Raw genomic sequence first — 230686 nt, forward strand, 5'->3', positions numbered from 1 at the left:
CGCCGTTTGCGCGAACTTGCGTTCTTGAATTCAGGTGTACGTATTTTCCTCGCTGACCGCCGTCACGCGGATCATCGTGAAGAAGAATTGCATTATGATGGTGGTTTGATTGAGTTTGTAAAGTATATCGATCAGACAAAAACACCTTTGATTAGCGAGCCAATTTATATTAGCAGTGAAAAAGACGGTATGACCGTGGAAGTTGCTATGTGGTGGAATAATTCTTACCACGAAAAGGTTTTGTGCTTTACGAATAATATTCCTCAGCGTGATGGTGGTACCCATTTGGCTGGTTTCCGTGGTGCTTTAACCCGTCAGGTGAATGGCTATGCCGAAAGTTCTGGCATAGCTAAACGAGAAAAAGTTCAGCTTACCGGTGATGATTGCCGCGAAGGTTTAACTGCTGTTTTGTCGGTTAAGGTACCAGATCCTAAGTTTTCATCGCAAACTAAAGATAAGTTAGTTTCCTCAGAAGTTCGTCCTGTTGTTGAAAGCCTTGTTAATGAAGCTTTGGCAAGTTGGCTAGAAGAACATCCAACCGAAGCCAAAATATTAATCGGTAAGGTGGTTGAGGCTGCGGCAGCACGTGAAGCTGCTCGTAAAGCACGTGAGCTAACCCGCCGTAAAGGTGCGCTCGATATTTCGTCACTGCCTGGTAAACTTGCCGATTGCCAAGAACGTGATCCTGCCAAATCTGAAATCTTCATCGTTGAGGGTGACTCGGCTGGTGGTTCTGCTAAAAGTGGTCGTTCGCGGAAAAATCAGGCTATTTTGCCATTGCGTGGTAAGATTTTGAACGTTGAACGCGCACGGTTTGACCGTATGCTGTCATCAGATATGATTGGAACGCTCATCACTGCCCTTGGTACGTCTATTGGCAAGGACGAATTTAACGCGGATAAATTGCGCTATCACAAAATTATTATCATGACCGATGCGGACGTTGATGGTGCGCATATTCGTACTTTGTTGCTAACGTTTTTCTTCCGGCAGATGCCTGAACTTATTGAACGTGGTAATATTTATATTGCACAACCGCCGCTTTATAAGGTAACGCGCGGTAAATCATCGCAATATATCAAAAATGAGTCCGCCTTTGAAGAATTTTTGATTGATTCAGGACTTGATGAATGCTCATTGGAATTGCATTCCGGTGAAGTCCGCCGTGGTCAAGATTTGCGTCAATTGGCTGAAGAAGCCCGCCAACTGCGCCAATATTTAAATGGTTTACATACGCGCTATGACCGCTCTGTTGTTGAGCAAGCAGCCATTGCCGGGGTTCTTAATCCTGATGCGGTTGCCAATAATGAGCTTGCACAGATTGCTGCCGATAAGGTAGCAAGCCGTCTTGATCTTATTGCTGAAGATATGGAACGTGGTTGGAGCGGCCATGTCATGGATGATGGTGGCTTGCGCTTTGAGCGTACCTTGCGCGGTGTTAAGGATGTCGCCTTTGTCGATATGGCGCTTATTGGCTCGGCTGATGCACGTCAGATTAATCGTTTTTCAAGCCAATTAAATGAAGTTTATGGCGAGCCAGCAAAACTTTCGCGTAAAGATAAGGTTGAAACTGTCACTAGTGCTAATAATTTGCTTGAAAGTATTTTTGCAAGTGGTCGCAAAGGGCTTTCATTGCAGCGCTATAAAGGTCTTGGTGAAATGAATGCCGAGCAATTATGGGAAACAACTCTTGATCCTGATGCACGCACTTTATTGCAAGTTAAGGTGAGTGATGCAACAGAAGCAGATTCACTGTTTTCGCGCTTGATGGGCGATGAAGTGGAACCTCGTCGTGATTTTATTCAAGAAAATGCTCTTAATGTTGCTAATCTTGATGTTTAGAGGTTGATGATATTGACTTTTTTGGCGCTGGTTGGATCTTTCAACCAGCGTTTTTTTTGATGGAGTAAACTGGTTTAAATAGTCTGCTGAATTTGGCGGAAAAATTCTATGATGATAGTGACCATAAAGAAGGCGTTTTTATCTTTTACAGAGAAAAAACGAGATATTAGCAATTATTTTTATAAAAATGCTGATTGGTTAAGGCAGTTTTAATATAAAGCTGCACCTATAGGGACTTCATATTTTTAGTAAAATGGAGCATGGCTCGATTACAATGGTTGATTCTAGGTTTAAGAGTTTTTTGGCAGCAAAGCGCTTGGTAGGTAAAGCAGCTTTGGTTCTGGGTTTAAGTTTTTCTGCTCAAGCGGCAATGGCACAAAAAAGCGAGCATTTATTTGAAGCCCTTCGATTATCTCCTCAGCAGACAGAAATGCTAGGGTTAGAGCGAAAGGTTTTTGACTTTAAAAGTCCTAAACTGAATTTTGAAACTATTGTGCCAAAAGGTGCACAGTTGACACTAAATAACTATGAAGACCAAGTGGTTGAGGAAGGGCAAATTGGCCGGGTGCTCCCACTTGGCAAGGTTAGTTTTAGCCAAGATGGCGTTGCAATTGAAGATAATATTTTTTCTTATAAATTACGCTATGCCCCTGCAGCATTGCGGACGTGTCAATGGCAAATGCAACAAAATGGTTACTTCATTTTTCATTCTGTTGCCAAGGATAAGTTAGCAGAAGCAGAGCTTTTTGGCGTTCAATTTGATGGTGACAATAAAGTCGCTAGTAAGGCAGAATTTGGCTATTGTTATGCGCGCGGCGATGTTTTAATTGCACATTTCTTTTCAACGCCCCTTGATGGAGAGCCTCAGCAGCAAAAGTCAGCAGTAGATACTTTACGCAAGGCTGTTTCCTATTTTACGTCTAATCTTGTAATGGCTGATGGTAAGCCAAATGCTATCGATGACAATTTGATGCAAAATTTAGCTGTCGATCTTGACGGTGATACGCTTGTTTTGACTTATCCTAAGGGGCTTGATGTCGTTGTTGATAACTCCAAGCGCAAGATATTGCCGTATGAGTTCCATTTTTTACAAAAATTACAAAATGACGAAATTTTTAGTCATTTATTTTTATGGATTAACAAAGCAAGTGAGCCAGAAAGTGAAGAAAGTTTCCGCCGTCAAGCTGATATTTTTGCAGAAATTTATGTCTCATCGCAATTAAATACCAATAAAGTAAAGGCGAATAATTCAGAGCAAAATACTGATGGCGCATCGGGTGCTGCTGTAACGCCGCCATCATCACAGACCGATAACGCTGACAATAATATCAAATATGATTTTATCGGGCGCAATTCAATTCCAGGCTTTGCAGAAGCTGGGATTATGGCGCGTTCCTATCAATATAAGATTGTCGAAAAAAATAATCCTGATCATCCAACATTGTTTTTTGTCTCGGTTATTGGGTACAAAGATAAGACCTACGTGCTTTATTATCATAGCTTGCGCGGCGGCGTTTCAAAGGCAAGTGAATATTTCACTGGGCTTGCCGGTGATATTGCCTATGACACTATTCGTGAATCGATCTTTAATTATCTTGTTGGCTTAAAATAATAGAATACTATTAAGATGGCATGGTTGACCAAAATCATATTTCTGCAGATTTTGGTCGTCCAAACCGAGTTTCTTTTGTGTTTCGCTTTAAATATGTCATATTTTATTCTTATAATTGGCATTTAATCAATTGCGAGGCAAAATCATGAAATTACATCTTGTTGCGGCTCTTACATTTTTTTCTTTGGTGCCTAATGCTTTTGCTGAGAGCGTTTCAGTAACGGCGCCGGGTGTATCGATCACTGTTCCTGCGGCAGACGATGCTGATAGTACAGCAGACATTGAAGTGGCATCTTCTGGTGTTACCATTTCGGTAACCGGTAGCGATGACTTTTCTTCAGAAAAAGTGAAATATAAATGCGGCGATCAAGATGTGGTGGCGACTTATATCAATGCTAATGATATTTCGCTCGTACAACTTGATTTTAGTGACAAAACAATTGTTGCGGCCAATGTTCTTGCTGCTAGCGGTGCTAAATATGCTGGCGACCAATATATTTGGTGGGAAAATGAGGGCGAAGTTAGCCTTTATAATATCATCGATGATACTGAACAGAAAAAGCCAATTGCTTGCCTAGAAGATGCCAATGAAACGGGCGAATAAATTATTGTTAGTGATATAAATTTTATCACATATGAAAAACGGCTCTATTCCATTCGGTATAGGGCCGTTTTAATGTGCTTTTGCTGTTCGTTAAAGACTAAACTATCACAATATATAGTTATCACATATCCTTTAAATTCAATGAAGGTTTTTTTTCATTAAGGTAAAAGCCTATGGGGCGCGATTTTTAATCGTTTGAAGAATAATAAAGCAATCTAAATCTTTAATAAGTATAAGCATCTTTTAATTGATTTTGTGAGATTTATTATTCCAACGCCATTGCCACGGCTCAATAAAATGTCCCTGCCACATTCCTATTTTCTTTTGCTTGGCACTTTCTTGTACTTTATTATAATAGCCTTTTGAATAGCGCGGCCAATCAAGGGCAAAGCCTTTGCCGACCATGTATTTGCCAATATCTTGTTTGTCGGCCCTCGTACATTGTGCTACAAAGCGCTTATATTTATCCTTATATTGTATTTCGCACTGGATTGGTTGGGACTTGTTAAGCCAATCGGCCAAAGCCAAGGATGCTTTTTGTCCGCAAAGGTAATCTTGTCCGTTGGTATTGCTGCATAATTGATTGCTTTCTGGGGCATCAATGCCCCAAATGCGAATTCTTGTACCATGAATATCTATTGTATCGCCATCAATAACCGATGCGCGGCCTGAAATTATTTCACCTGCTATAAGTGGATTGGCAAAAACCATAAAAAATACAAAAATAAAAAAACGCATTTAGAAAACCTGTTGGACTTTGAGTAAGCCACTTAGTCTCATTTAATTTAATATGTGTATATATTAAAATTATATAACTAACTAATATTTAAGCTTCGGGTGGAATTACGAGTTAGTTTGGCTCATTTTGCGGTGCAAATGGCTAAAGGTTTTGGATATGTGGATTTTAACGCTTGTGTCAGGAATGTGAAATTGCTAAAAAATATAGGATTTTGGTAGGATTAAACTGAAAATATATCCGCTGGTAATGTGTTTATTTTGCTAAAGATGTAATGCAAAATTAGCAAAGATAAACACGTTTAGACGGAATATAGCACTCATTGGTTGAGCGTAAAGCAGCTATATTTGATGGTCTATTATGCTTGCCTTTGTGTGTTTAATAGTGAATTTCATAAGGTTGACTTGTTAATTATGCATCAATATTGAGCAAAGGATAAGGGGAAGTTTATTATGATAAAAAAAATTCTTGCGACAACGATTGCCGTTGTTGCCATGTCGGCTAATGCTTTTGCCGCAGATCCAATTAAGATTGGTGTTTATTTGCCGCTTACTGGGCAAAATGCATTTGGCGGCCAGCTAGAGCTTGAGGGCGTCCAGCTCGCCAATAAGATAAAGTCAGAAGTTTTAGGCCGTCCTGTAGAATTGATTATTGTCGATAATAAATCCGATAAGGTTGAAGCGGCTAATGCGGTTATGCGTTTAACAGCGAGTGACAAGGTTACCGGTATTATTGGCACCTATGGTTCTTCATTGGCGCTTGCGGGCGGTGAAGTTTCAGAACAGGCTAAAACACCTTCTATCGCAACATCAGCAACCAATCCATTGGTAACACAAGGTAAAAAATATTACTTCCGTGCCAGCTTTATAGATCCTTATCAAGGCGCAGGAGCTGCAACTTATGCAATCCAATCCTTACATGCGAAGAAAGCCGCAATTTTAAAAGATGTTTCTAATGATTATGCAATAGGTCTTGCTAATTATTTTAACTCATCTTTCAAGAAGCAGGGCGGTGATGTTGTCGCTAACTTAAACTATAATTCGGGGGATCAGGATTTTTCTGCAGCTTTAACCCAAATTATCGCACAAGAGCCTGATGTTCTTTTTATCCCTGCCTATTTTGCTGAAGGTGCAATCATCATGAAGCAAGCCCGTGAGCTTGGTGCGACATTCCGCATCATGGGCGGCGATGCAATGGATAATCCAGAAACAGTAACTATTGGTGGTGAAGCAGCTGAAGGTTTCTTACATACGACATTTCCTTATGATGAAAATATGCCAAATATGCCGGAAGCTGCCAAAGAGTTTACCACTGCATGGCGAGCAACTTTCCCCAATAAAGAACCTAATGTGAATGCTGTTCTTGGCTATACATCCTATATGATGTTCATAGAAGCGATAGAAAAGGCTGGCAGTGATGATCGCGAAATGATTACAGCAGAGCTTGAAAAACTTAAAGATTTCCAGACACCTTTTGGACCAATGACTATGGATAGTGGTCATAATCCTGAAATTCCAATCGGTGTAATTGAAATTAAAGATGGCAAGCGCACCTATCTTGGTGAAGTTAAGCCTGCGCTTTAATATTAGTTTGGGCATTGGTAAAAAGCTGATGCCCATTTACTCTTAAAATTTGCCTGTAATTAAAAATTTTTTATTTTTAAATTATGCAAACGATTTTGCTAGTTTAATGACAATGGGCCGGTTTGATGATAGCTCGTCATAAAAAATTTTTAATGATATGTAAAATTAGTAAATCATTGAAAATTCACTTAAATCGAGGTGCACTTAAAGTGGCTGTTTAAGAGAGTTGCGATGTACAATAAATCAGCAAGGCTGATTTGATCAAAGAAGGGAATGAGATGAGCACAGAAATGTTCATCCAGCATTTTTTTAATGCTTTGGCGCTTGGTTCGCTATATGGGCTTATTGCCATAGGTTATACCATGGTTTATGGTATTTTGCGCCTTATCAATTTCGCCCATGGCGATATTTTTATGTTGGGCGCTTATTTTGTCTTTTTTTCAACCATTAGTTTTATGCCGGCGTGGCTTGCTGTTTTGCTGATTTTACTGGCATTTATGGTTTATTATTCGGTCTTTGTCGGATTTAGGCAAAGACCGAAAATCTATTGGCTGTTATTTAGTTTTGTTCTCTTTATCGCTCTTATTTATTACGGTTTTATTGCACCTCAAGACTTTACACCAATTTGGATTTTAGCTGTTTGTTTTTCTGTCTTTGTCACCAGTGCGGCTGGTATTACCGTTGACCGTGTGGCCTATAAGCCATTGCGCGATGCGCCAAGAATTTCAGCTCTCATCAGTGCAATTGGTATGTCCTTTTTGATCGAAAATTTGGCAACAGTGCTTTTTAGTGGGGTGCCTAAAGCTGTTAAGCAACCTGAAATAATCGCCAAGCCAATTTTATGGCAATATGGCGAAGGCGCCAGCGGAATTATTCGTATTGTGCCAATGGCAATTATTGTACCCATTGTTACGGTTGTTTTAGTTATCGCTTTGCTGTTTATCATTAATAAAACCAAACCTGGGCTTGCTATGCGTGCCATCTCGCGCGATATCGAGACCACGCGTTTAATGGGTGTATCTGTTAATAAGATTATCGCTTTTACTTTTGGTCTTGGTTCCGCACTTGCTGCTATTGCCGGTATTATGTGGGCATTGCGTTATCCGCAAATCCATCCATATATGGGCATTGTTCCGGGGCTTAAAGCCTTTATTGCTGCAGTGATTGGTGGTATTGGCTCTATTCAAGGTGCAATGCTGGGTGGACTTTTACTTGGCTTTATCGAAATTATGATCATTGCATTTTTCCCTGAATTGTCTGGCTATCGCGACGCGTTTGCCTTTATTTTGCTTATCCTCATTTTGCTGGTTATGCCAACAGGTATTATGGGCAAGAAAAGTCAGGAGAAAATTTGATGTCACGATCAACTCAAGTTATCCTTTCTTTATTTGCTTGCCTATGTCTTATTAGTTTTCTCTTTTATGCTGAAAGACATTTTGATGGCTATCAATTGCGTATTCTTAACCTTATCGCCATTAATGCTATATTAGCGGTTTCGCTCAATTTGATTTATGGGTTTACTGGCATGTTTTCTTTAGGGCATGCTGGTTTTATGGCAATTGGTGCTTATGTTTGCGCCATTTTATTATTGTCACCTGAGCAAAAGGAAATAATGTGGATTTTGGAGCCAATGTTTGGCCCCTTGCAAAATGCCCATTTGCCCTTTTTCTTTGCGGTAATTGCAGGGGGCTTTTGTGCTGCCATTATCGGGCTTGTCATTGCATTACCCGTATTACGGCTTGGTGGTGATTATCTAGGTATTGCAACACTAGGTTTTGCTGAAATTATTCGCGTAGTGATTACTAATGCTACCCCAATAACTAATGGCTCTCTTGGTATTAAAGGCATACCTCAAGAAGCGACACTTTGGTGGAATTATGGCTGGCTTGCCTTCACCGTTATTTTTGTCGTTTTGTTGTTGCGCTCCAATACAGGCAATGTCTTGCGTTCTATTCGCGATGATGAAATTGCTGCGAAGACCATGGGCGTCAATACATTTTTCTATCGTTCAGCATCCTTTACGATTGGTGCTTTTTTTGCTGGGGTTGGCGGTGCGCTTATGGCGGCGCTTATTTCCACCATTGATCCTAAAATGTTTAACTTCTTGCTGACTTTCAACATTTTGATGATTGTTGTTGCAGGTGGTCTTGGCTCTATTACTGGCAGTATTGTCGGTTCAGTGATTATTACATACTTGCTTGAGAAATTGCGAATTGTTGAAAATCCGTTCTCCCCAGGCGTTGTCCACATTCCTGGTTTTCCTAATGCTAGCATTGATCTTAGCTTTATCAATATACCCGGTATACCCGGCCTGCGTATGGTGGTGTTTTCCGTTTTATTAATGGCTATTATTTTATTTTGGCGACGTGGATTATTAGGGCAAAATGAGTTTACATGGAATAATGCGCTTTCTTTAATAAAGCGGGTTTGGTTCTTTATAGTTGGTCGTAACACAAAAGCTAAAAAGCATGGAGAAGGCCAATGAGTGACACAATCCTAACTCTTGATAAAGTCACCATGCGCTTTGGTGGCCTAACTGCGGTAAATGGTGTTGAAGCAAATATAAAACGCGGTTCGATTTCTGGTATTATCGGCCCTAATGGCGCTGGCAAAACAACCCTATTTAATATGATTTCGGGCTTTTATACGCCGACAAGCGGTAAAATTCTTCTCGAAGGTCAAAAGGTTTCGGGGCTTCCAGCTGATAAGGTTTGCAAACGCCATATTGCCCGTACATTTCAAAATATTCGGTTGTTTTCTGGGTTGACTGTTTTGCAAAATGTTATGGTTGGTGCCCATTTACGCCAAAAATCGGCTTGGTTTTCGGCAGCATTTTTATGGCCAAAAGCACTGCGCGAAGAAAAAGCAGTAAAAAACCAATGTATGGAATTATTGGAAAGGGTTAATCTAGCGCATCTTGCTGATCAGCCTGCGACGTCCTTGCCCTATGGCGCCCAAAGAAGTTTAGAAATTGCTCGGGCCCTTGCCACCAATCCCAAGCTTTTATTGCTTGATGAACCTGCAGCAGGTATGAACCCGCAAGAAAGTGAAGAATTGCGCCATTTTATTGCTAAAATTCGCGATGATTTCAATCTCACCATCCTGCTTATTGAGCATGATATGCATGTGGTTATGAAGCTTTGTGAGCATATTTGGGTGCTTGAATATGGCACGTGTATTGCCGATGGCCTTCCACTGGATATTCGTAATAATCCAAAAGTAATTGAAGCCTATTTAGGTGGTGAAATTCATGTCAATTCTTGAAATTAAAGACCTTCATGTACGTTATGGTGCGATTAAGGCAGTGCATGGTATTTCCTTAAAAATCAAACATGGCAGTATCGTTACTTTAATCGGCGCTAATGGTGCAGGCAAAAGCTCAACTGTTCGCTCAATCGCTGGTTTAAATCGCAGTGTAAGTGGCGAAATATTATACAAGGGTGAACAAATTCTTGGGTTGCCGCCTGAATTGGTTATTCGAAAAGGTATTGCGTTAAGCCCTGAAGGCCGGCGAATTATGCCGCATTTAACCGTTTTAGAAAATTTGGAGCTAGGTGCATATATTCGCAATGATAAAGCGGGTATTAAGCAAGATATTGAATGGGTTTTTGACCTGTTCCCAAGGCTGCGTGAGCGTTCCAAACAGCTTGGCGGCACAATGTCGGGTGGTGAACAGCAAATGCTTGCAGTGGGGCGTGCTTTGATGAGCAATCCCGATCTTGTTATGCTGGATGAGCCTTCCTTGGGGCTCGCGCCAATTTTGGTTCAAGAAATTTTTTCAATCATTTTAAAGATTAATAAAATGGGTAAAACTGTTTTGTTAATTGAGCAAAATGCCAATGCAGCTTTATCTATTGCCCATCATGCTTATATTCTTGAAGTTGGTAATATTATCAAGGAAGGCGAAGGGAAAGCTTTATTGGAAGATCCAAGCATAAAACAAGCTTATCTTGGTGGCTAAATCATCAAGCTTTGCATTGCTCTTATTTATCTTAATTAAAAAGGGAGGCTTAAAGCCTCCCTTTTATATTACTTAAACTGACAATCTGCCTTTAAATAAGTCTTAAGCAACTTCGCGGTTTGGAAATTTTGTAACATTGCCCGAATAATTATCAGGCATTTCTTGTTCTATAGTTAAGCCGCCCGCACGTAGTAATTGGGTGAACCGGCCACCTTTTAGTGAAAGCTCACGGAATGAGCCTTGTTCAATAATGCGCCCCTGATCCATGAAAAGAACAAGATCAGCATTGCGTACTGTTGATAGGCGGTGAGCAATCACAAAAGTTGTGCGGTCACGGCTAACCTGATCAATGGCATCTTTAACTTTAGCTTCGGTTTCAACGTCTAAGGCACTTGTTGCTTCATCAAGTACCAAAATAGGTGCATTCTTTAAAACAGCGCGGGCAATTGCAAGGCGTTGACGTTCACCACCTGAAAGACGTGAGCCACGTTCACCAACTTTGGCCTGATAGCCATTGCCCTTTACCAAAATAAAATCATGGGCAGCAGCGCTTTTAGCGGCATCTTCAATTTCTTTAACGCTAGCACCTTGCTTACCAATGCCGATGTTTTCAAGGATTGAACGGTTAAATAGCCCAGCATCTTGGAAAACAGTGGCAAGACATTTACGCAATGAATCGCGTGAAATTTTACGCGTATCAGTACCATCGATAGAAATATTACCAACTGCTGGATCATATACCCGTTGTAAAAGGTTGATCAAAGTGGTTTTACCTGCCCCTGTTGGACCAACGATGGCAACGGTTTGTCCAGCTTTTGCTTCAAAGCAAACATCATAAACGCCCTGGCCAGAATTAGCAAATTCAAAGGTTACATGATCAAACTTAACGAAGCCTTTTACATTTTCCAATGCTGGTAGATTTTGTGGCTCTGCTTGGGCAATGGTTGAATCTTCCATTTCATAAAATTCATCAAGCTTAGCGCGTGAAGATACTGCAAGGTTGATAAAGGCAGTGATTTGATCAAGACGACCAATCATCAATTGTGCAAAGCCAACAAAGGCAACAACATTGCCAACAACCATTTGGCCGCGTGATACAAGTACGGCGCCAAGTAGAAGTACAACTACCATAGAAATAGTGGACGCCATACGATTTAAGCCACTTGCTAAAGCCCACCAATTTAGAACGGGATATTGGGCGCCAAGTAAACTCTCTGTATGCTGACGCAATGCTTTAGATTCTGCTTGAATGCGGTTATAGCCTTGAACAACCGATACGTTGGAAATTGAATCTGAAACATGTTCAAATAATGTATGGTGGTGATGTTCAATAGCTTCTTGTCCGTCCTTGGTCTTTTTCATAACCAAGCGAGCAATCATCACATATACAACGCCTAGTACAGCAAGCACCATAGTCAAACGCCAATCCATTGACAGCGCAGTTGGTACCAACATAACTAGAACAACAATAGTTGAAAGATGTTGGCGCATAAATTCAAGCCAAATGGCAGAAAGTGAATCTGTCGCGCGAATAAGTGTATGCAAAGCGCTAGAGGTACCGCGCCCCTGATGCCAAGATAGTGGCATAGCAATGATACGCTCATAGGATTTTGTTAAAGTATCAAGGCGCAAGCGATGGGCCAAGCGGTCGGCTCCGCGCGCAACGAGTACATAAGCAACAATATTAAAAATACCAAAGCCAACCCATAGGCTAAGATTAGTGAAAACATCACCCTTATCAGCAATGGCACCGATGATGCGGCCAAATAAAATAGGTTCGGCGATAACAATTATCGACAAAATAACATTGGCTAGACAAATCGATATAGCCGATTTTTTTTCTCCGCCAAGATAGGAAAGCGCACGCATATAAGTTTGAAATATTGACACGGTATTCGTGCTCCATAAAATATAGCTAGAAATTAAATTCTCTTTGCCTTATTTCATGCCCTAATGACTAATATGTGTCAGGGAAAGCCACTTTTGGAATCGCATTGTAACCAGTCGTGATAATTAGTTTTTTAAAAAATGTTAAAATTTATTTAAAAAAAACCTATCGATCAAACAGAAAGTTTTCTAATTTTCAAATTAGTGGGATGATGGAACTACACCATTTTGGTAACATATTGGTATTTAATGATTTTTATTGTTTTAATTGCGCGCTAATGTGCTTAACTAATCGATTTAAATGCAAATTTAGTCAGATAAAAAGCACGGTTTTGTTCTTGAAATTAGTAAGACTTGGATACAATTAAAAACAAAATGTGATTTAAAGGTTTTCACCAAACTATCATGATGACGATGCATTTTGATGGATTGGCATTACTTTGATGATGCTGATTCTAGAAAATTTAGCTAAAAGATGCGGAAAAGCAAATATATATTGCATTTGATAGTGGTAATATTGCATTAAGGTGCAAAGAAGATACGACTGCCATTGGGCAAGGAGATAAGCGCATGACCGGACAGAAAACGGTTGAGTTAAAAACTGTTGAAAATGATGAAGCGGGCATGCGGCTTGATCGTTGGTTTAAGGTTCATTATCCTGGCTTGGGTTTTGGTGCATTGCAAAAGCTTTTGCGTTCTGGGCAAATCCGCTTGGATGGCGGGCGGGTTAAATCTGATACCCGTCTTAATGCTGGGCAAACCATGCGTGTGCCACCATTAAGCGTTGATGAAAAAGCCTCTGGTCCGTTAACTGGTAAAACCATACGTGGGCAAAATGATGGTGATGTTTTAGCGCAAATGCTCATTTATGAAGACCCAAAGGTTTATGTATTTAATAAACCATCTGGACTTGCAGTGCAGGGCGGCTCAGGTGTTGCACGCCATGTTGATGGCATGCTTGAGGCTTGGCGCAATAAAAAAGGTGAAAAACCGCGCCTTGTTCACCGTATTGACCGTGATACCTCTGGGGTTTTGGTTGTTGCCCGTACACGTAGCGCCGCTCAAAGCTTAACGGCAGCTTTTCGTGAGCGTGAAACTAAAAAGACCTACTGGGCGATTGTGCGTGGTGTGCCACGCCGCCGCCAAGATAAAATTTCAACTTGGCTGGTGCGTGAAACAACTCCCGATGGCGACCGTATGCGGGTTTGCGAACATGGCGAGCCTGATTCCGATCACGCGGTTTCTTATTACCGAGTTATTGAAACGGTAGGCCGCGATATTTCATGGTTGGAGATGGAGCCGTTTACGGGACGTACTCACCAATTGCGCGTGCATGCGGCTTTTATGGATAATCCGATTTTAGGCGATTCAAAATATTTTTATGCGGATCAAAATTGGGTTTTCCCTGGTGGTATTCAAAACCGGTTGCATCTTCATGCGCGCCGCATTCGTATTCCAAATCCTGCTGGTGGCATGATTGACGTTAGCGCGCCATTGCCACCCCATATGGTACAGACATTCAATCTTCTTGGGCTTGATGAAGAAGATGGTAATGAATAATGCCAAATGATTTACGCCTTGTGCTTTTTGATTGTGATGGCACTTTAATTGACAGTTTCTCAACCATCAAAAATTGCATGGTGAATGCTTTTGAGGATTTTAATTTTCCTGTACCAAGTGATGCAGCAATAAAATCGATCATTGGTCTGTCGCTGCCAATTGCTATTACAAGATTGGCGCAAGGTGTTGGAATATCAAGTAATGTAACAGTTCCAGCCGATGAGATGACAGCTTGTTACAAACAGCATTTCAATCGCTTGCGCGATAAAAATCGGGTATGTGAGCTTTTATATTCAGGCATTAGCGAATTGTTAAAACAGCTGTCATCTATGGATAATATTATCCTTGGCATGGTGACCGGCAAATCAAGGCGCGGCGTTGATATGGTGATGGCTGAGCAAGGATTTAACTGCTTTGTTGCTAGCCGCTGTGCCGATGAATGTCCGTCAAAGCCGCATCCTGCGATGGTGCTTGAATGTTGCGATGAAACTGGTGTTACACCAGAATGCACCCTTGTTGTTGGCGATGCAATTTATGATATGCAAATGGCAAAGGCAGCAGGCGCCAAAGCTATAGGTGTTGATTGGGGCTATCACAAGGCTGAACAATTGTTAAAGGCTGGTGCAGATTCATTGTTGAAGCAACCATTGGACTTGCTGAAATTGCTATCATAAAAATAGCACTTTTGATATAAAGTGCTTATGAGCTAGATGACCAAAATATAGGAATAAAATTATGCGTAATGTTTTTACCGACATAGAGCCTTGGGATGATGAAAAAGACCCAATGGTGTCAGCTCAGGAAAAAATGAAACATAAATTGCCCAAACGTTTTTATGAAAAGGCTGAAAGCTTAACGAGCGAAAATGGTGTTGAAATACGTCTTGATGGTCGTTCGGTCAAAACGCCCGCCCGTAAAATTTTAGAGCTTCCAAATCAAGCATTGGCAGATTTAATCGCGCAAGAATTTAATGCGCAGGTTGACGTGATTGATCCAGCCAAAATGCCAATCACTCGTCTTGCTAATACGGTTATCGATGGCATAGCCGAAGATAGTGAGCCGGTCGTTGAAGATCTATTACGCTTTGGTCTTTCTGATTTACTTTTTTACCGTGCATCCGCACCTGTGGAATTGGTGGAGCGGCAACAAAAATTATGGGATCCTATACTTGATTGGGCTGAAACACGCTTAACCACCCGCTTTACCTTAGGTGAGGGGGTAATGTTTATTCCCCAGTCTGATAATTCAAGTTGGGCAATTCGCAGCTATTTACAAAACTATTTAGATAAGCCTTTCGAATTGGCCGCCCTTCATATGTTAACAACTTTGTCTGGTTCAGCATTGATTGCTTTTGCGATAAATGATGGTCATTTAACTGTCGAAAATGGTTGGAGGATTGCTCATCTCGATGAAGATTGGACGAATGAGCAATGGGGTGAGGATGAAGAAGCGATGATGCGGCGCTCTAACCGAGAAGCCGAATTTTATGCGGCATCTGCAGTGCTTGCGGCATTAAAATAAAATCTGATTTTAGTGACCTTTGTATTAGAGCGTTTTTTGAAAAAAGTGTGAAGCGGTTTTCGGCCAAAAACGCGGTGTAAACAATGGATTAGAGCGCCGATCTGATCTAATCAGATCGAAATGCGCTCTAATTTTAAAAGTCCAATAAGTTTTTGGGGAGAAATTTATGAAAGCTATTTTTTATGATGCTTTTATGCAAAGGCCACAAATAGTCAATTTACCTGATCCAACACCACATGATAATAGTGTGGTTATCGCCGTTAAGGCAACAGGTGTTTGTCGCCTTGATTGGCATGCAGGCTTGGCGTTAGGATGCTATGCTTGATATGATTTTGGCTGGAACGATCAAACCACAACAACTCACTGGTCAGTTTATCACCTTAGAACAAGGTATTGATGCCTTGATCTCTATGGATAAATCAACCAATATTGGTATGAGCATCATCAATAGCTTTTAATTGTTTTTAAGTTCATAAAAACAGCGATTTTATACCATCGGCCACGAGTTGGACAGCTAGGGCTGCGAGGAGTAGCCCGAACAAGCGGGTAACGATGGAGCGACCAGCAACACCAATTAAACGATCAATTGCTGGTGAAAGGCGCATGAAAAAATAGCAGCATAAAACTGCGATGAAAAGCACGCCAAGGGTGATCGCTTTACCACTCCAGCCGGGATTATTGCCAGCCATCAAAATGGTTGCTGAAATAACGCCAGGGCCAGCAATCATCGGCATAGCAAGGGGAAATGCAGCAATATTGGTAATGTGATCCTTGGTAATAATGATTGCGGCGGTTTTTTCCTTGCGTTCGGTGCGTTTTTCAAAAATCATTTCAAAGGCGATGAAAAATAGCAAAATACCACCAGCTATTCTAAAAGCACCAAGCGATATACCTAGGGTTGTGATAATCTGCGTACCAACAAGGGCAAAAAATGCCAATATCACAAAGGCAATTGTTGCAGCAATGATAGCCGTTTGCTTTTGTTCCTTACCATTCATGCCGACACTAAGCGACAAAAAGATTGGAATGAGACCGGGCGGATCGATCGTTACCAATAGTGTAATTAATGTATTTAGAATCTCAATCATTGCTGCTTCGCTTAAATGCTCTGTGGTTTTTCTTATGCACTAAAATGCATAATGCATCTAGTTGAAATTTTATTATAAACATTCCAAATATTTTTACACTTTGGCATTTTTAGAGCGTTTCGATAAAATTAAGATAAGACAAAATCCACCAATCAGCGAAGCAAAAAGCCCGGGCGGTAAATTATAAGGAAACGCTATTATGCGTGATAGCCAATCGGTTATTGCCATAATCACTGCACCTAATAAAGCTGAAGCAATCATAAAACTGCGTGTTCCATTAATACCATAATAACGAGCAATATGGGGGGCAATCAGGCCAACAAAGCTTAATGGCCCAATCATTAAAGAGCCTATCGCTGTTAAGCTTGTGGCGGTAAGGACAATTATCGCGCGTACCAAACCATTTGGAAGGCCTAAGCTACGCATTGCAACATCACCTAGCGGCAAAATGGTTATCCAGCGAGATAGAGCAAATATAATGATAAGAGCTACAACAAGTATAAAGGCGGCGAAGGCAATTCCCCAGCTAGTTGCTTGCGTCGTCGTACCACTTAACCAACCTAACAAAGCATAACCTTGCGGTGTGCCTGTCGCAATTAATGCGGTCAAGACAGAGCTTGCCATAGCGCCAAAACCAACGCCTGCTAAAAGTAATTTTTCAGAGCCGAATTGTCCACGCATTGCCAACAGCATAATAAATAGGATTGAAATAAATGCGCCAATGGCAGCGCCCCCCCATTGTTGGGCAAGGCTTGGGCTTGCAATAGTTAATAAAATAAGGGCAAGCCCGACGCCTGCGCCAAGACCGGTTCCTAGTATTTCAGGGCTGGCAAGTGGATTGGCCGTGAGGCGCTGCAATAATGCACCAGCTAGCGCAAGACAGGCGCCCGAAATCATTGTAAAAAGCAGCCGCTCCAAGCGTAAATCAATAAAATCATAAAAAAGCGTGCCGGTTGCCACAAATATGCCTTGTGGTCCGCGCCCCAAAGTCAAAGCAATGAGGCTGACCAGCATCAAAATTATTACGAGTATGGCGATAAAAATAATAGGATGATGAGCACGCCTAACAATGTCGCCAGTTTGGCTGTTTGGCCACTCAAACATTCTTAATTTTGGCAGCATCCATAATAAAAGTGGGCCGCCGAGTAACGCCGTGGCTGCGCCAACAGGAATATCGGTATGAGTAAGGGTTTGAATTAAATATGTTACGCTGTCGGTTGCCCATAAAAGAATTGCGCCAATGATTGGAGATGCAATCATCATTTGTTTGAGTGATCTTGCTCCCGAAAGCCGTGCTAAAGCAGGTCCTACCAAGCCGACAAAGCCTAATATGCCAACTTCTGCGATAATAAAGGCGGCTATCGACACGCTCATCATAATCACAAGCAATCGAATAGCTAAAAAGGAAACGCCAAGGCTTCGCATATTAGCATCATCAACATTAAATAATGTCAAAGGGCGTAATAGCAAACTAGCAAAAATAGCGCCGATTATAATCTTTACCGATAGCCAAAGAAACGGTGTCCAACTTAATTGCTCCAGTGAGCCGCCCCCCCAAACAAATAGGGAAAAAACATAATCACCATTGGCAAGAATAAGCGCAGTTGAAGCAGCTGTCGCGGTTAATGAAATAATCATACCACTTAAAATAACCGATGCAGGCTCAAGCCGTCTTTTATGGTTCAGCAGTAAGACCAATAAAATAGCACTAAATGCACCAATAAGTGCTAGCCATTCGCGGCTTAACCAAGCGGCAGGAATATATAAAATACCGATAGTCATAGCAAGCTGCGCACCTGATGCGATGCCAAGAGTAGTTGGCTCAGCAAGGGGATTGCGCAATATTTGTTGCAAAAGCAGCCCTGATAATGCAAGGCCAGCACCGCAAATTAAAGCCATAGCGCTGCGGGGCAAAATCATATTAAGCGCAATGATATGCTGTAATTTTTGCATATCCGTATTGTCGGTTGAGCTATTCCAGGCATTTAAAAAGTGCATCAAGGTAATGATTGCTGCAAAAATACATAATGCCGACCAAAATATTATGATTTTTCTATTTTTCACCATCAGCCTCGAACCAGTGTTTTGCTAAAAGCGCAATAAAATGTTGTGCTGTCGGCAGGGCGCCAAAATGATTAAGCGGTGGCAAAAAAACAAAATTACCTTGTTTGATTGCTGGCAATTCATTCCATAATTTATTGTCAGGCAGTGCTTGGAGGGTTTGTTGTTCCGTGGGTCCAATAATAATAATTCCAGCATCAGGTTTTTGAGCTAATTTTTCAAGGCCAATATGAGCATAGGCTGAATAGCTTGTATCGCTGCCCCAAGCATTATTCAAACCAATATCCTTGAAAGCTGCACCAAAAATACTGTCATTACCAAATGCACGAAAATTACGACCATTGCCAAGATTTATAATGAAATAATCACGCCGTAATAATTTTGCAAATTGAATGCGCTTTTGTTGAATAAATGTGTCATAGTTCTTTATAAATTGTCGTGCCTTTTCAAAGCAGCCAAGGCGTTGCCCCAGCTCTAAGGTTGCTTTGGTAAGGGTTGGGCGGGGCGAAAGACCTTGCCCAAAGACTATTGGCGCCCAAACTGGTGCAATTTTTTCCAATGTTGGACGCTGATATTCATAAAAATTAGATGCGATAATGAGTTTGGGGGCTAAAATACGCAGGAGTTCATAATTAGGACTGCCGCGCAAACCAATATCCGCTACACTGTCTGGTATAGGCGGTTGAATTTGCATTTTTTTATATTGGCGCAATTCGGTTGCAGCTAAAGGTATTGTACCAATGGCTAGGGCGGTTTCAAGCATAGCCCAGTCGATTATTGCAATATCTGAAAGGCAATATTGCAATTCAGCATTTTCTGCAATGCTATGGGTAATATTAAAATGGCTCGAAAAGAAAGCCGCGCAGGACAGCGATAAAAAGTGTCGGCGGCTTAATTCCATATTGTGTTTCCATATCATCGTGTTGAGGTAAAAGCGCTTTATTTTTTGTGATCAATAAAGCGCTTATATTATCTTACCATTTCGTATGCATACGTAAAAGGGTTTTGCGACCCTCGCCATAGCTACAAACAAAAATGCCTTGGCAACCTGATACATAGCCCTTGTTGAACAAGTTGGTGACGTTAATATCGACGCCCCAATTATCTTTTTCATAACCAAGTTTTAAGTCGGCAAGAGTAACTGCTGGTACTTTAAGGGTGTTTTCTTCATCGGCAAAAGTTGAGCCAACATAGCGCACACCGCCGCCTAGGGTTAAACCTTCAAGCTTGCCACTGCTAATGCGATATTCTGTAAATAAGGCTGCCTGTTGTTCTGGAATAAGGTAAGGACGGTTGCCAATCAGGCTCGGTGTTGTTTCATCGTCCTTGATTTTGATCTTGGAGGTGGTGAAATTGCCAATGAGTTTCCATGATTGCGTAATATTGGCTTGCACTTCTAATTCAAAGCCGCGTGAATTGACTTTGCCAAGCTGGGTGCGTGCAAAACTTGAACCAGTTAAGGAATTTTCCTTGGTTAAATCAAACAATGATGCAGTGATTAAGCCATCAAATATTTGTGGACGGTACTTCATGCCGATTTCATATTGGGTACCGGTTTCTGGCTTGGCGTAGCTATTGTCAAAAAGCGTATCAATGATTGGATTAAAAAATGTGGCAACGCTAGCATAGGGGGTTAGCCCGTTGTCAAATTCATAACCAAGACCAGCACGACCAGACCAGCGTCCCGTATTATACTCATATTCAGGTAAGCCTTTGGCTTTGGTCCAAACATGGTCATAACGGCCATTTAAAGTTAAAATCCAACCTTCGCCAAATTCCATGCGGTCTTGGGCATAAATACCAAACTGGTTGCGAGTTAATTTTTGATCAATATAAGGATCCCACATTGGGCCCTGTGCTGCGCCATAAACAGGATTATAGCCGTCAATAACAGTTGCGCTACCGGTTTGTTGCATTTGGTTGATTAAAAAATACCGATATTCAGCTCCAAATAATAAATTATGGGTAATTGCTCCGGTATTTACACTACCTTCAAGCATATTGTCGGCAACAAAAGTGTTTACTTCCGTGTCATGTTTAAAATTGATACGTGCAACATTGGGATTATTTAAACTAGGCTGTGATAAAAAACCCTCATAGCCATATGCGTAAAGGCTATGTTCTTTAACATGGGCATAGCCATAACGTACATTTTGTCGGACAGTCCAATCATTGTCAAAGCGGTGTTCAAATTCATAACCGATACTAGCCTGCTCACGGTCATAAGAATCGACAGAGGGCTCGGTATAGTTGATAGTTCGTGGAATTTTGCCAAATTGTGTTGGTACAACCGTGCCATAATAAGGTAAAAAGCCGCCACCATCATGGGTTAAATCTAAATGGGTGTAATTGCCTAAAATTGTAAGCCGCGTTGCTTCATCGGGTTTAAATTCAATGCTTGGGGAAATAACACCGCGAAATTCTTCCGCATGGTCGGTGTAATTATTGCCACCTTGAATTTTGCCATTAATACGATAGCTTAAAGTATCCGTAACCTTGTCACCCATGTCAAAACCAATATAGGCGTTACCATAGCTGTTTACGCCAATTTCAGTTTCTCGGATACGATCAAATGTTGGGCGTTTGCTAATGTAGTTGACAATGCCACCAGGATTTGCGCCGCCATAAAGGGCTGCTACAGGACCTTTTAATACCTCAATGCGCTCGATATTATAACTATCAATTAAAAAGCCACCAAAACCGTAGCTAAAGTTTTGCAAACCATCAAGATAGGTTCCAGTTTGGGTTGCATCAAAACCACGGATATATATCCAATTGGTATCATTATCGACACCAAAAGGTTGAGCAAAAACCCCCGCTGTATAGCGTAGCGCCTCGTCAAGTTTTTGTGCGCCAGTTGCATCCATTTGGTCGCGGCCAACAACCGAAACTGATTGAGGAATTTTACTTATATTCACAGCTGCTTTTGAGCCTGTAGCGGTTACTTGGGGGACAAAACCAGCAACTGGGCTTACAGCCGTATCATCATTATTTATAACTACGGTTTCTAGAGTGGTATTGGTATTTTGTTGGGCATTTGCATAAGTGTGGCTAAGCGATGTACTTGCTGCTAAAGCAAGTAAAAATGTAAACAGACGTGATGATGCCATTGATTGAAACCCTTTAGGCTATAAAATAACAATTGTTGATTTGAGCGTATAAAGCCGATTTAGGTGCTATAACTAGTATGGTTGCAACTGATTGCTAGACCGAACTAAATGGCAATATGAGAAATATGATTTTTTAATTCATATTTTAATAAAAAGCTTGTCTGATATTTTGAATTTTTGAATGATATTACTTAAAAAGCTAAACGCGAAAATTGCATTCAATTGAAAAAAGCATTAAAGATCGAGTGAAAATGCGAAGCTATAAATAAAAGGTTCGATTATTTCCCTTATCTCAATTTCTTCATCTTTCAGTTAAATATTTTGACCCATTCCTTTGGTGTTGTGCCATTTATTTTTTTAAACACGCGTGTAAAATGAGCTTGGTCAGAAAAGCCGATTGTTGTTGCTATATCAGATAAGGGACGTTGTTCGCGCTCTAATAATAGTTTAGCTTTTTTTATGCGGCGCTGCATTTGAAAACTTAATGGCGAAATACCTGTAGTCATTTTAAAGGCTGTACAAAAATAGGATTTAGAAAGACCGCAAATGTTGGCAAGTTCTTCAATTCTTATGATACGATCGTAATTATTTTCAATAAATTGGGTTACTTGTTTTAATTGGCGTTGGCTAAGAGTGCCAGAGCGCTTTAATGGGCTGTGGGTTATTTGAAAAAGTTCAGCAACGAGTGCATAGAGTAAACCTTCACTAAATAAATTATGCAATGGTGTTTGGTTGTTGCATTCTTGCGCTAATAGATTTGCAATTTGTGCAATGCGTGGGTTTTGAAAGAACAAATTAGGTTGATTGATGCGTTGAGTGTCGATGCAACCTTCAAAATGTTGTTGTAAAAGATCAATATCGAAATGAATATCAAGATGCTTTAGAAAACCTGATTTTGTAAGATGACTTGATACTGGACAATTAGCAGGAATGTAACATAGGTCCAAGGCATTTAATGGCTGGTTTGGTTTGTTGTCATGATTATTAAAAAAACTAATCTCTGCACTGTTTTCCAAAACAAAAAATAAACGCGGTGCTCGTGAAAGATAATGTCCTTGCATGTTAGGGCCGCATTCAACCGTCCATACATCAATAATTGCGCCTTCTAAAATGCGATATTTTAGTTTATCAATTAACTTAATGCCGCCAATTTGGCATTCCATTTGGGGATGAAAGCTCAAAAAGCTTGCTCCTTTAGTTTTAAGGTTTATTAACTTTTAATTTCGTAAAAGATATAAACTTAAGTACTATCTTGCATATGACCCTAATTGTTCATGCTCGAAATGATGTTTGTTGATGCGTTTAATTTAGGCGTAAGATAGCCATTGCAATCGCAAGATCTATATCCTAAACTCTTTTAACTTGTCTATAACAGTCATGTTTATTATGCAATGTTTAATCTTTCTTTATTCAGATAAGTTTGTTTTACTAAGCTTGCAAATGGGCGATTGCAAATAATCTTTTTTTAAGGATCCTTATGACAGACTTACTATTTAAATTGGAAAAGGCGCGTTTTACAATGCAGGATCGTGATCTTTTAGCGCCGCTGGATATGGAGATAGCGGCGGGTAAAGTCACTGCATTGATCGGTCATAATGGCTCTGGCAAGTCAACCTTGTTAAAAATTTTGGCGCGTCAGCAGACCGTGACCAGTGGAAATATTATTTTTTGTGGCCGCCCTCTTAATCAATGGAATGGTCGTGATTTTGCTCGCCACCTTGCTTATTTGCCACAACAGCCTGCGGTTGCGTCAGGCATGTTGGTGCATGAATTGGTCGCCTTGGGACGCTATCCTTGGCATGGTGCGCTGGGACGTTTCGGTGAAGATGACGCGAAGAAAGTAGAAAGGGCTATGGAAGCGACAGGTGTTTTACCTTTTAAAGATCGCTTGGTGGAAACCTTATCAGGCGGCGAGCGTCAGCGGGTGTGGATTGCAATGCTGATTGCACAGGATGCCCGTTGTTTGTTGCTTGATGAACCGACCTCTGCTTTAGATGTTGGGCATCAAATAGAAATATTGAGTTTGGTGCGAAGCTTATCGCTTGAGCATAATTTAAGCGTTTTTATGGTACTGCATGATATTAATATGGCTGCGCGCTTTTGCGATTATATTTTTGCTTTAAAGGGCGGAAAATTAATTAAACAAGCAAGTGCTCTTGATATTATGACGCCAGAAACCTTGCAAGAAATTTATAATATACCAATGGAAATATTAAAGGATGCCCATGCGCAGCAGAAGGTAGCCGTTCCGCTTTAGTTGTATATAGGCGCGAATATTGGGGGCTCAAGTGATTTTGTTTGTTGCTTGAGGCTTGCAGGGTCTTGTAATGTTGCCAATATGAGGCGGTTAAATTGTTTCATAGTGATGTTTTAAAATGGTAGTAAATTTATCATCCAATGAGCAAACTTATGCCCATTATTATAATTTTGCCGTATTTTAGTCTGTATTTATGTGTTTTCGATAAAATATAAGCTTTGTTTTATGCTTTATAATTGTTCATCCACTGATTTTTCAGTTGATTTATTTAAGTTGCTGAATTTATAGATTTATTTATTCAAAAAAACAGGCGCCTAAATTGGCTTTTTATATTGCTTTCGGCTATAACAAATAGAATTTTGAGTCGTAATTTAACAGAATGGTTAAACACGTGAACGATCAGATATTGCCACCCGATAGCGGTGACGTACAAGGTATTGAACCAGTAAACATCATCGAGGAGATGCAGCGCTCCTATCTCGATTACGCAATGAGCGTTATCGTATCGCGCGCTTTGCCCGATGTGCGTGATGGTTTTAAGCCTGTACATAGACGTATTCTTTACGCCATGAACGAAATGGGATTGGCTTATAATAAACCATACCGTAAATCTGCCGCTGTTATCGGTGAGGTTATGGGTAAATATCACCCTCATGGTGATGCTTCAATCTATGATGCTTTGGTGCGTATGGCGCAAGATTGGTCATTGCGCGATCCGTTGATTGATGGGCAGGGCAATTTTGGCTCAATCGATGGTGATCCACCAGCCGCTATGCGTTATACTGAGTGTCGCTTGGAAAAGCTTTCGGATACTTTGCTTGGTGATATTGATAAGGAAACTGTTGATTTTCAAGACAATTATGATGGTTCAAAGCAAGAGCCAGTTGTTCTTCCAGCACGCTTTCCTAATCTATTGGTTAATGGTTCTGGTGGTATTGCTGTTGGTATGGCTACCAATATTCCACCTCATAATCTGGGTGAAGTAATTGATGGCTGCGTTGCCTTAATCGATAATCCTGCCATTACTTTGGAAGAAGTGATGGAAATTATTCCAGGCCCAGATTTTCCAACTGGCGGCATTATTTTAGGCCGTGCTGGCATTCGCTCCGCTTATGAAACTGGCCGTGGCTCGGTTGTTATGCGGGCTAAGGTTGAGATTGAGCCTATCCGCAATGATCGTGAAGCGATTATTGTGACGGAGGTTCCCTATCAGGTCAATAAAGCGACCATGATTGAAAAAATGGCCGAGTTAGTGCGCGATAAGCGCATTGAAGGCATTTCAGATTTGCGCGATGAATCTGATCGCGATGGTTATCGTGTGGTTATTGAGTTAAAACGCGATGCTGTTGCCGATGTGGTGCTAAATCAGCTTTATCGATATACGCCTTTGCAGACCTCTTTTGGTTGCAATATGGTAGCACTTAATGGTGGTAAGCCTATTTTAATGGGCTTAATGGATATTTTACGTGCCTTTATCACTTTTAGAGAAGAAGTTGTAAGCAGGCGTACAAAATATTTGCTGCGCAAAGCGCGTGAACGCGCCCATGTTCTCGTTGGTCTTGCTATTGCTGTTGCTAATATCGATGAAATTATTGCGCTTATTCGTAAAGCTCCGGATCCGGCGACTGCGCGTGAACAGTTAATGGAACGCCGCTGGCCAGCAGAAGACGTGACATCATTGATTAAATTGATTGATGATCCGCGTCATATTGTGCATGATGATAATACCTATAATTTATCGGAAGAGCAGGCGCGTGCAATTCTTGAATTGCGCTTGCAGCGTTTGACTGCCCTTGGCCGCGATGAAATTGCCAATGAGCTCAACGAAATTGGCGTAGAAATCGCTGATTATCTTGATATTTTATCTTCACGTATTCGTATTATGACCATTGTCAAGGACGAGCTTTTGGCCGTTCGTGATGAGTTTGGTAATATGGATGATAAGCTTGCCAAACGCCGCACAACTTTTGGGCTTGGTGGCTCCGATGTTGATGATGAAGACCTTATCGCCCGTGAAGATATGGTGGTGACTGTAAGTCATACGGGCTATATTAAGCGTGTTCCATTATCAACCTATCGCGCACAGCGCCGTGGCGGTAAGGGGCGTTCTGGTATGGCGACCAAGGATGAAGATTTCGTAACACGGCTCTTTGTGGCAAATACCCATACGCCAATCTTGTTCTTCTCATCGCGCGGTATTGTTTATAAAGAAAAGGTTTGGCGTTTGCCGGCAGGTACCCCGCAATCGCGTGGTAAAGCCTTGATTAATATGTTGCCATTGCAGCCTAACGAACGTATTACCACCATTATGCCATTGCCTGAAGATGAAGCAAGCTGGGCAGAACTTGATGTGATGTTCGCAACAACCCGTGGCACGGTGCGCCGTAATAAGCTATCAGATTTTGTTCAGGTTAATCGTGGTGGTAAAATCGCCATGAAGTTGGACGAGGAACAAGATGAGATCCTTTCTGTTGCCACTTGTACCGAAAATGATGATGTCTTGCTTACCACTGCTAAAGGTCAATGTATCCGTTTTGCGGTGACTGATGTGCGTGTTTTTGCTGGCCGAAACTCGGTTGGTGTACGTGGTATTAACTTGGCTGAAGAAGATACGGTAATCTCGATGGCTATTTTAGGCCATGTTGAAGCAACACCAGCAGAACGTGCAGCCTATATCAAACGCGCTATTGCCGAGCGTCGTGCCTTAGGTAGTGATGCTGAAGATGTTGTTGAAAGTGATGAAGAAGTGACAGAAAACGTTGATCTTAATGATGAGCGTTATCATGAGTTGCAACGTGCTGAACAAATGGTGCTTACCGTTTCTGAATTTGGTTACGGCAAACGGGCATCTTCTTATGATTTCCGTACCTCCAATCGTGGTGGTAAGGGTATTAAGGCAACAGATACATCAAAAACCAACGAAATTGGTTCATTGGTTGCAACTTTCCCAGTTGAAAGTTCCGATCAGATTATGTTGGTGTCTGATGGTGGACAGCTTATTCGTGTGCCTATTGATGGTATCCGCATTGCTGGCCGTTCAACCAAGGGCGTTACAATTTTCAATGTTTCTGGCGGTGAAAAAGTTGTGTCGGTTGAGCGTATTTCTGATCCCGAAGACGAGGTTGGTGACGAGGGGGAAGATAATGCTTCACCTGATGCAGCCGCTATTGTAGTGGAAGCTAGCGAACCTAACGCAGAATAAGAATTTTGCTATTTTGACAGTTTTTAAGTTTGAATAGCAAAAAAGATAAAATAAAAGTCCTGCAAAAATGATAAAGGTTTTTGCAGGATTTTTTTTTATGGTATATGTTTAGTAATATTATTGAACATCATTGCGTTAGAGCGCATTTCAATCTGGTTGGATCAGATTGGCGCTCTAATCCATTGTTTACCTGCGTTTTTTATCCGAAAACCGCTTCACACTTTTCGGAAAAACGCTCTAAATGAAAGTTAAGCCATGAAGCCAATTGGCATTTATGCGGGGTCGTTTGATCCAATCACCAATGGTCATCTTGATGTATTGCGCGGCAGCTTGAAAATTGCCGATAGGGTGATTGTTGCTATTGGTATTCATCCAGGTAAACAGCCGCTTTTTTCCTTTGTTGAGCGTAAAGATCTTATTCATGCTGTTGCGAATGATGAATTTAAGTGCGACGCAAAACGTATCGAGGTTATTGCCTTTGATAATCTGGTTGTTGATAAAGCACGAGAATTAGACGCATCTTTGCTCATTCGTGGTTTGCGCGATGGCAGCGATCTTGATTATGAAATGCAGCTTGCCGGTATGAATGCGACTATGTCGCCCGATATACAAACGGTATTTTTACCAGCAAGTATTTCAGTTCGTGCTATTACTGCCACATTGGTGCGGCAGATTGCATCTATGGGTGGTAATGTTTCGCACTTTGTGCCGGAAATTGTCGCCCATGCTTTAAAAAACAAGTTTCAACCTTAATATGCTTTGCTTATTTCATATTATAAATTTGCATAGTATTTAAGTTTTAGCCAAGCTTCGGCTTTTCATTTGATTTTCAATAGAGAATTAAATGTAGTCAAACACAATTGGAGTACTAATCACTATGACTTTGTTTAAAAAAATTGCAGCAATTATGCTGTTTATTGCCGCGAGTTTAGCCTTTATTGCACCTTCGTCGGCTGCAGATAATGACAATATCCTTGTTCTTACATTAAAAGATGGCGATGTTGCTATTCAATTGCGCCCTGATCTTGCACCAAAGCATGTTGAGCAAATTAAAAAGCTAGTACGCGATGGCGCATATAATGATGTGGTTTTTCACCGCGTGATTGATGGTTTTATGGCACAAACTGGTGATGTGCAATTTGGCAATTTGAAAAAAGGCTTTGATGCCAATTCTGCTGGCATGGGTGGTTCTCAATATCCAAATATTAATGCAGAATTTTCAAAAGAACCATTTGTGCGTGGTACTGTTGGCATGGCGCGGAGCCAAAATCCAAATTCAGCCAATTCACAATTCTTCATTTGTTTTGATTCAGCATCAAGCCTAGATGGTCAATATACTGTTGTTGGCAAGGTTATCAAAGGTATGAATGTGGTCGATAAAATTAAAAAAGGCTCAAGCAGTGATAATGGTAAAGTTGAAAATCCTGACCATATTATCAAGGCAAGCCTTGTATCTTCAGTAAAATAACCCAAATAATTTAATACGCGCTCATGACTGGGCGCTTTCTCATTTTTAAGCGGATAGTTTATTTTTAATTTTATTAAAACTCTATCTGCTTATTGACATAATTGGCCCTTTGCATAAAAAGGGAAAAAACAACAGGAGTAATGTCGAATGGCTTATAAAGATCCGGAAAATACCCTCATCCTTGAAACAACCAAGGGAAATGTAGCAATTGAGCTATTTCCTGATCTTGCTCCTGGTCACGTAGAGCGTATTAAGGAACTCGCTCGCGAGGGCGCTTATGATAATGTTGTGTTCCACCGCGTGATTGATGGTTTTATGGCGCAAACTGGCGATGTTGAATATGGTAAAACCGATTCAGCCAAGTTTAATGCAGCACGTGCTGGCATGGGCGGCTCTTCCAAGCCAGACCTTAAGGCAGAATTTTCTAATGCTAAGCACGTTCGTGGTGCAGCTTCAATGGCGCGTAGCCAAAATCCAAATTCAGCAAATTCCCAATTCTTCATCTGTTTTGAAGATGCATCATTCCTTGATCGCCAATATACCGTTTGGGGTCAAGTGATTGAAGGCATGGAAAATGTCGATAAAATCAAGCGCGGTGAGCCTGTGCGTGATCCAGATGTTATTTTGAAGGCATATGTTGCCTCTGACGCTGAGTAAATATTTGATTAGTCGAATAAAGCGGGGCATAGCAATATGCTCCGCTTTTTTATGTCATAAACTTGTATAGTAAGTTTAAAATATGACTATCAATCACGAACACAAAACCTTATGCTAAGTTTTACCCTTTTTATCCATGTTCCAATAGTTAGTTATTTCCATGAATGTAGACCTTTTTGATTTTGAATTGCCGGAAAGCCATATTGCTTTGCGCCCTTTGGTGCCGCGCGAGGCTGCAAAATTATTGGTCATTGATGAAAGCCATATTCCAAGTGATTTCCATATTGGCGATTTACCCAAGCTTTTGCGGGCAGGGGACGTATTGGTTTTTAATGATACTAAGGTTATCCCAGCGCGGCTTGAAGGCACACGAACACGCGGTGAGGCTGTCGCCCATATTGGTGCAACCCTGCATATGCGCATGTCGCCTAATAGTTGGAAAGCTTTTGTGCGCCCAGCCAAACGGTTAAATGAGGGCGAGATTATTGTCTTTAGCAAGGCAGATCAAAGATTGGAAGCGCAGGTCAGTGAAAAGGGTGAAGCTGGAGAAATGCTGCTTACTTTTGATAAGTCTGGCGCAGAGCTTGATAGTGCAATAGCCTTTATTGGGCATATGCCTTTGCCACCTTATATTGCGGCAAGGCGCGGTGAAGATGCACAGGATACCAAGGATTATCAAACGGTTTTTGCCCGTGAAGAGGGCGCCGTTGCTGCACCAACAGCGGGCTTGCATTTTACCAATAGCCTACTTGATAGTTTGAAAGAAAAAGGTTTAGAGCAGCATTTTGTAACTTTGCATGTTGGCGCGGGTACATTTTTACCGGTTAAGGTGGATGATACGGTTGACCACAAAATGCATTCGGAAATTGGTCATATTAGCCAAGAGGTTGCAGATCATTTAAATGCTGTGCGCGCACGCGGTGGGCGCATAGTAGCCGTTGGCACAACCGCATTACGTTTGCTTGAAAGTGCTGCAAAAGATGATGGTATCTTAGCAGCATGGTCTGGTGCTACCGATATTTTTATAACGCCCGGTTATCGGTTTAAAATTGTTGATCAGTTGATTACCAATTTCCATTTACCGCGTTCAACGCTGTTTATGCTGGTTTCAGCTTTTGCTGGATTAGATACGATGAAAAATGCCTATAGGCATGCAATTGATAATGACTATCGTTTTTATTCCTATGGCGATAGTAGCTTATTAACGCGCAATGAAGATGCTTTAAAACTGCAGGATAAATAAAATGAGTGAAAATTTTACCTTTAAATTGATTGCAGAGGATAAAAAGGCACGGCGCGGCGAAATCACCATGCCACGCGGTAGCGTACGCACACCTGCCTTTATGCCTGTTGGCACGGGCGGTACAGTAAAAGCCATGTATATGGATCAGGTTAAAGACCTTGGCGCAGATATTATTCTTGGCAACACCTATCATTTAATGCTGCGCCCGGGGGCGGAGCGGGTTGCAAAGCTTGGGGGCTTGCATGAATTTGCCCGTTGGCAAGGTCCAATTCTCACCGATTCAGGCGGTTTTCAAGTGATGTCCTTGGCGGGTTTACGTAAATTAGATGAAAAAGGCGTCACCTTCCAATCCCATATTGATGGCCGGCGCTATGAAATGTCGCCTGAACGCTCGATTGAAATTCAAGGCTTACTTGATTCAGATATTCAAATGCAGCTTGATCAATGTGTGGCTTTGCCAGCGACCTTTAGTGAAATGGAAAAAGCCATGGAATTATCCTTGCGCTGGGCACAGCGTTGTAAGGATGCCTTTGGGATTCAGGCTGGCAAGGCGATGTTTGGTATTGTGCAGGGCGGTGATAATGTGCCTTTGCGTGAACGCTCAGCAGAAGCATTAAAAGCGCTGGATCTTAAAGGTTATGCCGTTGGCGGCCTTGCGGTAGGGGAACCGCAGCAAGTAATGATGGATATGCTGGATGTTACTTGTCCAATTTTACCGCGTGAAAAGCCACGTTATTTGATGGGTGTTGGCACGCCTGACGACATTATTAAAGCTGTTGCACGCGGTATTGATATGTTTGATTGCGTGATGCCCACGCGCGCCGGCCGCCATGGTTTAGCTTTCACGCGCTTTGGTAAGGTCAATTTACGCAATGCCCGCCATAATGAAGACCACCGCCCACTAGACCCACAATCTTCTTGCCCTGCCGCGCGCGATTATAGCCGTGCATATTTACACCATTTGATAAAATCCAATGAGGCTTTAGGTTCAATGTTGTTAACGTGGAATAATCTTAGCTATTATCAAGACTTAATGGCAGGCATAAGGGCAGCGATTGAAGCTGGCCGATATGAGGATTTTTGTGGTGAAACAAGCGAAGCTTGGGCCAAAGGTGATATGGCTCCGCTTTAAATGTAATGGATAAACAATCAAAGCATTATTGTTTCTTGAAAGCGAGAAACGGTAATGTCATACTAGTATCTTACTATAAGTGACGATTTTAAAATATCATTTGCAGTTTACTGCATATAATCGATTACCCTTAAAAAGGATAGCTATTATGAAACGCATATTGATGATTTTATCTCTTGGTCTTTTGCCTAATTTTGCTTTTGCACAAGATTTGCCAACCGCACCTTATTTGCCATTAAGCCTTGCAGGTAAGGCGGCCCATGCTGCCCTTGATGCATGTGCAGCTAAGGGGCATAATGTCAGTGTTGCCATCGTCTCAAGAGACGGTTCAACCAAAGTCTTGTTAAAAGCTGATCAGTCTGGTCCTCATACGGCAGGCAGCGCGCAAGGCAAGGCATTTACATCGGCTGCTATGGGACGCGATAGCGCTAGTCTTGCGGAGTTTATTGCCAAAAATCCAGAAAATGCAGGTCTTCGTGATATGGATGCGCGTTTTGTTATCCAAGGCGGTGGTTTGCCAATTAAAATTGGTGACGCATTGGTTGGTGGTATTGGTGTTGGTGGTGCGCCAAGCGGTGCTATTGATGCCGAATGCGCCCAAGCTGGTATTGATGCTATTGTCAAAAAATAACTAATGATTAGGATATCTAGCAGTGTTGCAATATTTGCTAGATATCCTACCAAGGTAAAAATTAAATAGATAATGCGTAATTAACTGATTGTTTTATAAGAAATTTTTGTAAAATATAACAAGGCTCATCTTCGTTATTTTTGCGTGATTATTATTTGTTTTTATCAAACAATTTGACCAAGCTATCACGAAATTCTTGGCAGTCACTTTCGTCTTTGCTAATTCCTACATCATACCAAGCAATAATTTTAGTGTATTCCTCTTGATAATCTTGTGGATTTTGCAGCATTTTGGGTGCTAAATCAGGGTAGAGATAGTTATATCCAAGTAAGCATATCGACTTTTTGTTGCCAGCAATTGCCGCAGCCAAGTAATTGGCTTGGGCATCCTGTTTTTTACGGTAAAATAATTTATCACCTAGTGTTTTTAAAAAATCTCCACTGATGCGAATACCATTTTTTAAAAGGGCTGCGTCATGTACTTCTTGCGCAGATTTATCATCACCCAAAAGCTGATATAAGCGTGTTAGGTAAATAGGGCGACGTAAATTATATTCAAAGCTTTTTGCGGTTGTTTGACAAACACTTAAGGCTTTATTGAGTTTTTCGATATCTTGTGTTTGTTTGCTTGTTTGCGTGATAATATTAGCCGAAATATCAAACATCGCTTCGTCGCATTCATTCCAGCGTAATCGTTCTTCGATTTGCATCGTTCCATAGAGGATCTTATCGTCATCTTCTGCTTGTTGAACAAGATATTTGGTTGACTGAATAACCATATCAAGCTCTTCAATATTGGATACCTCGCCATTGGTTTCTTGTTTTAATCGCCTAAAATATTCATTGCCGATTAGGTAATTAGGCTTAAAGGTGCCTTCTATCCCAGCAATATATGCTGTGCCTGCAATTTCAATCGCATCTAAATCGTTGTTTTGTGCTGCTCCCAAGATTTTTAGCAAGAGTGCTTTATCTTTTAAACAAGGCATAATATCTTCAAACTTGCCAAGTTCTTTTAACTGTAACACAGTTTTATAGGCTTGTTCGGTGTCCGTGGGACAGCCTTTGCTAGTATTTTCTGCCATAGCACGATGACTATTAAGGCTTAAAATTGCAAAAATAAACAATGCAATAATTTTTTTCATGACACCTCCAATATATTTAAGCAGTTTGCTATATTTTGATTATTTTAGCAGCGTTTACAAATTTAATTTATCGTAAAATACTATTTACCAACAATATAAGTCATTGTATTAACGATGTGATTATTATATTTACGCATGTAAAAGCTGTAAGCATTTAGCAGCCCTCTGCTTAAATTTTTACCCTTGAATTTACGCTCTTGAAAGCCCAGTTATTTAAATAACTGAGTTTAAACACCAATGGCGCGATGGCGCTTGAAAAGATAGGGCAAATGAAATTTTCCGTTCTTGATTTATCTAATGTTCCTGAAGGGAGCACGCCCAAGGATGCCTTGCGCAATTCAATAGACCTTGCACGCCATGTCGAAAATCTTGGATTTAAGCGTATTTGGTATGCTGAACACCATAATATGACAGGAATTGCCAGTGCTGCGACTGCGGTTTTAATTGGTCAAGTGGCGGCAGTCACCAATAAAATTATTTTAGGATCAGGTGGCATTATGTTACCAAACCATTCGCCCTTGGTTATTGCCGAGCAATTTGGAACGCTTTCAGCGCTTTATCCGGGGCGTATTGAATTGGGTTTAGGGCGCGCTCCTGGTACCGACCAGCTTACTGCACGTGCCTTGCGCCATCGCCATGATCTTGATGCCAATTCTTTTCCCCAAGATGTGGTTGAGCTGCTTGGTTATTTTAAAGAAGCATCGGACGGACAGCAAGTTCGCGCAGTTCCAGGGGCTGGAGAAAATGTACCAATATGGATTTTAGGCTCCAGCCTTTTTGGTGCGCAATTGGCCGCTATCTTAGGGCTTCCTTATGCTTTTGCTTCGCATTTTGCGCCAGCTGAGCTTGATAATGCGTTAAAAATCTATCGGGAGCGGTTTGAGCCCTCAGAGACGTTGAAAAAACCGCATGCCATGGTGGCGCTTAATGCCATTGTTGCCGATAGTGATGAAGAGGCGCAATATCTCTTTACTTCGTTGCAACAATCCTTTGTTAATTTGCGTACTGGGCGCGCTGGGCCATTACCGCGTCCGCAAGAAAATTTCGTTAAGTCTTTGCCAGAGCAATTCCAGATGATCCTTGAGCAAACGCTTTCTTGCTCGGTTATTGGTTCACCGCAAACTATACGCGAAGGCATTGCTAATTTATTGGCGCGCACCAAGGCTGATGAGCTTATTATAACAACAACGGTTCATGATCATGAAGCGCGCAAAAAATCGTTTTCGTTGTTAAGTGAGATTATGGAAACGTTGTAGATCGAATTATTTTCTATTCTTCTATTAGTTAGAAAATGTGTGATTGTTGGTATCACAAGAAAACAGTTCATTATTTAAATTAAAGCCTATCAGAGAAAATCTTCTGATAGGCTTAAATTTCTTATGCTGATGGATATAGGGCTTCTAAAATAAAGGTTGCATTAAAACGCGGGCTCATCATGCCGTAAGTCGAGCGCCATTGCCCACCTAATCGGCTTTCAACAAAGGCATTGGCTACCATGTCGATATCCAGGCGGCTTAAGGCGGCCGCAGCAGCAGTATAGGCAAATTGCTCCATCAGCAAAAAGGCCGATCCACTATCATTAACCGCCATTTTAGCCGCCACTTGCAAGACTTCGGCAGTTCTTGGGCCGGCAGATCCAATATTGCCAGCAAGACCAATAATAATATTTTCAAAATGATCGGGATATTTTTTTACTGCTTTCATAAAATCTTGAATATGATCATTAGGCGTTTTTTCAAAACTACGATTGCGGCCAAAAAAACGTAAGCCTCGATGGGTGCGTTCTCCCTTTTGAAGTGGGAAATCAGTACGCGTGGTAATAGCGCAATCAGTAATTTGACGGGCGAGCTGCTCACTCCAATAGGCAACAACAGGGCGTAAAAGTTCTGCCCAAACCGCCTGAACCTCGTTTTGAGCGGCAATGTCTATGGATTGGCCAAGCCGCAATGCCAAAATGGTTAAAGCGGCGCAATCCAATGCCGCATCGGCTAGCATGCGGCTATAAAATATATTTTCCTTGCCGTTTTCTTTTTGCATACGCAATAAATCAACTGCACCGCGCATGGCTGCGCGTGCGATACTCGCTCCCATAACGGCATTATCATTGCCAAGATTGTCAAATATTTCGTTGATAATTGTTGTGAACTGATTTTCCTTGGCAACAAGCCAACCGGCACTTTGCTCAAATATCATATTAGCAAAAGGCGCGGTAAGAACCGACGCATCTTTAATAGCTGGGCGTAAACTAATGCCGTTTAATTGGCCAGAACCAAGCAGACGTGGGACTAGGAACAGGCATGGCTCATCCTTAATCGCGGCACTTACCAAAAAGCCATCTGCAACCGGATTTATCACCCTTATTTTTTCACCGCTGATACGAAAAACGCTATCAGCGCCTTCGCCGTCTTCATACATGGCTTCAGCTTTTGAGGTGCAGGCTGATATGGTGCTTTTACCAGATGCTAATTCTTGGATGGCAAGGGAAATGCTTGCCCCCTCCTTACGCGGAAAGGCCATGCGGGCAGGGTCATGCATTGGACTTGCAAGCTGTGGTTGCCATTGTTCATAAAGCTCTTCGCAATGGCGAAGTGCGCCAAGGCCAGCGCTTGAGATGCATAATTCTTGTAAATGTCCCGTTTCCAAGCTGCCAAGCAAAAACAGCCTCATCATACGGGTTTGGGCGCGTTTTCCTTCTTCTTCAGGATTATCTTCGTATAGTGATCCTGCAATGCCGGCAGCGCGCGATCTGGTTAATAGGCTATGATAGGCTGGGTGGATATCGACATCTTCAAGCGGTTCCCCCCATTGATTATAAAGGTTAAGAATAGGCAAGTGACGATGGGCAAGGCGCGCGCGCTCATCAGCTTCTATGCTTGCGGTATAATCACCAAGATCAGAAAAAGATGGTAGCAGAGCAATATCAAGCTGTGACGCTGTTTGAAACAGGATCGGATCACTAAAAAAATAATTGTCACTGGTTTTAAATTTGCTGTTTTCTGATTGCAACCTAATATTCCTTGAAAATAAAAGAGCCAATTATTCCAACTGATTGATAATTGCACGATATATATTTTAAATGCACCATGCCATAGAAATTTTTATTATCAAGAGATAATATTAACCGATTAAGATTTAACTTTTGGCAGTAAAATGAAGATAAATCTTATCATAAATATAATTATAAACCATGGAATAGGGAAGAAAGAACAATAAAAGCCCAATATCGAGGACGAAAGCATACCATAGACTTTCGTTTAAATAAAATGCAACACAGGGCAATGTAAAAAAAATCAATCCTCCTTCAAAGCATAATGCATGCCAAAAGCGCACGATTTTTGTCCGTGAAAACTTATATTTTTTTTGCAATTGGTCGAAAATAAAATTGAAAATACCATTCCAAGCCGTTGCGATAAGTGAGATGATAATCGATAATACGCCCATGCTAATCAAACTTTTTCCTTGTATGAAAACTAGAAAAAGTGACGTGAGGATAATGGCGATTATTTCAAAAATAGTAACGTGTAATATTCGCGCAAAAAGTCCTCGCTTTATTAATCTCTCATCATGATGATGGCTTGATATCTCATTTGATGCGTATTGTTGCAATTCTTGCTCCCAAGATACAAAAAGAGCATAACTATAAGTGATTATAGGGGGTAGTCAATATTATCAATTTTTGGCTAATGCATAAATTTGCACAACGGATAGGGAAAAACACTTGTTTCTAAAAAAATATAAAAGCGTTAATGTGCATCAAAGAGATTTTTGGTGGAGGTAAAACATGCGAAATATTGGTCATTTTATTGGTGGTAAAAATGTAGCTGGAAAAAGCGGTCAACAAGGAGATGTATTTCAACCGTTTGATGGCTCAGTCATTGGCAAGGTTGCCCTTGCTAATAGTGCGGAAATAAATGAGGCGGTAGAAAATGCAAAGCAAGCTCAGCCAGCATGGGCAGCTGTAAATCCACAGCGACGTGCACGAGTGATGCGCAAGTTTTTATCTCTCATTGAAAATGAAATCGATAGGCTTGCGGAATTATTGGCAAAAGAGCATGGCAAAACCATTGCTGATGCTGTTGGTGATATTCAACGCGGCTTGGAAGTGGTTGAGGTAAGCCTTGGTGTTCCCCATATGCAAAAGGGTGAATATACCGATGGGGCAGGGCCTAGTATTGATACTTATTCCATGCGCCAAGCCTTAGGTGTTGTGGCTGGAATTACGCCATTTAATTTTCCAGCAATGATTCCGCTGTGGATGTGTGGACCAGCTATAGCTTGCGGCAACGCATTTATTTTAAAACCATCAGAGCGTGACCCTGGTGTTCCCATGCGCCTTGGCGAATTGTTCATAGAAGCAGGTGGGCCGGCCGGTATTTTAAATGTTGTAAATGGTGGTAAAGAAGCAGTCGATGCTTTGCTAGATGCAGCTGATGTTAAAGCGATAAGCTTTGTTGGCTCCACCGCTATTGCACAATATATTTATGGGCGCGCCGCCGCAAATGGTAAACGGGTCCAAGCTTTTGGTGGTGCCAAAAACCACATGCTCATCATGCCCGATGCTGATATGGATCAAGTAGCTGATGCTTTGATTGGTGCGGGCTTTGGTTCTGCTGGCGAGCGTTGTATGGCCATTTCTGTGGCTGTTCCCATTGGCGAAGAAACGGCTGAACGCTTGCTTGAAAAGCTTATCCCACGCATTAAAGCGCTTAAAGTTGGCTCATCACTTGACAAGCAGGCTGATTACGGCCCCGTGGTCACCAAAGAGGCCAAGGCGCGCATTTTGGATTATGTTGATATTGGCGTTAAGGAAGGTGCAAATCTTGTAATTGATGGTCGTGGTTTTAATCTGCAAGGCTATGAAAACGGCTATTATGTTGGTCCATGTCTATTTGATAATGTGACGCGCGATATGCGCATTTATAAGGAAGAAATTTTTGGCCCAGTTTTATCGATTGTTCGCGCGGCTAATTATGAAGAAGCACTTAGCTTGCCTAATGACCATCTTTATGGCAATGGCGTTGCAATATTTACCCGCGATGGCGATACGGCTCGTGATTTTGCCGCCCGCGTTGAAGTTGGCATGATTGGTATTAATGTCCCTATTCCAACGCCGGTTGCCTATTATACGTTTGGCGGCTGGAAAGCCTCAGTATTTGGTGATCTTAATCAGCATGGGCCTGATGCTTTCCGCTTTTATACGCGCACAAAAACTATTACATCGCGTTGGCCTTCTGGTATTCGTGAAGGGGCAGAATTTTCTATTCCCACTATGGAATAAGTTTGGTATAAATTATTTTAAAGGCGGGCTTATAAGTCCGCCTTTTTTATTGGTAATTTTATGCTAGATATTAAAACATGCGTTAAGAAATTGTATCGCAATTATGATGATGATGAATTTGGAGTTATTTTATGGGATTGCGGCTAACATCTGATTTTTATGTGGCGCAATTAATACGCAAAATTAATGGCGCTAATGGCTTTGCTTATCTTGTGCGGCGCGGCGCATTAGAAGCTGGTACAATTTTTATCATGCAGCGGCTTAAAAATAACCAAATTGATTTATTTGGGCCCGCACCACAAAGCTTTTATGAAGAAGCCGTAAATGACGGTGGTCGGCTATTTATAAAAATTTTAACTGATGTTGAAGAAGCAAGTGCGGTGGAAAAATTAGAAAAAGAACTCCGCTTTGATCCTGATATTTGGCTTGTTGAAGTTGAGAATATTGATGATTTGACAACTTATATTAATGTGGCCTAATGGATATCAGCGAAGTAAACAAGATTAAGTTTAATTTATATTTTTGAATATAGATTTATATTTATTTTATAAATATAATATAAAATGATTTTGTAGTAAATTAGATCGCGTCCATAAATTGTTATATTAAATTTTAAGGTTGCTAATGTACGCTTTTTATTTTCATGTTAGATGTATTTTTTTAGGTGTTCTAATTTTACCTATATGTCAATCTATTGCCAATCTATTCGTAATTCTTATAGCAATAATTACCAAAAAAGAATTTTCTCAAGTTTTTCTACCGGCTTTAAATGGAATAGACTGGTTTTCACGAGAAACATATTTTTATTTTTTATTTTCTGGTATCAATTTATCCGCAATCCAAACATTGTGTTTAGCTGCATATTCCATTTATTATATAAAACATCAATAATTAAAAATGATGGTCTTTATATGGACTTTAGCGGGAGTATTAATCGGAGTCTTAATCAATTGGGAAATTACCGATACTCCGTTTTTTAATATGATAAATGGTTTTTTTCTTTGGAGCGTGGCGGCTTCAGCCTTAGGTTATGCTCTTGCGGCGTATTTGGTCCATCTGTTAATGCAGTTATTAATGCCGCCCCAAAACACTCAAAATTCATTAGTTGAAACATTTAAGTAAATAGTGGATATAAAGTATAGTTAGTCAAACGGGAAATTAAACAATGGCGTTAACCAGCGAACAAAAAAAACTTATATGCATGGCGATGGTATTTACGCCTTTATTGGTGGCGATTGGTATAACAATAGCGCCGTTTTTGTTTGTGAATGAAATGTGGCAATCACTGAATGATAATATCAATGAGTTGCGCCAAATTTACGCCAATGATGATATGGCGGCGCCTGAACATCTTATTGCAACTCCCTATAATGATTTTCTTATGATAGGAATAACTCAAGCTATTAAACAAATGCCGGGTCTGCTCGTCATGTGTTATGTTGTAGTAGCTATTCCTATCGCAGTTTTTTCTGCGCTATATTCTTTTATATATAGGAAAAATAATTCAATCATTTTGATGGTTATTATTTGGGCTGCTGCTGCTGCATGTCTTTCTTTTGTGCTAAATCAGTTCTTTTTCACCGATACTCTATCGACGAAGGATCACTTTATCGGGCGTATTATTGCTATAACTTTGATTTTTGCTATGACCTTTGCAGCGCTTATTATTGGTATTCTTATGCGCAAATCATTGAGAAAAAGTGCTGAATAGAGATTGTCATTGGTTTTGAAAAGCATTTTATTTTACTTTAAAATTAAAAATGTTTAAATATTTTTTAAAGACTGTAACTCCGTTTCATGAATGCCGATAATGCCACAATCAATTGATAATATTAACGAAACTATTGATGCTTTTCATCGCGGCCGTTTTGCACTTGTGCAACCACGCAATGTAGGTCATCGCTCCGGCATGGATGCAATGATGCTTGCCGCCTTAGTGCCAACGGATTTTAGCGGCCAATTGGTTGATCTTGGTGCTGGTGCAGGTGCCGCCGGTCTTGCGGTTGCATCACGCTGCGATAATGTTAAAATAACTTTGGTGGAGCGCTCATCACTTATGGGGGAATATGCCCAAAAAACATTAAATTTGGCAGAAAATGCCAAATTTAAATTGCGAACATCACTGTTGAATGCCGATGTGACACTCCGTGGAAAAGCTCGGTTAGAAGCCGGGCTTATTGATAATAGCTTTGATTTTGCAATTATGAACCCACCATTTAATGAACAATCTGATCGCGCAACCCCTGATAAAGAAAAGGCAGAGGCGCATGTAATGACGGAAGGCATGTTTGATGCTTGGCTTCGCACTGCTGCTGCACTGTTACGCCCGGGCGGATTTATAGGATTAATCGCACGCCCAAACTCGCTTGAAAATATTTTGTCAGCTTTACAAGGGCGCTTTGGTGGAGTGGTTGTAATACCTATTTATCCACGCCCTCACCAAGCAGCAATTCGTATTTTAGTTTATGCGAAAAAAGGTAGCCGCGCTGCCTTGTCTTTTGCTAGTCCAATATTATTGCATAATGCTCATGATAACCAATTTTCGGCTAGAACCGATGCAATCTGCAATGGAATAGTGGGTGTTTGGGATAAATATGATGAATAGTCGCAGAATAATTGCGTTACTACTTGCGAGAGCCTATCCAAAAACTTATTAAATAAGTCAATATAATTTTGAAAATGGAGATTTAGCTTGGCTAACTGGATTAAAAAACTAATTCCTCGTAAATTTCGTTCTGAAGGCGTAACTATTCCAGTTGTGCGGTTACAAGGCGTCATTAGTTCATCGTCATCGGCGCTTAAAAGTAATTTGTCGCTTGCAAATTGCGCAGAGCAGCTTGAGCGTGCTTTCAATATGAAAGAAGCACCTGCCGTTGCTATTGTTATTAATTCGCCCGGTGGTTCGCCAGTGCAGTCGCGGCTTATTTATAAGCGTATTCGTGACCTTGCTAGTGAAAAAAACAAGCGTGTGCTCGTCTTTGTTGAAGATGTGGCGGCATCAGGCGGTTATATGATCGCTTGTGCAGGCGATGAAATTTTTGCCGATCCTTCATCGGTGGTTGGCTCGATAGGTGTTGTTTCTTCTTCATTTGGTTTTCCTGAATTAATGAAGAAAATTGGTGTTGAGCGCCGTGTTTATACCGCAGGTAAAAACAAGGCGACTTTGGATCCTTTCTCTCCAGAAAAAGAAAGTGATATTAACCATTTAAAAGAGTTGCAGCTGGAAATTCATGAGACTTTCATCAATTTGGTGAAAAATAGTCGTAAAACCAAATTGAGCGACAATGAAGATCTTTTTACTGGCATGTTTTGGACTGGTATAAAAGGTAAAGAATTGGGCTTAGTTGATGGGCTTAATGATATTCAAAGCGTGTTGAAAGACCGCTATGGCAGCAAAATGCAAATGCGTTTGATCAATGCATCAAAAGGCTTGCTTGGTCGCAAATCACCATCGGGAATTTATGCTGATATTGCAGGCCATGCCCTTGGCAATATTGTTGATGTTGCTGAAGAGCGTGCTTTATGGTCGCGCTACGGGCTCTAAGCTACTTCTTAAAAGCAAAAAGGCAGCGTCAAAGCTGCCTTTTACGATTTATTTACTACCAATTATTGAAGCTAGACCGTGCAAAATATTTTTGACGCTATTTGCAAAAACTCAACATGCCCAGTCTAGCAGCATTTGCTCAAGGTCAAGTTGCGCTATCCCAAAGCCAAAATTAAAACCACCAAAATTTTCGTTAAACTCGATATAATAAGGTGAAAAATCTGGATAGCTTTGTAACGGGAACATTGTACCGCCAAGATGTGCATCACATTCAGCAAATCGTGCAAGATTAAGTTCTTCCCCTTCATTGCTATAGGGCGGAATATAGCCGCTTAACGTATTTTGATGTTCCCATTCTCGCGCTGGCCGCCCAACATTAGGGTCATCCTCGCGGCGCCTAATCTTTATTGGGAAACCAAAATTGAGCGCTTCACGCGCTGGCAGTGTTGCCCATCCTGATTTGGGCTGCTCAGAATCCATACGTTTGTGTAAGTCGAAACCGCCAGGCACATATCCTTGGCGTTTATTGTCTTCAAATGCTACTGGAGGTAAACTTGGCGCTCCAAAATATTCACTGGGCGATTTCACTAACCAGTCGGGCAAGGGTATTTGCGGGTCGAGCAATGGCAATTTGCCCAAGGGGCCATTGAATTCTTCTTCCGTAAGCCAGAATAAAGAATAATGGCAATCTAAATATTCGAAATCAAAACGCTTTTGATCTGAATGAGAAGATTTTGTTGGAAGCGGTACCTCCAAGGCATCCAGCTCATCAAACATATCATCCACAAATAGGCTTATTGCAACAAAATCTGGGCCTTGTGTACGATATTGCTCTGGTAGCTTCAGCGTAAAAGCATGACGTAGTGGTGTTCCATAAATAGGGCTAATCGGCCAACGATCATCACTAATAGCCGGTGGCATTCCGTAACACCAGCCATTTTGAGGTCGTTGATCAAGAGGAACTGGTGCCAATAGCGTTAAATCAAAAGCATCAGTAAGCAAGGGGTCTGCATATTTATAAGGGCGCTCTTGATAGATAGCATTTGTTTCAGAAAGTGTTGTAATTCGGATTTGGTTATCCTTAATTCCAACTGTAATTTGTAAACCCTTGTCAGCTCCAGCCTCAATGATTGCTTGCTTAAAGCTCCAACCGTAATCATTACGGTCATCAGGAACTTCTATTGCGTTGCTATAAAGTGCGTCGAAAGATGACGCCGGAGATCCTAATCTTATGCCACCTATCGTGATGTCTATAGGGAAGGATTGTCGAAATGTGATTTCACCAATCTTATCATCTATCGTAATGCGAGCGCTAACATCATCATCACATACATGTCCTTCAGCGTGGCAATCAGGTTCTTCCCAGCTTTCGCCAAAAGCCTTACGTAATATATCTGCTCGATCATTAGGGCGTAATTTTGCCAATAGTTCATTTCGTACCATCATAAAACCGATCCTCTTTAACCCTTAGTTTCATGCTAAAATATAATAAGGTTTTTATTTCTATATTGGTTTGTGCGACTTTTTAAATGGGGACGATTGCTATTAATATCATTAAATATTATTTATTTTAAAAATAAACGGCGCTATGCCCTATTTTCGTTGCGATTTAATTCTATATTATAAGAAATAATAGTAAAACTCCGCTAGGAAATGTGCTCATTTTGCTTTTGTTGTGACATGACACTGCTAAATATGGCACTGCTAAATATGGAGCTATTAAATAGTGATATGTTTCCTATTATGGAAGTTAGCTAACTTGTTTGCTAATGTAATTTGATGCTGCAAAGAAAGGCTTTTATATATGTCGCGTTTTATCGTGTTGGCAGTGGTGGTAACTGGTCTTATTTTTTGTTTCAAGATTTTGAAACGTGAGTCCAATCGTGTGGCGGTTCGCGTAAAAAGAGCAGAGCAAGAGCGTAAAACCGGTGCTAAGGGCACTTTAGTACAAGACCCTAAAACAGGTGAATATCGCGTGGAAAACAATCAATTCTGATTTATGCGTTTAAGCAGAAAAGGTAGTTGCTTTCTGTAGCACTCAGCCTTATAGCCATAGGTGCTTTTGGTAAGCTAATTTTGTGCTTTTTGTTTGAGCTTGATGTATCGATTGGTTATGGCTTTATATTCTTTGAATGAAAATTTGGATTTAAAAGATGGTTCTGCGCCTATAATAATGCGCGAGGCTATAGAAGAGATTGCGCCAGCAAAACTCAATCTTTCACTCCATGTTATTGGTCAGCGCAGTGATAATTACCACTTATTGCAAAGCCTTGTCGTTTTTATGAATAATGGCGACATGATAAAGGTAGAAGCGGCAGAGAGCGATAGTTTTGCAATTTCTGGCCGTTTTGGTGGCGGTGAAGATTTTGGCGCAGATAATTTAGTGATAAAGGCGCGAAATTTTTTGCGTGATCTTGTTGGCCAAGAACGCTGTCCACCAGTTGCAATTCATTTGGAAAAAAACTTGCCAATTGCATCGGGTATTGGTGGTGGGTCATCTGATGCGGCAGCGACATTGGTCGCGTTAATCCGACATTGGAATTTAATACCTGATGCCGATGATCGAGAAGCTGAATTGCAATTATTAACCAATAAGGTGCAGAGCCTTGGCGCAGATGTGCCAATGTGTTTGCATGGGGTGCTTTATCGCTCGCCGCTGATCGCCACCGGTATAGGCGAAATATTAAAACCACTTGATGAATTTATTCCTTTGGATATTTTACTGATCAATTCAGGCGTGGCTGTTTCAACCCCGCAAATATTTGCCAAGTTGGAAAATAAAACTAATCCAGAATTTAGCTGGAATGATGGGGCAGGGGCGCATTATAAAGGACTGATTGAAAAATTGAAGACCATGCGTAATGATCTATATCAGCCTGCATTGCATCAATATCCAGCATTAAAAACCATATTGCATACATTACAAGACCTTGGTGCTGATTTTGCGGCAATGTCTGGTTCCGGCGCGACCTGTTTTGGCATATTCCCCAATGCCCAAGCGTTGCAGCAGGCCTATTTAGAAGCACAGAAAATTTATCCCAATTATTTTCTCATAGCTGGAAAAAGCTACGGCGTTTAATCCGGCATATTTGCTAAATATGCTCTTTTGCCATATTGCATTGCTATATAACTTTTCATCATTTTCATTTTCATTTTCATTTTCATTTGCTTTGCGCCACTACTGGTGCGATGAGTCCTGGAAAATCACTCAAATATATTTTGGTAGTCCATTTTAGACGATGGATTTCTACCATAGCGATTTGGATCAGGTGAACCTTTTTTGCAAAGTAGATAAATATAATAAATCCACGGAGCTTGACCGACATAGGGCATATGTAACACAATTAAAACAACCCAAAAGTGCCAGCCAGCCATGCCAATATCGTGAAAACGCCGTATGGATACACTCGCAAAAGGAATAAAGAAGATAACAAAAGGGAAAAGCAATAAGGACAGGCTTTGCCAATAAATTGGCTTTTGCGGATCCATTGGCTCGATAAAATTTGTTAATGTCAGAAAGAGAATTAAATATATTATATTGAAGACAAGTGCAAACCACCAATATTCCGAGCGTGATGCTCTGCCAGAGGTAGATGCATATTTGTGCATAAAACATGTATGAAGTGAAGTTTTTAAATTCATTTTTGCGTCTTTATTTTATTTTCTTTCTATTTAACAAATAACAATCTATTTTTCTATGTTAAAGTTCTGCGCTTAATGGTTTTATTTTCAAAAAAATGCTATAATGTTTTTAAAAATAGTGGAGATATTATGCTAGTTTATTTTTTAAACAATACATTCTGGCGCAATATTGGTAAAAGCTTTTTGCTATGCTTTAGTGTGCTCGTGACTAGCGAAATAAGTTCGGCTAATGATAGTAGTGCAGGATTGACTGCAGGTGGGCTTGTTCTTCAAAAGTTAGAAGATATAGCAATGGTATCAGAAGAGTTATATATTTCAGTTGATAAAATTGAAGTGAATTATATATTTGAAAATCGCAGCAATAAAGATATTACGACTATTGTTGCTTTTCCAATGCCGCCTTTTGATTTTAATGCAAATGGTGAGCCTTTTGGTGACCAATATAATCGGCCCTATATCGATGATGAGCGTCTTGATAATTATTTAGATTTTCATAGTTTTGTTGACGGTAAAGCTGTCGCAATGAAAAGCACCCGTAAAGTGGTGAGGGATAGTGGAGATTTCCCATCTGAAGCTACGCTTTATATCACGTTTTATTGGCAACAAACTTTCCCAGCCGTTAAAAAAATTAAGGTTCGCCATTTTTACACACCTAGTACCACTACCGGCATTCCACAATCAGTAGGTTGGATAAAAGAAAATTATTTAAATGACGATACTTATTGCCCAGATAAAAACTTCATAGCAGCATTAAACAAATTGGAAAAAGCTAATTATGATATAGGTTATGATGGGATTGACTATATTTTAACTACTGGAGGCAATTGGGCTGGCGGTGTTATTGAAGATTTTCGTCTGATTATTGATAAAGAAAAACCGAATGCATTGGTAACATTTTGTGGTGATGGTGTTCAAAAAATAAGCCCAACGCAATTTGAAATACGAAAAAAAAATTATGTTCCTAAAGAAGATCTTTCGATTTTTATTTTGAATGATTTTAGCAATTTTAATGAATAGATAATTTAAAAAGTTGACTGATATGTAGCGGCTGCGTGTCTATATAAACGTGTTAAAGTTTTTAAAATTTGTTTTTGCTATTGGAAATTTCATTTTATTAGAAAATTCAACACGCTTATTATATTTATCTTGCTATGCTTTATTGACAGGATTATGCTGGTAAAGTTAGGCTAGATCGCCAATGTGGCTATTGAATTATTGTCTGCCGCACAGATATAAAGCTTGTTGGTTTTGTTAGTCGCTAACATAATAGCAATATTAAAATTTAATTTACGGAGTTTACCATGCTCAAGGGAGCCATTACCGCACTTATTACGCCATTTTCTGAAACTGGAGAGGTTGATGAAAAAGCGTTGCGCGACCTTGTGGAGTGGCAAATCACAGAAGGGATAAATGGGCTTGTGCCAGTGGGTACAACAGGTGAATCGCCCACTTTAACCCATGAAGAGCATAAGCGCGTTGTTGAGCTAACGATCGAGCAAGCCAAGGGGCGCGTTCCGGTTATTGCTGGTGCCGGTTCAAACAGCACAGCAGAAGCGATTGAGCTGGTTCAGTTTGCAGAATCTGCGGGTGCAGACGCGGCACTCGTTGTGACACCTTATTATAATAAGCCAAATCAACGTGGTCTTTATGCACATTTTGCAGCTATTGCAAAAGCAACTATTTTGCCAATTGTCATTTATAATATTCCCGGTCGCTCGGTTATTGATATGACCCCAGAAACCATGGGTCGTCTTGCCAATGATTTTGATAATATTATTGGCGTTAAGGACGCAACCGGCAAGGTAGAGCGTGTTTCAGAGCAGCGCATGACTTGCGGTGATGGTTTTATCCAATTGTCGGGTGAAGATGCAACCGCCCTTGGTTTTAATGCGCAAGGTGGCGTTGGCTGTATTTCGGTTACATCCAATATTGCGCCACGCCTTTCATCGCTCTTTCAAGATGCCTGCCTTACCGGCAATTATGATAAGGCAAGAGAAATTCATGAAAAGCTTATGCCATTGCACAAGACCTTGTTTATTGAACCAAATCCAACGGGTGTTAAATATGCAGCTCAGCAATTAGGTCTTTGTAACGCGCATTTACGTTTGCCACTTGTTGCTATTGAAGCAGAGACTGCCCACAAGATTGATGCGGCAATTGCTCATGCAGGGCTTGTAAAACGCTAAAAATATAGTATTTAAGATCTATGACAAAAAAAGATAAGCCAGAGCGTAAGGTTATTGCGGAAAACCGTAAGGCTCGCTATAATTTTGAAATTTTGGATAAATTAGAAGCGGGCCTGGTGCTTAGTGGCACCGAGGTTAAATCTTTACGCGCTAATCATGCCAATATTGCTGAGAGCTATGCCAGTTTTGAAAATGGCGAATTTTGGCTTATCAATTCATATATTCCAGAATATACACAAGGCAATCGCTTCAATCATGAGCCACGCAGGTTGCGTAAAATATTGGTTAGCAAGCGGGAAATGTCCAAGCTTTTTCAAGCCGTGTCGCGTGACGGCATGACAGTTGTGCCCTTGCGGCTATATTTCAACTTACGTGGTCGCGTCAAAATAGAGTTAGCTCTTGCTCGTGGTAAAAAGAACCATGATAAGCGCGAGACTGAGAAAAAGCGTGATTGGAACCGTGAAAAATCGCGCTTATTGCGTGACCGTGGTTAGGCATTTTGCTCATAAATAATTAGATTGTTTTTTATAATTCAATGATTTTTTATATTGCTGCTAAGCTCGCTTAATTGACAATTTTGTAGTTAGAAATGTCAATTTTTATAGTTTCGCCACTAGCGTAGTGGTTAATAAATATTGGTTTTCAATAAACGTAATTTTTGAGTGGCGGTTAAAAAAAAGATTTTTTCGTTGTCAAAATTATCATTTGCGAGATCAAAAATTTCATTATGATTAAATGGTCGCCTGCTAAAAAAACGATATGTTGATTGTGAATTGAAACATCAAAAAGTGAGCCTTACCGTTTTATCGCTGTGATAGTTTTATCAAAAGCAAAATAGCGCAGGGTATTATTTTTTTATAATAGTCAGGTCATTTCATTATAAAAGATAACAACAATATATTCTTGATATTTAAAATCAGTCAATTGGCTGCCATTTTCATAGACTGAAAATATCGGAATTTTTTTTAATTCATCAATACAATATCTATAATTGGTTTTAACTTGCGTATTATTTAAAATAGTAGATTTTTATTTTTAATTTTAATCGTCACTTTTATTGTAAGACCAATGGCTTTAAAGTCTCCCCCAAAAAGTGATCTTTCATTTAAATGTAATCAGGCTTCAATCTATAGGAAGTCCTTAGCAAAATAAATTCTTGTATAAAGAGCGTTAATGATAATTCTATGTAAAATGGGATCATAGAAAGTTTTGCTGATCCTAATTTTGCTACACTATATTTTAATTTTTTAATTTGGTTTCATTACTGGTAAAGCTAAATTAGACGATTAATAGAAATAACGACGATTATTAATAGTTTTAAATTATTCAATTTTGCTGTTGTTTTTTAATCTCTTCTATTGCAAGGCTTTTGCGGGAAATGGATGAGCGCTATGATTGCCGGTTAAGAATAGCTAGGCTTTCTATTTTCTGTATTTTTATTCCAAGCTAAAAAGAGTTCAAAAATGGGAGATAGGAAATTAAATGGTGGGAGACATAAGTCCGCCGGCGCAATCGAGCGGCCGCAAGCAGGTTGATATTAGTGAAGTTCTCGACAATGGATCATTTACACCATTGCAGATTTTTATTGTGGTTATAATTGCTCTTGCAATTATTCTTGATGGTTTTGACAGTCAGCTGCTTGCCTATGCCATTCCAACAATGATGAAAGATTGGGGGCATAGTGAGCGGAGCGTTTTTACCCTCGCAGTAGTTGCAAGTTCCGTTGGTATGGTTTTGGGTAGCCTTTGTGCCGGTTATTTTGCCGATAAAATTGGCCGCCGCCGCCTTATTTTAATAACATTATCCATTTGTGGCATTTCTACGATGCTTGTTGGTGTTGCTGGCAATGTTCATCATGTGATGATATTTCGGTTTTTTGCCGGCATTGGTATTGGTGGGGCTTTGCCAGTTTGCACCACCTTGTCAGCGGAGTTTGCTCCACTGCGTTACCGCACCATGATTATTACGGCCTCTATCGTTTGTGTGCCTCTTGGCGGTATGCTGGCAGGTTTTTATTCAAGATTGGTTCTTGCCGAGTTTGGTTGGCAAAAGACCTTTTTTATTGGTGGTTTTTTACCACTTGTTTTACTTGCTTTTCTTTGTTTTACATTACCAGAATCGCCTAAATACATGGCACGTCATAAAGCCCGTTGGCCTGACCTTCAAAAGCTTTTATTGCGACTTAAACGACCAACGGCTAGCGATGTTGAGTTTGTTGAGAAAAATGATAGTGCATCGTCTTTGGCCAAGACCAGCTTTGGGGCTTTATTGACGCATGACTTTAAACGCAATTCAATTGCTATCTGGTTTGCTTTTTTCTTTTGTATGAGTGCAGTTTATTCAGTTTTTGGGTGGCTTCCAGCTATTCTTGCTTCGCATAATATTGAAAAAAGCGTTGCTGGCGATGGTCTTACAGCCTAAAATATCGGCGGTATTATTGGCTCATTGCTTTGCGCCTTTGCTATTTCGCGTTTTGGCTCATTGCGGGCGCTAGGCGTTTGTGCCATTGGTGGTGCAATATCAATATTTGTGTTGTTATTTTTTAATGTAAACGAGCATATTGGCTTAATGTTGGTGCTCCTCACCATTCACGGTTTTTTTGTTAATGCGGTTCAATCCCCGCTTTATGCATTGGCAGCGTTTTTATATCCAACGCAAATGCGCGCAACTGGCACCGCAACAGCGGCGGCATTTGGACGTTGTGGTGCTATTCTAGCCGGCGTTTGTGGTGGTTTAATTGCTGGGCTCACCAGTTATATTTGGTTATTGGGTTTTGCAATGATTGGCGTTTTCATTGCGCTTATTTGTCTTAAAAAACATATACCTGCAATGCGCTCAACAAAAAGTACATTAACCACTATTGGATAATTCATTTTGCTGCCTTGCACTCATGTAAGGCAGCAAACGCTTTTCGCTCTATCTAGCTTTTCAAGGATAATGGGGAAAGAGCCATATCGATGGTGTAGAGATTTAAGTATCTGAAGATTGATGTGCCAATATGCTAGCGCACTATTAGGATAGTGCCCTTAAGGCTATTGGCTAAGCTATTGTTTTGATATTAATCGAGCAATTCATTACCAAGATCTGCATCGATGATTAACTGACGAGCTTCTTTTACCCGATCAGATTCAACTAATACGCGTTTTTGAAGAAAACCAAGTGAACCCTCCACCACACTCATATGGCTATCTGCGACCATATAAAAAATGCCCGCTTCTTTTAACAAGGTTTCAATGATGGATATAATGACCGCGTCATTGGTGCGTAAAATCTCTATCATACCAAATCATTGCATGAAATCTAACTAACGCAAAGAAAAATAGCAAAAATTGGCTGTTTTTCTTAAAAAAATTTTCAATAAGTGTAAATTTAGCTATTTCGCGCTTGAGCATGACAAAAGCCTCGCTTATGGTGACGCAAAATATGCTTGGCTAAAAATGCCAATTGGCTTCAAATCGGGAAATATAACATGCAAGCTTCTATTCAGCCTCTTATCGACCTAACCCGCTCCGATATGGAAGCAGTTAACCAGCTTATTTTATCAAAAGCTGGTTCAGATGTTGAAATGATTCCCGAGGTTGCCAATCATCTTATTTCTTCCGGTGGAAAAAGATTGCGACCAATGATTACCTTAGCTAGCGCGCGCATGTTTGGCTATCAAGGCAATCATCATGTTGCTTTAGCAACTGCGGTGGAATTTATGCATACTGCAACATTGCTTCATGATGATGTGGTTGATGAAAGTGATTTGCGCCGTGGAAAATCTACCGCCCGTATGATTTGGGGCAATCAAGCAAGTGTGCTTGTGGGAGATTTTCTTTTGGGGCAAGCTTTTAAAATGATGGTTGATGTGGGTTCATTGCCAGCACTTGATGTGCTTGCCCAAGCCGCAGCCATTATTGCCGAGGGCGAAGTCATGCAGCTTGCCGCAGCTAAGCATATTGGCACCACGGAAAACGAATATCTTGCAGTTATTAATGCCAAAACAGCAGCGCTTTTTTCTGCGGCTGCTGAAGTTGGGCCAATTATTGCTGGTAGGGATGACAAAACACGTCAAGCGCTTGCATCTTACGGTACCAATCTTGGCCTTGCCTTTCAATTGATTGATGATGCGCTTGACTATGGTGGCAATTCAAAAGATCTTGGTAAAAATGTTGGCGATGATTTCCGTGAGGGAAAAATTACTTTACCGGTTATTCTAAGCTATGCGCGCGGCGATCAAGACGAAAAGCAGTTTTGGAAAACTGCCATGGAAGAGGGAGCAAATGATGATCAATCCCTTGAAAAAGCAATTCAGCTTATGAAAAAGCATAATAGTTTGCATGATACTATTGTAAGAGCGCGTGAGTTGGGTGAAAAAGCACGCCAAGATCTTGAAACAATACCAGAAAATAGCGAGCGGCAAGCCCTAATTGAAGTGATTGATTTTTGTATATCACGCGTTAATTGACGCTTGCCGTTAAAATGGCTTAATCCTTACTTAAGGATCACTCATATAGTTTTGATGGTAGCAAAACCAAATTGGGTGGCAATATTTGATTTTAAGGGATAGTTTTTATTTTATTCAAAAAATAGATATTTGTAACTGTAATTCGCAATGCTACTAAACTATTATTAACTTATGAACTGATTTGAAAAGTTGTTTAAAGAAAGTGACAAATTAAAACTATTTAAAATAAGTTTTAACTTGTAGGTTTAAATATATTAATTTGGGTATTTTCGCATCAAATTAAAAAAATTGATAAATGATGATTATCAATATTGGGAAACAGGGAAAAATCTATGCGGCGCTACATCCTTTCTCGCTCCTATAAGGCAATTATAGCTGGTACATTACTGGCTAGCCTTTCGCTTCCTGCCTTGGCAGCAACCGAGCTTCCCCCTGCAAAATCATTTTCTGGCGCCTATCTAGCTGGTCGTATTGCAATTAGTGATCGTCAATCTGATATTGCTATTAGCTATTTGCAACAGGCACTTGATTTTGATCGCAACAGTGAAATGGTGCAACGCGACTTATTTTTAACTTTGATGGCTAATGGTAAGTTTAATGAAGCGGTTCCTGTTGCTATTTTATTGCGTAATAATAAGGAATTAGAACGTTTTACAAAGCCAGTTATGGCCGCTGATGCTATGAATCGTAAGCATTTTAAGCAAGCTATCAGCGTTATGAAATATTCAAATCCTGATTCTCTTGATACCATCACTTGTGGCGTTTTTGCTGCATGGGCAAAATTTGGCCAAGGTCAACGCCGAGCTGCAATTAATGATATTGCTGCGCTTGAAGGTCAAGAATGGTTTCGCTTTTTTAAAAACTATCATTTAGCATTGATGTATAGTTTAAATGGTCAGAAGGCTGAAGCTGAAAAAGCCTTTACAGCAGCATTGAAAGATCAAGATAGTGGCGCTGCATTTCCAGATAGTTATGAGCGGGTGATTATCGCCTATGCGAGTTTTCAATGGCGCAACAAAAATGTCAAAGGCGCAATTGAAACTCTATCGAATGGCGAAAAGCTGCTATCAGGCCGCGATACGTTAGCAAATTTGCGCCTAGCTGCACAAAATGGCAAGCAGCCACCTGCTCTTGTACAATCTGCGAGCGATGGTGCAAGCGAAATTATTTATAATATCGGCACTGCTCTTAACCGTGCCAAAGCTGAAAATGTTGCAGCGCTTTATTTGCAAATTTCGCTCGCCATGCGGCCAAATAGTGATGCAACTATATTCCAGCTTGCTGATTTATCAGCTAATACGGATGATCATAAAACTGCAATTGAATATTATAGCAAAATTCAACAAGGGTCGCCCTATTATCGTGAAAGCCAATTGCGGATGGCAATGAATCTTGCTGATGATGGACAAGAGGATAAGGCAATTGAGCTTTTAAATGGTTTGGTCAAGCAGTTTGGTGCAGATGAGCGCGTCTATACTGGTCTTGCTAGCATTTATATGCAAAAGGAAGATTTTGCCAACACGGTGCAAATATTGGATCGATATTTAAATCAGTTGACTACAACGCGCCCCGAAAATTGGCCGCTATTTTATCAACGCGCTATCGCTTATGAACGCTTAAAACTTTGGGATAAGGCTGAACTTGATTTTAATAAGGCATTGGAATTGCAACCCAATCAGCCACAAGTGTTAAACTATCTTGGCTATTCACTTGTTGATCGTGATATGAAGCTTGAAGAAGCTTTGAAGATGATAAAAAAGGCAGCAGAGTTGCGCCCTCAAGACGGTGCAATTATTGATTCTCTTGGCTGGGCTTATTATAAGCTTGGTCGCTTTAATGATGCTGTTCGCGAGTTAGAACGGGCAGTAAAATTGCGCCCAGAGGATTCAGCAATTAATGATCATTTGGGGGATGCCTATTGGATGGCTGGCCGTAAGCTTGAGGCTACTTTCCAATGGCACCATGCCGCCGATAATAGTAAGATTGAGCCTGATGAGCTAAAAAAAGTTCAGCAAAAATTAAAGCATGGCTTAAAGGCTGATGGTAGCATTAATGAAAAGTTAGATGAAGAACATGCGTCCAGTGATAAGCCAAAAGATGCGCCAGCAGATGCTACAACTAGCGAAGATGCGCCATCTCAACAGCCTTCTAAACCTGATGCAGGTAAGTAGGTAGCTAAAGCGGCTTGTTACAATTAACTAGATTGTGACAACCAATAGTTTATATTTGTCAAAATAATAGGCCATCTATTTTTAAAATAGATGGCTTTTTTGTTTAGAGCGTTTTCCGAAAAGTGTGAAGCGGTTTTCGGACAAAAAACGCGGTGTAAACAAAGGATTAGAGCGCTTTTCGATCTGGTCCAGTCAGATCGAAAAGCGCTCTAGTAACCGTTCTTTTGCTAAATATCTAAAGCCCCATTTGCCTTTGATATTGTATTGCTTCTATAATTGCATTATGCCAAAAACATTAATGCGAATTTTATAGCAGTTTTTAAAAGGGGTTTTGTTGTGAGCCTGCCCAAAAGTCTTGAACCAAGTCATCAGGATCAAAATTATCTTGATCCAAGCCGTTCCTTTCAGGGACTTATCCTAACGCTCCAAAACTATTGGGCAAAATATGGTTGTGCGATTATGCAACCCTACGACATGGAAGTAGGCGCTGGCACATTCCATCCAGCAACGACTTTGCGCTCTTTGGGGCCGCGCCCATGGAAAGCTGCTTATGTGCAACCATCACGCCGTCCAACTGATGGGCGCTATGGCGAAAATCCCAACCGCTTACAGCATTATTATCAATTTCAGGTTTTGTTAAAGCCATCACCGCCAGATTTGCAAGAGCTATATCTTGGCTCCTTAAATGCTATTGGCCTTAACACCAATTTGCATGATGTGCGCTTTGCTGAAGATGATTGGGAAAGCCCAACGCTTGGCGCATGGGGGCTTGGTTGGGAATGCTGGTGCGATGGTATGGAAGTATCGCAATTTACTTACTTTCAGCAAGTGTGTGGCGTTGAGTGTTCGCCCGTTTCAGGCGAGCTCACCTATGGTTTGGAGCGTCTTGCTATGTATTTGCAAGGTGTTGAAAATGTTTATGACCTTAATTTTAATGGTCGAGAAGGCGATGAGAAAATCACCTATGGTGATGTATTTTTGCAATCGGAAAGAGAGTTTTCAAAGTTTAATTTTGAAATAGCCGATACTGAAATATTGCATCGCCATTTTATTGATGCCGAAAAGGAATGCGCGGCTATTCTTGACGCTGGTAAGCCTTTGGAAGAAGGCGGTTTACATCGTTGTGTTTTCCCAGCCTATGATCAATGTATAAAAGCCAGCCATATTTTTAATCTCTTACAGGCGCGCGGAGTTATTTCTGTAACCGAGCGACAAAGCTATATTTTGCGTGTACGTGATCTTGCTCGCCGGTGCGGCGAAGCATTTTTGCAAACCGAAGCTGGTGGCGCCAATTATAATCGTGGAGATCTATAATGCCCGACTTATTAATTGAATTATTTTCTGAAGAAATTCCTGCGCGCATGCAAAAAAAAGCAGCCGCAGATTTAAAAAAAATGGTAACTGACCGTTTGGTTGATGCAGGTCTTACCTATGAAGCCGCGCGTGAATATTATACGCCGCGCCGCCTCGCTTTGGATTTGCGCGGCCTTACCGCAAAATCACGAGATATTGCTGAAGAGCGTAAAGGCCCATCAGTTAAAGCACCTGAGACCGCCATTGCTGGCTTTTTACGCTCAAGTGGTCTTGATGATATTTCACGAGCAGAAATCGTCAATGATCCTAAAAAAGGCGATTTTTATGTTGCCAAAATAAACAAGCCTGGCCGTAAAGCTGAGGATATTATTGCTGAAATAATGCCTGATATTATTCGCAATTTCCCTTGGCCTAAATCTATGCGTTGGGGTAATGGCAATTTGCGATGGGTACGGCCATTACATTCAATTATTTGCTTATTTGGCCCTGAAATAGGCGAAACAGAAATAGTCAATTTTGAAGTTGATGGCATTAAAAGTAGCAACTTTACCTATGGCCACCGTTTCTTAAGTGACGGTGAACCCATAACGGTGCGCCGCTTTGAAGATTATGTTACCAAGCTTGAAAATGCTAAGGTTATTCTTGATGCCGAGCGCCGCCGCGAAATTGTTTTGGCAGATGCGCGTAATCTTTGCTTTGCCAAGGGGCTTGAGCTAGTTGAAGATGAGCAACTTGCTGATGAGGTTGCAGGTCTTGTTGAATGGCCAGTTGTTTTGATGAGTGAGTTTGAGCCTGAATTTTTGGCTATTCCGCCAGAGATTGTTCGCCTTACTATTCGTACCAATCAAAAATGCTTTGTAACCCGCCCTCGCGGCGAGGCTGAAGCGTTGTCCAACCATTTTATTCTTGTCTCTAATATTGAAGCGAGTGATAATGGCCAAGAAATCGTTAAGGGGAATGCACGTGTTGTGCGCGCTCGCCTTTCCGATGCACTTTATTTCTGGCACACCGATCAAGCTGATTTGCCGGATTTAAATAAGCTTAGTCTATCAGCTAACCGCTTAGGGCTAGACCTTCAAAAGCCACTTGATCAAAGAATGGCGCGTCTGGACCATTTACATGTGACTTTCCATGCAAAACTTGGTACGCAAGGCAGCCGTGTTACGCGCATTGCCGCGCTTGCACAGGAAATTGCACCATTATTATCGGCTGATCCGCAAACGGCGCGCCGTGCTGCTTTGCTGGCTAAGGCAGATTTGCAAACCGAAGCCGTGGGTGAATTCCCAGAATTACAAGGCGTTATGGGGCGTAAATATGCAAGCTTGCAAGGTGAGAGTGAGGAAGTTGCTCGCGCCATTGAAGAACATTACAAACCGATTGGTCCAACAGATAGCGTTCCCCACTCGCTTATTTCCATTGCAGTAGCTCTTGCTGATAAAATTGACACGCTTTGCGGCTTTTGGTTCATTGATGAAAAGCCTACCGGCTCAAAAGATCCTTATTCATTGCGTCGAGCAGCAATTGGTGTGATTCGTTTAGTGCTAGCTAAAGAAAAGCAAATCAATTTATTACCTTTGCTGCGCTTTGCTTTTAACTTGCATATGCGCTCACATATTGAAAATGCTCTGTTCGCCTATGAAGCCAATTTGCGCAGCGAAAAATCTGGTGAGGTTGATGGTAATCAAGACTTTGACAATGCGTTACGCATGGAAGAAGATCGCATTACCCAAGATTTAAATAGCAAAATCGAGCCAATCATCCTTGATTTACTTAGCTTCATGCATGAGCGTTTCAAAGTCCACATCAAGGATGAAGGCGCACGTTATGACGCAATTGATGCAGTGTTAACTCCCCTTGCTGATGACTTATTACAGGTTGCGCGCCGCATTGAGTCATTGATTGTGTTTATTAATACAGATGATGGTGGCAACTTGCTTGCAGGCACTAAGCGGGCAGTTAATATTCTTGAAGCTGAAAAGAAAAAGAATACGCAAATTGCCGATCAAGTGGACACAAGCCTGTTGATTGAGAGCCAAGAAAAGGCACTTTATCAAGCCGTGCAAAAAAGCGAGCAAGAAGTCGCCCGTTTCATGAGTGAGAATAACTATGCCATGTCTTTGGCAAGTCTTGCTCAATTACGTGCGCCGGTTGATGCATTCTTTGACGATGTTTTGGTCAATGATGAAAACACTGCCATTCGTGCAAATCGCCTAGCCTTGCTTGAGTGCATTCAAAAATTAACCGCGCAACTTGCTGATTTTAGCAAATTGGTTATTGCTTAAAAAATGCGTAACGCATGAACTAATAAAATATAAAATGGATTATTTGTAAATTATTAAATCCAGTTTGCAATAAAGTAGGCCGTTTTGTTGATATTCTAATAATATTGCAATGTAATTAGCCGATCTATTGCATCACATAGAATAAGCTATTAAAAATCCCTCAAGATTTACACTTGAGGGGTTTTTTATGAGGTTTATAAAAAAAATATTTACTATAATTTTGGTAATTTGTGCTGCCATTTGGGGCGCAGCCTATGGAAGAAAAATAGCCGATGGCGATTACTCTTTGCCAACGCGCGATGAAATACCATTTTTAAATCAAGTGCTGGATTATGTTAAACAGATAGTTTCAGCCGATCATTTGTCTTATGAATTGTCGCCAGTGAGTTTGCGTGAGGCCCACAAGAATTATCCAGCAACATTTTATAGAAAAGTATTTCAACCAGAAGATACTGGCACGCCTCCTGCAGATATTTTTAATCTGGTAAATTATCCTGCCAAAGATGGTAATCTTGCCGCTTTCCTCAGCCCTGATCCAAAGGATGGTAAAAAACATCCTGCTGTTATTTGGTTGCATGGTGGCTATGGTGGTATTGGTGATTTTTTCTGGGAAGATATTGAAGCAAGCAATGATCAAAGTGGTAAAGGCCTGCGCGATGCTGGCATTATTATGATGGTACCATCATTTCGCGGCGAAAATCATAATCCTGGAACATTTGAAATGTTTATGGGTGAATTAGACGATCTGCAATCAGCGCTGGATTATTTAAAAAGCCAACCCTATGTCGATAAAGATCGGATTTATCTTATTGGCCATAGTACTGGCGGAACGAATACTTTGCTTGGTAACGAATATATCGATGGTTTTCGAGCAGCGTTCTCATTGGGGGGAATTCCAGATTTAAAATTGCGCTTACAATATGGGCGCATCAGTGTTGGTTTACCATTTGTTAAAACTGACGAAGCCTTGGCTATTCGCTCGCCGCGTCTGTTTATCAATGACATAAAGTCACCAACTTTTTATTTTGAAGGCAGTGAAGGCTGGTGGGACGAATTTGAAGAAGTGGCGCGTTATGCACAAAATAAGCAAATTCCATTCTTCATTAATAAAGTTCCCAATGCTGATCATTTTAACTATTTGCAGCCAGCTGTGGCATTAATTGCACAAAAAATTAATGCCGATACAGGTGAAGCCAGCAATATTTCATTTTCTGAAGCTGAATTAAATGAAATTTCAAAAAATATTGTTCGAGAATAAATAGACCTATTATGAAAAAACGCGCCCAATGGATTTTTCCATTGGGCGCGTTTTTACAAAGTAATAAAAGCAAAAATTATTAATGCTTGTGATCGTGAGCTTGTTCAGCCTGATCTTTATTTGGGGTGTGGTGATCGTGGTTCATGGCTTTCGTGTCCATCGCTTCCACTTTAAAATCGACTTCCACTTCACCAGCTTTTTCAAAATAGAGTTTACCTTTAAATTTTTCGCCCTGTTTTAGGCCATTTTTTAAATCCATAAACATAATATGATAGCTGCCTGGCTTAAACTCAATATCGCCGCCAATTGGGATATCAATTCCATCGGTTAAATGGCGCATTTTCATAACGCCATCTACCATAGCCATTTCATGAATTTGCACATCATCAGATAGGTCGGCGGTTACTTTAACTAGCTTATCTGCAACATCACCCTTATTGATAATTTTAAAATAACCACCTGCAACCTTGGCCGTTGGTACTGTAGCGCGTGACCATGGATGGATTATTTCAAGATTACCAGCTTTGTATTCATGTGCTTGCGCCGATACAATTGTAAAAAGGCCTAAAATAATTGCAGCAATGCTACTAAATAGCGTGGTTTTGTTGGCGCTAGCGTTACATAAAAATGTCATTATATTCTCCATAAATAGATTATTTAGTTTAAGTGCTTATATTTATGAAGACGGGCGGTGCACGGGCTTGATTGCTGGCATAATGTATTTCTACGCTATTTGCTGTAATAGGCAGCCATGTAATGAGATGGCCATCAATGTTGTCATGGGCGCAACTGCCTTTGACATTTTGATAGCTTAGGCAAAATGCACATAAAAAGCAGCCTTGCAAACAATGATCATGTTGACTTTGTTGCTTATGGCTTTGTGGCGAACGAATATGCGTTGCTGTATTTTTGTCTATATCTTGGCTGCAAATGCTGGTTGCTAAAAATTCTAGGCGATCGAGTTGGCTTCTATGGCCAAGTGCTCCATAGGCCATAAAAATAGCTTGCAATAAAACCGACAGCACAAGCACCATAGATAGCAAAAAATGGTGCTGCTGTTTGATATTAAATAACGGCTTTGGTGTGCTATTACTAGGCAGCCTTTTATTCCTTGCCAGCTTCTGCCATTTTAAAAAATGGTAAGTTTATTCAATTAATATAAATTGGTAACGCAAATTGGTTTTTACCAACTCCATAGCTGTTTAAACGCAGTTGATAAGTTTAAGCAATGTGACAAAAAAACACGCCATAGAGTTTAGCTAGAATATGGTGTTCATTAAAGCGTATCTGCTATCAGTTAAGAACATGTTGATCAATAAGGCGCACTGATCCAAAACGAACGGTTAGTAACAAAACAGCTGCACCAGTCACATTCCCCTCAACATCACTTAACGATTCGCAATCACGCAAATCAATTGCTTCAATGATACCACGTGGTTCCCTTTGCAATACCTCGCGGGTTATTTCTTTAAGCTTTTGGGCACTACGCTCGCCATTTTTAAAGGCTATATCAGCCGATTGCCAAGATTGTGGGATGATAGCTGCGGCAATGCGGTCTTCTGGGGTTAATAATGTATTACGTGACGAGCTTGCCACCATATCGCTATCACGCAAGGTGGGCACACCAATGATTTTAACTGGAAAGGCTAGGTCTTGCACCATGCGTTTAATGATTGTAATTTGTTGAAAATCCTTTTCACCAAAATAGGCATAATCGGGTTGTATAATATTAAATAATTTGGCAACCACAGTGGTGACACCACGAAAGTGCAAAGGGCGCAAAGAGCCCATAAGCATATCAGATAATCCTTCCACCTCCACATGGCTGCAATTGCCACTTGGCCACATTTCCTCAACACTTGGCGCAAAGCAATAATCAACCCCTTCCGCCTCAAGTAAAGCTGCGTCTTTGACTAAATCACGAGGATAGGCGTCAAAATCTTCTTCCGGCCCAAATTGTTTTGGATTGACAAAGATTGACACAACAGTTTTATCGCATTGCGCGAGCGATTGCCGCGCAAGGGTTAAATGACCAATATGCAGTGCACCCATTGTTGGCACCAAGCCGATGGTTTTAGACCCATTGCGATTTTGTTGTAAGATTTCGCGTAATTGCGTGATTGTTGTAATAATTTGCATATTTGTACTTTGTGCTGTTTGTAAAATAAGAATTATGGCGCATTTGGTGATATATTCTTCAGTTCAATGCGTTCAAGCCTCGGTAAGGCTTTGTTTTTTTAAAAAACGTTGTAAATGGGTTTGGAATTTTTCGCGTACAATCGGCGGTGCTATGCCGCGTGGTTCCCAAACATGACGGGTTAAAAAATAGCCGGTTAAAGCAAAGCCGCTTTTGAAATCGGATAATTGCGAAGGACGTTTTTGCAAGGAGCATAAAAAATCTGGTAAAAGCAGCAGTTTATCATGCCATGGTAAGCCTGCCTCGCGGCAAACAGCGCGCGCAGATTTGGGGGATACATAAATGAGATCTTCTTTTTGTCCCGTCGCTGCACAGGATAAAAGATCAAGCCCGAAGCCCACATCTTCAAGTAAGCGTAACTCAAAACGCAATAATATTTCAGCAAGCATTAATGGATCATCTGCATAGGATAATAATAGTTGCAAGGCTTCATAAAGACCGGCATGGGGGTCGCGTTCGGGCAAAAGTCGTAAATGTGACGACGCAGTTTGTAAGCCATAAAGGGCAAGCGGCAAATCAATTAAACGAGCAGCAGAAAAATCCAAAGTTTCTACCCGAAAACTACCCATATGCTCATTAAGGCGCGCCCACCACTGCACGCGTAGTTTATTGCCTGGTTGTAGCATTGGTTGCATACGTTTGGAACGGCCACCCTTAACCACACCCATATGGCGACCATGATGCGGTGTCATGACTTCAACGATGGCGCTGGTTTCACCATGTTGACGCAAGCCCAAAATAATTGCTTCGTCATGCCATTCCATTAGTTATTTAACTTTCGTCATTGCGACTTTGATCTTGGTAATCTTGAAGCTTTTAAAAAATATCAAGCTAGATTTTATATAAAAAAGGCGTAATAACATCACGCCTCTTTTTCTATTATATAAAGATTTGAAAATGATTTTCCAACTAAAGAACCGTTATTATTTTGAAAAATCAAGACCCATTTCGCGGTAACGTTCAGGATCATCCCCCCAATTTTCACGCACTTTAACAAAAAGGAAAAGATGGACATTTTGTTCTAAAATTTGTCCAATTTCCTTGCGTGCCGACTGGCCGATGGATTTGATGGTTTCGCCCTTTGCGCCAAGCACAATTTTCTTTTGGCTTTCACGCTCAACAAATATCACCTGCTCGATTTTTACCGAGCCATCTTTGCGCTCTTCCCAGCGTTCAGTTTCAACGGTGGAAGAATAAGGAATCTCGTCATGCAAGCGTAAATAAAGTTTTTCGCGGGTAATTTCAGCCGCAAGTTGACGCATTGGCATATCGGAGATTTGATCTTCAGGATAATACCAAGGCCCTTCTGGCAAAGATTCTGCTAAATAATTCAAAACATCCTTACAGCCATAGCCTTTAAGCGCTGAAATCATGAAAGTACGTTCAAATTTAACCCGTTCATTAATTTGTGCGGTTAACTCCAACAATTTTGGAGGCGGTACGCAATCAACTTTGTTGAGAATAAGAATTTTAGGACGATGAAGGTTTACAAGACTATCAATCAAAGCTTCATTATTTTCATTAAGGCCCGCTTGCGCATCAATTAAAACAAAGGTCATATCTGCGTCTTTTGCGCCGCCCCAAGCGGTGGTGACCATTGCGCGATCTAAGCGTTTTTTTGGTTTAAAAATACCTGGCGTATCAATAAAAACAATTTGTGCATTGTTATGGATAACAATACCGCGCACCATGGCACGGGTTGTTTGCACCTTATGGGTAACAATTGAAACCTTTGTCCCCACAAGCTGGTTTAAAAGAGTTGATTTTCCTGCATTTGGCGCACCAACTAAGGCGATAAACCCCGAACGTGTCACGCCTTTATCCATATTATCCATTTTTTACTCTATTCTTCATCGTTTTCATTGGTCCACACGCCTTCACGGCATAATAAACTTTCGGCAGCTGCTCGTTCCGCTAATCGTTTCGATCCACCCTTGCCACTTGCTGGTGCAAAACCTGATATGCGTACCTCAACCTCAAAGACTGGATCATGATCCGGCCCTTTACGCTTTAATACACGGTAAAGGGGTTGCGCACCGTTTTGTTGGTGCGCCCATTCTTGCAATTCGGTTTTGGCATCGCGTCTTTGCGTTTCGCTTTGGCGCATACGTTCACCCCAGTAACGGTCAACGAAAATCCGAACGCTGTCAAGACCACCATCAAGATAAATACTAGCAATTAAAGCTTCTACCACATCCGCATACATATTGGTAAGGCGGCGGCCCTCAAGCACTTTCATCTCCGCTCCCATATGGATAATATCGGGTAGGTTAAGTTCAAAGGCAATTTCACAACAGGTTTCTGCGTTAACCAGCGAGTTTAGTCGTACTGACAACTCGCCCTCGACCGCCTTTGGAAAAGTTTGACAAAGCATTTCTGCAATAACGAGTCCTAAAACGCGATCACCCAAAAACTCCAAGCGTTCGTAATTGCCAATTTCACTACTTTGTACACTGGAATGGGTAAGCGCTCTGGTTAAGCGCTCAATATCGGTAAATTTGTGCCCCGTAGCTGCTTCAAGAGCAGCAATAATTTTTTTATTCATTTTTTGTTATCCGAAAACTGCGCCTATTTTTGGCCAGTAGGAACGTCCTTTATGGTTTGTACAAAGCTAAACATTCGGCTCCAACGCGCGTCAAATGGCCATTTCCACAATTGCCAAGCTGATGCACCATTGCCGATAGAGAAGAAAATAATATTTGCCCGTCCAATAAGATTTTCATATGGAACTTGACGAACTGAAAAACGACTGTCTTCGGAATTATCTCTATTGTCACCCATCATGAAATAATGACCCGGCGAAACCGTGTAAACATTGGTGTTGTCGCCAGGGTATAGCCCTAGATCAAAAGTGTTATATTCAACACCATTGTCCATTTTTTCACGATAGACAATCACGGGTTGATCAAGTTTGGGATCAAATAAGCGATTTGTTCTTGGCATGTCACCAATCATGTCCACATCAATCGTTTCACCAACTTTTGTACGTTCAACCGCTTTGTCGTTAATATACAATACCCCATCAGTTACTTGAATGCGGTCGCCTGGCAAACCAACAACGCGTTTTATATAATCAATCGAGGGGTCGCTTGGTAAACGAAATACGAGCACATCACCGCGTTTTGGCTCACTACCCCAGATGCGTCCCGAAAAAAGATCCGGTGAAAACGGCAACGAATATTTTGAGTAACCATAAGAAAATTTTGAGACAAAAAGATAGTCGCCGACAAGAAGTGTTGGACGCATTGAGCCTGAAGGAATTGTAAATGGCTGAAACAAAAATGTTCTAATAACAACAGCTATTATTAAAGCTTGTAGTACAATGCTTATAATTTCAAAAATACCACCAGTTGTTAATTCGTCTGGATTTTTTGGCACTTGTGTTTGAGTCATATCTCGCCTATCCGCTGTGTTTTATCATAAAAGCATTTTAACTAGAAAAGTGAATGCCGTTATCTCTTTGCCTTTTATTTAACTTTGCCACTTTAATGAAAGAAAACATGACGTGTTACTAAAGGCTTCAATAATTTGTGTCGTTTTTGGTTTAGCATGTAATGCAAACTAAATTAAGTTAAAAGAGGTATAAAGTGTTTTTTTGATCACGATACTTCCTTATCCCCTAAAGGAAGTGCCTCAATAATCACAAATGCTTGGGCCCAAGGAAAATCATCGGTAATCGTGAGGTGAATAATCGCTTCATGATCTTTGGGCATCAAGTTTTTCAAAAAAATTGTTGCATTGCCAGTTAAAGCAATTGTCGGTTTACCCGATGGCAAGTTGATAACGCCCATATCCTTCCACCAAACACCGCGTGAAATACCAGTTCCCAAGGCCTTTGCACACGCTTCTTTAGCTGCAAAACGCTTGGCATAAGACGCAACGCGTTGTTTGCGCCCTTCAGATTTTTTTTGTTCAACATCGGTAAAAACACGGTTGATAAAACGTGTGCCATGGCGTTCTAATACTTTTTCCACCCGTCTTATGTCGATAATATCGTTCCCTATACCGATAATCATGGCAAGTAATCCTCTGGAAATGCTTTTATTTCATCAAAACCCGTCATTTGTTTGACGCGGATTTTTTCCGCGCGACGCTCTGCTTGGCGTTTGCGAAAGCGAAATGTTAACCAGTAAACCGCAGTATAGCTTAATGTTGCACAAATGGCACCAATCAATGCTGACCCTACCAGAAGTTGGATAAAGACATCCCATAATTCTACAAAATTCCACGTTCTCAAATGATGTGAAAATTCTTCAAACGAGAGCGCAACATCATTACCACTTGCTTGCATTACCATGCGCCCCACTGCATAGGTTGAGGCAAAAAAAGCAGGAATAAACGGTGTTGCAAAGGCTGTACCAATGGCTGCTGCTGGAATATTGGCTTTCAAGATCCAAGCAAAAAACACCGCGATAAAAATATGCAAGCCAATAAAAGGTGTGCAGGACGAATAAATACCAATGGCAAACCCTAAAGCGATAGCATGCGGAGAGCCAGAAAAGCGTAAAATGCGTTTGCCAAAATAACGAAAAGAACGGTTAAAAGAGCGGCGCGGCCAAACGGATAGGCGCACACGCTCACGAAAATTGGCTGGGTAACGACGACGAAAAAGCATTTTTTTATTCTTCGCCAAATTTGTAGTTTGAAATTATAAACAATTTAAATCCAATATTTTCAAAATTAAAAAACAATGTAATACGACATTTTAAAATAGCCTTCTTGGCTAAAAATTTCCTTTTTAGTAAATCACCAATTGCGTCGCTAAGAGCTAAATATAGCTGTGAATATTGGTGGTGGGACAATTTTGCGAGTCGAACTTATTGTAAACAACGCTTGATTAGCACAAAGTTTGACCTTTTATAAGAGGGTTTATATTGGCTTAAATTTTCAGTTTTATGAACTGGTTCATCATAGCTTTAAGTATATAATTCATTTCTCAAAAATTACAATTGATAGAGGTTTTATGCATAGAGCCATATAGAGTGTTGTATGATAAGAATTTTGGCATTTAGACATTTTATAAAAAAACTGCTATTTAACTCATTGATATCGATTATACGCGTAGTGAATTTTTAGAAAGCCCTGTTATGAGCACTTGGATAGATGAAACCTTAAGCTTTACGCCCCTTACTATTGCAGTCCTCACTATTTCTGATACACGCAAACCATTAGATGACCGCTCTGGTGATATCTTAGTGGAAAATTTGCAAAAATCTGGTCATGTTTTGGCAGAGAGGGCAATTGTTCGCGATGAAATTGATGATATTAGAGCGCAGGTTACAAAATGGGCGATCGACGATTCCATTCAAATCATCATCACAACTGGCGGTACGGGTTTTACAGGCCGTGATATAACACCAGAAGCAATCGAGCCTTTATTTGATAAGCGAATGGATGGTTTTTCAACCCTTTTCCATATGGTTTCTTTTGGTACTATTGGCAGTGTTACCGTGCAGTCACGAGCTGTTGCTGGTTTAATTAATGCAACTTTTGTCTTTTGTTTGCCTGGCTCACCTGGTGCTTGTAAAGATGCTTGGAAAGGCATATTGCAAGGCCAGCTTGATAGCCGCCAAAAGCCAAGCAATTTTGTGGATTTGATGCCAAGGTTGAAAGAACATCTTTAAAACGTCACGAAATTAGGGGTTAAAATTGGCACTTATTCGTAATTTTATATTTAATTTAGAAACGTAAGAATCGTACTTCATAAAATGGCAAGCTACTTATATTGCCAGGTTGTTTTTAAACATAAATCAAAGGGCGACTGCCAAATATTTTTATCTCCCACATAGGGATTGGTTATTTCATCAATATTAGAAAATCGATTTATATCAGGTAATTTGCCATTTGCGCCAAAAGCTATATTGAAGCCAGCTTGTTTAAAGGATTTTTCAAAATCAATGGAATGAATCGGATAGTGTATAATCCGTTCTGTTCCTTTTTTTAAAGTATGAATTTCTAACATTTTTTTTGATACAATGGGAATGACATAACGAGGCCGATAACGGAACCAATCGTTTCCCACAGTATGTTGAAAGCCAATACCAAGCGTATATAAATTTTCCTGCCATTGAATGTCTTTATCAAAGGCGGTAAAGGTTAATTTTAAATCAGCGGTGGTTTTTTCTAAGACAGATTCAGAGCTATTTTTATTAACTAAGATAATAGGCTCGGTGATTGAAAACTCTATTTTCATACCTTCAATAATAACTGAACTGCTGCATTTATTATGGTCCAATTCAGCTGCATTTCCATTAAAACTATATAATAATGCTGATATTAATATAGCCTTTTTAAACATCGATATTTACCCCTTACACCCTATACCTTATGTGCATGATGATTTATATCTTAGCAATAGCATAATGATGGCTTTTTAATGCTATTTTATAGCTGCCATACAATGTGTTTCATTGTAGAATCTTATTCATTTGTATTGTTAAAAAATAGCGCTTTTTTATAACTCTTTAAAACTAATAGTAAAATTAAGTTGAAACGAGATATTTTTAATGACGCGATAATAAAAAACTGTCATATTCCTTGCGAATGGCAGATGCCGCTATTTGCGGCATTCATGCTGATGATCAATATTTTCCACCAGAAAAGGAGATTTTTATGAAAAAAGCATGGGCAAAGCCAACTATGTGCCAAGTTGCAGCCGGTATGGAAATTTCACGTTATTTACCTGCACAGGTAGCAACAAAGCGCTAATTGCTTTGTATTTTATAGTGATATGGATGTTGGCGCTTTCTCTTAAATATTGTGGACGCGCCAACATTTTTTTTAATAGTTTATATGTTATTTATGTTTAATTGGATTATTTAATGTTTTTTAAAATTATTGGCTCGGCTGCTGGCGGCGGTTTTCCGCAATGGAATTGTAATTATCCATTAAGCCGCAACGCTCGCACAAAAAATGCCAATTATTTGCCACGTACTCAATCAAGCCTTATCGCATCTAGTGATCAAAAGCGGTGGGTGCTGTTTAATGCTTCCCCAGATTTGCGCCAACAAATTAATCAAACACCAGAATTACATCCCCATGCTGATGGTGAATTACGCAATTCGCCTATTGCTGCGGTTGTTTTAACCAATGCCGATGTTGACCATATTGCTGGCTTGTTGACCTTGCGTGAACGCCAACCCTTTGTGCTTTATGCGACAAAACGGGTTATGACTGTTTTAAACGAAAACCCGATCTTTAATGTGCTGGATCGCGATATTGTACAGAGAAAAGTTTTACCCAATAGTGGTCTAGTTACCTTGCATGATTGTGAGGGAAAATCCCTTAACGTAGAAATTGAAATATTTTCGGTTCCTGGAAAAGTGGCTCTGTTTATGGAAGACCCAATGCAGCTCAATTTCGGCTCGCAAGAGGGCGATACGGTTGCTTTGAAAATCTATGAGAAGGACAGTGATAACAGTCTTTTATATATTCCAGGGGCGGCAAGTGTCACAAATCTTATGAAGATGAAGGCTGGTAAAGCTGATATTTTGCTGTTTGATGGTACGCTTTATCAAGATGATGAAATGGTGAAGGCAGGGCTCGGACCTAAAACAGGTGCAAGAATGGGGCATATTTCCATGAGTGGTGAATTGGGCTCTATTGCTGTGTGGCAGGATGTTGCAATAAAGCGCAAAATTTTTGTTCATATTAATAATAGTAATCCGGTGCTAGACGCATCATCGCCTGAGCGTGCTTTGGTAGAAAAGGCCGGTTGGGAAATTGCTTTTGACGGAATGGAGTTAGCCCTATGACTGATTATCATGATATTGCACAAAACGGCCTTAGCGAGAGTGAATTAGAAGCGGTGTTGCGCCAAATTGGCCATGAGCGTTATCACATTAATCACCCACATCACCATTATATGATGGCGGGAAATATGTCTAAACTTGAATTGCAAGCTTGGGCCTTAAACCGCTATTGCTATCAGGCCGCTATTCCGCGCAAAGATGCAGCTATTTTAATGCGCTCTAATGATCCTGAGTTTCGTGCTGAATGGCGCAGTCGCATTGAAGATCACGATGGCACAAATGGTAAAGATGGTGGCATATCACGCTGGTTAAAATTAGCAACGGGTCTTGGTCTTGACGAAGAGGTGGTTAAAAGCCAAAGGCAGGCTTTAGCTGCTACGAAATTTGCTGTTGGTGCATATATCGAGTTTTGCCGTGATAAAACCCTGCTTGAAGCGGTAGCATCTTCCTTAACCGAGCTTTTTTCGCCATTGATCATATCAGAGCGCGTACCTGGTATGCTCGCCAAATATTCTTTTATCAGTGAAGAAACCTTGGCCTATTTTAAGCCGCGTTTGACCCAAGCGCCAAAAGATTCTGATTTTGCTTTAGCTTATGTAAAAAAGCATGCCAATACGCCAGAAAAACAGCAACAAGTAATTGACGCATTGTTGTTTAAAACTGATATCCTATGGGCGATGTTAGATGCACTACAACATGCCTATGGTGAAAAAGGCCATATTCCGCCCGGCGCTTTTACAGGGGCATTAACAGGCAATTAGATGTTACATGTTCTGGCGGAAGTTAAAAAGTCAAGGCAAATTGTAAGTGCAATGAGTAAGCCGCATTTAATGGCGCATGTTCGCATGCGCTATGATCCTGTAAGGGAGGCGCTGGCCTTGTTGTCACCAGAAAAAATCCTTTGGCCTGATGAAATTGCCCTAGAAATTTTAAATCTTTGTAATGGTAAAAATACCGTGTCTGACATTGCAACGCAATTGGCAAGCCAATATGAAGCGCCTTTTGATGAAGTATTGGCCGATGTCATGGAGTTTTTACAAAGCTGGTCGGATCAGTTATTATTGAAATTATGAATCAGACAATTTTACCACCGATCAGTATGTTGGCGGAGTTGACCTATCGTTGTCCGCTACAATGTCCTTATTGTTCCAACCCTTTAGAATTGATGAAAGCTGATCGCGAATGCGATACAGATCGTTGGACCGCGTTGTTTAATGAAGCTGCCGATATGGGGCTGTTACAAGTGCATCTTTCTGGTGGTGAGCCAACCTTGCGTAAGGATTTACCGCAATTGGTGGCAGCACTTAAAGCTCGCGATATTTATAGCAATTTGATAACTGCTGGGGTAGGCGGCGCAGAAAAACAATTGCCAGCCTTAGTTGAAGCTGGGCTTGACCATGTTCAGCTTTCGGTACAAGGCACAGATAGTGCCACAACCGAGCTTATTGGCCATCTTAAAGGTGGTTTTGAGCAAAAAATGAAAACGGCACAAAAAGTGCGCGAATTGCAGTTGCCTTTAACTATTAATGCCCCAATACATCGCCATAATATTGATCAGTTAGATAATTATGTAAAACTTGCTTTAAGACTTGGTGCGGAACGGCTGGAAATAGCCAATGTGCAATATTCCGGTTGGGCGCTGCTTAATCGCGGTGCTTTAATGCCAAAACGCGAAGATTTTGAACGACAAATGGATATGGTCGCTCATTTGCGTGAAGCTTTGCGCGGAATTTTAAATATAGATTATGTCATTCCCGATTATTTTGCCGATTATCCTAAACCTTGTATGGGCGGTTGGGCAAGGGATGCTTTTGTGGCAACGCCTGATTGTACAATTTTGCCCTGCCATGCCGCAATGACGATTAAAACCTTGCAATTTGATCGATTTGGCGAAAAATCATTAAACGATATTTGGCTTCATTCATCCGCTTTTAATGCCTATCGCGGTGATGATTGGATGAGTGAGCCTTGCCGCTCTTGCGAACGCAAAGAGTTAGATTATGGCGGCTGTCGCTGCCAAGCCCTTGCCCTTGCTGGTAATGCTAATGAGGTTGATCCAGCCTGTATTCGCTCACCTTTACATCAACAAATGGTAGAGATGGGTCTAAAAGCATCGCAAAGCAATGACGAATTACAATATCGCCGCATTGGTGTTTTTTAGCCAAAATAGCTGCGCATGGTGATGGTTTAAATCTTATTCATCAAACCATTCTTTTGCCTTTGCATTGATTGGTATATTGGTAAGACTTATTGCGCGAAGGGCAAGATCATTAACAATATCATCAATGGTTTGTGGTTTGTGATAAAAAGCCGGTACTGGCGGCATGATAATTCCCCCCATCTCAGTCACTTGCACCATATTGCGCAAATGACCAAGATGAAGCGGCGTTTCGCGCGCCAATAAGATGAGCCGCCGCCGTTCTTTTAAATGAACATCTGCCGCCCGTATAATGAGATTGTCTGCAAGCCCATTGGCGATAGCCGCTAGGCTGTGCATTGAGCAGGGAGCAATGATCATTGCGGCAGTTTTAAATGAGCCGCTGGCAATGCTTGCCCCAATATTGTGGTAATCATGAAAAATTATATTGCTCATACAATTGGTTTGTAATTGCTTATATTTTTGCAAATTTTCTTTTGAAATTTCGGTTTCTATTGTTCTTTGTGCAGATGGAGAAACAACGACGTGCAAATTTATATGCTTTTCAGCAAAAAGATAATCAATAATTTTTAAACCAATAGCGGCACCTGATGCACCGGTGATGGCAACGACAATGCGGATGTTTTGAGGCTCATTCATCATAGACCAAGATCTTTCCAATAGGCATCAACTTTTGACTTTACCTCATCGGGCATTTTTAAAACTTTGCCCCATTCGCGGGTGGTTTCGCCTTTAACCTTATTGGTGGCATCTAAGGCCATTTTGCCGCCAAGTCCTTCCATTGGTGAAGCAAAATCTAAATAATCAATCGGCATATTATCAAGAATTGTAGTGTCGCGGCTAGGATCAAAACGAGTGGATAATGCCCAAATCACATCATCCCAATTACGAATATTAATATCAGGATCAACGGCAATCATTAGCTTGGTGTAATTAAATTGCGGCAACATGCCCCAAAGCCCAAGCATTACACGTTTGGCTTGGCCGGCATAACGCTTATCAATGGCAACAATAATTGCGCGATAGGAGCAGGCTTCTGGAGGTAGCCAAATATCGGTAATTTCAGGAAATTGCTTTTTAACCAATGGAACGAATAATTGGTTGAGTGCTTCACCTATGCGCGAGGGTTCATCGGGCGGTCTGCCTGTATAGGTGGAAAGGTAAATGGGCTTTTCGCGCATGGTAATGGCGGTAATTTCCATAACAGGAAAAGGTTCAACTGCGTTATAGTAACCAGTATGATCGCCATATGGCCCTTCATTTGCGGTATTTTTATGCGATACATAGCCTTCAATAATAATCTCAGCTTGCGCTGGTACCATTAAGGGTACAGTTTTCGCTTGCACAAGATCCGTTGGGCTTTTGCGTAAAAGTCCGGAAAATGCAACCTCACTCATGGTTTCAGGTAAGGGCATGACCGCAGATAAAATAAGCGCAGGGTCAGCGCCAATAATAACGGCAACCGGCATATCGCGTTGTTGCTTTTGCCATTTGTGATGGTGTTTAGCGCCGCCGCGATGCGCAAGCCAACGCATGATAAGATGGCTATTGTCGAGTTTTTGTAGGCGATAAACTCCAAGATTTACATCGCTGCAATTATCAGGATCAACAGTCATTACTAAAGGCCACGTTACCAAAGGGGCGGGTTCATCTGGCCAGCAGGTCTGAATTGGCAAAACTCCCAAATCAATATCATCACCAGTTAATATAATTTCTTGGCAGGGAGCACTTCGCTTGGTTTTGGTGCGCATAGAAAGGACAGAACGCGCCATTGGCAATTTTTTCCAAAGATCGGAAAGTGAAGAAATACCACTTGGCTCGCGCAAATCCGATAGGCTTTGACCAAGATCAGGGAGGGATTTTTCTTCAATACCAAGGCCTAGTGCCACGCGCTCTACCGAGCCAAATAGGTTGGTGAGGACTGGGATTTTTGAAATGACACCATGTTCATTTATTGGTTTTTCAAACAATAGAGCAGGGCCATGCTTTTCCAAAACACGTTTATGGATTTCGGTCATTTCATGTTGAATTGAAACTGGATGCTTGATGCGTTTTAACAAATTGCGCGACTCAAGAAGCTTTATAAAGGCGTTTAAGTCATGCATAGGCTTTTTCCTGATGGGGCAAAACCAGCAGCATAAACATAAACGGCACCAATATAGGCATTAGAAAAATAACTCGCTTAAGTGGCTGCTTTAGAAAAACTTTTAAATTTGAAACGGCATTCATCAAAAAAAATCCACTTCTTGCACTGGCGCTTCATTTATATTCATGGTATCTGCGACATAATGACGCAATTTTATGCGACACTATGTCGCAAAGCGCCACATGTCAAATGATTTGCGAAAAGAGGTTTGCTATGCAGCTTGCACCACCACTTAAAAATGCCATTTCACATCTGCCATTACTGCTTTTAAGCCTGCCAGCGCGTTTAGCCTTTTCGCAAATTTTGCTTGTCCACCCCAAATTATTTGACCGCCTTGGCGAACATGCCAGCAAAAATTTTGCTTTTATTTTAACCGATATGCCTTTGGTGTTTGTGGTCAACCCGCAACAAAAATCGATTAAACTTTTCAAAGACCGTAAAGATATTAAGGCCGATGCTGAAGTTGAGGGGCCGCTTGGCCTGTTGCTTGCTTTGGCTGAGGGTCGGCTCGATGCTGACGCGTTGTTTTTTTCACGCGATGTTATGATTACTGGCGATATGGAAGCAATGCTTGCTTTGCGTAATGCACTTGATGACAATGAAATAGATTTACCGCATGATTTGTCACTATTAAGTGGCCCATTAGCTCCAATCACCGAAAAAGTGGCTAAGCATTTACGCCGCCATTTATTAAAAGAGGAGCCAAAGCAATGGAATTAATATGTCCTGCAGGTACGCCATCTGCCTTTATTGAAGCGGTAGATGCAGGAGCCGATTGCGTTTATTGTGGCTTTCGCGATGAAACCAATGCCCGCAATTTTCCCGGTTTAAATTTTTCGCGTGAAGAATTATCTGATGCAATCGCTTATGCACGTAAAAAGAATGTTCAAACATTTGTTGCTTTAAACACTTTTATGCGTGCTGGCAGCGAAGATATTTGGTTTAGCGGCGTTGATGATGCAGTAGAAATTGGTGCTGATGCGCTGATATTAGCTGATATTGGCTTGCTTGATTATGCAACTCGTAAACATCCACAACAACGCCTCCATGTTTCGGTGCAGGCTTCTGCTTCAAATGTTGATGCTATTGCTTTTCTTGTTTCGTCATTTAACGCTAAGCGTGTTGTTTTGCCACGCACTTTGACAATTAGCGATATTGCTAAACTTGCTAAACAAATTGATTGCGAAATCGAAGTCTTTGCCTTTGGCGGTCTTTGCGTGATGGCGGAGGGGCGTTGTTCATTATCCTCTTACGCCACAGGAAAATCACCTAACATGAATGGTGTTTGTTCACCTGCAAGCCATGTGCGTTATGAGCGAGATGGTGATGCAATGCTATCCATTTTGGGTGACTACACAATAAACCGTTTTGAGCGTGGCGAAGCTGCTGGCTACCCAACGCTTTGCAAAGGGCGTTTTGCCATCGCCAATGAACCAGGCTATGCCTTCGAAGACCCAATTTCCTTAGATGTGATGGATCATCTTGACGCTTTGCGCGATGCTGGTGTTAGTGCGTTAAAAATTGAAGGACGTCAACGCGGTAAAGCCTATGTGGCGCAAGTCGTTGCTACATTAAAAGCCGCATTGCAAACCGATAGTGATAGTCGTGGTCAATATTTATCAAAATTACGCGCATTAAGTGAGGGGCAACAAACCACCTCTGGTGCTTATGAAAAACGGTGGAGATAAATGATGGAAAATAGACAAATATCATTATCCATGGGACCAGTTTATTATTTATGGGATGCTGATAAATGGTGCGATTTTTATTATCGTATCGCCGATGAAGCACCGATTACTTCGGTGAGTATTGGCGAAAGCATTTGTTCTAAACGCTTGCATTTTACTGATAAGCATATTGATAAAGTTGCTGATCGGCTTCAAAAAGCTGGAAAAAAAGTGATTTATAGCACCCTTGCTATGGTAACGCTTGAACGTGAACGCAAAGACGTTAAAAAAGTGCTTGCTCGTAATGATTGTGTTTTTGAAGTCAATGACCTTGGAACAGTTAATTTATTAAACGATCATCAGCACATTATTAGCCCATTGCTTAATGTTTATAATGCGCCCACGGCTCGCTTTTTAGCAAGCCGCGGAGCAAAACGTGTTTGTTTGCCGCCAGAATTGCCCTTTCAATCAATAAAAATGATTGTTGAAAAAACCAAAGATGTCACTGATATTGAAGTTTTTGCTTTTGGCCGGCTTCCTTTGGCTATCTCGGCGCGTTGCGCCCATGCCCGCTCGAAAGGTCATATTAAGGACAATTGTCAATTTGTCTGCGGTGAAGATCCCAATGGATTGCCAATTCGCACGCTTGATGGCAAAGATTTTTTAAGCCTTAATGGTATTCAAACCATGTCGCATAATTGCCAAGCCTTAACTTATGAAATGCAATCGCTTATTGATATTGGCGTTCATCATTTTCGCTTATCGCCACAAGATTGTGATATGGTTGCAATCGCGCATTTGTTTAATGATCTCATTGCTGGGCAATTATCGGCTGAGGAAGCAACACAAAAAATTACAGATCACTGTGGTGATATGCCTTTGGCTAATGGCTTTATTCATGGTTTGGAAGGTGCGCGCTTTGTTGAGCGCTCTATTGCCTTATAACAATATTTGTTAAGCTTTGAAGATAAAAACTAGTTATCAGCATAGCTATTGAAGCGGTGCTGATAGCGTTTTGATAAATCTTTTGGGATGAAGGTTTTATGAAAAAATCCTTTGCCTACCAGCCTTTTTTTTCCTTTGGCGCAGTTTGGGGAGCGTTGCATTTTCTGTTCTGGCTACCATTTATTGGCAGTGAAGTGGATTTAACTGGGACTTATACTCCTTTTTTTTGGCATGCTCATGAAATGCTTTTTGGTTTTGGCGCCGCTATTCTTGCTGGTTTTCTGCTTACAGTTGTTCCTAATTGGACGGGTGAATTGCCTTTTTCGCCAAGGCTTATAAGATTGCTATTTACACTTTGGTTGCTAGGGCGCAGTGCTATGATTTTGGCAAGTGTTTTACCTGCATTTTGGGGCAGTCTATTAGATAGTATATTTTTACCAAGCGTTGCTATGTGCTTAACAATTCCAGTTATTAAAGCAAAAAAGTGGCGAGATTTCAAAGTCCTTATCGGGCTATTTATAATTATGATTGCCAATATTTTCTTTCATTATCAAATAATAAAAAATGGTGATGTTCTCGTTTTTTGCAAGCTTGCTGTGGCAGCTTTTACGGTGTTGATTATTATTGTTGGTGGTCGCATGATCCCTGCTTATATGCGTCTTGCATTGCAAGGTTGCGGCAGGGGCGAGGGGCCGCCCAAACATGGTTTAATTGATAGTACTACCATTTTTTTTAGTGTAATAGCTCTTGGGTTTTGGGCCAGTGATTATTATTCTTTAGCGCAATTTTATTTTGGTTTGGCTGCTGCTATACTCAATATTATACGCCTCGTGCGGTGGAAAATTTTAAGACCACCTTACCCAATTTTAGTCTTCTTATTAGTGCTTGGTTACGCATTTATAATCATTGCATTTTTGTCTATGGCATTAACAGGATTTGCACTTTTACCATCACTCTTTCCAATTCACATTATCACTATAGGGGCTATGACAATATCGATGCTCGCGGTGATGATACGCCTTTGCTTGCGATATCAGTTTAAAAAGGCAACGGTCAATAGACTGGTTTTTGCGCCATTTATTTTGCTCACCTTTGCGCTTCTTTTGCGCGCATCGGCTGATATTTATAGCGAGCAAGCAATGACACTTTATTATGCTTCAGCTATTTTGTTTTCAACCGCTTTAGTGGCCTATCTTTTTTCAAAAAAGATGCTTTCATATAAAGAGTGACGGTTTTAAGACGTAGTCAGAATAAATTTTGTATGTTTTAAAAAAAGGCCGCTGATGCGGCCTTTCATTGTTATATATTTGCTATAAACTTAGTCTTTTAGTTTATAAGCAATGACCAAATCGCCGCGTTTGGCATTTTGGCGAGCGCCACCAGCAGTAATAACAATATATTGCTTACCAGTTTTAGGCGAAACATAAGTCATTGGCCCACCTTGGCTACCAACAGGCAAACGATCTTTCCATACTTCTTTACCGGTGCGGCTATCAAAGGCGCGCAAATAGAAATCTTGAGTGCCGGCAAAGAAAACAAGGCCAGATTGGGTTGATAATGATGGCCCAAGGGTCGGCATGCCGATTGGTACGGGAACACCAAGCGCCATATTCATTGGACCTGTGTCTTGCACTGTGCCAACTGGAACTTGCCAAACGATTTTGCGGGTTTTCAAGTCAACTGCAGACATTGTTCCAAAAGGTGGCTTTTGGCATGGAACGCCTAAGGGTGACAAGAAGCGCATGCGCATTGCACCAAAAGGTGTGCCGTCCATTGGCACAATACCCATTTCAATGCCTGATGCATTGGCTGGAATGTCTTTACGTTCAACAAGGTAATTGGCAAGGCCTAGGCGCATATCATTGATAAACACATAGCCAAGGGTCGGATCATAAGAAACGGAACCCCAATTCATGCCGCCCAAAGAGCCTGGCATTTGCAAGGATAAATCAAGGCCAGGTGGTGTGAATACACCTTCATGACGCAAAGATTTAAATTTGATGCGGCAAAGTACCTTATCAAATGGGGTTGCACCCCACATATCTGCTTCGGTTAGTGTATCATTACCAAAAGATGGCATGCCGACAGAATAGGGCTGTGTTGGCGAATAGCGTTCACCCTTAACCACGCCTTGTGGTACAGGCTTTTCTTCAACCTTTGAAATTGGCTCGCCAGTCTCACGGTTAAGTAAGAAAATCATGCCTTGCTTGGTTACTTGAAATAGGGCAGGGACAATATTGCCCTTATCATCAGGTGCATCAAGCAATACGGGCTGGGCTGGCGTATCAAAATCCCAAATGTCGTGATGCACAAATTGATAATGCCAACGCACTTTACCGGTTTTTACGTCAAGTGCTACAACTGAAGATGAGTATTTATCATCAAGCTCATTACGATAACCTGCCCAAAAGTCAGGAGTTGAATTGCCGGTTGGCAAATAAACAAGACCAAGCTTTGGATCATAGGACATTGCTGCCCAGACATTTGGCGTACCGCGTGTATAGGTTTGACCTTCTGGTGGCACAGTGGTGATTTCAGGATTACCTGGATCCCAAGCCCAAACAAGCTTGCCATCATGTACAGAATAAGCGCGAACAACCCCTGGTGGTTCGTCAGTTGAGAAGTTATCAGCAACGCGGCCACCAACAATAACAAGATCGCCAGCAAGAAGTGGGGTTGATGTTTGCTGATAATAGCCAGGCTTTACCTCGCCCATGCCAATCTTTAAATCAACAATACCTTTGTCGCCAAATGGTTCGCAGGCTTTACCTGTGTCGGCATTAATGCCGATAAGGCGTGCGTCACCGGTTGGCAAAAATAGGCGGCGTAAACATTTATCGCCATTTTCATCTGCTGCCACGATATTGGCATCGGTTTCTTCAAAATAGGCAAGACCACGGCACCGTTGCCATGTCGGCGCGGAACCTTTGGGGTCAAATGTCCATTTTTCTTTACCTGTATCAATATCAAAAGCTAATACTTTACCATAAGGTGTGCAAACATAAAGGTTTTCACCAATTTGCAATGGTGTGTTCTGGTCTTCTGCACCAGCACCAGTGCTTATGGCAATGTCACCAGTATGAGCTGTCCATGCAACTTCCAAACGGTTAACATTTTCTGGTGTGATTTGGTCAAGTGCAGCAAAGCGGCTACCATAATCATCATTGCCCCAATGTTTCCAATCTTTTTGCTGATTTTCAGCTGTAACTGGTACGGGAGCTGGAGCCGTTTGGGTGCTATAAATAACATTTTTAGGGCTAAAAGATGCGTAAATGGTTGCACTTAGGCCAAGTAGGGTCAGCAAGGCAAAGAAATAAGAGCCTTTACTTGCAACTCGCCCTTGCGCACGCATGAGCGGACGATAAGCCAGTAATACAAGAAATAGAGCAACACCAAGCGGGAATAGGTCTGGAAAATTTTGCCAGTAATTAAGACCTGATTCTAAATAAGACCAGATGGCGGTTGCAATAAAGATAAGGGCAAATATCCAAACGCTAAGGGGGCGAAGGCTTATCATTAATAGACCGCTTACTAAAAGCGCTATGCCAAGAGCAAGATAATAACCAGTGGTGCTTCCTAAATAAAGGAGGTAGCCACCCGTTATGGTGAAGTAAATACCAGCCAACAATACCAGAATACTGAGACAATAAATCAGCACTCTGGGAAATGTGCCCAGTGTTTTATAATTTTGAAGCATTAAAATCTCACCGTTTAAATTTTAAGGGATTGGACCATTAAGGTCATTCGTCTAAAATAAAGTGTCAATTAATTCAAAACACATATAATTGTGTTGGTAACTTTTATGGTAATGGATTTACAAAATTAAAGGAAATATATTATTTTATTTTTATGTATAACACACAGAAAATATTGCATTTTATTATTAATCTAGTCTGTAATAAATCTAAAATTTAGTGCGCAAACAAAGTTATTATTGGAATGGAAATAAGGTAACAGCTAATGGGGCCTATAACTGCAATTAGAACAGTCTTGTTTACAAAGCTTTTTATTTATTCTGGCCGTGCATCACGTGCGGAGTTTTGGTGGTATGTTCTATTTGCCATGTTGGTTACTTGGCTGTATGAAAAAATAGAGCCCCGTATGTTTTCATCACCTATTAGGGGGGAACCATTAGCGCGCCCAGATTGGTTAAAGCCAGCGCTTAGTTTAAACGATCTTAGCGATTTTATTTTGGGAGCTATGTTATTCATTCCCTTTTTATCATTAACGGTGCGGCGTTTACATGATAGAAACATGACTGGTTGGTGGGGGATATCATTGGTGGTTGTTTATTTAAACGCTAATAATTGGTTTTTTCTTAAATTATCGCCTTATTTATCTTTACCAGACCATCAGCTGTTTCGTGGGGTTGTTGTATTTTTTCGGTCTGTACTTATGCACTTTTAATTAGTTTATCAAAAACTGGAACAAGAGGACCTAATCGTTTTGGGGCTGATCCTATGCCAGCAAAAATAGATGTAAATGTCTTTTCTTGACAGACTGGATTAAATTAAAAAAAGGTTTTTGTAATGGGATTTTGGCAAACTGTTAAGACAGTGATTTTCAAAAAATATTTTAAATTTTCAGGACGTGCATCACGATCTGAATTTTGGTGGTTTATGCTGTTTTACACTATATGTTATATGTTAATTTTTGCATTACAGTCTACCATTATAGTGCTTATCGATCAATCAATCAACAAAACCGGCTACTCTTTTATTACAGAAGATATTTATGAATATTTAGATATAGGCTTTATTTTATGTGATGTTTTATTTTTGCTTGTATTTTTCTTCCCTCGCCTTGGGGTTACCGTCCGGCGTTTGCATGATCTCAATTTATCAGGTTGGTGGAGTGTTTTACTGGTTGGCTTGGCATTGACCACATTAATCCCGCTTCTTAGATTTTATTTCATGGACGTTTATTTGTATCTAATTAACATTGGGAGTAATGTTTTCTGGTTTAAATTTGTTTTCAGCCTATTGGTTTTTGTTCTGCTTATTGTATTAATTAAAAAAGGAACCAATGGGCCCAATAAATATGGAGAAAATCCTGTTAAGGTAGATGTTGACGTAAGTATTTTTTCTTAAGATATTAATGATTTAACGACCTCTAGATAGTTATCTGAGCTTACTTTTTATTTGTAACCTAAAGGCAAAAAAATGACATTTGGCACCGCGGTAAAAGTTGTTTTTCTTGAAAAAAATTTTACGCTTTCTGGCCGGGCAACACGATCAGAATATTGGTGGTCGATATTGTTTCAAGTCATTGCAGTCGCTCTAATCTTCTTATCCTTGGAATTATTAGTAAAAATTCTACCTTTTAGTTCACGTGGCGCGGATTTATTCGAAAATCTTACGATCCTTTTTACAGGTTTGGTGTTTTTGGTGCCAATGACAACAGTTCAAGTTCGGCGTCTTCATGATCGAGATATGAGTGGCGCATGGGTAATTATACCATTAATGGTGACAGTTTTCATACAACTTTATGATTTTATAGAATTTTTTTTTGAAGACTATTTATATTACTTTTTACCTAGCTCACCATTTTATTATCCGGCTTGGGCGGCATTTTGTTGTTTGTTGTTTCTTGATTTAATAATTTTTATAAGTCTGATTTTTGACGGGACCTATGGGGCTAATAAATATGGTGAGGATCCATTAGCGACAAAAATTGATCAACAAGTTTTTCGATAAGTTAGTATAGGTTCTTTATATCAAAATATGGGGGTAAATGGGAGTGATAAAAGCTATATCGGGCGCACTTTTCAAGAAATATGCAGATTTTCAGGGCGGGCGCAACGGGCTGAATATTGGTGGTTCGCACTATTTTCTGCCATAGTGTATTTTGGTAGTTATTTTTTTATTGAGTTGATATTAAATAGTGTGCCATTTTTTGGCTTTGATGTTGCGATAATTGAAGAATTTGTCTCCCTTGTTATTTTGTTAATATTGTTTACGCCTAGTATTGCTGTCGAAGTGAGGCGGCTTCACGATCGTAATATGGCCGGATCTTGGGCGATAGTATGGGCTGCCTTACTAATTATTTTATTTCTTTCAAAATTAATGATTTTTCTTCCTGTCGACTATTATGTGCATTATTTTATTGGAACCACTCAAACGTCAGAAACAACTGTATATTTCTTACTTGTATTTTTTTCGATAACATTCAACTTGTTGTTTGGTCGTTGCGTTATATTAATCCTTTTATTATTTAGGGGGACGAGAGGTCAAAACAGATATGGTCCCGATCCTTTGGATCCTAGTTTTCAAGTAGGTATTTTTCAATAACGGATATTTCAACAATAAAAACGTGATGTAGTTTTTATTGGTAATATATTTTTCTGTCTATTTTGCCATTTACAATTATTGTGTTTTATTTTTGCTTTTTGTTAAAGAATATTTTCAGCTTTAGTAATATTGGGTTGTCTTTTGGTTATCAAAAGGGAGGATTTGAAGATGCAGAAACTCAAAACATTCTTATTTTGGTATAGTGTAGTTACATGACTTTTTAATGAAAGATATTAAAACATTAGTATTGGCGACTATTGGCTTTGGTGCGATTTTTGCCAATGCACAAGCCGCTATCGATGCCAATAATTCTTTTAATGTTCCGTCTGATTCAACTGACGCAAGCCAATTAAAGCAATTTCAATATCTTGAAGAATGTACAAGATATAAAATTGATTATTCATAATATTAATTACAAATGTAATGTTTTTTATAAAATATGTGAATATTTACATTTTCATATTTATATATATTAGTTGCTGTACTAGTATCTTTGTTATTATTTAAATTCTAGTAAGGTTAATATTAACTCTTGGATTGTTTTTTAAAATAATTTTAAAGTACAGAAAAGTTGTTGTTAAAAGGATAGTATCTTGACCTCAAAAACTAAAATGGGCTTTACGGAAGCCATAAAGATTGTTCTTTTTCAAAAATATGGCGATTTTTCTGGTCGGGCAAGGCGTGCAGAGTATTGGTGGTTTGTACTTTTCACCTTTGTAATTAGTTATGGCATTTCTTGGTTGATTTCTTCGTTAATGGATATCTTGCTATTTAGTCCTTTTCATGCCTCTTTAGTTGATATTAGTGTTTCCTTGCTACTTGGATTGTATTTGTTTATACCCAGTTTATCCGTTGAAGTGCGTCGCTTGCATGATCGTAATATGTCGGGTTTTTGGGCAATGGCATGGGGATCATTGCAGATTCTTTTAATGCTTTATCTGGCAATATTTGTATTTTTTCTTGTTAAATATAGAGATCTAATAATAGATCCGGAGCAAATGTATTCCTTTATGGCTGAATATGTTGAATCTATTGTTTCACAACAATATTTAATGATATTGTTTTTTATTATATTGGCTGTTTTGTGGGTTCTTTTACTTGTTGGGTTTGTGGTATTTATATTATTAATATTTAAAGGTACCAATGGTCCGAATAGATATGGGCCAGATCCATTGGGTCTCAATACTGTTTCTGATGTTTTCCGGTAGTGTTGAATAGTGGCAGCTTGCGCATATAGGTTGATATTTCAAACCTGCATATCAGTTTTTTATATGATTGATTGTACGTAAAAATATAATAAGTTTTATTAATATGACTTAAGTTGTTTTTTTAAATGGGGAATTGTTTATAAAAATAGAATAGTTATGCAAGGTAAATTAAGTGGGGTAAATATGGAGGAATTCGTGTCAACCTCACTCATGGCAAGGTGTATTAGCGGGATTTTTAATGAAAAGTATTAAAGCGATAATAATGGTAGCTTTTGGGCTTGGCTTGGTATTGGTTGCCACCAATGCTAAGGCACAAAGTGCTGCTAACCATTCATCTGGTGTATCGCCCATCACACATAGTACTGTCGCGCATAGTACTAATGAATTACCTGCTGCAGAGGACGCAAGCCAATTAAAGCAACTTCAATATCTTGCAGATTGTAAAAAAAATAAAATTGATTGTAAAATCGCTTATGATGTCAAAGAGGGAGAAAAACAGAATAAGCAGGCGCAATCAAAATCTGATAAAGAAAATAGGGTTCAATCCAATCCACGTCCCAAGCCAGTTTTTGGTGGGTCCACTGCTATGATAGTGGTTTTACTACTTGTCATTGGCGCGATTTTACTTTGGTTGCGGTTTGGCGGTTCGGGTGTTTTGTTAAGTCCCGCGCTAAAGGAAATAAAGGCACCTAGTGAGGTCCCTGAAAATTGGGCCAAAACAAACACCGCTATTTCCCAGGCTTCAAAGGATATTTTATCTGCTGTTTTAGCAATGGATGACAAGCGTATTGCGATGATAGAATTGTTGCGTATGTGCCTTTTACATGCTGCTACAATAAGCTCTACCCGTCTTGCTCGTTCTGATACCGAGCGCACGGTTTTTCGCCGTCTGCCTGAAATATTGCCGCAGCGTGACGATTTAGCGCTTTTATTAGAAACAACCGAGCTTGTGCATTATGGTGGACAAGAAATAACTTCTGACCAGTTTGATTGCTTGATAGATAAGGCTAGAAATTTTTTAAGCATAAGGAAAATGGCTAATGCGTAAATCCGTCATTATAGTCATACTTTTGGCTTTATTTTTATTAGCCTTATTGCTGTTTACGTCGCAATGGCGCAGTAAACCTTATGAGGTTTCGGCCTTAGGAAATAAGGGGCTGGAGCTCGTTTTAAACGAGGATAATATTAAAGCAATAAGTGCTGATAAGTATAAAACCTATTCAATATCGCAATTTGACTTTCGTATTTTGTCGATTGATGCAGTTTTGTTCCCCTATTTAAATGGCCATTATCAACTTCCCTATTCTAACGATGCGCGCAGTGAATTAACAAATATCTTTCAAAACAAGGTTGAAGAAATTGAAACAATGATTGTCTTGCCAAAATGGGATGATCGGGTAAGTGAAAACCTTGAAGCTAACAATAATTATTTGTTGTTGCTACCTAATGTTAATTGGGTCATGTCCACTCTGGATTATGACGACATAAGAGTGAACCGCGTATTAAATAGCTTCACGCGCGAAGAGGTTAAGACCTATGGTGGCGATAGGGGTGAAATTGAGCTTTATAATGCGCAATATTTTGAGCGGGGTAGTATTCCTGATGAGTGTGAAGAATTGCTTGGCATAAAAGCTGGTGCTTTATTGATAAGTTGTTATGGCGATTATGAGGCTTATTTTCTGTCAGATCCTGACCTGCTAAACAGCCATGGTCTTTCTCTTGGGAAAAATAGAGAAGTAGCAATTAGCATGATCAAGGATATTTTGGCAAACTCCGATGCAACATCGGTTTTTCTTGATTCAAATGAAAAATTATTTTCAAACCAAATGAGCGGCGATGGTAAAGAAGTTGAAAAAAAGGCTTATAAGCGCGATGCTAGCGATTTTGCTCGTCTTTTTGAATATCCACTATCAACCATTTGGGCGGCAATTTTAATGATTACTATCATTTGCCTATGGCGCGGTGCTTTTCGATTTGGCCCAGCGCTAAAGGAAGCAAATGGTAATATTGAAATATCCAAAATGGCTGCAGTAAATGCCATGGCAAGATTATTACGTCTTTCAGGCAATGATGGACAGATGGTTGCACAATTCGTGCAAAACAGTTTGCTAGATAGGGCGGTACGAGCGTTTGGCGAGAGTGGTGGCAATCAAGCAGGTGTTGACCGTCTTATAAAACGCCTTGGCCAGAGAGACAAAGTTTTAGCCAAAAAATTTGCAGCTTTAGCGCATTCTTTAACGGTGCATGGGCCAACAATGAAGCGTCATGAATTGTATAAAAATTTAGAAGATTTTCGCGAATTATTAAGGAGAGTAGACCTTGAATCTCGATGAACTCCATCAATTGGTTGCGTCTATACGCAATGAAATCAATAAGCATGTGCAGGGGCAGGATGCATTGATTGATCTTGTTTTAACTGCTCTCTTTGCAAGAGGTCACTGCTTGGTAGAAGGACCTCCCGGTACTGCTAAAACCTTGCTTGCTCGCTGTGTCTCAAGTGTCATGGATATGCAGTACCGGCGTATTCAATTTACACCAGATTTAATGCCGAGCGACGTGCTTGGCATCAATATATTTAATTTTGAGACCAATAAGTTTCATTTGACCAAAGGTCCCGTTTTTACCGATATTCTTTTGGCCGATGAAATCAATCGTGCGCCACCCAAAACGCAATCGGCATTGCTGCAAGCTATGAATGAACGTATGGTCACGATTGACGGCACTGATTATTCTCTTGGTGATGACTTTTTTGTGCTAGCAACCCAAAACCCTATTGAGCAACATGGTACCTATCCTTTGCCTGAAGCGCAGCTTGATCGCTTTCTTTTCAAATTAGTTGTTGATTTTCCCGACCGTGATACTGAAATATCTATTTTGACGGCTCATGGTTCCAAAGCTTACCAAGGGGACGCAAGTAAACCGCAATTGCAGCAGATCTTAACCGCAAGTGTTTTACAATCTGCTCATGAGTTGATTGATGATATACGGCTTGATGAAACGATTTTGGTCTATATCGTTGATCTTGTCCGCGCTACTCGTTCTGATGGTGATATATTATATGGTGCATCAACAAGAGCTGCTGATGCGCTTGCCACCGCAGTGCGCGTGCGTGCCGGATTTGAGGGCCGTAATTACGCTATTCCTGATGATGTACAGGCCTTGTTTATTCCAGCATTGCGTCATCGTATTGTGCTTTCACCAGCGGCTGAAATTGATGGCAAAGCCGCGGAAGATGTTTTAACCAATATTATAAACCGTGTGGATGCCCCCCGATAGATGCGCCCTTCAACTCACCTCATCACGCTTGTTTTGGCCCTTACGGTTTTAACAATTATTATTGCCTTTTGGTTTGTAAGCCTTAGCTGGCTTTTACTTGCACTTTGGGCAATGTTGATTGCTATCGTGGTTATAGATATGTTCGCTTCAGTGCCACCAAAGCGAATAGGCTTGGATGTAAAATTGCCCGAACAAGGATTTGTCGGGCATGATCTTGAGCTTGTGGCACGCGTCTTTGCGCAAAAGGGGGCTTTACCCGATGGATTGGTGATGCGCCTTGATATTCCATCTGCTTTTGTTGGTGAAACTGAGTTTCGCCAACTCTATGCAAAGGACGCCAAGGAAACATCCATTCCAGCCAAAATTACGGCAACCAAGCGGGGTGAGTTTAAAATACCAGCTCTTTGGCTCCAGTGGTCATCTAGGTTCTCGTTGTTAGAATTTATTATATCTTTTCCCATCGATCGAACAGTGCTAATTGTTCCCGATATTTCGACAGTTTTGTCTGGAGCAATTTATACGCAAATTTATCCTTTTGCTGATGGACAAAAGGAAATGAAAACGCGAGGGGATGGGAGTGAGTTTCATCAATTGCGTGAATTTAGTGCAGGCATGGACCCGCGCAGTATTGACTGGAAACGCTCGGCACGGACAAGAAGTCTTATTGTGCGTGAAACACGGATTGAACGCAACCATCAGATCGTTTTATGTATTGATAGTGGACGTTTGATGGCGGAGCAACTGGCGACATTATCCAAGCTTGATAGTGCAATAAATTCAGCTTTAGCCATGTGTTGGGCATCAGGCATTGCTGGTGATAATGTTGGCTTTTACAGTTTTGATAGTAGGCCGCGTATTTTTATTCCAGCAACGCCTGGGCGTAATGCTTTTAGCCGTATCCAAAGAACTTGCGGGCAAATGCAATATGAAACGCAGGAAACGAACCATACTCTTGGTTTAACTCAATTGGCGATGAAATTGAAAAAACGCTCGCTGGTGATTATTTTTTCAGATTTTGTTGATACTATTACTGCTGAGTTGATGATTGAAAATATGCATGTTTTAACTAAACAGCATTTGGTTCTCTATGTGGCTTTGAAAGATCCCATCCTTGATAAAATGACAAAACCTGAGGTTTTAGGAATGGAGCCGATTGCGCGCGCTGTTTCTGCCTATAATATTATTGAGGAAAGACGTGCGGTATTAGAAAAGCTCGATCGTTTAGGCATTCTTTGTCTTGACAGCACGCCCGAGCAGCTTACCACCAACTTGATATCGCGTTATATTGATATTAAATTGCGGGGGATGATATGAGCGAGATGGACTTGGAACATAGTTTCCGCTTTTTAAATACAAGTAATCGCAACGACATTTCCACCACTGGGGAACGGGACAATTTACGGTCCTCACGCTTTCGATTGGAGCGAGAAAAATATTGGTTACGGCTTGATGCGTTAATAAGCAGAGCAGAAAAAAGCGGTGTTAAAAATTTTACCTATGAAGAAACCAACGAACTTACCGACACTTATCGCCAAGCGATGAACTCTTTAAGTGTTGCCCGTGATATTTCTCTCGATCGCGCTTTAATTGATTATCTCGAAAGCCTTTGTTCGCGTGCTTATCTTGTCGTTTATGCACCGCAAGAAAGTTTGTCAGGTGTTATTAGTCGCCTGTTTATCTACGGTATTCCTCAAGCCGTCCGCCGCTCGGCCTTACCGCTTTTTGTTGGCTTTCTTGCACTTATTTTAGGGGCGGTTGTTGGCTATCAGCTCTTTAACCAAGATACGACATGGTTTTATAGCCTTGTACCAACCGATCTTTTTGACACGCGAACACCCGATGCCAGTCGCGAAACGCTTCTTGCTTCGATTTATAGTGATGAAAAAAATGTTATTGTTGGGTTGACTGATTTTTCTGCAGATTTGTTTTCTCATAATACTGGAATAGCCATATTTATATTTGCATTGGGGATTTTTTGGGCTGTTCCCAGCTTTCTGTTGACGTTTTATAATGGGTTGGTCCTTGGGGCATTTTTTGGCGTGTTCGCGCAAAAGGGATTGGGTTATGATATTTTTGCATGGCTTTCCATTCACGGGGTTACTGAGCTGGCGGCTACAGCAATTGCTTGTGCTGGCGGCGCGCGCTTAGGGTTGGCGGTTTTGTTGCCAGGATTACATACGCGCAAGGATGCTTTGAAATATCAATCGCATGACGCAGTAAAATTGGTTATACTTGCTGCCATTATGCTTATAGTTGCTGCCTTTTTAGAGGGCTTCTTGCGTCAACTTATTCAGTCAGCAGAAATTCGGATTTTAATCGGCTGGGGTATGGGTATTTTTTGGTTAACTTGGTTGTGTTTTAGCGGACGTGGAAGACCAGAAAAAACAGGATTAAAAAATGAGCAGTAAAAAACGTATTAATCCTCGTTTATGGGAATTTATACCGCCTGAAGGTGTTCCTATTCATTTTACGATAGCGACAATTGGTAGCCGTTTTGCAGCGCAAATTATTGATTTTGTTTTAATAATTTGTTTTACTTACAGTCTGTTTCGGTTTCTATCACTTGTAAATTTGCTTAGTTGGACGGCAGGTTCAACTTTAGCAACATTGGTTGGGTTTTTTATACGTACACCATATTATATTTTTTCTGAACTTATTTGGAACGGTCGGACTATAGGTAAAAAACTTGTAAAGATTAGGGTTATCAATATAAATGGTCGGCGTTTGACGCCACATCAAATTGCAGCTCGTAATCTGATGAAGGAAATTGAGGTTTTTGTACCAATAGAATTGTTGTTTTTGTTCGCATTCTTGCCGCTATGGGCTGAAATTGTTACTTTAGTTTGGACAGCAATTATTGTTATCGTGTTATTTAGCAGTCGTCGTCGCCAAAGGTTGGGGGATATTATTGCCGGCACATTAGTGGTGGAAAATCCTACATCGGTATTAATGCCTGATCTTGTGGTAAGTAGTGGAGGTTTAAATACTAAAAGCGCGGTATTTACCTTTTTGCCAGAGCAATTAGAAATTTATGGCCGCCATGAATTGCAAACCTTAGAAGCCATATTGCGTGATAGTAATATGTTGCAGATGGACGAACAAATGCGGTTGGTGACGCAAACCATTATGCGCAAAATTAATTTTCAAGAAACATTGCGTCCGGGGCAAGAGCGTCTTTTTCTAACGGAGTTTTATAAAGTTCAACGCGAACATCTTGAAAAATTGCGTTTATTTGGCACAAGGCGTGAAAACAAGTTTCACACGAGCGAAACCAAAAAATAAAGCTCTTTGTTTTTTCCTAGAGCGTATTTCGATCTGATTGGATCAGATATGCGGTCTAAGCCATTGTTTACACTGCTTTTTTGTCCGAAAATCGCTTCATAGTTTTCGGAAAACGCTCTAATAAAAATATGCCCATTTAAATCGAAAGACTTAAATGGGCATATGATATTTATAAGTTAGATGTTAGAATTATGCGATGCGGTTGGCAGCTGCCAAAATGGCGGCAAGGGACGCACTGGTAATATTGTCATCAATAGCAACACCAAATACATGGCCATCAGGATAGGCAATCTCCATATAACAAATGGCGGTTGCATCAGAGCCTTGTTGCATGGAATGCTCAGAATAATCGATAACGGAAAGCTTTTTACCAATATAGTTGGATAGTGCATTGATAAAGCCATCAACAACACCATTGCCTTTGCTTTCAATGCTTTTTACAACACCATTATCAGTTATATCAGCCGTTACAATGCGGCGGTTGCGGTCAACCGGATCTGGGCGGCTTTCATGGTCAATATATCCAAAGCGCGCATTTTCACCTGAGGTATAGGTCTTAATAAACTCATCATAAATACGCTGCGATTGAAGCTCTTTACCTTCAACATCGGTAATTTTTTGAATGACGTCACGGAACTCAACCTGCAATTTGCGTGGTAAGTTTAAACCGTAATCCTGATTTAGAATATAAGCAATACCACCTTTGCCCGATTGTGAGTTGATGCGGATAATTGCTTCATAAGAGCGGCCCACATCTTGCGGATCAATTGGCAAATAAGGCACTTCCCAGACGGGAGAATTGGCTGATTTTATTGTTTTCATGCCTTTATTGATGGCATCTTGATGCGAACCAGAAAAAGCGGTGTAAACCAATTCACCAACATAAGGATGGCGTTCAGGAATGCGTAATTGGTTGGAATATTCGTAAACTTCCTTCATGCGCTCAATGTTAGAGCAGTCAAGCATGGGGTCAACGCCTTGAGTAAACATATTTAAGGCAAGGGTAACAATATCAACATTGCCAGTACGTTCACCATTACCAAATAATGTGCCTTCAACGCGGTCGGCACCAGCCATCAAGCCAAGTTCCGCAGCTGCAATACCGCAACCACGGTCATTGTGCGGATGCAAGGAAATAACAACACTATCGCGGCGGTCAATATTGCGGCACATCCATTCAATTTGGTCAGCATAAATATTAGGCGAAGACATTTCAACTGTTGAAGGCAAGTTCAAAATCATTTTCTTCTCTGGTGTCGGATTAATGATTTCGATCACAGCATTAGATATTTCTAGTGCAACTTCAAGCTCTGTACCAGTAAAGCTTTCTGGCGAATATTGGAATTGGAAGTCATTGCCGGCTTTTGCTGCCATGTCGCTAATCATTTTTGCAGCATCGGTCGCGATTTGTTTGATGCCAGCAACATCTTTGCCAAAAACAACGCGGCGTTGCAATTCGCTGGTCGAATTATAAAAATGCACGATCGGATGATTGGCACCTTCCAAGGCTTCAAAAGTACGGGTGATTAATTCTGGGCGGCACTGCACTAAGACTTGCATGCTGAGATAGTCTGGCATGTTGCCGTGCTCAATACACCAGCGGGCAAATTCAAAATCAGTTTGTGAGGCTGATGGAAAACCGACTTCAATTTCTGTAAAACCCATGTCAACAAGTAAACGGAACATACGCTCTTTGCGGTCTTGCCCCATTGGATCAATCAAAGCTTGATTGCCATCGCGCAAATCGACAGAGCACCAGATAGGGGCATGTTCAATTCTTTTATCAGGCCAAGTGCGGTCCTTTAAACCAACTTGTGGATATGCTTGATATTTTTGGTCAGCATTGACCATGCCTTTTTTTGCAGCAGTATAAGTCATAATATCACTCTTCATTACGAACTAATGTTAAAAACAAGAATATTGGAAAAAGAGGCATTTTGCCGTAATGGCATAAATCGGCTGCCGGGCGCCTCTCAGCGAACCCGACAACCGCAAATAAGGCCGAGTAGTAGTGCATTTGCAATGCCTACCAAAGAAAAGCTGCTGAAATGTACAGTCGCGCAAAGCCCTTGCTTGGCAGCAAAGCTTTTATTCCAGAACGTGGCGCGATCAAGTATTTTCATGTGTTAGATACTACATATTTTATTCAAGCCCGCAAGAGAAAAAGCGACTAACAAAACTTTTGTTTACATAAATTCAAAAGAAGGATTGTTTTTAAATCAATAATTTCTTCATTTTCAACCATGATTAAAGCTTTTTCTAGCGCCATTTCTACCACTTCAATATCTTCGCCTTCACTATATAGGCCACCGCCTGCACCAATGCGGTCGCCTGCATCATAGGTGGCAATAAAAAGATATAATTCTTCTGATGAGTAGCCCGGGCTAGAAAAGCCGCGCCCAATTCGGGTGAGTTGATGGAAACGATAGCCTAATTCTTCTTCGCCCTCACGCATAATGGCTATTTCCGGTGTTTCACCCTCATCAATAATCCCAGCGCAAGCTTCAAGCAGCATTGGGTTGTCACCATTTAAAAAGGCTGGAAGGCGCAATTGACGGGTCAAAAGAACCGTTTGCCTTATAGGATCATAAGGTACAATCGCACTAGCTGGACCACGGCAATAAACTTCGCGTTTTTGTGCATTCCATTCCCCGCTACGGCGTTGGAACTCAAAATCAAAGCAGGATAATCTGGTCCATCCGGCTGATAGAATTTTTTCTGCAATATTGCGGATTCTATTAAATTCCATGACAGGCACTCCAGTTACAATGCATCTCACTCAGTTTCGCACATCAAGCTATTATATGCTAGTTAAATTTATTTAAAAAAGCCTATCCCTATAGGTTAACCCACTGAATATTTGTCTTTTTTATGTCGGCAATAAGAAATATAAGGTTGCCTTTGAAAACATTTAAGAAAAAGAATAATCGGAATTTGGTTTTTAGCAGTGTTGAGTTTGCCCAATAAAAAACCTGCTAGATGCGCAGCACATAGCAGGTTTAAAAATATAGCAAAACTTAGAGACTTATTTTTGGCTACTGCTAGGAGCTGCCGCAAGATCTGCCCCAAGATCTGCCATTGTGCTAATGGCGCGTGAAACAATACCATATTCCATGGCTTCCTCGACGGTCATCCAATGGTCGCGGTCAATATCAGCGCGTACCCGTTCAACCGGTTGTCCAGTTTCGCGTGAGATAATTTTAGCCAAACGCTCGCGCATACGTAAAATTTCACGAGCTTGAATTTCTACATCCGTTGCTGAGCCGCCAATGCCGCCTGACGGTTCATGGATGAGAAAACGAGTATTTTCAAGGCACAAACGGCGTTCTTTAGGAACAGCTAAGAAAATATGGGTACCAGCACTTGCAACCCAGCCTGAACCAATCATGGTAACTGGGGCTGGAATAAATTTAACCATATCATGAATAAGATCGCCAGATTCTACATGGCCACCGGGTGAAGACACAACCACATAGATAGGATCGGAAGATTCTTGCGCAAGCCCAATAAGCTGAGCCACAACATTTTTGGCCATCTTATCATCAATTCCGCCGATGATGAAAACGAAGCGTGAGCGAAATAGATTTTCTTCCATACGTCCTGCAAGCGGCTTAGCTGCATTTTCGTCTTTTGTTTCTTTTGTCTTTTCATCGCTCATAAGCGGGTTCCTTATTCTATAACCAGCATTTCAAGGTTAAATTGAAATGTGTAATCTTTATTGCAATTTGAACTCTTTCACAATGTGGCAAAAAGTTTTTATTGATTCGATGCTATATTATCGTTTTGTAACGATTATGGCGAGGCGTCCAATGCTAAAACTTATTTGTTCGTTTCGTAAAAGTATTGTTAGGCAAATACATCCGTGTTGGTATTTGGTCTTAATGGGTCTGGCCCGTATTTATTGGCACCCATAGTGCCTTGAAACATCAAAATGATCTGTAGAATAATCACTGCTATGATACATAAACCATTTAACGTTTTGAATGGAAGTGGGTCTGGTTCTGCAAATAGCTCGTAATAAGGTAATATTGCTTGGATGAGAATAATGATCGACCAAAACCCTGACATATCTCTATCATGTAAACGGCGTGATGCTACGGAGAGAAATGGTACTAGGATTACGAGATCGATGCACATGAAAAGGATATAAAAGTGTATTGGGGCGAGGTATACCATCGATCCCCAACTTGTTTCTAGTAGTTTTGGTATTCCCCACGCTAATAACCGTGTGAGTATTAAATAGCTTAAACGAAACCACCAAAATTCTGAACGTGAAGCACGACCAGAAAAAGTAGCATATTTTTTAATAAATGTTGTATAGTTTGCTTCTAAAAAGCCCATGTTTCACCTTAAGTTTCATTTTGATAAATTATTGCGCGTCAAAATAGCTTTGAATGGTTTCATAGCTTGCGCTGGCGCCGACTAGGCATGCAAGGGCAATGCGCGATTTAACACCTGATAAAGAGCCTGAAAAAATTGCACCGGCTTTAGCAAGTGAGACGCCGCCGCTATCGCCGCCGTAAATGGGAATTGTGCGCCCTTCAATACAACGAGAAGATATGATAACCGGAATATTTCTGTCGGTTAAGACCTTGATTGCTGCAGCAAATCCATCAGGTGCATTGCCAAGACCAAAGGCTTCAAGTACAAAACCTTTCACGCCTTGGCTCGCTGCAAAGGTTAGGTAATTTGGGCTCACACCCATGGCTAATTTCATAAAGCCGATATTATCTTCGATTGTCGTTGTTGCGATATGGCTTCGCATCAGGGGCTTACGCCAAATGCTGACCTTGCCAAACTCGATTGAGCCGATTTTACCAAAGCTGCTTGAGCGGAAACTATCTACACGATAGGTGTGGGTTTTGCTTACTTCGCGAGCAGCATGCAGGTCATGCTCAAAGGCGATTAATGTCCCAAGATTTTGCGTTTTATCACTTTGAGCTGCAATAATCGCTTCAATAATATTACGTGGCCCATCGCTGTCACTTTCGCTAGCATTGCGCTGGGCACCCGTAAAAATTACCGGCTTATGTGAATGCACAATAAGATCGCTTAAAAAAGCGCTTTCTTCCATTGTGTCAGTGCCATGAGTTACAACAACACCGTCACAATCAGCCTGTTGCAAGGTTTCATTAATCTGCTTTGCAAGCGAGAAGGCTAGGGGCAAAGTAAACGCTGCACTATCCAAGGTGCAAAAATCGTCAACTGATAATAGGACATTTGGCAAGCGATCTTTGATCGTTTCAATCAGACTATTGCCATTTATCCCAGCAACGACACCTTCAGAATTTTTACTTTTGGTCGATGCAATGGTGCCACCAGTTGTTATAATTTTGATGTTTTTCATAGTTTCGTCCTATTTAATTTAATATTGGCGGCAGCCAGTTTTGCCTTTTACACAAACTTCTAATATCTTCAGAAAAGGAGAGTAACAACTCATAAAGTTGATTTAATAATATCAGTTTTGACACTATGAATTAAATATAAAATTATATCATTATTGAATGCGTTTCATATCAAAAGAATATTTTCTTGTTAAAAAAATACAGATTATAATAGATATGAGCAAACCAGCCGTTAAACCAAGGTTTGTTCCATGGTTAAAAGTACGAAATATTGCGAGGATAAAAAATGCCAATGGAAACACGATAATGTTGCCCAATAGTGGGCGATAAATCTCATATTTTAGCACTTGGTCATCAGTTGCAGTAAATGTTTGCAATTTACTATAGCCGGTAAACAGATTGATGCCAGCACAAATACTATGTTCACCAGCTTCAATTTCCAATTCAATCATTTCATCATTATCTATCGTTGCCGCATCATCATCATTTAACCATATTGTTAATGGGACGTTTTTTCCAAATATGCTTTTTTGCGTTTTAGGATAAGGGTAGCCAAGATTGAAGTCCTCCGGTTCGATTTAATTTTTATTTTAATTGTGCGAAGTTACAAAATATATTTTAATTTTAACTAATTCGGTTAAGGCGAATTAGAAATTTCCCAGCAATAGCGATCACAGCTAACATGACGATTAATAGAATAAACACGATGACAAAACGGCCAGTGCTGACATTTACGCCAGCTACAGCCGCAAGCAGGATTGCAACGATAAAAAGAATGCTGCCAATATGCGGCCTGTCAATATTATAATCAATGGTTTGGTTATCAACCCCTTCAAAATATTCGACTTTGCTCATGCCACTCATTTTATTTACCCCTACTTGTATAGTATGGGTCCCTGCTGCAACATCAAGTTCTATCGTTTCATTATCCTTGATTTTGCCAATGTTTTTGCCATCTATCCAGATTTTATAAGCTTGTTTACGACCCAAATAGCTTTTACTGCGTTCAATGACGAGTTTTGTCATAATATTAGACCTTTTTTAAATAGTATTATATTAATCGATAAATGCCTTTTAGCTTAAATGTTTTATGTAAAATCTAGTAGATTAAATTGGTTAGAGTTTTATGAAGCAGTTATTTTCTACAATTATAAATTTTTTATTTTAACCACAATTGAAAAGGCGCAGCCTATATTTATGAGGATAAGTCGCTGTTAGCTGATAAAGCTGTTCCCCATTTTAAGTTTTATAGTTGTTGTTTAATCTAGAATTGTTTTATAATTTTAATGATTACAGTAATTTTAATTGAAATGCCGCAATTTTTCTTTATATGCTGTTGTAAACTAATGTTTTTCAATAAAATTTCTGCAATGGTAAATTACTAAAAAGAATCAGGAGACTATGCCCATGATGCGTCAATATGAGCTTGTTGAGCGCGTACAGCGGTACAAGCCGGACGTCAACGAGGCATTGCTAAATAAAGCCTATATTTACGCCATGCAAAAGCATGGAGCGCAAAAACGTGCAACTGGTGAAGCCTATTTTTCTCATCCTTTAGAAGTTGCTGCAATCTTAACTGATATGCGCCTTGATGAGGCAACTATTGCAGTTGCGCTTCTTCATGACACTATTGAAGATACAACGGCGACGCGCGCAGAAATAGATCAACTTTTTGGGCCAGAAATTGGCAAATTAGTTGAAGGGCTTACCAAGCTAAAAAAGCTTGATCTTGTTTCTAAAAAAGCCATCCAAGCGGAAAATTTGCGCAAATTGTTGATTGCAATTTCTGAAGATGTGCGGGTTCTTTTGGTAAAGCTTGCAGATCGCTTGCATAATATGCGTACCTTGGATGTTATGCGTGATGATAAACGCCGCCGTATCGCAGAAGAAACCATGGATATTTATGCGCCGCTTGCTGGCCGCATGGGTATGCAAGATATGCGAGAAGAGCTTGAAGAGCTTGCTTTTCGCTACATTAATCCAGAAGGTTGGCGCGCGGTCAAAGATCGTTTGGCAGAGTTGCAAGAGCGTAATGCCGATATTTTAACCACCATTGAAGATGAGTTGTCTTTCCTCTTTGCTGAAAATGGTATTGATGCGAAAGTAAAAAGTCGCCAGAAGAAAGCCTATTCGGTTTTCAAAAAAATGGAAACCAAGGCTTTATCTTTTGAGCAATTATCAGATATTTACGGCTTCCGTGTCATGGTGCATAAGGTGGCAGATTGCTATCGCTCCTTAGGTGTTATCCACACTACATGGCCAATGGTGCCAGGGCGGTTTAAAGATTATATTTCTATTCCAAAACAAAATGATTACCGCTCAATCCATACCACGATTGTTGGGCCATCGCGCCAGCGTGTGGAGTTGCAAATTCGCACCTACGAGATGGATGAAATCGCTGAATTTGGTGTTGCAGCACACTCTATATATAAGGATCGTGGTTCAGCCAATAGTCCGCAAAATTTGACGGGTGAAACCAATGCCTATGCATGGTTACGCCAAACTATTCAATCTCTGTCTGAAGGCGATAATCCAGAAGAATTTTTGGAACATACTAAGCTTGAACTTTTTCAAGATCAGGTTTTCTGTTTTACACCAAAAGGGCGGCTTATCGCTTTGCCGCGCGGTGCAACGCCGATTGATTTTGCTTATGCCGTGCATACCAATGTTGGCGATTCTTGCGTGGGCGTTAAGATTAATGGTCGTATAATGCCGTTGATGACCGTTTTAAAAAATGGTGATGAAGTGGAAATTATCCGCTCTAAAGCGCAAGTGCCGCCTGCTGCTTGGGAATCTATGGTGGTGACTGGTAAAGCGCGTGCGGCTATTCGCCGTGCAACACGCGCTGCTGTGCGTAAACAGTATTCTGGATTGGGTACGAGAATATTAGAACGTAGCTTTGAGCGCGCAGGAAAAAAATTTAACAAGGATGAGTTAAAGCCTGTGCTTTCGCGCCTTGCTCGCAAGGACATTGATGATGTCTTAGCATCCGTTGGCCGCGGTGAATTACCATCAAGCGATGTTATCAAAGCGGTTTATCCTGATTATCAAGATAGCCGTGCGACAACAAAAAGCAAAGCAAAACCGGGTGAAGAAGGTTGGTTTAACATTCAAAATGCATCTGGTATGATTTTTAAAGTACCTGGAAGTGAAAAGGCTGCTGGCGATGCAGATGATCGTGACGGGGATGAGCTTCAGCGTTCGCCACTGCCTATTCGTGGTATTCATGGTGACGTGCCGGTGCGGTTTTCGCCAGAAGGTGCAGTGCCCGGCGATCGTATTGTTGGTATTTTGCAGCCGGGCGCAGGTATCGTTATCTATCCAATCCAATCGCCAGCGCTTACAGCCTATGATGATCAGCCTGAGCGTTGGATTGATGTGCGCTGGGATATTGATGCCGCAATGACTGAGCGTTTTCCTGCACGCGTTAGTGTTTTGGCAATTAATTCGCCTGGCTCCTTAGCAGAAGTAGCGCAAGTTGTGGCAAAAAATGATGCTAATATCCAAAACTTATCAATGGTGCGCACTGCGCCAGATTTTACCGAGATTATTATTGATCTTGAAGTTTGGGATTTAAAACATTTGACCAAGATTATTTCGCAATTGAAAGAAGAAAATATGGTTAGCGGTGCAAAACGCGTTAATGCGTGATGCAAGGTCAATGTGATGCTTGAATATATATTAGCATGACGTTAATAACGCTATTAAATATGGCTCATAATGGGCTTATCGATTATTGCGGTTAATCGGTTTTGTTTTTTGCATTTTGACTGTTGTCCGTTAGGAAAGATGTCAAAGTGTAATGGTTTAAAGAAATGCGTTTCACTATTCATTTTTGCATGGTATCTGAAATTTGATATCAGTTTGTGAAAGTTAAGAGAACACGCGAATAGAATGAAGGAATTTTTTATGACAACTGATGATGTGCTTGATATTTTTCGCGAAGCAGGCGCCATTCTTGAAGGGCATTTTATTTTAACATCAGGACGGCGTAGTGGTACCTATATGCAAAAAGCCCATGTTTTTATGCATGCTAATTTGACTGAAAAATTATGCCGTGGTCTTGCTGAAAAAATTCGTAAAAATGTTGATGGAAAAATTGACTATGTTGTAGGGCCAGCGATTGGTGGTCTTATCCCTGCTTATGAAACATCACGTCATTTGAATGTGCCAGCCATTTGGGTTGAGCGTGAAAATGGCGAGTTCAAGCTTCGCCGTTTTGATGTTGAAAAAGGCGCACGCGTTGTGATTGTTGAAGATATTGTAACCACCGGTCTTTCTATTCGTGAGACTGTCGATTGCATGCGCAAGGCTGGGGCTGATGTTGTTGCCGCCGCTTGTATCGTCGATCGTTCCGCTGGCAAGGTAGATGTTGGTGTGCCGCTTATTGCTTTGGCTGAATATGAAGTGCCTTCATATGATGCAGATAATTTGCCTGAAGAACTTGCAAAAATTCCTGCAATTAAGCCAGGAAGCCGCAATATTTAACAATAAACTAAAATTATTGATTTTCAACAAAAGCAAAAATTGCTTTTGTTGAAGGTGTTTGAAATACCTATCTCTTGATTTTAATAGGGGAAGTTTCGGTCAGCAGGTTTAATTCTGCGTAAAATAGACCATTTGTTTTCATCGAAATGGCCGAACTGAAGCTCCAAATTGTCTTTTGTCGTTGTTTGCCATTCTTCATTTTGATTTGAACGAGTTTTCAAAACTGCATTTACATAGCAACGTATTGAGTTTTTTGTTTCGCTGATGCGCTCGCAGTTTTGTTTCTTTAACGACACTAGTTGCACCAGGTCTTTTTGTGGTAAACTTTCCTGTAGTAAAGAAAAAATTTCCTTTTCATCCGGTTCTTTTAGGTCACAACCTGTTAATGTTAAAATTATAGCAGCAGATATTGTGAGTATTCCAAAACGAAAATTCATTATAAGTCCTTTTGCTATTGTTGAAAGTAATATACGTTGCTCTGCTTTATTGCATACAAATATATTGTAATTATATATTTATCTCAATTTTATAAAAATAAACGGCAAATATATTTGTGTGACAATCATTCATTGATTGATCAATATTCATTTGTAAATTCTGATTAGGCGGAGCTATTGGGGGGGGATAAATGAAAACTAATAGCAATGACGCTATAACAGTTATAAAGGCGGCAGACTATTTTTTAGCTGATGTAGAGCTTTTTGCAAAAAAGCATTGGCTTGCATATTATGGCGAGTTGCAATTGCCCCAAAACGAATTGCCCTTATGGATTTTAATTGCAGAAAAAGCATCAATATGCGAAGCTCACCAACAATTGTTAGAGCTTTATCAGCCATTTTATAGTCGTCTTTTAAAAGTGCAGCTCAATATTTATTTTTACCGAAAACAAATGAATAGCAAATATTGTCAATTCTTTACTTTCCAAAATACGCAAGATTTTTTACGCGGACATATTGATGGCCAAATTTTAACAGAAGACACTTATGATAAAATAGAAAAGCATAATATAGAAATTTTCAACAGAATTTATTAACCGATAGGTGACTCTCTCGTTCGCCGAAAATAAGTCTATCTTACAAAAGCTTAACATTGTATGATAGACTTGAGTGGAACTATTTTAGTCGTAAAGCGTTTAGTATCTATGTTAGTGTGCGTTTTAGACGCAGGGCAATAAAAGACGATGTGATTTAAAAGACTGATAATCCTATTCGGGATGGCTTGTGGCATTGTTTTTAACAAATTATTTAAATAATAATGCCGTGCTTTTATTGTTGCCGTATTTTTTTTACGTTTAAGACGTGGTAGGGTTGTGGCTGATTATTCAGGGCAAGCAATTGTAGTTTTATATATTGTGTTAAAAAATGTCAGCCTTAGATGTTTGGTGAAATAATGTTGGCTGTTTGATTTATTTGCCATTTGTGGCGGTAGAGATAAACATTTAATTTAGAGTATTTAGACAGTTTTTCCGCTTGGCCAAGCCTTTATTTTGGATTGATCCATTATAACTTAAGGTCATCGGTTAATGTGATTGGAATATTCGTGCAATTGAATGTAAACGTTTAAATTGCCGACAAAGTAGGGTTGGGATTTTAGAAAGTGTTTAGGGAAATCAATTGTTGGACAGAATAAAAAAATCGACTTTACAGTCGGGCATGCTGTTTCAGCCTAATGACAGTTTAAGTTGCGAGAGCATGAAGGGAACTTTATGCGAAAATTGTCAAGTGCATGGTATTGCCATATGTGCATCGCTTGATGAGACAATGTTACGTGAGCTTGACAGTATTACTTCTGACAAAAAACTTGATACAAACCAAGAGCTTGTTCAAGAAGGTGACATCAAAAAATATGTATTTACTTTGCGCAGTGGTATGTTGCGGCTTGTTTCAACATTGTTTGATGGTCGCAGGCAGATCTCAGGCTTTATTATGCCCGGTGAGTTTATCGGGTTGATTGCAGAAGATTATTATACCCAAACGATCGAGGCGGTAATACCATCAACACTTTGCGTATTTCCACGCCACGAGCTTGATCAGATGATGGAGCTTTATCCACAAATGCGTGAGCGTTTGTTTGAGATGACGAGAAAATCACTATCAAGATCGCGTGAAAATCAGCTCTTATTGGGGCGGTTAACACCTATTGAAAAAATGGCTAATTTTCTTCTTATGTCGTCAAAGCGTGCGACTGAAAGTGGCTTAATCGATAATCCCGTTAATCTGGTAATGAATCGCAGCGATATAGCTGATCATTTAGGCCTGACTATTGAAACCGTGAGCCGTTGTTTTTCAAAATTGAAAACACAAGGGGTGATAAGATTAATTGATACCCATACGGTGCAATTATTAGATCGGGCGACCTTGCAACATCTTTCTGGTATGCGTGATAAACCTGCTTAAGGGAAATATGGCAGATCGGCGTAAAGCTTTTTCTATGAAAAACTAATAAATTACGCTATGCTAAGGCGCGCATATTTATGAAAGATGCGGCGATATGCCTTAATTGTGATGGGTAGAATTACTTTAAAGATACACCATTTGCATGTAATGGTGTAATGATAGAGATAGATAAAGATTTGGAAAGTTAAATTGGCGATGAATAAGGAAACTTTGCTGCATTATGCAATCCAAGCGGTGCCTCGCTATACCTCCTATCCAACGGCGGCAGATTTTGTTGCTGTGGGCGATGGTGAGCGAAAGCAGTGGCTTGGTGAGATTGCCAATGGTGAAGCTGTTTCTGTTTATATTCATGTTCCATATTGTACTGAGTTATGCCACTATTGTGGTTGCTTCACCAAGGCAATTAGACGCGAGAATGTAATTCAGGATTATGCTGATACCTTGGTAAAGGATATCCATCTACAAGCCGGTTATTTAAAAGGTCGTCCAAAGCTAGTTCATTTGCATTGGGGTGGTGGTACGCCTTCAATTCTATCTCCTGCTAGTTTTAAAAAGGTAATGGTCGCCTTAAAACAAGTTTTCGATTTCGATAAAGATGCCGAACATGCGATAGAACTGGATCCACGTACTGTTACGCCGCAATTGGCAAGTCTCATGACTTCTATCGGCGTTAATCGCGCCAGCCTTGGTGTGCAAGATATTAATCCTGATGTGCAAAAACTGATTGGCCGTATTCAGCCCGTTGAAGATGTTGAAAACGCCGTTAAAAATTTGCGTAACGCTGGCATCATGCGGATTAATTTTGATTTGATATATGGTTTGCCATTGCAAACCAAAGCCTCGTTAGAAGAAACCTGCCGTGTAGTAGGCTCGCTTCAGCCTGACCGGATTGCCTGTTATGGTTATGCCCACTTGCCGAAACGGCGCGCTAACCAACGGCTTATTGATGCGGCAACATTGCCTGGAGCTTTTGAACGTTTTGAGCAAGCAGAAGTCGTAGCAGATACTTTGGATAGTCTTGGCTATGTAGCAATCGGTATTGACCATTATGCCAAGCCGGATGATCCGATGACAATTGCCATGAAGGAAGATCGTTTACACCGCAACTTCCAAGGCTATACCGATGATAATTGTCCAACGCTCATTGGTTTTGGCGTTTCATCTATTTCAGAATTTCATAATGGCTATGCGCAAACTATTGCTGATATTGGTCAATATCGCCGCGCAATCGATGACGGCACTATGGCAACCAAGCGCGGTATTGCCCTTGATGATGAGGATCGTTTGCGTGCCAATTTAATCCGTGAAATCATGTGTCGTTTCCAAATCGATCTAGCAGATTATGGTGGCATCAAACATTTCCAACGCGAACTTGATAATATGGGATCACTCGTTAAAGACAATATTGTAACCATTGATGGTTCAATTATTTCGGTTACCGAGGAGGGGTTGCCATTTGTACGCACACTCGCGGCTTTGTTTGATACTTATCGCTCTTATGGGCAGGGGCAATTTTCAGCTGCTGTTTAAATTTTAAAAATTTTGAGAGATTATAACGTGCTAAGCAATGTACTTAGCGCGTTTTTTATTTTAAACTATTTTGATGTTGCAATTAGCATATAAAAGTCAGTTTTTGTAATTTTACTCTTCAGTATTGATATAATTAAATTAATTGCAAAAAAACATTGATGTCGTCTACTTCTAATAATTTAAGCGACTTCAATTTCGCTCACTTAATTTTTGCTATTAGGCCCTGACCCGAGGGGTGAAGTATCATCACCAATATGGTTGATATTATCTAAATTGCGAGCGCGGACAACCATTACAGTATCTAGCTCGCCATCGCCATTAAGGTCTTCTTGTTGAAGAAATTCAACCATCCAGAAATCGGGAATAAAGTCTTGTAATTTTTTTACCCTGCAAAGGCAATTGTGGAAGTTCTAATGTGCTTGCATCTTTATTAGCGCTTTGTTGAGCTAAGCCGCATTGGCATGTTGCTACAAAAAACATCATTAGGCAAAAAAAATCCAACAATAATCTTTGCCGATATTGACGTTTCACGGCTAGCTCAATGATGAGTTATAACTAATTGATAAAATACGATTACCGCACATAAAGCCCAACTGACATTGCAACGCATAAGACAGCTAATACAATGAGACCAAGATAAATTTTGGGGCGATCAAATAATATCGCAAAAGCTGAGAACCAACCAACAATACCGCCGCCGAGCGCGAAAAGAAATCCTGCTTTACTACCAACGGCAATATGCACAGCCATTAGGCCGCCAATGATTAACGCGCCAAATAGAATTAATAATGCGGTGGCGACTTTTTCATAATCATCCATGGTATTTCCTCTTTATCATGCCGCTTGCAAGGTCATATAGGTCTATTACAATTGTTCTACTCTATATCAATGCTGAACGAAAGATTTAAAATAGAGTGCTAACCTAATTTTCCTCGCATAAGAATATGCGGCAAATATGGCTTATCTATTTAAGTTAAAAATAAATAGATTTAACTTGGTCGTAAAATATTAACTAAGGCGTTCAAGCCGTTGGAGTAGACGGTGTAAAGTATCAATGGTGGAGGCATCCGCCACACCGTCAACAAGGGCTGGCCTAAAATGACGCTGGAATGCTTCGGTTACAATTTTAGTACTTTCATCAAAACTTCCAGTGATTTCTAAAGGATAGCCATAAAGTGCCAGCATGGATTGAAATGCTTCAACCGGCCGACCGCTTTCACCAAGGCTCATAAACCTGCCGCCGCCAAGTGGGCTTGGTAAGACAAATTGGCCAATGCCATTGTCAGCAAGGTCTTTCCATGGAAATTTTTCGCCAGGGTCAATTTTGCGCTCTGGTGCAATATCGCTATGGGCTAAGACATAGCGTGCGCCAATATTATGGCGATTTATGATGGATTGGCAAAGTTTAACAACCGCTTTAATTTGAAGCGAAGGAAAATCTGGAAAATTTCCAAGTGGTCCTTGATTGACAATTTCAATACCAATAGATTTTGAGTTAATATCATCTTGCCCTTGCCACATGCTTTTTCCGGCGTGCCAAGCACGCTTTGATTCGGCAACCATTTGCACAATAGTACCATCTTCACGCACCACATAATGACAGGAAACTTGTGAGGCAGGATCTTGTAACAGACTTTCGGCAGCTTCAGCATCATTCATGCCAGTATAATGCAAAATCAGAATATGCGGCTTAGTATTATTAGATCTTTCATTGAAATTAGGCGATGGGCGTAAAATTGCGCCTTCAAAATCAGGTCTATCCAAAACTTCGGTCATGTTAATATCAATTCTTTTTTAATCGAAGCCCAAGCGTTGTTAATGCGGGCAAGTCGTTCATTAGCAATTGCAGAAAATTCAGGTGGCATGCCGCGTGCAGCCAGCTTATCGGGGTGATGCTCTTGCACAAGCTTATGATAATGCTTGCGCGCTTCAGCAAAGGGCATCTTGCGGTTGATGCCTAAAACTGTCCACGGATCTTGCGTGCCATTTACGGAATGATAAGCGGTGATCGTTTCAAAACGGCTTGCAGTAATGCCAAATATTTCACTTACTTGGCGTAGAAAGTTCATTTCATCTGGATGAATGTAACCATCGGCTTTAGCTATATGGAATAGTCCATCAATAACATCTTCTAAAAGGCAGGATTCGCATTCGCTGTCTTTGCAAAGATAAACAATGCGCTTTGCGTAATAATCAAAGCCAGCAATATCGCCCTTTGCCAGCGAGAAAAGACGTGCCACATGGTTTAAGTCTTTTTCTTCCACGCTGAAAATTTCGTAAAATGCCTTAACTTCATTATCGGTAACGATACCATCGGCTTTAGCCATTTTGGCTGAGAGAGCAATCATCGCTACCGAAAACGCGACTTGCCGGCGTTTCTCAGCATCCCCTTCAAAATAAGTGCGGACACTTTCAATCACCGTTGAAAAAGCCTCGCTTGCATGTTGTAAAATGCTACCAAGCAGTGACCAAATAGTGTTGGAATTATTATCGCTCACCCGCCAAGGCCTCCAGTGGTTTGTGCTGGATAAAAAGCTTTGCGTGCGCTTGTTGCGGCTGCCTCACCAGCCTTTTGCGCGTTGTCATCGCTTTGGCCGGTAGCTTTGGCAGCTGCAACTGCATCTTGGCGTGCTTGCTCAATTGCTGATTCGCGCTCTGCATCACTCATGGTTGCAGGTGTTTTGGGTGGCTCTGGCAAATTTATCGGTGAGCCATCAGGTAAAGTTTCCCCTTGGGTTGGGATAAGGGGGGAGCCACCTAAAAATATTTTTTGCCCGATATAGGCACCAATACCTAATATCATGAACAAAATAAGGACAAGAATAACTCTTCCCCACCGGATTCTTTTCATTCCATCACCGCTATAAAAAAATATTTGTTAATATATGCCATTCTTTTACCTTTTTATGCAATGCTTAAAGGCACTTGTTCCAAAAAGGAAAGAATTCAAGTGGTCAAAACGAACAATTATTTTAAATTTACCAATTTATTTACTTCAAAAGCACAGTCTATGACTAAAGCAAAATTATCTAATTGTGAAGCTGCTGCAAATCATGATTGTGCTAGAAGTAAAGTTTTTAGATGGAAAACATGGCTAAAACACGATTTTAAGCCTTTATCTATTTTTACTAAGATCATGGCTTGCGGTGTTTTACTTTTGCCGAGCGCTTGCGGCTCGATGTTTTCTGATCTTGGCGACTTGAAATCACAAAGCCAATTTAAAGGCGAGCGTAGTGGAGCAGGCCCGCGTTTTGAAGATAGTAACCCCCATGAATGGGCAGCACGTAAGCCATGGCATTATCCTATCCATGGTACTGATATTTCAAAATATCAGCGCGAAATAGATTGGAATGCGGTTAAGCGCGCTAATATTTCTTTTGTCTTTATTAAGGCAACTGAAGGTGGTGATAGGGTTGACGATAATTTTGCAATGAATTGGCAGCGTGCTAAAAATGTAGGTATGCCACGCGGTGCCTACCATTTTTATTATTTCTGCCGTCCAGCAAAAGACCAAGCACGTTGGTTTATTGCAAATGTTCCCAAGGATAAAAGCGCACTTCCACCAGTTCTCGATATGGAATGGAATGACAAATCACCAACCTGCAAATTGCGTCCTGATCCTGAAACCGTGCGCCGTGAAATGAAAGTGTTTCTTGATATTGTTGAGCGCCATTATGGTAAGCGTCCAGTTATCTATACAACGGTTGATTTTTTTGACGAAAATAATTTACGCTTGTTTAAAGCCTATCCCTTCTGGCTGCGTTCAGTTGCTGGCCATCCCGATGAGAAATACAGTGCCCATCCTTTCACTTTCTGGCAATATACCGGTACGGGTGTTATTCCTGGAATTGAAGGCAATGTCGATATTAACGTCTTTGCTGGCAATCGTGAGCAATGGGCAAAATGGATTAAATAAGTCAATGCAATAATTTCGATAAAGAGTTTTTGAAAGGAAATAGTAATGCCGCGTCCAACAGATAAAGCTAGTTTACAGCACCTTGCTGAACAAAACTATCAAAAGCTATACCATATGATAGATAGCTTATCAGCTGAGCAGCAATTAGGGCTATTTCCTTTTGATGATCGCGATAAAAATATTCGCGATGTGCTCATTCATTTATATGAGTGGCATCAATTATTGATACATTGGGTTGAAAATAATTTAGCGGGTCATGATGTCGCTTTTTTACCAGCGCCTTATAATTGGAAAACCTATCCGCAAATGAATATTGAATTTTGGCAAAAACATCAATCAACTCCATTTGAGACAGCAAGAGCTGATTTTGAAAAAAGCCATCATAAAGCAATGCAGCTTATCGAGCCGCTTAATGAGGAGCAGTTATTTACCAAGAAATTTTATAAATTTACCGGATCCACCAATTTGGCTAGCTATGTGATTTCGGCAACAAGTTCGCATTATGATTGGGCGTTAAAGAAAATTGGTAAATATTGTAAAATGTTAAATGTAAAATAAATGCTTTTACATAGCGTGTGTTTTAAAGCACTGTGATAAATCATTATATTTAAACTATACACCATGTTGATGGCGGTTTTGTTTTGCTTATTCTTGCTTATCAATTTAACAGCTTGTTTTATTAGAGTTATTCCAAAAATTTTGGTGCGCTAAATCAGATCACTGGGGATAACTAAAGTTTGTGCAGATTGAAGTACTAAAATTAGCAAGTTCCTATTTAAGGGGCTTGCTATTTATCAAATATTTTTTATTTCCTTAGCTAAAGTTCTATTTTATTTTGGCTATGATTAGGCTAAATAGTTTAAGTACTGTTTTGAAAAAATTATTATAATTACCAACATTCGCGCAATGTTTGATAAGGCTTGGTAAAAGAGCCAATAGGATAAAAATGCTTTTTAATAAGATATCTTTGATTGCTTTATCAGCTATGATGGGCTTTAGTTTCATTCAAAATGCAAATGCTCAAAATACTCCTGAGCAAGCTGCAAATGCGGCACAAAGTTCAACCTGTGGCGGTAATTTAAAAGACTGGCTCGATGGTGTTGCTAAAGAGGCTAAGGCACAGGGGGTGAGTGATCATTCTATCCAAGAATTATATGATGCACAAATAGATGAAAAAGTATTGGGGCGCGATCGCTCGCAAGCTATTTTCAATCTTACCTTTGCGGATTTTTCCAAGCGGGTTATTTCCGATAATCGCCTACAAAAAGGGCGCGAAAACCTTGTAAAATATAAAGCAATTTTTGATAAGGCAGAAGAAACTTATGGTGTTCCTGGCCCAGTAATTGCAGCATTTTGGGGGTTGGAAACCGATTTTGGTGCAGTGCAAGGCAATTTTAATACTTTAAATTCCTTAGTGACATTGGCTCATGATTGCCGTCGTCCTGATTTATTCCGTCCACAAGTTATTGCTTTGCTAAAGCTTTTTGATACTGGCGTTGTCGATTCCAAAACTCAAGGTGCTTGGGCAGGTGAAATTGGCCAGATGCAACTTTTGCCAAAAGATTATCTTGAGCGCGGTGTTGATGGTGATGGCGATGGCAAGGTAGATTTACGAAACAGCACTGCTGATGCTATTATGACAGCGGCACGAATGATTAGTGAGCTTGGTTGGAAACGTGGTCAGCCTTGGCTTGAAGAAGTGCGGGTTACTGGACAAAATGTACCTTGGCAAGAAGCAACTCGTCAAAATCGCAAACCCCATTCGCAATGGGCAAATTGGGGTGTTTCTGGGGTGCAAGGACCACTTGGTGCAGATGATGGTGATGCATCACTAGTATTGCCAATGGGGCGCAAAGGGCCAGCCTTCCTTTCCTATGATAATTTTGATGTTTTTGTTGAATGGAATAAATCCATCGTCTATGCCACAACAGTCGCTTATTTTGCTGCACGATTAAACGGCGCGCCAAGTTTCGAGCTTGGCAATCCTGATGCTGGCCTATCAACGGATGATATGAAGGCATTGCAAGAAAAATTATTGGCACGTGGCCATGAAATTGGCAAGATTGATGGTGTTTACGGTGCTTTAACCCGTGATGCTGTAAGAGCCGAGCAGTTGCGCCTAAATATGCCAGCTGATGCTTGGCCAACCCAAGATTTGTTAGAAAAATTATAATCTTTTAAGATAAAAACATCATGCGCCTTTTGGTGGTGCATGATGTTTGTTGTTTCTGACATTGCTATTTAATTAAGATAATTCGTAAATCATTGACATTAGTACCAGTTGGGCCGGGGATAAATAAATTATCAATCGCGTAAAATACTGACCATGCATTATGCTGTGCGAGAAATTTTGCACCATCAATACCAGCTTTTTGCATGACTGCAATGGTGTTAAAATCACAAAAAGCCCCAGCATTATCCTCTGAGCCATCAATACCATCAGTATCTGCCGCAAAGCCATAAATGCCGTTAATGTCTTTTATCGTTAAAGCAAGCGATAGCAGAAATTCGCTATTGCGGCCGCCTTTTGCGCCTGCCTCAATATCACTTTGGCTAATGGTTACAGTTGTTTCACCGCCAGATAATAATATTGCCGGTTTTTGAAATGGTTGATTGAATAGAGCAATTTCTTTAGCAATGGCGCCATGCATTTTGGCAATTTCGCGCGCTTCCCCTTCAATTGCATCTGATAGAATATAGCTGTTAAAGCCAGCATTTTCACAAAATTGCTTGGCAGCAAGCAGTGACTGACGGGCCGAAGCAATGACATGAACTTCGTTGCGTTGAAATGCTGGGTCATTGGGGAGGGGCGCATCTTCATCATCATTGGCAAAATAGGCGATGATATGGTCTGGCAATGCTATTTTATAATGAGAAATATAGCCGCGCGCCTGCTCTTTGCTAATATGATTTGCGACAGTTGGCCCTGATGACACAAAAGACGGTTCGTCACCTGGAATATCTGAAACAATGAGCGAAACCACCTTGGCAGGGGACGCCGCTTTGGCAAGTCGTCCGCCTTTGATCTGCGAGAAATGTTTACGTATAGCATTCATAGCGTCAATCGGTGCGCCACTTGCCAGTAAAGCTTTGTTGAGTAAAATATCATCATTAAGTGACATGCCTAGCGGCGGTAAGGGTAGCAGAGCTGAACCTCCACCACAAATAAGGGCAATGACAAGATCATCTTCACTAAGATTGTTGACGCTTTCTAGCAGTTTTTTGGCTGCAATAAGTCCATTTTCATCAGGCACGGGATGTGAAGATTCAAGTACGGAAATATTGTTGCATGGGGTCGCATAACCATAGCGCGTAACAACTACGCCCTCAACTTCGCCATTGCCGGCTTCGTGCCAAAGCTTTTCAAAAGCGGCGGCCATTTGCGCAACGCCTTTACCAGCACCAATGATAATTGTTCTGCCTTGTGGTTTTTTAGGTAAATATTTTTTTAAAGCAAGATATGGATCTGCTGCGGTAACGGCTATGTTAAAAATGTCTTGAAAAAATTGTTTATGCATGAGCTCCCCTCTCTATAGACACAAAAAACCAGATAACCGATTAATGTCAGCTATCTGGCTATTATAACGTGAAAGACGAATAATACTAATATTTTAATATATGCGATGAATCCGGCTTTCAATAGTCAAAGAGGGGCGCAATGCCTATTTAAAATTCTGTTCGGCAGCAATTGCTTCAATTACTGCTGGACGTTGGCCAATACGCTGATGAAATGCTTGGATTGCTGGGAAAGCCGATAGGTCAAGCCCTAAATGTGGTGCCCAATTTAAAACGACAAAAAGATAAATATCAGCAAGAGAAAAAGTATTATTGGCTAAATATTGTGCTTTTTCTAACTCGATTTCAACGGTTTTTAAACGGGTCTGGATTTTTTCAAATGATTGCTTTTTGTATTCTTCTGGCGTAGCTGGGTAAAAAAGTGGGCCAAAACCTTTATGTAATTCCGTGCCGATGAAGTTGAGCCATTCTTGCACCTTTGCACGCTCAAATGTTCCACATGCAGGGGCAAGGTTTTTAGCTTGACTATTATCATTTAAATATTGAGTAATCGCTGGGCCTTCGGTAATGATGCGTCCATCATCTAGTTCCAATGCTGGTACATAACCTTTGGGATTTATGTCAATGTAATTGCGACCATCTGATGTCGCTTTGCTTGCTAAATCAACTTTAACCAAGTCAAGTTTAATACCCAATTCACAGGCCGCAATGTGAGGGGATAGAGAACAAGCAAACGGGGAAAAATATAGCTTCATGATCATATTCCTTAATGTTGGTTTAGTTGAACTTTTAACAATGATGAATATAAATAATATTTATTAAGCTAGAAGATGGTTAAATATCGACAAATTGTCGCATTTCCATTGACAATACCTAAATGCTAAACTTTTTACAATTGATAATAAATTCACTTCAATTTTATCAACTAATAAGATCCTTATATTGTGCAAAAATCGGTAAATTGATTTTTAAATGATGATAGTGGTTAAAAGTTTGCGCTTAAAATCTGTCTCATGTGGCTTTGCACAGCAAAATGATATGTTTTATAGTTTTTTTAGAGCTTATTTAATTTAAATCAGGTGATTTTTTGCCTCTTTATTGATCTTTTATAAAAATTGGTTAAAACTTAGGCTTAAGAAAATCAGGAGTTTGCTAGTGTCGCTACTAAATACCCCTTTCACTGTTGGTGACGTGACTATTCGCAATCGCGTTCTGGTTGCGCCGATGTCGGGTGTGTCTGATTTACCTTTTCGGTTGCGAGCTTGGCAAGCGGGAGCGGGTCTAGTTGTTTCTGAAATGGTGGCAAGTGGCGAATTGGTTAGCGCGCGCAAAGAAAGTCATTTGCGCTTATCATCCGATGGTATTGGTCAACATGTTGTGCAACTAGCTGGCCGTGATCCCTCTCTTATGGCAGCGGCTGCTCGTATTGCACAAAATGAAGGCGCCGACATTATTGATATTAATTTTGGCTGTCCTGCTAAAAAAGTAACAGGTGGCTATTGCGGCTCAGCCTTAATGCGAGAGCCTGATTTTGCTTTGCAGCTTGTTGATGCGGTTATTGGTGCTGTTAATGTACCAGTCACGGTTAAAATGCGTCTTGGCTGGGATGATGAGAGTATTAATGCTCCTGAAATTGCACAACGCTGCGAAAATGCGGGCGTTGCAATGGTAAGCGTTCATGGGCGCACCAGAATGCAATTTTACAAAGGCAATGCCGATTGGCAGGCAATTAAAAAAGTGCGTGAACGTATAAAGATACCGCTAGTTGCTAATGGTGATGTTACGTGCGTAGAAGATGCATTGAAGCTCATGGAGATTTCAGGGGCTGACGCTGTTATGGTGGGGCGTGCTTGTTATGGGCAGCCTTGGCTTGGTGGCTTTATGGTTGATGGATTTATGCCTGATGATATTGGAGCTTATGCAATCAGCCATTATGAAGATATGCTATCCTATTATGGAGTTTTTGCAGGTAAACGTCATGCCCGTAAGCATCTTGATTGGTATATATCGCGCCATAGTGCAGGGCTTTATAGTGCCGATGAGCGTATGGCGTTAGTCACTGAGCTTGAGCCAGAAAAAACAATTACTCTACTTGCGGATATTTTAGGGCGCGCAAACAAAGATAGTGACGATCATAAGCAAAGGGTGGCATGATGGATAATGGAAATTACGGGGCGCAAAACTTTCCCCCAAAAGATATTCTTGCTGCTTTGGTCTTGGATGCTGTTTCTCATCCTGTTGTAATGGTGGCGAGTGGTGGTTTGATTTGCTATGCCAATAGCGATGCAGAGCAGTTTTTTAAAACAAGCGCAAGCACTTTAGCCAAAAGTCGTTTGGCGCAATTCTTACCCTTTGGTAGTCCACTCTTAACCTTGGTCGATCAGGTACGGCAAACTAAAATTCCAATAACTGAATATAGAGTTGACATTTCTTCGCCCAAGCTTGGGCGCGATAAATTGATTGATGTATTTGTGCATCCTGTATTTGAACCGCAAGGGGCTGTGGTTATTCTATTTCAAGAAAAATCGCGAGCTGAAAAACTTGATAAACAAATGACCCATCGCGGCGCGGCGCGCTCTGTCACCAGTCTTGCGTCAATGCTTGCTCATGAGATTAAAAATCCATTATCTGGTATTCGTGGGGCAGCCCAATTATTGGAGGCGGTGGTGGGCGATGAGGATCGCTCGCTTGCCCGTTTGATCCAAGACGAAACCGACCGTATCGTCGCGCTGGTTGATCGTATGGAGGTGTTTTCCGATGATCGACCCATTGAGCGTTTTCCAGTCAATATCCATCTTGTTTTAAATCACGTAAAAACAATTGCTAAAAGTGGCTTTGCGCGCAATATCCAGATTATTGAGCATTATGATCCATCCTTACCGCCGGTCTTTGCTAATCGTGATCAGCTTATCCAGATCTTTTTAAATTTGGTCAAAAATGCTGCGGAGGCATTGCAGGGACGTGAAGATGGCGTAATTACACTTTCAACCGCCTATCGTACAGGTATTCGCTTGTCGGTCCAAGGGCAAGGCCATAAAATCGCATTGCCGATGGAATTTTGCGTCGAAGATAATGGCCCTGGTGTGCCTGAAGATATTATGCCACATCTTTTTGATCCCTTTATTACCAGTAAGGTTAATGGCTCGGGCCTTGGTCTTGCATTGGTTGCTAAGGTGGTTAATGATCATGGCGGGGTAATTGAATGTGATTCAGAAGTTGGGCGCACGGTTTTTCGCATTTTAATGCCGATGTGGCGACCGCAAGACGCGCAAATTCAAGACGTGCAGGTTGAAGATACGCAAGGTGTTAAGCAGGAGATTGGGATATGAGCAAGGGAACAATTCTAGTCGCTGATGATGATGCAGCCATTCGTACCGTATTAAATCAAGCTCTATCACGTGCTGGATATGATGTAAAAGTAAGCCCCAATGCTGCAACTCTTTGGCGGTGGATTGCCGCAGGAGAGGGCGATCTTGTTGTAACTGATGTTGTTATGCCTGACGAAAATGCCTTTGATTTTTTGCCGCGCATAAAAAAAATCCGCCCTGATATGCCAATTATTGTTATGAGCGCGCAAAATACCTTTATGACGGCTATAAAAGCATCGGAAGCAGGGGCTTATGATTATCTGCCAAAGCCTTTTGACTTAAGCGAACTTATTGCAATTGTTGGCCGCGCTATGGCGGAGCCGAAAAAGCAAGCCGATGTTGCAAAAAATGACGATGTTGGCGATACAATGCCATTGGTGGGGCGTTCGCCAGCCATGCAAGATATTTATCGCATTTTAGCGCGTATGATGCAGACAGATCTTACCATCATGATTACGGGTGAATCGGGTACCGGTAAGGAATTGGTTGCGCGCGCTTTGCACGAATATGGTCGCCGCAAAAAAGGCCCTTTTGTTGCAATTAATATGGCTGCAATTCCAAAAGATCTGATTGAATCTGAACTTTTCGGCCATGAGAAAGGCGCATTTACCGGTGCGCAAACCCGTTCAAGCGGTCGGTTTGAACAAGCCAATGGCGGAACGCTTTTTTTAGACGAGATTGGTGACATGCCAATGGATGCACAAACTCGTCTTTTACGTGTTTTACAGCAAGGCGAATATATGACAGTTGGTGGTCGTACACCAATTAAAACCGATGTGCGTATTGTAGCTGCCACCAATAAGGATTTGCGGCTGTTAATTAATCAAGGACTATTTCGCGAAGATCTTTATTATCGCTTAAATGTTGTTCCCTTGCGTTTGCCTGCCCTTCGTGAGCGGGCGGAAGATATTCCCGATCTTGTGCGGCATTTTTTCAAAAATGCTGCTGAAGATGGTCTGCCGGTAAAATATATCACCAGCGAGGGGCTGGACCTTATGCGCAGTTATAGCTGGCCAGGCAATGTAAGAGAGCTTGAAAATTTAGTGCGCCGTTTAGCCGCTTTATATCCCCAAGAAGCCATCAATGCCGATGTGATCGAGGCGGAGATTAAACCTGATCGCCAAAAAGATGCCATGGCTGGTGCAGATAGCGCAGTGCTTGAAACAATATCAATTGCGCAAGCTGTCGAATTTAATATGCAACGCTATTTTGCCTCTTTTGGTAATGATTTGCCACCCGAGGGGGTTTACCACCGTGTCTTGGCTGAAATGGAATATCCATTAATTTTGGCTTGTCTTACTGCAACGCGAGGTAATCAGATTAAAGCGGCAGAATTATTGGGGCTTAACCGCAATACTTTGCGCAAGAAAATCCGTGATCTTGGTGTGAATATTTATCGCGGCATGAACGGCAATTAAAATAATCTAAATTGTTGTTAAGTTAATATAAATGACATATAGCAAGAACCATCTATTTAAGTTTATGTTTTAATTATTTTTTTTTGTGGTAATGTAAGTTTGAGGAAATGGGTAATCCATTTTAGCTTAAATATGTCCAGTAATGCATGGTAAAAGAGTTAAGATTTTTTCTTGTCAATTAAAAATTAATATGTATATAGGTTGGCATTATTGATGGACTTACGTGCTTTGGTAGGATAAATCCATCATAGTTCAATCGCTTTTACCCTTTAGGTTAAGCTATTGAATAATCAGATGGCCGAACTTATATCATGGTTTGGTAGTGTTTGAAAGTTCACCCATTAGTGGGTGCTAACGAGATTGAGAGATCAACGGCGATGGCTAAGAGCAAATTTGAACGTAATAAGCCGCATGTTAATATCGGCACAATTGGTCACGTTGACCATGGTAAAACCAGTTTGACAGCTGCGATCACCAAATATTTTGGTGAGTTTCGCGCTTATGACCAGATTGATGCTGCACCTGAAGAAAAGGCACGCGGTATCACCATTTCAACTGCACACGTAGAGTATGAGACAGAAAACCGTCACTATGCTCACGTTGATTGCCCAGGCCACGCTGACTATGTTAAGAACATGATCACCGGTGCGGCTCAGATGGATGGTGCTATTCTTGTTGTTTCTGCAGCAGATGGTCCAATGCCACAGACCCGCGAGCACATTCTTCTTGCTCGTCAGGTTGGTGTTCCTGCAATCGTGGTTTTCCTTAATAAGGTTGATCAGGTTGATGATGAAGAGCTTCTTGAGCTTGTTGAATTGGAAGTTCGTGAACTTCTTTCAAAATATGATTTCCCAGGCGATGAAATTCCTATCGTTAAGGGTTCAGCTCTTGCAGCACTTGAAGACAGCAACAAGACCATTGGTGAAGATGCAATCCGTCTTCTCATGAGCGAAGTTGATGCTTATATTCCAACGCCAGAGCGTCCAATTGATCAGCCTTTCTTGATGCCAATTGAAGACGTGTTCTCAATTTCAGGTCGTGGTACTGTTGTGACTGGCCGTGTTGAGCGTGGTATTGTTAAAGTTGGTGAAGAAGTTGAAATCATCGGTATTCGTCCAACTTCAAAAACCACTGTTACTGGCGTTGAAATGTTCCGCAAACTTCTTGATCAAGGTTTGGCTGGCGATAACATTGGTGCGTTGCTTCGCGGTGTTGATCGTGAAGGTATCGAGCGTGGTCAGATCTTGGCAAAGCCAGGTTCAGTAACACCTCATACAAAATTCCAAGCTGAGGCTTACATTTTGACGAAGGAAGAAGGCGGTCGCCATACTCCATTCTTCACAAATTATCGTCCTCAGTTCTATTTCCGTACAACAGACGTGACAGGTATTGTTACGCTTCCTGAAGGTACAGAAATGGTTATGCCTGGTGATAATATTTCTGTGAATGTAGCTTTGATCGTTCCAATCGCAATGGAAGAGAAGCTCCGCTTCGCTATTCGTGAAGGTGGTCGTACCGTTGGTGCGGGCGTTGTAGCGAAAATCATTGAATAGTTAAAAAAACATTTGCTATGTGGAGAGAATCAAGTTATTGACCTCCACACAGTTTACAGGTTAGATCATTAAATGATCATAGGGGTATAGCTCAGTTGGTAGAGCGACGGTCTCCAAAACCGTAGGCCGCGGGTTCGAACCCTGCTGCCCCTGCCAAATAAGCCCAGACATTTTGTCTGGGCTTTTTTATTTCTATATTCTATGTTCAATTGCGGATTACAGTGTTAAGAGCGTGCATTAAATAATCTTGCAATTGATTTTGTAAGCTGTGATTTAATCATTGGGTATTAGTGGGGCTGCTTAACCTTGCACTTATCAATATATTGTAAATTGCTTTTTAACTGCGGGCAATGTTTCTTGGGTGTGCTATAAGTTTAAAAGTTAGGCCTTGCTGTTTTCCGTAAATATGCATCAAAATGCTAATAGATTTTTACATGAAGCACTGGTGGTTACCATCGTGTTGGCTAAGGTGTTTAAGGTTTGCGTTAAGGCTTGATTGTGTGTAGTTCGATTAAGGCTCGTTTTTTCCTTGCAAATTTTAAATTATTAACTATTATATCGCCAATGTTCGGGCGCGTAAGGCTGTTTAGCTTTTCGCGTCTTAAATCTATGTGGTGATTATCGTATTGATATGCCACTTAGTTTATGATTCGTGTTTTAATTTGGTTCTTTCTGAGTCTCTTTTATTGAGTAGGGCTATAAATGGCATCCAAGACAAACCCATTCACTTTTTTTAAGCAAGTTCGGGCTGAAGTTGCTAAAGTGACCTGGCCAAGTCGTCGTGAGACAGTTATTTCCACCATCATGGTATTGGTGATGGTTGTTGTAGCTTCACTTTTATTTTTACTTGTTGATTTTTTGTTTTCAAACGGTGTGAATTTGGGTGTTGGGCTGCTAAGTGATTTAATTAAGTCTTTTATGGGTTGATGGTGAGGTTTTATGGCTGTGGCAGCGCGTTGGTATATTGTTCAAGCTTATTCAAATTTTGAAAAAAAGGTTGCTGAAGCAATCCAGAAGGAAGCAGATTTAAAAGGTTTAACGCACCTTGTAGAGAATATTACAGTTCCTGCAGAAAAGATTGTTGAAATTCGCCGTGGGCGCAAAGTTGAATCTGAGCGTAAATTTTTCCCAGGCTATGTTCTTATTCGCGCGCATCTAACAGATGATCTTTTTCATTTGATTAAGAATACGCCACGGGTAACTGGGTTTTTAGGGTCTGATTCTAAGCCGGTGCCGATTTCGGATCGTGAAGCTGATCAAATTTTGATGCAGGTTCAAGAACGTGTTGAAAAACCAAAGTCAGCCTTGCGCTTTGAAGTAGGTGAGCAAGTTCGCGTTTCTGATGGTCCTTTTGCTTCGTTTAATGGCATTGTTCAAGAGGTTGAGGAAGAGCGTTCGCGCTTAAAAGTTGAGGTTTCAATTTTTGGTCGTGCTACCCCTGTTGAGCTTGAATATGATCAGGTTGAAAAGCTTTAAGTTTTAGTAAAGCTATTGAAGAATCGCTCGAAAGAGTGGTAAAGCGCGCAAGCGTTTTAGTTTAAACGCAATTTTTGCGTTTTGGGCGGAAGAAAGAAATTGCTTTAGCCGGCATTTTGTTTTGTACCGCCAACTGCGTGCCGAATGATTTCGGTTTTGGTTCCGTTAATTACGGATAATTTTATATAAAGGCAGATGTAGTATGGCTAAAAAAGTAGCAGGCCAGCTCAAGTTGCAGGTGCCAGCAGGTTCGGCGAATCCTTCGCCGCCAATCGGTCCAGCTCTTGGTCAGCGTGGTATTAATATTATGGAATTCTGTAAGGCGTTTAATGCGTCTACGCAGGATATGGAAAAGGGTTCACCTATTCCAGTTTTGATTACTTATTACCAAGATAAGTCTTTCACATTCGTATTGAAAACTCCTCCAGTTAGCTATTTCATCAAGAAAGAAGCTAATTTGAAGTCTGGTTCAAAAGAGCCAGGTAAGATTTCTGCAGGTACGATTAGTCGCGATAAGGTTCGTGTCATTGCTGAGGCCAAAATGAAAGACCTCAATGCAAATGATATCGAAGCAGCGATGCGTATGGTTGAAGGTTCCGCCCGTTCAATGGGTATTGAAGTGGTGGGTTCATAAGATGGCCAAGATTTCAAAAAGAATGAAAAAAATCCGTGAGGGTTTAAATACAGATAAGCTTTTTTCGCTTAACGAAGCTATTGCTCTTGTTCGTGAACGTGCTGTTGCTAAATTCGACGAAACAATTGAAGTTTCGATGAATCTTGGCGTTGATCCTCGCCATGCTGACCAAATGGTTCGCGGTGTGGTTAACTTGCCAAATGGTACTGGCCGTACAGTGCGCGTTGCTGTGTTTGCTCGTGGCGATAAGGCTGAAGAAGCAAAAGCTGCTGGTGCAGATATCGTTGGTGCAGAAGATCTTTATGAAGCAATTAATGCTGGTAATATTGATTTTGACCGTTGTATCGCAACTCCTGACATGATGCCACTCGTTGGCCGTCTTGGTAAGGTGCTTGGCCCACGCGGCATGATGCCAAATCCAAAGGTCGGTACGGTTACTCCAGATGTTGCTGGTGCAGTTAAAGCATCGAAGGGCGGCGCTGTTGAATTCCGTGTTGAAAAAGCTGGTATTGTTCATGCTGGTATTGGTAAAGCATCTTTTGGTGATCAAAAAATCGCTGAAAACATTCTTGCTTTTGCTGATGCGGTTATTAAAGCAAAGCCTGCAGGTTCCAAGGGTGAATATGTGAAGCGTGTTGCTGTTTCATCAACTATGGGCGTTGGTGTAAAGGTTGATCCAGCTTCGGTTCGTCCAGCTCAATAATATTAAAGTTATTTAAAAAAATGCACTCGGGGACTTAATTGTTCCCGGGTGCTTTTTTATAGAATTTTTTTTTCTTTACAAAATCCCAAGCTTGAAATTTTCTTAATGTGACATATGTCATACTTGTAAGCATGTCTTTTTAACTGGAGGCGTTATATAGTTTGCATCGGGTGTCCATATTGGTTCATTGTAATTATTTTAATGAATTTATAACCTTATGCTTGCAATTTAGTTGTGAAAGTTATACATGCGAAATGTTGATCGCCTGATTTTTAGAATCAGGAGGTCTTTTTTGCTAGAAGCAAAATACCGGAAACATTCCGGAACATCCTGTCCGAGATTGCGGGTGGTGTAAGATTTTTCTTATATCTTAATCTGTGAAGCCTGCATGAGACTGGGTTAGTAGAGCTTTTTAATGGATTTTTCTAATTGGAAAGTTTGAACCAGAGTTGCCTTTGATTGTGTATGCATGAAGAAGGGGACAGGATCCTCGATAGTCACGTGATTATCATGTGGCAAAGGCAACCCGATGGATTTGCAAAGGTGCAAGTCCGTTAATTGGAGAGAGACAGTGGAAAAAGCGGAAAAACGCGAATTTGTCACATGGCTCAATGGGACCTTTAATGAGTCCGGTTCTGTCGTTGTGGCCCACTATTCCGGTCTCACTGTTGCGCAGATTAATGATCTTCGTACGAAGATGCGCGCAGCAGGTGGTTCCGTTAAAGTCGCGAAAAACCGCCTTGCCAAAATCGCTCTTCAGGGCACTGAATCAGAAGCTATTGCTAGTTTGTTCACCGGACAAACTGTTATTGCTTATGCTGCTGATCCAATTACAGCACCTAAGGTTGCTGTAGATTTTGCTAAAACGAATGCCAAATTGGTTATTCTTGGTGGTGCAATGGGTGCGACTGCCCTCGATGCTGATGGTGTGAAGTCTTTGGCTTCCTTGCCTTCACTCGACGAGCTTCGTGGCAAGTTGGTTGGTATGATTTCAACCCCAGCTACACGTATCGCATTGGTCACTCAAGCGCCTGCAGGTCAACTTGCTCGCGTTGTTGGTGCATATGCTCGGAAGAACGAGGCGGCTTAAGGCCGTTTCTCGCTGTCAATAGTTCAAATCTTTTAATTAGTTAGGAATATAATATGGCTGATCTCGCAAAGATCGTTGAAGAACTTTCAGCATTGACTGTTATGGAAGCTGCTGAGCTTTCAAAGATGCTTGAAGAAAAATGGGGCGTTTCTGCTGCTGCTCCTGTAGCTGTAGCTGCTGCTGCTGGTCCTGCTGCTGCTGCTGAAGAAGAAAAGACAGAATTCGACGTAATTCTTGTTGATGGTGGCGCACAGAAAATTAACGTTATTAAAGAAGTTCGCGGTCTTACCGGTCTTGGTCTTAAAGAAGCAAAGGACCTCGTTGATGGTGCTCCTAAGCCTGTTAAAGAAGGTGTTTCTAAAGACGAAGCTGAAAAAGTTAAAGCTACTCTTGAAGCAGCTGGCGCTAAGGTTGAGCTTAAGTAATATATTTATTCCGGCGGGGAAACCCGCCGGTCTAATTTAAGTTGGAACGAACCCTTTTCCTGACAGTTCGGTGGCTGTCAGGAAACGGGTTTAACCCGTTAAAGGATCCAAATCAATTGGGCGGTAGTATTGCTTAAATTTGGATTTATATTCTGGGCATATTTTACCGGTTGAATGGGTGAAAATGCCGATCGGTATAGCACTACAATCTTGGTGATGTGGTGCAATGGAAGCAGCTCCAAAGGTGTGGCCGCCAATGGAGCAAAGATCGAGGAGCGACGATGGCTCAGACCCTATCATTCAACGGTCGTAAGCGCGTACGCAAATTTTTTGGTAGAATCCCAGAAGTAGCTGAGATGCCGAACCTTATTGAGGTTCAAAAGTCATCATATGATCAGTTCCTTATGGTTGATGAGCCAAAAGGTGGGCGTCCGGATGAAGGCTTGCAGGCGGTATTCAAATCAGTATTCCCAATGACGGATTTTGCGGGCGCTTCAATGCTCGAATTCGTTCGTTATGAATTTGAAGCCCCCAAGTTCGATGTTGAAGAATGTCGTCAACGTGATTTAACTTATGCTGCGCCACTTAAAGTGACGTTGCGTTTAATCGTGTTTGATATTGATGAAGATACTGGCTCTAAATCCATTAAGGATATTAAAGAGCAAGATGTATATATGGGCGATATGCCGCTTATGACTGATAACGGTACATTTATCGTTAATGGTACAGAGCGCGTTATTGTATCGCAGATGCACCGTTCTCCCGGTGTGTTTTTTGATCATGATAAAGGTAAATCCCATTCATCTGGCAAATTGTTATTTGCCGCGCGTGTGATTCCTTATCGTGGTTCATGGCTCGATATTGAATTTGATGCCAAGGATGTGATTTATACTCGTATAGATCGTCGTCGTAAATTGCCAGTCACCAGTTTACTGATGGCTTTGGGTATGGATGGGCAGGAAATCCTTTCTACCTATTATAATACGATACATTATGTTCGTGATGGCGAAGAATGGCGTATTCCGTTTTCGGTTGATCGCTTTAAAGGCGTCAAGCTTGTTGCAGATTTGATTGATGCTGATACGGGTGAGGTTGTTGCTGAAGCTGGTCGCAAGCTAACAACACGTGCTGCGAAGCAATTGGTTGAAAATGGCCTTAAAGCCGTTAAAGCTACTAATGACGATCTTTTAGGTTCCTATCTTGCTGAAGATATCGTTAATTATTCAACTGGTGAGATCTTCCTTGAAGCCGGCGATGAACTAGACGAAAAATCTTTAAAGATTCTTCTCGATACCGGTGAAGACGAAATCAATATTCTTGATATTGATCACGTTAATGTTGGTGCTTATATCCGCAATACTTTGGCTGCAGATAAAAATGAAAGCCGTCAAGAAGCATTGTTCGATATTTATCGCGTGATGCGTCCTGGTGAGCCGCCAACATTAGATACTGCCGAAGCAATGTTTGAATCATTGTTCTTTGATGCAGAGCGTTATGATTTATCGGCTGTTGGTCGCGTCAAGATGAATATGCGTCTTGAGCTTGACTGTCCTGATACTATTCGCGTTTTGCGTAAAGAAGATATTGTTGCAGTATTGAAGATGTTGGTCGAATTGCGCGATGGTCGCGGTGAGATTGATGATATCGATAATCTTGGCAATAGACGTGTGCGCTCCGTTGGCGAGTTGATGGAAAATCAATATCGCGTTGGCTTGCTCCGTATGGAGCGCGCTATTAAAGAGCGTATGTCTTCGGTTGAAATCGATACGGTTATGCCGCAAGATTTGATCAATGCCAAGCCAGCTGCCGCTGCGGTACGTGAATTTTTTGGTTCTTCTCAGCTTTCACAGTTTATGGATCAGACCAATCCATTGTCTGAAATTACCCATAAGCGTCGTATGTCAGCATTGGGGCCTGGTGGTTTAACACGTGAGCGTGCTGGCTTTGAAGTACGCGACGTGCATCCAACCCATTATGGTCGTATCTGCCCGATTGAAACGCCTGAAGGTCCAAATATTGGTCTTATCAATTCGCTTGCAACTTTTGCCCGCGTTAATAAATATGGCTTTATCGAAAGCCCATATCGTAAAATTATCGACGGTAAGGTAACAAGTGATGTTATCTATCTTTCAGCTATGGAAGAGTCTAAGCATTATATTGCTCAGGCTAATTCGCTTTTGGATGGTGAAGGGCGCTTTACCGAAGAATTCGTTGTTTGTCGTCACGCTAACGAAGTTCTCATGGCTCCTAAAGACCATGTTGATTTGATGGACGTTTCGCCAAAGCAGCTTGTTTCCGTTGCTGCAGCGCTTATTCCATTCTTGGAAAACGACGATGCCAACCGCGCCTTGATGGGGTCGAACATGCAACGTCAGGCCGTGCCTTTGGTACGTTCTGAAGCACCTTTTGTTGGTACTGGTATGGAAGCCGTAGTTGCCCGTGATTCTGGTGCGGCTATTGTTGCAAAACGTACAGGTATTGTTGACCAAGTTGATGCTACTCGTGTGGTTATCCGCGCGATGGAAGACTTGGATCCAACCAAATCTGGCGTTGATATTTATCGCTTGCAAAAGTTCCAACGTTCCAACCAATCGACCTGCATCAATCAGCGTCCATTGGTAACCGTTGGTGATCGCATCGAAAAAGGCGATATTATTGCTGATGGTCCATCGACTGATCTTGGTGACTTGGCTCTTGGTCGTAACGTGCTGGTCGCGTTTATGCCTTGGAATGGCTATAATTACGAAGATTCGATTTTGTTGTCAGAGCGTATTGTTGCCGATGACGTCTTCACTTCAATCCATATTGAAGAATTCGAAGTCGCTGCTCGTGATACCAAGCTTGGACCTGAAGAAATTACTCGCGATATTCCAAATGTTTCGGAAGAAGCGCTTAAGAATCTCGACGAAGCCGGTATTGTTTATATTGGTGCTGAAGTTCAGCCAGGTGATATTCTTGTTGGTAAGATTACGCCTAAGGGTGAAAGTCCGATGACACCGGAAGAAAAATTGCTTCGCGCGATTTTCGGTGAAAAAGCTTCAGACGTTCGTGATACTTCAATGCGTATGTCGCCAGGTACTTTTGGTACTGTTGTGGAAGTGCGCGTTTTCAATCGCCATGGCGTTGAAAAAGATGAACGTGCAATGGCCATTGAACGGGAAGAAATTGAAAGTCTAGCAAAAGACCGTGATGACGAACAATCGATTCTTGATCGTAGCGTTTATGCGCGTCTTGTCGATCTATTAACCGGTCGTGTTGCTATCGCTGGTCCTAAGAGCTTCAAAAAGGGTACCACTCTTGATGCCAATATCATGAACGAGTATCCGCGTTCGCAATGGTGGCAATTTGCTGTTGAAGATGAAAAACTTCAAAGCGAACTTGAAGCGATGCGCACTCAATATGACGAATCTAAAAAGCGTCTTGAACAACGCTTCATGGATAAGGTTGAGAAGGTACAGCGCGGCGATGAAATGTTGCCTGGTGTCATGAAAATGGTTAAGGTTTTTGTGGCTGTTAAGCGCAAAATCCAACCAGGTGATAAGATGGCTGGTCGTCACGGTAATAAGGGTGTGGTTTCACGCATTCTTCCCGTTGAGGATATGCCATTCTTGGAAGATGGTACTCACGTAGATATCGTGCTTAACCCACTTGGCGTGCCAAGTCGTATGAATGTTGGACAGATTCTAGAAACCCACCTTGGTTGGGCTTGTGCCGGTATGGGCAAGCAGATTGGTGAAATGCTAGAACTCTATAAGCAATCAGGCGATGTAACACCATTGCGCCATCGTATTGAGGCTATCATTCCGGATAATGACCGTAATGAGCCAGTGCGTCATTATGATGAAGACAGCGTTGTGCGTCTTGCAGATCAAATGAAGCATGGTGTTTGCATTGCAACACCGGTTTTTGATGGTGCTCATGAGCCAGACATCAATGATGCGCTTGAGCAAGCAGGTCTTTCGACCTCTGGTCAGGTTACTCTATACGATGGTCGTACGGGTGAATCTTTTGATCGTCAGGTAACAGTTGGCTATATTTATATGCTTAAACTGCACCACTTGGTTGATGATAAGATCCATGCTCGTTCTATCGGACCTTACTCGCTTGTTACCCAGCAACCGCTTGGTGGTAAAGCTCAGTTTGGTGGTCAGCGTTTCGGTGAAATGGAGGTCTGGGCTTTGGAAGCTTATGGTGCCGCCTATACCTTGCAGGAAATGCTTACCGTTAAATCCGATGACGTTGCAGGTCGTACCAAGGTTTATGAAGCTATCGTCCGTGGTGATGATACGTTTGAAGCCGGTATTCCTGAAAGCTTTAACGTGCTTGTTAAGGAAATGCGTTCACTTGGCCTTGATGTAGAGCTTGATAATACCAGTGAGTTGATTGCTGCGCAAAATGCTCTGCCGGATGCGGCCGAATAAAATGCCGAAAATGAAGATCATGCCAGATTTCTGGCGTGATCTTTGCCTGTCTTATCTAGCTGTTGCAGCTTAAAACGGGCAAAGCAGGATTTTTCTGATCTAAATTATTCCTGTTTAAAACCGATTTTTATTGAGATGACGGATCGCTCATCACAGCAGACTCGATTTTGAAGAGTCTTAAGGAGAACGGCATGAACCAAGAGGTCATGAATCTTTTCAATCCTCAGACGACAGCTCAGACATTCGATTCTATTCGAATTTCAATTGCTAGTCCTGAGAAGATTCTGTCCTGGTCTTATGGCGAGATCAAGAAGCCAGAGACCATTAATTACCGTACGTTTAAACCAGAACGTGACGGTCTTTTCTGCGCCCGTATTTTTGGCCCGATCAAAGATTATGAATGTCTTTGCGGCAAATATAAGCGTATGAAATATAAGGGCATTATTTGTGAAAAATGCGGCGTTGAAGTAACACTTTCACGCGTTCGTCGCGAACGTATGGGCCATATTGAGCTTGCAGCACCTGTAGCTCATATTTGGTTCTTGAAGTCACTGCCAAGTCGTATTGGTACTTTGCTTGATATGCCGTTAAAGGATATCGAGCGCGTACTTTATTTTGAAAACTACATCGTAACCGAAACCGGTCTTACTTCATTGAAGCAACATCAATTGCTTTCTGAAGAAGAATATATGATGGCAGTTGATGAATTTGGTGAAGACCAGTTTACAGCTTTAATTGGTGCAGAAGCTATTTATGAGCTTTTGGCTTCAATGGAGCTTGAAAAAATTGCTGGTGATTTACGGGCTGAATTTGCCGAAACAACTTCTGAGTTAAAACAAAAGAAATTGTTGAAGCGCTCGAAAATCGTTGAAAACTTCCTTGAATCTGGTAATCGTCCTGAATGGATGATTATGAAAATCGTACCGGTTATCCCACCTGATTTGCGCCCATTGGTGCCACTTGATGGTGGTCGTTTTGCGACTTCAGATTTGAATGACCTTTATCGCCGCGTTATCAATCGTAACAATCGTTTGAAGCGTTTGATCGAATTGCGCGCACCTGGTATCATTATTCGCAACGAAAAGCGTATGCTTCAAGAAGCGGTTGATGCTTTGTTTGATAATGGTCGTCGTGGCCGCGTTATCACTGGCGCTAATAAGCGTCCGTTGAAATCGCTTTCTGATATGCTTAAGGGTAAGCAAGGTCGTTTCCGTCAAAACTTGCTCGGTAAACGCGTTGACTATTCAGGTCGTTCAGTTATCGTGACTGGTCCCGAACTTAAATTGCATCAATGTGGCTTGCCTAAAAAAATGGCGCTTGAATTGTTCAAGCCCTTTATTTATGCGCGTCTTGATGCCAAGGGTTACTCTTCTACTGTGAAGCAGGCCAAGAAATTGGTGGAAAAAGAACGTCCTGAAGTTTGGGATATTCTTGACGAAGTTATTCGCGAGCATCCAGTTTTACTTAACCGTGCGCCAACCCTTCACCGTCTTGGTATTCAAGCATTTGAACCAGTTTTGATTGAAGGTAAAGCTATCCATCTTCATCCGCTTGTTTGTACAGCATTTAATGCTGACTTTGACGGCGATCAGATGGCTGTTCACGTTCCATTGTCGCTTGAAGCTCAGCTTGAAGCCCGCGTCTTGATGATGTCGACCAATAATATCTTGCACCCTGCAAATGGTGCGCCAATTATCGTTCCATCTCAGGATATGATTCTTGGTCTTTATTATCTTTCGATTAAAGCCGAGCGCGAGCCAGGTGAAGGCATGATTTTTGCTGATCAAGGTGAGTTAAGTCATGCTTTGGAAACCAAAGCTGTGACGCTGCATACCAAGATTAAAGGTCGCTACAAGAATATTGATGAAAATGGCAATTGGGTATCAAAAGTTTATGATACAACGCCAGGTCGTCTTATTGTTGGTGAATTGCTGCCTAAAAATCCAAATGTCCAATTTGATATTGTCAACCAAGAATTGACTAAGAAAAATATCTCAAAGATGATTGACCACGTCTATCGTCATTGTGGACAGAAGGAAACAGTGATTTTCTGTGACCGTATCATGCAGCTTGGTTTTGCTCATGCATGTCGTGCCGGTATTTCGTTTGGTAAGGACGATATGGTCATTCCTGATAGCAAGGCGCGCCTTGTTGCTGAAACCGAAGCATTGGCAAAAGAATATGAGCAACAATATAATGATGGTTTGATTACTCAAGGTGAAAAATACAACAAGGTTGTTGACGCTTGGGGTAAATGTACAGACCGCGTTGCTGAAGAAATGATGAAGCGCATTCAGGCTGTTGAGTTTGATCCTGCAACGGGTCGTCAAAAACAGATGAATTCGATTTATATGATGTCGCATTCGGGTGCTCGTGGTTCTGCAAACCAGATGAAGCAGCTTGGTGGTATGCGCGGTCTTATGGCTAAGCCTTCTGGTGAAATTATCGAAACTCCGATTATTTCAAACTTTAAAGAAGGCCTAACCGTGAATGAGTACTTCAACTCAACCCACGGAGCACGTAAAGGTCTTGCTGATACGGCGCTTAAAACTGCTAACTCTGGTTACTTGACACGTCGTCTTGTAGATGTTGCACAAGATGCAATCATTTCGCAAGTGGATTGCGGCACTGTTAAGGGCCTCACCATGCAGCCAATCGTCGATGCGGGTCAGATCGTTGCGTCGATCGGTCAGCGCGTGCTTGGTCGTACAGCCTTGCTTGACATTCTTCATCCAATTTCGGGTGAAATCATTGTTGAAGCTGGCCGCATGATTGAAGAGGCAGACGTTGCCAAGATTGAAGAAGCTGGTATTCAAACCATTCAGATCCGTTCAGCCCTTACCTGTGAAACACGTTATGGTGTTTGCGCTAAGTGTTACGGTCGCGATCTTGCACGTGGTACACCGGTTAACCAAGGTGAAGCTGTTGGCGTTATCGCTGCGCAGTCGATTGGTGAACCAGGTACCCAGCTAACCATGCGTACCTTCCACTTGGGTGGTACAGCGCAGGTTGTCGATTCTTCTTATCTTGAAGCTTCTTATGAAGGTCATGTTGAATTGCGTAACCGCAATGTTGTTCGTAACTCCGAAGGTAATTTGGTAGTTATGGGCCGTAACATGGCTGTGCTTATTAAGGATGCAACAGGTAAGGAACGCGCATCGCATCGTGTGTCATACGGCTCTCATTTGTTTGTTGATGATGGTGATGTGGTAAAACGCGGTCAACGCTTGGCCGAGTGGGATCCATATACCCGTCCAATCTTAACTGAAGTTGATGGTTATATCGGCTTTGAAGACATGATCGATGGTCTTTCTGTTACAGAAACCGCCGATGAGTCTACAGGTATTACCAAGCGTCAGGTTATTGATTGGCGTGCAAATCCACGCGGCGCAGAATTGAAGCCTGCAATTATCCTTACCGATAAGAAGGGTAAAATTGCAAAGCTTGCTCGTGGTGGTGAAGCTCGTTACATGGTGTCTATGGCAACGATTTTATCAGTTGAGCCTGGAGCCCATGTACAAGCGGGTGATGTTATTGCCCGTCTGCCAATGGAAAGCACCAAGACTAAGGATATTACCGGTGGTCTTCCACGCGTTGCTGAATTGTTTGAAGCACGCCGTCCAAAAGACCATGCGGTTATCGCTGAAATCAGTGGTACAATCCGCTTTGCACGTGATTATAAGAACAAACGTCGTATTCTTATTGAGCCAGATGATAATACAGAAGAGCCAGCAGAATATTTGATCCCTAAAGGTAAGCCTTTCCACTTCCAGGATGGTGATCAGATCGAAAAGGGCGATTATGTACTTGATGGTAATCCAGCACCGCATGACATCCTTGCAATTAAGGGTGTTGAAGCTTTGGCTTCTTATCTCGTAAACGAGGTTCAAGAAGTTTATCGCTTACAGGGCGTGTTGATTAACGATAAGCACATTGAAGTTATCGTGCGTCAGATGTTGCAGAAGGTTGAAATTACTCAATCTGGTGAATCTGGTTATATCGTTGGTGATCATGTCGATCGTATCGAACTTGAAGAAGTTAATGAACGCTTGATTGAAGAAGGTAAAGCACCTGCACTTGGTAATCCAGTTCTACTCGGTATTACTAAGGCATCCTTGCAAACACCTTCCTTTATCTCGGCTGCTTCCTTCCAGGAAACAACTCGTGTTCTTACTGAAGCTTCAGTTGCAGGTAAGATTGATACATTGCAAGGATTGAAGGAAAACATCATTGTTGGCCGCCTTATTCCTGCAGGTACTGGTGGTAGCATGGCACAAATCCGCCGCATTGCTACAACTCGTGATGATCTTATTGTTGACGAGCGTCGCAAATCAACTGGCGCGGAAACAGCAAGTGCAATGCTTACCGATATGACTGAAAACGCATCTGCTGCGGAATAGGTTTTATTGATTTAAAAAAATAAAGCCCGCTTTTGGTTAACAAAAGCGGGCTTTTCTTTTATTAGGTAATGGTTTTCATATATGCGCGATTACTGAAAGACATTATTATTTTGATACGTGAAATAAAGAAAAAAGCAGCTTTAAAATCATGCAATATTTTCAATGTCGATACGACAAGATTGTAATTAAGATGAGCAAGCCATCTAAATCATTATCGAATGAAAATTTTTAGCCACATGGCAAAAAGGGCAGGGGCACAAAAGATGGCGAAACTCTTGTGATGCTATGGTAACCAATAGCAATACTAAACAGAAGGCAATCGCATTGCTTTGTTTATGGTGTATAATATTAATTAGCTGCTTGGAAATTTGCATCACTCGTAACATTTTAGGGATGCTTATAGATACGAGCCAACAACAAAAAGAGTATAGCTATTCTTACCAAGAGATTTTTATCTATCACTACCCTTGAGGTGATAATGTTAAAATAATAATCTTATTGTGGTCTTTTTTAACTATATGTTTAATGCGGTCTTTGATATTTATTGCGGCTCAATTTTATCGATTAAGGGGTCAGGTCGGGCAAAAAGTTCAAGCTTATGCATGTCAACAAAAACAACACGAGACCCATCGACTTTGATACCATGTTTGGCAAGTTGTGAAAATGAACGAGAGAGGTTTTCAGCTGTCATGCCAAGGTAGCGCGCAATTAACCGCTTTTCACATGGTAAATCAATGAAATGGGTTTGATTTTGCTGTTTGGCAAATTTGATGAGAAAATTGGCCAACCGTTCAGATGATGAGCGTAATTTTTGGTTTTTGAGTTCTTTAACAGTATGACGATAGCGTTTTGCCAATTCGCGGACAACGGCACGCATAAAGGTTATATCTTCTTCAATGGCTTGGCGAACTTGTTCTGCAGGTATCATCAGCACTGTAGCATCGCTTAAAGTCCGCGCTGATTGCAGGCAAACATCGTCATTTAAAACCGCTGCTAAAATGAAAAGGCCGACTGGTTCAACAATATCAAGGATGGTTTGTTTTTCCTCTGTATAGGAAAACATCTCGATATTACCCTCGATTAAGATATATAAAAAATCAGCACGTTGATTTTGATGAATTAAAACAACGCCTTCTGGAAAATTTTGTAAAAAGCCGCCATTGATCAATGATTGAAAGGTTTCTTCTTTCACATTGGCAAATAATTCTAATTGCCTGACGGCTGCAATATCCTCGGGCCTCATCATTCATCCTTTTACATTGTAATTTAAATGATAATATGAAAATTACAATATTAGTTTAACAAGAACGCTTATTCCTCCTTGTTTTACAATATCACAATCATATTTAAAAGTGTTTTTGTTCTATTTTGGTAAACAAAAATATACTTTCACTTATTTGTTGTGATGGTATTTTAAAATAAATTTCAAATATTTATATAGTATTTTATTATAACATTTTTTTATAAATTTGAAAAATTTTCTGATTTTATTGTTTTTATGAGAAAAAAACTTTCACGATATAGGGGCCTGCTCCCCAAACAAGTGTCCAAGCTGCGGATCCGATAATATTAGCAGCGAGAAATTTATGAAATGTCATGCCGCCTGATCCTGCAATGATGCCATTTAATTGTCGAGCAATTACAATAAATCTTGCGGTTGCAACAAAGAAAAAACCTTTTTGGTTGAGTTGGTTTTCAAATTTATCTAGCCGCTCTGGTGTCAGTTTAATCAAATAGCCATAGCGCAACAAAAGATTTTTACCACCGAAATGACCGATTGCATATCCAGTACAATCGCCAAGGACACTTCCCAAAAAACAAGCTAATAATAAACCAGGCAAACTTAGCTTGCCAGCTGCGGCGAGCAGTGATCCAACCACTAATCCGCTTTCGCCAGGTAAAGGTAGCCCTAAGGATTCAAAATACAGAATAAAGAAATAGGCGACTATTCCATAGTGTTGAATATAGGTTTCTAGCCAAATTTCAATTGCGTGCATTGTTTACTCTATCAAGTTGTTACTGTATTTTTGGCAAAATTGATGGGTATTGGTGAACTCAACAATCTCATAGTATTTTGAAGGCGTCTATCTATTGATTAAGTGATTGCGCGCCTTAATCTTCGGTTTTAGCGCATGGTCGACAAGTGGAAGTTGATTTAGCTTCTGACCCTTATTGCTCTAAAAATGTCTTTACATCATTGAAAGCTATATTGATTGGTCGTTTATCATACTAAAAATAAATTCGGCATATGTTCAGTTTTCTTTTTTAATAGAGTGCTAACATGGATTTTGAAATGCACTTATTTGTGAGTTTTAATTGCTGAAACCTTTAAAATTGTTTTTAGCGCTATATTTTTTATTTTGTTGTCCGTGCTTCGTTATTTTTGCAAGTTTTTGCAAAGCATATTTTCAAATATCCGTTAAGGCTTGTTATCGCATTTAATGTTTTTGAAAAGAAAAAACTATTATCGCTTAAGTGTTTGTTTATGAATGTTATTTATACTTTATGAATAAAAGTTAAGCTAAAGTTAAGAAAATGCTGGACATAGCAAATCAGTTTTGATTCATTGCGGCTATTCAAGTGCTGTATATGCGAATCAGTTGCAGTGATTTCTAATCTTTGGAAGAGGGGCCGGCTATGGCAAGAATGGACGCGTTGGACGCGGCCAAGGGAGCGTTTGCTGATAAAAAAAAGCCGATAAAGAAGCGGCTTGATATGTCAGCGCATGTGAACCTTGTTTCAGGTCCAGCCTATAAGCGTTTGTTACGAATGGAGCCGTGGATGCGGCGTTCTATTCCTTTGCTTATTGCTTTTTTTCTTATTATTTTAGCACTTGTTCGTGGTCTTTCGCTTTATGAGTGGCGTGTTGGCATTGAAAGCAGCTCCCGTGCAGCCTTAACCCTTTCAACCGGTCATATAGCCTCCGCCATAGATCGTGCTGCCTCAATGAATAGTGCGGCAAAGGGCAAATTATCAAATGCAGCGTTGCAAGATATTTTATTGCGTTTTCGCAGTGCAAGTTTAGTTAATCCCTCAGCTGTTATCGCAATTGTTGATCGAGATGGTGTAGTTGTTGCGGCATCTGGTTTTGAGCCTTTGATCGGTAAGCCTTTATCGGAGCAAGTAAGTGATGCACAGGCTTTGTTTGTAATGGGGGCAGGGGCTGGTATCATGGATATTGCTGTCAATAATGAACCAGCCTACGCCGCAGTGAGCGAAACTCCCGCTTATGGTATTTTTGTTGCCCTCTCTCAACAAAAAATGTTGGCTGATTGGCGCAAGACCCTATCGCTTAATATTACTTTGTTTGCCGGTACGGTCGGGGTGATGCTGGCTATTCTTTACGCTTATTTTAGTCAAGCAACAAGAGCTCGTGATGCTGATGCTATCGCTGACCGTATCCAGCAGCGTATTGATACGGCGATGGTGCGTGGTCGTTGTGGCTTGTGGGATTGGGATGTTGCGCGAGGCCGCATTTACTGGTCGCGTTCCATGTATGAAATGCTAGGCTATCGCTCCTATGATGCCTTGCTTTCTGTATCCGAGGTAGCAGCAATTGTTGATCCTAATGATTTTGATCTTTATGATGTTGCCCGCCGTGCGATGAATGGTGAGATGGATCATATTGATGTAAACGTGCCTATGCGCCATAGCGATGGGCACTATGTCTGGATGCGTATCCGCGCCGAAGTTGCAGGATATGATGAGCCGCATCTTGTCGGCATTTCCTTTGATGTTAGCGAGCAACATCAATTTGCAGAACAAACCGCAAAGGCTGACCGACGTATTCGCGATGCGATTGAAAATATTTCAGAAGCATTTGTGCTTTGGGATGCTGATGGTCGGTTGGTTATGTCGAATAGTAAATATAGAGAACATGCTGCCCTATCTGCCAATCTTTTGGTTCCCGGCGCTTCTCGTGCTTATATCGAGGCACAAGCCCGTGCTCCGGTTCTTGAGACTGTGCTTGAAAATGATGAAGAGGGCAATACAGCTTATGAGCGTAAGCTCCATGATGGTAAGTGGTTAAAGGTTAATGAGCGGCGCACTGAGGACGGTGGTTTTGTTTCAGTGGGTACGGATATTTCAGCCCTTAAAGAAGCTGCCCAAAAATCTATTGATGCACAAAAACGCTTGTATAATTTTGTCAATGAGCTGCGTACATCGCGTACTGCCCAAAAACAAAAAACTGAGCAAGTTTCGCTTCTTAATGAGCAGTTGAAAGAGGAAAAGGATCGCGCTGAAAGTGCAAACCGCGCCAAATCTGAGTTTTTAGCCAATATGTCCCATGAATTGCGCACGCCCTTAAATGCAATTATCGGTTTTTCACAGATGATGAGTGCTGGAACCTTTGGGCCGCTCGGCAATGAACGCTATAATGAATATATGGAAGATATTACCAAGTCTGGTACACATCTATTGACATTGATTAATGATATTTTAGATATGTCTAAAATTGAAGCTGGTCGTTTCTCTATTGATCGTGAGCAGCTTGATGCTGCAACGGTTATGAATGATACTTTGCGTATTATGGCAATTACTGCACAGGAAAAACATGTGGCATTGGCAGCTAAAGTATCACAAACCATGCCAATGCATGCAGATAGTCGCGCTTTAAAGCAGATTTTCTTAAATCTTGTATCCAATGCGGTAAAGTTTACACCTGCTGGTGGTCATGTATCTGTTCATAGTTCTATTAAAAACAAAATGTTGTTTGTAACGATAGCAGATAGTGGGGTGGGGATTCCAAAGGCGGCCTTAAATAAATTAGGGCAGCCATTTGAACAGGTAGAAAATCAGTTTACTAAAACCCATACTGGGTCTGGTCTTGGCCTTGCTATTTCGCGTTCATTGATTGAATTACATGGTGGTACGTTGCGCATTTTCTCACGCGAGGGCAAGGGTACTATCGTAAGCTTACGCATGCCAGTGAAGTAAACACTCTTTTATCAGGCTTTTACAAGGTTTGCTGCTTGGGTTATCTGTTGAGTGTGTTAGGCCGCGAATGGGCTATCAAATTTACTGCCTCCTTGTATAAATCAAAGAAAAGCCAATAGGCAATGTTTGATATTGATAGACAGCATCAATAATTTCGCTTATGGTTTTCGCATCATGTGGGTGGTGCTATGAAGATAAAAAAAATTCTACCATTTTTTGCTTTAACCGTTTTATTGGTTTCCTGTGGGACGATGTCCCATACATCGTTATTCAAGCCAGGTGCGACGCTTGCACAAAAGCAAGGCGATCTTGATCGCTGTAAAATAGCATCATTTAAACAAGTGCCAGCAGAGTTAAGTACAACCGTTAATGGTGGGTTTTATGACCCAGGTTATGTGAGTTGTGTTGGTACTGGCGGTGGCGGTGCTTTTTGTCGTAGAGTTGGCGGTGTTTATATTCCACCAACTTATTCAACTGTTGATCGCAATGAAAACTTGCGCTGGCGTTATGTGCAAGGTTGTTTAAAGCAGAAGGGTTATGATGTCATTACCAATTTGCGTCCATGTACAAATGACGCGCAAAAGCAGCAGGCATTAGCCGCCAAAAACATTAGTGATCTCGTCTGTAATCCTGATTCTAGTCTAGATTATTGATTGAATTGGCTTGTTGTTTGGATTTTGAATAAAGCGAGCTGAGTGGGTAGGCGTGACTTAATTTGTCAGCTCGCATATGTTTAATGTTTATTGTTTGTCAAATCGATTATGAGCCTTTTGCCTACGCTAAAGTTCTCGTCCTATGTTTTGGCTATGTCAAACAATCGTCTTAATGTGGATTTCTACAAATGTGATAGAATATTGCCATTATGACAATTGCATTTTTTGCTAAAATTCATTAATTGCTATGCATGAGCACAAAACATCCTGACAGTATCCTTATTATTGATTTCGGCAGCCAAGTAACGCAGCTTATTGCAAGACGTGTGCGTGAAGCTGGCGTTTATTCTGAAGTCGTTCCTTTTCAATCGGCAGTTGAAGGTTTTCATCGTATAAAGCCTAAGGCCGTTATCCTATCAGGCAGCCCGCATTCTACCACTGATATTGGTAGCCCGCGTGCGCCACAAGAAATATTTGAAGCTGGTATTCCAGTTCTTGGCATTTGCTATGGTGAGCAAACCATGTGCGAGCAATTGGGTGGCAAGGTAGAGGCTGGCCATGATCGCGAATTTGGTCGAGCTTTTTTACAAGTTGACCAAGATAGCCCGTTATTTGACGGCGTTTGGGAAAAAGGCTCGCGCCATCAAGTCTGGATGAGCCATGGTGATCGCGTTGTTGCCTTGCCAGAAGGCTTTAAAGTGATTGGTACATCGCAAGGTGCTCCTTTTGCGGCGATTGCTGATGAAAAACGTCATTTTTATGCCGTACAATTTCATCCTGAAGTGGTCCATACACCTGATGGCCATTTGTTAATCCAAAACTTTGTCCATAAAATTGCTGGTCTTAAAGGCGATTGGACAATGGCCGCCTATCGTGAACAAGCTATTGCAGCGATTCGTAGCCAAGTTGGTGGCGCAAAAGTTATCTGTGGCCTATCGGGCGGCGTTGATTCTTCTGTGGCAGCCGTTCTTATTCATGAAGCAATTGGTGATCAGCTTACTTGTATTTTTGTCGATCACGGCTTATTGCGTAAAAATGAAGCAGCAGAAGTTGTTTCAATGTTCCGCGAGACCTATAATATCCCGCTTGTCCATGTTGATGCGTCGGATATGTTTATTGATGCCCTTGAAGGGGTGAGCGATCCTGAAGAAAAGCGCAAAACTATTGGTCGCTTGTTTATTGAAGTGTTTGAAGCGGAAGCCAAAAAAATTGGCGGTGCAGAATTTTTGGCGCAAGGTACGCTTTATCCTGACGTTATTGAAAGCGTGTCCTTTACAGGTGGCCCTTCGGTTACCATTAAAAGCCATCACAATGTTGGCGGCTTGCCTGAGCGCATGAATATGAAATTGCTTGAACCTTTGCGTGAATTGTTCAAGGATGAAGTGCGCGCGCTTGGTCGTGAGCTTGGTTTGCCTGCAAGTTTTATTGGTCGCCATCCTTTCCCTGGCCCTGGTCTTGCTATTCGTTGTCCAGGCGGCATTACCCGTGAAAAATTAAATATTTTGCGCGAAGCCGATGCAATCTATCTTGATGAAATTCGCAATGCTGGTCTTTATGATGTGATTTGGCAGGCTTTTGCTGTATTGCTTCCAGTACAAACTGTTGGCGTTATGGGCGATGGTCGCACCTATGAATTTGTTTGTGCTCTGCGTGCTGTAACTTCGGTTGATGGTATGACGGCTGATTTTTATCACTATGATATGGATTTCCTCGGCCGTGCTGCAACCCGCATTATTAATGAAGTGCGTGGTATTAATCGTGTTGTTTATGATGTGACATCAAAACCACCTGGCACTATCGAGTGGGAATGATTCAGGTTCTTATTTTCAGTTTGAAAAAATAAAATATCATACGTAACTATTTAAATATAAAGTTAAAAATAAAATTTCCTATTTTTGTGATGTGTGGGGTAATTTACTAAAAGTTGGGTAATTTGTGGATATTTAGCTTATAGTGGTTTTGTTAGTTTTTCTATTTTACCGTTAATATTGACTCTTATTGGGTGAATAAAAAGCCTATCTTTTTGTTTTTAATGTATAAAACATTAATTTGATGGGTAACGGTAAAATATGAAAAGACTAAGTTACATGCTGAATAATGCCACATTAAAACAATTATAAGCACATGATAAATTATATAAGGTAAGTGATGCTGATGGGCTTTGTGTCCGTGTCGCAGTCACCGGAACCATATCTTTCCATTTTGACTAAAAACTAAGCGGACAGAAGGAAACTGTGCAATTCGGGCGCTATGACAATGAGAATGGAATTTCTCTTGTTGAAGCGCGCGAAATGCTTGCTGATGCAAGGAAGTTGATAGAGCAGGGGCGTTCTCCGGCTAAATAAAAGCAGTTGTTAAAGCATAATATACAACTGAATGCGTGGTTTTCAAATATTGCTGCACAATGGTTTCAAGCAATTACTATGCCCGAAAATATGAAATCTATGTATATGGCTGTATATAAGAATGATATTAAGTAATATCTTAGCATGCGTTTACTGGCAGATATTATGGATGAAGATGTAAGGGCACTTTGCAATAAAGCTCTATTAAGAGAAGCACCTGCTACAGCCCATCAGATATAGTAAATCGTCAGACAGATTTTCATGTTTTCTTCTCAAAGAGGATTAAAAATAGAAAGTCCGACGGATCATATTCAGCCAACCTTTATTGATGGCGTTTTACCTTGCCGTAGTATTTTTTCAATGTATGAATTTGCAATTATTTTAAGAACACTGGATGACGTTCAAGTATTACCAACAATCCGCCTGGAATTGCCTTTACTAGTACTCACAATGATTCGTAAGAATTTGTTGCGCAAGTCCACATGGAATGAGATTGACTTTGAAAGCGCTGTTTGGAGAATACCAAAAGAGCGAGTTGGGACAACTGCAGATCGTACCATCTATCTATCGCAGCAAGCTTTCGATATTATGGTTGCGTTAAAGGTGTGTGCAGGGCGTTCAAAATATCTCATTTCTTCGCGATATGATGCACATGCTCCTCTATCTCGATCTACATTCAATCAGGCGGTATCTTCAATATCAAAACGCGCACAAAAGGAAGGCTATACCTTAGCTTCTTTAACTGTGGATGATCTTAGTGTTTCTGGAGAGGTGGTAATAAAGAACAAGGTTTTGATGAAACTGTTGCCGATATTTGCTTTAATCGGGAGGGAGGAAATTAAGAGAACAGCGCACGAAAGAATATCGGACTGAACGTCGCGAACTTATGCAACATTGGGCCGATAGCTTGGATGCGGTTTTTAAAATATAAAGATTAGTATAATTTATCATAGTTTCATTGTAGAGAAGCAAAAATATGACTGATGATGTTCATATTCTAGCGCGTCAAGAGTTATTTGATTTAGTTTGGTCTATCCCCGTACAGAAGGCTGCAGGATCTCTTGGTTTATCTGATCGCGGATTAGCAAAAATATGAGTACGTCATCGTGTGCCTAGTCCATCACGTGGATATTGGGCACGGGTTCAAGCCGGTCAAAAATTTAAACTACCAATGTTGCCTGAAATTGATAATCCACATTTGGATCGTATTTATATTATATCCATTATGCTCATCTTAAACAGGATAAAAAAGATATTCTGCGGAAGATTAAGGAGCAACAAGCTTTAACCGATAAAAATCCTTCAACATCTTTTAATATAAAGTCATTAGAAGCACAAAAGGTAGATGCTGTGATAAAAAAACAGTTATGGCTTTGCGTAAAAATGTTCCGGATGGTGATGGACTTGTTTGCGCAATAGGAGAAGGCTTTTGTAGAATTAAAGTCCATAAAGATTGTGTAGAACATGCAGTATTAATTATCCAGATGTTATCTTTAGCATCACAAAAAGAGGGGCTATTTTTAGAGCCTGATGGACAACAAAAGAAAGTTTCTATTGGAGAAGATAGCGTAACTTTTTGCTTGTGAGAAATAACGCGTCGGCAAAAACACATTCCTACCGATGAAGAAACAAAACGATATGAGCGTTATGAATTAAAAAAGAGCGAGGGCGTAAAAATGGTGATTGGTCTCTTTCTTATGAAAGGTTTTGGCCGTATTTTGATTATGTTACTACTGGGAAGTTAGTGTTTGAAATTAATAGTTACAAATATGGAATGCGCAAGAGTGGGGCGGACGGAAAAAGACAGACGGTTGTGTCATTCATTGCACAGATCATATTAAGTATCAAGGTTCTATTAGAAACTGGGAAGTAAAAACGCGAGCGCGCGAGAGAAGCTGCTTGTCGAAGGGAAGAATATGAAAGAAGGGCAAAATTTGCTAAAAGACGGCAAGTGCGTGAAGATGATAGATTAGCTTATTTGTTGGAATTCAAGCAGCTTGATGGAAAATTAAAAGAAATGCGATTATGGGTCGATATCCTAAAACAAAAGAATCAAAATGCCCATGATCGTAATCTTCCGTGCATGATAGAATGGGCTGAAAAGTACATATTTGAACAAGAGGCAAATTTATCGATTGAGAATATTAGCGAAAAAATTTCGAGTAAGGATCTGTTCCCTGAAATTGATAATCTCTATGACCCACTTGGAGATCCATAATTATAATAGATTGTACTACTATATTTGTTAAAAAAATGATTTATATGGCTAGTTTTACTAATGAATCTAAGTGAGCCTTAGCCATTCGCCCGTTTAAACTGATGCAGTACATTGGACTGTCCCTATTTTTTAACCGGACACGTGACATAAGATAGAAAGGCTTAAGCTCGTGCTTAAGGATATGCTTATGTCCGATGGAATAAATCAGGTCGAGTTTCTGGAGAACTGGTTGCCGAAAAGTGTTCAGCGCGCGGTCCTTAAGAATAGGGCTAACCCTGACCAGGTATCGGTCGGAGCGAGAGGTGGCCGTTCACAAAACCGTCGCATTGACACCAATATACAGGAGTTGTATAATATCGGACTTGCCAATGAAGAGTTTTATTGTTTGACATTTCTTCAACCGTTCTTGAGCAAGCGTGGAGTCTTTTATAGTGGGGTACTTTCATGAAGATCGAAACTATAGCGGTACGTAATTTTCGCTGCTTCGGTCCTGAGTGGATAGAGGTACGTTTGCAGGAGCAGGTAACGGCCTTCGTCGGAGGAAATGGTTCGGGCAAGACGGCGCTGTTCCAAGCACTGTCTCGGATTTTTGGTGTGACGAGGACGGACAGGACCGTCACCAAGAAAGACTTTCATATCGCTCATGACGAAGAGGCATTGCCAAATGGGCAGGCATTGGAGATCGAATGCCTACTGGGCTTCCCGGAGCTAGACAAAGAAGAGGACGAAGACGTCAATGCCGTCCCTGACTTTTTCAATCACATGGCTGCCTCGGGTCCCGATGAACCGTTGAAGGCGCGCATCCGACTTGTCGCCAGATGGATCGAAGACGGAACGTCGGACGGCACCGTTGAAGAAGACATCAGGTGGATCACAACGCTTGACAAGGAATTTGTATGGGAGAACTGTCCGAGGGTCTCAGCTGTGGATCGCGCGAGTATTCAGGTCATCTATGTTCCAGCCCTTCGCAACGCCGCTGACCGTGTCACCGAGCTTCTGAAGGGCCGTTTGTGGCGAGCGGCGCTCTGGTCGGCTGATCTTGGCGCACGTGCTACGGAAGGGGCTGAACTTATCCAGAACCAGTTCGACCAAGAGGCTCCTGCAAACTTTATCATCGAACGTCTGACGCATAGGTGGCAGCAGGTTTACGAAGGCGACACGGACACTACCCCCAATCTTCGGCTGATCGATAGCGGGATCGAAGAACTGGTGCGGCGCGCGGAGTTCGTATTCCATCCTGACGAGGCCGGTCGAAATAGAAACCTTGCCGATCTCAGCGACGGTCAGCGCTCGCTTTTCCACATCGCTCTGACTGCTGCGACGCTAGAAACTGAGCAGGCTGCGCTTGCCCTCGCTGCGGCGGAGAGCCCGTTCGATCAGGAAAAGCTAAGGCGTACTCATCTGACCCTTCTCGCGATTGAAGAGCCCGAAAACAACCTCTCACCGTTCTTCCTGTCGAGGGTCGTGACGCAAGCGCGGGAGATCGGCGAGATGGGCACGGCCCAGGCGCTCATCTCAAGCCATAGCGCCAGCATTCTTTCGCGCATCGAGGCAGATGAAGTCCGCTTCTTCCGAATTGACAGACAGACGCGCCGCACCTCCGTGAGGCTGCTGACTTTGCCGGAAAATGATGACGAAGCGAGCGCATATGTGCGACTTGCGGTCCGCTCTTATCCGGAACTTTATTTTGCGCGGTTCGTGATCCTGGCGGAGGGGGATTCGGAGCGGATCGTTGTGCCCCGGCTTGCCGAAGCCAAAGGCGTACCGCTTGATCCGTCATTTGTTCCGGTCGTTCCCTTGGGGGGGCGATATGTCTCTCATTTCTGGAGACTGCTCACCGATCTTGGCATTCCTTACGCCACGCTGCTGGATTTTGATCTTGGCCGCGCTCATGGCGGAGCCAACATGATCCGAACCACGGTCGCAGCTCTCAAGCAGGTGGGACGTGACCTGACCACAAATTCCCTCGTCGTTAACCGCACGATCGATCTCTACGATCTCGACAGTTTGGTCGATAAGGATGTTCTCAATAATTGGCAGGATAATGACTGGCTTCAGGCCCTCAGGCATGAAGCCGTCTTCTTTTCCGATCCCATCGACCTGGATTTCGCAATGTTGCAGGCGTTTCCTGCTGCCTACCAGCACCCAAATCCGAACGGTCGAGGTCCAAGGACAACGGCGGAGGCGATTGCCGAAAAAAAGAAGGTCGTCCTTAAAACTAATGGAAAACCCGATATCTATGACGACGATCGATGGGACGATAGCTTCGCCTGGTATCCATATCTCTTCCTCAGCCGTAGCAAGCCGGAAACTCATCTCGCTGCCTTAAGCAGGATTACAAATCAAAACCTTGTCTACCACGCTCCGCGGGAATTGAGTGCCCTGATCGATCATGTGAGAGATGTTTTGTTTCCTGAGCCGGGTGAAGACTAATGCCAGTTTTGCCGCAAGATTGGCGACCACAAGGGGTCGATGACCTTGAGCCGCGAGCGTGGGAGGCTTTGCGAGAAACCGCACGGAGCGTTTGCGTTACAGCTGGCGCCGGAGCGGGCAAGACAGAATTTTTGGCGCAAAAGGCGGCCTATCTTCTTCAGATTGGTCGTTGTCCCGAGCCAAAGCGTATCCTCGCGATCAGCTTTAAGCGCGAAGCTGCCCAAAATCTTGCAACTCGGGTTCGTCAGCGCTGCCCTGCAGACCAGGCTCGCAGGTTTCACTCGATGACTTTCGATGCATTCACTAAGCAGATGTTGGATCACTTCCGCTTGTCGATCCCAGATGATTATCGACCGCCGGCAGACTACAGTATCGCGTTTCCCTCAAGACAGGATTTTGACTTATTCCTGCGAACTCACGAACGCCTAGATGTCAGTGCAGACCGTTTTGAAAGGGAGATTGCTAGTACGGCGCTGCCGTACGAAGAAACAGTTGAGGATCCGCGCGCGCGCGAGCTGCTTCGTGCCTACTGGGATGATCAGTACGCCATGCCGGACGGTGCGCTGGTCTCATTTGTGATGATCAACCGCCTCGTTGAGTACATGCTGCGCTCAAATCTAAGGATCAAGCGCGCTCTACGTCTAACTTATCCCTTTGTTTTTCTTGACGAGTTCCAAGATACGACCTACGGACAATACAGTCTAGTGAATGCCGCGTTTCGAGATAGCAATTCTGTATTCACCGCTGTTGGAGACGACAAGCAAAAGATTATGGGCTGGGCGGGCGCAATGAATAACGCGTTCGACGAGTTTACCGCCGACTTCAATGCCGTTCGCCATGCGCTTCTCCGGAATTGGAGATCGCACCAGGCTCTAGTTGCCATCCAGCATGTCATCGCACAGCAGATTGATCCAGACGTTGAGGAAGTCGAAGCCCGGGGCGAGTTAGAGGTCGATGGAGAGACGGCAGCTATCTGGATGTTCGACAGCTGCGAGCAGGAAGCAGAGCAGATAGCGCGATGGATTAGAAGTGAAGTCGATGAGGGCCGCATTGCTCCGCACGATCTCGCAATCCTTGTGCGCATGCGGGCGAACAATGTTGAAGATGATCTTGCTCCAGTTCTGCGCAAATACGGCCTAACACTGCGCAATCTTGCCAGGAACGTCGGTGAAATCACCATTCAGGACTTATTAGCCGAACCTCTTACGGAAATACTTCTTCCTCTCTTGCGGCTTGGAGCAAAGGCGCGCGACCCAGAGGCTTGGAGCGCGACGCAAGAGCGTTTGCAAGCGTTGATGGGCGCCCACTCGGAAGATGAGGCCGCGCAGGAGCACTTGCAACGGGATATCGAAAAGTTCTCGAGGAATCTTCGACAGACAATGCGTGAGGAACCGCCTGATCCGGTAGTGGCTAATAGGCTGTTTGCGCAGGCATTGGATTTCGTTGGAGTTGAGGGTCTGCGTCAGGCCTACCCCGAATATCGGCGTGACGCTGATTTCCAACGCGTGCGGAATGGCTTCCAAATCCTTTTGCAAGAATGTGTCGAAAGCGCTGCGGATTGGAGTTACGTTCTTGATCGGTTCGAAGGTAAGGGACAGGTCCAACTTATGACGATTCACAAGAGCAAGGGCCTAGAATTCCACACAATGATCTTTTTCGGGCTCGACGATCAGACATGGTGGAGCCTCTCGCCGAATCGCGGTGAAGAACTCAATTCATTTTTTGTTGCTTTTACTCGTGCTATGCAGCGGGCATTCTTCTCTTATTGTTCCGAACGGGGTAATGCCATCGGCTGGCTAGAGCAGCTTCTTGTGCCCGCAGGTGTAAAACGGATCGACGGAGCCGATATCCTCACTTCCGATAAGTAAGAATGGCAGGTGCCGAGAGCCATAAATTAAATTCGCAGATGGTTTATGCCAATTGGTTGTATGATATTTTAAATGACAATATCGGGATGGGGCACAGACATCACCTATTTAATTTTTTTTACGCAATTTAAATTATGAAAACAGCTAGATAATAATTCCATGGTCTATAAATAGACAAAAAAATCTAAGAAAATTTGTTTTTGCCATTTTAAAAAAAGGGTTACAAATAAATCAATAATTGAGTGGGAATAATTGCATCCTTACGTGGGACAATTGCAATTAAATAAATGGCAGCGCTTTTTTTAATTATTTGAAAGATATTAATTTGAATTTGGTTAAACTTGTAAATGATAGTCTAAGGTTTTTATTAGAGTTTTTAATAATTACGTCTCTATGCTATTGCGGCTTTAGCCGATTTGATCACGCCATTTTTATATTGGGTATTGGCTTGATTTTGCCAATAATGATTATTGTTTTTTGGGCAACTTATATAGCGCCAAAATCGCCCAACCGCTTAGCCTTTTTACCGCGATTTATAGCCGAAACGGTAGTTTTCTTAATTGGTTTGACTCTCATTTATTTCAGCGGTTTTGAATATTATGCGGTATTGCTTGCTATTTTTGTGATCATAAATTCGTTTATTGTAAATTGTATTCAATTTTAAAATCTTTGTAAATATAATTAAAGGGAAATTTATTTTATTATAAATTATTATTTATATTTATTATTAAAATGTAAATCAATCTTAAGTTGTGGTGTTTTATGTATTTGTGTTATTTAATATTTAGTATTATTTATAATTTTGTGAAAAAATAAGATATATATAGTTTTGTTCATTGAATGTTCTTCAAATTAAGATAGTATTAACTTTTGATATTTGCTATCTTATGTCCAGTATAAGCTAGGTTTTGTTTCTTATGCTTTTATATTGTGGGGCGTTACTATGCCTATGCTTCAACCACAAGTTGAAGGAGGGATTTATGGCATTTAATCATGATTTGTCTATCTATGGAGTTTTGAGTACTTTTCAGCGCAAAGCTTATTCAAGTTCTGCCATGCTTGCGCTTGTAGCAACTGGTATAGCTTCTTTGGCTATTATGGATAGTGGGTATAATCGTGCTTTTGCTGCTGATGTGAATGAGATTTATATTGCACCAAGCAATTTATCAAACTACCTTGAAGGCACGGGTGGGTATTTATTAAAAACTCCAAATGAAGCCAATACAGTTTATATTCTTTATAATAACGATGAAAACACAAGCTATCCTATCCTCAATAGGCTAACCATAAATCACTCTGATATTACATTACAGTTGCAGGGACAAAATAATAATGGCCGCAGCGATAGTTTAAAGGTTAATCAATTTATAATCGAAAATGGTGCTTTAGCAGTTGAAGCAGGGCCTGGGCTTTCTTTTGAAGTTGGCCGATTTTTACAACAGGGCGGAAACAGTCAAATTTCTTCGCAGGTCAATGGACAAATTGGCTTGAAAGCTAATAATGTTGTTATTGATATGCTAACGGGCAGCTTTAGTGCTTTTGCTAAAGCTGGCACTGCGGTTAAAGGTGATTTAACCTTGCAAAACGGGGCGGTAACGATTGAGACCAACGCCGCGCAAAGCACGAAAAATGAGCTGCCAGTTGGCTGGCAAGGCAGCGTGCGTCAATCAGGTGGGCGTCTTAGTATTTTTAATAGAGGCGGTATTGGTCTTAGCGGGTCCGATTATATTTTGAGTGGTGGAAGCCTTAATATCACTGCCCGAAATCCGCAAAGTGCTTCTCAATCAACTGGTATTGCAGTTAGCGACCGGTTTTCGCAAAGTGCCGGTAGCAATATAATTTCCGCAGATGGGAATGATACTACAGGCGTTGTTTTACAACAGGATGCCGGTTATGTTTTATCCGGCGATGATAGCCAAATGCGGGTTACAGCCCAAAGAAATGCCATTGGCTTAAAAAGTGTTTTAACTTCAAATGACACCATCAACAATTCAGGTGATGCCTTTACGCAAAATGGCGGTGATATAGCTATTCTTGCCAAAACACGCGGTAAGGGCTTTTATCTTGAGCGCGGCGGCGTTAACCTCAATAAGGGTAGTCTTACCATTGATGCGAGTGAAGCTGGTACTGGCATTGAAATAGCCAATAGTGATGAATCAACGGCTGGCTTTACGCTTAATGATGGTAGCGTTAAAATTATCGCTAGTGGTGAAAATAGTATTGGTCTCAAAAGTAATAGGGTTGACGTAAACGGTGGTAGCCTTGACCTTCTTGCTAGTGATAATGGTAAGGCAATAGATATAGGTTCTGGTCAGTTTAATATGCAGGCTGGTAATCTTTATTTGCGACAAAATTCAACAGCTACGCAAGGTTGGGCTATTTATGGTGATGATAATAGTTCGGCTTTTTTTGGCAAAGATGCAGTTGTTGAAACTATTATTGACCTTGATGCTGCAAAGCAAAAATCTGGCTTAATGAGCTTTGGCAATGTCACCATTGAAGAAGGGTCTAAGCTTCAGCTTGGCTTTGCTAATACGGCTACAGTTTTATCTTCAAATTTTGGAATGGGGCGAAGTGCTGCTACTTCTGCAATTGAGACTCCTTTTTTAGAAAGTAGAAACACTCCAATTGCAGGACAATTTGATGCGGCGCCAGAAGATATGGCTGGCGAAACCTTGTTTTATAATTATCAGCTTGTATTGAGTGAAAGCAGTCAAGATTATCGCTTGGTGATGACACCAAAAAGCACCGGAGATAATGGTGCTGGTAATGGCAGTAGCGAGGGCGGCGGTTCAACCGGTGGTGATACCGGCAGTGGAAGCGGGAGCGGTGGTTCAACAGGTGGCAATGGCAGTAGTGGAAGCGGGAGCGGTGGTTCAACAGGTGGCAATGGCAGTAGTGGAAGCGGGAGCGGTGGTTCAACCGGTGGGAATAGCAGTGGTGGAAGCGAGAGCGGCGGTTCAACCGGTAGCAATGGCAGTAGTGGAAGCGAGAGCGGTGGTTCAACCAGTGGTAATAGCGGCGGTGGAACTGAAAGCAGTGGTTCAACCACTGGCAATACAGAGGCTGGGAATAATCCAAGCAGCAATAATAACGGTAATAGTTCGGTAAATAATAATCAACCAACAGATAATGGTTCAAATGGATCCAATGATACGGGCGGAGATTTGCTTTTACCTTCACATTTATTATCTGGCGCTAATAAAAATGCTAGTCTTTCACTAGAAAATATTTTGCGGCTTGATAGTGACAAGGCTTCGCATACAAATTTAAATCGTGCATTCGATAAATTATATAATAGCCGCAACAATGCGGAGTTGGAGCAGCGTGCGCGTGGTTTAACTGCCCACGATACGACACGGCTACCAAGCCTAACTATGGCCATGCATGACCGGATGACTTTAGGCTTACAAAGCGAACTTGATAAAGCTGCACAGCAAACAGAAGTACCAGTTTTGCAAACTCCTTTGGCCTATGTTGAACCGCAAGCATCACCATCACAAGATTCAACACCATTTTTAGAAGCGATACCGCAAACGCATGGCCGGTTGGTGAATGGAAATGATAAAAATGCCCCATCTCAATTAACCTATTGGGCAAGACCAATGGGTGCGTCAGATAGATATCGTGCCCAAGATACATCTCATTCTAAGCTTGATGTAAATTATGGTGGTATATCTGCAGGTGTCACCAGCCGTCTTGAGACTATGACTTTTGGGGTAAGTGCTGGTTATCTTCATGGTGATTTATCTGGAGCAGAGGGCTATAGGGCAAAGAGTAATAGCTTTTTATTAACTGCTGGACTTCAAACCGATAATATTACTTTGACAGACAATTTTGCGCCACGTTTTAGCCTGATCGGTGCTTATGGTCATAGCCAATATGATCAAAATCGCAGTGATACCTTAGGTGGGCGAAATCAGGCTGATATTGATGTTAATAGTGCCAGTTTGACGACGCAAATGATGCTTAGTTATGATATTGGTGCAAATGCGCGCCTGCAACCCAAAGTTGGTTTAAATTATAGTCTTGTGCATCTTGGTAATTATAAAGAGCACGGCGGCGCAATCCCGCTTAGTGTTGATGCAAAAAATGTTAATTCGTTGCGGCCTCATATCGGGGGGGATATTATGGTTCTAGCCAACGGCAATATTGAGCTCAATGCATATGGGCTTTACCGCTATGAAGTTTTGGATAATAAAGTTGGATTGCGTTCAAGTTTCATCGATGCAAGCGATATGAGCTTTATCAGTGAAGGAGAAAAAACAGGTCGTTCATCAGCTAATATTGGTGTTAATGCAAAGGTCAAAGTGAATAATATGATATCGGTTGCGGGTGGTTATGATCTAATGGCGGCACGCAAGTTTATTGGTCATCAATTTTATTTACAGGGTAATGCCAAATTTTAAATTTTTGGCTAAATGTAATGATTTTTTATTTTTATAATAAAATCAATGTTCTAAACAAGGTTTTCATTGAGCCGTATGGTTAAATAATCAACTTTGTGATATGTTTGTTTGCATTTTGTTAGGTTCATTTAAGCCAATTTGTGTTATTGCTTACCCGATTCAGGAGTATGAATATGGTAGAGCAGGGCAAAATTTTTCTTGGTGCCTATGATGGCGCTGATCAAAACCAAAAAAATGGTGAATATCTTTGGCTAAAATATGCCAATCGCCATGGTCTTGTGACGGGTGCAACAGGAACCGGTAAAACCGTTACGTTGCAAGTATTGGCTGAATCATTTTCGGCGCAAGGCGTACCGGTTTTTTGTGCCGATGTGAAAGGTGATCTATCGGGTATTGCAAAAGCTGGCATAAAATCTGAAAAAATTCTGCAGCGCGCTAACGATGTCGGTCTTGACGACTTAGTTATGCAAGCAAGCCCTGTTGTGTTTTGGGACATATTTGGTGAGTTGGGCCACCCTATCCGCGCCACAATTAGTGAAATGGGTGCGCTATTATTATCGCGCTTGCTCAATCTCACTGCTGCACAAGAAGGCGCACTTAATATTGCTTTTAAAATTGCTGATGATGAGGGGCTTGTTTTAAAAGATTTGAGTGATTTGCGGACAATGCTAAATTATCTGTCGCAGGAAAGTAAAGACGTTTCTGCGCGTTATGGCAATGTTTCCAAGGCGTCCCTAGGTGCAATTCAACGCGAATTACTAGTTCTTGAAACCCAAGGCGGCGAGATGTTTTTTGGCGAACCTGCTTTGCGTCTTGTGGATATCATGCGTAGTCAAATTGATGGACGTGGCTTTGTCAATGTATTGGCAGCTGAAAAGCTGATGAATAATCCGCGTCTTTATTCAACATTTCTGCTTTGGTTGATGTCGGAATTATTTAAAAAATTGCCAGAAATCGGCGATCCGGAAAAGCCACGCCTTGTATTTTTCTTTGATGAGGCGCATTTGCTGTTTGATAATGCACCTAAAGCGCTGGTTGATCGCATTGAGCAAGTTGTGCGGCTTATTCGTTCCAAGGGCGTTGGCATTTATTTCATCTCACAAAGTCCGGCAGATATTCCTGAAAGTGTTTTGGCTCAACTTGGCAATCGCATCCAACATGCGCTGCGCGCTTATACGCCTAATGAAATGAAAGCGGTAAAAATAGCGGCGCAATCTTTTAGACCCAATCCGCGCTTTGACACGTTTAACGTCATTTCCAATCTTGCAACCGGTGAGGCGCTTGTTTCGACCTTGGAAGAAAAAGGTGTTCCTTCTATGGTGGAGCGTGTTGTAATGCGTCCTCCTGTTTCGCAAATTGGGCCAATAAGCCTCCAAGAACGGCAAAATTTAATCGCTCAAAGTCCAGTCTATGGGCAATATGATCAGGAAATACATGATGAAACAACAAGGCGCAGATTGGATCAAATGATGCAAGCTAGCGAACAGCAACCGCAACAACAATCGCGCCAAACACAGCGGGAACCGCGCGCAAGCAATCGTCAAAGTGTCGGCGAGGCTGCTATTAAGTCGGCAACGCGATCTGCAGCTAATGCACTTGGCCGCACGATTGTGCGTGTTGCAACACAATATTTGAAGCGTTTTTTAAAATGATATGTCGTAAATGTAATTGATAAGGTTCCGTGAGATTTAAAAATAAAAGGTGGTAAGCATGAAGAAAAAATGGTTTTTAATACCACTTGGCATTGTTGTTTTTATAGGTGCTGCCTTGTGGGGTGGCGACAAATACCTCTATTCCCTTGCTTATGATCAATTTGTTGAAATTGCAGTTGAAAAAACAGGCTGTGAAGGCAGCGAATGTGATGAGCATATTGCAAATGCTATTGCAATGATACAAGAACAACGCCTTGTTTCAGAAGATCAAGTCATGCGCTGCCTAGGTGCTCATATTGTTGAGGAAAAGGATTTTGCGGTTTTAAACAGCGCTAAAAATCAATTGGTTAGTTGGATAATGAAAACCTGCGACAGCGATGAAGTAACCCTTGATGACGCTAATATTGAAATTTATGATGGCCCAGGCTCGCATGGTGAGTAAAGCTCTGTGGTTTTAATAAAACGGGCGTTTTAAGCCCGTTTTTTTTTGCTTTAAAAGTATTTGTAAAGGCAAAAACAAAAAAGCGATATAACTTAAGTCTTGATATTGTTTATTTGATTAGAACAATAATAATAATTTGTGTAAAGCCTATAAAAAGCACCACGAAACAATAGTTTTAGTAAAACTCCATTAAAAAGTCACAAATTTTTATCAATAGATTAATATAATCTGTCGATTGAACAAATTATTAGCAGCTTGTGTCTTTTAAGATCATTTATTTTCTGAATTTCTGCATCACAAATCGATCGTACCGATCGTAATTCTGATACTTGTAAAACAATGCAAATAGCGGTGGGCCAATGTTAAATTTTATCAAAGAAAAGTTATTCATTTTAGTTGCTCTGTTCTTAATGCCAAGCTTTGCCTTAAGCGAAGTGATCGTGCAAGAGGTTGATGAGCCAACGATAGTGCAAATTGGCAAGCAGCGCCTACGTGTCGATCAAGATGCATTTTGTTTAACCCCACCAGCCAACGGCTATACGCAGCAAGATTGGCAAAACCTTGGTAAATTAAAACATGTTTCGTGTTTTTGTATTCATGGCGAGGGATTAAATTCACTCGCCGGCTTTCCAGTTTTGCCGGACCTTTATCAAATAGATTTTGATAGAGCTACTTTTACAGATATTTCGCCTTTAAAAAACGCGCCGAAACTAAAAAATCTATATTTAGATAATGTAAATAGCACAGAAATTACTGGTTTTGAACAATTAACTAATTTACAATTCCTTTCCATTAACAACGCTCAATTAAAAGATTATAGCTTTTTATCTAAATTGACTAAACTTAAATATTTAACTTTATCCAATAGTAATTTTTCAGATCTTTCTCTATTAGAAAATCTTGATAGCCTTGTTAAGCTTAATATTTCTAATAGCAAGGTGACTGATTTTAGCGCATTTGAACGCTTACCCAACCTTGAAACTCTAAAATTAAACGGTTTAATATTTGATAGAGATAGTTTAAAATTTCTGGCATCGTTAAAAAAGCTTAACACCTTAGACCTATCGAATAGTAATATTTCAGATTTATCGTTTTTAGAAGATTTGAAAAATATTAATGAGCTTTTGCTCGATAATTCAGATGTTAAAAATATAGAGCCATTAAAAAACTTAAAAACGCTTAAAACTTTATCGCTTGCCGGTCTTATCCTTGATGATAATAGCTCAGCAATCATTGCTAATATTACCGAGCTTAAAGATTTAAATCTTGCCAATAGCAATATTACTGACCTAAAATTTTTAACGTCCATAGAAAATTTGTCAAAACTTAATTTAACCGATAGTAAAGCTGCCGATTACAGCCCACTTTCTAAGCTAAATTCGCTAAATTCGCTTATTTTAACTGGTGCATCAATTTCTGACCTTGAACTAATTCGCGGACTGGAAAATTTGCAAGAGATTTATCTTAATGAAACGAAAATACAGAATATTGAGCCTCTTAAAAATAATTCCTCGTTGCGAACAATTGATTTACGCGGCACGGATATTTCTGATCTTTCACCTTTTGCTCAAAAAAAATACATTTACCAACTTCTTTTATCCAACACAAAAATAAAAGATCTTTCTATGCTATCTAGCGTTCGTGAGTTAGATATACGTGGGCTTAATGAAGAAATATTTCTAAAACTTCCAAATGAAGTATCCAAATTATTACTTGGTGAAGGACCGAGCGATAATCGAGTGGATGCCAAGGATCTTTTTAATAAATGGAAACTTGCAAAAGGTACTTATTTGTTTAATGAAACCCAAATTGAAAATCTTGTTCGGAAATTGCGTGGTGAAAAACAAGTTGAATTTTTAGGTGAAGAGATCTGGCCCGATATATATGGTCTTACCATTTGCTATAAGCCAGCAACTTTGGATAAAGAAACACAAAAATTATGCGAAGATCAAACCCATAAAGATCTTGCTATTTCTGTTGAATATGCCCTTAATCGAGATGACATTGCAAAATTAGCGCAATTTAAAAATTTACAAAAACTACAATTGATAAATTTTCAAAATGTAAATGCTTCCGATCTTCCATCATTCCCGCAATTGGTTTTTCTTAACCTTACAAATGCAAAATTTGTCCAAAATAGTGTTTTTGATAAGCAGCCAAAGCTTAAACTTTTAATGCTGGATAATAGTAATTTTGATAATTTAAATATGATTAAAAACTTTGAAGGGCTTGAAGTTCTTTCTTTGCAAAACACTCCATTAAAAGACATTGCAGCGCTTGAGGATCATAGAGATCTCATTGGGCTTGATCTTGCATCAACACCAATAGAAAATTTTGATATTTTAAGTAGCTTAAGCAATTTGGAAAGTTTAAATTTAAATAATACAAAATTTCAAAAATTATCCATTCTTGATAAGGTTGAAACATTGCATAGGTTGGATCTTCAGAATATTGCTATCTTAAATTTTTCGGGTTTTAGCAATAAAATAATTTTTCTTATGGTTGGAGAAAGTACAAATAAACCTGCTTCATTACGTTTTTTTGGGGCCTTTGAAAGTTTAGAAAAACCGATTTCTGATGATTATTGGCAAGATAAAGGGATGTATAGTGGTCGTTTTTAAAAGATGATTAATTAATCATTAGATGCTTGGGCACTTCAACTCAAAATCCTTGGGTTGAAGTGTTACCATTTTCAGGTCTTGCAGCCATCTTATTCTAATAAATAGCCGTTTGCATGTGAGGTGCTAATAGTAAACTGGTTTGTAGGAATTTGCTATTTTTTGTAAAAACTATTCAAAATTTGATGTCGGTGTCAAGATATTTTATAAATCCTTAAAAGGTGGCAATTTCATATGTGAAAGGGTTTTGCTTGGTGTAAATTGCAAAACATCCTAAAGTATTGCAAGAATTAAAGGCTGCTTTAGAGCGTCAACCAAAAACCGGTTTAATTGCATAATGGTCCAAAAAAAACATGCAAATAGTTTAAATATTTGCATGGTTTTTTACATTCTGGCGATAATTTTAACGGCGCGGCAATAGCTTTTGTACTTCCGCTGCGGCATCATCGCGGGCTGTGTCAGCATCAGCCGTGCCACCAACGATGCGGGCAATATTATCAACAATGGCTTGAGTTATGCGCACGCCATTGCTGCCAGGGAATGCATACCACGGTGTCATTAATGGCATTTGTTCAAGTGAAGGCTTGAAAAGCGGATTTTCTTCATAAAATGTGCCAAGATATTCAGGTGATGTGGCTGCAAGTTCATTATTGGGCACATAGCCAGTTCCTGGAACAACGACTGAGGCACCATAAGGACCTGCGGCAAATTTAGCAAATTCCCAAGCAGCTTTTTGCTTTTCAGGATCAGTTGTTAAAATGATAATCGCATTACCACCAGTTGGCAGTTTGGCTTTTTCAGGGTTAAGAACTGGTATTTTTGCGGTTCTTAATTCAAACTTGTCACCAACGCTATTGATTGTGTTGCGTAATGCGGCGCTGCTGTAAAACTGAAAGCCAACTTTACCTGCGGCAAAAGCTTGCAATCCTGCGTCTGCGGTAAATTCTGGCATGCCGCCTTCTTTTACCAAGCGCTCAATAAGGTGAAAGGCTGCTGTGCCTTCTGGACCATTAAAGGCAACCGTCTTTTCGTCTTGTGATAGCATGGTGCCGCCAGCACCAAATAACAGGGCGGAATACATCCAATCATCACCCTGCCAGCGTAAGTTGATGCTAGATACACCATTGCCAAGGGCTTTAATTTTTGCGCCAATACGAATGACGTCATCCCAGTTTTGCGGTGGATTGTCGGGGTTCTCACCAACCGCGCGGAAAAGATCTGCATTATAATACATAATTGGGTTAGACGTTGCAAAAGCAAGACCTACTTGCTTGTCGCCAATTTTTGCAAGATTAAGGATGTTTTCGCTAAAGCCTTGTTTGGCAAGCGTATCTTTTTCGGCGTTTAAATAGGGGGTAAGGTCAACGCCAACATTGCGCTCACTTAGCATTCTTAAACGGTTAAGGGCAACAAAGGTTACATCTGGTTGTTCAGCCGTATTAGCTTGGCGCAAAATCGTCTGGATGCCTTGCTCATAATTATCGGACGGATTAACAAAGCTAATCACAACATTTGGATTTTCTTCCATATATTTTTGTGAGATTTTTGCCATCACGTCTTTAAAAAAGCCCGGCATAGGATAATGGACTTTTAACGTCGTTTGCGAAAAAGCAGCACCGCTAAGTGCAACCGATATGCCGATCGCGGCACATATGGATTTTAAGACTTTTTTCATAAGTACTCTCCGTTATGGTTTTAACCTTTAAGGCCGGTTAGGGTTATTCCCTCAATGAAGCGGCGTTGCGCAAAAAGGAATGCAAGAACAAGGGGAAGGGTGATGATTAATGTTGCTGCCATCAAGACACCGTAATCGCTGCCCGATTCAGCGGCGCGAAAATAAAGTAAGCCCAATGGAGGTGTTGCTTTATTCATGTCGGTTATAACGATTAATGGCCAAAATAGGTCATTCCAATGAGCAACAACAGAAAAGATTGAAAATGCAGTTATTGCAGGCCAAGCATTAGGGACAACAACCCGCGCGATGATGCCAAGTTCTGACATGCCATCAAGTCGCGCGGCGTGTAAAAGGTCGTCGGGTAGAGCTTTAAAAAATTGCGTAAAAAGAAAAATGCCAAATACAGAAATGAAGAACGGTAGCCCCATTGCTGTATAGCTATTTAAAATACTTAAATTGCTAAAAGCGACATAAAGGGGCAGGGCAGTGGCGTGAATAGGCACTAATAATCCCAGCATAACCAGTGCGATCATAAAACGTGCACCGCGAAATTTAAGTTTAGCCATGGCATAAGCACAAGGAATAGCCACCACCACTTGTACAACCAAAATAAGCAAGCAAATAAAAACACCATTTAGCATTATTTGTGCCATAGGAACGCGCGTTAAGGCCTTGCCAATATTATCTAATAATGCCCAATTTTTCGGGATAAGCGACAGAGTAGAAGTAAATATTTCGTCTTGTGGCTTTGCGGCTGTGCTCAACATCCAAATATAAGGCAATAGAAAAATAAATGTGCCAAGAGCCAGAAAACCATTACGAAAGATGCGAAAAATTGACATTATTTTACCTAAAGTCGAAAGGAGAAAAATGGATGGTTGCAATTGGAAATAGTTTTTATCACTGGTAATGAACACGTTTTTCAACAAAGCGATGTTGCAACAACATCATGACGAGTAAAATAGCGATAAATACCATTGTCATGGCAGATGCATAACCAACGCGTAAATAGATGAACCCTTCTTGATAAATGGTCCATAATAAAACCTCAGTCGATTTATTGGGGCCACCTTCAGTTAGGGTTTTTACGGTTTCAAAAACTTTAACCGAGTTGATGATGGAAATGGTTAAAACAAAAATCGTTGTGGGGCCAAGTAATGGCCAAGTTACCAAACGGAATTTGTCAAAGCGTGAACGCACGCCATCAATTTCCGCCGCATCATAAAGGTCTTTAGGAATAGCGGTAAGGCCAGCAAGAAACAACACCATATTAAAGCCAATGGTTTGCCAAATACCAATAATTGCAAGGCTACCAAGAGCACTATTGGCTGAACCAAGCCAATTGGGGCCTGCAATGCCAAATATTGCTAGAAAACCGTTGATTGGGCCAACCGTTGGGTGAAATAGATATTGCCAAACCGTTGCCATTGCAACAATGAGCGAAGCAACAGGCAAAAAATACACAGTCCTAAAAAAAGCTTTGCCCTTATTAAGGCTGTTAATTGCCAAAGCACTTAATAAGCCAAGAATAAGCGATGCTGGGGTAACAATTAAAACATATTTTATGGTATTTTGAAGGGAGATACGAAAGTTTTTGTCATTAAATAATTCAATATAATTGTTAAAGCCAGTGAAGGCAAAATTTGGATAGCCAAGTTCAAAATCCGTGAAGCTTAAAATAGCGATGGCTAATACCGGTAATATAATCAGTAATAGTGCCAAAATAAGTGCAGGTGCCATCAAGGTAAAAGCTAATTTTTCTTCGCGCTTGGCTCGCAATTTGGCAATATTGGGCATTGTCGGCGTGTAAGGCGCTGAAATGCTGGTCTCAGACATTGGATCTTCCCCGGTTCGCTTTGTGTTTGGGCTTAAATAAAGAGCAATGATTTATCGTATCCGCAATCCGTCGGAATCGAAAAACAGCAATTTTTCATCGTCAAAATCAAGATGAATGGGCATGCCGACTTTTAGCGATATCGCTTCCTCTGGCGTGAAACGGGCAATTAATTCATCACATTCATTGGGTAGGTTTATTGCGGCTAAAACTTCATTGCCGATAAATTCAACACGGGCAATATTGCCTTTTATTGGGGATGTATCATCACTTATGCGGATATGTTCGGGACGGATGCCAATTTGCACTTTTTGGCCAGTTGCTAAACGAACATTGGGATTAATGATTTTACCGGCGATGTTGAGCTTAGCATTATCATTATAAAGAGCAGTTATAATATTAATGCGCGGCGATCCGATAAATCGCGCCACCTCGATATGGCTTGGATTATTATATACCTCTGTCGGTGCGGCTATCTGCAATAAATTGCCATGCATCATAACTGCAACTCGGTCTGCCATGCTCAAGGCTTCGGTTTGGTCATGGGTAACATATAATGTCGGCACGCCAGCTTTACGGTGTAAATCTACAATTTCAGCGCGCGTATGTACGCGTAAATTAGCATCAAGATTGGATAGAGGCTCATCCATCAAAAAGGTTTTCGGCCGGCGTACCAATGCACGGGCCAAGGCAACGCGCTGCCTTTGCCCGCCCGACATTTGCCCCGGCTTTCTATTTAAAAATGGGCTAATTTTTAGGCTTTCAGCCGTTTCTGCTACGGCGCGATCAATTTTTTGGCGAGTTGAGCGGTAGCCGGGCATAAAACTGCCAATAATGGGCAAGCGCTGGGTATTGGTTAAATCGCGCATTGCTAAAGGAACAGCTATATTTTGCCCAGCGGTTAAATGCGGGTATAGCGCATAGGATTGAAAGACCATGGCAATATTACGCTCGCTTGGTCGCGCATTGGTCATATCATGCTTTCCAACAATGATTTTGCCACTATCAGCATGTTCAAGACCTGCTGCTATGCGTAATAATGTGCTTTTACCGCAGCCAGATGGGCCGACAAGTGCAATAAATTCGTTTTCGCTGGCCTCGATGGAGACATTTTTCAAAATAACATTATCGCCAAAAGATTTGGATATATTATGTAAAGCAAAAGCGCTCATTATTTTTTATCCCCACTGGTTGAATGCATGGGATAGATTTCACCGATAATGTCATCAATGATGAATTTTTGAAGCCCAGGAATAGATATTGGCGTGCTTGTTACATTGTCTTTTGTAAACTCATGCATAATAGCGCCAAGGCAATTTACACCAGGAAGGGCGGTTTCGTTAAATTCAACGATATAGGATGTTGGTGCCGTCCAAATAAAATCAATACCGTTATAATGGGCTTTATGGCTTTTATGGATGTGGCCACTTGCATGAAGCTTAACCCGATACTGCGCAAATAAATCCAATAGCTCTTGGCGCTTTTTGGGTTCAATTCCCCAATATCCTGTTTCCCCCTCAAAAGGGCTATCCATGAAAATTGGCTTATGGGCAAAAATTGCAATATTTTTATCTTTGCTGGCCTCAAGCGTTTCTTTAAGCCAGTTTTGCTGCGCATTATCACGCGCATCATTAAGTCCGATAAATAGGCTGTTTAAGCCAATAAGCCGCCAGTTATCTATATCATGAAACCAATGGTCTGGACCTACGATATTTTGCCACCGCGCAATACGAATATCATTAACCGGTTGAAATGCGCCATTTAAGTGCCCAACGTCATGATTGCCGGGTATGATTGCAAAAGGAATATTAAGTGAGCGCATGCGTTCAATACCAAATTGCAAATCCTCATCCTTATCCGCGCCGTCAATGCCAAGGTCGCCGGTATGAATGATCATATCAGGCTTGACGTCTAAAATATAATCTTTGACGGGTTGCCAATTGGCATTAAAATGCGGTTTTGTTGGACTCATATGAGTGTCGCTAATTTGCAATATGCGCATAGTTTTCTTTCCTAATATAAAGGAAATATCCTTTAGATTTAAAAGTGAAAAAAAGGCGCAATGCTTTGCAAATTGCTTAAGACCAAAGCCCGCTGACCCTTTTGTCAAATCAATTTAATTCGAAGCTTGGTATGCGGTGTTGATGACAGCAACATTGTATTTTTATTACAATTTGATGAAGCAATGCCTATACATTATTTTTTGCTTATAAAATGCGATTGTTGAAATTTAATGTTTGAAGGATGTATTTTATTGGTAGATTTTTTTAATTTATTACTAAAAAGGCTAAGTTATGAAAATGGATGATGGGTTTATAACCACAAAAGATCTTGACTGGTTTTCATATCTATTGGCTAACCAATTGGAAATAATTCATCTATGCATCATGGAATTTCATGACAAATAACTTAAAAATTGGCTTTTAATCCCCGATTTAATTTATAGCTTTTATAAAAATGTTTGCAAATTTTTGCACCTAGTCGCAATATAGCCACATTTCGAGGAGCCGGACAGATTCTGTCCTTATTGGAGGGTTACCTATGTTATATAGAGCCAAGCCTTTAAGCGCCATGCACAAACTTATTCTTGGTTTGCTGGCAATTATTGGCGCATTTTCTTTAGGCTATATTGCTTTAAATCGTGGCGAAGCGATCAATGCCGTTTGGATTGTTGTTGCGGCAGTTTGTGTTTATCTTATTGCTTATCGCCTTTATGGCATGTTTATTTTGAATAAAGTTTTACAGGCTGATCCCACCCGTATGACGCCAGCTGTGCGCCATAATGATGGGCTTGATTATGTGCCAACTGACAAGAATATATTGTATGGCCACCATTTTGCTGCGATCGCTGGTGCTGGGCCATTAGTTGGGCCAGTTCTTGCCGCGCAAATGGGTTATCTGCCCGGCATGCTTTGGATCTTGGCAGGCTGTGTGCTTGCTGGTGCTGTGCAAGACTTTATGGTTCTTTTCATTTCAACTCGCCGCGATGGTCGCTCACTGGGTGAGCTTGTGCGTGAAGAAATGGGTACAATACCCGGCATCATTGCCCTTGTTGGCTGTTTCATGATTATGCTTATCATTCTCGGCGTTTTGGCTATGGTGGTGGTTAATGCTCTTGATGGTAGTCCTTGGGGTACGTATACGGTTGGCTTTACCATTCCTTTAGCATTGTTTATGGGTGTTTATTTGCGCTATATTCGCCCAGGTCGGGTTGGTGAGGTTTCCATTATTGGCATCGCTTTCCTGATGTTTGCGATTATTTCAGGTGGTTGGTTTGCAGATAGTAGTATCGGGCATTATTTAAGTTTCAATAAGCCAACGCTTGCCAGTATCATTATTTTTTATGGATTTATCGCTGCGGTTTTACCGGTTTGGCTTTTGCTCGCACCGCGTGATTATCTTTCGACCTTTTTAAAAATTGGTACCATTATTGGTCTTGCTATTGGTATCGTTATTTTACGACCAACGCTTGAAATGCCAGCATTGACAGATTTTGCGGCAAAAGGTGGGCCTGTATGGGCTGGGCAGCTTTTCCCATTCTTGTTCATTACCATTGCCTGTGGTGCCGTGTCGGGCTTCCACGCGCTTATTTCATCAGGTACTACGCCTAAGATGCTCGCCAATGAATCACAGGCTTGCTATATTGGCTATGGTGGCATGTTGATGGAATCTTTTGTGGCTATCATGGCTTTGGTGGCTGCTTGTGTCATTAATCCTGGTGTTTATTTTGCTATGAATACCCCCTTAGGCACGTTGGTTCCCAATGGGACGGTTGATGCTTTACAATCTGCATCCCAAGTCATTTCAGCTTGGGGTTTTCATGTTACGCCAGAAATTTTGCAGCAAATCGCAAAAGATGTTGGTGAACCAAGTATTCTTGGCCGTGCTGGCGGTGCGCCAACCTTGGCTGTTGGTATGGCGCATATTTTGCATAATGCTATGTCAGGCTGGCTTGGTATGTCGTTTTGGTACCATTTTGCGATTTTGTTTGAAGCCTTGTTCATATTAACTGCGGTTGATGCAGGCACCCGTTCTGCTCGCTTTATGCTGCAAGATCTTCTTGGTCTTGTGCATCCAGGCTTGCGTAAAACCGATAGCCTACCAGCAAATCTTTTAGCGACATTTATTGTTGTCTTGCTTTGGGGCTATTTTGTTATGGTCGGTGCCCTCGATGAAACAGGTAAAGGCGGCATTTATACATTATGGCCATTATTTGGTATTGCAAACCAGATGCTTGCAGCAATAGCTTTGATGTTGTGCGCTGTGGTCTTGTTTAAGATGAAGCGTCAACGTTTTGCTTGGGTTGCCATTATTCCTGCATGTTGGTTGCTTATTTGCACTATGACTGCTGGCTGGATTAAAATATTTGATGCAAAATTGAGCTTTTTTGTTGCTGCATCAAATGCCGCAAATATGCAGGGCAAAATTAGCAATACAGTGAACGGCGTTTTAACTGCATTCTTTATGTTGGTTGTTATTTCGCTCGCAATCTATTCAATCAAAACGGCAATGGCTGCCCTTAAAAACGATAAGCCCACATCTGCCGAATTGCCTTATGAAAGATTGCCAGACCAATATATTCCTGAAGAATATAGAGATGCAAAGACGGCATAAGACTATGTACTGAAACCAATGTGGTCTGCTCATTTTTAAAATTGGCAGACCATATTAACAATTTAAAAATCAATACCAAGCATTCAATATTGGTGGAGGAAATGCCATGTTTAACAAAATTGCTAAGGCCGGCAAATATATGGGGCAGGCGGCTAAATTAATGATTGGCGTGCCTGACTATGACAATTATGTTCAGCATATGCGACTAACCCATCCAGACCAAACACCAATGACCTATCCAGAGTTTTTTAAAGATAGGCAAGATGCTCGTTTTGGTGGCAAGGGTGGCTTTAAGTGCTGCTAGATTAGGGCGCCGATATTTTGGCTCTACATATATTTGCAAGAGCTTTGTTAAATTTTCCAAATTGTAGTTCTTACGGCATTTTGCTCAATTCTTTAATTTGTATTTTCTTTTATAATCAGTGTGTTGTGTTGATTAATTAACTTATGGTTAAAACTTTATTTAAAGTTATGGTTAAGAAAGCGTTAATTTTTCTAAAGAGTTTACGTTAAGGTTTTGATTTTAAATTATTAAAGGGTTTTCTTATGGTTGTTCCTGTTACTGTTTTATCGGGTTTTTTGGGTACTGGTAAAACAACCTTAATCAATCATTTATTACGCAATGATCAATGGACACCATTTGCGATCATTGAAAATGAATTTGGTGAAACAGGCATTGATGGCATATTGCTTGAAAAGCGCGATAAGCTTGAAATTGTAGAAATGAGTAATGGCTGTGTCTGCTGTAGTGTTCGGGGTGAATTTGCAACTGGCATTAATCAATTGCTTGAAAAGCGCGACAAAGGAATGGTTGATTTTGAACGCATCATAATTGAAACCACTGGACTTGCTGACCCTTCGCCTGTCGTGCAAACTTTTTTTGTTGATGATAATCTGCGCGAAAAAACTATGCTTGATGCCTGCATTGTCCTTGCTGATAGCGAGCATATTGAGCGCCAATTGGATGAGCATAATGTGGCGGTAGCGCAAATTGCCTTTGCCGATCGTATCTTTTTAACCAAAACTGATCGTATTGACAGCGAAAAAAAACAATTAATCTTAAAAAGATTAAGTAAAATCAATAATAAAGCTGACTTTTTTGAAGTGATTAATGGTGCTTGTCCGCAGGAACTTTGGCTCAATGTCAAAGCTTTTGAATTAAGTGATGAACTGCAAATAACTAAGGGAAGTTTTGGCTTTGATGAAGCGCAAAAGCCGCGCTTTAGTGCTTTTTCAGCGCAGGGCGTGCAGCAGCAATCTTGGGGGGATACTATCCAATCGCTCTATTTTGAAATGGAATTTTTCGATATTGACCGTCTCGGCAGCTTTATGGAAAAATTGATTGAAGATTTTGGCAATGATATGCTGCGCTATAAGGGCGTTTTTGCCATTGCTGGTGACGAAAAGCGGCTTATTTTGCAAGGAGTGCATAAGGTAGCGGCGTTTGATTATGGCTCACCTTGGAATGAAGAAAAGGCACTATCAAAATTTATTATTATTGGCCGCGGGCTTGATCAAGATTGGTTGCATGAGCAATTAACGCAATGTCTTGCATGATTATATAAGAGATTATTTTTTGAATTTTCAATAATCTCTTATATTTTAATTGGTTATGCTAATTTATTGATGTTTAAAAAGCCCAATCTTCATCCTGCGTGGCAACTGCTTTACCAATAACATAAGATGAGCCAGAGCCTGAGAAAAAGTCATGGTTTTCATTAGCTGCGGGTGATAGCGCTGATAAAATAGCTGGATTAACGGCACAAATTTCTGCTGGAAATAGAGCATCAAAGCCCAAATTCATGAGCGCCTTATTGGCATTATAATGCAAAAACATTTTCACATCTTCACTTAAGCCAACCGCGTCATAAAGGTCCTCAGTATATTTGCTTTCCACCTCATAAAGGTCGAGCAAAAATGCAATGGTGAAATCTTTAATTTCTTGCTGTTTTTCACTGCTACATTTTTTAAAGGCTTTTTGGAATTTATAGCCGATATAATAGCCATGCACTGCTTCATCACGAATGATAAGGCGGATAAGGTCAGCAGTATTAGTAAGCTTAGCACGGCTTGACCAATACATTGGCAGATAAAAACCAGAATAGAACAAAAAGCTTTCAAGAAAGACCGAGGCGATTTTTTTCTTCAATGGATCATCAGCTTGATAACGCTCAATCACCAGCTTTGCTTTTTCTTGCAAATAGCGATTTTCTTCCGCCCAACGAAATGCTTCATCGACATCAACGGTAAGACAAAGGGTAGAAAAAATCGAAGAATAGGAGCGTGCATGTACCGCCTCCATAAAGGCAATATTGGTAAGAACTGCTTCTTCATGTTGGTTTTCAGCGTCTTCTAAAAGTGATATCGCACCAACGGAATTTTGAACGGTATCAAGTAAAGTAAGACCGGTAAAAACGCGTATGGTCAAAATTTGTTCTTCACGGGTAAGGCTTGCCCAAGAGCCAATATCATTAGAAAGAGGTACTTTTTCTGGCAGCCAAAAATTAACCGTCAAGCGGTTCCAAACCTCAAGGTCTTTTTCATCTTCAACGCGGTTCCAATTAATGGCGCGTACGGGTTTTTCTTTTAAATGGTTCATTTGATGTGCTCCTTAAAGACTGCATGATACGCAGCCTTCAACCTCGGTGCCGCTTAGGGCATCTTGGCGAATGCGGACATAATAAATAGTTTTAATGCCTTTTTTCCATGCATAGATTTGCGCGCGATTAATGTCGCGTGTTGTTGCAGTGTCAGGAAAAAATAGTGTTAGCGATAGGCCTTGATCGACATGGCGAGTGGCCTCAGCATAAGTGTCGATGATTTTTTCAGGGCCAATTTTATAGGCGTCTTCAAAATATTCAAGATTGTCATTGGTCATATAAGGCGCCGGATAATAGACGCGGCCAATTTTGCCTTCTTTACGAATTTCGATTTTTGACACAATAGGGTGAATGGACGAGGTGGCATGATTAATATAGGAAATAGAGCCGGTTGGCGGCACAGCCTGTAAATAGCTGTTATAAAGTCCATATTCGGCAACTCTATCGGCTAATTCACGCCAATCATCTTTTGTGGGAATAGCAATTGAATTTTTTGCAAAGAGCTCAACCACCTTAGAAGTTTTTGGCTGCCATTCTTCATTTATATATTTGGCAAAATAGCTCTTATCGGCATAGGCGGAGTTTTCAAATCCTAAAAAGCTATTGCCATGTTCCTTCGCCAATTTGTTCGAGGCACAAAGCGCATGATAGGTGATGGTGTAAAAATAGATATTGGTAAAATCAAGCGCTTCAGGTGAGCCATAATAAATATGTTCGCGAGCAAGAAAACCATGAAGATTCATTTGCCCAAGACCAATGGCATGGCTTTCACGATTGCCTTTAGCAATTGAGGGGACACATTCCATATTGCTCATTTGTGAAACAGCGGTAAGGGCGCGAATAGCTGTTTCAACCGTATTGCCAAAATTAGGAGAATCCATCGTTTTAGCAATATTGAGCGAACCAAGATTGCAGGAAATATCATTACCAATAGTTTTATAAGAAAGATCGGCATTAAATTCGCTAGCGCTATTTACTTGCAAAATCTCCGAGCAAAGATTGCTCATTGAAATGCGGCCAGCAAGCGGATTAAGTCTATTGGCGGTATCTTCAAATAAGATATAAGGATAGCCTGATTCAAACTGAATTTCTGCAAGCCGTTGAAAAAAATTGCGGGCATTAATACGGGTTTTGCGAATATCAGGATTATCAACAAAGTCTCGATAATGCTTGCTTATTTCAATATCACTCATGCATTTGCCGGTGACACGCTCAACATCATAAGGAGAAAATAGATACATTTCCTCATTTTGGCGGGCAAGCTCAAACGTAATATCAGGAATAATCACCCCTAAGGATAAGGTTTTGATGCGGATTTTCTCATCAGCATTTTCACGCTTAGTGTCAAGAAAAGTTAAAATATCTGGGTGGTGAGCATGTAAATACACCGCACCAGCCCCTTGGCGCGCACCAAGTTGGTTGGCATAGGAAAACGCATCTTCAAGCATTTTCATCACTGGTACAATGCCTGATGACTGGTTTTCAATGTGCTTAATCGGCGCGCCCGCTTCACGCAAATTGGTAAGGCTAAGGGCAACGCCGCCGCCGCGCTTTGATAATTGTAGAGCAGAATTGATCGAACGGCCGATTGATTCCATATTGTCTTCAAGGCGCAACAAAAAGCATGAAACAAGTTCGCCGCGCTGTTGTTTGCCAGCATTTAAAAAAGTTGGAGTGGCAGGTTGGAAGCGACCAGTGATAATTTCATCAACTAATTTTATTGCAAGTTCTTGACTGCCGCGTGCAAGGCTTAATGCAACCATGACAATGCGATCTTCATAGCGTTCTAAATAGCGCGTGCCATCACGTGTTTTTAATGTGTAAGCGGTATAATATTTAAATGCCCCAAGAAAAGTTGGAAAGCGAAATTTATAACCATAAGCGCGTTGGAAAAGGCTTTTTATAAAATCGCTATCATAGGCATCAAGAACACTTTTTTCATAAAAACCTTCTTCGACAAGGTAATCGAGTTTTTCTTCTAAATTATGAAAGAAAACGGTGTTTTGGTTGACATGCTGCAAAAAATACTGCCGCGCTGCCATTTTATCCATTTCAAATTGGATTGCACCATTTTCGTCATAAATATTAAGCATGGCATTTAAGGCATGAAAATCAAGCTGTGTTTCGCTTCGTGCTGATTTTACTTTTTGTGATTTATCCAATTGCGGCTGGTCTAGCATTGGTTTTTTCCAAGATTTTTAAAGTTTTTTAAGATTTCATGAACATTGTCAGCATCTTCTTGCGTGCCGCGCAGTTCAAAACGATAAAGGCAAGGCACATTGCATTTTTGCGCAATAATATCGCCAGCAAGGGCATAGGTATTGCCAAAGTTGCGATTGCCACCAGCAATGACACCGCGAATGCGGTGGCGATTTTCTTCTTCATTTAAAAAATGGATAATGGCTTTGGGGACAGCGCCATTTCCTTCACCGTCAGCATAGGTTGGCAAAACCAAAATATAGTCATCATCTATATGTTTGGCTGGCTCTGTGCGATCAATGCGAAAGGCGGGTAATTGCAAGCGCTCGACAAAAGCATGAGTATTGCCTGTCGAGCTTGAGTAATAAGCAAGCAAAAGCATATTATGCAATTTTTGCAATCATGTCAGGGCGAAAGCCAGCCCAATGATGATCACCTGCAACAACAACGGGAACTTGACGATAGCCCAGCGATTGAACCCGCGAAAACCCATCTTCATTCTCGGTAATATCAATAATATTATAAGCGATGCCCTTAGTATCAAGAACGCGGTAAGTAGCAGTACATTGAGCGCATTGTGGCTTTGAATAGATGGTAACTTGCATGAGATTAGTTCCTTTTGAGGATTATGGCTTTGGTGCTTTATATTGATTTGGTTTAAGCAAAAACGCCGAGCAATAAGGGGTTAGCCTTATGCTGCGTTAAGTGCGTGCTTGTTGTGGAGGATGGTGCGTCAAGATTATTAAAGCAGCATAGACAAATGTTGTTTAATGGGCTCTGGCGCAGTATTTAAATTGAGCTAGAATGGTGGTGCCTTGATGTAACTAACATCAAAAATATTTGGATAAAGCATTATAAACTTCCTTCCCGAAGCCTAAAGGGCATGTGCACGGGTGAGTTTAAAGCATTGGCATAAGCAATATACCAAAACCAAAAGGCCGCAAAGGTGCGCCTATTAAACCTCGCCAGTGCAGACACCCCGTCTGTTGACACTTATTCAAGGCAGGTCTCCTGGCTCACAGCTCAACGCAATTAACGACCTTCCCAAGCGTTGTTTCAATCTCATTTCAGCAATGGTGCTACTTATGATTTTAAAAACTTTGCTCAGTGGCTAAACCGTCATTGCTCCTTGTTCACAGTTGCGGGGGCAGCTTTGGAATAATATCAATAATCAAATATAAGGCATTGATTAATATGACATCTACCAAATTCCCTTTAAATTTGAACAGAATCAAATAACCTTGAATACTAGATATAGTATTCTATTTAATTTTTGCGTCAATATCTATGATTGGATTATAAACAGGCAAACTAGGATTTGGTTAACTCAGCTGTTTAAAGAAAAGCAGCGCGATTGGTTTCTATGGTTTGGGAAATAAAGTTGGCCACTTCATGAATACGGCGAATGCCTTTTAAATTTTCATGATAGGATAACCAATAAGAGCGAATAATTGCTTTTTCTGGTAGCACTACTGCTAAATCAGGATAAGTTCTTGCGATATAGCTATGCAAAATACCAATACCGCCGCCTGCTATAATTGCTTCCAATTGCCCTAAAGTGCTAGATACTTGGAAATTGGAATGCCAATCTTCACTTATCTCATGGCTATAAGCAAGGGCAGGGGTGGAGATGAGATCGTCAACATAATCAATTTTGCGATGATGAACTAATATATCATGGATATTTAACGGATGGCCATGGCGCTTTAAATAATCCTTATGGGCATAAAGGCGCAATTTATAATCGGTAAGCTTTTTGGCAATAAGCCGTCCCTGCGCAGGGCGCTCAACGGTTATCGCAATATCGGCTTCGCGTTGCGATAGGGAAAAATTTCGTGAGACCGGTACTAATTGAAGCGTTAAATCTGGAAATTTTTCAGATAATCGTGGTAGATGCTTGGCAAGGAAAGAAACGCCAAAGCCATCAGGTGCGGCAATGCGAATAGTGCCGCTTAGCTGCACATCTTCGCCGCCAATTTGCGCTTGAGCTTGCAACATTTGCGCTTCAACTTGTTCTGCATGGTGTAAAAGGCGTTCACCTGCATCGGTGAGCTGCGTTCCAGTGGTGCTGCGCGTCACCAATTTGGTGTTTAATTGGTGTTCAAGCGCGGTTAGGCGCCGCGAAATAGTTGTATGATTAACTCCAAGCTGTTTGGCAGCTTTAAGCAACTGATTATTGCGCGCAACGCTTAAAAATATTCTTAAATCATCCCAGTTCATAGGCTTAAATTTGCATATGTTTAACTTATATTCAATGCCATAAAACGCTTCTATAAGCTTATGTACCTATTGCGCATTAAAATACTTTATTGAAATGCTAGTTTGTGTACAAATTGAATTAGACTTAATAAATGCAAAAAAACCGCCAGCTTTTAAAGCGGCGGTTTTATATAAAGTCGATTAATAATGACTAATTCAATGTTTTAGAATCAATAATCATCATTTTTTTCAGGGGCAACCAAGCCCTCAATACCAGCAAGAAGATCGTCTTCAGACATTTGATCAAAGACTATAGGTTGATCTGCAACGTCATCATTAAATAACGAATCACCCAAACCTGCATCATCGTGAGTAAGAAGTGCTGGTGTAACTTCAGGCTCATCAACTTCAACATGCTTTTGCATGGAATGGATAAGATCTTCTTTCAAATCGGCTGGTGACAAGGTTTCATCAGCAATTTCACGCAAGGCAACAACGGGATTTTTATCATTGTCGCGGTCAATAGTGATTTGCGCACCTTGAGAAATCTGACGGGCGCGGTGGCTAGCCAGAAGAATAAGCTCAAAGCGGTTGTCAACCTTATCAATGCAATCTTCAACGGTAACGCGGGCCATAGATGCCCCTTTCATTATATGCGGTTTAATGGATTTGAGGCTTACATAACCAGTTTTTATAAAAAAAACAAGAAAAACCAGCCAAAGAGTTAAAATTCCTAAAGTTCTGTCTTGGCATCACTGCATAACTACACTAAGTTAGCTGCATTGTTCCAGTTATTTTAGCTTTGCATTCAATAAGCAATGCGTATTATATAAAGATGGTTTTAAAAATGTTTGATCCAAGAGAGAAAATTGCTCTTTTTATCGACGGCGCAAATCTATATGCCGCTTCCAAAACTCTCGGTTTTGATATCGACTATCGAAAACTTTTAAAAGCATTTCAAAAGCGCGGCTATCTTTTACGCGCTTATTATTACACTGCTTTGGTTGAAGATCAAGAATACTCCTCGATTCGTCCGCTTATTGATTGGCTGGATTATAATGGATATCGTGTCATTACTAAGGCAGCCAAAGAATTTACTGATGCGGCAGGTCGTCGTAAGGTAAAAGGCAATATGGATATTGAGCTTACCATTGATGCAATGGAGCTTTCGGAAACCGTTGATCATTTTGTTATTTTTTCTGGTGATGGTGATTTTAGATCATTGGTGGAAGCCTTGCAACGCAAAGGCCGTAAGGTGAGTGTTGTCAGTACTCTTTCTACACAACCAGCAATGATTTCGGATGATTTGCGCCGCCAAGCGGATCATTTCATTGATCTTGTTTCGCTAAAAAATGAAGTGGGTAGAGCACCAAGCGATAAGCCTAGTGACGCGCCAGCTTTTTATGAAGAAGACGAAGAAGACGAATATTGATTTTTTCCCGTGAAGTGGCGACGCTTAGCGCCACTTCATAAAATTTTTAATGTTTTTGCGGCTTTTAGCTATTTTTATTATTTTTATTTAAGGGCATAGTTTGCATTGTTGTCAGTCATGAATTTTTCTGTAGCGCAATCATGTCCAGACCCCAGCTATGACTGCTCTTTGTGCCCGCGCCTTCATGAATTTTTAAGTGAATGGCGGCAAATCGAGCCTAATTGGTATAATGGGCCAGTAAAGCCGTTTTGGCCAAAAGGCGGCGGCGAAAATACCAAGCTATTAATTGTTGGCCTAGCTCCAGGTTTGCGAGGGGCGAATCGCACTGGCCGACCATTTACAGGCGATTATGCCGGCGATTTGCTTTATTCCACATTGAAAATGTACGGTTTTGCACAAGGGCAATTTGAAGCACGTATTGATGATAGTTTGCAATTAATTGATTGTGCCATAGCTAATGCGGTGCGCTGTGTTCCACCGCAAAATAAACCAGTGGGCGCAGAAATAAATATGTGTCGGCAATTCTTATCACCATTATTTAACAATCTTCCAAATTTGAAAATTATTGTTCCTCTTGGTGCTATTGCCCATCAATCAACCATCCGAGCACTTAAAAAGCCGGTAAGTCATTATCCGTTTAAGCACGGACTTATGAGCGATGTTGATGGCTTGAAGGTTTTATCAAGCTATCATTGTTCACGCTATAATACCAATACGGGTGTTTTGACCGATGCAATGTTTCATGACATTTTTGAAAAAGCCCGCGCTTATCTTGATACTCAATAAAACGCTGGTCTAATTGATAGGCCAGCGTCTTTTTTGTGTGTTGAACAATGCAAGTAAATCTAGCGTTTGAGTATTTTGACGTCACCAGTCTTTAATTTTGGCAAAAATATTGCGACAAGTCCCAAGAATGGCAAAAACGAGCAAACATCAAATAGGGTTTGGATGCCATAAATATCAGCAACTTTGCCCAATACTGCCGCAGATATAGCGCCAATACCAAAAGAAAGGCCAAAGCAAAGACCTGCCACTGTGCCAACGCGGCCGGGCAATAATTCTTGGACAAAAACTACAATTGCTGGAAATGCTGAGGCTAAGATCATACCAATAATAACCGATAAAATAGCCATGATTGGCAAATTAACATGCGGCATTAAAAGGGTAAAAGGTAATACGCCAAGGATGGATACCCAGATAACCGAGCGTGCGCCAATGCGATCGCCAATGCGGCCACCGAAAATTGTGCCAACAGCGATACCGCCGAGATAAAGAAATAATAAAATTTGCGCTGTATGGGTGGTTACACCAAATTTGTCGATTGCATAAAAAATATAAAAATTGCTCATACAAGCAAGATAAATATATTTAGCTAACATCAATAAAAGCAGCACAAATAAAGTACCAGCAATTTGTTTATTGGATAAAAGCTGCGGTTGCACGGTGGCTTTTTTCTTTGCGGTGACTTTTAATTGGGCAGCATACCATCGACTAACCCAAATCAACAGTAAAAAGCCAATAAAGGCAATAATTGCAAAATATCCAATACGGCTTTGTTGCGAGATGAAAAGCGCCGCTAATAATGGGCCAAGCGCTGCGCCAGTATTGCCGCCAACTTGGAAAATAGCTTGGGCAAAACCATGGCGACCCCCCGATGCAAGTCGCGTAACCCGCGAGGCTTCTGGATGAAATATTGCCGAGCCAAAACCAACACTTGCAGCGCCAATAAGCAGTACATAATAATGATGCGCATTAGCGAGCAGTAATAAACCAAGCATAGTAAATAATGAGGCAAAAGGGAGCGAGTAGGGGAGGGGACGTTTATCGGTATAAAAGCCGATAAGCGGTTGTAAAATTGAACCCGTTATTTGATATGTAGCGGTGATAAGGGCAATTTGAAAAAAGGTCAGGCCATAATTATCACTTAATATGGGATAAATAGCAGGCAACATCGACTGCATGACATCATTAAACAAATGACTAAGACTAATCGCAAGAATAATGGCAATGACCGTATCTTCTGCTTTTACTGCTGGGTCTTTTATCATAGCCACAGCTCCTCCCTATATCTTATTGATGATACCGCTTTTGCTATACTGGCTTATTTGTAATCATCATTAAGCAGCTATATTAAAATTTTAAGCTTTGTCGTGTTTATAGCAATTTTAGTTAATTAAGGCAGATAGAAATATGCTTAAAAACTATTTAAATGGTAACAAAATTTTGCATTAATAATTTTGAATGACTAACCTAAATAGGAGGAGTTGGTTTTCGAAAAAGATCAATGCTTCATGCGAGTGCCTTGGTTTTAACGATGGACAGGACACAATGAGTGGCTTAAAGGATAAGAATTAAAACGGCATATATTGCGGAAATTCTGGTAAGAGTATAGTTGAAGCTTAGCTTCTTGTTTCTCGTGTATTGTAAGCATATTTTTCAAACATATCAATACTTATAAAACAAAAAAGCAGTTGTTTCATGTAAGGTGAGAGTTACAATCCTGTAAAAGTGTCTTTCCATTATAGATATTGAATGACTACCTAAATAAATGTCATTAATAATCGTAGCTCAGCAATTCTTTATATTGTTCGATAATAAAATACTCCGATATCCCAACCATATAATTATTGATTTTAAATTTTGCCGACCAAAACGTTACTATTGTTAGTTATGGCGCGACTTTTAATATATTATTTAAAGCGTCGAAGATTTAGCTTAAAGCTGAATATGCGAAAAATATTTATTAGAAATCGTTTAAATAATAGTTTATAATAAATTTGCATGATAATGCATATTTTAATATATCTAACTGATATACCCTCTTTAAAAGCAAAAAGCAGGTAGTAAACATGTAGAAATTGTTAAACGCTTTTTAAGCGGGAGTGATGTAAATTATAGAAAGATATCTAAACTATAAGATAATTCTAGTGAAATTAAACAGCACTAACCTCAAGTAACTTTAAATATTCACTTCGAATACATTTATAATCGTAGTTGCTAAATGCTGTTGTATAAGCATTTTTAATAATGCTAGATATATCAATGTTTTTTAAATAAATATTTTCGATTGTAGTAAACCATTCTTCGCCAGAACATAAAAAACCATTTTCACCATGCGATATTGCATTTTTATAGGCAAAAGAAGGGCTGGCACAAGTTACAACATTAACCAAAGCAGCTTCAAAAAATTTTAATTCTGATTTACAATCATTGAACTCAGTTTGAAGTAAAGGAACTATATTTACATCAACCTCTGCAATTTTGTATTGTAGTTCTTGATAAGAAACTTTTGGCTCAAATTTAACTTTGTGTTTTACCCCCGACTTATCCCATTCTTCACTTAATGAAATATATCCCACAATGTTTAAATAAATATTTTCATATTTTTGCATTAATCTAATAAGGTAAACTTCTGCTAGTCTAAAATCATTATTATGTGACGGAGAGCCAGAAAAATATCCGATAGTAAATTTCTTTCGATCTTTTATAGTTTTTTGCGATATTGCATATTCTGAAGCCTCTTTTTGCTCCTGATTAAATCCATTTTTCACTAAAAAATAAGGTATGCCAAAATCTTCTTGTATTTTTTTTCCCAAAATTTTATTGGATACAATACATTTTTCAACCTGATTTAACAAAATATCTATTTTGGCACCATACAATATAAGGTGGTTTTGGGTGGGAGCATCTTCCACGCCTACCGCGTAAATATAATCTGCCGCATATTGGGGCTTATAAATACAATCGTCAATATCATAATATACAGGTACAGCCTTGATTTTTGCAACATAAAGCAAGGTATCAATCAACGGATCCCAAGTAGCCCTTTGTAAAACTATTAAATCAATTTCGTCTAAATTATTGAGTATAGAAGGAATTTCGCTTGTTAAAAAGCATGTCAACTCAATATTTCCTTCATCAGCATCAAAAGCTTCTTTAATGTTAAAAAAACGATACCGGAATGTTGAATCGTCAAATTCATTTTTTATATAAACAATGGTTTTTTTAGTAGAAAAAATAGCAGAATACCTTTCAAAGAAAGTTCCTAATTCTAAACCATCTGGATATTTCTTTTTTAAAGTATACATTAAATTTCTTCTTTTATATTTTTTTCTAAAAAGTCAACAGAATTAGACAATGCATCCACCCAATCACGATTTATCTTATTATTTTTAAAATTTTCTTTCCGTGTTTCTACATCATTCACCAGTTTAATTGCGTCTTTAAGTCCAGCGAGCATGTGATCAAGAGTTAAATTTGCGCAAATAATATTCTTACTATAGTTTGATAAGTCTTTTTTATTGTAAGCTTGATTAGTAAGAACTACGCTCCCAGAACATGCCGCATCAAAAGGTGGATAACTCGGATGTGGGGTGTAAATAACACTAAAGCATAGATCTATCTCTGACATTAGCTCATAATATCCATCCCAATCCATTACTCCATTGTTTACTATAGTGACATTTTTATTGTCAAACTCAATTCCAAAATCTTTGCTATCGCCAGCTGTGTAAATAACCCATTCTTCTGGACTTAGAATTCCGCGGTTGAAAGCTTCGTTTAATACATTAAAACAAAAATAAAATAAATTTCTTTGGTGTGAAGGACGCGCAAAGAAAAATAGCTTTTTAATTCTTTTATTGGGTAAAAAACTTTTTTTACTAGGTTGTAACAATTCTGAGAATGCTGGTTCAAAGTAAATGCCTTGATTTTTAACATTGTCATAACCAGCATTTACTAGGTAATCATATAGTAATTTAGTATTAACGATTGGATAGATATTTTCATCTGTTAGAGATAAGTATGCATTAAGGTGCAAATCTCCATGATCATAAAAAAAGGTTTCTACTTCTTGCATGATATAGAAAATTTTATTGGGAACACCTGCCTCTTTCAGCATTTTTAAATTGCTCCACATTGTACACAAAAAAACATCCTTTTCATCAATTGGGAGATTGGAGTTTTCTTCAAGAAATAAAAATTCAACTTTTATCGCTTTGGACAAGTTATTATGTTTCAAAAACACGTTAAAAACATCAATGTCCATTTCGGCACAGGCTAAAATTCGAAGTGGTATTTTATGCTTTATAACATATTCCAAAGCCAAACGTAATGCCGTTGCTTTGCCACCAAAAAAACTATTTTTTTGGAAACCTGTAAATACAATATTAAAACGATGATCACCCTCTATTTTTGATATATTCTTTGTCAAATTGATGCGAGGATAACTACATATATGTGCGGTTATATGTTTTATACCAACCAGATGTTTATTAGTGGCTGGTTCAGTAATTATATTTTTCTCAACATTTTGTTTAATTTGTTCATTCGCTATTGGTGCATTAAAATTTAAGTAATTATTTACATCCAAAAGGGCAACATTTTTTATAGGTATATTTTTTTTAGGGGCAGGCTTACCGCGCAATTTACGGCTCAAGTCACGCGGGATATATTTCCAAAATGTTAAATACCGTTTTAAAAGCCAATTACGACTTTGCATTAATTTTAATGCATTATTAATTATAGAATTAGCCTCACCCACAACTTGGTTGATTAAGTTATAATTGCTGAGCGTTAAATTTTCATTTTTGCTTTTTAGTTCAGTATTATAAAATTGCAGCGTGTTAAATTCAGAAACTAGTGCATCATATGTTTGAGCAAGTGTTTCATACTTGGCTACAATCGCTTTATCAGCTACGATCATTTCTTCATTATTTTTTTTGGAATCAGTATATTGCTTTTCAAGAGATGCTATTTTGTCTAGCGTCAAGTCTTTTTCTTTGACTGCTTCATAATACAAATTTTCTAATTTTATATGTTGTGATATCTCTACAGAGGTGTTTATTTTTTTTATAAACTCAGCTGTCTTTTGAAAATAAACTTTATAAAAATTTCGTAGGTCCTGATCTTCATTTAAATTTTTAAGAATATCAATAATAGGCTCATCTTGATTTTGTCCGACATAAAGAACGCCAAGGCCATGTCCATGCATAAAATTAAAATGTGGATAATTTTTAGATACTTCTTCCCAAAAACGCCACACACCAAAGTCAGCTTCAAACACGTTCGTATCGTGAAAAATAATTACGCCACGATTTGACATTTTGCTTATATATGTTTCAAAATCTTTTTTAACAGCTTCATATGTATGAAAGCCATCAATGTGCAAAAGATCGATTGAACCATTTTCAAAATCATCCACTGCTTCTTCAAAGGTCATACGTTTTAGAGTTGCAAAATGATCATAAATTACCAAGTCTTTTTGAACGCCTTCAAAAATACTATTGTCATAAAATGCTGCCTGTTCATCACCAAGCCAAGTATCTACAGCAACAGCTTTAGCGCCATATTCAAGACGCTCTGCAGCATAACAAAATGCATTAAAGCTTAAACCTCTATGTGTTCCCAATTCAACAAAAAGCGCTGGCTTATGTAATGCTGTCAAGCACATTAAAAAAGGAACATGTCCTGCCCATGCACTATGTTTATATTGCTCAATTGTTGGTTTAAATGGCCAAAAAGAAGGAATAAGGAATGATAGCATACTATCGGAAAAATTTTTCTTTATGACCATATTTTTACTCTTAAATTAATAAATTAAGCGATAAGATGATGTTTTAGGCGTCTATATTTTAATATTGTAAAAAAATAATTTCTAAAACTGAAGACGAATCTAAGTAGGTTTATAGCATCTCCTGTTTATTTTTAAAAGCAGCCACTTAGAATTAAAAGCCATTTTCACACTGGTATATAAGTTTTTAGAGCGCTTTAGACGAAGAGGCCTTTTACTGATTATATCTATGCTAATTTTAGATTTATAAGCTGTGTAACTCAAATTTTACTTTGATTAACATCTTGTAATGCACATTTTTAAAAACTTGGACAAAATTTTACTTTTGATTGCTAGATCAATTTAAAAAGTAAAAAATGTTGTTTTACCAATGATACACTGATAAATTAGCTTTTTACGGGGCGCAGTCGGGACAAATTTTTATTTACTTTTGAATATCAGGGGTTTAATTTCACCATCTATATAGGTTTACAATATTAAACTTTTATAGGTGCTAATAATGATACCAGACGTTATCTTAATTTCATATTGTTAAAGCTTTAGGTTATTAACTATATTTTTAGTTTTTTAACCCTTTTTTAACTACTATTGGCAGCTGGTTTGAAAGTTAAGAGACGATTCATCATTAGCCTTTATGACTTTTGAAGATTAAATTTAAGATGTCAAAGCACTATGACGGGAAGCACATGATGAAATCTGGTTTATATCTTGGCCGAGTAGCATTAGTGAGTGGGCTATCTTTAACTGCAATTGTTCAATCTTTTGCGCAAACACCAAAATTACCATCCGATGGCCCCGTTCCGTTAACAAGGCCCTTTGCATCAGCGCCGCAAGCAGGAAGCGGTTCAGTTGCTGCAGATAATATCATCACTTCAGGTATTCCTAAATTGCCGACAGGTAAGATGGTTGGCAAATTAAAAGATGGACTTGACGCGCTATATAAAAAAAATGACGCAAATCGTGCTATTGCTATTCGTAATGGATTGGCGGTTAATTCAATTGATCGGCAAATTTTGACATGGAGCCTAGCGACCTCTGGTGTACCAGAAATGTCGAGCAGCGCTATTGTGTCGGCGATGCATGAGGTGGCAGATTGGCCAGGCCAGTCAATTATGCAGCGTAATTTTGAACGAGCAATTTCGCGCGAAAATTTAAGCGCAGCAAATGTCATTAGTCTTTTTTCCAATCGCCGTCCTGAAACAGCACAAGGCATGGTAACGCTTGCCAATGCTTTAGCTGCGTCCGGTAAAACTGCACAAGCGCGGGCAGTGATCGCGCCATGGTGGCATCGCGAAAAACTGAACCCAGCCGAAGAAAAATATGTGCTTGAAAAGCTCAATGGTGTTTTAACATCAGATGATCATCTTATCCGCATGAAAGCCATGTTGCTTGCCTATCGTATTGATGCGGCTGAGCGCGTTTCAGGGCCTGCCAAGGCACGCTCATTCTATCTTGCTTTTGAAGCGGTAGCGCGTAACAGAAAAGACGCAGGGCAGCGGCTTGCTAATGTCGATCCATCATGGCGTAAAGACCCTGTTTATAGCTATGCGCGTATTCAATTTTTAAGGCGGGCTGGAAAATATACTGATGCCGCAAATGTACTTTTAAAAACGCCAAAAGATGCTGCATCTTTGGTTGACCCAGATGCTTGGTGGAATGAACGGCGTGTTTTATCGCGTGAAATGCTGGATCTTAATAATCCAAAACTTGCTTACCAATTGGCAGCGGCACATGCTGCAGAAAGTCCAACAGCGGCAGCGGACGCCGAATTTCATGCTGGTTGGTATGCATTGCGTTTTTTAAATGATCCCAAAACAGCTATGCGCCATTTTAGCCAGATAGCGAAAATTTCATCGGGGCCGATTTCATTGTCGCGCGCTTATTATTGGATGGGCAGGGCAAGTGAAGCGCAAAAAAATCCCGCGCAAGCAACAGGTTACTATCAACAATCCGCCCATTTTGGTACGACATTTTATGGGCAATTATCTGCGGCACGTCTTGGGGCGTCAAAGCTTGAATTGCCTTACCCAAAACCAAGCAATGATGAAAAACAACGTTTTGAAAAACGCGGTGCCGTTCGCGCTATATTAAGGTTAGAGGCGGCAGGCTATAGTGATAAAGCAGGTCTACTTTATCGCGAGTTAAGCCGCGAATTAAGAAGCCCCGGTGAACTTGCCTTGCTAGCGGTAATGGCAGAGCGCAAAAGCAACCATGTCATGAGTTTGCGCATTGGTAAAACGGCGGTTTTGCGGGGCATTAATGTGGGCGCACTTTCGCATCCTTTGGGTGCTATTCCATCATCTGCCAATATTTCACCATCAGGTAAGGCGCTTGCTTATGCTATTGCGCGTCAAGAAAGTGAATTTAATCCCTCTGCAGTTTCAAGCGCTGGTGCACGCGGTATGTTACAATTAATGCCAGCCACGGCAAAATCAGTAGCAGCAAAACGCGGCATTGCTTATAATGTCCAACGATTGACGACCGACCCTGCCTATAATGCTACTTTGGGCGCGCATTTTTTAGGTGACCAGTTAGAGCGTTTTGACGGATCTTATGTTTTGACCTTTGTTGGTTATAATGCTGGACCAACCCGCGCTAATGAATGGATTAACCGCTATGGAGATCCGCGCGGCCGTGATTTGGATACAATTGTTGATTGGATTGAGCGCATTCCTTACACAGAAACACGCAATTATGTGCAGCGCGTGATGGAAAATTATCAGGTCTATAAAGCGCGGTTGACGGGTTCATTTACAATTAAAAATGACCTTATCGCAGGACGCGCAATGAAAAATTAGTAAAAGTGAAAAATTAGTAAAAATGAAAAACTAGCAAAAGAACCCAAAGTTGTATTTGCTTTGGGCATTTCTTTTGCCGCGTTTACGCTTGTAAGAACGCCATTATTTTTTATCTTCAAAGGGTTGGGATTTTGCCGCTGCTATAATAGCCCGCTCATGGGCGTTGCCACGATAAAACAACTTGCGCACAAAATAACCGCATAAAGCGCCCAAAAGTGAAGATAGAGCAATTAATAAAATAATCTCAAAAGCAAGATGAAGCATGATTTACTTTTCTCCTTCATTGCGTTTGCTCACTGTCCAGCCGATAAAAAAGCTAACAATTGCTGCACTAAGCATCCATGGCCAAAGAAATGATATGAGAAAAGTCATAATTAAGGTCCTATAAGGTTAAATCCATGTCGCAATTATGTGGTTGATAGCTGAGATATTTTATTCGCTTTTGAGTGTAAGGCTTTGCAATTTTAACCCATTTGGTATGCTGAGATCTTTTATTGCCTTTTCAGCATCGCCATTTTTGGCAATGCCATTAATTGTAATGACATCATCACTAAGGATGATCTCGCCACTTTTTAACTGCTGAATTTGTGCTGCCGCATAATGAAGCCACTCGGCAAATTTTTTATCCGCACCTCGCGCATTGCCAGCTTGATCGACAACAACACCATCCATATTATCTAAAATGGTAAAGCGATCAAACTCGACTGGGAAGTCACCTTTAACTATAATAGTGTCATCATTTTTTTCAAAAATGAATTGAAATGGCGCTTTTAGTGGCGGAACGATAACTTCATCAGTAACCGATGCTATGCCCCATATGGCCGCAGCTTTGGCTAATACATCGCTTTCAATATTTTCTGTTGCGGCAATGCCACGTATAGTAAGGTCTCGGCCATCAAGATCATAATTAGCCCAAATCTTATCTGCTAGTAAATTCTCAACTTCATTGGTAAGCTGCGTCGTCATTGTACCCAAGCAAAACCATAATGACATAACTGAAAAGAAAATGATGGTTGTAAGCAAGGGCCAAAATAGTCGGCGCATAGGATTTCCTTTTAAAATGCTACCTTCGCAGCATATTTATTAAAATTGCTAATTTGCGATAAATATTGAAGAATTTTAATGAAAGCAATATAATTTATAGCAAAGATTGCTTTTGCTTAAAAAATGCTGGAAAAAATATCTTGTTTTAAAAAAAGGAAGGGGAGTTTTGAAAACAAAACTACTTATAGAAAAACGAGTTGTGCTGTATTAAAACACAATCGTCATCGCATTCATTATCGAATAATGAATTGACTTGCTAAGGTCTTTGCTTTGCAACCCTAACCAAATAGTCCCATTGAAAAAATCATAAGCGCAACGCCAACATTCAATGAAAGGATCATGGCTGAATAGGTTATGGCCGTTTTGACGATATCATTCATTTGATCACCTATTACTTTGTAATTTAACTTCACATTACGTTACAACACGAAACATAACAAATTGTTACAATTGCGGCAATGATAAAAAAACTTATTCCTTTTTATTTTTTTCTTGTTACAACATTCATATCAACCCAATTTAAATGGAGGAATGAGCATGTCTGATATAAAGCGTATCGAGCCTGGTAAACGCATGAGCAATGCAGTTGTGCATAATGGTGTTGTCTATCTTGCTGGTCAAGTCGGCGAACCAGGTGCTAGCGCAAGCGATCAAACCAAGCAAATTTTGGCTGAAGTGGATCGTTTGTTAGCCCTTGCTGGTTCAGACAAGACACGTATTTTGAAAGCAATGATCTGGCTTGCGGATATGAAATATTTCGCCGATATGAATGCCGTTTGGGATGAATGGGTTGCACCAAATGCAGCTCCTGCCCGCGCAACAGGTGAAGCAAAGCTTGCAGCTCCTGAATATTTGGTTGAGATTGTTATCACTGCTGCTGTTTAAGTAATTTTGTTTCATAAATTATGGCATATGTCATGGCTATCTATGACATATGCTTTTAATTTTAAATCATAAATTTAAAACTCAACTCAATTAAGGTTTTTAATGTTTCGCCTTATTCATATTTCTGATGTTCATTTAACGCCAATGCCTAATCCAAAGCTTTTTCAGCTATTGAATAAGCGTATTACTGGCTGGGTTAATTGGAAGATGAACAGAAAAGGCGAGATCGGCAATGAAGCCTTGCAGTGCATTATCAATGATATTAAAAATCAACCCCATGATCATATAGCGATTAGCGGTGATTTGGTTAATTTAGCATTGCCGATTGAGTTTCAAAATGCCCGTATTTGGCTAGAGCAATTGGGAAATGCGCAGGATATATCTGTTGTCTTTGGAAATCATGATGCCTATGTACCTACTGCATTAAAAACCGCGATAAAAACATTTGCGCCTTGGATTAGTAGTGACGTGGCTGTCAACGCACCTTTTCCCTATATGCGGATAAGAAAAGATGTTGCAATCATTGGTTGCTCGTCAGCTATTGCAACCATGCCTTTTCGGGCTACAGGTAAATTTGGTAAGCGCCAAGCAGACAGCCTTAAAAAATTGTTGCATATAGCTTCAGAAAAACAGCTTTTTCGCGTGGTGATGATCCATCATCCACCTATTCATAATGCAACGCATCGCCACAAAATCTTAACAGATATTGATTGCTTTCAAACAGTTATCGCCGAGTGTGGTGCAGATTTGGTTTTGCATGGCCATACTCATTTGCCAACACTTTATAGTATAAAGGGTAGAGATGGCGACATACCTGTCGTGGGGGTTGCATCAGCTTCGCAGAGTTTTGGCGGCAAAAAACCACCGGCCAATTATAATGTGTTTGAAATTGAAAAGCAAAATGGCAAATGGCAAAATAGATTATCACGCCACACAATTTTAAATGCTGAAAATGATATTAGCTGTAGCGAAACCATTTTATTATAATTAGACAAAAAATTGTGAAATCACCAAATAATCGATAATTGCTCAATAAGGATAAGGGTTGCGGCTGCAATGGAAAGGCACGTAATACAGATTATAAATCCATATTCAACAATGCTCATAATCACATTATGACTGCTGCGTAGCGGCGAGACTTCAAGAGGAACTTGCTTAGTCATTAGAGCACTTTCAACGAATATTATTTGAATTGACCTAATGGTTTTTACAGCGATTCTGTTTCAATGGGTTTAAAACTCTTGGTAAATGATAGGTAAACTGTCAAATTACCGTGGATAGGTTTTTATTTGCGCTTTATCACCATGAGAGTTATCTGCAATGGCGTACAATCTGAAGGCTAGATTGTCATCTTTGGTTTAGATATTCATATAAGTGTCAATATTTTTTTGACAGTGCGTTGCACTAAAATCACTTACCTATATTGATGTTTTGGAATAGTCTCATAGTTAAATAATTGCATGTTTTGTGGTGATTAGTCGATTATGAGTCTGCTAAATTCGCGTTTTGAGTTTGTTAGATTTCACATTAAAATGATGGATAAAATCATAAAACTGTCAATTAATGGCATTACTTTTAAATAATAAACCATATATTGCCATTAAGTTTGATTTTTCTGCGATGGTTATCTTGAAACATGGCAGAATGGACGACAAATCTTCAAGACGTTTAAACAGGTGTAAAATGTCAAAAGTATATAATATCGGTGTTTTCGTTGGTTCATTACGCAATGCTTCTTATAGCCGTAAATTAGCTAATACATTTAAGAAGATTGCTCCAGCAGGTCTTAATCTTGAAATTATTGAGATTGGCGATATGCCAATGTATAATGAAGATCTTGAAACCGACGTGCCACCTGCTTCATGGTCAACGTTCCGTCATGCCGTAAAGCATGTTGACGGCTTTTTGTTTATTACACCTGAATATAACCGCTCTGTACCAGCTGTACTTAAAAACGCTATTGACGTTGGATCGCGCCCCTATGGACAAAGTGTTTGGAATGGTAAGCCAGGTGCGGTTGTATCGCTTTCTCAGGGAATTATTGGCGGTTTTGGTGCCAATCATCATTTGCGTCAATGTTTGGTATTTAATGATGTCCAAACTATGCAGCAGCCTGAAGCCTATCTATCACATATTCAAAACATCATTACCGATAGTGCAGAACCTGCTAATGAATCTTCTCATGCATTCTTGGCTAGTATTCTTACCGCGTTTGAAGCTTTGGTTAAAAGGTTTGATTAAGCATTGCCCGCAAAAGTGCGAAGCGGTTTTGCGTTAAGGACAATGCGTTAAATTATACATTGTCCGCAAAAGTGCGAAGCGGTTTTGCGTTAAGGACAATGCGTTAAATTATACATTGTCCGCAAAAGTGCGAAGCGGTTTTGCGTTAAGGACAATGGGTTAAATTATACATTGCGAACAACTACTTGAAATTGCCGGTCTTTAATAAGGCAGTTTTATAGAGTATATAAGCGTGAATAAAAGCACTTCCACTGCCGATTATTTGCGCTTTATTGGCCGCTAGCATGTTTCATGTTGGCGGCTAATTTTTTTGGTAAAATTTTTTGGCGTCCTATTTAAATGTCTTTTTATTCATGACTATCAAAGCCTTGATGCTATCTTGAAAAAAAACTCGCTTCGATATAAATAGGCAGCGAATATTATTATAACTGGCTGCTTAGAGTGCGTCTATTTATTATCGGGCGCAACATGCTCTAAGCTTTTATTAAGGCGCATTGTTGACATGAAAAAGTTGCGTTAACTTTTTTAAAAAAATGCATAAATGGGCAAAGCATGAGTATTGACCAAAAAAAAGAACACCAGAAAAAACGCCTAGCAAAACAGTTGCGCACCAACTTAATGCGCCGTAAAGCGCAAGCACGACAAAGAACCGAGGATGGTGCTGAAGATGAGGTGCTTGATGGGGATGCTATCGAAAGCGCTGAAGACGATAAATAGCGGTTTAATTGCAACAAATGCAATTAACGCAGAATTTTTTGGTAAATATCATTAAAAATTTTTAATGATTGCCATAATTTGGTAGTTAAAAATTTTTATGAATTTTTGTTCGCCATTAAAACACTTTTAAAGCGTTGCAACTTATTATAGAGCTGTGAACTCTTAATGACACAGTTTTTAAAAGCAATGATTTATCCAAGGCTTTGTCATTTACACGATATAGCGACAATCGACTATCAGCATTTAGGAAGGCAATTAGAATGGATCGTATAAGAATTATCGGCGGTAACCGGCTTAATGGGGTTATTCCGATTTCTGGCGCAAAAAATGCTGCTTTGCCTTTAATGATCGCTTCTTTGCTAACCGATGATATGTTGACTCTAGAAAATGTACCCCATCTTGCGGATGTCGAACATTTGATTCGTATTTTAGGTAATCACGGTGTTGATTATTCGGTAAATGGCCGCCGTGAACATCAAAATGGCAGCTATTCGCGCACTGTGCATTTTAATGCTCGCCATATCGTTAATACCACTGCTCCCTATGATCTTGTTTCGACTATGCGTGCGAGTTTTTGGGTAATTGGGCCGCTGCTTGCTCGCATGGGGGAAGCTATTGTTTCGCTGCCCGGTGGTTGTGCCATTGGAACGCGCCCAGTGGATTATATCTTGGATTGCCTTAAGGCGCTTGGCGCCAATATTCATATCGAAAATGGCTATGTCCATGCCAATGTTGGCAATGGCTTGGTCGGTGCTGAATATACATTCCCCAAAGTAACAGTTGGTGGCACCCATGTCATGCTCATGGCAGCAAGCCTTGCTAAGGGTGACACTATTATCCATAATGCTGCAGCAGAACCTGAAGTTGCTAATCTTGCTGATTGTTTAAACCAGATGGGGGCAAAAATCTCTGGCGCTGGTACTTCCACCATTAAAATTTCAGGTGTTTCTGGACTTTCTGGCGCGCGTGTACGCATTATTCCAGACCGTATTGAAACTGGAACCTATGCAATGGCTGTTGCCATGACGGGCGGCGATGTGGTGCTTGATGGCGCCGATCCGCGCCAATTAACATCGGTGCTTGAAACATTGCGTCAAACGGGTATTGAAATTGAAGAAAGTGCCAACCAAATCCGTATTCGCCGCAATGGCCATGCGATTGAGCCGGTTGATATTGAAACACAACCTTTCCCCGGTTTTCCAACCGACTTACAGGCACAATTTATGGGGCTTATGACCCGGGCTAATGGCACATCTCATATTACAGAAACCATTTTTGAAAATCGTTTCATGCATGTGCAAGAATTGGCACGGCTTGGCGCAAAAATTTCGCTTTCTGGGCAAACAGCAACGGTCGAGGGTGTCGAAAATTTGCAAGGTGCGCAAGTCATGGCAACCGATTTGCGGGCATCCGTTTCTTTGGTGATCGCAGGTCTTGCAGCACAAGGTGAAACGATGATTAGTCGAGTTTATCACCTTGATCGCGGTTTTGAACGCCTTGAAGAAAAATTATCTCATTGCGGCGCCGTTGTTGAACGTATCCGTGGGTGAGTAGAGCATTATGGCCTTATTAAAATTATTAGCGCTTGATAGTGATGATTTAGCAATCATATCAGCCCACGTGCAAGATGCTGTTTTAAAAGTAAAAGATATTGATTGGCAGCCCAAGGATAAGCGTTTGGTGATTGCCATTAACCGTTTTGCTTGGGAAAATGAAAAGCCACGCGGATTTTTTAAGCGGCGTAATATTCCAGAACGGCATTTTGCAGTTTTGCGATTTGATCGGGTTGAAAAAATTCAAGCTCGCAATATTAGTAGTGATAAAGCCGAAGAGGTTTTATCCTTATTAGCTATTCAATTTGAAGAAGGCGATAATCCGCAAGGCACAATTCAATTGCAGTTTTCTGGCGATTGCGCTTTGCGTTTAAGCGTTGAATGTATTGAATGCCAATTGGGAGATCTTGGCCCCGTTTGGCAAGCAAAAAACCGTCCCAACCATGATTAATCATGGTTAGGACTAAAGCTTTTTAAAAATCTGCTTAAAAATCTGCTTGTTGCGGTTTACCAGCTTGTTGAAATTCATAAATAGCAACAATAAGACAGCAAATAGCCCAAAAGACCAAATATTCGTCGCCGCCTTGGTTCCATGTCCAAGCAAAATAGCCACGATTGATATTTAACGCGGTCAAGGCACTTAAAAGAATAGTCATTGCACCAAGAGCCGCATAGCGTGAGCAAATACCTAAAATTAAAGCTAATCCGCAGGTAACCTCGCCAAGCGCGGCAAAATAAACCCAAAATTCAGCTGGATAAAATCCAACCTTGGCAAAAAAGCCAACAGTATCAGGATTAAGGGTCGGAAAGTGGCTAAACTTACCATAGGCTTCTGGCAAAAGAAATAAGCCACAAATGATACGCAATAGGTGTTCGGTATTTCTAAAATTAAAATTGCTTGCTTTTAGCTTGAAATCATCCAAATAAAATAGCTTCATGATCTGAGCCTTTTGTAATGTCAATTATTGTTATTTTAGGTTGAGGCACCGAGGTAGTTTGCATTATTTATTGTGTTGGGTTTTAGGTAAAATGCTTCGCAATATGCGTGACGCGATACATATGATACGAAACGCACCGCTTACACTGTATTGCCGTTAAATTTATTAAACATATCTTTTATTGATGCTAAAAGTTACTATATATAGTTCAACATATATAGCGAGTGTAAAAATGGCCGAAAATAAAAGCTCAAAAAAAGTTGATCAAAGTAATCACATTAATGACGGTCAAAATGATGAAGGTATAGCAAGCATAGCATCTTGGGCGAATGAATTAAGTGAAGCGGCTGAAAAAGATGTTGTTGAGGTTAAAGCTAAAACGGCAAAAGTCAAAGCAACCAGTGCAGCTAAAAAACCAGTCAAAAAAGCCGCTAAAGATGAAAAGCCAATGAAAACATCGCGCGGCACGTTGCTTGGCGGTAAAGCTTCCGCTAAAGAGCGCAGCCGTGCTGGTCTTAATCCCGTTTCAGGGTTAGATATTTCACTAGAAGATGCTGATAATTTACCCCAAAGCGGTGCAACGGCAACGGTTGAAGCATTATCTGCGCTTATTTCTTCGGGCAATCCACTTTTTAAAAATGGTGAGCTTTGGACACCTCATCGACCTGATCGGCCACATAAGTCCGAAGGCGGTATTCCGTTTAAAATGCATACACCGTTTTTACCATCAGGTGATCAGCCAACGGCTATCAAGGATTTGGTGGAAGGTCTTAACAGTGATGATCGCACACAGGTTCTGCTAGGTGTGACAGGGTCAGGCAAAACCTTTACCATGGCTAAAGTCATTGAGGAAACCCAAAGGCCGGCGCTTATCCTTGCACCAAATAAAACCCTTGCAGCACAGCTTTATGGTGAGTTTAAATCATTCTTTCCTGATAATGCGGTTGAATATTTTGTTTCCTATTATGATTATTATCAACCAGAAGCCTATGTTGCGCGGTCCGATACTTACATTGAAAAGGAATCATCGGTTAATGAGCAGATAGACCGCATGCGCCATGCTGCCACCCGTGCGGTGCTTGAGCGTGATGATGTTATTATTGTTGCATCTGTTTCTTGTATTTATGGTATTGGGTCTGTTGAAACTTATACCGCAATGACCTTTGAGATGAAGGTTGGCGATAGGTTAGATCAGCGGCAGTTATTGTCCGATCTTGTTGCGCAGCAATATAAGCGGCAAGAGTTTAATTTCGTGCGCGGTTCTTTCCGTGTGCGCGGCGATACAATTGAAATTTTTCCAGCCCACTTAGAAGATAGGGCATGGCGCATTTCATTGTTTGGTGACGAGATTGATACAATCACTGAATTTGACCCGTTAACTGGCAAGAAAACTGGTGATTTAAAATCGGTCAAAATCTATGCGAATTCGCATTATGTGACGCCGCGGCCTACTTTAAATCAGGCGATAAAAAGTATTAAAACTGAGTTGCGTAACCGCCTTGTCGAACTTAATGATGCTGGGCGCTTATTAGAAGCGCAAAGAATTGAACAACGCACGAAATTTGATCTTGAAATGTTGGAAGCAACAGGTTCTTGCCCAGGTATTGAAAATTATTCACGTTATCTCACGGGACGTAAACCGGGGGAACCACCACCAACCATGTTTGAATATATTCCAGACAATGCTTTGGTCTTTCTTGATGAAAGCCATGTTACCATTCCGCAAATTGGCGCTATGTATCGTGGTGACTTTCGCCGTAAAGCAACCTTGGCAGAATATGGTTTTCGCTTGCCATCTTGTATGGATAACCGTCCCTTGCGTTTTGAGGAATGGGATGCAATGCGCCCACAAACCATAGCTGTTTCTGCAACGCCTGCCCAATGGGAAATGAATGAAGCAGGCGGCGTCTTTGCCGAGCAAGTTATTCGTCCAACAGGTCTTATTGATCCACCCGTTGAAATTAGGCCCGCAAAAACGCAGGTTGATGACGTGATGGGCGAAATATTAGCCACCAGTAAACAAGGCTATCGCTCGCTGGTGACGGTACTTACCAAACGCATGGCAGAAGATTTAACTGAGTATTTGCACGAGCAAGGCATCAAGGTGCGCTATATGCACTCAGATATTGATACGCTTGAACGCATTGAGATTATTCGCGACTTACGCCTTGGTACATTTGACGTTTTGGTGGGTATCAACCTATTGCGTGAAGGTTTGGATATTCCTGAATGTAGTTTTGTTGCCATTCTTGATGCGGATAAGGAAGGCTTTTTGCGGTCTGAAACATCACTTGTTCAGACCATTGGTCGTGCGGCGCGAAATGTTAATGGTCATGTTATTCTTTACGCTGATAAGATGACGGGTTCGATGGAGCGCGCAATTAACGAAACCAATCGCCGCCGCGAAAAACAGGTTGCTTATAATCTTGAGCATAATATCACGCCAGCAAGTGTCAGCAAGAATATATCCGATATTCTCGGTTCTGTTTATGAGCGAGATCATGTTCGCGCCGATATTTCGCAATTTATCGATGAAGGTGCGATGATAGGCAATAATCTTGCCACGCATATTGCACATCTTGAAAAACGCATGCAGGAGGCTGCTGCCGATCTTGACTTTGAGGAAGCTGCACGCTTGCGCGATGAAGTAAAGCGTTTGCGCCAAACCGAACTTGCTATCGCCGATGATCCATTAACCCGTGAAACAATACGAACGATTGAGGGAACCGCCAAAAAGGTTAGTAAAAGCCTTTTTGCCAAGCCTGATTTAGATCATATGGGACCAACAATGGATACTGGGCTACCAATGCCAGATTCGTCAGTTAATGATGAGTTGGCACCGGTTAAACGAGGACGTATTGGCGTAGGTTCTTATGAAGAACCTGAAAAGTCTAATAGTCGCAAAGGTAGGGCTAGAAAGACAGGAAGGCCTGGAAAATAGCTTAGCTATCATTGTTTCGTCGAATATAAATTGAAACGCAGCCATTTAACAATGGCTGCGTTTTTTTAATGCTTTGCTTCAATGAAACTTGGTTGCTGGCAAATAGCTGACCATTTTCAATATATGCGAGTATTCTCCAGCAAGAATAGATGAAAAATAAAAATATGGGGTGGTCATTAGCGATTAAAAAGTGCGCTAAATTAAATCAGATTTTCATTTTTTGGCTATTAAGCTCAGGTGATTTTGTCTTGATTAAATAGATATAAGTTTAATATTTTTTATAAATAATTGATTTTAAATGATAATATTTTTTATCGGAAGATGTCATTTGTTGGTTGACAAAATATATTTTAAAATATATTTTTGTGTATATGTTAAAGTTGTAGCAATACCAAAAAGGGAACTTTACTATAAATAGTAAGCAACTTGGCAAATATGAAAATAAGGTCCAGCATAAAGCTGGCAAAATATAGACTTTGATTTCTTGCAGTAGTTTATTTTTTTACAAGCAACACAACTATAGTGTTGTTTAAATGGGACTAATCATAAACATCACGTTTTAGGTGCTTGGGCATCTAATAATTTAACTCGGTTATAATTCAGCTTCTCATCTGTGAGGGCTGTTAATGGTGGAGGTTTACCAATGTATTATTTCGCTTATTGCACTTGGCTTGATGGCGCTGAAATTCATCGTTATTGGAAAGATGCAAAGCTTGTAACAACAGGCTATGTGGCAAATCATAAATTGAAATTTCATGCGGCAAGTGATCGTAAAGATCGCGGTTGGTGCCATTTTGATAATACAGCAAAAGTTGCTTGGGGAGAAAAAGCATTGGGCGCTGTTTTTGAGCATCCGCCAGAGCATTTTGAAGAAGATTTTGATGATTTTGAACGCTGCTGCATGACCGTTTATGGCGATGATGGTAAAATGTATGATTGCTGGACCTATCGTCTTAGTCGTCCCGGCATTGAAATGCGCCCACCAAATTTCTATTGGGAGCATATTCCTGAAGGCTTTAAACAGTTTAACTTCCCACAAGAATATGTAGGTAAGGTTATAAATGTTTATAATGATGCGGCTGAATGTCCACGAGCAGATAGGCCAAATCCATCAGCTGTACCAGGGCGTGGTGCTGATACCCGCTAAAATATAAGGCCCCATTTTTAAAATGGGGCCAATAATACCGATGAATGCAAACATTTTTTAAAATGTTGGATTTTTAAAAAGTTGGATTGAGGTGTTTTGTCTGTTTTAAATAAAAATAGATGAGGCTACAAAAGCGTATATAATTATATATTCGATATCAAGCATTTAGTATTAATATATAATTATATTCAAATGCAAATAAAATGGGAATTACATATGTAAATAATATTGTTTCAACCATGGAAAAGGGAACATAATCATGGGGAAATCAAATAACACTGGCGCATATAAAGAAAAAAAGAAAAATTTCGCATTATCAGCATTCATTTCGGCTTTGTCAGTTCTGGCTACAACTTCGTCGAGTTTTTCCGCTGATCTTACCTCTCTTTTACCAGAAAAATATAAAAAAAATGGCTATGTCACTATTGGCTCACAGCAAACCGTGCCACCAATAGAATTTCGTGATCCGGGTACTTTAAAGCTAAAGGGCGCAAGTATTGATCTCATAAATGAAGTGGGGACGCGTTTAGCGGTTGAATTCCGTTATATGCAGGCTGAGTATTCTGCTCTCATTCCGGGTATAGAAGCAAAAAGGTTCAATATAGCATCTGGTGCGATTTCAGACACTATTGAGCGGGAGGCGAAGCTTGATTTTATCAATTATCTTTCTGCTGGCGCAAGTATATTAGTGCGACAAGATGAAAGCGCGAAATTTAAAACTATTGATGATTTCTGTGGGCTTACAATGGCAACCTTATTAGGTAGCCGTGTTATCATGACTGCTATTGAAACAGCCTCTGAAAAATGTGTTGCAAATGGTAAATCTGCTATAAAGGTTGAGCAATTGCCTTCAGCACCTGATGCCCGTCAACAGCTAGATTTGAAGCGAGTGGACGGTTACCTTGGTGATTTTCCAGCTCTTGCCTATATGGTTCAACAAATGCCCGGGCGCTATGATATTGTAGATAAAAATTATGTTTTAGTTCCTTATATTACATCATGGGGCTTTCCAAAAAATGAAACAGGATTGCGCGATGCTATCAAAGCCGCAATGGATGAAATGGTAGCCGATGGCACCTATAAAAAAATATTGACTGAATGGGGCTTGGAAGCGGCGGCCTTGCCAGAAATAACCATAAATTTCCCAGCGAGCCAACGCTAAGGAGAGTAATATGTCCATTACTCAAATAGATATGCCTTACAAAAATTTGCCTATTATTCAAAGGCGGCCTTGGAAAAGCTGGTTGGTAGGCGGCATTGTAGGTCTCATTGTTATATTTGTCATATATTCCGCATGGAAACAGCAGATTATTGATCTAAGTGTTTTTACTGAATATATATTTAGCCCAGCCATTTTGATTGGTGCTTACCACGCTGTTATACTTGGAACTTTATCTTTGGTGGCAGCTAGCGTTATTGGCTTTATATCGGCGATTATGCGCCTTTCTAATAATCGCATATTATCGGCTATTTCAGCCACTTATGTCTATTTTTTTCGCGGGACACCAATGCTTATCCAGCTTTTGTTTTGGTTTAATGCAGTTCCAATAATATTTCCGCATTTATATCTCCACCTACCTTTTATGAGTAGCCCCTTGCTAGATGTAGGGACATCGGATGTCATTACGCCATTTATGGCCGCCTTATGTGGATTGGCTTTAGCGGAAGGCGCCTATATGAGCGAAGTTATACGTGGTGGTATTATGGCGGTCGATAATGGCCAAAGATCTGCTGCAACTGCGCTTGGAATGACACGAAGACAAGTAATGGCGCAAGTTATTATTCCCCAAGCTGGGCGCATTATCATTCCGACAACCGGCAATCAATATATTATGCTATTAAAATCTACATCACTTGCTATGGCGATTGGCTACCAAGAATTAACGCGTATTTCCATTGATATTTATTCGTCAAATTTCAAAACTACCGAACTTTTAGCCGTGGCTGCATTTTGGTATCTTGTGATGACTGCTTTTGCAACAATTCTTCAAACCATATTGGAAAGAGTATTTCCACCGAGGTGATTATAATGGAAAAAAATGATTGTGCGGTTCGAATTCTTGGTATTTCAAAAAAGTTTGGAGTTTTAACGGCTTTTTCTAATGTTTCGTTTGAAGTTCCAACTGGCCAAGTTGTTGCGTTGTTAGGCCCTTCGGGAGCTGGAAAGTCAACCGTATTGCGTTGTATAAACCACTTGGAAAAAATTAGCTCGGGACGCATTTATGTCTATGGTGATTTAATCGGTTATCGTGAAGGTGAAAAGGCTTTGTATGAATTGTCGGACGCTGATGTAAGTCGGCAGCGGCAAGTTGTTGGAATGGTTTTTCAGCATTTTAATCTTTTTCGCCATATGACTGTGATTGATAATGTCATGTGCGCGCAAATTCATGTATTAAAGCGTAGCAAAGTCGAAGCTCGAGATATTGCGGTTAAATTTCTTGAAAAAGTAGGTTTAAAAGACAAGGCTCTGGTTTTTCCTTCGCAATTATCGGGCGGTCAGCAACAGCGCGTTGCTATTGCAAGGGCATTGGCCATGGCGCCCCGTGTTTTGCTGCTTGATGAACCAACATCTGCCCTTGATCCAGAATTGGCGCAGGAAGTAGTTGTTACTATTCGTGATTTAGCGCGCGAAGGGCAAACCATGTTAATTGCTACTCATGATATGGGAATTGCACGAGATGTGGCAGATCGCGTTATCTTTATGGAAGGGGGAAAAATTGCCGAGGATTCTTCTTCTCAAGATTTTTTCACTCAACCAAAAACTGATCGTGCAAGGCAATTTCTTGCAAAAATACTCCATTAATTGATTGCTAAAATTGGTCTTTTGTCGCGCATATAGCCAAATATCCATTGATTGGAGATCAAGCATATAGGGAACTGCATTTCAATATTATAAAATCTGTTTTGATTAAAAAAATGGATTTCACTTTAAGGGAGAGCTTAAACCAATAGTCTATTTATAAATAAATCCTAACGATCCAATATATCGACTATTTGTATAGTTACTATGTTATCATCAGGAGATGCCATCAACATGCATTTGGCATGGGCTTTACTCATCATTAAATATTGATAGAAAAAAGGCAATCATTGTTTTACTTTAGAACGATTAATGAATTAATAAGGCAAGATACTGGCTCTTAATATTGGATGTTGATTGAGGAAATAGATGAAAAGCGAAAGTGAAATTAATGTTGCAGGTGATATACGGGCTAGAATTCTTAGTATGATCATTGGAGCTGAGTTAAAACCAGGCGTTAGAATTGTTGAAGACGAGCTCTGTGAGAAAATTGGCGTCGGACGAACGCCTTTGCGTGAGGCCTTATTGGTCTTGCAGGGTGAAGGCTATGTTGAACGTAAGCGCGGTTGGATCGTTGGCGAAGTTAATAATGACCAAATTAGCGCTATTTTTGAAAGCCGCGCGGCGATTGAGGGGGCAACAGCACGTCTTGCTGCGCGATATGCTGACGATAGTACTTTTGCAGAGTTAAAGGATCTAATTGAAAAAATGGATCGCATAGATTTGCTAAGTCGGCGCGATTTAAATGAGCTTAATTCATCATTTCATCAAAAAATTGTCGATGCGGCACGCAATCCATTTTTAGCTGATTTTCATAAGCGCACCCGCTTCCAATACTGGCTTTTACGTGTGCCTGTATTGTTTACCGAGGTGGAGGCAAAACGCACGAATGATCAGCACCGTATGATTTTAGACTGTCTTATCAATAGGGACGAAAAAGGCGCGGAAGAGGCTGCAAGAGACCACGTTGAAACAACACGCTCTATAGTTGAGCCCGCGATACGTTTTTAAAAGTCACCAGTTAACATTAAAAATTATCTTACAATAATAACAACAACAAAAAATAGGGGAATAAAATGAATAATATTTTCAACAAGCTACATCATGTTTGTATTGTGGTAGATGACCTTGAAAAGGCAATTACATATTATGAAGGCCTAGGTATTGGGCCTTGGTATGATTATCCCAAACATGGCAATTATATTGAGTTTGAAGTTCCCGACGCTAAAGCTTCCGCTGTGATGCGTTATAAATGTGTAGATCTTGATAATATTCAATTGCAACTTTGTGAACCAAATGGTGATGCGTCGCCACAAGGGCGTTTTTTAAAGGATCATGGCCCTGGTGTTTATCATTTGGGGTTTGAAGTTGCTGATATGAAGGATGCGGAAACAAAAGGTGCCGAGCTTGGCTTGGATGTTATTGCGCGCGGATTACGTGCTGATGGTGGTGGTTTTTGTTATTATAATACTGCCGAAAAGGCCGGAACAATTTTGGAAATAAGAAAATAATTGTTTGAAAGTTTTAATTTAAGGCTGTGCCTAATTTAAAATAAAGCCATTGCGCATTTCAGGAGGATTTTATGAAACCTGAATTTATAAAAAATATCTTATTTTGCTTATGTGCAATGTTTTTCTTTGCTTCTTCAGATGTCTTCGCCAAGCAAATGTCTGTTCATTACCCAGCTTTACAATTGGCTTGGTTTCGTTATTTTTGTGCTATGCTTTGCTGCGCTCCACTTTTGTTCCGTCCAGTAAATTTTAATCAAGTTCATTTTGGCGGCCAAATTATAAGAGGTATCGGAATGAGCGGCGCAACAGTGTTTCTCATTGCGGGTATAGGCGTGTTGCCTTTAGCCGAAGCAACGGCACTTTGCTTTGTTTCACCGGTTTTTGTTATTTCATTATCTGTATTATTTTTAAAAGAAAATGTACGTTTTGCGCAATGGCTACAGGTTTTATGTGGCATCATCGGCATGTGTTTTATCTTGCGTCCCGGCTTTTCTGCCATTCAAATGGCCGCCTTGTTTCCACTATTTTCGGCGATGTGCTGGGCTTGCGCACTTGTTTTTTCTAAACGTGCATTAATGCACGATAAAATTCAATTAACTGCGTTGTTTTCGACGATAACAGGTTTTTCTCTTTTAACTATTGTCCAGCCATGGGTGTTTGTTTGGCCAGATAAAAGCCATTTATTTTTGCTTTTATTGATGGGGCTGGCTTGGTGCATAGCGCATATTTTTATCATTTTGGCTTATACATCATCAGATGTACCAGTCTCTAAATTAGCGCCATTTTCCTATACGCAATTAATATGGGCGACAATTGGTGGATATATATTTTTCAATAATATTCCTAATCTTACTACCATTATCGGCAGCGCAATTATCATTCTTTCAGGGATTTGGGCTGTGATGCGGCGCCATGCGTGATATTTTGCTATAAAACAATGTCGTTTAATGGCGTTAAAGTCTAAAGCAAAGGCATTAAGATCTGCTTGTTAAATGGAACTCTTCAAAGCTAAGTCGCCTATAGCATTTTAAAACGGCTATTTGCCATCAATATGCCCTTTCGCCTATTTAAAAACGCACAAAACTACTATAATGTTAAAAAAATAAATGTGCTAAATGGATTATGTAAGATAGTTTTGTTTTATAAGACAAGAGTAGAGATATTACTTATTGTGCATTCGTCTTTATGCTAATTTTTTTACTAGGTTGAAAGTGAGAAAAACGTGGAACAAGCAGAAATTGGATTGATTGGTCTTGCCGTAATGGGGGCAAATCTTGCTCTTAATATTGCGGAAAAAGGTTATCGCGTTGCCGTTTATAACCGTACCTATGCCAAGACAGAAGAATTTTATAAAAATGCTGGTGATCTGCAGGATAAAATTATTCCATGTAAAACATTGGAAGAATTTGCGGCAGCCATTCGCCCACCGCGTCCGATTATTATCATGATTAAAGCTGGTGAACCTGTTGACGAACAATTACAAGAATTAGCACCTCATTTATCAGAAAATGATATCATGATTGATGCAGGTAATGCCAATTTTCGCGATACTATCCGCCGCTTTAACACCTATAAGGATAGTGGCTTAACCTTTATGGGCATTGGCGTTTCAGGCGGTGAAGAAGGTGCGCGTCACGGTCCATCAATTATGGTTGGCGGCACAGAAACCTCATGGAAGCGGGTTGAGCCTATTTTAACCGCAATTGCCGCGCGTTATGATGGCGAGCCTTGTGTTGCACGTATGGGCAATGACGGTGCTGGTCATTTTGTTAAAACCATTCATAATGGCATTGAATATGCTGATATGCAGATGATTGCCGAAATTTATGGCATTTTCCGCGATGGTCTTAAAAAAGATGCACATGATATTTCCAACATTTTTAGCGAATGGAATAAAGGCCGTCTTAACTCTTACCTTATCGAAATTACTGCAACGGTTTTAGGAGCAAAGGACCCAATATCTGGTGTGCCTATGGTTGACATGATTGTCGACAAAGCAGGACAAAAAGGCACGGGAAAATGGTCGGTGATTGAAGCCCAAAATATGAATGTGCCAGCAACCTCGATTGAGGCTGCAGTTGCCGCACGTTGTATTTCAGCGCTTAAAGATCAACGCCAAGCTGCAGCTAAATTATTTGGTGCGCAAAATCACGATTTTTCGATTGCTTATGATGATGCTCTTAATCATGATTTGGCCCAAGCATTGCTTGCCGCTAAAATTGCAGCTTATGCGCAAGGCTTTGTTGTAATGGCTGAGGCATCACGCGAGTATAATTGGTCGTTGCCAATGCCTGAAATTGCAAAGATTTGGCGTGCTGGTTGCATTATCCGCTCGCAATTTTTAGATGATATTGCTAAGGCCTTTGTTGATGCACCAGATGCGGTTAATCTTATTGTAACGCCAACATTTGCTGACATGGTTAAAGAGGCATTGCCATCTTTACGCCGTATCACATGCGCTGCATTACACGCCGGTCTGCCTGTTCCAGCTTTGTCGGCAGCCCTTAATTATTTTGACAGTTATAAGCAAGAGCGTGGTACTGCCAATTTAATTCAGGCACAACGTGATTTCTTTGGCGCCCATGGTTTTGATCGTATGGATGGTAAAGATATCCATCATGGCCCATGGGGGTCTGGTTTAGCTGATTTTAAATAATTGGTTTAAATAAAAAATACAAAACGCTGGTTTCTTTTAGGATGCTGGCGTTTTTTATTGGCATTAGATCGTCTGATTGGCTAATGCACAACGCTTTTCCTTTTTAAACTCGCCAGAAAATAAAATCCTAAATTTACGGTAGTCACGCTTTATGAAAAATAAAATTATAAAACTATTATTTTCTTTGATGGGGAGCGCCTTAATGGTTTCAGCAGCTTATGGCAGTAATATCACTACGGACTTAAAGGTTAAAGCGGATCAAGGTGATGCTAAAGCGCAATATGAATTGGGTAAAATTTATAATAAGGGGGATGGCATAACCCTGGATAAAAATGCAGCCTTAAAGTGGTTTTTGCTTGCAGCTGAACAAGGTTTAGCATCGGCGCAATATCAGTTAGGTTATATGTATTCTGCGGGTGATGGAGTTAAGGTTGACAAGATGGCGGCACTTAAGTGGTTTAAACTTGCTGCAGATCAAAATCTTGCTGAAGCTCAATTTAATTTGGGTGTGTATTATTTAAATAGTGATGATAATGCTGCTGCCTTAAAGTGGTTGCAATTGGCTGCCGATCAAGGGTTGGCGCCCGCGCAATATAGTTTGGGTGTGTTATATCATCAAGGTGAAGTGGTAGAGCAAGACGATAAACAAGTGCTTAAATGGCATAGCTTGGCAGCAGAACAGGGATTTGCGGGCTCACAATATAATTTAGGTATGATTTATTTAAATGGTGAAGGGGTAGAACCTAGCCGAGAGATAGCGATAAAATGGTTTCAAAAAGCAGCAGATCAAGGTTTTGCCCCAGCACAATATAATTTGGGGGCCATTTATGACAGCGGCACCAATTCTACACCTGATTTTAAGCTGGCACTTAAATGGTATAAGCTTGCTGCAGAACAAGGTTATCCCCCAGCACAATATAACCTTGGTTTAATGTATTTAAACGGTGAAGGCGTAGCTATTGATAAAGATGAGGCGGCGAAATGGTTACAACGTGCCGCCGACCAAAATTTTGCAAACCCTGATGAAAGTTTGGAAAATTATGGAAAGTAAAATTAGGTGAGTAAAGCTAAGTAAGTAAAACTAGGCGGGTGAAAATAGGTAAGCTAAATTAATTCGGCATCATTCAGTAGCTTATAGGTATTGATCCTATTTTATTTTTACCCAACTTGCCTTAGGTTTATTTCGCATTATAAATATTGCAATATATAATTATAAAATCAGTATCTTAACAAGATATATATTATTTTTGCAGCTCTTTAATCATGCTTAATACGTCCATGCTTGCTTTTTCTAAGGCAGTTGTATTCTTACTTTTAATTACTAATTCAACAGAAAATGGATTTTCTTTGTTTTCTGAAAATTTGGGATAAGAGCCAATAATTGTTTGCGGGTTGGCTTTTTGTATTTCGCCAAGCTTTTCGCTAATGACACCTTCACCAAAGGGGCAGTTAATTGAAATAGATTGAAAAGGTGTGCCTTTATCCAAGCTTGGCAAAATGGCATTGAGCATCACATCAAAAACATTAGGAACGCCAGCAAGCACAAAAACATTGCCAATTTTAAAGCCGGGGGCTACTGAAACCGAGTTTGCTATTAAGCTTGCGCCTTGCGGTGTTCTTGTCATCAAGCGGCGGGCAGGGGTGAAAGGCACATCACGCGCTTTATAATAATCGCTAAGAATCAATTCCGCTTCGGGATTAAAGATACAAGGAAGATCAAAAGCCTTTGATATTGATTCTGCGGTAATATCATCATGGGTTGGCCCTATACCACCGCTGGTAAAGACATAATCATATTGGGCTCTTAAAGCATTAACACCAGCAATAATTGCTGCCTCATCGTCGCCCACAATGCGTACTTCCTTTAATTCGATTCCCACTTGGGTTAAAGTTTCAGCAAGAAGCGCAATATTTTTGTCTTTTGTTCGGCCCGAAAGCAATTCGTCACCAATGGCGAGCATTGCGGCTGTATATGAAATGGTAGAATTATTGTTCATGGTAATTTCCTATCCAGCCTATTAAAATTGATTCTGTTGATCATTGTTACTTTTGTCGCTTAAGTTTACATGCTTTTTATCGATTGGATAGGATAACCTCGTTTGCTAATCTAATTTACCCAATATGGGCCATACGATGGCAATCAGATCCTAATGGACTTATATTAATTAGCGTCGGTTCAATATTTCTTTGGTTGAATAGACATTTAAATGGCTTGGGCGGTCATTGCCATTATAGAGTCGAACTAACCATTGGGTTCTGGTTGCGCCACCAGCAGTTATTCCTGCATTAAGACCATTCGGGGTAGATGCGCCAGCATCACCAAAACCATTTGGGTTGCGGCCATAATCAACGGTAAAGCGCGGTCTGCTGGATGATTCTGGCTGTTTTGTTTCTAATGTAAAATATTCAAAGCCACGCCGTTGGGCAATTCCGGCAGCCCTAGTTAAAGTTTGTGGTTGAATTTCACCACCATCATAAAAACGGCTTTCAAACTCAGCCGATCTATTATCTGGAGATAATTGAGCAGGTAATGTGCCGTTACATGCAGTTAAAAGCATTAAGGCTGGAAAAAGTAAGCCAAGTTTTTTCATTGTAAAATCCTAAGCATTTTATAAATCTATTATCTACATTGAATAATGAAACTCTACTTAAAGAATCGATTTAGAAATTAAGTGGATAATAGTTTGTTGAAAATTGGGCTTTAAGCCTAGATATTGCGATTTTGATAAAGGGTAAAAGAATTTAGCAGCAATTAATCGCAATTAAATCATGTTAAGACTGGCCATTACTTTATTTGCCAAAGCTAAATAAGCCAATATGACGCGAAAATACCCTAACTTTTAAGGCCCAAAAAAATTAAAATTTTGAATAGGGAAATATGGTGGGCGATGAGAGACTCGAACTCCCGACATCTTCGGTGTAAACGAAGCGCTCTACCAACTGAGCTAATCGCCCTTTAATAACTGCTTATTTCTTATATCTAAATAAAAAATAATGGTGGGCGATGAGAGACTCGAACTCCCGACATCTTCGGTGTAAACGAAGCGCTCTACCAACTGAGCTAATCGCCCCCGTTAAGGGTAGGCACTCTCTAATTCATAGTTTTGCAAAGTGCAAGCGAAAAAAATAAAAAATTGCATTTTTTTATATATTTTTAAAAAAAACGAAGAAAATTAAAATTTGTATCGATTTTCTAATTTATGTGGTTGACGAATCCATTTTTACCTTTTAAACGGTGCCAACGCCAAACAAATCGCTGTTGTTTAAATAGCTTCTTGGCTTGGTTGATAAGTGCGCGGGTGTAGCTCAGTTGGTTAGAGTGCCGGCCTGTCACGCCGGAGGTCGCGGGTTCGAGTCCCGTCACTCGCGCCACTTAACCTTTCAAAATAATTTTGACTAAATTGGTTAAGTGGCTCCCTCGCACTATTTATCTTTATTTATTTTCCTTTTCTTTGCTGTTTAATTGTCAAGCCATTTTAGGCTTATTTAGCTTGAAGCTTTTCTATTGAAGTTTTTCCTCGAATCTTTTCCTTTGGCATTTTTGTCTGTTTTATAGTGTCTATGTCTTCTAAGTGATTCATGTTTTTTGTTTTGCTGTTGCAATAAAGGGTATAAATCCACTTTAGTAATTTTGGTGAAATCCATTCCGGTTTGGGGAAAATCCAAATTGCGGGCAAGCGCGCGTTTTTTGTGTGTTGGCTTGGCGGTTAATAGGCTTCCAGTGATGAAATGCCATAAAAATTGGTTAAATTGAACTTATTTTAATTATAGTGCTTGACTTCTTTGTTCGAACATCTTAGACACCGCTCACGCCAGACGAAATGGTGATTGAAAATTCAGTAGTTAGAAAATTCAATAACTAAATGTCTTGTCAAATGCGCGGGTGTAGCTCAGTTGGTTAGAGTGCCGGCCTGTCACGCCGGAGGTCGCGGGTTCGAGTCCCGTCACTCGCGCCACTAAACTTTTAGTTTAGTGGCGCTTTTTATTTCCCTTATTATATATTCTGCAATATTTAGTCTAGCAGATGTCTAGTTAATTGCTTTGATTTGACTTATATCTTTAATTGAATTGGGCTTTTGGTGTACTGGTGAATGCTTGCCGGTAATTGTGTGGCGGTGGAATGCTTTTCATTTGCATGAAATCAAAGTGCGATCTTGATTGAAGTACGAACTTGTTAAAGTGTTGTAGACGCTCATCGCATTTAAGGGTAATTTAAAGATATCAATTCATTTCATTGGGGTTGTTGCATTGGGGTAATTGCCAATTCGTTGGTGGCGGCAATTCAAAATGAGTAAAATGGCTTCAGCCTAAACTGCGCTATCATTAAAAACAATAAATTGAGTTGAGCTTCTGTTAGAATGATTCTATGGTGGCAACAAGGTTTTTGCGCGTGTATGTTAGTTTTGGCAAAAATATGGTCGCTTCTCGATAAAGTGAAGATTGGTGTCTTGTATCTTTGAAATGAAGGGCCATATTGTAAGGCAGTAAAGCAAAAATGCCGTAAATTCTATGGTGTTAGGGAAAAGTGGAGTTGTAGGGCAGGGTGTTTTGATAATTCTGTTCTAGCTGTTAACAGTGAGAGAAATGTCGCATAAAATATCTTTTTTGCGATAAAACTATTGCTTGTTTGTGTACTCTGCGTTAACCCTTGCGACAAATTTCGCGCAGCATGCCCTTGAAGCTGTTTGGGCGAGGAAAATGTCTAAAGAGATTCTTTGGTGCACTGAGCTGTTTTGTTAATGCAAGGTGTTTAATGGCGTTGCCTCGTTTGAAAAGGTGTTAAAGGATATGCCTGATATTCTAATGAATTACCTGCCTGTATTGATATTTATAATAGTATCATTGGTAATTGCAGGTGCTTTGTTGATTATGCCCTATATTGTGGCTTATCGTTCGCCCGATCCAGAAAAATTATCTGCTTATGAATGTGGCTTCAACTCGTTTGATGATGCGCGCATGAAATTTGATATTCGTTTTTATCTTGTTTCAATTCTATTCATTATTTTCGATCTTGAAGTGGCTTTTCTTTTCCCGTGGGCGGTTGCTTTCCGCGATATTGGGATGTTCGGGTTTTGGTCAATGATGCTGTTTCTAGGTGTTTTGACTGTAGGCTTTATCTATGAATGGAAGAAAGGGGCTCTGGAATGGAATTGACCGGAAACAAGACTTTGGTCGCGCCGCAGCCTAAAGGAATTATTGATCCTAATACTGGCAAGCTTATTGGTGCTGACGACAAGTTCTTCCAAGATATTAATGCCGAGCTTTCTGATAAGGGTTTCTTGGTTACATCAACAGATGCGCTCGTTACTTGGGCGCGTACCGGTTCATTGATGTGGATGACCTTTGGTCTTGCTTGTTGTGCGGTTGAGATGATGCATTGTTCAATGCCGCATTATGATAATGAGCGTTTTGGTTATGCTCCGCGCGCTTCACCGCGCCAATCAGATGTTATGATGGTTGCAGGTACGCTTACCAATAAAATGGCTCCCGCATTGCGCAAGGTCTATGATCAGATGCCTGAGCCGCGTTATGTGATTTCAATGGGTTCATGTGCAAATGGTGGTGGTTACTACCATTATTCCTATTCGGTTGTGCGTGGTTGTGATCGTATTGTTCCTGTAGATATTTATGTTCCTGGTTGTCCTCCTACTGCTGAAGCGCTGCTTTATGGTGTGCTTTTATTGCAGAAGAAGATACGCCGTACCGGTTCGATCGAGCGCTAGGAGAGTATTATGGCTTCTGAAGCAATTGAAGATCTTAATAGTTATCTTGCTGAGCGTATAGGTTCTAAAGTGTTGAGCCAAGAGATTGCTTATGGTGAGTTAAATCTTTTGGTTGATCCTGCCGAGCTGCTTGGTGTATTGACGTTCTTGCGTGATGATGTGCAGTGTCAATTCATCTGTATTATTGATGTTAGTGGCGTTGATTTTCCATCGCGTGAAAAGCGCTTTGATGTATCCTATCATCTTTTGTCACCACGTCAGAATTTGCGCATTCGCGTTAAGGTGCAGGTCAGTGAAGATGAAGACGTGCCATCAGCTTTCAGTGTCTATCCAGGTGCTGATTGGTATGAGCGTGAAGTTTACGATATGTATGGCGTTTTGTTCTCAGATCATCCAGATTTGCGCCGTATCTTGACCGATTATGGTTTTGAAGGGCACCCATTGCGTAAAGATTTTCCAACTACTGGTTTTGTGGAATGTCGCTATGATAATGAAGTAAAGCGGGTAGTTTATGAGCCTGTTGTTCTTCGTCAAGAAATGCGCAGCTTTGACTTTTTATCACCTTGGGAAGGTACAGATTATGTTCTGCCTGGTGATGAAAAAGCAGGAGAGCGCAAATGAATCTAGGTCAGCCAGAAGAAAGCACTTTCATTCGCGAGGGTAAATGTCTTTGTGGTGATGTGCATTTTAAGGCAAAGCTATCTGGTATAGATGTCGGCATATGCCATTGTCATATGTGCCAGAAAATGTCTGGTGGCGTTTTTATGTCCCTAGCGGTTGATCCGGCGATTGAAGTGCTGGGTAATGTTGAATTTTCAGTTTATCCATCGTCTTCTTGGGGCGAGCGGCTGTTTTGTTCATCATGTGGAAGTTCGCTTGGTTGGCGTATGCGTGATGGATCAATGGTCTATTTAAGTGCTGCTGCATTCGACGATCAAAGTGGTTTTGAATTGAAAAGTGAAATTTATTACGACGAAAAACCGCATTTTTATGAATTTGCAAATGAAACGCGTAAGATGACCGGTAAGGACATTGAGGCGCTCTTTTCAAACGGAGGGATTTGATCGTGGCTGAGGTCAATGTCCGTAATTTTAATATCAATTTTGGTCCGCAGCATCCAGCAGCACACGGCGTGTTGCGCTTGGTATTGGAGCTTGATGGTGAAGTGGTAGAGCGGGTTGATCCGCATATTGGGCTTCTGCATCGCGGTACAGAAAAATTGATGGAAACTAAGACCTATTTGCAAGCAGGTCCCTATCTTGATCGTTTGGACTATGTTGCGCCAATGAATCAAGAGCATGCCTATGTGCTCGCCATTGAAAAAATGCTCAAAGTTGAGGTGCCAAAGCGTGGCCAGCTCATTCGTGTGCTTTTTTCCGAAATTGGTCGTATTTTGAACCATCTTCTTAATGTTACCACGCAAGCCATGGACGTTGGTGCTTTAACGCCACCACTTTGGGGCTTTGTGCAGCGCGAAAAAATGATGGTATTTTATGAGCGCGCTTGTGGTGCTCGTCTTCACGCTAATTATTTCCGTCCAGGTGGTGTTCATCAAGATTTGCCAGAGCAATTGGTTGAAGATATTGGCGCATTTCTTGATCCGTTTCTTGAAGCGCTTGGTAATTTGGATGCGCTGATTACACCTAATCGTATTTTCAAACAACGTAACGTTGATATTGCAACTGTTTCGCTTGAAGATGCATGGGCTTACGGTTTTTCTGGTGTTATGGTGCGCGGTTCAGGCGCTGCTTGGGATTTGCGCAAAAGCCAGCCTTATGAGTGCTATGAAGAAATGGAATTTGATATTCCAGTCGGTAAAAATGGCGATTGTTATGATCGTTATCTTGTCCGCATGGAAGAAATGCGCCAGTCAGTCCGTATCATTCGCCAATGTGTTGAGCGTTTGTTAAGTTCAGAAAAGACTGGGCCTGTTTCAAGTGTTGATCAAAAAATTACCCCGCCAAAACGCGGTGATATGAAGCGTTCAATGGAAGCGCTTATTCATCACTTCAAACTCTTTACTGAAGGTTTTCACGTTCCTGCGGGTGAAGTTTATGCAGCCGTGGAAGCGCCAAAAGGCGAATTTGGTGTCTATCTCGTAGCAGATGGTACCAATAAGCCATATCGTGTTAAATTACGTGCGCCGGGTTATGCACATCTACAGGCAATGGATTTCTTATGTAAGGGTCACATGCTTGCAGACGTTGCTGCTATCCTTGGTTCCCTTGATATTGTTTTTGGAGAAGTTGATCGCTAATGTCTGTTCGCCGTCTCGCTGATGAATCTGTACAGCCCGATACATTTGCTTTTAATGCTGAAAATATGGCATGGGCTGAAAAAACCATTGCTAAATATCCAGAAGGTCGCCAGCAATCGGCGGTTATTCCTTTGCTCATGCGTGCGCAAGAGCAGGATGGTTGGGTCACACGCGCGTCAATTGAGTATATCGCTGATTTGCTCGGTATGGCTTATATTCGTGTTTTGGAAGTAGCAACATTTTATACGCAGTTCCAGTTGAAGCCAGTGGGTACTAAAGCCCATGTGCAAATATGTGGTACAACTCCTTGCATGCTTCGCGGTTCAGGTGAATTGATCAAACTTTGCAAGAATAAGATCAACGAACAGGCATTTGAAACCAATGCGGACGGCACGCTTTCATGGGAAGAAGTCGAATGTTTGGGCGCTTGCGTTAATGCACCAATGGTGATGATTTTCAAAGATACGTATGAAGACCTAACACCAGAGCGTTTAGAAGAAATTATTGATGCTTTCGAGCGTGGTGAAGGTGCGTCAGTCCCTGTTGGGCCGCAAAATTCACGCAAGTCATCAGAACCAATCACAGGATTAACGTCATTGCTTGATGGTGATCAGGTAAAAGCTCAAGCTGTAAAGCCTAAAGAGTAGATATGTTAATGAGTGAGATTGCTTTAAAAGCCGATGGTTACGGACGGAAAGGAATAGGTGAGACATGCTAGCTGATAAGGATCGCATATTCACCAATATTTACGGATTAAAAGACACATCTCTTAAAGGTGCTATGTCTCGCGGCTGTTGGGACGGCACCAAAGGCATTATCGAAAAAGGCCGTGACTGGATCATCAATGAGATGAAAGCATCTGGTTTGCGTGGCCGTGGCGGTGCGGGTTTCCCGACTGGCATGAAATGGTCTTTCATGCCAAAGGTCAGTGATGGTCGTCCTCATTATTTGGTTGTCAATGCCGATGAGTCCGAACCTGGTACGTGTAAAGATAGAGAGATCTTGCGTCACGATCCCCATACTTTGATTGAAGGCTGTGTTATCGCAACTTTTGCAATGGGCGCTCATACTGCTTTTATTTATGTACGCGGCGAATATATTCGCGAACGTGAAGCGCTGCAAGCGGCTATTGATGAATGCTATGATGCCGGACTTTTGGGTAAAAATCCAAAACATGGTCATCCTTGCGATATTATTGTGCATCATGGTGCTGGTGCTTATATTTGTGGTGAAGAAACTGCGCTGCTTGAAAGCTTGGAGGGTAAAAAAGGTCAGCCTCGTTTGAAGCCACCATTTCCAGCTAATATGGGTATTTATGGTTGCCCTACAACCGTTAATAATGTTGAATCCATTGCGGTTGCGCCAACTATTTTGCGTCGTGGTGCAGAATGGTTTGCAGCTATTGGTCGCCCTAATAATGTGGGCACCAAATTATTCATGATTTCCGGTCATGTAAATACACCTTGCACCGTTGAAGAAGCATTAGGCATTACTTTCCGTGAGCTTATTGAAAAACATGCCGGTGGTATTCGTGGTGGCTGGGATAATTTCTTAGGCGTTATTCCAGGCGGCGCATCTTGTCCTGTCGTTCGCGGCGAAGACATGATCGATGTGATCATGGATTTTGATGGTTTAAGGGAAGTTAAATCTTCTTTTGGTACTGGCGGTGCGATTGTTATGGATAAATCGACCGATATTATTAAAGCTATTTGGCGTATTGCAGCATTTTTTAAGCATGAAAGCTGTGGCCAATGTACACCATGCCGTGAAGGTACTGGTTGGATGATGCGTCTTTTGGGGCGCATGGTTGAGGGGCGCGCGCAAAAGCGCGAGATAGACCTTTTATTTGATGTGTCTAAGCAGGTTGAAGGGCATACGATTTGTGCGCTCGGCGATGCTGCTGCTTGGCCTATTCAGGGGCTTATTCGTAATTTCCGCCCTGAAATTGAAAAGCGGATTGATGAATATACCCATAATGCAGTGCAAAGCCGTAATATTGCGCTTGAAGCTGCTGAATAGGTTTTTTGGTTTAATTTCTAGGATAGGCGGCGAGACCGCCGGTTTGGAAAAACGATGGCAAAGATCATAGTTGACGACAAGGAGATCGAGGTTCCCGATCACTATACGTTGCTACAAGCAGCGGAAGAGGCCGGAGCCGAGGTGCCCCGCTTTTGTTTTCACGAGCGTTTGTCTATCGCCGGCAATTGCCGCATGTGTTTGGTTGAAGTAAAAGGTGGGCCACCTAAGCCACAGGCTTCCTGTGCAATGGGCGTAAAAGACTTGCGCCCTGGTCCTAATGGTGAGCCACCGCAGATCTTTACAAAAACACCTATGGTAAAGCGCGCGCGTGAAAACGTCATGGAATTTCTTCTTATCAACCACCCGCTTGATTGTCCCATTTGCGATCAAGGTGGCGAGTGCGATTTGCAAGATCAAGCAATGGCTTATGGTCGTGATTTTTCACGTTATCAAGAAGATAAGCGTGCGGTAGAAGATAAATATATTGGGCCGTTGGTAAAAACAGTGATGACACGTTGCATTCACTGCACACGCTGTGTGCGCTTTACCACCGAAGTTGCTGGTATTTCTGAGCTGGGGCTTATTGGTCGCGGCGAAGACGCTGAAATCACCACCTATCTTGAAAAGGCAATGACATCAGAGCTTCAGGGCAATGTTATTGATCTTTGTCCTGTTGGTGCTTTGACATCACGCCCATATGCTTTCAATGCACGCCCTTGGGAACTTAGCAAAACTGAAACAATTGACGTTATGGATGCAGTTGGTTCGGCTATCCGTGTTGACTCGCGTGGCCGCGAAGTTATGCGTATTATGCCACGGGTTAATGAAGCTATTAATGAAGAATGGATTTCAGATAAGAGCCGTTTCATCTGGGATGGTTTAAAAACCCAGCGTCTTGATCGCCCTTATATTCGCAATAGCCAAGGTCGGTTAATGTCAGCAAGTTGGCAAGAAGCTTTTGCGGCGATTAAAGTTGCGATTGATAAGGCAAATGCCACAAAAATTGGTGCTATTGCTGGTGATCTTGCGACAGTTGAAGAAATCTATGCACTAAAATCATTGCTTAATGCGCTTGGTTCCACCCATTATGATTGCCGCCAAGATGGCGCTGCTCATGATCCAAAAGCGGGTCGCGCTAGCTATATTTTCAATACAACGATTGCCGGTATTGAGCAGTCCGATGCATTGATTATCATTGGTAGTAATCCACGTTTTGAAGCATCGGTTCTTAATGCCCGTATTCGTAAACGCCAAAGAAAAAGCGATTATCCAATTGCTGTGATTGGTGAGCGCGGTGAAATGCGCTATCCTTTCGAATATCTTGGGGCAGGGGAAGAAACACTCAGTCAACTTATTGATGGCAAGCTGTCATTCCTTGAAAAATTGAAAACTGCTCAAAAACCTATGATTATTATAGGTCAGGGTGCGCTTAGCGGCGAAAATGGTGCTAATATTGCTAAGGCAGCTGCAAAGCTTGCTACAATTATTGGTGCGGTTAATGACGAGTGGAATGGCTTTAATGTCCTCCATACGGCAGCTTCACGCGTGGGCGGACTTGATCTTGGTTTTGTTGCCGAAGATAATGCAAGCGCGAAAGATGTTGTAAGCGATAGCGAAGTGTTATTCTTGCTTGGTGCTGATGAAATTGATTTGAATGCTAAAAAGGGCTTCACAATTTATATTGGTAGTCATGGTGATAATGGCGCACATAATGCAGATATTATTTTGCCCGGTGCAGCTTACACTGAAAAATCAGGTATTTTTGTAAATACTGAAGGCCGCGTGCAGATGACCAATCGTGCAACTTTTGCTCCTGGTGAAGCAAAAGAAGATTGGGCAATTTTACGCGCATTGTCTGATGTTTTGGGTGTGCGTTTGCCTTATGACTCACTTGGTGCTTTAAGACGTAAGCTTTATAGTGAGTATCCACACTTTGCCGCCATTGATGATGTTTTGGTGGGTGACGTTAAAGATATTACCACTTTGGCGAATGGCTTTAAAACCCTTGGTTCAGCAAAATTCGTTTTACCTATACAAGATTTCTATCTTACCAATCCGATCGCACGCTCATCTGCCATTATGGCTGAGTGTTCGGCGCTTGCAAGCGGTCGCATTCCGCAAGCAGCAGAATAATGGTTACAAGAGGAAGAGTGATATAAAATGTTAGATTTCTTCTTGATGCAGATATTGTTGCCAATCGGGCAGTCGCTATTATTTATTGTAGCACTGTTGGTTATCATTGCATTCTTGCTTTTAGCAGATCGTAAGATTTGGGCAGCGGTTCAATTGCGTCGCGGTCCCAATGTTGTTGGTCCATTTGGTCTTTTCCAATCTTTTGCGGATTTGATTAAGTTTATTGTTAAAGAACCTGTCATTCCAGCTGGTGCAAATAAAGGTATTTTCCTTCTTGCTCCATTCATTTCGGCAGGCCTTGCCCTTTGTGGTTGGGCGGTTATTCCGGTTAACGAAGGTTGGGCAGTTGCTAATATTAATGTCGGCATGCTTTATGTATTCGCTATTTCGTCGTTAGAAGTTTATGGCGTAATTATGGGCGGCTGGGCATCAAACTCCAAATATCCATTTCTTGGTGCATTGCGCTCTGCGGCGCAAATGGTATCTTACGAAGTGTCCATTGGTTTTGTGATTGTGACGGTGCTACTTTGCGTAGGTTCGCTCGATCTTACTCAAATTGTGCTTGCACAAAAAGATGGTATCGGCACTATGGCTGGTTTGCCATTTGCATCATTCCTTGATTGGCATTGGCTAGGCCTTTTCCCAATGTTCGTGATTTTCTTTATTTCAGCACTTGCTGAAACAAACCGCCCACCTTTTGATTTGGTTGAAGCAGAATCTGAACTTGTGGCTGGTCACATGGTTGAATATTCTTCAGGCCCATATCTTCTTTACATGCTTGGCGAATATGTTGCGATTGTTTTGATGTGCGCCTTGACCACGATTTTATTCTTGGGTGGTTGGTTGCCGCCGCTTGATGTTTGGTGGCTCAATTGGATACCGGGTGTGTTCTGGTTCTTGTTCAAAGTTTGCGCTGTATTCTTTATGATTGCGATGGTTAAAGCTTTCGTTCCACGTTATCGTTATGATCAGCTCATGCGTCTTGGTTGGAAAGTCTTCTTGCCTATTTCACTTGCAATGGTCGTGCTTACGGCTGCATTCTTAAAAATTACTGGTCTGGCATAGGAGTTTAAGATAATGTCAAGTCTTTTCCAAGCTGCTAAATCTTTATTGCTACTTGAATTGGTAAGTGCCTTTTTTCTTGCCTGCAAGCAATTTGTAGCACCAAAGCCAACCATCAATTATCCTTATGAAAAAGGTCGTATTTCACCACGTTTTCGTGGTGAACATGCGCTTCGCCGTTATCCAAATGGTGAAGAACGCTGCATTGCTTGTAAATTATGTGAAGCTATTTGTCCTGCACAAGCTATTACCATTGAAGCTGGCCCACGCCGTAATGATGGTACAAGGCGTACAGTGCGTTACGATATTGACATGGTAAAGTGCATTTATTGTGGTTTTTGCCAAGAGGCATGCCCAGTTGAAGCGATTGTTGAGGGACCAAATTTTGAATTTGCGACTGAAACCCGCGAAGAGCTTTATTATGATAAGGAAAAGTTGCTCGCTAATGGTGATCGTTGGGAGCGCGAAATTGCTCGCAATATTGCGCTTGATGCACCGTATCGTTAATATTTTAGTATAACCTTAATATCGCATTGTAACTATTTGTTTTATATGTGGTTATGGGGTTTTATTTAAGGCTGTTTAGGCAGTTTTTCGAGGGGCAAAAGTTTGACCCTCTTGTCATCGGAAGCTTTAATTGAGCTTCTTTCAGGCGAAGACGTGGCGCTTTCATTCCACGTCACTGCGTTGAATTATCTTGGGGAACCCCATGCTAACTGGTCCTGTGGTTGCGTTTTTTTATCTGTTCTCGTTCATTTTGATCGCAAGTGCCGTAATGGTGGTGGCGGCACGTAACCCCGTTCATTCGGTTCTTTTCCTCATTTTGGCTTTTTTCAATGCCGCAGCATTATTTTTGCTCACCGGCGCTGAATTTTTGGCCATGATCTTGCTTGTGGTTTATGTCGGTGCGGTTGCGGTATTGTTCTTGTTTGTGGTCATGATGCTTGATGTGGACTTTGCCGAATTAAAGCGCGGTGCATTGCAATATGCGCCAATTGGTGCGCTTGTCGGTGTTATTTTACTTATTGAGCTTGTGGTTGTTTTTACTTCCAACTCGATCATTCCAGATGTTGCCATTGCTGCAAAAGCAGCAAGTGATGTTGCTAAAACCAATACTCAAGCGCTTGGTGAAATACTTTATACTGATTATGTATTGTATTTCCAATTAGCCGGTTTGGTGCTTTTGGTTGCTATGATTGGGGCAATTGTTTTGACATTGCGTCACCGCCCTAATGTTAAGCGCCAATCAATTGCTGCCCAAGTTGCACGTACACCTGAAACTGCCATTGAGATTAAAAAAGTCGAATCCAATAAAGGTATTTAACGGGAAGAAAAAAATGCATATAGAAATTGCTCACTATCTGACCGTTTCGGCGATCTTGTTCACGATTGGCGTTTTCGGTATTTTTCTAAATCGTAAGAATGTTATTATTATTTTAATGTCGGTAGAGCTTATTTTGCTCTCGGCTAATTTAAATTTCGTAGCATTCTCTGCTGTTTTAAATGATTTGGTAGGCCAAGTCTTTGCACTTTTCGTGCTAACAGTTGCTGCTGCAGAAACAGCAATTGGTCTTGCCATACTTGTTGTATTCTTCCGTAATCGCGGTTCTATCGCGGTGGAAGATGTCAATATGATGAAAGGTTGACGCATCATGTTATTTGACGCAATCGTCTTCCTTCCACTAATTGGTTTTCTCATTGCTGGTCTTTTTGGCAATAGCATCGGTGCGCGTGCAAGTGAATTAGTCACCTGTAGCTTAATGGTTGTTGTTGCCATATTGTCTTGGGTTGCATTTATTACAATTGCAATGAATGCAAATGGTGAAACTCAGCATGTGGAGGTGCTTAGCTGGATTTTATCAGGTACATTGGACTTTGATTGGGCTTTTCGGGTTGATACTCTAACCGCAATTATGTTGGTTGTTGTTAATACCGTATCGGCGCTCGTGCATATCTATTCAATCGGTTACATGCACCATGATCCTAGCCGTCCCCGCTTTTTTGCTTATCTTTCGCTTTTCACCTTTATGATGTTGATGTTGATCACGTCTGACAATCTCGTCCAAATGTTTTTTGGTTGGGAAGGCGTTGGTCTTGCTTCTTATTTGCTTATTGGCTTTTGGTATCAAAAACCTTCAGCTAGCAAAGCAGCTATGAAAGCTTTCGTGGTGAACCGCGTTGGTGACTTTGGTTTCCTACTCGGCATGTTTAGCATTTTTGTGATTTTCGGTGTTGTTGGGTTTGAAGATATTTTTGCCCGTGCGGGAAGTGGCGACTATGCTAATACTTTCACCTTCTTAAGCTGGGAAGTTGACCGCACTAATGCATTGACGATCACCTGCTTATTGTTATTCATTGGTGCAATGGGTAAATCAGCGCAGTTTTTGTTGCATACTTGGTTGCCTGATGCGATGGAAGGCCCAACTCCAGTTTCTGCTCTTATCCATGCGGCTACCATGGTGACGGCTGGTGTGTTCATGGTTGCACGTATGTCGCCAATCTTTGAACTTTCGCCTACAGCCTTGACAGTCATTACCTTTATTGGTGCGACAACTGCATTTTTTGCGGCGACTGTTGGCCTTGTGCAAAATGATATTAAGCGCGTTATTGCTTATTCAACTTGTTCGCAGCTTGGTTATATGTTTGTGGCTCTTGGTGTTGGCGCTTATGGCGCGGCAGTATTCCATTTGTTCACCCACGCTTTCTTCAAGGCATTATTGTTCCTTGGCGCCGGTTCGGTGATCCATGCTGTGTCTGATGAACAAGATATGCGTCATATGGGTGGCTTACGTAAATATATTCCAACCACTTATTGGATGATGATTATCGGTACAATCGCTTTGACTGGCGTTGGTATTCCAGGAACGGTTATCGGTACTGCTGGTTTCTTCTCCAAGGATGCAATTATTGAATCGGCTTATGCTGCCCATAATGCTGCATCAGGCTATGGTTTCTGGCTTCTTGTCATTGCCGCCTTTATGACCAGTTTCTATTCATGGCGTTTGATTTTCCTTACCTTCCACGGCAAACCACGCGCAACGGCTGATGTTATGCATCATGTGCATGAATCTGGGCCTGTTATGTTAGCGCCATTATTTGTTTTGGCGGTTGGCGCTTTGCTTGCTGGCTTTATCTTTATGCCTTATTTCTTTGGCGATCATTATGACGCTTTTTGGAAAGGTGCATTATTTACTTCCGAGCATAACCATGTGATGCATGAAGCTCACGGCGTGCCAGTTTGGGTAAAATGGTCGCCCTTTATTGTTATGGCTCTTGGTTTCGTTCTTGCTTTTTGGTTCTATATCATTTCGCCAGCCGTTCCAAAGGCACTTGCAACAGCAATGCCACGCCTTTACAAATTTCTGCTCAATAAATGGTATATTGACGAATTATATGACGCTATTTTCGTTCGTCCCACCTTTGCCATTGGCCGTTTCTTCTGGAAGGTCGTTGACGGAAAAATAATTGACGGACTAGGGCCAAATGGTCTTGCCAGTCTTGTTCTTACTATTACCAATAAGGTCGCTGTACGTATGCAAACCGGCTATCTCTATCATTATGCATTTGCGATGCTTATCGGTGTTGCAGCCCTCATCACTTGGATGATGTTTGGAACATTTTGGAGTGTAAACTGATGAGTGAGCATTATTGGCCAATTCTTTCAACGGTTACATTCCTACCGTTACTGGGCGCATTGCTTATCCTCTTGATTAAAGAGGATGGCGAGGCAGCCAAGCGTAATATTCGTAATGTTACGCTATTAACCACTATCTTTGTATTTGTACTTTCGCTTGTCGTTTGGGCAGGTTTTGATCGTAGCAATACTGGCTTCCAAATGGTTGAAAAACTTGTTTGGCTTACCAATTCTGAAGGTAAACCAGCAATTAGCTACCATATGGGTGTCGATGGTATTTCCATCTTATTTGTTGTGCTTACCGCATTTCTTATGCCATTTTGTATTCTTGCGAGTTGGGAAACAGTTCAAAAGCGCGTAAAGCAATATATGATTATGTTTCTTATTTTAGAAACAATGGTCATTGGTGTATTTTGTGCGCTTGATGGTGTGCTATTCTACATCTTCTTTGAAGGCAGCCTTATTCCAATGTTTATCATCATTGGCGTATGGGGTGGTCAGCGCCGTGTTTATGCAAGTATAAAATTCTTCCTTTATACCTTGCTTGGTTCGCTTCTCATGCTTGTCGCGTTAATGGCAATGTATTGGAATGCTGGTACACTTGATATTGTTGAATTGTTAAACAATCATCATTTCCCTGCTTCCATGCAGACGTGGTTATGGCTTGCTTTCTTTGCGTCCTTCGCAGTTAAAATGCCAATGTGGCCAGTCCATACTTGGTTGCCAGATGCACACGTTGAAGCACCAACGGCAGGCTCGGTTATTCTTGCAGGTATTTTGTTGAAGCTTGGTGGCTATGGGTTCTTGCGTTTCTCGCTCCCTATGTTCCCTATTGCATCAGAACAATTTGCAGATTTCGTCTTTGCCTTGTCCGTTATCGCTATTATTTACACCTCACTCGTTGCTCTTGTGCAAGAGGACATGAAAAAGCTCATTGCTTATTCATCAATTGCCCATATGGGTTATGTGACAATGGGTATTTTCTCCGCCAACGCCCAAGGTGTTGAAGGTGCGATTTATCAAATGATTTCGCATGGTTTCGTATCAGGCGCACTCTTCCTTTGTGTGGGGGTTATCTATGACCGCCTCCATACTCGCGAGATTGCGGCATTTGGCGGTCTTGTCAATAATATGCCGAAATATGCAACCGTATTCTTGATCTTCACCATGGCCAATGTCGGCTTACCGGGTACCTCGGGCTTTATTGGTGAGTTCTTGACACTGATTGGGCTTTTCCAAGTCAATACTTGGCTGGCAGTTTTTGCAACCTCTGGGGTTATTCTCTCGGCTGCTTATGCGCTTTATCTTTACCGCCGTGTCATTTTTGGCCCGCTGGAGAAAGAAAGCTTGAAGGCTTTGCTAGACTTATCGCCACGGGAAAAATTCCTTCTCTACCCAATGGTTGTTTTGACTATTTTCTTCGGTGTTTATCCGATGGGTATCTTGAATGTTATTTCAGGTGCCGTAAACAATCTTATTACCAATTATAATGATGCACTGCAGGCAATCGCTTCAAGTGCAACATTGATGCAATAGAAGAGGCAAATCTGATGCAGATTGATTTGATGGCTCAATTGACGCTCATGCTTCCAGAGCTAGTGATCGCAGTGGGTGCTCTTGTGTTGCTCATGGTGGGCGTATATTCAAAACAGCAATCTTATACAATGATAACCACGCTTGCGGTTGTTGTTTTGGCTGCGGCTCTTGTACTATTAGTGGTATTTCCGCCCTATGGTAATGTGTTTGGCGATGCCTTGATTATGGATAGCTATAGCCGTTACATGAAAGTTCTAACCGTGATTGGTGCCCTTGTCGCACTGGTCATGTCGGTTGGCTATGCCAAAAATTACGGTTTTGATAAGTTTGAATTTCCAATCATCGCCTTGCTTTCAACTGTTGGCATGATGCTCATGATTTCAGCTGGCAATATGCTATCACTTTATATGGGCTTGGAATTGCAATCCCTTGCCCTTTATGTGCTAGCCGCCTTTAACCGTGATAATGCTCGCTCATCTGAAGCTGGCCTTAAATATTTCGTTTTGGGCGCTTTGTCTTCAGGCATGTTGCTTTACGGTATTTCACTGGTTTATGGCTATACTGGCCATATTGGTTTTGTGGAAATTGCCCAAAGCTTCACAGGTGGTAATCCGCCACTTGGCCTTATCTTTGGTATGGTCTTTGTGCTTGCAGGTCTTGCATTCAAAATTTCTGCCGTTCCATTCCATATGTGGACGCCCGATGTTTATGAAGGTTCACCAACACCCGTGACTGCCTTTTTTGCTGGTGCCCCAAAAGTTGCAGCTATTGCGCTTATCGGTCGTATTGTGGTTATGGGCTTTAGCCCAGACCATATTGGTGCACAATCAACTATTATGCCTGCAGCGCAGCAAATTCTTGTGTTCATTGCGATTGCGTCGATGATCCTTGGTGCTTTTGCTGGTATTGGCCAAAAGAACATTAAGCGCCTAATGGCTTATTCATCCATTACCCATATGGGCTACGCGCTTGTTGGTCTTTCTGCCGCTGCTGGAGCAGGGTCTTTGGAAATTGCTACAGCTGGTGTACAAAGTATCATCATTTATATGACGATTTACCTTGTTACGACGCTTGGTGCATTCGCCTTTATTCTTGCTATGCGTAATCGCGATGGTAATGTTGAAGAAATTAGTGATCTTGCTGGCCTTGCTTGGAGCAATCCTTTTATGGCAGCAATTATGACCATGCATATGTTCTCACTTGCCAGCATTCCGCCTTTGGCTGGGTTCTTTGGTAAATGGTACACATTCTCAGCCGCCGTTGGTGCTGGCTTGGTGCCACTCGCTGTGATTGGTATGATGGCATCTGTGGTCGGTGCTTTTTACTACTTGCGCCTTATCAAAGTTATGTGGTTTGATGAATCCAAGGGCGGCTTCTTAGCTTTGCCAAGTGAATTGCGCATTGTATTGTTCTTGAGCGGTGTATTTGGATTGTTCTATGTGTTCTTTGCTGTATGGATTACACCATGGGCAGCAACAGCCGCACAATCTCTTTTCATGGCACAATAATTACTAAATAAACAAAAATTAAGTAAAGTTTCAAATGGTTGTTCGCCTTTCTTCGCAAGCAAAAAAAGCTGGTTATCGGGTTGAATTTTATGAACTTCTAGACTCAACCAATCAACTAGCAACTGAGTTTGCAAAGAACGGCGACCAAGGAAAATTATGGATAGTTGCAGACGAGCAGCTAGCAGGGCGTGGGCGACGCGGCCGGCAATGGGTCAGCCCCAAGGGTAATTTTTTTGTTTCACTATTATTGGTGGATGATTTTGCGCCGCATAATGCCGCAACATTAGGTTTTGTAACCGGCGTCTCATTAATCGAAGCGTTAGAACAACATAAGCGCTCAATAGGCTTTGGCATTTCCAGTGAACCTGTCAAATTAAAATGGCCCAATGATCTTTTGGTGGGCGATGCTAAATTATCTGGTATTTTATTGGAGCTGGTGACTTTACCGAACCAAAGTCACGCAATCGTTATTGGTATTGGTGGCAATATTGTCAGCTCGCCCGATAATATGCCTTACCCTACTGCCGCCTTGCATAATATTGGCTATAATATTGATGCAGCACAATGGTTTGAAAGCCTATCAGATACATGGGCAACCAATTATAAATTATGGGATAAGGGCAAAAACCTTAGCGCAATTCGCAATAAATGGCTGCAACATGCCGCCAATCTTGGCGGGCGAGTTAATATCATGGTCAATGGTGAATTAATCACTGGGGTTTTTGAAACCATTGATGAAAATTGCCAATTGGTTATTTATCAAGATAATGGCGTGCGCAAAACAATATCTGCCGGTGAAGTGCATTTTAGCAATCAGGTTTTTTCTGCTAAACAATAAGCACTATATTTTTTATTGATCTTTTAATTGCAATGACTTGTCTAGGTTTAATACATCATTCCAAATCTTTAAATTCATGTTCAAACAATTCTTTCCTTTGGCTTTTATAGGGCGCATCCATTTTATTGATTTGTTTTAAACACGCATCCTTTAATTGTTCCAACCAATCTTTTTCTTGTTCTTTTAAGTTGTCTGCCGAGCGATAACGGTTTTTAAAAGCCGTAATTGGCTCGTAATTTATCTCTCCTGTAAAATTTATTAAGTTAGCAAAATCTGTTGGGCTAATTAAATTCATAAGCGGCACAGACATATATTGTTCTTGACTTAATACGGCAAAATTATCTTTTTTAATAAATTCAATAAGATTTCCATTTTTCTTTATCGTTTTTATAGCTCGTTCAATTGTGTTTTCATAAACTAGCTTACGCAAGTTAGGGGCTATTTTTTCTAAGATACCATAGCCCTTATATGACGACTCATTCTTTCTAATAATTTTTTCAAGATTTGCAGGAATATTACGGACAGTTAAAAGATCTAGATACTCTTTGAAATAGTTTTCGATTTGTTGTTCGTTCGGTAAGGGATTGTAGCCATAGTCTGACAACATGGTTAGTCGGCCGATGACTTGTAAAATGTCGCCCATTTCGTTAAATTTTTGATTGTCTAATGCATTTAATAAAGGAGGGAGATTATCCTCTAATACTTTGGGGGCTTGCCATTTCCAGTAAAATAATCTTATCCATAAATTGGAGATATCTTCTTCATCTTGGTGGGGCTTACGTAATTGGTAGTCTTGCTTAAATGATTCAATCAATGATTTCTTAGGAGGCAATATACCTTTTTCGATAAATAAACCAATATTGCTATATTCAATTGCAGTTTGGTGCCAATGTATATTGCAATAGCGATATTCTAAAAAGGTAAAATAAGTAATTGGCGTTTGTTTTTTGCCGTTTACTGTAAATTCCTCAACGAGTATTTTGGGATCAAAATCGGTTTTAAGAAAATCAGAATGAATGTCCTCTGTGGTTGATCTCATTTGAATTATTATTTTTGATGGCTGTAAAATTTGGCCAGCACGATATTCTAAGGTAATTGCAATGATCTTTAACAAAATATCGCTTAATTGGGCTGAATAAATTTCGCTTTCTTATTTACTTTCAACTTCAATATTGCTTAAAAAGCTATGTAAACGCTCGAAGGTGAAGAATGCTGATTTTAAGCTTCTTAAGTTATTGGTATGAGATTGTTTGAAAATATCAGTTAATGTATTTTTATTTGCAGATATAAGTTCTTTTACCGCCTCGCTATTTAGTTTTTCAATAAATATATCTAAAGCGCATTTAATATCTGGCTTTATTTCCAAAGTTTGACCAATAAGTTTTTCTTTAACTTGCTCATAGGTTGAAAAGCTGCGATCTTGTTGTGGGGCAGCTATTTCCTTAGCGTAATATTCTTTAAGCTTGTCTTCATCGGCAACTAAAATAACTTTTAGTTTATCATGCTCAATAAAATTATTAATGTAGCCAAAAAGGTTGGATAAGGGCAGGCGGCAACGCTCAATATCATCAAAAATAAAAGCGGCGTTTTTGACTTTCGGCAATAATTTTTTTAAATCTTGCGCAAATTTTTTAGTATCAAAGCCCACGCCGTAGATTTGCGGGGAAGCAACAATGCTACCCAAAAAGCTCTTTCCTAATTTTACGGCTGTATTGTTAAGCCAAGTGTGAGCTACCGTAAATATACGTTTTTCAATTTCCTCGACTGTATCTATGCCGTTAAGGCTAACGTAGATCCAATTAAACTCTTTGTTCTCGTTAAGTTTTTCATGTGGGGAAAGTGCGTCATACTGCTTTTTTAAATCTAAAATAAAATGGGTTTTGCCGCTGCCCCATTTGCCAGTTAACAATACGGCAAATTGCGCGAAGTTTTTATTGTTGAGATAATCTTTAATATAGGCGGCAACTTCTGCGTTATGGGCTTGGTTTTCCATTGATAACTCTTTGCGCTTAATGCTTAGTTTGATTGGTTATTATCTATAATGGATAATTTTACTTAATTTGCAATGGAAAAAACCCAATAAAAAAACCCCGCATAAAGCGGGGTTTTTCCAAAAAATATAACGCGAAATATTAACGCTTTGAGAACTGGAAAGAACGACGAGCTTTAGCTTTACCGTATTTCTTACGTTCAACAACACGGCTATCACGGGTAAGGAAGCCACCCTTTTTAAGAATAGCGCGCAATGCTGGTTCATAATAAGTAAGCGCCTTGGAAATACCATGACGAACTGCACCAGCTTGGCCTGAAAGACCACCACCAGCAACGGTTGCAATGATGTCAAATTCACCATCACGGTTTGTTGCAACGATTGGCTGACGAAGAACCATCTGAAGAACAGGACGGGCAAAATACTTATCAAATTCTTTGCCGTTTACGATGATCTTGCCTGAACCTGGCTTTACCCATACGCGGGCAACAGCGTCTTTACGCTTGCCGGTTGCATAGGCACGGCCAAGGCTGTCAAGCTTTTGTACGTGAACTGGTGCGCTTTCAACTGCAGCGGCAACAACATTGCCTGCAACTGCACCAAGATCAGATAGGGAATTGATTTGCTCGGCCATGATTAAGCAATCCTTTTATTCTTACGGTTTAGCGCTGCAACATCGAGCGCTTCCGGCTGCTGAGCTTCATGGGGATGATTTGTGCCTGCATAAACGCGCAGGTTTTTCATTTGGCGGCGGCCTAGTGGGCCACGTGGAACCATACGCTCAACGGCTTTTTCTACGACGCGTTCAGGGAAACGGCCTTCAAGAATTTGGCGAGCTGTACGTTGTTTAATGCCACCAATATAGCCAGTATGCCAATAGTAAACTTTGTCAGTAAATTTCTTACCGGTCAAAACCACCTTGTCAGCATTAATGATAATGACATTGTCACCATCGTCAACGTGAGGCGTAAAGGTTGGCTTATGTTTACCGCGCAAACGATTGGCAACAAGTGAGGCAAGACGACCAAGGACGAGGCCTTCAGCGTCAATAATAACCCACTTTTTTACCACTTCGGCTGGCTTTTGTGAAAAGGTTGCCATAGAAGTTTTCCTTAAAATAGATCCATGCACAAATATGATAATAAATCATAATGAGGCAGGCTTTTTTTGTTGCTTATATTGCAGCATCACATGCTACAAAAGGTGAGGGATGTGATATCCCAATCCAGCCTTTGTCAATAAAGTGTGAAAGCCTAAAAAGCAAGCAAAATTAATTTATGCAAAAATTAATTAAGATAATTAAATCAATATGTTATAATTATGGTAATATAATACCATATTAATTTTGGTTTGATTTTGCTTATTCGGGGCTAAAGTCATGGTCTATTTTGCGTGTAACGGGCAAAAAAAGCGGTATAGTTTTCATAAGAATCAAGGAGGATGTCTTATGGCCGATTTACTTTTAGATGATGATGAGATTTTATCTGCTCTTAGCCGCGTAAAAACTATTGCATTGCTTGGTGCGTCCCCTAATGCGGCGCGACCAAGTTTTGTGGTAATGGAATTTTTGTTAAGCCGCGGCTATAAGGTCATTCCGGTAAATCCGAGGCAGGCTGGCAAAGAAATTTGGGGTCAAAAAGTTTATGCTCGTTTGGCAGATATTGATGAGCCAATCGATATGATTGATATTTTCCGCAATGTTGATGCTATTCCTGCAATTTTGGATGAAGTCTTGGCTTTGCCCCATAAACCATATCTTTTCTGGATGCAGCTTGGTATTGCCGACATTATTTCAGCAAAACGCGCGATTGAAGCGGGCATTAATGTGGTGATGGATCGTTGCCCCCATATTGAGTTAGAAAAATTTTCTTAAAACATTTTGGTACTGATTGACGAGGTTTTTCTCGTTGTTTGTGAATTAAAAGGGAATATATAATGAGTGATAATGCAAAGCATTTTGACACCTTAGCAATTCATGCAGGTGCTGCACCCGACCCGACAACAGGTGCGCGTGTAACGCCTATTTATCAAACAACTGCTTATGTTTTTGAAGATGCCGATCAGGCGGCAAATCGATTTGCTTTGGCTGAGGCTGGCAATATTTATACACGCATAACCAATCCCACCCAAGCGGTGCTCGAGGAACGAATGGCAGCATTGGAAGGCGGTGTTGCAGCGCTTGCAACGGCTACCGGCCATGCCGCTGAATTTTTAACCTTTCATACTTTGATGGAGGCAGGTGATAATTTTATTGCTGCCCGTCAACTCTATGGCGGTTCGATCAATCAATTTGGCCAAGCATTTAAATCTTTTGATTGGCAGGTGCGGTGGGCAGATGGTACTGACCCTGCGAGTTTTGCGGCGCAAATCGACGGGCGTACCAAAGCAATATTTATTGAGAGTTTTGCCAATCCCGGTGGCATTATCATTGATATTGCAGAAATTGCCAAGGTGGCGGAGGCTCATAATATTCCACTTATTGTCGATAATACTATGGCAAGCCCCTATCTTTTACGGCCAATTGAACATGGTGCTAATATTGTTATCCATTCGCTGACTAAGTTTATCGGCGGTCATGGCAATTCTATGGGCGGTGTTATTATTGATGGCGGTAATTTTGATTGGCATAAATCAGGTAAATTTAATAAATTGACAGAGCCGCGCCCCGATTATGCTGGTCTTGTCATTGCGGATGCATTTGGAAAAGCTGCTTTTGCATTGGCGGCGCGCGTGCTTGGCATGCGTGATTTTGGCCCAACCATATCGCCATTTAATGCTTTTATGCTGCTAACAGGGGTTGAAACTCTTTCACTGCGTATGCAAAGACATTGCGATAATGCTTTGGCGGTGGCTGAATATTTGCAAAATCACCCACAGGTTTCATGGGTTTCTTATGCTGGTTTAAAGAATAGTCCCTATTATGCTTTACAACAGCGTATTGCGCCACTAGGGGCGGGTTCTGTTTTTACCTTCGGCATTAAGGGCGGCTATGAGGCAGGTGTAAAATTTGTTGCTGGCTTAAAGCTGTTTTCTCACCTTGCTAATATTGGTGACACGCGCTCACTGGTGATTCACCCCGCATCAACCACGCATCGTCAATTAAATGACGAACAAAAACATGCAGCTGGTGCAGGGCCAGATGTTATCCGGCTGTCGATCGGTATTGAGGGTATTGACGATATTTTAGGTGATTTAACTCAATCTTTTGCTCAAATTTAGCTTTTGCTCAAATTTAGCGTTAGTTTTGCCCTCAATATAAACTGCAAAATAAAGGTGGGGTAGGCTTAATTATGGAGTAAGATGAGAGGAAAAATAATTAAGAGACAACTCCACTTAGGCAATAAAGAGGGAAAATCTAAGTGGAGTTGTCTTGAAACATACTGAGCACGGGGAAGATCAGTATGTTTTGCCCAGTTAATGGGCTAAGATACTTTTTATGCGGGGGACTTAAAAAGTATCAAAGGATAATCGCTTAGGAGCTATCCAAGATTTCATTTTTAGAATTAGTGCAGTAAATCATAAAAAAAAGGGGGGTAGTCTTTTTTTATGATATTTTTGTTTAGTAAACGTTGAAAACATCAACCAAACGATTTGCAGTCTTTCTTTTCATTCGTCTTGTTGCATGTAAAATGCTTGAGACAGAATAAAGTTCCAACTTTTTTTATTAAATATTCAAATTTTTTTGAAATTGGTCTGAAATGCTGACCTATTTACAAAATTAGATTGAAAAATCAGAAATATCGCGGCATAAAGTTTAATGATCATTGTATCAATTAATTTACGTCATCTTGATAAGGTATTTAAAAATGGCTACGGCGTCTTCGGATCTTACATTTCAGATACTTCCCAATGAAAATCCAGTTGGAGTTTCTGAGCGTGAGGAAGTTTTAAAGAATCCAGGTTTTGGCAAAGTCTTCTCAGATCACATGGCTGTGGTGGAATGGAGCAGTGAAAAGGGTTGGCATAATGCACGAATTTGCGCGCGTAAGCCCTTTGAAATGGATCCTGCTGGTGCCGTATTACATTATGCGCAAGAAATATTTGAAGGCATGAAGGCTTATCGCAATACTGATGGTAATAATGCCAAGGTTACATTGTTTCGGCCAGATCAAAATGCAAAGCGTATGGAAAAATCAGCCATTCGTATGGGGATGCCTGCTTTACCTCAAAATATTTTTCTTGAAGCTGTTGAGCAGCTTGTAAAAATTGACAAGGATTGGATACCAACAGAAGAAGATGGCAGCCTTTATTTGCGTCCCTTCATGTTTGCCAATGAAAGTTTTCTTGGGGTGCGTCCTGCCCATAGTTTTATTTTTTGCGTTATTGCTTCCCCTGTCGGTGCTTATTTTAAAGGTGAAGGCAAACCAGTTAGCGTTTGGGTTGAAGAAACATTGACCCGCGCGTCGCGTGGTGGTACTGGCGCAGTAAAATGCGGTGGGAATTACGCCGCTAGTCTTGCAGCACAAGCAAAAGCTTATGACAAGGGCTGCGATCAGGTGGTGTTTTTAGATGCGGCTGAACACCGTTGGGTTGAAGAACTTGGCGGCATGAATATCTTTTTTGTTCATGAAGGTAATGTATTGGTGACACCGCCACTTACTGGTACTATTTTGCCAGGAATTACCCGTGCATCGCTTATCCAGCTTGCCCATGATAATGGTTTAAAAGTTGAAGAACGTCTTTATTCTTTTGATGAATGGAAGAATGACGCGGCAAGTGGCAAGTTAAAAGAAGTTTTTGCTTGTGGCACCGCGGCGGTTATTACGGCGATTGGCACAATTCGTTATGAAGGTGGTGAATTTGTTGTCAATAATAATGAAACGGGCGATATCACCCGTGCTTTGCGTAATCAATTGGTGCATATTCAGCGCGGCGAAGAGGTTGATCCGCATAATTGGGTTAAAATCGTAGCTTAATTGATGCTAGAGCTTTTTTAAAAGCAAGGTTTTAGTTTTAGACCTGCGCCCTGTTAAATTCTCAGTAATAGTCGTAATTTCTATTATTGAGAATTTTATAATTTTCTGTTTTCTTTTCAATTCTTTATTGAAACGGGTTTGGCGCTTAATATTATTGTTGATATATGCCTTGTGGGAATAAAATTTTATAAAAAAGCCTTTAAATTGTTGTATTACCTTGGAAGATAGGGCTTGTCATGCTATTGCCCTAATTCGATTGCAGGAATTCTTAAATATGGTTTCGGCCACAAAATATCAAATGTTGAAAGGATATACTTTATTATGCCGATAGCAAAAACTCTTACCACTGTGTCGTTGTTTGCCAGCGCTGCTGCATTGCTTGCCGCTTTTGTGGTTCCCGCATCGGCACAAAGTGCTATGGAAGGCTGGAACAAGGTTTGTAGCGAACAGCAAAATGAAAAAAAAGAAAAAATTAGCATTTGTAATACAATGAATAATATTGTGTCTGAAACAGGCCAATATTTGACAATGCTTAATCTTATTGAAGTTAAAGAAGGTGGCAAGAGCCAAAAGCGTATTGGTATCCAAGTGCCAACTGGCCGTCTTATTCCTGCAGGCATTAAGGTTAAAGTGGATGGTAATGCTGAAAAGACCATTCCATACATGATCTGTAATGGACCAACTTGTATTGCTAATGATGTTTTGAGTGATGAGCTTGTTGCCCAGATGAAAAAAGGCACAAAGCTTACTGTGACATCTGTAAACTTCCAAGGCGCTCCTAATCCTTTAGAAGTATCGCTTACTGGTTTTGCTAAAATCTTTGACGGCCCTGGCATGCGTGAGCAGGATTTCCAAGCTGAGCAGGAAAAACTGCAAAAAGCAATTCAAGACAAGCAACAAGAGCAAGACGATAAAATGCGTGAAGCTCAAGAAAAAGCAAAGAACGCCAACTAAAATAATCGCGTTAGCTTTGGTTAAACTTGGCTAATGATGGCATTTTAACGGTATTTAAAAAAGGGAAGCACTTTATTGGGCTTCCCTTTTTTGTATAATAATCGCCTTTATCGTATGATTGCCAAATAGCTTAAGGGTGGAACCCAGTACTTTATGGAAATAAGTCAAATAAAATAGCCAAAGCTGCTAGGAGCAAAGCTAAAAATTGGTAATATACTTATTAGAGTTTTTTTAAGTTAAAGCTTTTTTTAAGATATAGGCAGGTTAATGCTATAATTTTGTTGAAAAAACTTGTAAATCAATTACTTCTTAGGCCTGATTTTTTGTTCACATTAAAATTTTTTATATATTTTGCTCAAATTTAAAAATTCGGTCTCTAAAATATGTTAAGGGGTAGGGGATTGCATAGGCACAAAAGTCTAGTTCATTTACTGATAAAATCTTTTGGTCGCAAGGGTTTGCGCTATTTAACAATAATTCTTATTATTTCTATTTTTATAGCTTTGCTTTCATCTTATGCACCAATATTGCTTGCAACAATTATAAAGAATTTACAAAATATCAAAAGTGACAGCAATTCCTCATTCATCATTGCCCAGATTATTGCCTTTGTTACAATAATTGGCCTTGCGCGTTTGATGAGCCCTTTTATTACCTATCTTAATGCAAAAATCAGGGCTGAAAATTATGGCTTTGTCACGGATACATATTTTGATCATTATAATAAAAATAGTGACGATCAATCCCTATATAAAACGCCAGCACGGGTAGCCAGTCATATTAACCAAGTTAATAATGAAATATATATTATATATAATCACCTTACTTCACAAATATTGATCCCGTTTTGTCAGCTTATCATTTCATCGGTTATTTTATTTTTTTTACAACAATATATATTCTTATTTGTTATTTATATTTATCTCATTGCTTATATGCTTATTCAAATCTATTTTTCGAGGATTGTTGTTCGCTACAAGCTCAAATTAATGGAGTCTGGCCGTTCTGTTTATGATTTATTGGAAGACTTTTTAAACAATATTAATGTTGCGGTAAGGTTTAATACATTCAAAATCCTATCACATTCCTTCAAGGCTAAACTTGCAGATGACCTTACAGTGCAAAAGCCCTATTTTAGGTGTTACATCGGTTTAAGCTTTATCAATTATCTTTTAGTCTTTTTATTTGGTAATATTGTTTTAATTTACAGTTATGGAAAAGTGGTCTATGGGCCGCAAGGCATTGAATATTTCATTATGATGAATGGCTATCTGATGATGCTTATCATGCCCATTGAGCAGATTGGTGGTGTTTATACAGCTCTTCGCCAATCTTTTTCGGCGCTATTTCACTTTATGGACGAAGTTGATTTTAATGAGTGTCATCTTCAAAAAAGCGTTCAGCTGAAAACCATTGAAAATATCCGCTTCGTCAATTTTTCTTATGCTCATAACGGATCTGAAAATATTATTTTTAAAAATATGTCACTTGATATTAACAAAGGTGATAAAATTGCACTTATTGGCCAAAGTGGTATTGGCAAATCCACATTTGCAAAAATTTTATATGGCTTAGATACAAAAAAACGCGGTACATTGTTTTTATCGGATATTGATGCGATGGACTTATCTGTTTTAGATCTGCGTGATAAGATTTGCATTATCACTCAAAATAGCTACATTTTCAATGCGAGCAGTTATTTTAATTTGCAAGTTGCTAAAGCAGATGCAACGGTTTTTGAAATGGAAACTGCCGTTAAAATGGTAGGCCTTTATGACGAGCTATGCGCATTGCCCAATGCTATGGCAACGCAGCTTGGCCACAATGGCGATATATTATCTGGTGGACAAAAACAGCGTTTGGCAATTGCGCGGCTATTTCTGCGTAATCCCGATATTATAATATTGGATGAAGTGACTTCAGGCTTAGACCTATCGACGGAAAAACTTGTTTACGACCAAATATATAAAGTTTTTGCCGATAAAATAATTATTAGCATTAGCCATCGGGCGCAATTGCTTGATTATAGCGATAAAATATATGAGCTTGTTGATGGCAATTTTATTAAACATTAGAGTGCATTTCGATCTGATTGGATGAGATTAGCGCCCTAATCCATTGTTTGCACCGCGTTTTTGTCCGAAAGCCGCTTCACACTTTTCTAAAAACGCTCTAAATGCAAATTTTTAAGGTATAAAGCTAAGGGGGCAAAGCCAGCTATTGATTATTTTTTTTAAACCATCTTTAATCAATAGATCGAGTTAATCGGGGGATAAATCATGACGGATATTTTAAAAAGAGTTTTTGCAATCATTGCCATTTTTTCATTTGCCATTCTGCCTGCTTTTAGCGCTAACACACCTTGCAGTGGTAAAAAGGGCGGCGTAAAGCAATGCACGAGTGATGGCAAATTTCTTTGTAATGACGGATCGACCAGTAAATCTAAGCAAAAATGCAGTCGCTGATTAAGCGGCATATTAAGCTATCAGAGCGATTGCCATAAGCAGTATATTTGCAAAAAGATAAATTCACTTTGTTATAGGATGATGGAATTTTGCCAAAGAAGATGAGTTGTTTTATGTTGCCTGCCCATCTTCTTCATCCATTAATATACGCGTAATCATTTCAGGTCGGGTAAAATACACACCCCTAGCTGGTGGTGGAGTTGAGCATAAAAGCATCAAAACAATCCATAGAAATATAAAAGCTACATTGTTTGATGTGGCGAAATAGCCTAAATCCTGTCCTTGCTGATTATCGTTCCTATAGTCTTCAATTAAGTTTTTAACAATTGGCCAATCGCTGGCAAACACCCACATATTCATGCCATTGGTTGCATAAACATAATGAGGCAATGCCGCAGAAAAATAGCTATTATCTAACATTACCTCAATGCCATAGCTATTAAGAAAGGCTTTTAAAGCATAGCTGTCCAAGGAGCCGAACCCGGTTGCAATTTTTACAAGATCGGGATTTTGATGCATGGACTCCGCCCCTTTTTTGGAAAAATGGTAGTAGTAGGTACGTTAGAGCGCCAATCTGATTGGATCAGATCGGCGCTCTAATCCATTGTTTACCAGCGTTTTTTGTCCGAAAACCGCTTCACACTTTTCGGAAAACGCTCTAATGAGTATTGGTAAAGTATTTTTATATGCTTAACAATAT

206 protein-coding genes, 5 tRNA genes and 1 riboswitch (1 of these 212 running past the window's edge) are annotated in these 230686 nt (G+C 40.7%); of the genes, 140 read left to right on the top strand and 71 right to left on the bottom strand.

Going from position 1 to position 230686, the window contains the following annotated elements; all coding sequences use genetic code 11:
- The 3 genes from gyrB to N5852_RS04705 all read left to right on the top strand — a co-directional run.
- Positions 1-1842, top strand: partial view of a DNA topoisomerase (ATP-hydrolyzing) subunit B gene (gyrB, locus tag N5852_RS04695; RefSeq protein ID WP_371739829.1) — the 3' portion only. The gene continues 573 nt to the left of window position 1, outside the view; the window shows 1842 of its 2415 coding nt (coding positions 574-2415); its start codon lies beyond the left edge, outside the window; the stop codon is at positions 1840-1842.
- A 274-nt stretch (positions 1843-2116) separates the two neighbouring features.
- Positions 2117-3454, top strand: coding sequence for a hypothetical protein (locus tag N5852_RS04700; RefSeq protein WP_262099265.1), 1338 nt, complete (start codon positions 2117-2119; stop codon positions 3452-3454).
- A 145-nt stretch (positions 3455-3599) separates the two neighbouring features.
- A complete protein-coding gene (locus N5852_RS04705; protein WP_262099266.1) occupies positions 3600-4058 on the top strand; it encodes an MliC family protein in 459 nt (152 codons plus the stop codon).
- A 243-nt stretch (positions 4059-4301) separates the two neighbouring features.
- Here N5852_RS04705 and N5852_RS04710 read toward each other — a convergent pair whose 3' ends face one another.
- Complete coding sequence (locus N5852_RS04710) at positions 4302-4796, bottom strand: thermonuclease family protein (RefSeq protein ID WP_262099268.1); 495 nt, start codon at positions 4794-4796, stop codon at positions 4302-4304.
- 447 nt (positions 4797-5243) lie between these two features.
- On the opposite strand from N5852_RS04710, the gene N5852_RS04715 reads away from it, so the two are divergent.
- The 5 genes from N5852_RS04715 (at position 5244) to N5852_RS04735 (ending at position 10338) form a co-directional block, all read left to right on the top strand.
- Positions 5244-6377: an ABC transporter substrate-binding protein gene (locus N5852_RS04715; protein WP_262099688.1), complete on the top strand. Its 1134-nt coding sequence runs from the start codon at positions 5244-5246 to the stop codon at positions 6375-6377.
- Between the two features lie 278 nt (positions 6378-6655).
- Positions 6656-7732 (top strand): branched-chain amino acid ABC transporter permease, encoded by a 1077-nt coding sequence (locus tag N5852_RS04720; RefSeq protein ID WP_262099269.1) that lies wholly within the window; start codon positions 6656-6658, stop codon positions 7730-7732.
- Entirely contained in the window at positions 7732-8862 is a 1131-nt protein-coding gene (locus tag N5852_RS04725; protein WP_262099270.1) for a branched-chain amino acid ABC transporter permease, read from the top strand. The genes N5852_RS04720 and N5852_RS04725 overlap by 1 nt, the downstream gene beginning before the upstream one ends.
- Positions 8859-9641 carry an ABC transporter ATP-binding protein gene (locus N5852_RS04730; protein WP_262099271.1) on the top strand — a complete coding sequence of 261 codons (783 nt, stop codon included), beginning with the start codon at positions 8859-8861 and terminating at the stop codon, positions 9639-9641. Before N5852_RS04725 ends, N5852_RS04730 begins: the two co-directional genes overlap by 4 nt.
- Positions 9628-10338 carry an ABC transporter ATP-binding protein gene (locus tag N5852_RS04735; protein WP_262099272.1) on the top strand — a complete coding sequence of 237 codons (711 nt, stop codon included), beginning with the start codon at positions 9628-9630 and terminating at the stop codon, positions 10336-10338. Before N5852_RS04730 ends, N5852_RS04735 begins: the two co-directional genes overlap by 14 nt.
- Before the next feature lie 102 nt (positions 10339-10440).
- Here the strand turns inward: N5852_RS04735 and N5852_RS04740 are convergent, their stop codons facing one another.
- On the bottom strand, positions 10441-12228 hold the full coding sequence (locus tag N5852_RS04740) for a glucan ABC transporter ATP-binding protein/ permease (protein WP_262099273.1): 1788 nt from the start codon (positions 12226-12228) through the stop codon (positions 10441-10443).
- Between the two features lie 567 nt (positions 12229-12795).
- Between N5852_RS04740 and N5852_RS04745 the strand changes: the two genes are divergently transcribed.
- From N5852_RS04745 to N5852_RS04765, 5 genes are all read left to right on the top strand, one after another.
- Complete coding sequence (locus N5852_RS04745) at positions 12796-13785, top strand: RluA family pseudouridine synthase (RefSeq protein ID WP_182418910.1); 990 nt, start codon at positions 12796-12798, stop codon at positions 13783-13785.
- Positions 13785-14459 carry an HAD-IA family hydrolase gene (locus N5852_RS04750; protein WP_262099275.1) on the top strand — a complete coding sequence of 225 codons (675 nt, stop codon included), beginning with the start codon at positions 13785-13787 and terminating at the stop codon, positions 14457-14459. The genes N5852_RS04745 and N5852_RS04750 overlap by 1 nt, the downstream gene beginning before the upstream one ends.
- A 61-nt stretch (positions 14460-14520) precedes the next feature.
- The gene (locus tag N5852_RS04755) at positions 14521-15306 is read left to right on the top strand and encodes an ATP12 family chaperone protein (protein ID WP_262099276.1); all 786 of its coding nucleotides are present in this window, start codon (positions 14521-14523) and stop codon (positions 15304-15306) included.
- Between the two features lie 166 nt (positions 15307-15472).
- Entirely contained in the window at positions 15473-15631 is a 159-nt protein-coding gene (locus tag N5852_RS04760) for a hypothetical protein (RefSeq protein ID WP_262099277.1), read from the top strand.
- Positions 15624-15764 carry a hypothetical protein gene (locus N5852_RS04765; protein ID WP_262099278.1) on the top strand — a complete coding sequence of 47 codons (141 nt, stop codon included), beginning with the start codon at positions 15624-15626 and terminating at the stop codon, positions 15762-15764. The genes N5852_RS04760 and N5852_RS04765 overlap by 8 nt, the downstream gene beginning before the upstream one ends.
- 12 nt (positions 15765-15776) lie before the next feature.
- On the opposite strand, the gene N5852_RS04770 is transcribed toward N5852_RS04765, so the two are convergent.
- The 5 genes from N5852_RS04770 to N5852_RS04790 form a co-directional block, all read right to left on the bottom strand.
- On the bottom strand, positions 15777-16394 hold the full coding sequence (locus N5852_RS04770; protein WP_262099279.1) for a MarC family protein: 618 nt from the start codon (positions 16392-16394) through the stop codon (positions 15777-15779).
- Between the two features lie 93 nt (positions 16395-16487).
- A complete protein-coding gene (fhuB, locus tag N5852_RS04775) occupies positions 16488-18461 on the bottom strand; it encodes a Fe(3+)-hydroxamate ABC transporter permease FhuB (RefSeq protein WP_262099280.1) in 1974 nt (657 codons plus the stop codon).
- Positions 18448-19356, bottom strand: coding sequence for an ABC transporter substrate-binding protein (locus N5852_RS04780; RefSeq protein ID WP_262099281.1), 909 nt, complete (start codon positions 19354-19356; stop codon positions 18448-18450). Before N5852_RS04780 ends, fhuB begins: the two co-directional genes overlap by 14 nt.
- A gap of 73 nt (positions 19357-19429) precedes the next feature.
- Entirely contained in the window at positions 19430-21565 is a 2136-nt protein-coding gene (locus N5852_RS04785; RefSeq protein WP_262099282.1) for a TonB-dependent siderophore receptor, read from the bottom strand.
- Between the two features lie 308 nt (positions 21566-21873).
- The gene (locus tag N5852_RS04790; protein ID WP_262099283.1) at positions 21874-22746 is read right to left on the bottom strand and encodes a helix-turn-helix transcriptional regulator; all 873 of its coding nucleotides are present in this window, start codon (positions 22744-22746) and stop codon (positions 21874-21876) included.
- A gap of 296 nt (positions 22747-23042) precedes the next feature.
- Here N5852_RS04790 and N5852_RS04795 point away from each other — a divergent pair, with 296 nt between their 5' ends.
- The 8 genes from N5852_RS04795 to N5852_RS04830 all read left to right on the top strand — a co-directional run bounded on the left by N5852_RS04795 (position 23043) and on the right by N5852_RS04830 (position 32155).
- Positions 23043-23822 (top strand): ATP-binding cassette domain-containing protein, encoded by a 780-nt coding sequence (locus N5852_RS04795; RefSeq protein WP_262099284.1) that lies wholly within the window; start codon positions 23043-23045, stop codon positions 23820-23822.
- A gap of 463 nt (positions 23823-24285) precedes the next feature.
- A complete protein-coding gene (gyrA, locus tag N5852_RS04800; protein WP_410004248.1) occupies positions 24286-27024 on the top strand; it encodes a DNA gyrase subunit A in 2739 nt (912 codons plus the stop codon).
- A 255-nt stretch (positions 27025-27279) separates the two neighbouring features.
- Complete coding sequence (gene coaD, locus N5852_RS04805) at positions 27280-27777, top strand: pantetheine-phosphate adenylyltransferase (RefSeq protein WP_262099285.1); 498 nt, start codon at positions 27280-27282, stop codon at positions 27775-27777.
- A gap of 154 nt (positions 27778-27931) precedes the next feature.
- The gene (locus tag N5852_RS04810; protein WP_262099690.1) at positions 27932-28492 is read left to right on the top strand and encodes a peptidylprolyl isomerase; all 561 of its coding nucleotides are present in this window, start codon (positions 27932-27934) and stop codon (positions 28490-28492) included.
- 147 nt (positions 28493-28639) lie between these two features.
- Complete coding sequence (locus N5852_RS04815; RefSeq protein WP_182418924.1) at positions 28640-29149, top strand: peptidylprolyl isomerase; 510 nt, start codon at positions 28640-28642, stop codon at positions 29147-29149.
- A gap of 160 nt (positions 29150-29309) precedes the next feature.
- Positions 29310-30392, top strand: a complete 1083-nt coding sequence (gene queA / locus N5852_RS04820) for a tRNA preQ1(34) S-adenosylmethionine ribosyltransferase-isomerase QueA (protein WP_262099287.1) — start codon at positions 29310-29312, stop codon at positions 30390-30392.
- Between the two features lies 1 nt (position 30393).
- Positions 30394-31524, top strand: coding sequence for a tRNA guanosine(34) transglycosylase Tgt (tgt, locus tag N5852_RS04825; protein ID WP_262099289.1), 1131 nt, complete (start codon positions 30394-30396; stop codon positions 31522-31524).
- Positions 31525-31672: 148 nt separating this feature from the next.
- Positions 31673-32155, top strand: a complete 483-nt coding sequence (locus N5852_RS04830) for a GlcG/HbpS family heme-binding protein (protein ID WP_262099290.1) — start codon at positions 31673-31675, stop codon at positions 32153-32155.
- Between the two features lie 151 nt (positions 32156-32306).
- Here the strand turns inward: N5852_RS04830 and N5852_RS04835 are convergent, their stop codons facing one another.
- The gene (locus tag N5852_RS04835) at positions 32307-33296 is read right to left on the bottom strand and encodes a hypothetical protein (protein WP_262099292.1); all 990 of its coding nucleotides are present in this window, start codon (positions 33294-33296) and stop codon (positions 32307-32309) included.
- Positions 33297-33565: 269 nt separating this feature from the next.
- Between N5852_RS04835 and N5852_RS04840 the strand changes: the two genes are divergently transcribed.
- Positions 33566-34552: an LLM class flavin-dependent oxidoreductase gene (locus N5852_RS04840; protein ID WP_262099294.1), complete on the top strand. Its 987-nt coding sequence runs from the start codon at positions 33566-33568 to the stop codon at positions 34550-34552.
- Positions 34553-34673: 121 nt separating this feature from the next.
- Here the strand turns inward: N5852_RS04840 and N5852_RS04845 are convergent, their stop codons facing one another.
- Together N5852_RS04845 and N5852_RS14715 are read right to left on the bottom strand one after the other, a co-directional pair.
- A complete protein-coding gene (locus tag N5852_RS04845) occupies positions 34674-36302 on the bottom strand; it encodes an acyl-CoA dehydrogenase family protein (protein WP_262099295.1) in 1629 nt (542 codons plus the stop codon).
- A 126-nt stretch (positions 36303-36428) separates the two neighbouring features.
- The gene (locus N5852_RS14715; protein WP_410004230.1) at positions 36429-36902 is read right to left on the bottom strand and encodes a PACE efflux transporter; all 474 of its coding nucleotides are present in this window, start codon (positions 36900-36902) and stop codon (positions 36429-36431) included.
- Positions 36903-37077: 175 nt separating this feature from the next.
- On the opposite strand from N5852_RS14715, the gene N5852_RS04850 reads away from it, so the two are divergent.
- From N5852_RS04850 to N5852_RS04870, 5 genes are all read left to right on the top strand, one after another.
- Positions 37078-38574 (top strand): CoA-acylating methylmalonate-semialdehyde dehydrogenase, encoded by a 1497-nt coding sequence (locus N5852_RS04850; RefSeq protein ID WP_262099296.1) that lies wholly within the window; start codon positions 37078-37080, stop codon positions 38572-38574.
- 137 nt (positions 38575-38711) lie between these two features.
- Positions 38712-39053 carry a DUF1491 family protein gene (locus N5852_RS04855; protein WP_315973243.1) on the top strand — a complete coding sequence of 114 codons (342 nt, stop codon included), beginning with the start codon at positions 38712-38714 and terminating at the stop codon, positions 39051-39053.
- Positions 39054-39739: 686 nt separating this feature from the next.
- Positions 39740-40285, top strand: coding sequence for a hypothetical protein (locus N5852_RS04860; protein ID WP_262099298.1), 546 nt, complete (start codon positions 39740-39742; stop codon positions 40283-40285).
- Positions 40286-40384: 99 nt separating this feature from the next.
- Positions 40385-41179, top strand: a complete 795-nt coding sequence (locus tag N5852_RS04865) for a tRNA1(Val) (adenine(37)-N6)-methyltransferase (protein WP_262099299.1) — start codon at positions 40385-40387, stop codon at positions 41177-41179.
- A gap of 87 nt (positions 41180-41266) precedes the next feature.
- Complete coding sequence (locus N5852_RS04870; protein WP_262099300.1) at positions 41267-42118, top strand: S49 family peptidase; 852 nt, start codon at positions 41267-41269, stop codon at positions 42116-42118.
- 111 nt (positions 42119-42229) lie between these two features.
- Here N5852_RS04870 and N5852_RS04875 read toward each other — a convergent pair whose 3' ends face one another.
- Positions 42230-43564 carry a DUF7256 domain-containing protein gene (locus N5852_RS04875; RefSeq protein ID WP_262099301.1) on the bottom strand — a complete coding sequence of 445 codons (1335 nt, stop codon included), beginning with the start codon at positions 43562-43564 and terminating at the stop codon, positions 42230-42232.
- Between the two features lie 358 nt (positions 43565-43922).
- On the opposite strand from N5852_RS04875, the gene N5852_RS04880 reads away from it, so the two are divergent.
- Both N5852_RS04880 and N5852_RS04885 read left to right on the top strand, forming a co-directional pair.
- Positions 43923-44114: a hypothetical protein gene (locus tag N5852_RS04880; RefSeq protein WP_262099302.1), complete on the top strand. Its 192-nt coding sequence runs from the start codon at positions 43923-43925 to the stop codon at positions 44112-44114.
- Positions 44115-44246: 132 nt separating this feature from the next.
- The gene (locus tag N5852_RS04885) at positions 44247-45197 is read left to right on the top strand and encodes a 4-(cytidine 5'-diphospho)-2-C-methyl-D-erythritol kinase (protein WP_262099303.1); all 951 of its coding nucleotides are present in this window, start codon (positions 44247-44249) and stop codon (positions 45195-45197) included.
- 125 nt (positions 45198-45322) lie between these two features.
- Here N5852_RS04885 and N5852_RS04890 read toward each other — a convergent pair whose 3' ends face one another.
- Positions 45323-45760, bottom strand: coding sequence for a DUF805 domain-containing protein (locus N5852_RS04890; RefSeq protein WP_262099304.1), 438 nt, complete (start codon positions 45758-45760; stop codon positions 45323-45325).
- A 204-nt stretch (positions 45761-45964) separates the two neighbouring features.
- On the opposite strand from N5852_RS04890, the gene N5852_RS04895 reads away from it, so the two are divergent.
- The 5 genes from N5852_RS04895 to N5852_RS04915 all read left to right on the top strand — a co-directional run bounded on the left by N5852_RS04895 (position 45965) and on the right by N5852_RS04915 (position 50814).
- On the top strand, positions 45965-46777 hold the full coding sequence (locus tag N5852_RS04895) for a DUF4424 family protein (protein ID WP_262099305.1): 813 nt from the start codon (positions 45965-45967) through the stop codon (positions 46775-46777).
- 284 nt (positions 46778-47061) lie between these two features.
- The gene (gene dapA / locus N5852_RS04900) at positions 47062-47946 is read left to right on the top strand and encodes a 4-hydroxy-tetrahydrodipicolinate synthase (RefSeq protein ID WP_262099306.1); all 885 of its coding nucleotides are present in this window, start codon (positions 47062-47064) and stop codon (positions 47944-47946) included.
- Positions 47947-47966: 20 nt separating this feature from the next.
- The gene (smpB, locus tag N5852_RS04905) at positions 47967-48440 is read left to right on the top strand and encodes an SsrA-binding protein SmpB (protein ID WP_262099307.1); all 474 of its coding nucleotides are present in this window, start codon (positions 47967-47969) and stop codon (positions 48438-48440) included.
- A 988-nt stretch (positions 48441-49428) separates the two neighbouring features.
- Positions 49429-50367, top strand: coding sequence for an MFS transporter (locus tag N5852_RS04910; RefSeq protein ID WP_262099308.1), 939 nt, complete (start codon positions 49429-49431; stop codon positions 50365-50367).
- A 15-nt stretch (positions 50368-50382) separates the two neighbouring features.
- Positions 50383-50814 (top strand): MFS transporter, encoded by a 432-nt coding sequence (locus N5852_RS04915; protein ID WP_262099691.1) that lies wholly within the window; start codon positions 50383-50385, stop codon positions 50812-50814.
- A 190-nt stretch (positions 50815-51004) separates the two neighbouring features.
- On the opposite strand, the gene N5852_RS04920 is transcribed toward N5852_RS04915, so the two are convergent.
- Positions 51005-51226, bottom strand: a complete 222-nt coding sequence (locus tag N5852_RS04920) for a putative signal transducing protein (protein WP_262099309.1) — start codon at positions 51224-51226, stop codon at positions 51005-51007.
- A 189-nt stretch (positions 51227-51415) separates the two neighbouring features.
- Between N5852_RS04920 and N5852_RS04925 the strand changes: the two genes are divergently transcribed.
- The 5 genes from N5852_RS04925 (at position 51416) to N5852_RS04945 (ending at position 59421) form a co-directional block, all read left to right on the top strand.
- Complete coding sequence (locus N5852_RS04925; RefSeq protein WP_262099310.1) at positions 51416-52396, top strand: polyprenyl synthetase family protein; 981 nt, start codon at positions 51416-51418, stop codon at positions 52394-52396.
- Positions 52397-52728: 332 nt separating this feature from the next.
- Entirely contained in the window at positions 52729-54567 is a 1839-nt protein-coding gene (locus N5852_RS04930) for a tetratricopeptide repeat protein (protein WP_262099311.1), read from the top strand.
- Between the two features lie 342 nt (positions 54568-54909).
- Positions 54910-55881, top strand: coding sequence for a glycine--tRNA ligase subunit alpha (locus N5852_RS04935; protein ID WP_182419624.1), 972 nt, complete (start codon positions 54910-54912; stop codon positions 55879-55881).
- A complete protein-coding gene (glyS, locus tag N5852_RS04940) occupies positions 55881-58163 on the top strand; it encodes a glycine--tRNA ligase subunit beta (RefSeq protein ID WP_262099312.1) in 2283 nt (760 codons plus the stop codon). The genes N5852_RS04935 and glyS overlap by 1 nt, the downstream gene beginning before the upstream one ends.
- Before the next feature lie 187 nt (positions 58164-58350).
- A complete protein-coding gene (locus N5852_RS04945; protein ID WP_262099313.1) occupies positions 58351-59421 on the top strand; it encodes an alpha/beta hydrolase family protein in 1071 nt (356 codons plus the stop codon).
- A gap of 79 nt (positions 59422-59500) precedes the next feature.
- Here the strand turns inward: N5852_RS04945 and N5852_RS04950 are convergent, their stop codons facing one another.
- From N5852_RS04950 to N5852_RS04990, 9 genes are all read right to left on the bottom strand, one after another.
- Positions 59501-60055: a copper chaperone PCu(A)C gene (locus N5852_RS04950; RefSeq protein WP_262099314.1), complete on the bottom strand. Its 555-nt coding sequence runs from the start codon at positions 60053-60055 to the stop codon at positions 59501-59503.
- A gap of 28 nt (positions 60056-60083) precedes the next feature.
- Positions 60084-60416, bottom strand: a complete 333-nt coding sequence (locus N5852_RS04955) for a hypothetical protein (protein ID WP_262099316.1) — start codon at positions 60414-60416, stop codon at positions 60084-60086.
- A 298-nt stretch (positions 60417-60714) separates the two neighbouring features.
- On the bottom strand, positions 60715-61560 hold the full coding sequence (gene panC / locus N5852_RS04960; RefSeq protein ID WP_262099317.1) for a pantoate--beta-alanine ligase: 846 nt from the start codon (positions 61558-61560) through the stop codon (positions 60715-60717).
- A gap of 72 nt (positions 61561-61632) precedes the next feature.
- A complete protein-coding gene (gene recO, locus N5852_RS04965; RefSeq protein WP_262099318.1) occupies positions 61633-62382 on the bottom strand; it encodes a DNA repair protein RecO in 750 nt (249 codons plus the stop codon).
- A 159-nt stretch (positions 62383-62541) separates the two neighbouring features.
- Entirely contained in the window at positions 62542-63453 is a 912-nt protein-coding gene (gene era / locus N5852_RS04970; protein WP_262099319.1) for a GTPase Era, read from the bottom strand.
- Between the two features lie 8 nt (positions 63454-63461).
- A complete protein-coding gene (gene rnc / locus N5852_RS04975; RefSeq protein ID WP_262099320.1) occupies positions 63462-64163 on the bottom strand; it encodes a ribonuclease III in 702 nt (233 codons plus the stop codon).
- Between the two features lie 23 nt (positions 64164-64186).
- Positions 64187-65011 carry a signal peptidase I gene (lepB, locus tag N5852_RS04980; protein ID WP_262099321.1) on the bottom strand — a complete coding sequence of 275 codons (825 nt, stop codon included), beginning with the start codon at positions 65009-65011 and terminating at the stop codon, positions 64187-64189.
- Between the two features lie 206 nt (positions 65012-65217).
- A complete protein-coding gene (gene acpS, locus N5852_RS04985; RefSeq protein ID WP_262099322.1) occupies positions 65218-65634 on the bottom strand; it encodes a holo-ACP synthase in 417 nt (138 codons plus the stop codon).
- Entirely contained in the window at positions 65631-66233 is a 603-nt protein-coding gene (locus tag N5852_RS04990; protein WP_262099323.1) for a DUF2062 domain-containing protein, read from the bottom strand. The genes acpS and N5852_RS04990 overlap by 4 nt, the downstream gene beginning before the upstream one ends.
- 472 nt (positions 66234-66705) lie before the next feature.
- Here N5852_RS04990 and moaB point away from each other — a divergent pair, with 472 nt between their 5' ends.
- Positions 66706-67242: a molybdenum cofactor biosynthesis protein B gene (gene moaB, locus N5852_RS04995; RefSeq protein WP_262099324.1), complete on the top strand. Its 537-nt coding sequence runs from the start codon at positions 66706-66708 to the stop codon at positions 67240-67242.
- Between the two features lie 92 nt (positions 67243-67334).
- Here moaB and N5852_RS05000 read toward each other — a convergent pair whose 3' ends face one another.
- On the bottom strand, positions 67335-67916 hold the full coding sequence (locus N5852_RS05000; RefSeq protein ID WP_262099325.1) for a hypothetical protein: 582 nt from the start codon (positions 67914-67916) through the stop codon (positions 67335-67337).
- 523 nt (positions 67917-68439) lie between these two features.
- Between N5852_RS05000 and pqqB the strand changes: the two genes are divergently transcribed.
- From pqqB to pqqE, 4 genes are read left to right on the top strand one after another with little or no spacing between them, the layout of a single operon-like run.
- Positions 68440-69372 (top strand): pyrroloquinoline quinone biosynthesis protein PqqB, encoded by a 933-nt coding sequence (pqqB, locus tag N5852_RS05005; RefSeq protein WP_262099326.1) that lies wholly within the window; start codon positions 68440-68442, stop codon positions 69370-69372.
- Positions 69369-70130, top strand: coding sequence for a pyrroloquinoline-quinone synthase PqqC (gene pqqC / locus N5852_RS05010; RefSeq protein WP_262099327.1), 762 nt, complete (start codon positions 69369-69371; stop codon positions 70128-70130). Before pqqB ends, pqqC begins: the two co-directional genes overlap by 4 nt.
- Positions 70131-70442 carry a pyrroloquinoline quinone biosynthesis peptide chaperone PqqD gene (gene pqqD / locus N5852_RS05015; protein ID WP_262099328.1) on the top strand — a complete coding sequence of 104 codons (312 nt, stop codon included), beginning with the start codon at positions 70131-70133 and terminating at the stop codon, positions 70440-70442.
- Positions 70439-71530, top strand: coding sequence for a pyrroloquinoline quinone biosynthesis protein PqqE (pqqE, locus tag N5852_RS05020; protein WP_262099329.1), 1092 nt, complete (start codon positions 70439-70441; stop codon positions 71528-71530). The genes pqqD and pqqE overlap by 4 nt, the downstream gene beginning before the upstream one ends.
- 33 nt (positions 71531-71563) lie before the next feature.
- On the opposite strand, the gene N5852_RS05025 is transcribed toward pqqE, so the two are convergent.
- Both N5852_RS05025 and N5852_RS05030 read right to left on the bottom strand, forming a co-directional pair.
- On the bottom strand, positions 71564-72169 hold the full coding sequence (locus tag N5852_RS05025; RefSeq protein ID WP_262099330.1) for a UbiX family flavin prenyltransferase: 606 nt from the start codon (positions 72167-72169) through the stop codon (positions 71564-71566).
- The gene (locus N5852_RS05030; RefSeq protein WP_262099331.1) at positions 72166-73632 is read right to left on the bottom strand and encodes a UbiD family decarboxylase; all 1467 of its coding nucleotides are present in this window, start codon (positions 73630-73632) and stop codon (positions 72166-72168) included. Before N5852_RS05030 ends, N5852_RS05025 begins: the two co-directional genes overlap by 4 nt.
- A gap of 254 nt (positions 73633-73886) precedes the next feature.
- Between N5852_RS05030 and N5852_RS05035 the strand changes: the two genes are divergently transcribed.
- The 4 genes from N5852_RS05035 (at position 73887) to N5852_RS05050 (ending at position 77514) form a co-directional block, all read left to right on the top strand.
- Positions 73887-74393 (top strand): ubiquinone anaerobic biosynthesis accessory factor UbiT, encoded by a 507-nt coding sequence (locus tag N5852_RS05035; RefSeq protein ID WP_262099332.1) that lies wholly within the window; start codon positions 73887-73889, stop codon positions 74391-74393.
- On the top strand, positions 74384-75361 hold the full coding sequence (locus tag N5852_RS05040; RefSeq protein WP_262079971.1) for a ubiquinone anaerobic biosynthesis protein UbiU: 978 nt from the start codon (positions 74384-74386) through the stop codon (positions 75359-75361). Before N5852_RS05035 ends, N5852_RS05040 begins: the two co-directional genes overlap by 10 nt.
- Positions 75362-76285 carry a ubiquinone anaerobic biosynthesis protein UbiV gene (locus tag N5852_RS05045; RefSeq protein WP_410004231.1) on the top strand — a complete coding sequence of 308 codons (924 nt, stop codon included), beginning with the start codon at positions 75362-75364 and terminating at the stop codon, positions 76283-76285.
- A gap of 98 nt (positions 76286-76383) precedes the next feature.
- Positions 76384-77514 carry an NnrS family protein gene (locus N5852_RS05050; RefSeq protein ID WP_262099333.1) on the top strand — a complete coding sequence of 377 codons (1131 nt, stop codon included), beginning with the start codon at positions 76384-76386 and terminating at the stop codon, positions 77512-77514.
- An 89-nt stretch (positions 77515-77603) separates the two neighbouring features.
- On the opposite strand, the gene N5852_RS05055 is transcribed toward N5852_RS05050, so the two are convergent.
- Positions 77604-79943, bottom strand: a complete 2340-nt coding sequence (locus N5852_RS05055) for a membrane-bound PQQ-dependent dehydrogenase, glucose/quinate/shikimate family (protein ID WP_262099335.1) — start codon at positions 79941-79943, stop codon at positions 77604-77606.
- Positions 79944-80245: 302 nt separating this feature from the next.
- On the opposite strand from N5852_RS05055, the gene N5852_RS05060 reads away from it, so the two are divergent.
- The 12 genes from N5852_RS05060 to N5852_RS05115 all read left to right on the top strand — a co-directional run bounded on the left by N5852_RS05060 (position 80246) and on the right by N5852_RS05115 (position 90341).
- On the top strand, positions 80246-80692 hold the full coding sequence (locus tag N5852_RS05060; RefSeq protein ID WP_262099336.1) for a DUF805 domain-containing protein: 447 nt from the start codon (positions 80246-80248) through the stop codon (positions 80690-80692).
- A gap of 122 nt (positions 80693-80814) precedes the next feature.
- A complete protein-coding gene (locus tag N5852_RS05065) occupies positions 80815-81375 on the top strand; it encodes a DUF805 domain-containing protein (protein ID WP_262099337.1) in 561 nt (186 codons plus the stop codon).
- 72 nt (positions 81376-81447) lie between these two features.
- Positions 81448-81981 carry a DUF805 domain-containing protein gene (locus N5852_RS05070; RefSeq protein ID WP_262099343.1) on the top strand — a complete coding sequence of 178 codons (534 nt, stop codon included), beginning with the start codon at positions 81448-81450 and terminating at the stop codon, positions 81979-81981.
- 27 nt (positions 81982-82008) lie between these two features.
- Positions 82009-82575, top strand: a complete 567-nt coding sequence (locus tag N5852_RS05075; RefSeq protein ID WP_262099344.1) for a DUF805 domain-containing protein — start codon at positions 82009-82011, stop codon at positions 82573-82575.
- A gap of 223 nt (positions 82576-82798) precedes the next feature.
- Complete coding sequence (locus N5852_RS05080) at positions 82799-82981, top strand: hypothetical protein (RefSeq protein WP_262099345.1); 183 nt, start codon at positions 82799-82801, stop codon at positions 82979-82981.
- Positions 82982-83168: 187 nt separating this feature from the next.
- Positions 83169-83783, top strand: a complete 615-nt coding sequence (locus tag N5852_RS05085) for a DUF805 domain-containing protein (protein ID WP_262099346.1) — start codon at positions 83169-83171, stop codon at positions 83781-83783.
- 238 nt (positions 83784-84021) lie between these two features.
- The gene (locus N5852_RS05090) at positions 84022-84831 is read left to right on the top strand and encodes a hypothetical protein (protein WP_262099347.1); all 810 of its coding nucleotides are present in this window, start codon (positions 84022-84024) and stop codon (positions 84829-84831) included.
- On the top strand, positions 84824-86116 hold the full coding sequence (locus tag N5852_RS05095) for a hypothetical protein (RefSeq protein WP_262099348.1): 1293 nt from the start codon (positions 84824-84826) through the stop codon (positions 86114-86116). The genes N5852_RS05090 and N5852_RS05095 overlap by 8 nt, the downstream gene beginning before the upstream one ends.
- Complete coding sequence (locus N5852_RS05100; RefSeq protein WP_262099349.1) at positions 86103-87059, top strand: AAA family ATPase; 957 nt, start codon at positions 86103-86105, stop codon at positions 87057-87059. The genes N5852_RS05095 and N5852_RS05100 overlap by 14 nt, the downstream gene beginning before the upstream one ends.
- On the top strand, positions 87060-88373 hold the full coding sequence (locus tag N5852_RS05105; protein ID WP_262099350.1) for a DUF58 domain-containing protein: 1314 nt from the start codon (positions 87060-87062) through the stop codon (positions 88371-88373).
- A gap of 5 nt (positions 88374-88378) precedes the next feature.
- On the top strand, positions 88379-89467 hold the full coding sequence (locus N5852_RS05110; protein WP_410004249.1) for a stage II sporulation protein M: 1089 nt from the start codon (positions 88379-88381) through the stop codon (positions 89465-89467).
- Positions 89457-90341 (top strand): RDD family protein, encoded by an 885-nt coding sequence (locus tag N5852_RS05115; protein ID WP_262099352.1) that lies wholly within the window; start codon positions 89457-89459, stop codon positions 90339-90341. The genes N5852_RS05110 and N5852_RS05115 overlap by 11 nt, the downstream gene beginning before the upstream one ends.
- Positions 90342-90530: 189 nt before the next feature.
- Here N5852_RS05115 and leuA read toward each other — a convergent pair whose 3' ends face one another.
- The 7 genes from leuA to N5852_RS05150 all read right to left on the bottom strand — a co-directional run bounded on the left by leuA (position 90531) and on the right by N5852_RS05150 (position 96712).
- Complete coding sequence (leuA, locus tag N5852_RS05120; RefSeq protein ID WP_262099353.1) at positions 90531-92219, bottom strand: 2-isopropylmalate synthase; 1689 nt, start codon at positions 92217-92219, stop codon at positions 90531-90533.
- A gap of 292 nt (positions 92220-92511) precedes the next feature.
- Entirely contained in the window at positions 92512-93090 is a 579-nt protein-coding gene (locus N5852_RS05125; protein WP_262099354.1) for an NUDIX domain-containing protein, read from the bottom strand.
- Between the two features lie 276 nt (positions 93091-93366).
- Positions 93367-93999 carry an ATP-dependent Clp protease proteolytic subunit gene (locus tag N5852_RS05130; protein ID WP_262099355.1) on the bottom strand — a complete coding sequence of 211 codons (633 nt, stop codon included), beginning with the start codon at positions 93997-93999 and terminating at the stop codon, positions 93367-93369.
- 188 nt (positions 94000-94187) lie between these two features.
- Positions 94188-94682 carry a DUF805 domain-containing protein gene (locus tag N5852_RS05135; protein ID WP_262099356.1) on the bottom strand — a complete coding sequence of 165 codons (495 nt, stop codon included), beginning with the start codon at positions 94680-94682 and terminating at the stop codon, positions 94188-94190.
- A 28-nt stretch (positions 94683-94710) separates the two neighbouring features.
- Positions 94711-95688, bottom strand: a complete 978-nt coding sequence (locus N5852_RS05140; RefSeq protein WP_262099357.1) for an asparaginase — start codon at positions 95686-95688, stop codon at positions 94711-94713.
- 150 nt (positions 95689-95838) lie between these two features.
- Complete coding sequence (locus tag N5852_RS05145; protein ID WP_262099358.1) at positions 95839-96138, bottom strand: hypothetical protein; 300 nt, start codon at positions 96136-96138, stop codon at positions 95839-95841.
- Positions 96139-96310: 172 nt separating this feature from the next.
- Complete coding sequence (locus N5852_RS05150; protein ID WP_262099359.1) at positions 96311-96712, bottom strand: DUF2846 domain-containing protein; 402 nt, start codon at positions 96710-96712, stop codon at positions 96311-96313.
- 381 nt (positions 96713-97093) lie between these two features.
- Here N5852_RS05150 and N5852_RS05155 point away from each other — a divergent pair, with 381 nt between their 5' ends.
- Positions 97094-99337 (top strand): RelA/SpoT family protein, encoded by a 2244-nt coding sequence (locus N5852_RS05155; RefSeq protein WP_262099360.1) that lies wholly within the window; start codon positions 97094-97096, stop codon positions 99335-99337.
- Between the two features lie 258 nt (positions 99338-99595).
- Positions 99596-100174: an orotate phosphoribosyltransferase gene (pyrE, locus tag N5852_RS05160; protein ID WP_182418984.1), complete on the top strand. Its 579-nt coding sequence runs from the start codon at positions 99596-99598 to the stop codon at positions 100172-100174.
- A gap of 80 nt (positions 100175-100254) precedes the next feature.
- Here the strand turns inward: pyrE and N5852_RS05165 are convergent, their stop codons facing one another.
- On the bottom strand, positions 100255-100611 hold the full coding sequence (locus N5852_RS05165; protein WP_262099361.1) for a hypothetical protein: 357 nt from the start codon (positions 100609-100611) through the stop codon (positions 100255-100257).
- A 191-nt stretch (positions 100612-100802) separates the two neighbouring features.
- Here N5852_RS05165 and N5852_RS05170 point away from each other — a divergent pair, with 191 nt between their 5' ends.
- The 3 genes from N5852_RS05170 to hemN all read left to right on the top strand — a co-directional run bounded on the left by N5852_RS05170 (position 100803) and on the right by hemN (position 104100).
- Entirely contained in the window at positions 100803-101207 is a 405-nt protein-coding gene (locus tag N5852_RS05170) for a hypothetical protein (protein WP_262099363.1), read from the top strand.
- Between the two features lie 580 nt (positions 101208-101787).
- Complete coding sequence (locus N5852_RS05175; protein ID WP_262099364.1) at positions 101788-102570, top strand: cyclic nucleotide-binding domain-containing protein; 783 nt, start codon at positions 101788-101790, stop codon at positions 102568-102570.
- A 195-nt stretch (positions 102571-102765) separates the two neighbouring features.
- Positions 102766-104100, top strand: coding sequence for an oxygen-independent coproporphyrinogen III oxidase (hemN, locus tag N5852_RS05180; protein WP_262099693.1), 1335 nt, complete (start codon positions 102766-102768; stop codon positions 104098-104100).
- A 203-nt stretch (positions 104101-104303) separates the two neighbouring features.
- Here the strand turns inward: hemN and N5852_RS05185 are convergent, their stop codons facing one another.
- From N5852_RS05185 to N5852_RS05205, 5 genes are all read right to left on the bottom strand, one after another.
- Positions 104304-104450, bottom strand: coding sequence for a hypothetical protein (locus N5852_RS05185; protein ID WP_262099365.1), 147 nt, complete (start codon positions 104448-104450; stop codon positions 104304-104306).
- Positions 104451-104673: 223 nt separating this feature from the next.
- Positions 104674-104919 (bottom strand): hypothetical protein, encoded by a 246-nt coding sequence (locus N5852_RS05190; protein WP_182418989.1) that lies wholly within the window; start codon positions 104917-104919, stop codon positions 104674-104676.
- 189 nt (positions 104920-105108) lie between these two features.
- Positions 105109-105876 (bottom strand): N-acetylmuramoyl-L-alanine amidase, encoded by a 768-nt coding sequence (locus N5852_RS05195; RefSeq protein WP_262099366.1) that lies wholly within the window; start codon positions 105874-105876, stop codon positions 105109-105111.
- Positions 105873-106598, bottom strand: a complete 726-nt coding sequence (locus N5852_RS05200) for a J domain-containing protein (protein WP_262099367.1) — start codon at positions 106596-106598, stop codon at positions 105873-105875. Before N5852_RS05200 ends, N5852_RS05195 begins: the two co-directional genes overlap by 4 nt.
- Positions 106595-106951, bottom strand: coding sequence for a hypothetical protein (locus N5852_RS05205; protein ID WP_182418991.1), 357 nt, complete (start codon positions 106949-106951; stop codon positions 106595-106597). Before N5852_RS05205 ends, N5852_RS05200 begins: the two co-directional genes overlap by 4 nt.
- A 285-nt stretch (positions 106952-107236) precedes the next feature.
- On the opposite strand from N5852_RS05205, the gene N5852_RS05210 reads away from it, so the two are divergent.
- The 3 genes from N5852_RS05210 (at position 107237) to N5852_RS05220 (ending at position 110189) form a co-directional block, all read left to right on the top strand.
- Positions 107237-108016 (top strand): glycoside hydrolase family 25 protein, encoded by a 780-nt coding sequence (locus N5852_RS05210; protein WP_262099694.1) that lies wholly within the window; start codon positions 107237-107239, stop codon positions 108014-108016.
- Between the two features lie 45 nt (positions 108017-108061).
- Complete coding sequence (locus tag N5852_RS05215; RefSeq protein WP_262099368.1) at positions 108062-108574, top strand: ClbS/DfsB family four-helix bundle protein; 513 nt, start codon at positions 108062-108064, stop codon at positions 108572-108574.
- 388 nt (positions 108575-108962) lie between these two features.
- Complete coding sequence (locus tag N5852_RS05220) at positions 108963-110189, top strand: lytic murein transglycosylase (RefSeq protein WP_262099369.1); 1227 nt, start codon at positions 108963-108965, stop codon at positions 110187-110189.
- 64 nt (positions 110190-110253) lie between these two features.
- Here the strand turns inward: N5852_RS05220 and N5852_RS05225 are convergent, their stop codons facing one another.
- Together N5852_RS05225 and gstA are read right to left on the bottom strand one after the other, a co-directional pair.
- On the bottom strand, positions 110254-111534 hold the full coding sequence (locus N5852_RS05225) for a glycerate kinase type-2 family protein (protein ID WP_262099370.1): 1281 nt from the start codon (positions 111532-111534) through the stop codon (positions 110254-110256).
- Between the two features lie 144 nt (positions 111535-111678).
- Complete coding sequence (gene gstA / locus N5852_RS05230; protein WP_262099371.1) at positions 111679-112287, bottom strand: glutathione transferase GstA; 609 nt, start codon at positions 112285-112287, stop codon at positions 111679-111681.
- A gap of 394 nt (positions 112288-112681) precedes the next feature.
- Here gstA and dusB point away from each other — a divergent pair, with 394 nt between their 5' ends.
- From dusB to rplL, 11 genes are all read left to right on the top strand, one after another.
- The gene (gene dusB, locus N5852_RS05235; RefSeq protein ID WP_410004232.1) at positions 112682-113686 is read left to right on the top strand and encodes a tRNA dihydrouridine synthase DusB; all 1005 of its coding nucleotides are present in this window, start codon (positions 112682-112684) and stop codon (positions 113684-113686) included.
- Positions 113686-114861: a two-component system sensor histidine kinase NtrB gene (locus tag N5852_RS05240; RefSeq protein ID WP_262099696.1), complete on the top strand. Its 1176-nt coding sequence runs from the start codon at positions 113686-113688 to the stop codon at positions 114859-114861. The genes dusB and N5852_RS05240 overlap by 1 nt, the downstream gene beginning before the upstream one ends.
- Positions 114858-116318, top strand: coding sequence for a nitrogen regulation protein NR(I) (gene ntrC, locus N5852_RS05245; protein ID WP_262099374.1), 1461 nt, complete (start codon positions 114858-114860; stop codon positions 116316-116318). Before N5852_RS05240 ends, ntrC begins: the two co-directional genes overlap by 4 nt.
- 377 nt (positions 116319-116695) lie before the next feature.
- Entirely contained in the window at positions 116696-117871 is a 1176-nt protein-coding gene (tuf, locus tag N5852_RS05250) for an elongation factor Tu (protein ID WP_182419000.1), read from the top strand.
- 80 nt (positions 117872-117951) lie between these two features.
- Positions 117952-118027: transfer RNA gene (locus N5852_RS05255), tRNA-Trp, on the top strand.
- 546 nt (positions 118028-118573) lie between these two features.
- Positions 118574-118798, top strand: coding sequence for a preprotein translocase subunit SecE (gene secE, locus N5852_RS05260; RefSeq protein WP_262099375.1), 225 nt, complete (start codon positions 118574-118576; stop codon positions 118796-118798).
- An 18-nt stretch (positions 118799-118816) separates the two neighbouring features.
- Positions 118817-119347 carry a transcription termination/antitermination protein NusG gene (nusG, locus tag N5852_RS05265; protein ID WP_262099697.1) on the top strand — a complete coding sequence of 177 codons (531 nt, stop codon included), beginning with the start codon at positions 118817-118819 and terminating at the stop codon, positions 119345-119347.
- Positions 119348-119549: 202 nt separating this feature from the next.
- Positions 119550-119981, top strand: coding sequence for a 50S ribosomal protein L11 (gene rplK, locus N5852_RS05270; protein ID WP_182419003.1), 432 nt, complete (start codon positions 119550-119552; stop codon positions 119979-119981).
- Between the two features lies 1 nt (position 119982).
- Positions 119983-120684: a 50S ribosomal protein L1 gene (gene rplA, locus N5852_RS05275; RefSeq protein WP_262080009.1), complete on the top strand. Its 702-nt coding sequence runs from the start codon at positions 119983-119985 to the stop codon at positions 120682-120684.
- Between the two features lie 571 nt (positions 120685-121255).
- Positions 121256-121774, top strand: coding sequence for a 50S ribosomal protein L10 (rplJ, locus tag N5852_RS05280; protein WP_182419630.1), 519 nt, complete (start codon positions 121256-121258; stop codon positions 121772-121774).
- Between the two features lie 53 nt (positions 121775-121827).
- A complete protein-coding gene (rplL, locus tag N5852_RS05285) occupies positions 121828-122199 on the top strand; it encodes a 50S ribosomal protein L7/L12 (protein ID WP_182419005.1) in 372 nt (123 codons plus the stop codon).
- Positions 122200-122289: 90 nt separating this feature from the next.
- On the opposite strand, the gene N5852_RS05290 is transcribed toward rplL, so the two are convergent.
- Entirely contained in the window at positions 122290-122499 is a 210-nt protein-coding gene (locus N5852_RS05290) for a hypothetical protein (protein ID WP_262080012.1), read from the bottom strand.
- Here N5852_RS05290 and rpoB point away from each other — a divergent pair.
- Both rpoB and rpoC read left to right on the top strand, forming a co-directional pair.
- Entirely contained in the window at positions 122481-126620 is a 4140-nt protein-coding gene (gene rpoB / locus N5852_RS05295; RefSeq protein WP_262099378.1) for a DNA-directed RNA polymerase subunit beta, read from the top strand. The two genes, N5852_RS05290 and rpoB, sit on opposite strands and share 19 nt — an antisense overlap.
- Positions 126621-126811: 191 nt before the next feature.
- Entirely contained in the window at positions 126812-131020 is a 4209-nt protein-coding gene (gene rpoC / locus N5852_RS05300; RefSeq protein WP_262099379.1) for a DNA-directed RNA polymerase subunit beta', read from the top strand.
- A 541-nt stretch (positions 131021-131561) separates the two neighbouring features.
- Here rpoC and N5852_RS05305 read toward each other — a convergent pair.
- Positions 131562-132266: a cyclic nucleotide-binding domain-containing protein gene (locus N5852_RS05305; protein WP_262099380.1), complete on the bottom strand. Its 705-nt coding sequence runs from the start codon at positions 132264-132266 to the stop codon at positions 131562-131564.
- Positions 132267-132516: 250 nt separating this feature from the next.
- The gene (locus tag N5852_RS05310; protein ID WP_262099381.1) at positions 132517-133017 is read right to left on the bottom strand and encodes a DedA family protein; all 501 of its coding nucleotides are present in this window, start codon (positions 133015-133017) and stop codon (positions 132517-132519) included.
- A gap of 640 nt (positions 133018-133657) precedes the next feature.
- Here N5852_RS05310 and N5852_RS05315 point away from each other — a divergent pair.
- The 13 genes from N5852_RS05315 to N5852_RS05370 all read left to right on the top strand — a co-directional run bounded on the left by N5852_RS05315 (position 133658) and on the right by N5852_RS05370 (position 154599).
- A complete protein-coding gene (locus N5852_RS05315; protein ID WP_262099382.1) occupies positions 133658-135958 on the top strand; it encodes a cache domain-containing sensor histidine kinase in 2301 nt (766 codons plus the stop codon).
- Positions 135959-136146: 188 nt separating this feature from the next.
- Complete coding sequence (locus N5852_RS05320; RefSeq protein ID WP_262099383.1) at positions 136147-136611, top strand: hypothetical protein; 465 nt, start codon at positions 136147-136149, stop codon at positions 136609-136611.
- Between the two features lie 251 nt (positions 136612-136862).
- The gene (guaA, locus tag N5852_RS05325; protein WP_262099384.1) at positions 136863-138422 is read left to right on the top strand and encodes a glutamine-hydrolyzing GMP synthase; all 1560 of its coding nucleotides are present in this window, start codon (positions 136863-136865) and stop codon (positions 138420-138422) included.
- Positions 138423-139217: 795 nt separating this feature from the next.
- A complete protein-coding gene (locus N5852_RS05330) occupies positions 139218-139829 on the top strand; it encodes a tyrosine-type recombinase/integrase (RefSeq protein ID WP_262099385.1) in 612 nt (203 codons plus the stop codon).
- Positions 139830-140323: 494 nt separating this feature from the next.
- Positions 140324-140542: a hypothetical protein gene (locus N5852_RS05335; protein WP_262099386.1), complete on the top strand. Its 219-nt coding sequence runs from the start codon at positions 140324-140326 to the stop codon at positions 140540-140542.
- Between the two features lie 365 nt (positions 140543-140907).
- Complete coding sequence (locus N5852_RS05340; protein ID WP_262099387.1) at positions 140908-141174, top strand: hypothetical protein; 267 nt, start codon at positions 140908-140910, stop codon at positions 141172-141174.
- Positions 141175-141618: 444 nt separating this feature from the next.
- On the top strand, positions 141619-143607 hold the full coding sequence (locus N5852_RS05345) for an ATP-dependent nuclease (RefSeq protein WP_262099388.1): 1989 nt from the start codon (positions 141619-141621) through the stop codon (positions 143605-143607).
- Complete coding sequence (locus N5852_RS05350) at positions 143607-145475, top strand: UvrD-helicase domain-containing protein (RefSeq protein WP_262099389.1); 1869 nt, start codon at positions 143607-143609, stop codon at positions 145473-145475. The genes N5852_RS05345 and N5852_RS05350 overlap by 1 nt, the downstream gene beginning before the upstream one ends.
- Before the next feature lie 331 nt (positions 145476-145806).
- A complete protein-coding gene (locus N5852_RS14720; RefSeq protein ID WP_410004250.1) occupies positions 145807-146139 on the top strand; it encodes a YrdB family protein in 333 nt (110 codons plus the stop codon).
- A gap of 316 nt (positions 146140-146455) precedes the next feature.
- The gene (locus N5852_RS05355; RefSeq protein WP_262099390.1) at positions 146456-149884 is read left to right on the top strand and encodes an autotransporter family protein; all 3429 of its coding nucleotides are present in this window, start codon (positions 146456-146458) and stop codon (positions 149882-149884) included.
- Between the two features lie 173 nt (positions 149885-150057).
- A complete protein-coding gene (locus N5852_RS05360; RefSeq protein ID WP_262099391.1) occupies positions 150058-151536 on the top strand; it encodes a helicase HerA-like domain-containing protein in 1479 nt (492 codons plus the stop codon).
- A 58-nt stretch (positions 151537-151594) separates the two neighbouring features.
- Positions 151595-151978, top strand: coding sequence for a hypothetical protein (locus N5852_RS05365; protein WP_262099392.1), 384 nt, complete (start codon positions 151595-151597; stop codon positions 151976-151978).
- 359 nt (positions 151979-152337) lie between these two features.
- Positions 152338-154599, top strand: coding sequence for a leucine-rich repeat domain-containing protein (locus tag N5852_RS05370; protein WP_262099393.1), 2262 nt, complete (start codon positions 152338-152340; stop codon positions 154597-154599).
- Between the two features lie 400 nt (positions 154600-154999).
- Here the strand turns inward: N5852_RS05370 and N5852_RS05375 are convergent, their stop codons facing one another.
- Genes N5852_RS05375 through N5852_RS05395 form a run of 5 tightly spaced genes read right to left on the bottom strand, consistent with a single transcriptional unit; the run spans position 155000 to position 160107 of the window.
- Complete coding sequence (locus N5852_RS05375; RefSeq protein WP_262099394.1) at positions 155000-156271, bottom strand: ABC transporter substrate-binding protein; 1272 nt, start codon at positions 156269-156271, stop codon at positions 155000-155002.
- A 20-nt stretch (positions 156272-156291) separates the two neighbouring features.
- On the bottom strand, positions 156292-157113 hold the full coding sequence (locus N5852_RS05380) for a carbohydrate ABC transporter permease (protein WP_262099395.1): 822 nt from the start codon (positions 157111-157113) through the stop codon (positions 156292-156294).
- A 58-nt stretch (positions 157114-157171) separates the two neighbouring features.
- Entirely contained in the window at positions 157172-158107 is a 936-nt protein-coding gene (locus tag N5852_RS05385) for a carbohydrate ABC transporter permease (RefSeq protein WP_410004233.1), read from the bottom strand.
- Positions 158108-158158: 51 nt separating this feature from the next.
- Positions 158159-159277, bottom strand: coding sequence for an ABC transporter ATP-binding protein (locus N5852_RS05390; RefSeq protein WP_262099396.1), 1119 nt, complete (start codon positions 159275-159277; stop codon positions 158159-158161).
- Complete coding sequence (locus N5852_RS05395) at positions 159277-160107, bottom strand: metallophosphoesterase family protein (RefSeq protein ID WP_262099397.1); 831 nt, start codon at positions 160105-160107, stop codon at positions 159277-159279. Before N5852_RS05395 ends, N5852_RS05390 begins: the two co-directional genes overlap by 1 nt.
- Before the next feature lie 539 nt (positions 160108-160646).
- On the opposite strand from N5852_RS05395, the gene N5852_RS05400 reads away from it, so the two are divergent.
- From N5852_RS05400 to N5852_RS05410, 3 genes are all read left to right on the top strand, one after another.
- Complete coding sequence (locus tag N5852_RS05400; RefSeq protein WP_262099398.1) at positions 160647-162719, top strand: carbon starvation CstA family protein; 2073 nt, start codon at positions 160647-160649, stop codon at positions 162717-162719.
- 106 nt (positions 162720-162825) lie between these two features.
- Positions 162826-163023: a YbdD/YjiX family protein gene (locus N5852_RS05405; protein ID WP_182419026.1), complete on the top strand. Its 198-nt coding sequence runs from the start codon at positions 162826-162828 to the stop codon at positions 163021-163023.
- A gap of 242 nt (positions 163024-163265) precedes the next feature.
- The gene (locus tag N5852_RS05410) at positions 163266-164276 is read left to right on the top strand and encodes a CobW family GTP-binding protein (protein ID WP_262099399.1); all 1011 of its coding nucleotides are present in this window, start codon (positions 163266-163268) and stop codon (positions 164274-164276) included.
- A 73-nt stretch (positions 164277-164349) separates the two neighbouring features.
- Here N5852_RS05410 and nrdF read toward each other — a convergent pair whose 3' ends face one another.
- The 6 genes from nrdF to rpoZ all read right to left on the bottom strand — a co-directional run bounded on the left by nrdF (position 164350) and on the right by rpoZ (position 170352).
- Positions 164350-165318, bottom strand: coding sequence for a class 1b ribonucleoside-diphosphate reductase subunit beta (gene nrdF, locus N5852_RS05415; RefSeq protein WP_262099400.1), 969 nt, complete (start codon positions 165316-165318; stop codon positions 164350-164352).
- Between the two features lie 12 nt (positions 165319-165330).
- Positions 165331-167499, bottom strand: a complete 2169-nt coding sequence (nrdE, locus tag N5852_RS05420) for a class 1b ribonucleoside-diphosphate reductase subunit alpha (RefSeq protein ID WP_262099401.1) — start codon at positions 167497-167499, stop codon at positions 165331-165333.
- On the bottom strand, positions 167493-167900 hold the full coding sequence (nrdI, locus tag N5852_RS05425) for a class Ib ribonucleoside-diphosphate reductase assembly flavoprotein NrdI (protein WP_262099699.1): 408 nt from the start codon (positions 167898-167900) through the stop codon (positions 167493-167495). The genes nrdE and nrdI overlap by 7 nt, the downstream gene beginning before the upstream one ends.
- 1 nt (position 167901) lies before the next feature.
- Positions 167902-168123: a glutaredoxin-like protein NrdH gene (gene nrdH, locus N5852_RS05430; protein ID WP_182419031.1), complete on the bottom strand. Its 222-nt coding sequence runs from the start codon at positions 168121-168123 to the stop codon at positions 167902-167904.
- Positions 168124-168501: 378 nt separating this feature from the next.
- Positions 168502-168777, bottom strand: a riboswitch (cobalamin riboswitch).
- 76 nt (positions 168778-168853) lie between these two features.
- Positions 168854-169738: a LysR family transcriptional regulator gene (locus tag N5852_RS05435; protein WP_262099402.1), complete on the bottom strand. Its 885-nt coding sequence runs from the start codon at positions 169736-169738 to the stop codon at positions 168854-168856.
- A gap of 209 nt (positions 169739-169947) precedes the next feature.
- On the bottom strand, positions 169948-170352 hold the full coding sequence (gene rpoZ / locus N5852_RS05440) for a DNA-directed RNA polymerase subunit omega (protein WP_262099403.1): 405 nt from the start codon (positions 170350-170352) through the stop codon (positions 169948-169950).
- 212 nt (positions 170353-170564) lie between these two features.
- Here rpoZ and N5852_RS05445 point away from each other — a divergent pair, with 212 nt between their 5' ends.
- The gene (locus tag N5852_RS05445; protein ID WP_262099404.1) at positions 170565-171149 is read left to right on the top strand and encodes a LabA-like NYN domain-containing protein; all 585 of its coding nucleotides are present in this window, start codon (positions 170565-170567) and stop codon (positions 171147-171149) included.
- A 117-nt stretch (positions 171150-171266) separates the two neighbouring features.
- On the top strand, positions 171267-171935 hold the full coding sequence (locus N5852_RS05450; RefSeq protein WP_262099405.1) for a uracil-DNA glycosylase: 669 nt from the start codon (positions 171267-171269) through the stop codon (positions 171933-171935).
- A 59-nt stretch (positions 171936-171994) separates the two neighbouring features.
- On the opposite strand, the gene N5852_RS05455 is transcribed toward N5852_RS05450, so the two are convergent.
- From N5852_RS05455 to N5852_RS05465, 3 genes are all read right to left on the bottom strand, one after another.
- Positions 171995-173197 carry an MFS transporter gene (locus N5852_RS05455; RefSeq protein WP_262099406.1) on the bottom strand — a complete coding sequence of 401 codons (1203 nt, stop codon included), beginning with the start codon at positions 173195-173197 and terminating at the stop codon, positions 171995-171997.
- 885 nt (positions 173198-174082) lie between these two features.
- Entirely contained in the window at positions 174083-175237 is a 1155-nt protein-coding gene (locus N5852_RS05460; protein WP_262099407.1) for a glycosyltransferase, read from the bottom strand.
- A complete protein-coding gene (locus tag N5852_RS05465; RefSeq protein ID WP_262099408.1) occupies positions 175237-177723 on the bottom strand; it encodes a rhamnosyltransferase WsaF family glycosyltransferase in 2487 nt (828 codons plus the stop codon). Before N5852_RS05465 ends, N5852_RS05460 begins: the two co-directional genes overlap by 1 nt.
- A 683-nt stretch (positions 177724-178406) precedes the next feature.
- Between N5852_RS05465 and N5852_RS05470 the strand changes: the two genes are divergently transcribed.
- Positions 178407-180518 carry a lytic transglycosylase domain-containing protein gene (locus tag N5852_RS05470; RefSeq protein WP_262099409.1) on the top strand — a complete coding sequence of 704 codons (2112 nt, stop codon included), beginning with the start codon at positions 178407-178409 and terminating at the stop codon, positions 180516-180518.
- A gap of 102 nt (positions 180519-180620) precedes the next feature.
- Here N5852_RS05470 and N5852_RS05475 read toward each other — a convergent pair whose 3' ends face one another.
- Both N5852_RS05475 and N5852_RS05480 read right to left on the bottom strand, forming a co-directional pair.
- Positions 180621-180782, bottom strand: coding sequence for a hypothetical protein (locus tag N5852_RS05475; RefSeq protein ID WP_262099410.1), 162 nt, complete (start codon positions 180780-180782; stop codon positions 180621-180623).
- Positions 180783-180950: 168 nt separating this feature from the next.
- Positions 180951-181562, bottom strand: a complete 612-nt coding sequence (locus N5852_RS05480; protein ID WP_262099412.1) for a hypothetical protein — start codon at positions 181560-181562, stop codon at positions 180951-180953.
- Positions 181563-182099: 537 nt separating this feature from the next.
- Here N5852_RS05480 and N5852_RS05485 point away from each other — a divergent pair.
- Both N5852_RS05485 and N5852_RS05490 read left to right on the top strand, forming a co-directional pair.
- Complete coding sequence (locus N5852_RS05485) at positions 182100-182447, top strand: RidA family protein (protein ID WP_262099413.1); 348 nt, start codon at positions 182100-182102, stop codon at positions 182445-182447.
- 102 nt (positions 182448-182549) lie between these two features.
- Entirely contained in the window at positions 182550-183434 is an 885-nt protein-coding gene (locus N5852_RS05490; protein WP_262099415.1) for a metallophosphoesterase family protein, read from the top strand.
- Positions 183435-183454: 20 nt separating this feature from the next.
- Here the strand turns inward: N5852_RS05490 and N5852_RS05495 are convergent, their stop codons facing one another.
- A complete protein-coding gene (locus N5852_RS05495; protein ID WP_182419041.1) occupies positions 183455-183610 on the bottom strand; it encodes a hypothetical protein in 156 nt (51 codons plus the stop codon).
- Between the two features lie 520 nt (positions 183611-184130).
- Here N5852_RS05495 and N5852_RS05500 point away from each other — a divergent pair.
- From N5852_RS05500 to N5852_RS05515, 4 genes are all read left to right on the top strand, one after another.
- On the top strand, positions 184131-184688 hold the full coding sequence (locus tag N5852_RS05500) for an NADPH-dependent FMN reductase (RefSeq protein ID WP_262099418.1): 558 nt from the start codon (positions 184131-184133) through the stop codon (positions 184686-184688).
- Between the two features lie 552 nt (positions 184689-185240).
- Positions 185241-185405: a hypothetical protein gene (locus tag N5852_RS05505; RefSeq protein ID WP_262099419.1), complete on the top strand. Its 165-nt coding sequence runs from the start codon at positions 185241-185243 to the stop codon at positions 185403-185405.
- Between the two features lie 260 nt (positions 185406-185665).
- Complete coding sequence (gene murA / locus N5852_RS05510; RefSeq protein ID WP_262099420.1) at positions 185666-186955, top strand: UDP-N-acetylglucosamine 1-carboxyvinyltransferase; 1290 nt, start codon at positions 185666-185668, stop codon at positions 186953-186955.
- 10 nt (positions 186956-186965) lie between these two features.
- The gene (locus N5852_RS05515; RefSeq protein WP_262099422.1) at positions 186966-187409 is read left to right on the top strand and encodes a DUF2948 family protein; all 444 of its coding nucleotides are present in this window, start codon (positions 186966-186968) and stop codon (positions 187407-187409) included.
- A gap of 34 nt (positions 187410-187443) precedes the next feature.
- Here the strand turns inward: N5852_RS05515 and N5852_RS05520 are convergent, their stop codons facing one another.
- Positions 187444-187896 carry a DoxX family protein gene (locus tag N5852_RS05520; RefSeq protein WP_182419046.1) on the bottom strand — a complete coding sequence of 151 codons (453 nt, stop codon included), beginning with the start codon at positions 187894-187896 and terminating at the stop codon, positions 187444-187446.
- A 232-nt stretch (positions 187897-188128) separates the two neighbouring features.
- Between N5852_RS05520 and uvrB the strand changes: the two genes are divergently transcribed.
- From uvrB to N5852_RS05570, 10 genes are all read left to right on the top strand, one after another.
- Entirely contained in the window at positions 188129-190837 is a 2709-nt protein-coding gene (gene uvrB / locus N5852_RS05525; protein WP_410004234.1) for an excinuclease ABC subunit UvrB, read from the top strand.
- A 643-nt stretch (positions 190838-191480) separates the two neighbouring features.
- Positions 191481-191984, top strand: a complete 504-nt coding sequence (locus tag N5852_RS05530; RefSeq protein WP_262099423.1) for a gamma-glutamylcyclotransferase family protein — start codon at positions 191481-191483, stop codon at positions 191982-191984.
- A gap of 259 nt (positions 191985-192243) precedes the next feature.
- Entirely contained in the window at positions 192244-193146 is a 903-nt protein-coding gene (locus N5852_RS05535; RefSeq protein ID WP_262099424.1) for an ABC transporter substrate-binding protein, read from the top strand.
- Between the two features lie 10 nt (positions 193147-193156).
- On the top strand, positions 193157-194008 hold the full coding sequence (locus N5852_RS05540; RefSeq protein WP_262099425.1) for an amino acid ABC transporter permease: 852 nt from the start codon (positions 193157-193159) through the stop codon (positions 194006-194008).
- A gap of 5 nt (positions 194009-194013) precedes the next feature.
- The gene (locus N5852_RS05545) at positions 194014-194787 is read left to right on the top strand and encodes an amino acid ABC transporter ATP-binding protein (RefSeq protein ID WP_262099426.1); all 774 of its coding nucleotides are present in this window, start codon (positions 194014-194016) and stop codon (positions 194785-194787) included.
- A 366-nt stretch (positions 194788-195153) separates the two neighbouring features.
- Positions 195154-195795 carry a GntR family transcriptional regulator gene (locus tag N5852_RS05550; protein ID WP_262099427.1) on the top strand — a complete coding sequence of 214 codons (642 nt, stop codon included), beginning with the start codon at positions 195154-195156 and terminating at the stop codon, positions 195793-195795.
- Between the two features lie 65 nt (positions 195796-195860).
- Entirely contained in the window at positions 195861-196295 is a 435-nt protein-coding gene (locus tag N5852_RS05555) for a VOC family protein (RefSeq protein WP_262099428.1), read from the top strand.
- A 71-nt stretch (positions 196296-196366) separates the two neighbouring features.
- On the top strand, positions 196367-197215 hold the full coding sequence (locus N5852_RS05560; RefSeq protein ID WP_262099429.1) for a DMT family transporter: 849 nt from the start codon (positions 196367-196369) through the stop codon (positions 197213-197215).
- 302 nt (positions 197216-197517) lie between these two features.
- Complete coding sequence (gndA, locus tag N5852_RS05565; RefSeq protein WP_262099430.1) at positions 197518-198951, top strand: NADP-dependent phosphogluconate dehydrogenase; 1434 nt, start codon at positions 197518-197520, stop codon at positions 198949-198951.
- Between the two features lie 202 nt (positions 198952-199153).
- Positions 199154-200002, top strand: coding sequence for an SEL1-like repeat protein (locus N5852_RS05570; protein WP_262099431.1), 849 nt, complete (start codon positions 199154-199156; stop codon positions 200000-200002).
- A 190-nt stretch (positions 200003-200192) separates the two neighbouring features.
- Here N5852_RS05570 and N5852_RS05575 read toward each other — a convergent pair whose 3' ends face one another.
- The 4 genes from N5852_RS05575 to N5852_RS05590 form a co-directional block, all read right to left on the bottom strand.
- The gene (locus N5852_RS05575; protein ID WP_262099433.1) at positions 200193-200948 is read right to left on the bottom strand and encodes a competence/damage-inducible protein A; all 756 of its coding nucleotides are present in this window, start codon (positions 200946-200948) and stop codon (positions 200193-200195) included.
- A 168-nt stretch (positions 200949-201116) separates the two neighbouring features.
- Positions 201117-201542: a hypothetical protein gene (locus N5852_RS05580; RefSeq protein ID WP_262099434.1), complete on the bottom strand. Its 426-nt coding sequence runs from the start codon at positions 201540-201542 to the stop codon at positions 201117-201119.
- A 288-nt stretch (positions 201543-201830) separates the two neighbouring features.
- Positions 201831-201906, bottom strand: a tRNA-Val gene (locus tag N5852_RS05585).
- 40 nt (positions 201907-201946) lie between these two features.
- A tRNA-Val gene (locus N5852_RS05590) sits at positions 201947-202022 on the bottom strand.
- 224 nt (positions 202023-202246) lie between these two features.
- Here N5852_RS05590 and N5852_RS05595 point away from each other — a divergent pair.
- From N5852_RS05595 to N5852_RS05680, 18 genes are all read left to right on the top strand, one after another.
- Positions 202247-202323 (top strand) — tRNA-Asp (locus tag N5852_RS05595).
- Positions 202324-202830: 507 nt separating this feature from the next.
- Positions 202831-202907: transfer RNA gene (locus N5852_RS05600), tRNA-Asp, on the top strand.
- A gap of 832 nt (positions 202908-203739) precedes the next feature.
- A complete protein-coding gene (locus N5852_RS05605; RefSeq protein ID WP_182417251.1) occupies positions 203740-204105 on the top strand; it encodes an NADH-quinone oxidoreductase subunit A in 366 nt (121 codons plus the stop codon).
- Complete coding sequence (locus N5852_RS05610) at positions 204096-204674, top strand: NuoB/complex I 20 kDa subunit family protein (RefSeq protein ID WP_182417250.1); 579 nt, start codon at positions 204096-204098, stop codon at positions 204672-204674. The genes N5852_RS05605 and N5852_RS05610 overlap by 10 nt, the downstream gene beginning before the upstream one ends.
- A 9-nt stretch (positions 204675-204683) precedes the next feature.
- On the top strand, positions 204684-205295 hold the full coding sequence (locus tag N5852_RS05615; protein WP_182417249.1) for an NADH-quinone oxidoreductase subunit C: 612 nt from the start codon (positions 204684-204686) through the stop codon (positions 205293-205295).
- On the top strand, positions 205292-205738 hold the full coding sequence (locus N5852_RS05620; RefSeq protein ID WP_182417248.1) for a GFA family protein: 447 nt from the start codon (positions 205292-205294) through the stop codon (positions 205736-205738). Before N5852_RS05615 ends, N5852_RS05620 begins: the two co-directional genes overlap by 4 nt.
- Positions 205739-205740: 2 nt before the next feature.
- Complete coding sequence (locus tag N5852_RS05625) at positions 205741-206931, top strand: NADH-quinone oxidoreductase subunit D (RefSeq protein ID WP_182417247.1); 1191 nt, start codon at positions 205741-205743, stop codon at positions 206929-206931.
- Complete coding sequence (nuoE, locus tag N5852_RS05630) at positions 206931-207578, top strand: NADH-quinone oxidoreductase subunit NuoE (protein WP_262099436.1); 648 nt, start codon at positions 206931-206933, stop codon at positions 207576-207578. The genes N5852_RS05625 and nuoE overlap by 1 nt, the downstream gene beginning before the upstream one ends.
- A gap of 64 nt (positions 207579-207642) precedes the next feature.
- Positions 207643-208950 carry an NADH-quinone oxidoreductase subunit NuoF gene (nuoF, locus tag N5852_RS05635; protein ID WP_262099437.1) on the top strand — a complete coding sequence of 436 codons (1308 nt, stop codon included), beginning with the start codon at positions 207643-207645 and terminating at the stop codon, positions 208948-208950.
- A gap of 54 nt (positions 208951-209004) precedes the next feature.
- Positions 209005-211083, top strand: a complete 2079-nt coding sequence (nuoG, locus tag N5852_RS05640) for an NADH-quinone oxidoreductase subunit NuoG (protein ID WP_262099438.1) — start codon at positions 209005-209007, stop codon at positions 211081-211083.
- A gap of 27 nt (positions 211084-211110) precedes the next feature.
- A complete protein-coding gene (gene nuoH, locus N5852_RS05645) occupies positions 211111-212148 on the top strand; it encodes an NADH-quinone oxidoreductase subunit NuoH (RefSeq protein WP_262099439.1) in 1038 nt (345 codons plus the stop codon).
- Positions 212149-212160: 12 nt separating this feature from the next.
- The gene (nuoI, locus tag N5852_RS05650; RefSeq protein WP_182417243.1) at positions 212161-212652 is read left to right on the top strand and encodes an NADH-quinone oxidoreductase subunit NuoI; all 492 of its coding nucleotides are present in this window, start codon (positions 212161-212163) and stop codon (positions 212650-212652) included.
- 202 nt (positions 212653-212854) lie between these two features.
- Positions 212855-213469 (top strand): NADH-quinone oxidoreductase subunit J, encoded by a 615-nt coding sequence (locus N5852_RS05655; RefSeq protein WP_262099440.1) that lies wholly within the window; start codon positions 212855-212857, stop codon positions 213467-213469.
- A 13-nt stretch (positions 213470-213482) separates the two neighbouring features.
- Positions 213483-213791, top strand: coding sequence for an NADH-quinone oxidoreductase subunit NuoK (gene nuoK / locus N5852_RS05660; RefSeq protein WP_182417241.1), 309 nt, complete (start codon positions 213483-213485; stop codon positions 213789-213791).
- A gap of 6 nt (positions 213792-213797) precedes the next feature.
- A complete protein-coding gene (gene nuoL / locus N5852_RS05665) occupies positions 213798-215780 on the top strand; it encodes an NADH-quinone oxidoreductase subunit L (protein WP_262099441.1) in 1983 nt (660 codons plus the stop codon).
- The gene (locus N5852_RS05670; protein ID WP_262099442.1) at positions 215780-217315 is read left to right on the top strand and encodes an NADH-quinone oxidoreductase subunit M; all 1536 of its coding nucleotides are present in this window, start codon (positions 215780-215782) and stop codon (positions 217313-217315) included. Before nuoL ends, N5852_RS05670 begins: the two co-directional genes overlap by 1 nt.
- Positions 217316-217329: 14 nt before the next feature.
- A complete protein-coding gene (nuoN, locus tag N5852_RS05675) occupies positions 217330-218823 on the top strand; it encodes an NADH-quinone oxidoreductase subunit NuoN (protein WP_262099443.1) in 1494 nt (497 codons plus the stop codon).
- Between the two features lie 34 nt (positions 218824-218857).
- Complete coding sequence (locus N5852_RS05680; RefSeq protein WP_262099444.1) at positions 218858-219661, top strand: biotin--[acetyl-CoA-carboxylase] ligase; 804 nt, start codon at positions 218858-218860, stop codon at positions 219659-219661.
- Between the two features lie 55 nt (positions 219662-219716).
- Here N5852_RS05680 and N5852_RS05685 read toward each other — a convergent pair whose 3' ends face one another.
- The 4 genes from N5852_RS05685 to rplM all read right to left on the bottom strand — a co-directional run bounded on the left by N5852_RS05685 (position 219717) and on the right by rplM (position 222752).
- A complete protein-coding gene (locus tag N5852_RS05685; protein WP_262099446.1) occupies positions 219717-220775 on the bottom strand; it encodes a hypothetical protein in 1059 nt (352 codons plus the stop codon).
- 36 nt (positions 220776-220811) lie between these two features.
- Positions 220812-221654: a P-loop NTPase fold protein gene (locus N5852_RS05690; protein ID WP_262099447.1), complete on the bottom strand. Its 843-nt coding sequence runs from the start codon at positions 221652-221654 to the stop codon at positions 220812-220814.
- 139 nt (positions 221655-221793) lie between these two features.
- Positions 221794-222285 (bottom strand): 30S ribosomal protein S9, encoded by a 492-nt coding sequence (gene rpsI / locus N5852_RS05695; protein WP_182417095.1) that lies wholly within the window; start codon positions 222283-222285, stop codon positions 221794-221796.
- Between the two features lie 2 nt (positions 222286-222287).
- Complete coding sequence (gene rplM, locus N5852_RS05700; RefSeq protein WP_182417094.1) at positions 222288-222752, bottom strand: 50S ribosomal protein L13; 465 nt, start codon at positions 222750-222752, stop codon at positions 222288-222290.
- A gap of 346 nt (positions 222753-223098) precedes the next feature.
- Here rplM and N5852_RS05705 point away from each other — a divergent pair, with 346 nt between their 5' ends.
- The 6 genes from N5852_RS05705 (at position 223099) to N5852_RS05730 (ending at position 229986) form a co-directional block, all read left to right on the top strand.
- On the top strand, positions 223099-223524 hold the full coding sequence (locus tag N5852_RS05705) for a CoA-binding protein (RefSeq protein WP_262099448.1): 426 nt from the start codon (positions 223099-223101) through the stop codon (positions 223522-223524).
- A 62-nt stretch (positions 223525-223586) separates the two neighbouring features.
- Positions 223587-224870, top strand: coding sequence for an O-acetylhomoserine aminocarboxypropyltransferase (locus tag N5852_RS05710; RefSeq protein ID WP_262099449.1), 1284 nt, complete (start codon positions 223587-223589; stop codon positions 224868-224870).
- Between the two features lie 587 nt (positions 224871-225457).
- Positions 225458-226567: a branched-chain amino acid aminotransferase gene (locus N5852_RS05715; RefSeq protein WP_262099450.1), complete on the top strand. Its 1110-nt coding sequence runs from the start codon at positions 225458-225460 to the stop codon at positions 226565-226567.
- A gap of 321 nt (positions 226568-226888) precedes the next feature.
- Positions 226889-227521 carry an invasion associated locus B family protein gene (locus tag N5852_RS05720; RefSeq protein ID WP_262099451.1) on the top strand — a complete coding sequence of 211 codons (633 nt, stop codon included), beginning with the start codon at positions 226889-226891 and terminating at the stop codon, positions 227519-227521.
- A 401-nt stretch (positions 227522-227922) separates the two neighbouring features.
- The gene (locus N5852_RS05725) at positions 227923-229596 is read left to right on the top strand and encodes an ATP-binding cassette domain-containing protein (RefSeq protein ID WP_262099452.1); all 1674 of its coding nucleotides are present in this window, start codon (positions 227923-227925) and stop codon (positions 229594-229596) included.
- Between the two features lie 204 nt (positions 229597-229800).
- Positions 229801-229986, top strand: a complete 186-nt coding sequence (locus tag N5852_RS05730) for a YdcA family protein (RefSeq protein WP_262099453.1) — start codon at positions 229801-229803, stop codon at positions 229984-229986.
- A gap of 111 nt (positions 229987-230097) precedes the next feature.
- On the opposite strand, the gene N5852_RS05735 is transcribed toward N5852_RS05730, so the two are convergent.
- Positions 230098-230505: a hypothetical protein gene (locus tag N5852_RS05735; protein ID WP_262099454.1), complete on the bottom strand. Its 408-nt coding sequence runs from the start codon at positions 230503-230505 to the stop codon at positions 230098-230100.
- Positions 230506-230686: the final 181 nt, after the last annotated feature.

Origin of the sequence: Bartonella sp. HY328 (genome assembly GCF_025449335.1) — a bacterium.
Taxonomy (GTDB): domain Bacteria; phylum Pseudomonadota; class Alphaproteobacteria; order Rhizobiales; family Rhizobiaceae; genus HY038.

What these genes read in the sequence shown, in the direction of transcription:
- N5852_RS04700 (WP_262099265.1), top strand. Translation starts at nt 2,117, where the DNA reads ATGGTTGATTCTAGGTTTAAGAGTTTTTTGGCAGCAAAGCGCTTGGTA.
- N5852_RS04705 (WP_262099266.1), top strand. Translation starts at nt 3,600, where the DNA reads ATGAAATTACATCTTGTTGCGGCTCTTACATTTTTTTCTTTGGTGCCT.
- N5852_RS04710 (WP_262099268.1), bottom strand. Translation starts at nt 4,796, where the DNA reads ATGCGTTTTTTTATTTTTGTATTTTTTATGGTTTTTGCCAATCCACTT.
- N5852_RS04720 (WP_262099269.1), top strand. Translation starts at nt 6,656, where the DNA reads ATGAGCACAGAAATGTTCATCCAGCATTTTTTTAATGCTTTGGCGCTT.
- N5852_RS04725 (WP_262099270.1), top strand. Translation starts at nt 7,732, where the DNA reads ATGTCACGATCAACTCAAGTTATCCTTTCTTTATTTGCTTGCCTATGT.
- N5852_RS04730 (WP_262099271.1), top strand. Translation starts at nt 8,859, where the DNA reads ATGAGTGACACAATCCTAACTCTTGATAAAGTCACCATGCGCTTTGGT.
- N5852_RS04735 (WP_262099272.1), top strand. Translation starts at nt 9,628, where the DNA reads ATGTCAATTCTTGAAATTAAAGACCTTCATGTACGTTATGGTGCGATT.
- N5852_RS04745 (WP_182418910.1), top strand. Translation starts at nt 12,796, where the DNA reads ATGACCGGACAGAAAACGGTTGAGTTAAAAACTGTTGAAAATGATGAA.
- N5852_RS04750 (WP_262099275.1), top strand. Translation starts at nt 13,785, where the DNA reads ATGCCAAATGATTTACGCCTTGTGCTTTTTGATTGTGATGGCACTTTA.
- N5852_RS04755 (WP_262099276.1), top strand. Translation starts at nt 14,521, where the DNA reads ATGCGTAATGTTTTTACCGACATAGAGCCTTGGGATGATGAAAAAGAC.
- N5852_RS04760 (WP_262099277.1), top strand. Translation starts at nt 15,473, where the DNA reads ATGAAAGCTATTTTTTATGATGCTTTTATGCAAAGGCCACAAATAGTC.
- N5852_RS04765 (WP_262099278.1), top strand. Translation starts at nt 15,624, where the DNA reads ATGCTTGATATGATTTTGGCTGGAACGATCAAACCACAACAACTCACT.
- N5852_RS04770 (WP_262099279.1), bottom strand. Translation starts at nt 16,394, where the DNA reads ATGATTGAGATTCTAAATACATTAATTACACTATTGGTAACGATCGAT.
- fhuB (WP_262099280.1), bottom strand. Translation starts at nt 18,461, where the DNA reads ATGGTGAAAAATAGAAAAATCATAATATTTTGGTCGGCATTATGTATT.
- N5852_RS04780 (WP_262099281.1), bottom strand. Translation starts at nt 19,356, where the DNA reads ATGGAATTAAGCCGCCGACACTTTTTATCGCTGTCCTGCGCGGCTTTC.
- N5852_RS04785 (WP_262099282.1), bottom strand. Translation starts at nt 21,565, where the DNA reads ATGGCATCATCACGTCTGTTTACATTTTTACTTGCTTTAGCAGCAAGT.
- N5852_RS04795 (WP_262099284.1), top strand. Translation starts at nt 23,043, where the DNA reads ATGACAGACTTACTATTTAAATTGGAAAAGGCGCGTTTTACAATGCAG.
- gyrA (WP_410004248.1), top strand. Translation starts at nt 24,286, where the DNA reads ATGCAGCGCTCCTATCTCGATTACGCAATGAGCGTTATCGTATCGCGC.
- coaD (WP_262099285.1), top strand. Translation starts at nt 27,280, where the DNA reads ATGAAGCCAATTGGCATTTATGCGGGGTCGTTTGATCCAATCACCAAT.
- N5852_RS04810 (WP_262099690.1), top strand. Translation starts at nt 27,932, where the DNA reads ATGCTGTTTATTGCCGCGAGTTTAGCCTTTATTGCACCTTCGTCGGCT.
- N5852_RS04815 (WP_182418924.1), top strand. Translation starts at nt 28,640, where the DNA reads ATGGCTTATAAAGATCCGGAAAATACCCTCATCCTTGAAACAACCAAG.
- queA (WP_262099287.1), top strand. Translation starts at nt 29,310, where the DNA reads ATGAATGTAGACCTTTTTGATTTTGAATTGCCGGAAAGCCATATTGCT.
- tgt (WP_262099289.1), top strand. Translation starts at nt 30,394, where the DNA reads ATGAGTGAAAATTTTACCTTTAAATTGATTGCAGAGGATAAAAAGGCA.
- N5852_RS04830 (WP_262099290.1), top strand. Translation starts at nt 31,673, where the DNA reads ATGAAACGCATATTGATGATTTTATCTCTTGGTCTTTTGCCTAATTTT.
- N5852_RS04835 (WP_262099292.1), bottom strand. Translation starts at nt 33,296, where the DNA reads ATGAAAAAAATTATTGCATTGTTTATTTTTGCAATTTTAAGCCTTAAT.
- N5852_RS04840 (WP_262099294.1), top strand. Translation starts at nt 33,566, where the DNA reads ATGAAATTTTCCGTTCTTGATTTATCTAATGTTCCTGAAGGGAGCACG.
- N5852_RS04850 (WP_262099296.1), top strand. Translation starts at nt 37,078, where the DNA reads ATGCGAAATATTGGTCATTTTATTGGTGGTAAAAATGTAGCTGGAAAA.
- N5852_RS04860 (WP_262099298.1), top strand. Translation starts at nt 39,740, where the DNA reads ATGGCGTTAACCAGCGAACAAAAAAAACTTATATGCATGGCGATGGTA.
- N5852_RS04865 (WP_262099299.1), top strand. Translation starts at nt 40,385, where the DNA reads ATGCCACAATCAATTGATAATATTAACGAAACTATTGATGCTTTTCAT.
- N5852_RS04875 (WP_262099301.1), bottom strand. Translation starts at nt 43,564, where the DNA reads ATGATGGTACGAAATGAACTATTGGCAAAATTACGCCCTAATGATCGA.
- N5852_RS04880 (WP_262099302.1), top strand. Translation starts at nt 43,923, where the DNA reads ATGTCGCGTTTTATCGTGTTGGCAGTGGTGGTAACTGGTCTTATTTTT.
- N5852_RS04890 (WP_262099304.1), bottom strand. Translation starts at nt 45,760, where the DNA reads ATGAATTTAAAAACTTCACTTCATACATGTTTTATGCACAAATATGCA.
- dapA (WP_262099306.1), top strand. Translation starts at nt 47,062, where the DNA reads ATGCTCAAGGGAGCCATTACCGCACTTATTACGCCATTTTCTGAAACT.
- smpB (WP_262099307.1), top strand. Translation starts at nt 47,967, where the DNA reads ATGACAAAAAAAGATAAGCCAGAGCGTAAGGTTATTGCGGAAAACCGT.
- N5852_RS04910 (WP_262099308.1), top strand. Translation starts at nt 49,429, where the DNA reads ATGGTGGGAGACATAAGTCCGCCGGCGCAATCGAGCGGCCGCAAGCAG.
- N5852_RS04920 (WP_262099309.1), bottom strand. Translation starts at nt 51,226, where the DNA reads ATGATAGAGATTTTACGCACCAATGACGCGGTCATTATATCCATCATT.
- N5852_RS04925 (WP_262099310.1), top strand. Translation starts at nt 51,416, where the DNA reads ATGCAAGCTTCTATTCAGCCTCTTATCGACCTAACCCGCTCCGATATG.
- N5852_RS04930 (WP_262099311.1), top strand. Translation starts at nt 52,729, where the DNA reads ATGCGGCGCTACATCCTTTCTCGCTCCTATAAGGCAATTATAGCTGGT.
- glyS (WP_262099312.1), top strand. Translation starts at nt 55,881, where the DNA reads ATGCCCGACTTATTAATTGAATTATTTTCTGAAGAAATTCCTGCGCGC.
- N5852_RS04945 (WP_262099313.1), top strand. Translation starts at nt 58,351, where the DNA reads ATGAGGTTTATAAAAAAAATATTTACTATAATTTTGGTAATTTGTGCT.
- N5852_RS04950 (WP_262099314.1), bottom strand. Translation starts at nt 60,055, where the DNA reads ATGACATTTTTATGTAACGCTAGCGCCAACAAAACCACGCTATTTAGT.
- N5852_RS04955 (WP_262099316.1), bottom strand. Translation starts at nt 60,416, where the DNA reads ATGGCCTATGGAGCACTTGGCCATAGAAGCCAACTCGATCGCCTAGAA.
- panC (WP_262099317.1), bottom strand. Translation starts at nt 61,560, where the DNA reads ATGCAAATTATTACAACAATCACGCAATTACGCGAAATCTTACAACAA.
- recO (WP_262099318.1), bottom strand. Translation starts at nt 62,382, where the DNA reads ATGGAATGGCATGACGAAGCAATTATTTTGGGCTTGCGTCAACATGGT.
- era (WP_262099319.1), bottom strand. Translation starts at nt 63,453, where the DNA reads ATGGATAATATGGATAAAGGCGTGACACGTTCGGGGTTTATCGCCTTA.
- rnc (WP_262099320.1), bottom strand. Translation starts at nt 64,163, where the DNA reads ATGAATAAAAAAATTATTGCTGCTCTTGAAGCAGCTACGGGGCACAAA.
- lepB (WP_262099321.1), bottom strand. Translation starts at nt 65,011, where the DNA reads ATGACTCAAACACAAGTGCCAAAAAATCCAGACGAATTAACAACTGGT.
- acpS (WP_262099322.1), bottom strand. Translation starts at nt 65,634, where the DNA reads ATGATTATCGGTATAGGGAACGATATTATCGACATAAGACGGGTGGAA.
- N5852_RS04990 (WP_262099323.1), bottom strand. Translation starts at nt 66,233, where the DNA reads ATGCTTTTTCGTCGTCGTTACCCAGCCAATTTTCGTGAGCGTGTGCGC.
- moaB (WP_262099324.1), top strand. Translation starts at nt 66,706, where the DNA reads ATGAGCACTTGGATAGATGAAACCTTAAGCTTTACGCCCCTTACTATT.
- N5852_RS05000 (WP_262099325.1), bottom strand. Translation starts at nt 67,916, where the DNA reads ATGTTTAAAAAGGCTATATTAATATCAGCATTATTATATAGTTTTAAT.
- pqqB (WP_262099326.1), top strand. Translation starts at nt 68,440, where the DNA reads ATGTTTTTTAAAATTATTGGCTCGGCTGCTGGCGGCGGTTTTCCGCAA.
- pqqC (WP_262099327.1), top strand. Translation starts at nt 69,369, where the DNA reads ATGACTGATTATCATGATATTGCACAAAACGGCCTTAGCGAGAGTGAA.
- pqqD (WP_262099328.1), top strand. Translation starts at nt 70,131, where the DNA reads ATGTTACATGTTCTGGCGGAAGTTAAAAAGTCAAGGCAAATTGTAAGT.
- pqqE (WP_262099329.1), top strand. Translation starts at nt 70,439, where the DNA reads ATGAATCAGACAATTTTACCACCGATCAGTATGTTGGCGGAGTTGACC.
- N5852_RS05025 (WP_262099330.1), bottom strand. Translation starts at nt 72,169, where the DNA reads ATGATGAATGAGCCTCAAAACATCCGCATTGTCGTTGCCATCACCGGT.
- N5852_RS05030 (WP_262099331.1), bottom strand. Translation starts at nt 73,632, where the DNA reads ATGCATGACTTAAACGCCTTTATAAAGCTTCTTGAGTCGCGCAATTTG.
- N5852_RS05035 (WP_262099332.1), top strand. Translation starts at nt 73,887, where the DNA reads ATGCAGCTTGCACCACCACTTAAAAATGCCATTTCACATCTGCCATTA.
- N5852_RS05040 (WP_262079971.1), top strand. Translation starts at nt 74,384, where the DNA reads ATGGAATTAATATGTCCTGCAGGTACGCCATCTGCCTTTATTGAAGCG.
- N5852_RS05045 (WP_410004231.1), top strand. Translation starts at nt 75,362, where the DNA reads ATGATGGAAAATAGACAAATATCATTATCCATGGGACCAGTTTATTAT.
- N5852_RS05050 (WP_262099333.1), top strand. Translation starts at nt 76,384, where the DNA reads ATGAAAAAATCCTTTGCCTACCAGCCTTTTTTTTCCTTTGGCGCAGTT.
- N5852_RS05060 (WP_262099336.1), top strand. Translation starts at nt 80,246, where the DNA reads ATGGGGCCTATAACTGCAATTAGAACAGTCTTGTTTACAAAGCTTTTT.
- N5852_RS05065 (WP_262099337.1), top strand. Translation starts at nt 80,815, where the DNA reads ATGGGATTTTGGCAAACTGTTAAGACAGTGATTTTCAAAAAATATTTT.
- N5852_RS05070 (WP_262099343.1), top strand. Translation starts at nt 81,448, where the DNA reads ATGACATTTGGCACCGCGGTAAAAGTTGTTTTTCTTGAAAAAAATTTT.
- N5852_RS05075 (WP_262099344.1), top strand. Translation starts at nt 82,009, where the DNA reads ATGGGGGTAAATGGGAGTGATAAAAGCTATATCGGGCGCACTTTTCAA.
- N5852_RS05080 (WP_262099345.1), top strand. Translation starts at nt 82,799, where the DNA reads ATGAAAGATATTAAAACATTAGTATTGGCGACTATTGGCTTTGGTGCG.
- N5852_RS05090 (WP_262099347.1), top strand. Translation starts at nt 84,022, where the DNA reads ATGAAAAGTATTAAAGCGATAATAATGGTAGCTTTTGGGCTTGGCTTG.
- N5852_RS05095 (WP_262099348.1), top strand. Translation starts at nt 84,824, where the DNA reads ATGCGTAAATCCGTCATTATAGTCATACTTTTGGCTTTATTTTTATTA.
- N5852_RS05105 (WP_262099350.1), top strand. Translation starts at nt 87,060, where the DNA reads ATGCGCCCTTCAACTCACCTCATCACGCTTGTTTTGGCCCTTACGGTT.
- N5852_RS05110 (WP_410004249.1), top strand. Translation starts at nt 88,379, where the DNA reads ATGGACTTGGAACATAGTTTCCGCTTTTTAAATACAAGTAATCGCAAC.
- N5852_RS05115 (WP_262099352.1), top strand. Translation starts at nt 89,457, where the DNA reads ATGAGCAGTAAAAAACGTATTAATCCTCGTTTATGGGAATTTATACCG.
- leuA (WP_262099353.1), bottom strand. Translation starts at nt 92,219, where the DNA reads ATGACTTATACTGCTGCAAAAAAAGGCATGGTCAATGCTGACCAAAAA.
- N5852_RS05125 (WP_262099354.1), bottom strand. Translation starts at nt 93,090, where the DNA reads ATGGAATTTAATAGAATCCGCAATATTGCAGAAAAAATTCTATCAGCC.
- N5852_RS05130 (WP_262099355.1), bottom strand. Translation starts at nt 93,999, where the DNA reads ATGAGCGATGAAAAGACAAAAGAAACAAAAGACGAAAATGCAGCTAAG.
- N5852_RS05135 (WP_262099356.1), bottom strand. Translation starts at nt 94,682, where the DNA reads ATGGGCTTTTTAGAAGCAAACTATACAACATTTATTAAAAAATATGCT.
- N5852_RS05140 (WP_262099357.1), bottom strand. Translation starts at nt 95,688, where the DNA reads ATGAAAAACATCAAAATTATAACAACTGGTGGCACCATTGCATCGACC.
- N5852_RS05145 (WP_262099358.1), bottom strand. Translation starts at nt 96,138, where the DNA reads ATGATTGAATTGGAAATTGAAGCTGGTGAACATAGTATTTGTGCTGGC.
- N5852_RS05150 (WP_262099359.1), bottom strand. Translation starts at nt 96,712, where the DNA reads ATGACAAAACTCGTCATTGAACGCAGTAAAAGCTATTTGGGTCGTAAA.
- N5852_RS05155 (WP_262099360.1), top strand. Translation starts at nt 97,094, where the DNA reads ATGATGCGTCAATATGAGCTTGTTGAGCGCGTACAGCGGTACAAGCCG.
- pyrE (WP_182418984.1), top strand. Translation starts at nt 99,596, where the DNA reads ATGACAACTGATGATGTGCTTGATATTTTTCGCGAAGCAGGCGCCATT.
- N5852_RS05165 (WP_262099361.1), bottom strand. Translation starts at nt 100,611, where the DNA reads ATGAATTTTCGTTTTGGAATACTCACAATATCTGCTGCTATAATTTTA.
- N5852_RS05170 (WP_262099363.1), top strand. Translation starts at nt 100,803, where the DNA reads ATGAAAACTAATAGCAATGACGCTATAACAGTTATAAAGGCGGCAGAC.
- hemN (WP_262099693.1), top strand. Translation starts at nt 102,766, where the DNA reads ATGAATAAGGAAACTTTGCTGCATTATGCAATCCAAGCGGTGCCTCGC.
- N5852_RS05185 (WP_262099365.1), bottom strand. Translation starts at nt 104,450, where the DNA reads ATGGTTGAATTTCTTCAACAAGAAGACCTTAATGGCGATGGCGAGCTA.
- N5852_RS05190 (WP_182418989.1), bottom strand. Translation starts at nt 104,919, where the DNA reads ATGGATGATTATGAAAAAGTCGCCACCGCATTATTAATTCTATTTGGC.
- N5852_RS05195 (WP_262099366.1), bottom strand. Translation starts at nt 105,876, where the DNA reads ATGACCGAAGTTTTGGATAGACCTGATTTTGAAGGCGCAATTTTACGC.
- N5852_RS05205 (WP_182418991.1), bottom strand. Translation starts at nt 106,951, where the DNA reads ATGAAAAGAATCCGGTGGGGAAGAGTTATTCTTGTCCTTATTTTGTTC.
- N5852_RS05210 (WP_262099694.1), top strand. Translation starts at nt 107,237, where the DNA reads ATGGCTTGCGGTGTTTTACTTTTGCCGAGCGCTTGCGGCTCGATGTTT.
- N5852_RS05215 (WP_262099368.1), top strand. Translation starts at nt 108,062, where the DNA reads ATGCCGCGTCCAACAGATAAAGCTAGTTTACAGCACCTTGCTGAACAA.
- N5852_RS05220 (WP_262099369.1), top strand. Translation starts at nt 108,963, where the DNA reads ATGCTTTTTAATAAGATATCTTTGATTGCTTTATCAGCTATGATGGGC.
- N5852_RS05225 (WP_262099370.1), bottom strand. Translation starts at nt 111,534, where the DNA reads ATGCATAAACAATTTTTTCAAGACATTTTTAACATAGCCGTTACCGCA.
- gstA (WP_262099371.1), bottom strand. Translation starts at nt 112,287, where the DNA reads ATGAAGCTATATTTTTCCCCGTTTGCTTGTTCTCTATCCCCTCACATT.
- N5852_RS05240 (WP_262099696.1), top strand. Translation starts at nt 113,686, where the DNA reads ATGGATAATGGAAATTACGGGGCGCAAAACTTTCCCCCAAAAGATATT.
- ntrC (WP_262099374.1), top strand. Translation starts at nt 114,858, where the DNA reads ATGAGCAAGGGAACAATTCTAGTCGCTGATGATGATGCAGCCATTCGT.
- tuf (WP_182419000.1), top strand. Translation starts at nt 116,696, where the DNA reads ATGGCTAAGAGCAAATTTGAACGTAATAAGCCGCATGTTAATATCGGC.
- secE (WP_262099375.1), top strand. Translation starts at nt 118,574, where the DNA reads ATGGCATCCAAGACAAACCCATTCACTTTTTTTAAGCAAGTTCGGGCT.
- rplK (WP_182419003.1), top strand. Translation starts at nt 119,550, where the DNA reads ATGGCTAAAAAAGTAGCAGGCCAGCTCAAGTTGCAGGTGCCAGCAGGT.
- rplA (WP_262080009.1), top strand. Translation starts at nt 119,983, where the DNA reads ATGGCCAAGATTTCAAAAAGAATGAAAAAAATCCGTGAGGGTTTAAAT.
- rplL (WP_182419005.1), top strand. Translation starts at nt 121,828, where the DNA reads ATGGCTGATCTCGCAAAGATCGTTGAAGAACTTTCAGCATTGACTGTT.
- rpoB (WP_262099378.1), top strand. Translation starts at nt 122,481, where the DNA reads ATGGCTCAGACCCTATCATTCAACGGTCGTAAGCGCGTACGCAAATTT.
- N5852_RS05290 (WP_262080012.1), bottom strand. Translation starts at nt 122,499, where the DNA reads ATGATAGGGTCTGAGCCATCGTCGCTCCTCGATCTTTGCTCCATTGGC.
- rpoC (WP_262099379.1), top strand. Translation starts at nt 126,812, where the DNA reads ATGAACCAAGAGGTCATGAATCTTTTCAATCCTCAGACGACAGCTCAG.
- N5852_RS05305 (WP_262099380.1), bottom strand. Translation starts at nt 132,266, where the DNA reads ATGATGAGGCCCGAGGATATTGCAGCCGTCAGGCAATTAGAATTATTT.
- N5852_RS05310 (WP_262099381.1), bottom strand. Translation starts at nt 133,017, where the DNA reads ATGCACGCAATTGAAATTTGGCTAGAAACCTATATTCAACACTATGGA.
- N5852_RS05315 (WP_262099382.1), top strand. Translation starts at nt 133,658, where the DNA reads ATGGCAAGAATGGACGCGTTGGACGCGGCCAAGGGAGCGTTTGCTGAT.
- N5852_RS05320 (WP_262099383.1), top strand. Translation starts at nt 136,147, where the DNA reads ATGAAGATAAAAAAAATTCTACCATTTTTTGCTTTAACCGTTTTATTG.
- guaA (WP_262099384.1), top strand. Translation starts at nt 136,863, where the DNA reads ATGAGCACAAAACATCCTGACAGTATCCTTATTATTGATTTCGGCAGC.
- N5852_RS05330 (WP_262099385.1), top strand. Translation starts at nt 139,218, where the DNA reads ATGTTTTCTTCTCAAAGAGGATTAAAAATAGAAAGTCCGACGGATCAT.
- N5852_RS05335 (WP_262099386.1), top strand. Translation starts at nt 140,324, where the DNA reads ATGGCTTTGCGTAAAAATGTTCCGGATGGTGATGGACTTGTTTGCGCA.
- N5852_RS05345 (WP_262099388.1), top strand. Translation starts at nt 141,619, where the DNA reads ATGAAGATCGAAACTATAGCGGTACGTAATTTTCGCTGCTTCGGTCCT.
- N5852_RS05350 (WP_262099389.1), top strand. Translation starts at nt 143,607, where the DNA reads ATGCCAGTTTTGCCGCAAGATTGGCGACCACAAGGGGTCGATGACCTT.
- N5852_RS05355 (WP_262099390.1), top strand. Translation starts at nt 146,456, where the DNA reads ATGGCATTTAATCATGATTTGTCTATCTATGGAGTTTTGAGTACTTTT.
- N5852_RS05360 (WP_262099391.1), top strand. Translation starts at nt 150,058, where the DNA reads ATGGTAGAGCAGGGCAAAATTTTTCTTGGTGCCTATGATGGCGCTGAT.
- N5852_RS05365 (WP_262099392.1), top strand. Translation starts at nt 151,595, where the DNA reads ATGAAGAAAAAATGGTTTTTAATACCACTTGGCATTGTTGTTTTTATA.
- N5852_RS05370 (WP_262099393.1), top strand. Translation starts at nt 152,338, where the DNA reads ATGTTAAATTTTATCAAAGAAAAGTTATTCATTTTAGTTGCTCTGTTC.
- N5852_RS05375 (WP_262099394.1), bottom strand. Translation starts at nt 156,271, where the DNA reads ATGAAAAAAGTCTTAAAATCCATATGTGCCGCGATCGGCATATCGGTT.
- N5852_RS05380 (WP_262099395.1), bottom strand. Translation starts at nt 157,113, where the DNA reads ATGTCAATTTTTCGCATCTTTCGTAATGGTTTTCTGGCTCTTGGCACA.
- N5852_RS05385 (WP_410004233.1), bottom strand. Translation starts at nt 158,107, where the DNA reads ATGTCTGAGACCAGCATTTCAGCGCCTTACACGCCGACAATGCCCAAT.
- N5852_RS05390 (WP_262099396.1), bottom strand. Translation starts at nt 159,277, where the DNA reads ATGAGCGCTTTTGCTTTACATAATATATCCAAATCTTTTGGCGATAAT.
- N5852_RS05395 (WP_262099397.1), bottom strand. Translation starts at nt 160,107, where the DNA reads ATGCGCATATTGCAAATTAGCGACACTCATATGAGTCCAACAAAACCG.
- N5852_RS05400 (WP_262099398.1), top strand. Translation starts at nt 160,647, where the DNA reads ATGTTATATAGAGCCAAGCCTTTAAGCGCCATGCACAAACTTATTCTT.
- N5852_RS05405 (WP_182419026.1), top strand. Translation starts at nt 162,826, where the DNA reads ATGTTTAACAAAATTGCTAAGGCCGGCAAATATATGGGGCAGGCGGCT.
- N5852_RS05410 (WP_262099399.1), top strand. Translation starts at nt 163,266, where the DNA reads ATGGTTGTTCCTGTTACTGTTTTATCGGGTTTTTTGGGTACTGGTAAA.
- nrdF (WP_262099400.1), bottom strand. Translation starts at nt 165,318, where the DNA reads ATGAACCATTTAAAAGAAAAACCCGTACGCGCCATTAATTGGAACCGC.
- nrdE (WP_262099401.1), bottom strand. Translation starts at nt 167,499, where the DNA reads ATGCTAGACCAGCCGCAATTGGATAAATCACAAAAAGTAAAATCAGCA.
- nrdI (WP_262099699.1), bottom strand. Translation starts at nt 167,900, where the DNA reads ATGCTTTTGCTTGCTTATTACTCAAGCTCGACAGGCAATACTCATGCT.
- nrdH (WP_182419031.1), bottom strand. Translation starts at nt 168,123, where the DNA reads ATGCAAGTTACCATCTATTCAAAGCCACAATGCGCTCAATGTACTGCT.
- N5852_RS05435 (WP_262099402.1), bottom strand. Translation starts at nt 169,738, where the DNA reads ATGAACTGGGATGATTTAAGAATATTTTTAAGCGTTGCGCGCAATAAT.
- rpoZ (WP_262099403.1), bottom strand. Translation starts at nt 170,352, where the DNA reads ATGGCCCGCGTTACCGTTGAAGATTGCATTGATAAGGTTGACAACCGC.
- N5852_RS05445 (WP_262099404.1), top strand. Translation starts at nt 170,565, where the DNA reads ATGTTTGATCCAAGAGAGAAAATTGCTCTTTTTATCGACGGCGCAAAT.
- N5852_RS05450 (WP_262099405.1), top strand. Translation starts at nt 171,267, where the DNA reads ATGAATTTTTCTGTAGCGCAATCATGTCCAGACCCCAGCTATGACTGC.
- N5852_RS05455 (WP_262099406.1), bottom strand. Translation starts at nt 173,197, where the DNA reads ATGATAAAAGACCCAGCAGTAAAAGCAGAAGATACGGTCATTGCCATT.
- N5852_RS05460 (WP_262099407.1), bottom strand. Translation starts at nt 175,237, where the DNA reads ATGTATACTTTAAAAAAGAAATATCCAGATGGTTTAGAATTAGGAACT.
- N5852_RS05465 (WP_262099408.1), bottom strand. Translation starts at nt 177,723, where the DNA reads ATGGTCATAAAGAAAAATTTTTCCGATAGTATGCTATCATTCCTTATT.
- N5852_RS05470 (WP_262099409.1), top strand. Translation starts at nt 178,407, where the DNA reads ATGATGAAATCTGGTTTATATCTTGGCCGAGTAGCATTAGTGAGTGGG.
- N5852_RS05475 (WP_262099410.1), bottom strand. Translation starts at nt 180,782, where the DNA reads ATGCTTCATCTTGCTTTTGAGATTATTTTATTAATTGCTCTATCTTCA.
- N5852_RS05480 (WP_262099412.1), bottom strand. Translation starts at nt 181,562, where the DNA reads ATGCGCCGACTATTTTGGCCCTTGCTTACAACCATCATTTTCTTTTCA.
- N5852_RS05485 (WP_262099413.1), top strand. Translation starts at nt 182,100, where the DNA reads ATGTCTGATATAAAGCGTATCGAGCCTGGTAAACGCATGAGCAATGCA.
- N5852_RS05490 (WP_262099415.1), top strand. Translation starts at nt 182,550, where the DNA reads ATGTTTCGCCTTATTCATATTTCTGATGTTCATTTAACGCCAATGCCT.
- N5852_RS05495 (WP_182419041.1), bottom strand. Translation starts at nt 183,610, where the DNA reads ATGACTAAGCAAGTTCCTCTTGAAGTCTCGCCGCTACGCAGCAGTCAT.
- N5852_RS05500 (WP_262099418.1), top strand. Translation starts at nt 184,131, where the DNA reads ATGTCAAAAGTATATAATATCGGTGTTTTCGTTGGTTCATTACGCAAT.
- N5852_RS05505 (WP_262099419.1), top strand. Translation starts at nt 185,241, where the DNA reads ATGAGTATTGACCAAAAAAAAGAACACCAGAAAAAACGCCTAGCAAAA.
- murA (WP_262099420.1), top strand. Translation starts at nt 185,666, where the DNA reads ATGGATCGTATAAGAATTATCGGCGGTAACCGGCTTAATGGGGTTATT.
- N5852_RS05515 (WP_262099422.1), top strand. Translation starts at nt 186,966, where the DNA reads ATGGCCTTATTAAAATTATTAGCGCTTGATAGTGATGATTTAGCAATC.
- N5852_RS05520 (WP_182419046.1), bottom strand. Translation starts at nt 187,896, where the DNA reads ATGAAGCTATTTTATTTGGATGATTTCAAGCTAAAAGCAAGCAATTTT.
- uvrB (WP_410004234.1), top strand. Translation starts at nt 188,129, where the DNA reads ATGGCCGAAAATAAAAGCTCAAAAAAAGTTGATCAAAGTAATCACATT.
- N5852_RS05530 (WP_262099423.1), top strand. Translation starts at nt 191,481, where the DNA reads ATGTATTATTTCGCTTATTGCACTTGGCTTGATGGCGCTGAAATTCAT.
- N5852_RS05535 (WP_262099424.1), top strand. Translation starts at nt 192,244, where the DNA reads ATGGGGAAATCAAATAACACTGGCGCATATAAAGAAAAAAAGAAAAAT.
- N5852_RS05540 (WP_262099425.1), top strand. Translation starts at nt 193,157, where the DNA reads ATGTCCATTACTCAAATAGATATGCCTTACAAAAATTTGCCTATTATT.
- N5852_RS05545 (WP_262099426.1), top strand. Translation starts at nt 194,014, where the DNA reads ATGGAAAAAAATGATTGTGCGGTTCGAATTCTTGGTATTTCAAAAAAG.
- N5852_RS05550 (WP_262099427.1), top strand. Translation starts at nt 195,154, where the DNA reads ATGAAAAGCGAAAGTGAAATTAATGTTGCAGGTGATATACGGGCTAGA.
- N5852_RS05555 (WP_262099428.1), top strand. Translation starts at nt 195,861, where the DNA reads ATGAATAATATTTTCAACAAGCTACATCATGTTTGTATTGTGGTAGAT.
- N5852_RS05560 (WP_262099429.1), top strand. Translation starts at nt 196,367, where the DNA reads ATGAAACCTGAATTTATAAAAAATATCTTATTTTGCTTATGTGCAATG.
- N5852_RS05570 (WP_262099431.1), top strand. Translation starts at nt 199,154, where the DNA reads ATGGTTTCAGCAGCTTATGGCAGTAATATCACTACGGACTTAAAGGTT.
- N5852_RS05575 (WP_262099433.1), bottom strand. Translation starts at nt 200,948, where the DNA reads ATGAACAATAATTCTACCATTTCATATACAGCCGCAATGCTCGCCATT.
- N5852_RS05580 (WP_262099434.1), bottom strand. Translation starts at nt 201,542, where the DNA reads ATGAAAAAACTTGGCTTACTTTTTCCAGCCTTAATGCTTTTAACTGCA.
- N5852_RS05605 (WP_182417251.1), top strand. Translation starts at nt 203,740, where the DNA reads ATGCCTGATATTCTAATGAATTACCTGCCTGTATTGATATTTATAATA.
- N5852_RS05610 (WP_182417250.1), top strand. Translation starts at nt 204,096, where the DNA reads ATGGAATTGACCGGAAACAAGACTTTGGTCGCGCCGCAGCCTAAAGGA.
- N5852_RS05615 (WP_182417249.1), top strand. Translation starts at nt 204,684, where the DNA reads ATGGCTTCTGAAGCAATTGAAGATCTTAATAGTTATCTTGCTGAGCGT.
- N5852_RS05620 (WP_182417248.1), top strand. Translation starts at nt 205,292, where the DNA reads ATGAATCTAGGTCAGCCAGAAGAAAGCACTTTCATTCGCGAGGGTAAA.
- nuoE (WP_262099436.1), top strand. Translation starts at nt 206,931, where the DNA reads ATGTCTGTTCGCCGTCTCGCTGATGAATCTGTACAGCCCGATACATTT.
- nuoF (WP_262099437.1), top strand. Translation starts at nt 207,643, where the DNA reads ATGCTAGCTGATAAGGATCGCATATTCACCAATATTTACGGATTAAAA.
- nuoG (WP_262099438.1), top strand. Translation starts at nt 209,005, where the DNA reads ATGGCAAAGATCATAGTTGACGACAAGGAGATCGAGGTTCCCGATCAC.
- nuoH (WP_262099439.1), top strand. Translation starts at nt 211,111, where the DNA reads ATGTTAGATTTCTTCTTGATGCAGATATTGTTGCCAATCGGGCAGTCG.
- nuoI (WP_182417243.1), top strand. Translation starts at nt 212,161, where the DNA reads ATGTCAAGTCTTTTCCAAGCTGCTAAATCTTTATTGCTACTTGAATTG.
- N5852_RS05655 (WP_262099440.1), top strand. Translation starts at nt 212,855, where the DNA reads ATGCTAACTGGTCCTGTGGTTGCGTTTTTTTATCTGTTCTCGTTCATT.
- nuoK (WP_182417241.1), top strand. Translation starts at nt 213,483, where the DNA reads ATGCATATAGAAATTGCTCACTATCTGACCGTTTCGGCGATCTTGTTC.
- nuoL (WP_262099441.1), top strand. Translation starts at nt 213,798, where the DNA reads ATGTTATTTGACGCAATCGTCTTCCTTCCACTAATTGGTTTTCTCATT.
- N5852_RS05670 (WP_262099442.1), top strand. Translation starts at nt 215,780, where the DNA reads ATGAGTGAGCATTATTGGCCAATTCTTTCAACGGTTACATTCCTACCG.
- nuoN (WP_262099443.1), top strand. Translation starts at nt 217,330, where the DNA reads ATGCAGATTGATTTGATGGCTCAATTGACGCTCATGCTTCCAGAGCTA.
- N5852_RS05680 (WP_262099444.1), top strand. Translation starts at nt 218,858, where the DNA reads ATGGTTGTTCGCCTTTCTTCGCAAGCAAAAAAAGCTGGTTATCGGGTT.
- N5852_RS05690 (WP_262099447.1), bottom strand. Translation starts at nt 221,654, where the DNA reads ATGGAAAACCAAGCCCATAACGCAGAAGTTGCCGCCTATATTAAAGAT.
- rpsI (WP_182417095.1), bottom strand. Translation starts at nt 222,285, where the DNA reads ATGGCCGAGCAAATCAATTCCCTATCTGATCTTGGTGCAGTTGCAGGC.
- rplM (WP_182417094.1), bottom strand. Translation starts at nt 222,752, where the DNA reads ATGGCAACCTTTTCACAAAAGCCAGCCGAAGTGGTAAAAAAGTGGGTT.
- N5852_RS05705 (WP_262099448.1), top strand. Translation starts at nt 223,099, where the DNA reads ATGGCCGATTTACTTTTAGATGATGATGAGATTTTATCTGCTCTTAGC.
- N5852_RS05710 (WP_262099449.1), top strand. Translation starts at nt 223,587, where the DNA reads ATGAGTGATAATGCAAAGCATTTTGACACCTTAGCAATTCATGCAGGT.
- N5852_RS05715 (WP_262099450.1), top strand. Translation starts at nt 225,458, where the DNA reads ATGGCTACGGCGTCTTCGGATCTTACATTTCAGATACTTCCCAATGAA.
- N5852_RS05720 (WP_262099451.1), top strand. Translation starts at nt 226,889, where the DNA reads ATGCCGATAGCAAAAACTCTTACCACTGTGTCGTTGTTTGCCAGCGCT.
- N5852_RS05730 (WP_262099453.1), top strand. Translation starts at nt 229,801, where the DNA reads ATGACGGATATTTTAAAAAGAGTTTTTGCAATCATTGCCATTTTTTCA.
- N5852_RS05735 (WP_262099454.1), bottom strand. Translation starts at nt 230,505, where the DNA reads ATGCATCAAAATCCCGATCTTGTAAAAATTGCAACCGGGTTCGGCTCC.